Source organism: Streptomyces sp. HUAS TT11 (genome assembly GCF_051553595.1).
In the GTDB taxonomy this organism is placed as follows: Bacteria; Actinomycetota; Actinomycetes; order Streptomycetales; family Streptomycetaceae; genus Streptomyces.
Map to the genome: position 1 here is coordinate 5,243,516 of NZ_CP196184.1, position 227,405 is coordinate 5,470,920.

Genomic DNA, 227,405 nt, shown 5'->3' on the forward strand with positions numbered 1-227,405 from the left:
AAGGTCACGGTCGTCGAGGCCACCGAGCTGGACCTCCGGCCGTCCGTGACGGTCGTCCGGGACTGGAACCTCGGCAGCCTGGCCAACGGCACCGTGATCGGCGGACCCGACCTGGACGGGCCTTCCGTCAGCTGGCGATGCGACAGGACGGCCGTGTGCGACACCGTCGCGGGCTACCGGGTCAGTCGGTGGAACGCGGCCACGAAGGCGTACGAGCCGCTGCACGCCGGGCTGCTGCCCGCGGAGACCCGTGGCTACACGGACACCACGGCCGCACGGGGGGCCACGTACTTCTACACGCTCGAGGCGGTGCGTGCCGACGGCAGCGTCGCGGGCACCTACGTGTGGAGCTGCGTCTTCCAGGACCGCGTCTAGCCGGTACGAGGTCGGCGGAACGGTGTCGTCCGGAGCGGGGTCGAGTTCCACCGGACCGGGAAGTCGTACGGGCCGCCTGCCGTGGGGCGTCCGGGTCGTCCGCGACCACAGGTGTTGATCGCCGGACCGATGGCGTCGACCGCCTCATGGGCCCCGGACCGTGATCGGTCCGGGGCTCTGCGCCGGGTCCCGGGCGCAGTAGCCTCGGGCCATGCCCGAGACCTCGGTGGCGGACTTCTACGACGAGCTGGCCGACGACTACCACCTGATCTACGCGGACTGGGACGCGAGCATTCGTCGTCAAGGAGAGGTCCTGGACGGCCTGATGGGCCAGGCCCATGCGGAGGTGCTCGATTGCTCCTGTGGCATCGGCACGCAGGCGATCGGCCTGGCGTTGCGCGGGCACCGTGTCACCGGGACGGACCTCAGCGCCCGCGCCGCCGCCCGCGCTGCCCGTGAAGCCGCCCGGCGGAAGGTGCCACTGCGTACGGCAGCCGCCGACATGCGACGCCTGCCGTTTCCCGACGCCCGGTTCGACACCGTCGTCTGTGCCGACAACTCGCTGCCCCATCTGCTGACGGAACAGGACGTGCACGCCGCGCTGGCGGAGATGCGCCGCGTGCTGCGCCCCGCAGGCCGGCTGCTGCTCAGCACGCGCCCCTATGACGACCTGCTGCGCAATCGCCCCGAGTCGACGCCCCCGCAGGTCCACCGGCCCGCGGACGGCGGAGAACGGACCGTCACCTTTCAGCTCTGGCACTGGCACGAGGACGGCGAGCACTACGACTTGGAGCACGTCCAACTGCTCCCGGCCGACGGGGAATGGCGCGTCAAGGTCCGCCGGACCGTCTACTGGGCACTGGCCCGGGATCGACTGGCGGGCTTCGTGACCGACGCGGGGTTTGTGGACCCCGAGTGGCGGATGCCGCAGGAGACGGGCTTCTTCCAGCCGCTGCTGGTGGCACACGCCGGCGAGTAGGTGACCCCGCCGCCCTGCGGAGCGTTCACCACGACGCCGGGGATTCGCCCCGGTCGTTCGTCGCCGTCGCCGAGGCCGAGGCGCCTTGCCTGCACGGTGCCACACCCTGAGGAAACCACCCTGCGGGCCCGCGGCGTCCGGCCGCACCTCCGCTCGGGCATCTCATGGCCGCTGAGCACAGGGTGGTCGTACGGGCTCGTCCGCGGGATCCACGCCGACGGGACACTCGGGCGGATCTACGGTGCACCCTGTCGGCGTCGGTGTCGGTGCGGACGACGAGGATGTGCTTTCGCCGGCCGAGCGCGAGGACGGTCTCCTTGTGCACTTGACTCTCACCTGAGGGCATATGGCTGCCATGCTCTGATTCTGTGATCCGAAATCTGCGCCGACGGCTCCGCGGGAGGGCTCGGAAGGCAGGCGACGAGGCGACAGCCAGGCTTGCCAGTGACCTGGACGCCTTGGGGCTTCCTGCGGCCACGCCGAGAATGAGGGTCGCACTGCGGACACAACGTGCCACCGAGAACATTGTGGTGGTCTACGTGGTGCTTGTCGGCATTCCGTTTCTGGACTGGACCACCACCTTGATCCAGGAGACATGGAACGGGGTCGTGCCCGCCACCTACTTCGCGGCGGCTGCCATGGTCACAGACATGTGGCCCGCTGCGCAGCACAGCCAGTTCAAGGATGCGCTCGGGCTGATTGCCGGATCGGTTCTCTTCGCCATGATCATTGCCGCCCTGGCGACCGTGTTCTATCTGGGGCCGGTCATCTGGACGCTGGCGACCATACTCGGGCGCCCCTGGTCGTTTCTCCGTGAGACCGTGTTGTTCCGCCGCTGCGAGCCAGTAGCCGTGTGCGCCAGAGCGATATCGGCTTGTGTGGCGGTGAAGAGCGCCGGTTGGCGGCGCCGCCCCCGTGCGCTGCGCAGGATGGCACGTGCTCTGCGGCGCGTGGAACCCGAGATTCTGGCCCTGCACCGGACCGCCGGTCACCTCACCGTGACGTCGCACCGGCGGCGCCGGCTCAAAAGACACGCCGGCCTTGTGGTGGCGGCCTTGCGAGAAGCCGAGGCTCGTGTGGACCGCGACGGTGACGTGGCGCTGGCCCAACTCGCCGCAATGGTGCAGGCCGTGGCCGAACGCATCGCGGCCGGCCGCATAGGCGCGCTCCTCGACGAAGAAGACCTGGACGAGAGCCTCCGACCGGTGCGCGACTGGGAGCCGTTCAAGTTGCTGGTGGCTGCGCTGCTGATCGCCGGCGCAGCAGTCGGCGTCACCTTCGTTCATCTGCCTGCGGGCGCCGACACCTACGTGATCGGTGCCTGCGGGATTTTCGTACTCACACTGCTCTACGGGCGCCGGGTGCAGCAGTTCCTTGATCTGCTCAGCATGCTCCGGGGCGGGTGATGGGGATGTCTCCCCTCATTTTTCCCCTCGGTTTCGGGGTCGAGCCGTCGGCCCGGTGAGGGCGGCCGGGGCGTGGCCGGGCCTGAACGACCAGCCCGGTACACCGAATCTCCAGGCACCAGGTCGGTGAAGCCTCGACGGGACGGTCAGGCGCCGTCGTGCTGCGGCTGTCCGGGAGTCATCCCTCGATCCCGGCGTTCCCCGCCCGGTCGGGCACGGCAGGGGTACGGGACACAGGTCGTACGCGTCACTTCCTGCGGAGGGACGCGAGCGTCGCCGCCATGCTCGCGAGCAGCACGAAGACCAGGAGCGAGGCGAAGAACAGGGCCTCGATCCAACCAGCGTTCGCACCGGTGAGCGTGCCGTTCACGGACGCGCACGCCACCTCCGGCGGAAAGCTCTGCCGACGCAGGTCGCCGCAGGTGTTCGGCAGGTCGTCGTTCACCACGTACGCGTTCACCCAGCACAGCGCCCAGCTGACGAGGAAAACGCCGAGCGAGGCCAAGGAGACGCCCCACAACGCGGTCGGGCGAACTGCCTCGGAGCCCGTCGGAGATGCCCTCATGCCCGGGAGGGTACCGGCCCAACTCCTTGGCGCTGTGACCAGGTCATTGTCCGACGACGTTGATGTCAGCTGCTGATGTCGACCTGCACAGGGACGTGGCCGTTCCCGAATGGGGGCAGGCCGCTCGCCTGGCGCGCGCATGTGAAATCTGTGGACTGCGGGTGCCCGGCAGCCGTGGAACGGTTCGGTGTCCGCTTGCGTCGTCCCTTTCCGGGGATGGTGGCGTTCCCCCGGGGAGAGGGGAGACCGGGTGCATACGGGCGGCTTCGCCAAGTGGACAAGGCGGTTCGAGGACGAGCGCGAGCGCAGGCGTGCCCAGGGGGATCCGGACTGGGGGCAGAGCGCGACGCTGCATCCGGCGGTCTGGGCCAGCATCCAGCGCTTCCAGGTCGGCGAAGACGGTGACGGTGCCAACCTCGTCAGCAAGGCGGACCACGCGGGCGACGCCGACTACGTGCAGGCGGTCCGGCTCTTCATCGCCGAGGAACAGAACCACGCTCGTCTGCTTGCTCGTCTGCTGGCCGCGGGGAACATGCCGACGTTGCCTGGGCACTGGAGCGACGCGGTCTTCGTACGGTTGCGGCGTCTTATGGGCCTGCGCATGGAACTGCTGGTGCTGATGATCGCGGAAGTCGTGGCGCTGCGCTATTACCGGGCGCTGCGCGATGGCACCGAAGACGCGCTCACTTCGGAAGTGGCAGGGCGGATCTTGTCCGACGAGCAGCGCCACGTCCCGTTCCACTGCGAGCGGCTGCACGCCTCCCTGGCGGAGTTGCCCCGCGCAATGCGCCGCCCGGTGATGGTCCTGTGGCGGCTTCTTCTGCTTGTGGTCTCTCTCGTCGTCACCGCCGACCACGGTCCGGCACTGCGCCGGCTCGACATCGGGCGCCTGCGATTCGTGGGCGATGTGATGACGTCGTCCCGTGCGGTGGTCTCCGCAGTGCTGGTGCCTGGACGACCACAGGCTGACAACGGACAGTTCGCCGCTTCCTACGACCCCTTCAGGAGCGAGGCCGGGCGACCTCGGACGTGACCCACGGGTTCCCTGCCTTGAGTGCGGTCCGGCGGTACGCACCCCTGCGCGCCCCGAATCTCCTTGAGTCCCCGCCCGTTCTGGCACGGATGTGGCTCGACCGCCCTTCGTTCCGAAGCAACTTGGCCGGCGCGTCCTTGGACGCAGCTTGATGGCAGGGCGAGTTGCCGGGTCCTGTCAGGTCATTGTCCAACTCGCGAAGATGTACAGCGCTGCCTCGATCTGCGCCTTTGTGCGCTCGTCCGGTTCTCCAGCGAACCTGACGAAGACCACATATGACTCCGGGTCGGCCGCGACCAGCAACGTCAGGGGCACCCGCCCCAACAGCGGGTACTCATACCAGTTGTCCCGCTCGACGTCTGTCGCTGGCAGGGCAGTTTCGATGGCCTGCCAGTCCGAGTCGTCGAACTCGTATCCCGCAAACTCTGCGACCGATTCACAGAGCGGCCGCAGATTGGTCTCGAAGGTCCAGTGGCCGTCGAAGACGCTCTCGGGATCCGGAGCGGTCATGGGTCACCTTCCGTGCTCGTCCGCCAGGCCCGCCGATGATCGATCCCACGCTCGCACTGCACCCGAACCCCCGGCTGACTACCAGGTCAAGGCCGCACTGCAAGATCAATCATCGGATACGGCCCAGCGGCGGAGCAGCTGCTTGCCGTCGTGGTTTCGGACGTGCGGGCCGTTACCGTACAGGCGCGCACCGTGTTCTGCGCCTTGTCCGCCACTTGCCGCGAAGGACTCATCACACGTAACGTCGCCAAACTTGTCGAGCCTCCGCGGACCGACAACCGTGAGTTGAAGCCATGGACCCTTGACGAGACGCTCGACTTCTTGGCCGTTTCACGCACGGACCCGCTGGCATCTTCTGATCCGTAGCTCTACATAGATCAGTCATCGAAGGTCATAGAGACTGCTGCTGGTACGTCCACGAGGGCCTGCATGGGGCGTTAACGATTGCTGGGGTTGCTGTGCTGCGCTGCTGTACACGAGACAACCTCACTGTGCTGGGTCTTCCCAGGGGTCGTAGCGCTTCACGCATGGGTTCGCCGGCACGGAGGGGCACCGGCCGATGAACTTGGCGAAGCAGCGGTCCTCGTACGCAGAGCTGTGCTGTCGGGATCACACGTCGAACGGCTCGAAATCGACGACTGCGGTCGAGTCCTCTCCGTACCGCACACTGATGTCTATCGCCATCGCTCCACCGTCGGCGGGAGGGTTCAACTCGATGTGAGCGCAGGCGTCCGCCGGTGCCCCGAGGCAGTCTTCCAACGTGAGATGGGTGCCGGGATAGGCATCGTTCAGCCACGCGTCCAGATCGGTCCGCGTGATCGTGAAGTGGGCCGTATACGTAGTGTCCAGCCAACTGAGGGCGGTGCACTTCGCGTCGTGAGCCCCCTTGGGCAGCCCGTCCTGGTCCGCGTACTGCATGGCCTCCTCGCACGGAACGGGTTCTACCTGGGACATCGGGTCGCCGAAGAAGGGCGACGTGATGAACGTCCAGGCAACCCATCCCAGGAAAGCCACTGGGAACGCCAGAACGGCGATGAGCACCCGCTTGTGCCTCATGATTACCTTCGCTGTCCTTCGCGCGCATAGGTCGTGACGCCGCAAGAAGCGACGCAGGAACTTGCCCTGCGGTTCCTGGCCGTGCGGCGGGCCCGGCTGTTGTGCGCAGCCGGGCCCGCGTCAGGATCAGGACTTGACGAGAGTGATGTCGGTGCTCGGGAAGCCGGTGTTGACGTTCACCGGGTAGTCAGGGTCGTCCGCCCTGCCGACGCCCCGGAGTACGGCGGCGCCGGGCTTGAAGGAGGCGGTGGGGTCGATGTTGCTGGGGAAGGAGACGGTCCACGGGACCGGGGCCCCAGGCTCGCAGACGACGACCAGGTCCTCATACGAGCCGGACGCGGTTTCACGCTTCTGCGTCTGGTAGGCGCTGGCGGTGAGGGTGATGCGGGCTGGCTTGTTGCAGGTCACCGCGCCGCCGACGGTGATCTCGCCGGTGTGGGTGTCGACCGTGCCCGTGGTGTTCAGGCTCATGCCGATGGCGAGCTCCGCCGGCGGCTCGGCCATACGGGCGTGGAGCTCGCCGCGCACGGGTAGCGTGGAGCCGCTGCAGTACCGCTCGAAGGTCGCGTCGACCTCGCTGATGTAGCCGTAGGGGCCGTAGGCGATGTGGGAGATGGTGAAGGAGCCGGTGCCGGTGTCGCAGTTCCGGTCGGTCGAACTGAGCTCCAGCTTGGGGTCCTCCGGCTGGGCGTTGGGCCAGCTGGAGGCGTTGGTGTATGTGGTGCCGGAAGTCAGCTTCTGGCCGTAAGGGGCTTCCATGTGCAAGTACCAGCGCTCGCCCTCGGGCGTGACGACCGTGGTACCCACGGCGGACTCGGAGACCGGCCCCGAGATGTCGAACATCTCGGTCGTCTCGGGGGTGTAGCTGTACGACCGGCCGCCGGAGATGTACTCGCCGGCCTCCCCGCTGAAGCTGAGCGATCCCGTCACCGCCTCGTGGGCCTCCGCCGTGCCCGTCAGCGGTGCCGCCGTCACCGCCAGGGCCACGGCCGCCGTGAGGACGGCCGCCGTACGGGCCGGGCTGCGGCCCAGCACGCTGCTTCTCATCAAGCTTCTCCTTCATAAGGAGCGGTCCCGGTCCTGATGGACCGGGCTGTATCGCGCACACGGCTACCGAATGTCAGGTACCGATCAATCGGACTGAGGGGGGCGGCGAATGGTCTCCTCGGCAGCACGGGTCGGAAGCTAACACCCGCCACTGACAACTCCGGAGCCCACTTCCGCTGCGCGGCGAGCCCGTAGCCCGTCGTGGCGACTGTCTTGGGAGTCGCCCGTGTCCGGTCCGGTGTGCTGACGTTGCCGTCGGAGTCTGCCGTCAGTACCTCTCGTCCCGGGCTGACACACGCGAGCTCGGCCAGACGTCAACGCCTCCCGCACCAGGGCCCAGTGGCAACGCCGCTGCCCAGGAGCCCAGTTGGCGCAGCAAGCGCTCAGCTCGCCGGAGACCGTCCGATCCAAGGAAGGGCAGGACAGGCACCGCGGGCGGAGCGGACACCGTCCTGCAACTGTGGTCCGGCGCCGGCACGCCGAATCAGAAAATGGAAGATGGCTTGAAGACCCTGAGAAGAGGTGACTTCGTTGGTCCGTTCGCGGTCCGGCCGTGACGGCGGGTCTGCGGCCGAAGTCGGCGTACCGGGGTGGTGCGCGGCGACCGTACTCCACAGCGCAGCGGTGGGTTCGAGCCCATCGGATTCGTTCCCCGGCGCCCATCGCGGACCCGTCGGCCGCGGCCGCGCCATGGCTCCGGCGCCCATGGACTTCGGCACTTCGACGGCACAAGCCAGTGCCTATGGTCAGCACTGGCCGGTCCGCCGTCTGAGCCGGGACCGGCCTCCGCCCCCGTAGACGATGGAGACCGCTGTGGAATTCCCCGACGTGATGAGGAACCGGAGGATGGTCCGCAGGTACCGCAAGGACCCGGTGCCGGACGAGGTGATCGAACGCATCCTCCGGGTGATCCGGCATTCACCCACTGCCGGATTCAGTCAGGGACAGCGACTGCTGGTCATAACCGACGAAGAGACCAGAGATCGCGTCGCGGAGATCACCAAATCCCGCGACGGCGCGAAGGAACTGGACGAGTGGATCTCTCACGCTCCCGTGCACGTGGCGCTCTGCGTGGACGAGAGCGCATATCGTAAGCGTTACGACGCCCCGGACAAGGTGCTGCAGGACGGCCGAAAGATCCCCTGGCCGGTTCCGTTCTGGTGGTTCGACGCAGGAGCGCTGCTCATGGCCTTGCAGCTCGCCGCCATCAACGAGGGACTGGTCAGCGGCTTCTTCCATCCCGGTCTTCCGGAGAAGGTGGAGGAGCTCGCCCAGGTGATCGAGGTTCCCGACGGCGCCGAACTCGCCGGTATCCTCACCATCGGTTACGCGGCGGACAGCCCGCACGTCCCGGACCCGCGCCTCGCCACGATGCGCGTTCCCCTCGGCAACCTCGTGCGGTGGCAACGGCCGCCGAGCCCGTGAGGGCAGCGACGCTTGCCCGTCCACCCGTTTCCGACGGGCACAGCCGTCTCCTGGCGATCCGGCTGCCGGAGCCATTGCACGGGAGCAGGCGTGGAGTAGGCCTTCGTTTGCGGCCCGGCATCGTCATGACGACGATCCCGCCCTCCGGTCCTGCTGTCCTTGTTGTGCGCCGGGGGCCGTGTGCCGACCTTGATCGCATCGGTGACCCGATCGGGGCGGTACCGCGAGGAAGGCGAGCCTGCGGAGCAGGTGAGCGCGCAGGTCCATCGGCTGGGCGCTGCGCCCCAGTGTGATGGCCGGCCACCGCGGGTGAGGACCCCACAGAGCCCGCCCAAGCCGGCGTGCAGGGGCCCGGTGCGGGGGTGCTTGTGGAGTCCCGTCGACGGCATCGAGGCCGACCGCAGCACATGGTCAACGGCCGTGACCGTGAGATCGCCGATCGGCTCGGCTCGATGATCCGCGAAGCCCGGGGTGATGTGGACTCTTTGAGGACTTCGTGGCACGGGAGTGGCACGACCGTGATCACAGCGAAGGGCCAGTTCGAGAGGATCAAGCCGCCCGTGGATCGACCACGTTCCCGATGGCCCGGAGACCGGGGCGACTGATGCGCCCGGCGGGGCCGGTGCGCAGGAAGCCCTGCTCGTCCCTCTCGCAGCAAAGCCCTTCCAGGACACCACCGTTCGGGATCCTCCTCGAGAGGAGAAACACCCCTGCTGCCTGAAGAGTCCGCCCGTCGGCGAGTTCCAGCCCGCGAAGTGCTCCGTCGTCGGCGAGCAGTCCGGGCACCGGCCCCTCCATCACTTCGACTCCGCGGGCCCCGACAGCTCCGTCGCCGCTGGGAGCGACATGTCAACGAGCAACACCCCAGCCATCGGGCAGGAGCGTTGCTCGAGACGGTCTGTTTCAGGATGCCTTTTGGTCGGCGGGCTTCTCGATCTCGGTGGTCACCCGTGCCCCTCGGAAGAGCACCGGGAGCCACAGGAGACATGCCAGCAGGGGGACCGCGGCGTAGGTGGCCATGCCCACACTGGAGCCCCACCCGTCCATGAGCGTGCCGAGGACGAGATAGCCGGTGCCGATGAGCGCCGACTCCACGAATGCGATCATCGACAGCAGGCTCGCCCGGTGGCGCGACGGCACCGCCTCGTTGAACACGTTGTCCACGATCACGGCGGTGATCTCGGGAATTCCGACCAGGACCAGGAACGCGGCGATGGTGACCTGGACAAGGCCGAGGCCGCTCAGGCCCAGCGCCACGGCGAGGGTCAGGAGAGACACCGGGACGATGACCCGATACCCGATGCGCCGGTCCGCGCGGTCCGACAGCAATGGAGTGAGCCCGCCGGCGAAGAATCCCGCCGAGATGACCGCGCTGACCAATGCGGTGCCCGCGCCCTGATCGGAGAGGGTCTTCTGCGTAAAAATGATGTATGGCGTCAAAGTCGCATGCATCAAGCCGGACACCACGACAAGCGTCACGAGCGCCGGCGTGGCGACCCGAAGCATCGCCCGCCATGCTGTGGCGTCGCCGTGCGCCTCCTCGGCTCCGTCCTGCTCGTCCACCGCGTCCGCGCCGCGGATCTCGGGCACCCGTGACATCAGCACCACCACGGCCACGACGAGGCACGCCGCCGAACCGACGTAGACGATTCCCCAGGAAATCCGCTGCAGTTGGCCGCCGAGGACGATGGCGGCTCCCGAGGTGACCGTCCCGAGCATGGTGAACCGGGACTTGATCTTGACGTAGCCGGCCGTTGCACCACGACGCACGAGCAGGTCGTACAGCAGGGCGGTGTCCGAGCCGGATACACATGCCATGCCCACGCCCTGCCCGATGAACAGCGTCAGGAACACCCAGTAGTTGGAGAACGCCACCTGACCGAGCAGACATCCAGCTATCAGCACCTGGCCGATCACGATGCTGGCACGCCTGCCGATTCGGTCGGCGATGACTCCCGTCGGCAACTCCGCAAGTCCGCTGACCAGGTAGAGCAGTGTCTGAAGCAGGGCCACTTGCCCGGCGGAGAAGCCTCGCTGCTGAAGGAAGAGGACGAATACGCCGCGCTGGAACAGCGTGTTGGCGAGCACGGCGTATACGTAGAACGGACGCGTGACGCTTTGTGCTGCATCGTCGACTGCAGCCGACTCGCCAAGGGCCTCCGTGGTACCGGTCATGCTGCGGGCTCCCCCTGGTGACTCCGTTGATCATTAGTGTTGGGCCCCCGCCGCCGACCGGAACCTCCAGGCCATACTTCGCGCAGGATATTGGGCCGACCCTCCGGGAACCGTTGCCGCTCCGGCCGGAGTCGGTGCGATCGCTGGCGACCGGCTGTGGTCGCGGTGGTTGCTGTACTTCGCCGCTGTACAGCCGGAGTCCGGTGGGGACTGCTCAGGACGCCGATCGCGCGCCACGCTCGTACGGCCACCCCGCGAGCCGCCTCTTGCTCCCACCGGTTCCGCTGACGCCTCGGGCACCCCCGGGGCACCTGTTGTCGGGACGGCTCGACTCTACGAGGCTTTGTGACTGATGAGCCTCATCTTTTATCAGATCGATCGTGGGGTGTCGGCAACGTCGGCGAGCCACCCTGCGCACTTGGCCGATCATCCGTTGCCGTTCGGTATCGGTCGGCACTGCCCGCATCTGTTGGTCTCAGCCGCTGATGTCAGCCGACGGGCTCTGCCTTGACCGATCTGCTGCCATGTCTTCCGGATCACGCCGAACCGGGCACGTCAGGGGTTGAGCAGGATGAGCGTGACGGTGGGCAGGAGCGTGCCTACCGCGCTGAGCAGCCAGTAGGTCTGAGTAGCGAGCGAGGTTCGGTGGACAAGGGCACTGTTGGCGGTCCACCACAGCATCGTGTACAGGCCGACGATGGGCACGACGATCACCAACCACAGGGCCATACCGTCGTTCTCCGTCGGTTCCGGGTTGTGCCAGCTCGCTGCCAGGAACCACAGCAGCCAGATCGGCACGATCCCCGGTATGCCGAGGAGCAGGTTCACCCCCAGGGCCGTCGGCCACCGGCTGACCATGTGCGCCCCTCCCCGTGATCGCCCATGGGGACTGTACAGCGAGGGTTTGCGGCTCGATCATCACCGGCCGTACCAGCCGCGCTACGGCCTCGCAGCCTCGCCCACCACCTTCACCGGCTCCCGTCCCGTCCGCCCCTGGGCCGCGTCTGCTCCGCTCTGCGGCATCACGCGGTCATGGAGATGGCCGCGGGAACCCCGGTGGTCGGCATGGGGTTTCGCGGAACGACGCGACGTCACGAATGCCGGGCGGCTATGACCCGAACTTCGTCCATTGCCCTTCGGAGACCACCTCGATGGAGTCGCCGACGACCTTGATGGCCGTCTGTTCGTCGATGGCGTAGGCCGGGACGCCGATGTCGGCGGCCCACCGCTCTGCGTCAGCCAGGGTGTTCTGCGGGAAAGCGTCCAGGTGTGGGAAGATCGAGAAGTCGACGAGTCCCAGAGTGCGGTCGTCCGGCGCGGACGGCCACTCGACGAAGTACGCCCCGATCCGGGGCGTCATCACCATGCTTCCGGCGCTCACTCCCACCCAGACCGTGTCGGGCAGCGAAGGCAGCAGATCGGCCAGCCCGGACTCCCGCATCCAGTGGCACAGGTACGTCGCGTCGCCGCCGTCGACCAGGAGCACGTCGGCCTCCCGGATCCAGGGGACCCATCGGTCCGCGCCGATGGTGGGCAGTGCGGTGAGCTCGAGCACACCGAGCGATGCCCAACCCAGGCCGGTCAGGTGCTGCCACGTGGGCTCGGCGGCTACGAGGCCCCGCACCGATGTCGGACCGCACATCGGGTGACCCCACTGTGCTGTCGGGATGCAGAGGGCGTGGCACTCGGCGATCGGCTTGCCGAGAAGCTGCACGAGCGCCGAGTGGATGCTCGGGTTCGTGACGCCGCCTGACGTAAGCAAGAGCTTCAAGGTGCCTCCAAGTTCGCGCGCGGACGGTGGATGCATCTGAAGACCCGGGACCGTGCTGAAACTCATCGCATCCCGGTCCGTTTCCAGGGCGGGCAGGACTCGCGCCTCTCCTCGGCTCAAAGCGGCTCGAATCCCTCGGCGTCGCTGACGTTCGCCGCTTCATCGTCTACCTGGAGCAGCAGACGACCGCAGCAACCACCAAGGAGGCGCAGGGAGTTCTGCGGTCGGCCTTGTCCTCCGCCTGCCGCGAAGGGCTGATCACACGTGACGTCGCCAAGCTCGTCGAGCCTCCGCGGACCGACAACGGCGAGCTGAAGCCCTGGGCCCTGGACGAGACGCTCGACTTCCTCGCCGCCTCCCGCAAGGACCCGATCGACGCGGCCTTCGTCCTCGCCATTGCGATGGGCCTGAGCCGAGGAGAGATCGTCGGTCTCCGCCGGTCGGATCTCGACCTCGAAAATCGCGTCCTCTACGTCCGCCAGCAGACCCAACGCCGCCGTGGCGCCCTGTGTGACGATCCGAAAAGCCGCAGTCTCGCCCCTTTGAGCCATTCACTTCTCAATAGACCGCATCCCGCTATTTACCTGCAACCTTACGAGAGATTTCTCGAGCTCGACAATTGTCTCTTCAGTGAGCAATGAGCGATTTTCTTCGAGAGTCAATCTGACACTCTCCCTGATTTGCTGAGGTGTGAGATTCGGTCCCTCGTTCAACTTCAATGATTCGCTATCGCCCTCGATCCGGGCGTTGCGCAGGATCCTCACCTGCTCATCGCTGAATAGCCTGGCCATGATGGCTGCGGAAAGCCGCGCCGCTGCCTCTTCGCTACTCATGCCGGCTCGATGTTCTTCAAGGTCCACCATCGCTTCTTGCGGAGCGTCTGAAGGTGCAGATTCAACCCACGTGGCCGAGGCGGCAGGCGCAGTCGGGTTGTCATCCTCGCGAGATCGAGCAAGTTTACTGCGGACAGACTTCACGAGCGGGAGGCCATGGCCGCTCCACCACCTCTTGATGCGTGGCGCAGCCCACTCTACGGCCTTGATAAGAGTCACCAGGGCCTCGAGTACCTCCTCGGGGTCCAGCCGCTCTTGAGCTCGAGAGTTCGAATCGCAGTTGCAGTTGAATTCGTGAGCAAAGAACGGAGGGGGATCCGATGGCAGATCTTCCTCATTCTCATCGTCAGGAACAAACTTCGCATGGCTGACTAGGCGCCCATCGTCGTACAAGTTGTGGTGCAGGCCGCCATCCTTTGCCTGACCGGGAGTCAGGTCATCAGGATATTCATAGGTGCCTCTAATTTTGGCCATTCGCCACTCCCCCTAAAGCGTGGACGGCAGGTGCCCCCGGCCACATCTGACCTTTGGACTCCTCCAGGGAATGTACGCATTGCCATCAAGCGAAAGCGGAGACCGCCGTCAGAGCCACGCTCCCACTGTACTTGCGACTGCTGACATCTCCACGTGGCTTGCGTTCATAAACCCCACGACTGCGACAGCTACCGTCACCCGTCCAACCAGCTGTCCAATGGGAGGGCTTGCGCGACAGGCTCACGTCGCGCAGCGGGTCGCTCAAGGCCCACACGCAGGAGTCGAGGAGGTCCGAAGATTTGTCCTCCGTCGTCGCGGCCCCGACGTACGTCGTCATCTGCTTCTCCAGCACCGAAGGTGCGGGGCGTGCCGGCGTGGGAGATGCGGGCGTTCTCGTAGAGCATCGCGATCGGGGCCGCGCGGGCTCGCTTGCTGCGGATGGCGTGGACGATGCGGCAGGGGAAGGTGGGGTCCACCTCGGCGAGTCGGCGTGGTGCTCGTGGCACAGGACGGCGGCGCGCGCATGGCCGCTGGGTGGTGATGATTCATCGGGATCTCGTAGACGATCTCGCAGTGCGCGGCGGCCACCACGGCGTCCGCCATCGAAACGTGTACCGGTCATTTACACGCGTCGCAGCAGATGCCGGGCTCCGCGTGGTCCGCCTGCACGATGCCAGGCACGGGTGCGCCACGCTGCTGACGGCGGCCGGCGTCACGCCGCGGGTCATCATGGAAATCCTGGGGCACAGCCAGATCAGCATCACCATGGACGTGTACACGCACGTCGTGCATGACACCGAGCGGGAAGCGATCAGCCACATGGACCGGCTGCTCAAGCGCCGTCTGCCCGTCGCCTGAGAAGCGACTGCCGTCAAATAGTGCCGTCAAAGGCCCCGGACCATGATCGGTCCGGGGCCTTTTGGCTGGTGCCCCCGGCAGGATTCGAACCTGCGACACCCGCTTTAGGAGAGCGGTGCTCTATCCCCTGAGCTACGAAGGCTGAGGTGCGGCCTGGGTGGAATTCTGTCCGCCGCTCGGTGTACGGGTCGCGGTCAGGTTTTCCGGTCAAGCCCTGAACGCCTGGGGAAAGGTTGCTGCGGTGAGGCGCGCGTGGAACCGCGTGACACGCCGCAGCGCCCTGCCGGGGCGCTCGATCCACAGCGTACCGGATCAGGGCTCGGGCGGGCGCTGGTGTCGGGGAGCCGAGTCGGGGTGGTCGGGCCGTACAGGGCGGCTGACCGGCTTCTCCACGAGGCCTTCGGGTGGCCGCCCGCGTGGTGTGCGGGGACGAAGCCGACGGTCGGGACGCGGCGGCCTTCGACGACGCGGGGGAGTGTTCGGACTCCGGGGGTGCCGGCCCGGCCGGCCCGGCACGGGCAGGTGGCCACGGCTCCGTACGAGTGCAGGGCTTGCCCGGCGAGGCACACCCGCATCCGCACCCGCGCCGACCCGGAACTGCACGCAACACGACGACCCGCGGTCAGCCCGTCGTGGAGCTCGTGCCCTGTGTCGGCGCGTCCTCGGTCCTGAGCTTGTCTCCCGTGTTGGAGATGAAGATGACCAGCAGTTTCGCCGGCTTGGTAGCGCTGGTGTTCTCCGTGAGTACATGGTGGGCGCCCGGCGGTTCGACCCAGTACTGGCCCTGGTGGTACTCGTGCGCCTGCTCCCCGGCAAGCCGGCTGCGTACCGTGCCCTCGAGCACATAGGCGTAGACGAAGGCCGCGCCGTGCCGATGCGGGAGGGCGTGTGAACCGGGCGGGAAGTCCACGATCGCCGAGGTGAACGTCTTGCCGTTCACGTTCGTCAGCGGTTGTTCGAGTATCGGCGTCAGCGTCTCGGTCGGGCGCGGAGAGGCCACGGCGGCGGCCGGCGCCGCCTGCGCCGTGGCCGGGGCACGGTCTGCCGCGGTGGAGCACGCGATGGCCGTGGCCGCTATGCCGGCAGCCAGAACGCCGCCGGTGATCCGCATTCCGATCATGATTGCTCTCCTTCTTCGGTCCTCTTCTTCAGTCCTCGGTGATGCGGATGATCGTCTTGCCGGGGGCGGGCCGGTCGGGGGCGAATGCGGCCGGTGCCGCGGCGAGCGGCCGCGCGTGCGATGTCGCACCGTCGGACTCGCTCCCGCGAACGGCCGTGTTGTGCAGGGTGGTCGGCAAGGAACCGGTACCGGCGACTTCGGCATCCGTGAGCACGGTGTCGACCGCCGCGTGTGCACCGAGCGCTCTCGGCGTTCATGGGATCACGACACCGGGAAGCCCGCAGCTTCACCGGCACGCACCCGTCCGGCACTTGCGGAACGTGTGGCTGTTCGGAGGACGGGCCGACGGCGCTCCGGAGCCGTCGTCACCTCGGCGATGCGACTCGCCCGCGGACCGTCTCGGGTCGTCGTCCCGGAGAACGCGAACGGGTGATGCCCGGTGCTCGTCGCCCGCCGAGCGCACGGCGGTGCGGCCCGGCACTCGTCGCCCGACCGGGCGTCATGCGCGCGTGTCATGCGCCGGACGGCAACTCGTCCCGGTCGAGCAGCAACTGACAGTCGGCCCGGGCGCGACCGCGGGGACGGCGAGGTGCGGTGATCGCGGCGCGGCCGGACGGATCGCCGGCGCACCGTCGTCAGATGCTCGGTACCTTCCTGAACCGCCCCGCCACATGGAGGTCCGCCTCGATCCGTGCCGCCGTCGCGCGCAGTTCCGGCAGCAGCTCGGCCACGCACTCCTCGATCGTGCGGCGACTGCTGTGCATGGCGATGTTCACCGCGGCGACCACTCTGCCCCCGCGGTCCCGCACCGGTACCGCGATCGACCGCAGGCCTTCCTCCAACTCCTCGTCGACCAGGGCGTATCCCTCGCGCCGGACGCGGTCGAGCGCGGCCCTCAGTGCGTCCGGGTCCGTGACCGTGCGCGATGTCAGGGAGGCGACCTCGGGCAGCTTCCGTTCCGTCTGGTCCGCCAGCATCACCCGGCCCAGCGACGTCGGATACGCGGGCAGCCGGGTCCCGACCGTGAAGTTGACACTCATGATGCGACTGGGGGCGACCCGGGCCGTGTACTGGATCTCGTCGCCCGTCAGCACCGCCAACGAGGTCGACTCGAGCACCTGCTCGGACAGGGCGGTCAGATGGGGAGCCGCGATGTCCGGCAGCGTGACCCGGGACAGGGACGGGTAGCCGAGGCCGAGGACGCGCGGGGTGAGCCGGAAGACGCGGTCGCGCGCGGTGACGTATCCGAGGTGCTCCAGTGTGATCAGCGCCCGCCGTGCCGTCGCCCGCGGCAGCCCTGTCGCCTCGGCCACCTCGGTGAGTGTCAGTTCGGCGCGCCCTTCGCCGAAGGACGTGATCACCGTCAGTCCGCGGGCCAGTGACTCCACGAACTCCCGTCCGAGCTCCTGCTTGGACGCCCCGGTCCAGGTCGCGAGTCCGGACGGCGCGTCGGGGGCGGCGGGCGGCGCCTCGTGCAGCTCCCGTTCCATCGCCGCCACCGCCGAGCGCAGCCGGGGCAGCAGGGTCCCGTGCAGATCGTCCGCGGAGTGGCGGCTCGTATGGCTGACCACGCTGACCACACACGCGATCCGGCCGTCCGCCTCCCTCACGGGCATGGCGAGCGCCACCAGTCCCGGCTCGATGAGCTGGTCGTCCAGCGCCCAGCCCTGGTCGCGGGCCTGCCGGGTGCGCTCCTCGAAGTCGTCGCCGAGGGTGCTGCCACCGGACCCGGCGAGCGGGCGGCTGCGGAGCGGCACCGCCGGGAAGCCGCGGTCCTCGGGGTCCGCGGCCCGCCGTTCGTGCCAGCGCTTCCAGTCCGCCTCGTCCCACTCCGTGGCGAACAGCGGTCCGGGGGCGGTCCGCTCCGCGGGCAGCAGATCACCGATGCGGAAGCTCAGGGACATCGCGCGGCGGCGGGTCGCCTGGTGGATGAAGCGGATGCCGTCGCGGTCGGCGACGGCGAGGGACACCGATTCGTCGAGCCCGTCGGCGAGCGCGTCCGCGTGCGGATCCAGCAGCTTCGGCAGGCGCAGCGCCGCCAGGTAGGCGTTGCCCAGTTCCATCAGCCGTGGCGCGACGACGGCGTCCCGGCCGTCGAGTCGTACATAGCCCATGCGGGCGAGCGTCGCCGTGATCCGGTCGACCGTGGACCGGGCGAGCCCACTGGCCCGCTCCAGAGCGCTGAGGCTGCAGCTGCCGTCCGTGTCGGTGAGCCGCCGCAGCACGGTGAGCCCTCGCATCAGGGGCGTGACGGCTTCGGCAGGGGCGGCCGAGTCCTGGGCGGGCATGGCGTTCGGGCGCATGAGGTCACGGTAATGCCGGTCAGGCCGCCTCCGCCGGGTAAGCCCGTGCCGTGCGCCGCACCGGGCCCGCGGATGTCCGGGGATTTCTCACCGGCGTGTCACGCGGACGTGGAAGTTCCCGGAACCGTCACGGTCCAGGACGGTGACCACGATCCCCGTCTTCGGGTCCGTGAAGCTCTGACCGGGGAGGAAGGTGGCGTCGGACATCTCGGCCTGGACGTTGGGGCTGCGCGTGCAGCCGCCGCTGTCGCGCTGGGAGTCGTAGACGGTGATGGGTCCGTTGCCGGTGTCGACGTTCGCGTCGACGCGGTAGACGAGGATGCCGGGCCGGCACATCGTCGCGTCGTTGCCGGCGCGGGTGCGCAGTTCGAGGGCGTATCCGGCTCTGGAGCTGATCGGTATGAAGACCAGTTTGCGGCCGCCCGCGAGGCCCAGCGGGGTCAGCGTGTACTCGGTGGTGCCGCGGGTGCTGACACAGCTGACCTGGGAGTCCGCGAGCCAGCCCAGCTTCCACTTGTGCCAGGCCAGCAGGTCGTTGTCGGCGCCCCAGTCCTCGCTCATGATGTCCCAGTGGCCGACGGCCGCCCCGCCCTCCTGGGTGTAGAGGTCGGGCAGGCCGAAGGTGTGGCTGTTCTCGTGCGGCAGGACCCGGTAGCCGGTCTTGGCGTAGGAGCCGGAGCCGTCGTCCTGGCGGCTGTAGATGAAGGACGCGTTGGACAGCGGCACGCCGTCGGCGATCGGGGCGTCGGTGTTGCCCGCGAAGGTCACCGACAGGACGGTGTCCAGGGCCGAGGGGCCCGCGTTCGGCGTCACCAGTACGTTCAGCAGGTCGTAGCGGCGGAAGTCCACCTCGGGGTCGGCGGTGGTCACGATGTCCTGCACCAGCCGGCGGTAGCCGGGGTCGAAGGGGGCGCCGCGTTCCAGGCCGTACGCCGTGAACGGCTTGGGCATCCGCAGCCAGTGCCGTATCGGGGCTTCGGGGCGGTAGTCGAGCCGGCCGTAGGAACTGGTCGTGAACCACTTCTGGGTCTGCGGGAAGAACTCCGCGAACCGGTCCATCGCGCTGCCCTGTCCGGGAGCGTCGGAGAAGTCGACCATCAGGTTCAGGGCGTGGACGGTGCCGGTGGAGCGGACGTACCCGGCGGGGGTCGGGATGCCCTCCGGCATCTGGACGCCGTTGTTGCCGTGGATCATGCACGCGCGCAGTGCGCCGCGGGCCGGTGCGACGGGTCCCGGTGTCGTGGAGCCGGCGATGAGATGTCCGGTGCCGGCGGCGGTGGAGAGCGCGAGTATCAGGACGGCGACCGAGGCCAGCGAGGCGACGCGGCGGGACCGTATCCGGCGGCGGGACAGCTGCATGCGGTGACCCCTCGCTGCACTGGCAGCCGCCGGTCACCGGCTGCACCCATGCGCTCACCCTGTGTCGAAGGGAGGTCGGGCGCGCGCTGGAGCAGCCCGAACGAGGGTTCAGGGGTGCGGAAAGGGTGACGGCACGACGGCTGTGGGAGGGGCGCGCGAGGGTGCCGGCGGCCCGGCCCGGCGCGGACGGGCCGGGACGGCGCCCGGGCCCGGGTTCGACCGACCGGGTGAGGTATGTGTCCCACGTCACAGAAGATCCGGGCAGGGGCGGGAAATAACCGGGGACCGATTCCCCGTTTAGACCTGTGTCCGAGCGAAACGGGGACCTGGTCCCCGGAACGCGTTTCCACTCCACCCGAGGAGTACGCCGTGCAGATCGCGCCCCCAGTGCCGCGCCGAGCGACCCGGCCGCGTGCCGATGCTCTGCGCAACCGGGAGCGGATCGTCACCGCGGCCCGGGAGATGTTCGTCGAGTTCGGCCCCGAAGTGCCGTTCGACGAGATCGCCCGCAGGGCCGGTGTCGGCAATGCCACGGTGTACCGCAACTTCCCCGACCGCGACGCACTCGCCCGCGAGGTCGTCTGCTGGGTCATGGATCGAACGGCCGAGGACGCCGAACGGGCCCTCGCCGAGAGCGGCGATGCCTTCGAGGCGCTGTCGCGGTTCGTACACGCTGCCGCCGACGAACGGATCAGCGCGCTGTGTCCGATGGCGGCCAGCGCGTTCGACAAGCACCACCCCGACCTGGAAGCGGCGCGTGAACGGGTCGAGCGACTGATCGTCGAGCTCATGGACCGCGCCCGCGCGGCCGGTCAGCTCCGCCCCGACATCGGCGTCGGGGATCTGATGATCGCCGTCGCACAGCTGAGCAGGCCTCCGGCTGGCACCGGCTGTGTGAGCCTCGACCGCTTCGTCCACCGCCATCTGCAGCTGTTCCTGGACGGTCTGCGGGCTCCGGCCCGCTCCGAACTGCCGGGTACGGCCGCGACCATGGAGGATCTGCGCCAGTCCTGAGCGATGAGTTCAACGGGCGCCGCCCGTCCGCACGACACCAGACAGCTGTGACCGGACGCCGGACAGCTGTGACATGACAGGCGTCCGAGCCGTCACCGTCGACGGGCAACGCCTTCCCGCCTTCCTTTCCGCCTGCCCTCTTTCCGCACGATCCCTTTTCGCTCCCGAGTCCTGACTTTTCCGTCACGAAGTCCCGAAGTGGATACCTCCATGTCTGAAACAGCCCGAAACATCCCGGGCGCCACCGCCCCCGACCCCAGTCGCTGGCGGGCCCTCGTCTTCATCGCACTCGCCCAGCTGATGGTCGTCCTCGACGCCACCATCGTGAACATCGCCCTTCCGTCCGCCCAGCAGGACCTGGGGATATCCGACGGCAACCGCCAGTGGGTGGTCACCGCCTACGCCCTGGCCTTCGGTGGTCTGCTGCTCTTCGGTGGCCGGGTCGCCGACCTGTGGGGCCGTAAGCGCGCCTTCGTCATCGGCCTCGGCGGCTTCGCCCTCGCCTCGGCGCTCGGCGGTGCCGCGCAGAGCGGCGCGATGATGTTCGGCTCCCGTGCCCTCCAGGGCATCTTCGGCGCACTCCTCGCCCCTGCCGCGCTGTCCTTGCTCGCGGTCATGTTCACGGATGCCAAGGAGCGCGCCAAGGCCTTCGGTATCTACGGTGCGATCGCCGGTGGCGGTGGCGCCGTCGGCCTGATCCTCGGTGGCTTCCTCACCGAGTACCTGGACTGGCGCTGGACGTTCTTCGTCAACATCCCCTTCGCCATCGTCGCGGCGGCGGGCGCCTACTTGGTCATCCGGGAGCCGGAGGGCGGCCGCAACCGCTCGCCGCTCGACATCCCGGGCGTCATCCTCTCGACCCTCGGTCTGGTCTCGCTCGTCTACGGCTTCACGCGCGCCGAGTCGGACGGCTGGGGCGACTCCATGACCGTCGGCCTGTTCGTCGCGTCCGTGGTGCTGCTCGTGGCCTTCGTGATCACCGAGGCCAAGGTCAAGGCCCCGCTGCTGCCGCTGCGTGTCATCACCGACCGCAACCGCGGGGGCGTCTACCTCTCCCTCGGTCTCGCGATCATCGCGATGTTCGGCACGTTCCTCTTCCTGACCTACTACCTCCAGGTCGTGAAGGGCTTCTCGCCGGTCAAGACCGGCTTCGCCTTCCTGCCCATGATCGCGGGCATGATCACGGGCTCGACCCAGATCGGCGCCCGGCTGATGACCCGGGTGCCGGCGCGGGTGCTGATGGGCCCCGGCTTCCTGGTCGCGGCCGCCGGCATGTTCCTGCTGGCCCAGATCGAGCTCGGTTCGTCCTACGCGGCCCTGATCCTGCCGGCCATGCTGCTGCTCGGCCTCGGTATGGGTACGGCCTTCATGCCGGCCATGGCCCTGGCCACGCACGGTGTGCAGCCGCGGGACGCCGGTGTCGCCTCCGCGATGGTCAACACCTCGCAGCAGGTGGGCGGCGCGATCGGCACGGCGCTGCTGAACACGATCGCTGCCTCGGCGACCACGTCCTACATCAAGGACCACATCGCGACGGCCACCTCGAAGTCGCAGTCGCAGCTGGTCCAGCTCCAGGGGCAGGTGCACGGCTACGCGAGCGCGATCTGGTTCGCCGTCGGCATCCTCGTGGTGGCCTCGGCCCTCGCCCTGACCCTCGTCAACGCCGGCCGCCCCGGCGCGGCGTCGGTCTCCGGCCAGGACGCGGGCGCGGGCGCCGAGGACGAGCTGCACGTTCCGGTGGTCGCCCACTGACCGTGGCCGGTGGTCGTCCGTCCATCGGCAGGTCACGGGAGTGAGCCCGAGGGGCTTCGCCCCGGAGGCGAGCCGGACACCACGGACGAGGGCCGGGACGCCTCGTCCGAGTACTCCGGGTGTGCCCCGGACCCCCGCGGGGGTCCGGGGCACACCCGTGTCCGCGCCGGTCCGTCCGGTGGCTCAGCGCAGCCAGGGCAGGTCGGCCCCGGCCTCCGCGGGCTGCAGTCCCTCGGCGATGATCGACATGATCTCGCCGAGGGACTTCTGCTGTTCGGGCGTGAGCCGGTCGAAGAGGGCCTGGCGCACGGCGGCCACATGCCCCGGCGCGGTGTCCGACAGCACCGCATACCCCTGGTCGGTGAGGACCGCGAGCTGCCCGCGCTTGTCGGAAGGGCAGTCCTCGCGCCGCACCCAGCCGTTCTTCTCGAGGCGGGCGACGGCGTGGGAGAGGCGGGAGCGCGTGATCTTCGCCCGCATGGCCAGCTCCGTCATCCGCAGCCGCCGCTGCGGCGCCTCGGCGAGCTGGACGAGCAGTCCGTAGTACACGTGCGGCATGCCCGCGTCGCGCTGGAGCTGGCGGTCGAGGTGGTCCTCGAGAAGGGTGACGGCGTGCATGTACGCACGCCAGATGCGCTGCTCCTCGTCGGTGAGCCAGCGTGTGTCATCAGCGGGTGCCGTCGTCATGGGACCACTCTACGAGGCCCCTTCTTGAATGTTAAACAAGCGTGGAGTAGGGTCCTCGATATAACTTGAGACTTCAAGCAAGTCGCGAAGGGAGTGGCCGCCATGTCCGCCGTCACCGAGGAGCGCACCGTGCCCGAGCGCATGCCCGCCCTCTATCTGAGCCATGGCGCACCCCCGCTCGCCGACGACCCGGTCTGGCCCGGTCAGCTCGCCGCCTGGTCCGCGGACCTGCCGCGCCCCACGGCGATCCTCGTGGTGTCCGCCCACTGGGAGGAGGCGCCGCTGGCGCTCGGCGCGGTGGAGACGGTCCCGCTGGTCTACGACTTCTGGGGCTTCCCCGAGCACTACTACCGGGTGCGGTACGGGGCTCCGGGCGCCCCCGAACTCGCCGAAGCGGTGCGCAAGTTGCTGCGCGCCCCCGGCATCCCCGTACAGGACGTGCCCGACCGCGGCCTCGACCACGGCGCGTACGTGCCGCTGGTCGAGATGTATCCCGGGGCCGACATCCCGGTCCTGCAGGTCTCCATGCCGACCCTCGATCCGCTGAGGCTCATGGAGATCGGCCGCAAACTGGCCCCGTTGCGCGACGAGGGCGTCCTGATCCTCGGTTCGGGCTTCTTCACCCACAACCTGGCGGCCCTGCGGCAGCCGGGCGGGGGAGTGCCGGGCTGGTCGGCGGAGTTCGACGACTGGGGGCACCGCGCGCTGGAGGCCGGTGACGTCGACTCGCTCGTCGACTTCGTCCGCAAGTCCCCGGCGGGCCGCCTCGCCCACCCCCGCACGGAGCACTTCGCCCCGCTCTTCGTGACCCTGGGTGCGGCGGACGCGGCCGGTGAACTGGATGCGCAGAAGTCGGTGATCGACGGGTTCTGGATGGGTCTGGCGAAGCGGTCGGTGCAGTTCGGCTGACCGCCGCCGGGAGCCGGGGCGGCCAGCGCAACTCCGCGGACGCGACGGCGGGCGGCGGTATGTCGCCCGGCCCTCCGCGTCGAAAGCGGCGGCCGCCGGGCCCCGCCGTCAGAGTTCCTTCTCGTACCAGGCCACGTCCCAGTAGCGCCCGAACTTGTACCCCACCTCGCGGTATGTGCCGATGTGCCGGAAGCCCAGGCGCTCGTGGAGCCGCACGGACGCCTCGTTGGGCTGGGCGATGCCCGCGTACGCCCGGTGCAGGTCCTGCCCGGCGAGGGACTCGAAGAGGGCCGTGTAGAGACGTGTGCCGACGCCGCGTCCCGTGGCCTGCGGGGCGAGGTAGACCGTGACCTCCACCGAGGTCGCGTACGCCGGCTTCGGCCGGAAGGCGCTGGATGTGGCGTACCCGAGAATCGTCCCGGATTCGGGATCCGTGGCAACCATCAGGCGGTACGGCCCGTCTTCAGGGTGGGAGAGCAGCCAGGGACGTCGCTCCTCCGGGGTGAAGACCGCGGTGTCGAAGGTGATGGGCGTCTTGCGCACATAGTGGTTGTAGAGGTCGGTGAGGGCCGCGAGGTCGCTCTCGACTCCCGGCCTGACCTGCACCTCTCTGAACTCGGACAGCATCCGGCCTCCCTGGTGGCGGGACAGGGTACTGCATGATCAGAAAAATTGAGGTGCCCGCTGGGAATTCTGTCCTGATTCCAGTCGTTGTTTCCATCGGATGCAGGGCACCCGGGAGGGTGACCGAAGCGTCACAGGACCATCCGCCAGCCCACCATCGCAAGGGAGCACGCATGGCAACCCGTGCCGTCGCCCGTCGCAAGTCCGCCGAGAGCGAGACCGTCGACGCGGCTAACAGTGTTCGCGCCCATGGCGGCGAGATCGCCGATCGCGACCTGGTCGGCATGTACCTCGACGAGATCGCGCGCACGCCGCTGCTCGATGCCGCGAGGGAGGTCGAGCTGTCCCAGGTCATCGAGGCGGGTGTGTTCGCGCGCCAGATCCTCGACGGGGAGGAGAAGGCGAAGGCCGAGGCCACCCGTGAGGAGCTCGAGGCCCTGGTCGCCGACGGCGAGCGGGCCAAGGACATCTTCATCCGCTCGAACCTCCGGCTCGTCGTCGCCGTGGCGCGGCGCTACCCGCGCAGCGGTCTCCCGCTGCTCGACCTGATCCAGGAAGGCAACGCGGGCCTGGTGCGCGCGGTCGAGAAGTTCGACTACCGCAAGGGCTTCAAGTTCTCGACCTACGCGACCTGGTGGATCCGTCAGGCGATCACCCGGTCCATCGCCGACCAGTCCCGGACCATCCGGCTGCCCGTGCACCTGGTCGAGGAACTGGGCCGGATCCGCCGTGTCCAGCGGGAGTTCAACCGTGAGCACGGGCGGGACCCCGAGCCGGCCGAGATCGCGGCGGAGTTGGACTCCTCGGCGGACCGCGTCAGCGACGTCCTCGACTGGGCCCGTGACCCGGTCTCCCTGAACATGTCGGTGGACGACGAGGGCGAGACCCAGTTCGGCGACCTGCTGGAGGACACGTCCGCGGTGTCCCCGGAGCAGTCGGTGCTCACACTGCTGCGCAGCGAGGAACTGGACGACCTGATCGGACGGCTCGACGAGCGGACGGCCTCCATCATCAAGATGCGGTACGGCATCGAGGACGGCCGGGAGCGCACGCTCACGGAGGTCGGCAAGGAGCACGGACTGACGCGCGAGCGCATCCGGCAGATCGAGAAGCACGCGCTGCTGGAGCTGAAGAAGCTCGCACGGCAGACGGGCTTCGACGCGGCGGCCTGACGGCTTCCGCCCGGGCGGCGACGCGGCCCGGGCGGCCCGCCGCGCCGCACGGACTTGGCGCGTTCCGTCGCTTCAACCCGCCGGGTCCGGGGCACAAGACCTCCAGGTCCCGCACGGCACGGGCCGTGACGAGCGGCCCCACGAGCCGAGTCCCGACGCACCTCCCCCCGGTGCCGGGGCTCTCCCGAGCCGGGCTTCGGCGCCACTCCCCCCTGGCGCCGGGGCCCGGCTCTTTTGCCACCCCCCGCCGCGGGCGGCACAGAGCAACGGGCCGCCCCGGACCTGAACCCCGGGGCGGCCCGGAACGGCAGATTGTGCCACAGCGGCATAACCTGCCGTCGTGACCGGCACCAAGCGTATGACCGGGGCATCCTCCGGCCGTACGGCGCAAGAACCCGAGGCCATGTCGCTCACCGAGCGACGCAAGGCGGCGACCCGGATGGAGATCGCCCGAGCCGCGGCAGCGCCCTTCATGGCCGACGGCCTGCGCGCCACCCGTGCGGAGGACATCGCGCGCGCCGCCGGGGTCGCACCGCGCACCTTCTACCGGTACTTCGCGACCAAGGAGGAGGCGCTCGCCCCACTGTTCTCGACGGGTGCGCACCAGTGGTCGCAGGCCGTCCGCGACGCCCCCGCGTATCTCTCCGTCGCCGAGGCCCTGCACCACGCGGTGGTCCACACCCTGACCCCCGGCGCCGGAGTCTCCGCGAGGTCCCTCGAGTGGGTGCGCGCCCTGCTGCGCCTCACCGGCACCGACCCCGCGCTCACCAAGGTGTGGGCCGAGATCTGCCAGGCGGGCGAGCGGGAACTCGCCGAGGTGCTGGCGGCGCGGACACAGGGAGGTGACGAGGCGTCGGCGGGCATCACCCCCGCTCTGCGCTTCGCCGCCGCCCTCGCCAGTGCCTCCGTGCGTGTGGCGGTGGAGAGTTGGGCCGCGGGCAACGAATCGGCCGCCGGCCCGAACGGTCCGGCCTGCCTCGCCGTCCGTAACCTGAAGGCCCTGCGGGACTTCGTGTGGGAGATCGGCTGACCGCTGCCCGCTCAGGGCCGCCGTGCCTGCGCCGCACGGCCGAGAAGCTCGCCCAGATCCCTTGTCCGCGTGACCAGTTGCTCCGGGCGATGCACCGTGAACTCGCAGCCGACCATGGCGAGCCGCACCGCGAGCCACTCCACGGAGTCGCTCGCGGCACCGCGCAGCCGGCACCCGCCCTCGCCGAGCGGCTCGGGCGCCTGGAACCAGTGCGGCAGGCGGGCGGCGACCACCTCCGCCGGAGCGGCGAAGGTCGCCTCGAACTCGTATGTCTCCTGTCGCCGGTACACCGACCGCCGCAGATACTCCGCCGCGCTCCCCGCCGGCAGTTCCCGCGGCGCGAACCGGGCACCCGTCGCCGACGGCTCGGCGACCCGGTCGACCCGGAACGTACGCCAGTCGTCCCGCTCGAGGTCGTAGGCGACGAGGTACCAGCGGCGTCCCGTCGAGACCAGCCGGTACGGCTCGGTCAGACGCCGTGACCGGGTTCCGTCCCCGGAGCGGTAGCCGAACCGCAGCCGCTCGTGGCCCGCGATCGTCGAGGCGATCACGGTCAACGTCTCGGGTGCGATGCTCGCCCCGTCACCACTGGTCAGATGAGTGGTGGCGGCCTGGAGAGTGGCGACACGATGGCGCAGCCGGGCGGGCAGCACCTGCTCCAGCTTGGCCAGGGCCCGCACGGACGCCTCGTCGACGCCCTCGACCGCATGTCCGGCGCCGGCCCGCAGCCCGACCGCGATCGCCACGGCCTCCTCGTCGTCGAGCACGAGCGGCGGCATGGCCTTCCCCGCGACCAGCCGGTATCCGCCGTCGGCGCCCTTGGTGGCCTGGACCGGGTAGCCGAGCTCCCGCAGCCGGTCGATGTCCCGGCGGACCGTGCGCCGGGAGACCCCGAGCCGCTCGGCGAGCTCGCCGCCGGGCCATTCGCGCGGGGTCTGGAGCAGGGAGAGCAGCTGCAGGAGCCGGGCGGGAGTGTCGGTCGTCATGAATCCGAGGATGCCGTAGAACTAGGACACGATCCGACCTAATGGGGTCCTAGCGTCGGGCCATGACCTCCACCGAGAGCACACTCAGCAGCGCCGCGGCCGGCGGCGGCGCGGGCGACCGACGGCGTTGGTTCGCGCTCGCCATCGTGATGACCGCGGCCTTCATGGACCTGGTCGACGTCACGATCGTCAACATCGCGATTCCGTCGATCCAGCGGGACGCGGGCGCTTCCTTCAGCCAGATCCAGTGGATCACCGCGGGGTACGCGCTCGCCTTCGCCGCCGGTCTCATCACCGGCGGCCGGCTCGGCGACATCCACGGGCGCAAGCGCCTCTTCCTGATCGGCATAGGCGGCTTCACGCTCGCCTCGGCGCTGTGCGGCTTCGCGGCGAATCCGGAGATGCTCGTCGCCTCGCGGATCCTGCAGGGCGCGATGGCCGCGCTGATGGTGCCGCAGGTGCTGTCGATCGTGCACGCCACCTTCCCGGCGCACGAGCGGGGCAAGGTCTTCGGCCTCTTCGGCGCGATCGTCGGCCTCGGGGCCGTCTCCGGGCCGCTCCTCGGCGCGCTGCTGACCGAGTGGAACCTCTTCGGCCTCGAGTGGCGGCCCATCTTCCTGATCAACCTGCCGGTCGGTGTCGGTGCCTTCCTTCTGGGCCGGCGCTTCATCACGGAGTCCCGGGCCCCGCGGGCCCTGCGCCTCGACCTCGTCGGCGTCGCCCTGGTCACGCTGGGTCTGCTGATGCTGCTCTACCCGCTCACACGCGGCCGTGAGCTGGGCTGGCCGCTGTGGGGGTATGCGTCGATGGCGGGAGCGCTCGTCGTCTTCGCGGTGCTCGTGGCCTACGAGAGGCACAAGACCCGGCGGGACGGCTCCCCCCTGGTCGAACTCTCCCTCTTCCGTGTGAAGAGCTTCGCGGCGGGCATCGCGGTGCAGACGGTCTTCGGCGTCAGCCTCGGGATCTTCTTCCTGGTGTGGACGCTGTACATGCAGGTCGGCCTGGGCTGGAGCGCGCTGCGGGCGGGCCTGACGGGTGTGCCGTTCTCGCTCGCGGTCTCCACCGCGGCCGGGATGTCCGTGCAGAAGCTGGTCCCGCGCTTCGGCCGCAAGGTGCTTCAGGCGGGCGCGCTGGTGATGGCGGTGGGTGTGCTCCTCTACATCTGGGAGTCCGACCGGTACGGCCTTGCCATAGCGTCCTGGCAGATGGCCCTGCCGCTCGTGGTGATGGGGGCCGGAATGGGGCTCATCGTCGCCCCGCTGACGGACGCGGTCCTGTCCGACGTGCCGCAGGAGCACTCCGGTTCGGCCTCCGGCCTCATCAACACGGTGCAGCAGATGGGCAACGCACTGGGTCTCGGCCTGGTGTCGGTGGTCTTCTTCGGGCGGATCGCCGACCGCTTGGCCCCGGCGCAGACGGGACCGGCCTTCGTACACGCCTTCCAGTACGCGCTGGGCTGGGTGGCGGCCGTACTGGGTGTGATCTTCCTGCTGATGTTCGCCCTGCCGAAGCGTCCGGCGCAGCACATGGAGGGGGCGGCGGACACGGCGGCGGAGCCGGCCGGGGAGCCGGAGCCGGTGCTCGTCCCCTGAGCGGTGGTCGTCCCCCGAGTAGGTGGTCGACGGCGCCCGGCGGTCGCGTTCTGCGCGAGACCGCCGGGCGCCGCCGCGTGCGGCGGCACAGCCCTCCACAGGGGTCCAGGGCCCGTTTGTGTCCGGGTCCATGCCCGAACCCGTTTACTTTTCAGCAATCCAGACGTAGCCTCCCAGAGAAACCACACGTTCGGGCACGAGGCGGAGGCGAACGGACATGTACGCACCGGAGCGGCAGCAGGAGATTCTCCGGCTCGCCCGTGACGGCGGGCGGGTGGACGTGGTGTCCCTGGCCGAGGAGTTCCAGGTCACGGCCGAAACGATCCGCCGCGATCTGAAGGCCCTGGACCGAGCCGGCCTGGTGCGCCGGGTGCACGGCGGTGCCATACCCGTCGGACGCCTGGACTTCGAACCGGACCTCGCCGAACGGGAGTCCACCGCGGCCGACGAGAAGGACCGGATCGCGAAGGCGGCCCTCGCGGAGCTGCCCGGCGAGGGCACGATGATCCTCGACGCAGGCTCGAGCGTCGCCCGGCTGGCCGGCGCCATCCCCCTGGACGCGACGCTCACGGTGGTCACGCACAGCCTGCCCACGGCGGCCCGCCTCGCGGACCACCCCGGCATCCAGCTCCATCTGGTGGGAGGACGCGTACGGCACCGCACGCGCGCCGCCGTGGACGCCTGGGCGCTGCGCGCGTACGGCGAGATCCGCGCCGACGTCGCGTTCATCGCGGCCAACGGCTTCTCCGCCGATCACGGACTGACCACGCCCGATCTCGCCGAGGCCGCCGTCAAGCGCGCCGCGATCCGCGCCGCACGCCGCGTGGTGCTGCTGGCCGACTCCTCCAAGCACGGTCAGGAGCACTTCGCCCGGTTCGGCGAGCTCGGCGACGTGGACCTGCTCATCACCGACAGCGGGCTGAGCCCCGAGGACGCCGCCGCGATCGAGAGCGGCGGCACGGAAGTAGTGCGCGCATGATCCTCACCGTCACCCCGAACCCGTCCCTCGACCGCACCTACGAGGTCCCGTCCCTCGGCCGCGGTGAGGTCATCCGCGCCACCGGCGAGCGGATGGACCCGGGAGGCAAGGGCGTGAACGTCTCGCGGGCGGTCGCGGCCGCCGGGCGGCGCACGGTCGCCGTCCTGCCCCTGGGCGGAGCGCCGGGTGCGCTCGTCGCCGACCTGCTGCACGCACAGGGCATCGAGGTCGCGCCCGTCCCGATCGCCGGGGCCACCCGCTCCAACATCTCGGTCGCCGAGCCCGACGGCACTCTCACCAAGATCAACGCACCCGGTCCCGAGCTCTCCGCCGTCGAGGCCGAACTCCTGCTGGAGACGGTCCGCGAGCAGTACCGCGCGGCCGAGACCGGCTGGGTCACCTGCTGCGGCAGCCTCCCGCGCGGCCTGGCCCCCTCCTGGTACGCGGACCTGGTGGCCCGCGCCCACGCGGCCGGGGCCCGGATCGCGCTGGACACCTCGGGGCCCGCCCTGCGGGCGGCGTTGCGGGAGCGCCCCGATGTGGTGAAGCCGAACGCGGAGGAACTCGCCGAGGCCGTCGGACGGCCGCTGGCCACGGTGGGCGACGCGGTGAAGGCCGCCGAGGAACTGCGCCAGCTGGGCGCGGGCGCCGTGCTGGCAAGCCTCGGTGCGGACGGCCAACTGCTCGTCTCGGCCGACGGGGTGTGGTTCGGCAGCGCGCGCGTCGACGTCGTACGCAGCAACGTCGGCGCAGGCGACGCCTCCCTGGCCGGTTTCCTGATCGCCGGCGGCAGCGGCCCGCAGGCGCTGGCCTCCGCCGTCGCCCACGGTGCCGCGGCGGTCCAGCTGCCCGGCAGTGTGATGCCGACCCCGGCCGATCTGGACCCCTTCGCCGTGACGGTCACGCCGGAGGTACCCGTGGACCGCGTTCTCACGGAGCCCGTGTCATGAGCGGCTGTCCCGCACCCCCCGAACCGCGGCGGGAGCCGACCACTCCCACCGCCACCCGGAGGCGGGTATCCCCCGGCCACCCGGCCGTCCCGCCCTCCGCCGTACCACCCCACCGCATTCCCGTCCCCACCACCGCCCATGAGACCTCCCGGGCGATACGCGTGCGAAGGAGCCCGCGATGAGCGAGATGATCACCGCGGACCTGGTCGATCTCGACCTGTCCGCCGAAACCAAGGAGGCGGCGGCACGCGCCCTCGCCGAGCGGATGGTGACCGAGGGCCGGGTGACCGACCTGGACGGCTTCCTCGCCGACGTCGCGGCACGCGAGGCGCAGATGCCGACCGGGCTCGACGGCGGCATCGGCATCCCGCACTGCCGCAGCGAGCACGTCACCGAGCCGACACTCGCCTTCGGGCGCAGCGCGCGGGGCATCGACTTCGGCGCCCCGGACGGTCCGGCCGACCTGATCTTCCTGATCGCCGCTCCGGCGGGCGCGGACGACGCCCACCTGACGATCCTGTCCTCCCTCGCCCGCCGGCTCATGAACGCCGAGTTCACGTCCGCGCTGCGGGCCGTGGACGACGCGGCGGCCGCGGCGGCACTCATCCGCGGGGACGAGGCGCCTGCTGCCGAGGCCGCGTCGTCCGAGGAGACGGCCGCCTCCGACGCCGCGGCGGACGGCACGGCCCCTGTCACGGATGCGCGCGCCGAAGGCGGGACCGTCCCGAAGTCGGGCGCCGTCGAACGGCCGTTCCGGATCGTCGCCGTCACCTCCTGCCCCACCGGCATCGCGCACACCTACATGGCCGCCGAGTCGCTGGAGAACGCGGGCCGTGGAGCGGGCGTCGAAGTCGTCGTCGAGACTCAGGGGTCGGCCGGATTCACCCGGCTCGACCCGGCCGTGATCGCGGCGGCGGACGGCGTGATCTTCGCCCATGACGTCCCCGTACGGGACAAGGAGCGCTTCGCCGGGAAGCCGACCGTCGACGTCGGGGTGAAGGCGGGCATCAACCGCCCCGCCGAGCTCATCGCCGAGGTGCGCGGCAAGGCCGCGCGCGGCGAGGTGACCGCTGCCGCCGCTGCGGGTACGCCGGTCGAGCGTTCCGGTGACGCAGGCGAGGGCTACGGCACCAGGCTGCGCAAGTGGTTGATGTCCGGCGTGAGTTACATGGTGCCGTTCGTCGCCGCGGGCGGTCTGCTCATCGCCGTCGGCTTCGCGATCGGCGGCTACAAGATCAACAAGGCGCCGTCGGTCATGGACCACTTCGTGTGGACCCAGGCGGACAGCTGGGGCGCGCTGCTGTTCCAGATCGGCGGGGTGGCCTTCAACTTCCTCATCCCGGTCCTGGCCGGCTACATCGCCTACGGCATGGCGGACCGGCCGGGCCTTGTGCCCGGCTTCGTGGGCGGCTCGATCGCGCTCACCATCAACGCGGGCTTCCTCGGCGGTCTGGTGGCCGGTCTGCTCGCGGGCGGTGTGGTGATGGCGATCCAGCGGGTCGAGATCCCCCCTGCGCTGCGCGGCATCATGCCGGTGGTGGTGATCCCGCTGATCTCCTCGGCGGTCGTCGGGTTCCTGATGTTCGTGGTCGTCGGCAAACCCATCGCCTCCGCGCAGAAGGGCATGACCGACTGGCTGAACGGCCTCTCCGGCGCCAACGCGATCCTGCTCGGCACGCTGCTGGGCCTGATGATGTGCTTCGACCTGGGCGGACCGGTCAACAAGGTCGCGTACACCTTCGCGACGGCCGGGATCGCGGTCTCCGACCCGAGCGACTCGGCGATGAGGATCATGGCCGCGGTAATGGCCGCCGGTATGGTCCCGCCGCTGGCGATGGCACTGGCGACGACCGTGCGCGGCAGGCTCTTCACACAGACCGAGCGGGAGAACGGCAAGGCCGCCTGGGTGCTCGGCGCCTCCTTCATCTCCGAGGGCGCCATCCCGTTCGCCGCGGCCGACCCGCTGCGCGTGATCCCCTCGTCGATGATCGGCGGTGCGGTCACCGGCGCCCTGTCGATGTCCTTCGGCGCCACCCTGCGCGCTCCGCACGGCGGCATCTTCGTGGTCCCGCTGATCGGCAACCCGTTCCTCTACCTGGTCGCGATCGCCGCCGGTGTGTGCGTGACCACGGCCCTGGTGGTCGTCCTGAAGGGAATGCGCAGGCAGAGCCCCGAGGGCGCCGCGAAGGACGCCCCGGGAGCGGCGGCAGCGGCCCGCGAAGCGGCGCAGCAGCCGGTCGCCGCCTGACCGCTCGGCCATCGTCACGCGGGTCGGCCGCAACCCCTCCGACGGGGTTGCGGCCGACCCGCGTTGGGCGGGTTGTGGACGCGGCGTCGCCCCGCGCGGCGAGGGACCCGTTGCGGGGTGTCCGTTGCGACCGCTCTGAGCGCTTCGGGGCACTCGTCGCATCTGCGATATGCGTCACGGTCCAGGGCCAAAAGCCCGGATCGTGGTGTCTACTTGGGGCATGCCTGCCGACACGTCGATCTTCCAGCTGCTGGGTGTGCCCCTGCTCGCCCTGGCGAGCGCAGTCTGGATCGTCTGTGCGGGCCGCATTCTGCGCCGCCGCCGCTACGAGGAGGCCGCCCGGCGTTACCGCAACAGGCTCGGCGCTCTTCCCCGTCAGCCGAAGCAGGGCCCGGCCGTGGAATCCGTCGAACTCAGCCCGGCCGAACGTGACGCCTTCGCGGGCCTTGTGCGGCAGTTCGACGAGGGCCGCTCCTAGGCCGTCCGCCCCGGCGGCCGTGCCCGGGTCGGTCGAGCGTCGCCCCGGGTCAGCCGAGCGTCGCCGCGCGGCGCTCCATCGCCTCCCGTGCCGCCTCCTCGGACGGATACACCTCGCACATGTGCCGGCCGTCCGGCGTCGCCGTGTGCTCGACCTCCCACAGGGACACCTCGCGGCCGTCCCGCAGCAGGAACGCGTGCTCGTAGAGCGCGTAGGACAGACCTGCCTGAGCGGTCCTGGAGGGACGGCCGAAGGCCTGTGTGATCTCGTGGGCGAGGGCGGAGCCCAGCAGTAACCTCGCGAGATCGCTGTCCGGAGGGTCCGGGTTCTCCGCCCGGCGCAGCAGCCGGCGCACGTGGTCGGCCGAGTCGTCCGGAGCGTACGCATGACGGGGCTCGAGGACGGGCGAGGGCTGTACGAGCACGGGCAGCTCGAAGTCGGGGGCGTCCGGCGGCAGCGGCAGCCTGGACGTGGCGGCGCGCAGCTCCTCTTCGTCCACGTACACCTCGTGCTCCAGGTGACCGTCCGGCCCGGTGTTGTGCACGAGCTCCCACAGCGTGACCGCCGAACCGTCCGCGAGCAGCCATGTATGCCGGTAGGTCTCCCGGTGCAGCCCCGCACTGTGGTGCGCGGAGTGCAGGGAACTGTCGTACGCCAGCGCGCAGTCGAGCCGCACTATCGTCTCGTCCGGCAGCTCGAAGGAGTTCAGGGCGCGGCCGAGGAGTCGCGCGAGGTGCTCCTCCGGAGCCTCGGGCGACTCGGCTGGCTCGTACGCCGCCGTCTCGTACGGAACGCTCAAGGTTTCTCCCGGCGTCGCTGCATGTCACCTTGTGGGTGCATACCGTAGCCCCTCGGTCGGACATCATGTCCGGGAACCGAGAAAACGTACGGTGGGAAAACGGACGGGCCGCGCGGTGTGTTCCCGCGCGACCCGATCGATCGTCATGCCGTCCTGGTCAGGCGGCACTTCCCGCGGTCCAGGTGCTCCACGGGACGTTCCAGCCGTTGAGTCCGTTGTCCGGCGCGACCGTCCTGTCGGGGGAGTTCCTGACGATCACGACGTCCCCGATCAGCGAGTTGTCGTAGAACCACTTGGCGGTCGAGTCCCCCCGCGCGCCCCGTACGTCCTGCATTCCGACGCAGCCGTGGCTCGTGCCCTCACGGCCGAAGGGCGGGTTGCCCTTGTTGTACCAGTAGTTGCCGTGGATGAAGGTGCCCGAGGCGGTCAGCCGCATCGCGTGCGGCACGTCCGGTATGTCGTACTCGCCGCCCAGACCGACCGTCCTGCTGTTCATACGGGTCTGCACGAACTTCTCGGAGATCACCATCTGCCCGTTGTACGTGGTGTGCTGCGGGCTGCCCGACGAGATCGGAACCGTCCTGAGCGTCCTGCCGTCCCGTACGACCGTCATGGTCTGGGTGCGGACGTCGACCGTGGAGACCTGCGAGCGGCCGATGGTGAAGGAAACGGTCTTCTTCTGCACGCCGTGGACGCCGTTCGCACCCTCGACCCCGTCGAGGTCGATCTTCATCGTGACCTTGGACCCGGCCTTCCAGTACTCCTCGGGCCTGAAGTCCAGCCGCTGCGCCCCGAACCAGTGCCCGACGACCTGCTGCCCGCTGCTGGAGGTCACCGTGATGTGGGACTGCACGGTCTTCTTGTTGCTGATCGCCTTGTCGAAGGTGAAGGACACCGGCATCCCGACGCCGACCGTCGTCCCGTTGTCGGGCGTGTACGTCCCGATGAAGCTGTGGGCCGATGTGACCGTGGTGAATATCGAGTTGGCGGCCGCCACGCGGTTGTCCGCGTCCTTGGCCGTGGCCGAGATCTCGTACTTCGTCCCGCGCTCCAGCTGCTGCTTCGGCTTCCAGGACGTCCCGTCCGCGGACACCTCGCCGGGCACGGCCGTGCCGCCCCCGGCCACCGTCATCTTCACCTCCGTCAGCTTTCCGTCGCTGACCTTCACTCCGGTCGTGTTGATCGACGCGCCGGTCGAACCGTCCTTCGCGGAGATGACGATCTCGGCGGCCGAGGTCTTGGCGGAGTCCTGAGCACCGGCCCCGTTCTTGTTGTTGTCGGCCTTGGCGTCGCCGCCGCAGGCGGTGAGGGTCAGGGCGCCGACCATCAGGGCGGCGCAGGCCGCCAGTACGCGCCGCGCTCGCATGTCCGGCGTTGTCACGGGCTTCTCCAGATGTGTCATGGTGTGGGGGTTCCGCTCGAGTACGTGGACAAAGAGCGAATGCCACGACCACGGGTTCCCGCTCGTCGCCGTCTACGCCATCACGTGACAGAACCGGGACAATCGCCTGCCCCGGCGGCTACCGGGCGCCGTACAACTCCGTGTACGAGGGCCAGGTTCCGCCCGGTCCGTCCACCGACTCGGCGGCGCGCACCGCCCGTACGATCGCGCGCGTCACGAGCTCCGCGCCCGCCGCCAGCACCTCGTTCAGCGCGAGAGGGCTCGTGGAGTCGAGCGGACGCGTCCCGGTCGCCAACCCGAACACCGTGTCCCCGTCGGTGAGCAGATGGGCCGGACGCACGGCGCGCGCGATGCCGTCGTGCGCCACACCCGCAAGCTTCTGCGCCTGGGCCTTGCTGAGTTCGGCGTCGGTCGCCACGACGGCGACGGTGGTGTTCAGCGGGGGCTGCCGTCTGTGCGCGGCGAGCCCGGCCAGCCGCCGTCGCGCCGCGTCGTGCACGTCCGGTGCGGGATGTTCGGCCCCGCCCTCGAACAACTCCCCGTAGAGGACACCTGTTTCGGGGTCGAGCGCCGAACCGACCGCGTTGCACACGACCAGGGCGCCCACCGTGACCCCCGAGTCGAGCACGGTGCTCGCGGTGCCGACGCCGCCCTTGACGGGCCCGATCGTCGCTCCCGTGCCCGCCCCCACACAGCCCTGCGGCACCTGCGCGCCCGGCTCGCTCGCGGCGGCCGCCTCCACGGCGGCCCTGCCGACGGCCGCGTCCGGCCGGGCTGTGAAGTCGCCGCCGCGTCCCAGGTCGAAGACGCAGGCGGCGGGCACGACCGGCACCACATGCGTCGGTCCGGGCCCGACCCGCACACCGCGCCCGCGCTCCTCCAGCCAGGCCATCACGCCCGACGCGGAGTCGAGTCCGTAGGCGCTGCCGCCGGTCAGCACGACCGCTTCGACCTTCTGGACCAGGTTGCGGGGATCGAGCGCATCGGTCTCCTTCGTGCCCGGTCCGCCGCCCCGCACGTCCACCGCCGCGACCGCCCCGCCCTCCGGGGCGAGGACGACCGTGGTGCCGGTGAGCCAGCCGTCGCCGATCCGTGTGGCGTGCCCCACACGCAGACCCATGACATCCGTCAGCGCGTCAACTGTCATGGCCCCATGATCCTTCGGCATCCGCCGGTCGCCATCACCCGGGTGGGAATCCACCCGACTTGTGTCGCCCCGCGGCCCTCCACGTGCGCCCGGAGCCCGGGATCCTGCGGAGTCCGCCCGGGACACCGTGGACGTACGCTGGTGGCATGAGCACCACCCCAGCACGTGATCGGCAGGACCCGAAGCCCGACCCCAAGGACGCCCTGGTCTTCGACGACCCGCTGACCCGGCAGTCCTCGGACGACACGGACCAGGGGTGGGGCGAGCGCCCCCGCCCGAGCGGGGACAGCGCCGCCGATCTTGCGCGCTTCCTCGACGAGAAGCCGCCCCACCACCTGTGAGCGGCGTGCGCGCGATGCGGCACCGCCATCCGTGAGCGATGCCGCTCCGCCGCCCGTGGACAGGACCTAGCCGCGGCCCGGTCCCCGCTGCGCGACCAGCGTGTCGCGTATCTCCTTGAGTACCTCCAGCTCCGTCACGCCGACGACCTCCTGCGTGCCTTCCTTGGCTCTGCGGCGGGCCTCCTGGCGGGCCAGGAACCTGGCCATGGGCAGGACCATCAGGAAGTAGACGACGGCGGCCGTGATCAGGAAGTTGAGCGTGGCGCCGAGGACCGAGCCCCACAGGATGCGCACGCCCGTCGCGGTGTCACCGGTGCCCGTGCAGGGTTGCCGGAGGCAGGAGCTGTAGCTGTCCAGGCTCTTGGTGCCGAGCGCACCCACGACCGGGTTGATGACTCCCTTCACCACGGAGTTGACGATGTTGGTGAAAGCGGCGCCGATGACCACCGCAACCGCCAGATCGACGACGTTTCCCCGCATCAGGAAAGCCTTGAAGCCCTGCATGAGCCCCGGCTCCTTCTTCTCGCTCACCAGTGAGCCCCTCCTCGACTGCACAAACAGCGGAACGAACAGCTCCGCAACCTACGGCAGGGTGTCCCGTGCCTGTCCAGTCCATGCCGGGTGAATCGGAATCCGCGCTCGGGGGACAGGGGCCTGCGGCCGGCTCAGCACAGCGTCACCGCCAGCCGTGCGGCGGCGCCGGCACCGGCCAGCCGGGCGGCCGTGGTGCGCGGTACGGACAGCACGACCAGCGCGCCGCTGTCGGTGGGATCTGCCTCCGGCACTCGCGTGACAAGTGCCCCGGCCGCCACGACCCTCGCGCCGCCGTCACCGTCGGCGGCGATCACGTCGACCTTGGCGCCGGGCCGCAGCAACCGCACCGTGGCCCCGTCCGCGATCCGCACCGGCGCCGTCACCATCCCGACCGCGCCTCGCTCCGGCGAGGGCCCGGGCGCCGCGCGCGGATGCGCGACGGCGTCCGGATGTCCCCGCGCGTCCCCGGGGCCGCCCGGTCCTGCCGCCACGAGGGAGGCCGCCGTGACCGCCAGGCCCATGGCCACGGCCCTCCTGCGGTGCCGGACGAGGCGCCGCAGACCGTGGCATCCGCCGCGCACACGCACAGGGGCGAAGTGCGGCACAGCGCACCGGGGAGGTGTGTCCGCACGGCCCGCGAGATCCGCCTCGGGTGGGAGCGCCGGGGCATCGGCGCCCCGCTGGACCATGGAGACGTCAGCAGGGGACGGGTGACCGGGGGCGGGTCCGAGGGCCGTGCGGACAAGGCCTTCCCCGTGGGGCGGTGCCATGAGGGCTGCCCCGCGATGCGCGGGTGCGGATCCGTCCGGCGGCATGTGCACCTCGGAGCCGTCCGTGCCGACGCGCGGCACGGACGGGGCGAGGTACGAGGGATGTGGGGAGGGGGAGAACCGGGCCATGCTGACCACCACCTGCGTCGCGAGATCGGGACGCGACCAACGATGAGGCCTCGCGGCGAAATCCGCCGACGCCCGTGGACCACCGGCCGGTTGTGGACAACTCGCTCACCCGACCGTGAAGTTCCGGGCCGTCGCCGCCCCCTGCTCCGCCCCTGCCCCCGCGCCCGCCCGGCTCAGCCCTCGTCCGCAGTCGCCGACGCGGACGAGGGCTGAGCCGGGCGAGCGCAGGCACGGTCGATGCGGCCGCCGGCACGGTCACGGCAGCTCGAACCCCGGATCCATCCCGCCCAGCGCCGTCCTGCACAGGCAGTCCCGCTTCTCGTCGGCCGGCAGCGCGGCCACCGCGTCGAACAGCACGCCCCGCAGCCGGTCCACATTTCCCGCGAAGACCCTCAGCACCTCGTCGTGCGAGACGCCCTCGCCGGTCTCCGCGCCCGCGTCCAGATCCGTGACAAGGGTCAACGACGTGTAGCAGAGCTCCAGTTCACGGGCGAGTGCCGCCTCGGGATGACCGGTCATGCCCACCACGGACCAGCCCTGTGCCCGGTGCCACAGCGACTCCGCGCGGGTGGAGAAACGCGGGCCCTCGACCACCACCAGCGTGCCGCCGTCCACCGGCTCCCAGTCCCGCCCGCGTGCGGCACGCAGCGCGGCGGCACGGCCGACGGGGCAGTACGGGTCGGCGAGGGACACGTGCACCACGTTCGGCACGGTGCCGTCGGGCAGGGGGAGTCCGTCGAAGTACGTCTGCGTCCGGGCCTTCGTGCGGTCCACCAGCTGGTCCGGGACGAGCAGGGTCCCGGGCCCGAGCTCGGGCCGCAGTCCGCCCACCGCGCAGGGGCCGAGGACCTGCCGCACACCGACGGAGCGCAGGGCCCAGAGATTGGCGCGGTAGTTGATGCGGTGGGGCGGCAGATGGTGGCCGCGGCCGTGTCGGGGGAGGAAGGCGACCCGCCGGCCGGCGATCTCACCGAGGAAGAGGGAGTCGCTGGGTGCCCCGTAAGGGGTGTCGACGCGGATCTCGGTCACGTCGTCGAGGAAGGAGTAGAAGCCCGAGCCGCCGATGACACCTATCTCTGCGTTCTCCATGGCGAGCACAGTAGCTGGCCGGGAGGACACCAAGGACCCCGCCGTCGCGTGACGGCGGGGGAGCGGTCGGCCGACCCTATGCGGCGGAGCTCGAGGAGGTGCTGCCCGAGGACGAGCCGGAGTCCGACGAGGAGGAACCGGACGAGGAGGAACCGGACGACGAGGAACCGGACGACGAGGAACCGGACGACGAGGAACCGGACGACGAAGTGGAGCTCGACGAGGCGGAGCTCGACGGCTTCGACGCCGGGCTGCTGCTCGAGGAGGAGCCGCGGCTGTCGTTGCGGTAGAAGCCGGAGCCCTTGAAGACGATGCCGACCGCGGAGAACACCTTCTTCAGGCGGCCACCGCAGTTGGGGCACTCGGTCAGGGCGTCGTCGGTGAACTTCTGCACCGCCTCGAGGCCCTCGCCGCACTCGGTGCACTGGTACTGGTAGGTCGGCACTTGTCTTCCTCCTGGCACTCTCACTTAATGAGTGCTAACGACGATCTATACTGACGCATTCCTCGGGTTCAGTCCACCGAGAGCGGCACGCGGTGACCGACGCCACGTGCCACCGTGCGGCCGCCCGGGCGTGTCGTCAGCCGGGACCGCAGGGACACCAGGGTCGCCAGTGCCAGCACCGTCCCGGCCATCGGGACCAGGAAACCGGCACCGTTCCACAGCCTGTCCTCGAATTGTCCGGCAACGGTGACCGCGGCCGCCTGGCCGAGCGCCACCGCGCCGGTGAGCCAGGTGAACGCCTCGGTGCGGGCACCCGCCGGGACCAGCCCCTCGACCAGCGTGTAGCCGGTGATCAGGGACGGCGCGATGCACATGCCCACCAGGAGGCCGAGACCGGCGAGGACGAGTACCGAGTGCGCGGTCCACAGGCCCGAGGCGGCCAGCGCGAGGGCCGTGTAGCCGATCACCAGGCGGCGCTGCGGCGCGGCCTTCCAGGCGACGGCGCCGCACACGACGCCGGAGACCATGTTGCCCGCCGCGAAGATCCCGTACAGGACTCCGTTCAGGCCGGGCTCGCCGATCGACTGGCTGAACGCGGCGAGCGAGACCTGCATGCCGCCGAAGACGGAGCCGATGCCCAGGAAGGTCGCGATCAGTACCCGTACACCGGGGACGCGCAGCGCGGAGACATGCTCCACGCGCGCGTGCTTCTTCGCGGCGACGGACGGCTGGGTGCTCCTCTGTGCGGCGAACAGCAGGCCGCCGACCAGGGTCAGGGTGGCCTCGGCGAGCAGGCCCGCGGCCGGGGCGACCGCCGTGCACAGGGCGGTCGCCAGCAGCGGGCCGACCACGAAGGTCAGCTCGTCGGTGACGGACTCGAAGGCCGCGGCCGTCGTCATCAGGGGTGAGTCCTGGAGCTTCACGCCCCAGCGGGCCCGCACCATGGGGCCGATCTGCGGCACCGAGGCGCCGGTCGGGACGGCGGCCGCGAACAGGATCCACAACGGCGCGTGGGCCAGCGCCAGCGCGGTGAGGGACACGCCCGCCGCGGCGTGCACCAGGACGCCGGGAAGCAGCACGGCCCGCTGGCCGTGCCGGTCGGCGAGACGGCCGCTGTAGGGCGCGAACAGGGCCATGGAGACGCCGGTGGCCGCCGCGACGGCGCCCGCGGCTCCGTACGAGCCGGTCGTGTGCTGGACGAGCAGCACGATGGAGAGGGTGAGCATCGCGAACGGCTGACGCGCCGCGAAGCCGGGGAGCAGGAACGTCCAGGCGCCACGGGTGCGCAGCAGCTGTCCGTAGCCCGGACGGGACGACTTCGGGGTGACCGTGGATGCCACGGCCCGTGCCTTTCTGCCGCCTGGTAGCGCGGGGCGCCGAGAGCTGTCCTCATGCGCGGACTGCGGTAGATACCGGCGCCCGCTGCGGGGGCGTCCCGGCCGCCATACGGTCGCGCCAGCTCTGCGTCAGGCAGAGTTGGTTCGATCAGGTGCGCCTCGAGTGTACAGAGACGCCCGGCCGGGACCCCTGTGAAGCAGGGCACCGTGCAGCGCTCGACCTGGGATTGCCGGAGGTGTGCAGCGTCCGGACCGGGGGCTCACCGGCTGCGCCCGGGTCTCCCGTTCCCGGTCATGCCGAGCCATCCGGCGAGCTTGCCGCCCTGGCCGACCGCCCGCAGCCGCTTCTCCGCCGCGTCGCGGACCTGATCGGTGGTGACCACGAGGAGTTCGTCCCCGCGCCGCAGCTCCGTGGTCGGCAGCGGCACGAACGACTTTCCCTCCCGGACCACGAGGGTGACCGCGGCGCCGGCCGGCAGACGCAGCTCGCTGACCTCGACGCCGTGCATCCGCGAGCCCTCGGGGATCGCGACGGACAGCAGATGCCCGCGCAGCCGCTCCAGGGGCGCCGACTCGATGCCGAGATCGGAGGCCTCGGGGCCGCCGGCCAGGCGCAGCGTGCGGGCCAGCCAGGGCAGTGTCGGACCCTGGACCAGGGTGTACGCGACCACCAGGACGAAGACGATGTTGAAGATGTGGCGACTGGCGTCGACGCCGTTCACCATGGGGATCGTCGCCAGGATGATGGGCACCGCGCCGCGCAGACCGGCCCATGACATCAGCGTCTGCTCCTGCCACGGCAGCCGGAAGGGCAGCAGGCTCACCACCACGCTCAGCGGCCGCGCCACCATGGTCAGCACCAGGCCGATGACCAGGGCGGGCAGCACGTCGGCGCCCAGTTCGTGCGGGGTCACCAGCAGACCCAGCAGGACGAACATGCCGATCTGCGCGATCCAGCCGAGCCCCTCGGCGAAGCCGCGCGTCGCGGGCCAGTGCGGCAGCTTGGCGTTGCCGAGCATCATCGACGCGAGGTACACGGCGAGGAAGCCGCTGCCGTGCGCCAGCGCGCCGGCCGCGTAGGCCGCGACCGCGATGGCCATGACGGCGATCGGGTACAGGCCGGAGGCGGGCAGGGCCACATGCCGCAGGCCCCAGGAGCCCAGCCAGCCCACCGCGAGGCCGATCGCGGCTCCGACGGCCAGCTCCGCGACGATCGTCAGCAGCAGTGCGTACCAGTGCTCCACCGGGCCGGCCGCGGAGAAGGCGACGACGAGGATCACCACCGGGGCGTCGTTGAAGCCGGACTCGGCTTCCAGGGCGCCGGTCACGCGTGCGGGCAGCGGGACCCTGCGCAGCACCGAGAAGACCGCCGCCGCGTCGGTCGACGACACCACCGCTCCGATGATGAGCGACTGCCGCCACTCGAGTCCGGTCAGCAAATGCGCGCCGACCGCCGTGACGCCGACGCTCACCGCGACACCGATCAGTGCCATGGAGGTGGCGGCGGGCAGCGCCGGCCGGATCTCCTTCCACTTCGTACCGAGACCGCCCTCCGCCAGGATCACGACCAGCGCCGCGTATCCGATGACCTGGGTGAGTTCGGCGTTGTCGAAGTGGATGTCGCCGACGCCGTCCTGGCCCATGGCGATGCCGATGCCCAGGTAGATGAGCAGGCTGGGAAGCCCGCTGCGCGACGAGATCCGAACCGCTGCCACCGCGATGAGCAGAACGAGCGAGCAGACGAGCAGGAGCTGGTTGAGGTGGTGGACAGTCAGCGGCCGGTCCCTTCTCGCAGTGCGGGAGCCGCGATGCGAACGCCCCGATCCGAGCAGCTGAAGCCGGTGCGGGCTTCAGCACAACTACTTCGTTACCTTACCTAACTCTTGACGCTTTCTTGACATTCCTGCGATCTGATCGAACTTCAGTCCGGGCCGGATCCGGACTCCGCGTCAAGGCATGCCGGGCCCTGCGCCTATGGTTGCTCCAGCGCTCAGTAGAAAGCACAGCCCGCCCTGCCGCTCGTGTTAGGACAGCAAGGACAGCGATGCCCGCCAACACCAACGCCTCTTCCGGCCAGAAGCCCGGCAAGTCCGGCAGGAGGAAGGGGCGCAGAGCCCGTCTGCTTCTGATCGTCCTGGTTCTGGCCCTTGTGGGAGGTTTCGGTTACGGAGGGTACTGGTCCGTCAGCACCGTGCGAGCTTCCTTCCCGCAGACCAGTGGGTCGATCACGCTCGAGGGCCTGTCGGGCCCCGTCGACGTCAAGCGCGACGGTTACGGGATCCCGCAGATCTACGCCTCGTCCGACGAGGACCTCTTCATGGCGCAGGGCTACGTCCAGGCGCAGGACCGGTTCTACGAGATGGACGTGCGCCGGCACCTGACCTCCGGGCGCCTGTCCGAGATGTTCGGCAAGAGCCAGGTCAAGAACGACGAGTTCCTGCGGACCCTCGGCTGGGACCGGGTCGCCGAGCAGGAGTACGACACCAAGCTGTCCCCCTCGACGAAGAAGTACCTCGACGCCTACGCCAAGGGCGTCAACGCCTATCTGAAGGGCAAGAGCGGCAAGGACATCTCCTTGGAGTACGCCGCCCTGGGCCTCGTCAACGACTACAAGCCCCAGCAGTGGACCCCGGTCGACTCGGTGTCCTGGCTCAAGGCGATGGCCTGGGACCTGCGCGGCAACATGCAGGACGAGATCGACCGCTCCCTGATGACCAGCCGCCTCGGTCCGAAGCAGATCGACGACCTCTACCCGGACTACCCGTACAAACGCAACAAGCCGATCGTCCGGACCGGCCAGTACAACGAGATCACCAAGACGTTCGAGCAGAGCGGCTCCACGGGCACCCAGTCGACGACCGGCACCTCCACGGCGAACGCGTCGTCCTCGGCCCTCCAGGGCCAGCTCGCGGGCCTCTACAACGTCCTGGACAACGTTCCGACGGCCGTCGGAGTGAACGGCAACGGCATCGGCTCCAACTCCTGGGTCGTGGACGGCAAGCACACCATCACCGGCAAGCCGCTGCTGGCCAACGACCCGCACCTGTCGGCCTCACTGCCGTCCGTCTGGTACCAGATGGGCCTGCACTGCACCACGCTCTCCGGCAAGTGCCAGTACGACGTCACCGGCTACACCTTCGCGGGCATGCCCGGCGTGATAATCGGCCACAACAAGGACATCGCCTGGGGCATGACCAACTCCGGGGTGGACGTCACCGACCTCTACCTGGAGAAGCTGTCGGGCAACGGCTACCTCTACGACGACAAGGTGCGCCCGTTCACCACCCGCACCGAGACGATCAAGGTCGCCGGCGGCGATTCCAAGAAGATCGTCGTGCGGGAGACGAACAACGGGCCGTTGCTGTCGGACCGTGACGACGAGCTGGTCAAGGTCGGCAAGAAGGCGACGGTCGAGACCGCGGCGCCCGACCGCGGCGACGGCTACGGCATCGCCCTGCGCTGGACCGCCCTGGAACCCGGCACCTCCATGGACGCCGTCTTCGCGATCGACAAGGCGTCGGACTGGGACGAGTTCCGCGCGGCGTCCCGATCCTTCGACGTGCCGTCGCAGAACCTGGTCTACGCGGACACCTCGGGCAACATCGGCTACCAGCTGCCGGGCAAGATCCCGGTCCGCGGCGAGGGGGACGGCCGGCTTCCCGCACCGGGCTGGGACTCCAAGTACAGCTGGACCGGCAAGTACATCCCGCAGAACGCGCTGCCCTACGAATACAACCCGTCGCGTGGCTACATCGTCACCGCCAACCAGGCCGTGATCGACCCGAGCAAGTACCCCTACAAGCTCACCACGGACTGGGGCTACGGCACGCGCAGTCAGCGGATCGCCGACCTGATCGAGTCGAAGATCAAGGGCGGCGGCAAGATGTCGACCGACGACATGCGCCAGATCCAGCTCGACAACAGCAGTGAGATCGCCAGGCTGCTGGTGCCCAAGCTCCTCAAGATCGACGTCTCCGACAAGAACGTCCGCGAGGCGCAGAAGCTGCTGGAGGGCTGGGACTACACGCAGGACGCCGACTCGGCGGCCGCCGCGTACTTCAACGCCGTCTGGCGCAACATCCTCAAGCTCGCCTTCGGTAACAAGCTGCCCAAGGAGCTCCGCGTCAAGGGCCAGTGCCTGTGGGTCGAGCCGGCCGACAGCACCGGGCCCGCGGACGAGGACCAGAAGGTGCGCGAGTGCGGCGAGCGGGACGCGGACCAGGCGCAGCCGGACGGCGGCGACCGGTGGTTCCAGGTGGTGAACAACATCATCAACGACCAGACGAACGACTGGTGGCACCTGCCCAAGACCCGCACCCAGCAGGCCACCACGACGCGCGACGCCCTGTTCAAGCGCGCACTGACGGACGCGCGCTGGGAGCTGACCGCCAAGCTCGGCAAGGACATCGACACCTGGAGCTGGGGCCGGCTGCACCGCCTGTTCCTGAAGAACCAGACCCTCGGCACCAGCGGTCCCGGCGTGCTGCAGTACATGCTCAACCGGGGCCCGTGGAAGCTCGACGGCGGCGAGGCGACGGTGAACGCCAGCGGCTGGAACGCGGCGGGCGGCTACGGCGTCGTGTGGGTTCCGTCGATGCGGATGGTGGTCAACCTTGCCGACCTCGACAAGTCCAAGTGGATCAACCTGACCGGCGCCTCCGGGCACGCCTACAGCGCCCACTACACCGATCAGACGGACAAGTGGGCCCAGGGCGAGCTGCTGTCGTGGAGCTTCTCCAAGACGGCGGTGGACAAGAGCACCACCGACACCCTCGTGCTCAAGCCCTGATGGACGACCTGATGCGGAACCGGCCCTCCACGCGCGCGTGGAGGGCCGGTTCCGCATCAGGCGGGTTGCCGGCGGCCGGGCGGGGACTCCCGGAAGCGGCGTACGCCCGAGGGGGTCACCACCGCGTGCACCGGCCGGTCGTGCGGCTCCTCGGGGACACGCTCCACGACCTCCGTGTCGTACAGGAGCACCACCAGGGCCGGGCCCGTGCCCGCACGCTCCAGACGGGCCAGTACGCGGTCGTACGAGCCCCCGCCGCGGCCGAGCCGCATACCGCGCGCGTCGACCGCCACACCGGGCAGCAGCACGGCGTCCGCGCGCTCCACGGCCTCCGGGCCCAGACGCTCTCCGGCCGGCTCCAGGAGGGCCATCCGTCCGCCGTGCCGGACGCGTACGAGGGAGCCGGGGCCGGCGTACACGCCCCAGTCGAGGTCGTTGTCCGGCAGGAGGACCGGCAGCAGCACCCGCACGTCCCGCGCGCGCAGCGCGTCCAGCAGCGGTGCCGTTCCGGGTTCGCCGCCGACGGAGACGTACGCGGCCACCGTGCGCGCGCGGGCCAGCTCGGGCAGCTCCAGCGCCCGCCCGGCCAGTGCGGCCGCCGCCTCACGTACGTCACCGGACGTCAACCTGCTTCTCATCTCGAGGAGCCTTCGCCGCAACATTCGCTTGCCAGGCTCGGCCTGGTCTCCCAAGGGAACCACCGGTCAGTGCCCTGCCTTCCTCAATGCGCTCATATGAGAGCGAATTAACCGGAGGCACAGATTCAGTACATAGCCACCGGATATCGTTGTGGGCATGACTGAGTCGCACCCCAGGATCACCAAGGCTGTCATTCCCGCAGCAGGCCTTGGCACGCGGTTCCTGCCGGCCACCAAAGCCACCCCCAAAGAGATGCTGCCGGTCGTCGACAAGCCCGCGATCCAGTACGTGGTCGAAGAGGCCGTGTCCGCGGGGCTCGACGACGTTCTGATGATCACCGGCCGCAACAAGCGGCCCCTCGAGGACCACTTCGACCGCAACTACGAGCTCGAGTCCGCCCTCCAGAAAAAGGGCGACGCCGCACGGCTCGCGAAGGTCCAGGAGTCCAGCGACCTCGCCACGATGCACTACGTGCGCCAGGGCGACCCCAAGGGCCTCGGGCACGCCGTGCTGTGCGCCGCCCCGCACGTCGGCCAGGAGCCGTTCGCCGTCCTGCTCGGTGACGACCTGATCGACCCCCGCGACCCCCTGCTCGCGCGCATGGTCGAGGTCCAGGAGCGCAACGGAGGCAGCGTCGTCGCCCTGATGGAGGTCGCGCCCGAGCAGATCCACCTCTACGGCAGCGCCGCCGTCGAACCCACCGAGGACGGGGACGTCGTCAGGGTGACCGGCCTGGTCGAGAAGCCGGACCCCAAGGACGCCCCGTCGAACTACGCGGTCATCGGCCGCTACGTCCTCGACCCGCAGATCTTCGAGATACTCCGCAAGACCGAGCCGGGCCGTGGCGGCGAGATCCAGCTCACCGACGCCCTCCAGCAGCTCGCGCAGGACGAGAAGGTCGGCGGCCCCGTGCACGGCGTCGTCTTCAAGGGCCGCCGTTATGACACCGGCGACCGTGGCGACTATCTGCGTGCCATTGTCAGACTCGCGTGCGAACGTGAAGATCTGGGTCCGGACTTCCGGACCTGGCTTCGCAGTTACGTGACCGAGGAGATGCAGGGAATTTGAGCGCCGCCGCGACCCGCACCACCGGCCAGGACCCCCTCTGGTCGGTGGACGACCACCTGGAGGACATCCTCACCGGCATCCGGCCACTCGAGCCCATCGAGCTGCAGTTGCTCGACGCCCAGGGGTGCGTGCTGGTCGAGGACGTCACGGTCCCGGTCTCGCTTCCGCCGTTCGACAACAGCTCGATGGACGGATACGCGGTACGGGTCGCGGACGTCGCGGGCGCGAGCGAGGAGTTCCCGGCCGTCCTCACGGTGGTCGGGGACGTCGCAGCGGGCTCGGCCGGCACGATGCGGGTGGGTCCGGGCGAGGCCGCGCGCATCATGACCGGCGCTCCGCTGCCGCCCGGCGCGGAGGCCGTCGTCCCCGTCGAGTGGACCGACGGGGGTCTCGGCGGGGGTCCCGTCTCGGGGATGGAGGCCCGCAGCCTGTTCCCCGAGGGCGCCTCCGGACAGGTGCGGGTGCACCGTCCGGCCGAGGCGCGTGCGCATGTGCGGGACAAGGGCAGCGACGTGAAGGCCGGCGATCTCGCCCTGGAGGCGGGCACCGTACTCGGTCCGCCGCAGATCGGGCTGCTCGCCGCCATCGGCCGGGGCACGGTGCGGGTGCGCCCGCGCCCGCGCGTGGTCGTCATGTCCACCGGAAGCGAACTGGTCCAGCCCGACGAGGAGTTGGCGGCCGGCCAGATCTACGACTCCAACAGCTTCGCCCTCACCGCCGCCGCGCGGGACGCCGGAGCCATCGCCTACCGGGTCGGTGCCGTCGCCGACGACGCCGACACCCTCCGGTCCACCGTCGAGGACCAGCTCGTCCGCGCCGACCTGATGGTCACCACCGGCGGGGTGAGCGTCGGAGCGTACGACGTCGTCAAGGAGGCGCTCTCCTCCGTCGGGGACGAGGACGAGCCGGGCGGCGGCATCGAGTTCCGCAAGCTCGCCATGCAGCCCGGCAAGCCCCAGGGCTTCGGATCCATCGGCCCCGACCACACACCGCTGCTCGCCCTGCCGGGCAACCCGGTGTCGTCGTACGTCTCCTTCGAGCTGTTCGTGCGTCCCGCGATCCGCACCCTCATGGGGCTGCGGGAGGTGCACCGGCCCCGGGTCAAGGCCGTCCTCACCGCGGACAAGGCACTGACCTCGCCCGAGGGACGCAGGCAGTTCCTCCGCGGGACGTACGCGGACGGGCAGGTGACCCCGGTCGGCGGCGCCGGCTCGCATCTGATCGCGGCCCTCGCGCACGCGGACGCCCTGATCGTCGTGCCCGAGGACCACACGTCCGTCGAGCCGGGTGCCGAGGTCGAGGTCGTCCTCCTCGACTGACGCCCGCCCGCCCGCGGGGAGGCGCTCCAGGCCGGTCGGGTTGTCCTGTCCGGGGTCCCTTCCTGGTCGGAGGCCCCGTTCACCGGACCTTGCTCCGATGATCGCGTCCCCGTGGCGGTACCGTGTCGCGCACAGCAGCCCCGCGCGCCGTACCGCGCCGGGCGGGACCGGGAGCGCCGCAGCAGATGAGTACGCACGACCGACTGACCCACATCGACGACGCGGGCGCGGCCCGAATGGTCGACGTCTCCGGGAAGGACGTGACCGAGCGCACCGCGCGCGCCAGCGGTCGCGTGCTCGTCTCGCCGCGTGTGGTGGAACTGCTGCGCGGCGAGGGAGTCCCCAAGGGCGACGCACTCGCCACCGCGCGGATCGCGGGGATCATGGGCGCGAAGCGCACGCCCGACCTCATTCCCCTGTGCCATCCGCTGGCGATCTCGGGTGTGAAGCTGGACCTGTCCGTCGCGGACGACGCCGTCGAGATCACGGCGACCGTGAAGACCACCGACCGCACGGGTGTCGAGATGGAGGCGCTCACCGCGGTCGGTGTCGCGGCGCTGACCGTGATCGACATGGTCAAGGCGGTCGACAAGGCGGCGGTGATCACGGACGTGCGGGTCGAGGAGAAGACGGGCGGCGCGTCGGGCGACTGGAGCCGGGCATGACGGCACCGGGAGGCCCGCCGGCCGGCGGCGCCCTGTCGGCGGCGTACGCGGCCCTGGTCGTCACCGCGTCCAACCGGGCGGCCGCGGGCGTGTACGAGGACAAGGGCGGTCCCCTCGTCGTGCAGGGGCTCATCCGGTTCGGCTTCACGGTCGACGGGCCCCTGGTCGTCCCGGACGGGGAGCCGGTGGAGAACGCGCTGCGGACCGGTGCCCGGGCCGGCTACGACGTGATCGTGACGACCGGGGGCACCGGCGTCTCGCCCACCGACCGCACACCCGAGGCGACCCGGGCCGTGATCGACTTCGAGGTGCCGGGCATTCCCGAGGCCATCAGGGCGTTCGGAAGAGAGAAGGTGCCGACGGCGGCCCTCTCCCGGGGGCTCGCGGGAGTCGCCGGACGGACGCTGATCGTCAACCTGCCGGGTTCCACCGGCGGGGTGAAGGACGGACTGGCCGTTCTGGAGACCCTGTTGGTGCACGCCGTCGACCAGATCCGCGGCGGCGACCACCCGAGGCCCGAGCCGGCCGGGCCACCGGTCGGCGAGGACGGGTCCGGACCGAGTGGGGGTGCGAGCTGAACAGCCCATCCTGGCCAGTCGAGCTGGCGGACGGTGATGTCGTCCTCCGGCCGATAAAGCTGCGCGACCAGCGGGTCTGGCGCGAGGTGAACCGCCGCAACCGGGACTGGCTGCGGCCCTGGGAGGCGACCATCCCGCCGCCCACGCCCAGCGGTCCCATCACCCACCGGCCGACCTACCGCCAGATGGTCCGGCATCTACGCGGCGAGGCCAAGGCGGGCCGGATGCTGCCCTTCGTCATCGAGTACCAGGGCCGGCTCGTCGGGCAGTTGACGGTCGCCGGCATCACCTGGGGCTCGATGTGCTCGGGGCATGTCGGCTACTGGGTGGACCAGGCGGTCGCGGGCCGCGGGGTGATGCCGACGGCCGTGGCCCTCGTCGTCGACCACTGCTTCAGGACCGTCGGACTGCACCGCATCGAAGTCTGCATTCGCCCCGAGAACGGGCCGAGCCGCCGGGTGGTGGAGAAACTCGGATTCCGCGCGGAGGGCCTCCGCCCGCGTTATCTGCACATCGACGGGGCCTGGCGGGACCATCTGGTCTTCGCGCTCACCGCGGAGGAGGTGCCCGAGGGGTTGCTGGCGCGCTGGCACCGGGCACGCTCGCAGCAGGCACGCGTGCAGAGTCCGAGCGCCGATCCGAGCAAGCCGGCGCACCCCGGCAAATAAAAAGTACGTTCGAAATTGATCGGGCTGCGATCGACTGGGCCCAATGAATTAGCGGGCTCGTCGGCCCGTTGATCGCATCGGTCCCAAAAAAAAGTTCGAAATATCAGCCAGATCGTGCGACACACCGGCGCAATTGGCAGATGGCCTCACGCAAACCCCTCTACCGTGTGAGGCGTGAGCAGCAGCGGCCTCATCTACGCAGTCATTGTCGGGGCCTGGGCCGCCTACTTGGTGCCTATGTGGCTCCGTAGGCAGGACGAGCTGAACGAGTCTCGTCCGACGGAACGCTTCAGCACCGCCATCCGGCTGCTGTCCGGACGGGCGGGAATGGAGCGCCGATACGCCAAGGACCTGCGGGCGCGCTCCACCGAAGAGGGGGAGCGCAATCCCGCCCCGGACGGCGTCACCGATTCGGTGGACGTCCGGGCCTTCGCCATGCCCCCCACCGGGCAGCAGGCACGGGCCCGGGTGGAGCCGCAGGGGGCGGTCCGGCGGGAGCAGGGTGCCAAGGGTGCCTCCGCATCCGGCGCCCCGTCCCCGGCCACCGCGGCCGAGCGGGCGGCCAAGGGTTCCTCCGCCCCCGACCCGAAGGGCGCCCGGCCCCCTGCGGGCCATGCCGTGCCGCGGGCGCGGACGGCGTCCTCGGCGGAGGCCATGGCGCGGGCCCGCCGTATGAAGGCGCTCGCGCGCCGGCGGCGTACGACCGTCCTGCTCTTCCTGGCGTTCACGTTCGGCGCGATCGTCGCCGCGGTCGGGGGCCTCGCCTTCCTGTGGGCACCGGGTGCGCCCGCCGTGCTGCTCAGCGTGTACATCGCGTATCTGCGGGCGCAGGAGCGCAAGCGGTTCACCTACACGATGGACCGCCGCCGGGCCGAGGCCGCGGCGCAACGGCTCCGGGAACGGCAGCCCAGACGGCGGCCGCCCACGGACTCCGGCGGGGGCGAGTCCGAGGACGCGTCCGAGCCGGAGAGCGACGCGGGGCTGTCGGCGCTCGCTGCCGACCGCCGGGCCCTCGTCGAGCAGACCGATCACGCGGAGTGGGTGGACCAGCAGCGCGAGCGGCAGCGCCGGCCGGGCCACGGCGACAGCTGGGAGCCGGTGCCGGTGCCGCTGCCGACGTATGTGACCGCCCCGGTCGCTCCGCGTGCGACGCCGGACGTGGACCTCGCGGCGCCCGACGCATGGAGTTCCGCCCGGTCGAGTGCGGCGGAGGCGGCGCCCGTGCCCGCGGCGTCCGGTGCCGCCGCCGAGGTGGACTCCGCGGAGGCGGAGGCCGAGGCGGACGACCGGGCCGACTCCGTGGACGGCGGCCGCAGCGACGCCCGCCGGGCGGCTTCCGCCCGGCGGTCCCGGGAGCGGGGGCGCACCCCGCTGTTCGACCAGTACGAGGACGGCGAACGGCCCCGGGCCGCCAACGAGTAGTGGCGGTTCGGCGGCGGCCTTGCCGCGTCCCCGGCGCTGGCCAGGGGCGAAACGGATTTCCGGGCAGGCCGATGAGGATGCTAGAGTTTCACTCGTTGCAAGGGCCTGTGGCGCAGTCCGGTAGCGCACCTCGTTCGCATCGAGGGGGCCAGGGGTTCAAATCCCCTCAGGTCCACCGCAACAACTCCCTGAGGCTCAGGGCAGTTGAGAGATCCCGTCCGATCGGAAGATCGGGCGGGATCTTTGTTGTGCCCCGAGACCGGCGAACGCGGCCCACAGGGCGCGCAGTTCACGGCAGTGCCGGCCGTACGGGGACCGGGTGGCCCGGCCCCCGCGCCGCGCTACAGAGGCTTCGCGAAGCACATGCTGAGCTCGTGGAAGCGGTAGTAGCCGAACTTGGCGCACGGCTCGTAACCGCTGGAGGAGTACAGGGCCACGGCCTCGGGCTGCTTGCTGCCCGTCTCCAGGACCATGCGGGTGCGGCCGGCCGAGCGGGCGTCCTCCTCCAGCGCGGCCAGGATGCGCCGGGCCAGCCCGCGGCCGCGCATCTCCTCCATGACGTACATGCGCTTGAGCTCGGCGTCCCCGTCCAGGTAGCCCTCGTCGCTCTTGTCCTGCGTGCGCCAGCCGCCGGTGGCGACGGGGCGGTCCTGTTCGTCGTACGCGATCAGGTAGAGCCCGGCCGGGGGCAGGAACATCACCGGGTCCAGGTGCGTGGCGTCGCCCCCGTCGCCGTAGCGCACGTGGTACTCGGCCTGGACCTGGTCGTTGAGCTTGACGGCGTCGGGGTGGTCGAACGGAACACGGCGAATATTCATGCTGTTCATCGTACTTCTATGCATAGGTGGACATACCGGCCCCACCAGTGTGCCGGTAGGGTTCCCGGGTGCTGACTGTGACCTCCGTGAATGTGAACGGGATCCGTGCCGCCGCGAAGAAGGGCTTCGTGGAGTGGCTGGCCGGGACCTCGGCCGATGTGCTGTGCCTGCAGGAGGTGCGTGCCGAGCCCGGGCAGATGCCGGAGGGCGTCCGGGAGCCCGAGGGGTGGCATGTCGTCCACGCGCCTGCCGCCGCCAAGGGGCGGGCGGGGGTCTCGCTCTACACACGGCGCGAGCCGGACCGGGTGCGGGTCGGCTTCGGGTCGGCCGAGTTCGACGGCAGCGGCCGGTACGTCGAGGCCGATCTGCCGGGTGTCACGGTCGCCTCCCTCTACCTGCCCTCCGGTGAGGTGGGAACCCCGCGGCAGGACGAGAAGGACCGCTTCATGACCGAGTTCCTCGGTCATCTCAAGGACCTGCGGCAGCGGGCCGCCGCCGACGGCCGTGAGGTCGTGGTCTGCGGTGACTGGAACATCGCCCACCGCCAGGCCGATCTGAGGAACTGGCGCGGAAACCAGAAGAACTCCGGCTTCCTGCCGGAGGAACGGGAGTGGCTGGGCCGGGTCTTCGACCCCGAGGACGGCGGTTATGTCGACGTGGTGCGGGCGCTGCACCCGGACGTCGAGGGGCCGTACACGTGGTGGTCCTACCGGGGGCGGGCCTTCGACAACGACACGGGGTGGCGGATCGACCTGGCCGTGGCGACCCCGGGGCTCGCGGGCAGGGCCGTCAAGGCGGTCGTGGAGCGCGCGGCGACCCACGGCGAACGGTGGTCCGACCACGCGCCCGTGACGGTCACCTTCGAGCGGTAGCGGCGACGGCCGCGCGGGGCCGCCCGCGGCGGGGCTACCGCTTGCGCAACCGCCGGTCCAGGGCGAGGGAGAGTTCCGCCTCCGCGACGCTCTTCGCCAGTGGGCGAAGGCGGTTGGCGTCCTGCGGGGAGCGGTTGTGGGAGGTCATCAGATCGGCGAAGACCTCGGCCAGGGCCTCCGCGTGCTCCCGCACGCGCCGGCCGGCGGTCAGTACGTCCGCGAGCGGGATGCCCTCGCGGACCAGGGCCGCCGAGACCTCCAGCAGCCGGCGGCTGATGTGCACGATCTCGCCGCCGTCCGTGCCGAGGTAGCCGAGTTCGAGGGCCGCGGCGAGGTTCTCCGGAGTGGCCTCGGAGCCGAAGACGTCGGCCAGCGCCTCCGGGGTGAGGCGGACCGGGGTCTCCTCGGTGGGTGCGCCGAGACCGAGCAGATCGCCCACGCCGCGTCCGTGGTCGAAGGCCTCGGCCAGCTCCGCGATGCCGTTCAGGGTGTGGCCGCGTTCCAGGAGGGCGGAGATCGTGCGCAGTCTGGCCAGATGCGTGTCGTCGTACCAGGCTATGCGGCCTTCGCGGCGCGGTGGCTGGATCAGCTTGCGCTCGCGGTAGAAGCGCAGCGTACGCACCGTGATGCCGGCCTCCTTGGCCAGCTCCTCCATGCGGTACTCGCGCCGCTCCCCGTCGTGTGCCACTCCCGAACCCTACGTCGTACCCGGGGTAACTTTCCTTGTCCCGCCCCCTACCCATCGGTACGCCACTGGCCTAACCTCCCATTGCGCCAGCGTTCACTGGCGGAGTCGCGTAGGCATGGAGGGGCGTCGGGATGGCCGAGCACGAGCATGTGCCTCATGTACGAGTAGCGGTGATCGGGTCCGGATTCGGCGGTCTCGGCGCCGCCGTGCGGCTGCGCCGCGAGGGAATCACCGACTTCGTCGTCCTGGAGCGGGCCGGCGGCGTCGGCGGCACCTGGCGCGACAACCGCTACCCCGGGTGTGCCTGCGATGTGCCCTCCCATCTGTACTCCTTCTCCTTCGCGCCCCATCCCGACTGGCCGCGCACCTTTTCGGGGCAGGAGCACATCCGGGCGTATCTGGAGCATGTGACGGACGTCTTCCGGCTGCGTCCCCACATCCGCTTCGACTCCGAGGTCGAGCTGATGAGGTGGGACGCGGAGCGGCTGCACTGGGCGATCGGGACGAGCAGCGGCGACCTGACCGCCGACGTGGTCGTCTCCGCCACCGGGCCGCTGTCCGATCCCAGGATCCCGGACATCCCCGGCCTCGACTCCTTTCCCGGCACGGTGTTCCACTCCGCGCGCTGGGACCACGAGTACGACCTGCGCGACAAGCGCGTCGCCATGATCGGCACCGGTGCGTCCGCCATCCAGATCGTGCCGTCGATCCAGCCCGAGGTCGCGAAACTCACCCTCTTCCAGCGCACCCCGCCCTGGGTGATGCCCCGGGTCGACCGCGCCATCAGCGGCTTCGAGCGAGGGCTGCACCGGGCGCTGCCCTTCACCACGCAGTTGCGGCGCGGTCTGTTGTGGGGCATCCGGGAGATGCAGGTCCAGGCGTTCACCAAGCACCCCGACGAACTCGGCTTCGTCGAGCGGCTGGCGAAGCGCAACATGGCCCGCGCGATCAAGGACCCGGCGCTGCGGGCGAAGCTCACCCCCGACTACCGCATCGGCTGCAAGCGGATCCTGCTGTCCAGCAGCTACTACCCCGCCCTGACACGCCCCAATGTGGACGTCGTCGCCAGCGGCCTGGCCGAGGTCCGCGGATCGACCCTCGTGGCCGCGGACGGGACCGAGACCGAGGCCGACGCCATCATCTTCGGAACGGGTTTCCACGTCACCGACATGCCGATCGCCGAGCGGGTCGTCGGGGCGGACGGCCGGACCCTGGCGGAGACGTGGAAGAACGGGATGGCGGCCCTTCGGGGGGCCACCGCGGCCGGCTTCCCCAACTGGATGACGATCATCGGGCCCAATACGGGCCTCGGTAACTCCTCGATGATCCTGATGATCGAGTCCCAGCTGAACTACCTGGCCGACTATGTGCGGCAGTTGGACGTCCTCGGCGGCCGGGTGGCGCTCGACGCCCGCCCGCAGGCCGTCGAGAACTGGAACGACAGGGTGCAGGAGCGCATGAAGCGCACCGTGTGGAACACCGGCGGCTGCACCAGCTGGTACCTCGACGCCCGCGGTCGCAACACCACCATCTGGCCCGGTACGACCTCGGAGTTCCGGGGTGCGACACGGCGGGTGGATCTCGCCGAGTACGAGGTGCTCCGCGCCGCCGGGGCGGCGGAGCCGGGCCGGGGCTCGGACGACACGAAGCTGGAGGTGGGCGCATGAGCCGGCCGACACACGTGGTGAGCGGGCCGTACGCGCCGCCGGCCGCCACCAGGGAGCTGACCGTCCGCTCCGCCGACGGCGCCCGGCTGCACGTGGAGGTGCACGGACCCGAGGGCGCGCCCCCGGTCGTCCTCTCCCACGGCTGGACCTGCTCGACGGCCTTCTGGGCGGCGCAGATACGGGATCTCGCCGCCGACCACCGGGTGATCGCCTACGACCAGCGCGGGCACGGACGTAGCCCCGCGGGCACCGTGTGCAGCACGCAGGCGCTGGCGGACGATCTGGAGGCGGTGCTCGCCGGCACGCTGGCACCGGGGGAGCAGGCCGTGATCGTGGGGCACTCCATGGGCGGGATGACCGTGCTGGCGGCGGCCGCACGCCCCCGGTTCCGGGAGCACGCGGCGGCCGTCCTGCTGTGCAGCACGGGAAGTTCGCGCCTGGTCGCCGAGGCGCGGGTGCTGCCGCTGCCCGCCGGACGCGTCCGCACCTGGCTCACGACCCGCGTCCTCGGATCCCGTGCGCCGCTCGGTCCGGTCACACCGCTGGCGAAGCGCATCCTCAAGTACGCCACCATGGGCGCCGGTTCGGCGCCGGACATGGTCGAGGCGTGCGCCCGGGTGGTGCACGCCTGCCCCCGGGCGGTCCGCCACGACTGGTCGCGCGTGCTCGCGGAGCTGGATCTGGAGGCCGGGAAAAGGGAGTTGACGGTGCCGACGGAGGTGGTGGTGGGCACGGCCGACCGGCTCACACCGCCGGTGCACGCCCGGGCGCTGGTCGCCGCGCTGCCGCACTGCGTGGGCAGTACGGAGCTGCCCGGGCTCGGCCATATGACACCGGTGGAGGCGCCGGAGCTGGTGACCGGGCGGATCCGGGAACTGGTCGCGGCGTATGCGGCGGACGTGACGATCGAGGAGGGCGCATGACCAGGGTGAGTCTGGAGGGGCAGGTCGCGGTCGTCACCGGCGCCGCGCGGGGTGTGGGCGAGCTGCTGGCCCGCAAGCTGTCGGCGCGCGGCGCGACCGTGGCGCTCGTCGGTCTGGAACCGGACGCGCTCAAGCAGGTCTCGGAGCAGCTGTACGGGGACAACGGCCACTGGCACGCGGACGTCACCGACCATCGGGCGATGACCCGGGTCGCGCACGAGGTGAAGGAGCGGTTCGGGAAGGTCGACATCGTCGTCGCCAACGCCGGTGTGGCCAACGGCGGGCCGTTCGCCGACTCCGACCCGGAGTCGTGGCGCCGGGTCGTCGAGGTCAATCTGATCGGCTCCGCGGTCACCGCCCGCGCCTTCCTGCCGGTGCTGCTGGAGAGCCGCGGCTATCTGCTGCAGATCGCCTCGCTCGCGGCGATCACGCCCGCGCCGATGATGACCGCGTACTGCGCGTCCAAGTCGGGTGTGGAGGCGTACGCGCACAGTCTGCGCGCCGAGGTCGCGCACAAGGGCGTCCGGGTCGGGGTCGGGTATCTGTCGTGGACCGACACGGACATGGTGCGGGGCGCCGACCGGGACGAGGTGATGCGGGAGCTGCGGCAGCGGCTGCCGTGGCCCTCGAACAAGACCTATCCGCTGGGGCCGGCGGTGGACCGGATCGTGGCCGGGATCGAACGGCGGTCGAGCCATGTGTACGGGCAGGGGTGGCTGCGCGGAATGCAGGCCGTGCGCGGCTGGCTGCCGGGGATCATCGCGACGGTGGGGCAGCGGGACGTGCGCCGGTTCGAGCCGCGGCTCAAGACCGTCGGCACGGGGCTGGTGGGGGCCGGTGGCGAGGCCGATGAGCAGCAGCGCAATACGCTGCGTAACTGATCGAAATGCGTAGAGTGTCCGGGCGTGTCACTCTGGTCGAGGCCCAATCCCCTCACCCACAACGGGAGTGAACACCCATGGGCATGAAGGACCAGTTCCAGGAGAAGTCCGGGCAGGCGAAGCAGCAGGCCAAGCGCAAGATGGAGCAGGGCAAGCAGCAGGCCCAGCAGGGCAAGCAGCAGGCCCAGGAGCGCGGCCAGCAGGCCCAGGAGCGCGGCCAGCAGGCCCAGCACCGCGGCCAGCAGGCCCAGCACGATGCGCGGCGGCAGCAGGACGAGGCGGAGGACCGCCTCAACCAGGACTACGACGCCTAGGCGTCGTGCCCGGCTTCGGCCGTCGAGCGGGGTGCCCCGTCTTCCCGGGGCACCCCGTTCTCGTGCGCCGCGGGCGCACGAGGGGCAGCGGGCGTAGGCCTGCTGCCCCTCAACCGGTCCTTCGCGGAGGCAGTTTCGGGCGGGTCCTGTCGGGGACGCCGGTGTAGTCCGGCGGTGCGGCGGGAGGTGCGGCGTGCAGAAGGTCAAGGGCCATCCGTACCGCGTCGGCCAACTGCTTGTAGCGGCCCTCGGCCCAGTCCAGCGGGGTGCGCAGGATCTCCAGGTCCGGTTCCACACCGCGGTTCTCGATCGACCAGCCGTACTCCTCGAACCAGGCCGCGTTCATCGGGACCGTGATCACCGTGCCGTCGCCCAGCCGGTGCCGGCCCGTCATCCCGACCACGCCGCCCCAGGTGCGCGAGCCGATCACCGGCCCGAGTTTCAGCAGTTTGATCGCCGCGGTGATCATGTCGCCGTCGGAGGACGTCGCCTCGTCGGTCAGCGCAACGATGGGCCCCCGCGGTGCGCTGGACGCGTACGACACCGGCTGGGCGTTGCGTGTCAGGTCCCAGCCCAGGATCGTGCGCGTCAGCTTCTCCACGACCAACTCGCTGATGTGACCGCCCGCGTTGCCCCGCACGTCCACGATGAGCGCCGGCCGGGAGACCTCCATCCGCAGATCCCGGTTGAACTGCGCCCAGCCCGAGCCGCCCATGTCCGGGATGTGCAGATACCCGCAGCGGCCTTCGCTCAACTCCCGCACGACCTTGCGCCGCTTGGCCACCCAGTCCTGGTAGCGCAGGGGCCGCTCGTCGACGAGAGGGACCACGGCCACACGGCGGGGGCCGGTGTCCGCCTCCGCGGGGACGAACGTCAACTCCACCGTTGTGCCGCCTGCCGCCGCCAGCAGCGGGGCCGGTCCCGTCAACGGGTCGACCGGCCGCCCGTCCACATGGGTCAGTAGCGCGCCGTCCCGGATCCCCGTGCCCGCGAGCGGTGAGCGCGCCTTGGAGTCCGACGAGTCGCCAGGCAGGATCCGCCCGACCACCCAGCCCTCCTCACGGCGTACGAAGTTGGCACCCAGCAGGCCCTGGTAGCGCTGGTAGTGCGCAGGGCCCTCGTTGCGCCGGGCCGGCGACACATACGCGTGCGAGGTGCCCAGCTCGCCCAGCACCTCACGCAGCAGGTCCGCGAACTCGTCCGGTGAGGCCACCCGTTCGACCAGCGGACGGTACTGCTCCAGGATCGCGTCCCAGTCGATCCCGCACATGTCGGGCTCCCAGAAGTAGGCCCGGATGAGCCGTCCCGCCTCCGCGTACGCCTGCCGCCACTCCGCCCCCGGGTCCACCTCGTGCATGATCCGGCGCACATCGATCCACACCGTCGAGTCGGCGTCGCCGGACTCGGTGGACGGGACCGCTCGCAGATCGCCCTCGTCCAGCACCACCAGTCGTGTGCCGTCCCCGCTGACGGCGAACCAGTCCAGATGGCCGACCAGTTCGGACTTCTTGGCCTTGCTGATGGTGAAGTGCTCCAGTGTCGGGCGGCCGGAGGTGTCGTCCGGGTTCACGAACGTCTCGCCGAGCGCGCCGGAGATCGGCCACCGCATCCACACCAGGCCGCCGCCCGCGACGGGACGCAGCTCGGAGTACTTCGAGGCGGTGACCGGGAACGGTGTCACCCGGTTCTCGAGCCCTTCGGTCTCGACGGTGACCACGCCGTCGCCCTCTTCCTCCTCCAGCGGGTCGAGGCCTCCGGCGGCGGGCCGTCCCTCCGGGTTCACCGCGAAGGGAGAGGGGGTCGCCGACGACAGGGGCACCAGATACGGGCGGCAGCCGAGCGGGAAGGACAGGTCGCCGGTGTGCACGTCGTACACCGGGTCGAACCCGCGCCAGGACAGGAAGGCCAGATAGCGCCCGTCCCGGGTGAACACCGGGTTCTCGTCCTCGAACCGGCCGTTGGTGACGTCGACGATCAGCCGGTCCTTGATGCGGGCCATCTTGATCTGGCGCAGCGACCGGCCGATCCCGGGATGCGACCAGGTGAGCCAGTGTCCGTCCGGCGAGAACGCAAGGTCCCGCACCGGCCCGTTGACCGAGCGGATCAGCTCGGTGACTGTGCCGGCCGATGCGTCGGCCTCCGTGGCCTCCCCGGTCTCCTCCCCGACGGCGATCAGCAGCAGCCGCCCGTCGTTGGAGGCGATCGCGAGCCGCTCTCCCTGCGGGTCCGCCACCATCTCCAGTACGCAGCCCAGTTCGCCGGAGGCCATGCGGTGCGGCGCACGGTCGCCCGAGGCGCGGGGCAGATAGGCGAGCTCGACGGCGTCCTCGCCGTCGGCGTCCGTGATGTAGGCGACCTGCCCGCCCACGCCCAGCATCTCCGGCAGCCGGACCCGCACGCCGGGCGTGTCGGTGATGGTCCGGGCGGGGCCGTCCCGGTGCGTGAGCCAGTACAGGCTGCCGCGCACGACGACGGCGGAGGCCCGGCCCGTCTCGTCGACCGAGATCCCGTCGATGTGCTGCCCGGCCGGCACCTGATAGGGGCGGCGCCCCGCGCGCGGGCCGCCCAGGCGGATGTCGAGGCGGCGCGGGATCGAGTCGGGGGAGAGGTCGTCGACGATCCAGATGTCGCCCGCGCACTGGTACACCACGCGCCGCCCGTCGCTGGCGGCGCTGCGGGCGTAGAAGGCGTCGTGGTCGGTGTGACGGCGCAGGTCGCTGCCGTCGTACGCGCACGAGTAGAGGTTTCCGATGCCCTCGTGGTCGGAGAGGAACGCGATGCGCCCGTCCACGAACATCGGTGACTCGAGATGGCCCTCGAGATCCGCGAGCAGCCGCCGGCCGTGCAGCCACAGCCGGCCCATGGCGCCGCCGCGGTAGCGCTTCCAGGAGGCCGGTTCGTGCGGCGGGGTGCCTGTCAGCAGCAGGGTCCTGTGCTCGCCGTCGACGTCGGCCACGGCGATGTCGGAGACGGGACCCCAGGGAAGCTTGCCGCCGGGGTCGCCGTCGGTGGGGACCTTGTAGGCCCAGGTGAAGTAGGAGAAGGGCTCACCGTGCGAGGCGACGGCGAGGATGTCGCCCTCCGGGGTCCAGCCGCACACCTGTGTGTCGGAGTTGCCCCAGTACGTAAGCCTTCGCGCGGGCCCGCCGTCCACGGGGGTCAGATGGATCTCCGGGACGAGGCTGCGCCAGCTCGTGTAGGCGATGAGGCGGCCGTCGGGTGAGAAGCGGGGATGGCCGACCTTCGTACGGTCGACCGTGAGCCGCCAGGCGCGGCCCGAGCCGTCCACCCGGGCCACCCACAGATCGTCCTCGGCGGCGAAGCACAGGCGGTCGCCGTGCAGGTGCGGGAAGCGGAGGTAGCCGGGTGCGTTCTCGAACACGTCGCTCGCGTCGCTCACCTACCCATGCTTTTCCTGCGGACCGGCGGCGGCAACTCGTACGCCGGGCGGCGGCCGGACCGGGCGGACGGTTGAGTGCGGGAGCCGTGATTCATGACACGTACGAAACGGTTTCGTTTCGTTGACAGCGGGGGTATTGTCGTGAACGTACGAAACGGTGTCGTTCGGAGTCTGCAGCTCCGGCGCGGAGCAGGAAGGTGAGTCGGGTGGCTGAGGTCGCAGCGGCACGTCGCACGCGGATCACCCCCGAGCGCGAGGCCGAACTGTACGGGGCCGTGCTCGACCTGCTCCGGGAGGTCGGCTACGACACCCTGACGATGGACGCCGTGGCCGCCCGTACGCGCTCCAGCAAGGCGACGCTCTACCGCCAGTGGGGCGGCAAGGCCGACCTGGTGGTGAAGGCCATCCGGCACGGGAAGCCGGGCCCCATCGACGCGATCGACACCGGCTCGCTCCGGGGTGACCTGCACGCCCTGGTGACGCGCGAGGACGACTGCGTCATGGAGCAGAACTCCGCGCTGATGAGGGGTGTCGCCATGGCGATGCACCACAACGCGGACCTGCGCCAGGCGTTCCGCGAGCAGCTGATCGAACCGGAGATGGCGGAGTTCCAGCGTGTGCTGCAACGCTCCATCGAGCGGGGCGAGATCCGTCCGGACTGCCCGGCACTGGAATTCCTGGTGCACATGCTGATCGGCGGCTTCGCCACCCGGGCCCTGATCGACGACCAGCCGCCGACCCAGGCCTTCCTCACGTCGTACATCGACGCCGTGGTGCTCCCCGCACTCGGCGTGCCCACCCCCTGACCAGCCCCATCACCTGACCCCCACCTGACGTCACCGCTCACGTCGTCGGGCTGATCCCTCCTGCCCTGAACACCCCACGACCTGACCGGGAGTACGCCCTCGTGGCCACATTCCTCTACAAAATCGGCCGGCTCGCCTTCCGGCGCCGGCACTTCGTCGCCCTGATCTGGGTGGCGCTGCTGACCCTCGCGGGCGTCGGCGCCGCCAGCGCCCCCGCAGCGGGCTCCTCTTCCTTCTCGATCCCGGGGACGGAGGCACAGAAGGCCTTCGACCTGCTGGAACAGCGATTCCCCGGCATGAGCGCCGACGGCGCGACCGCCCGGGTCGTCTTCAAGGCGCCGGGCGGGGAGAAGGTGACCGCCAAGTCCAACAAGGCGGTCGTCGAGAAGACCGTCAGGGAGCTGCGCGACGGCTCCGAGGTCACCTCCGTCGCCGACCCGTTCACCGGGCACGCCGTCAGCAAGGACGGCACGATCGCCTACGCACAGGTGAAGTACAAGGTCTCCGGCATGGAGCTCGAGGACGCCTCGAAGGACGCCCTGAAGCGGGCCGCGCAGAGCGCGCGGGACGACGGGCTGAGCGTCGAGATCGGCGGTGACGCCCTGTCCGCGGTACCGGAGACGGGCGCCACGGAGGTCATCGGGATCGCGATCGCCGCGGTCGTCCTCGTCGTCACCTTCGGCTCGCTGGTCGCGGCCGGCCTGCCCCTGCTCACCGCCCTGATCGGTGTGGGCATCGGCGTCAGCACGATCACGGCCCTGGCGAACGCGCTGGACCTCGGCTCGACCACCTCCACACTGGCGATGATGATCGGCCTCGCGGTCGGCATCGACTACGCGCTGTTCATCGTCTCGCGCTACCGCGCCGAACTGGCCGAGGGCCGAGAGCGCGAGGAGGCGGCGGGCCGGGCGGTCGGCACGGCCGGTTCCGCGGTGGTCTTCGCAGGTCTGACCGTCGTGATCGCCCTCGTGGGTCTCGCGGTCGTGAACATCCCGATGCTGACGAAGATGGGCGTGGCCGCGGCGGGCACCGTCGCCATCGCGGTCCTGATCGCGCTGACGCTGATCCCCGCGCTGCTGGGCTACGCGGGCCGCAAGGTCAAGCCGGCGGGCGAGAAGAGCCGGCTGCTGGGCGGCGGCCGGGCCGCCGCCGCCAAGGACAGGCCGAACATGGGCACGCGCTGGGCGCGCTTCGTCGTGCGCCGCCCGGTCGCCGTCCTGCTGCTGGGCGTGATCGGACTCGGCGCTGCGGCGCTCCCGGCGTCCCAGCTGGAGCTGGGCCTGCCGGACGACGGTTCGCAGCCGACGGCCACGACACAGCGCCGGGCCTACGACCTCCTCTCGGAGGGCTTCGGCCCCGGGTTCAACGGTCCGCTGATGGTCGTGGTCGACGCGAAGTCGAGCGAGCACCCGAAGGCGGCGGTCACGACCGTGACCGACGACATCAAGGGCATGCGGGATGTCGTGACGGTGACGCCCCCGACCTACAACGCGGCCGGCGACACGGCGATGATCACGGTCGTCCCCGGCTCCAAGCCGTCCTCGGCGACCACCGAGGACCTGGTGCACGGCATTCGCGGGGCGGGCGCCGGCATCACGGCGGACACGGGTGCGAAGCTGCTGGTCACGGGCTCGACGGCGATGAACATCGACGTCTCGCAGAAGCTGAACGACGCGCTGATCCCGTATCTGGCGCTGGTGGTGGGTCTCGCCTTCCTCCTGCTGATCGTGGTCTTCCGCTCGATCCTGGTCCCGCTGAAGGCGGCGCTCGGCTTCCTGCTCTCGGTGACGGCGGCGCTCGGCGCGGTGGTCGCGGTGTTCCAGTGGGGCTGGCTGTCCGGGCTGATGGGTGTCGAGGAGACCGGACCCGTCATGTCGATGATGCCGATCTTCATGGTGGGTGTGGTCTTCGGCCTGGCGATGGACTACGAGGTCTTCCTGGTGACCCGGATGCGCGAGGCCTACGTCCACGGGGAGAACCCCGGTCAGGCGATCGTGACCGGCTTCCGGCACGGTGCGCGGGTCGTCACCGCCGCCGCGGTCATCATGATCGCCGTCTTCTCCGGCTTCATCGGCTCCAGCGAGTCGATGATCAAGATGATCGGCTTCGGCCTCGCCATCGCGGTCTTCTTCGACGCCTTCGTGGTGCGGATGGCGCTCGTCCCGGCGGTGCTTGCCCTGCTCGGCAGGAAGGCCTGGTGGCTTCCGAAGTGGCTCGGCCGCGTCCTGCCGAACGTGGACGTCGAGGGCGAGGGACTGCGCACGCGGCGGGACGAGGGCCGCAGGGACCCGGATCAGGACCGGGAGCTCGTGGGGGTCTGAGCCCCGCCCCACGGACGCGGACCGCCGCGCCACCACGAAGGGTGGCGCGGCGGTCCGCTGCTCCGAAAGGGTGGACTGTCCGCTCCCGGCGGGACCGAGGCCGCCGGGCGTCCCGCCCCCGCGCGCGGGTGACCGGCGGGAATCCGTTCGTGGCCCGGGTGAGCGGCGACTAGCCTGCCCTGCATGACCACCACCGACGCAGCGAACTCCGGAGCCCATCCCCGTTTCGCCGAGGCCCTCGAAGAGCTGGGACTGGGTGAGCTCCAGGGGCGGATCCGGCGGTTCCCCGACGCGACCCGTACCGCCGCCGAGGCAGCCGCCGCCATCGGATGCGAACTCAGCCAGATCTGCAAGTCGCTGATCTTCGTGGCATGGGAGTCCCCCCTGTCCGACGGGAGCCGGGAGTTCGGGGGTGGGGCGCCGGTGCTCGTCCTCATGGACGGGGCGTCCCGGGTGGACGTGGAGCGGGTCCGGCGGGAACTGGGGGCCGCCGAGGTGACCCGGGCCAAGGCCGACGTGGTGCGGGAGACCACCGGGTACGCGATCGGCGGCGTGCCCCCCTTCGGGCACCGCACGGCGACACGTGTGCTCGCCGATCGCTCGCTGCTGAACCACGACACGGTGTGGGCCGCGGCGGGCACCCCGCACACCGTGTTCCCGATGGACCCCAGGACGCTGATCGGGCACGCGGGCGGCACGCTGGTCGACGTGCGCGAGCAGCCGGCGTGACGGATCGCGGACCCCGGGACGCTCCTCGGTCCCCTCGCCGATGAGCACCTCGGAGGCATTCCCCGGCACCACGGGCCGGCCCGATCGGCGCGGTGTGGCGCAGATCACGGGAAGCCGGTGCGCGGTGCCGGACAGCTCAGGGAAGTGAGCACTCAACTGCGAACCCGGATACGGGCCGGGGATTCGAGCGCGTTCGCGGAGCTTTTCGACAGCTGTGCCCGCGCGGTCTACAACCACGCCTTCCGGCTGACCGCCGACTGGTCGACGGCCGAGGACGTGATGGCCGCGACGTTCATGGAGGCGTGGCGGCTGCGCGACAGGGTCGATCCCGAGGGCGGCTCCCTGCGGCCCTGGTTGCTGGGTATCGCCACCAACACCGCGCGCAACCAGTACCGGAGCAACCGGCGGTACCGGGCGGCCGCGAACGCCGCCGCCGCGGCCGAGCTGTCGGTTCCCGACCACGCCGAAGAGGTGGCCGAACGCATCGACGACCGGCGCCGCCTCGCCAAGGCCCTGGGCGCCCTCGCCTCACTGCGCCGGACGGAGCGTGAGGTGGTGGCGCTGTGCCTCGGGGAGGGCCTGGAGTACGAGGCCGCGGCCGAGGCGCTCGGGATCCCGGTGGGCACGGTCGCCTCCCGGCTGTCCCGGGCGCGCAAGAAGCTGCGCGCGCTCACCAAGGACGAGGCGGCCGCCCCGGCCGTGGGGACGACGCCGAAAAACGTGCGCGGAAATCGGGAAGTCGGCCGCCCGGGCCGACAGACAAGAGGCGATCACGCACACGTGGTCCGGCCCGTGCAGGGAGGAAACCGATGAACACGAACACTTCCCGGCAGAACCCGGCCGAGTGGGACGAGGACGCGCAGTTGCTCTCCCACACGGCGCGCGACCTGCCGATGGGCCGTCACCAGTTCCACAAGGAGCGTCTGATGGACCGGATTCAGCAGGAACAGCGCACACGGACGGCAGCGGTCCCGGAGAAGACAGGGCGTTTCCGGCTGCCGCGCCCGGCGATCGTGCTGCCGGCCGTGGCCGTGGCCGCGGCCCTGACCGGGGCGGTCATCGCCGTGGTGGCGATGCCCGCGGGCAATGGGGCGGGCAGCGGCGGCGTCGCCACCGGACCCGCCCTGACCACGACGATCGGTGCCGCCACCACCAAGGGCGTGCCGCAGCTGCTCGACCGGATCTCGCTGGCGGCGGCCGAGACCTCCCACCCGGCCGTCAAGCCCGGCCAGTACATCTACATCGAGTCCAGGACGGCCGACACCTTCACCAAGTCGGTCGGCGACAAGACCACCCTGGCCAGCCACGAGCTGCACCGCCGCCAGATCTGGAACTCTCCCGACGGCACCAAGGGCTGGCTGATCGACCCCGCCGTCAACGACAGCCCCGAGGGGGAGACCCTGAGCCTCCCCGACGAGCAGGGCAACCCTCGCAAGGCCGGTTTGAACGGGCCTTCGTACGACTACCTGGCCAAGCTGACCACCGACCCCGACGCACTGCTCGCCAAGATCTACAAGGAGGAGAAGGGCCACGGCAACTCCCCCGACCAGCAGGCGTTCACCACCATCGGTGATCTGCTCGGGGAGAGCTATCCGCCCGCCGAGCTGTACTCGGCGCTGTTCAAGGCCGCGGCGAAGATCCCCGGTGTCGTCGTCGTGCAGGACGCGGTGGACGCGGTGGGCCGGCACGGGGTGGCGGTGGCCCGGCTGGACGAGACCAGCGGTGAGCGGGAGGAATGGATCTTCGACAGGAAGTCCCATGTCTTCCTGGGCGAGCGCAGTGTCCAGGTGAAAGAGACCAGAGGCGAGGACTCCGTGATCAAGCCCGGAACGGTCACCTACACCAGCGCCATCATGAACCGGGCGATCGTCGACGGCATCAAGCAGACCCCGTCGCAGGCGGGCTGACGAACCCACCGGACGAGCCCGCGGAGGACCACCCCGCACGGCCCACGACGGCCGGACCCGGCCTTTCGGGTCCGGCCGTCGTGGCGTGACGGGAGTGCCGAGCGGCGACGGGCGGCTCCCGCGGGTGGTGGATCCCGTCCGAGCATGCCGCCGAGTGGCGGCGCAGGGCACGGCGGCCGACGATGCCCAGAGGGAAGAACAGCCCGGTGAAGGACCCGCGCGGGCCGGAGGACGGCGTCCGTGTCCGGGCAGCCGGCTTCGGTTGGTCCGCCCCGCGTCGGGGAAGGCGCGCGCCTGAGCGAGCATGGGAAGCGCACGACTCATCGTACGGATCAGGAAGTTGGCGTCATGACAGACAAGCTCACCGTGAGCGTCCTGGGCACCGGGATCATGGGCGCGGCGATGGCCCGCAACATCGCCCGGGCGGGGCACGCCGTCCGCGCCTGGAACCGCACCCGCGCCAAGGCCGAACCGCTGGCCGCCGACGGCGCATACATCGCCGACACGCCTGCCGAGGCCGTGCAGGGCGCGGACGTCGTCCTGACCATGCTGTACGACGGCGGAACCGTCGTGCAGGTCATGGAGGAGGCCATGCGCGGGCTGCGCCCCGGCATCGTCTGGGTGCAGTCGAGCACGGCGGGGATCGAGGACGCCGGCGGCATGGCCGACTTCGCCGAGGAGCACGGACTGGTCTTCTACGAGGCCCCGGTGCTCGGCACGCGCCAGCCGGCCGAGGCGGGGCAGCTGACCGTCCTCGCCGCGGGTCCCGTCGAGGGCCGGGACGCGGTGGCGCCGGTCTTCGACGCCGTCGGCGCCCGCACGCTGTGGACCGGTGACGACGGTGCGGCGGGCAGCGCCACCCGGCTGAAGCTGGTGGCCAACAGCTGGGTGCTCGCGGCCACCGCCGCGGCCGGCGAGGTACTGGCCCTCGCCGAGACACTGGGCGTCGACCCGCAGGACTTCTTCGGCCTCATCGGCGGCGGCCCGCTCGACATGGGATATCTGCGCGCCAAGATCGATCTCATTCGTGAGGGCGGGCTGACCCCGGCCAGCTTCGCGGTGGCGACCGCGGAGAAGGACGCCCGCCTGATCGTGGGGGCCGGTGAGCGCAACGGAGTCCGTCTCGACGTCGCCGCGGCGGCCGCCGAGCGGTTCCGCCGGGCCGCGGCCCAGGGCCATGGGGACGAGGACATGGCCGCCGCCTACTTCGCCAGCTTCGAGGACGAGCCCCGTTCCTGACGACCCGAGGAGTCCACATGTCCAAGCCTCCGCTGCCCGCCGCGGCCGTCGAGATGCTGCGCCGCCCCAACCCGGCGGTCATCGTCACCCTGCGTGCGGACGGTCAGCCCGTGTCCACTCCCACCTGGTACCTGTGGGAGGACGGCCGGGTGCTCGTCAACATGGACGGGGGACGCGTGCGCCTCACGCATCTGCGCCGTGATCCGCGTGTGAGCCTCACCGTCCTCGACAAGGGGGACTGGTACACGCATGTCACCGTCGTCGGCCGGGTCACGGAGATGGAGGACGACAAGGACCTGGCAGACATCGACCGGATCGCCGAGCAGTACATCGGCAGGTCCTACCCGGACCGGGAGCGCGGTCGGGTCAGCGCGTGGATCACTGTCGACCGGTGGCACGGCTGGGGGGAGATGAAGGACAGCGATCAGCCGGGCTGAGGCGCGGCCGCACCGTGCGTCACCGCACAAGGAGGAGCACCCTGGAATCAGCGGTTCCGGAGGTGATCGTCATGATGCACACCGCAGTCGGATGGCATGTGGAACTCGAATTCGAGGAGGACCAGGAGCGTACGCGGGCGGCGGCGCTCGTACGGCTTCCCGACGGGAACGAGGTCCGGTCCCACGGGTACGCCAGCCGCCACCACACCGACTCCAATCAGCCACGTGTGGGGGAGGAGATCGCAGGGGCGCGTGCGCTCAACGATCTCGCGATGCAGCTGCTCACGAAGGCGCACGGGGAGATCGACGACGCGTCGGGGAGGACGTCGCACCCGCTGACGCACTGAACACGTCCCGGTGAAGCCGGTACCCGGCGAGGCCCGTGCACAACACCGTGTGCGGGCCTCGTGGCCGTCCGGGCCGCGCGCGGTCACCCGAGGGAGGCGCGCACCGCCCGTACCAGGGCCTGCGCCCGTGGGTCCGCCGTCACGCTCTGACGGAAGCCGTTGGTGACATAGCCGAAGGCGATTCCGGACTCGGGGTCGGCGAAGCCGAGAGCGCCACCGCGGCCCGGGTGGCCGAAGGAACCGGGGGCGAGGAGCGGCGAGGCGCCGCCGTGGAGCATGTAACCGAGGCCGAACCGGGTACTGACCACCAGCACGCGGTCGGGGCCCGCCGACGCCTCGGCGCGGGCGTGCTCCAGCGTCCGCGGTGCGAACAGGCGGACGCCGTCCACCTCGCCGGCCAGGGCGGCGTAGAAGCGGGCGAGGCTGTCGGCCGTCGCGATGCCGTTGGACGCGGGCAGAACGGCCGCGCGGTAGGCGGGATCGTTCTCGTCGGGCAACGGGGTGATCGCCGCGAAGGCACGGCGGGTGAGGCTGTCGGGGTCGGCGTAGGCGTCCGCGACGGCGCGCTTGGGGCGGGTGCGCAGCGCCCCGGCCTGGGCCGGCATCTCGAGGGGGCCGACCCGGCCCACGCGGTGCGCCTCGGCCCCGGGCAGCCCGACCCACAGGTCCAGGCCGAGCGGTCCGGCGATCTCGGCCGCGATCCATGTGCCGATGTCCCGGCCCGTCACCCGGCGGACCAGTTCGCCGGTCAGCCAGCTGTACGTCTGGGCGTGGTAGCCGTGATCCGCGCCGGGCTCCCAGACCGGCGGCTGGGCGGCCAGGGCCGCGGCGGCGAGATCGGGATCGGCTGCCTCGGCGGGGGTGAGCGGAGTGTCCAGCGCCGGCACTCCGGCCCGGTGCGCCAGCACGTGCCGCACCAGGGTGTGCTCCTTGCCCTGCGCCTTGAACTCGGGCCAGTACTGGCCGACGGGGGCGTCCAGGTCCAGCTCTCCGCGTTCGGCCAGCATCAGCAGCACGGCCGCGGCGACGCCCTTGGTGGCCGAGCGGACGATCTGGGCCGTGCTCCGCTCCCAGGGACGTGCGCCGTCGATGTCCCGCGTCCCGGCCCACAGGTCGACGACCTTGCGACCGTGGCGGTACACGGCGACCGCCGCCCCGCGTTCCCCCATCGTCTCGAAGTTCCCGAGGAACGCTTCCCTGACCGGCTCGAAGCCCTCGGCCACAGCGCCGTTCACGTCCACGCCCGTGTTCCCTTTCGTCCGCCTGCGACAGTGACTCCAACACCGTCGCAGGCGCCTTTGATTCCTCGGCCCGGCACGGACGCGACGTCGACGTGCCCGTTCGTGGCGCCGCAGGGGGACCGCTCGGGACATGCCCACGAGCCCGCCGTGACGGCGGTCAGCGGGCGCGGTCCGCCGCCGACGGCACGGATCGGGGATCGAAGCCGTAGGGCAGTTCCAGCCGGTGCGCGCGCATGAGCGTGTCGTCGGCGAGCAGTTCGCCGGTCCTTCCGTCCGCGGTGATGACGCCCTCGCTGAGGATCAGTGAGCGCGGGCACAGCTCCAGCGCGTAGGGCAGGTCGTGGGTGACCATGAGGACCGTGACGTCCAGGGATCGCAGGATGTCGGCGAGTTCGCGCCGCGAGGCGGGATCGAGGTTCGACGACGGCTCGTCCAGGACCAGGATCTCCGGTTCCATGGCCAGCACGGTCGCCACCGCGACCCGGCGGCGCTGGCCGAAGGACAGGTGGTGCGGCGGCCGGTCCTTGAAGTCCGCCATGCCGACCTGTTCCAGGGCGCGGTCGACGCGGGCCTCCAGCTCGGCGCCCTTGAGCCCGGCCGTCGCGGGCCCGAAGGCCACGTCCTCGCGGACCGTCGGCATGAAGAGCTGGTCGTCCGGGTCCTGGAAGACGATGCCGACCCGGCGCCGGATCTCGGCCATGTGCTTCTTTCCGACGGGCAGCCCGGCGACCTTCACCGTGCCCGTGCCACCGGTCAGGATGCCGTTGAGGTGCAGCACGAGCGTGGTCTTCCCGGCGCCGTTCGGCCCGAGCAGTGCCACCCGCTCGCCGCGCGCGACGGTGAAGTCGACGCCGAACAGGGCCTGGTGTCCGTCCGGATACGCGAAGGCCAGTCGGGCCACTTCCAGCGAAGGTGTCACAGGGTCCATCCCAACAGGCAGACGACGAGGGCGGCGAGGGGCAGGGCGAGGGCGTACGACCACTGCGCGCGGGTCGCGGACACCTCGTCGATGACCGGCATGGAGCCGGCGTACCCGCGGCTGACCATGGCCAGGTGGACGCGCTCGCCCCGCTCGTAGGAGCGGATGAAGAGCGCGCCCGCGGACTTGGCGAGGACGCCCCAGTGCCGGACGCCGCGCGCCTCGAAGCCGCGCGACTCCCGTGCGATGCGCATCCGCCGCATCTCGTCGGTGATGACATCGCCGTAGCGGATCATGAAGGAGGCGATCTGCACGAGGAGCGGCGGGAGTTTGAGCCGCTGCAGCCCGAGCAGCAGCTGGCGCAGCTCGGTGGTGGCCGCGAGCAGCACCGACGCGGCGACACCGAGGGTGCCCTTGGCGAGCACGTTCCAGGCGCCCCACAGCCCGCTGACGCTGAGCGAGAGCCCGGCGACGTGGACACGCTCGCCCTCCGCGACGAACGGCATCAGCACGGCGAAGGCGACGAACGGGACCTCGATCAGCAGGCGCCTGACGAGGAACCCGGCCGGTACACGGGCCCGGTACGCCACCGCACCGAGCAGAACGGCGTACACCGCGAACGCCCACATCGCCTCGCGGGGCGTCGACACCACGACGACCACGAAGGCGAAGGCGGCGGCGAGTTTGGTGTGCGGCGGCAGGGCGTGCACGGGGGAGTGCCCGTGCCGGTAGAGCCGGTGCGCGGCCCCGCGCTCGCCTCCCCTCGCTCGGGAGGGAACGGTTTGCGTACTCATCTCAGGCGGCCGGGGAGGTGCTCGACGCGCGGCGCCTGCGGACGGCCCAGAAGACCGTGCTGCCCGCCGCGACGGTGACTCCGACGCCGATCACACCGGCGAGACCGCCGGAGAGGCGGGCGTCGTCCACGTCCTTGACGCCGTAGTCGGCGAGCGGGGAGCCGGCGGAGGCGTGCTGCCGCGCCGTGCCGTCGATCCCGTGGTCCGCGGCGACCTTCTCCAGGCCGTCGGGGCTGGCGGAGGCGTAGAAGCTGACGAAGCCCGCGAGGACGAGGGAGGCGACGAGTCCGGTGATCCACAGCCTGCGGTGGGACCGGGCGGCGGCCGGCACGGGTGCGGGCCCGGTGGCCGGCGCGTCGACCAGTTCGCCGCCGACGCGCAGTTTGAGGCGCTGCCGAAGACCCCGGGCGCCGTACACGAGATCCGGGCGTACGGCGATGACGGCGCCGACGGTGAGCGCGGTGATGGCGGCCTCGCCGAGGCCTATGAGCACATGGACGCCGATCATCGCGGTGGCGACCTTGCCGATGGAGACATCGGTGGTGCCGCCGACGGCGTAGATCAGGGTGAAGGCGACGGCCGCCGCCGGGACGGAGAGCAGCGCGGCGGCGAAGGAGGCGACGGTGACGGAGCGGCGCGTCCTCGGGAGGATCTTGACCAGTGCACGGAAGACGGCGTAGGCGACGACGGTCGTCACGATCGCCATGTCGGTGATGTTGACGCCCAAGGCGGTCAGGCCGCCGTCGGCGAAGAGGATCCCCTGCATGAGGAGGACGACCGACACACACAGGATCCCGGTGAAAGGCCCGACCAGGATGGCGGCCAGCGCCCCGCCGAGCAGATGCCCGCTGGTACCGGCGGCGACCGGGAAGTTCAGCATCTGCACGGCGAAGATGAAGGCGGCCACCAGGCCGGCGAGCGGTGCGGTGCGTTCGTCGAGTTCGCGCCGGGCACCCTTGAGGCTGACGGCCAGGGCGCCCGCGGCGAGGACGCCGGTCGCGGCGGAGGTGGGGGCGTTGATGAATCCGTCGGGTACATGCACCGTTGGAGGATAGCGGCTTATTGCGAAGTCATTGCAAGAGCTTGGTATCCGTGACTACCTCTTGTGGGCACCGGAAGCCGCCTTTGTCCCTATATGAGACATTGGAGAAGTAGTGGATTCACCTTCTGTGTGGGTGACGCAGCGTGAGGAGCGGTCCCATGACAGTTGTGGAACAGTACGCACGAGCCCATGTCGTCACGGATTCCCCGGAAGCTCCGGACGCCGTTCCCATCGTTCTTCGCTACGACCCCGACATCGATCCACGATCCGTCCGCATCGGTCTGCCCGGACCGCACGAGTGGGCCTTCTCGCGGGATCTTCTGGAGAAGGGGCTGCGCGCCCCGGCCGAGAAGGGCGATGTCCGTATCTGGCCCTGCGGCCGGGTCCAGGCGGTCATGGAGTTCCACTCGCAGCGGGGGGTCGAGGTGGTGCAACTGGAGTCGAAGGCGCTGCTGCGCTTCCTGCGCCGTACGTACACGGCGGGGGCCGCTGTGGGGCAGCACTTCAACTAGCCGCAACGCATCCGAGGGTCCCGGTGCCGCTGATCCGCGCGAGGGCCATCTCGCCGCGGGCCCGTGGGGTCGGGCCCGCGGTGCCCGGACACCGGTCGCCGCTCAGCTTCCCGCGCGCAGCAGGGCCGCCACGATCGGTCCCGCCGAGTCGCCGCCGTGGCCACCCTGCTGCACCACACCCGCGGCGGCCAGGTCGCCCTTCCAGGCCGTGAACCAGCCGTTCGGCTGCTCCTGGCCGTCCACCTCGGCCGAGCCGGTCTTCGCGCCGTAGTCAGGACCCAGGCCCGCCATCGCCTTGGCGGCGGTGCCGGCCGCGGCCGTGTACTGGAGGACCTCCTTCAGCTGGGCCTGCGTCGACGCCGACATGGTGCGGGTCGCCTTGGCCAGCGTGCGGCCGTCCACCGACGGGGAGACCAGGTACGGCTGGTGGAACACGCCCGTCTTGGCCGTCGCGACCACCGAGGCCATGTTCAGCGGATTCATGCGGACGCTGCCCTGGCCGATCAGGGAGGCCGCCATCTGGGCCGCGCTCTGTACCGGGACCGCGCCGTCGAAGGACGGGACGCCGATCGCCCAGTTGTTCATGCTCAGCCCGTAGATCTGCTGGGCGATCTTTGTGAGGTCGTCGTTCTCCAGCTTCTCCGCCTGGCTGATGAAGGCCGTGTTGCAGGAGGCCGCGAAGCTGGCCTTGAACGTGCCGTTCTTGATCTCGAACTTGTCGTCGTTCTGGAACTTCCAGCCGCCGTACGTCACGTACTTGGGGCACGGGTGCGGCTTGTCCGCGTGCGCCAGCCCCTTCTCGAACAGCAGCGTCGAGGTCACGATCTTCATCGTCGAGCCCGGGGCCAGGGAGCCCTGGAAGGCGGCGTTGAAGCCGTGGCTCGAGTTCGCCACGGCCAGGATCTCGCCCGTCGACGGGCGCATGACGACCGCGGAGGCCTTGTCCTTCTGCGACACCTGCTGCTCGGCCTTCGCCTGGAGCGTCGGGCTCAGCGTCGTCTTCACCGTGCCCGGTGTGCCCTCGCTCAGCGCCACCAGCGTCTTGTCGGGCGTCTTCTGGCTGCCCTTGGCCGCCGCCTTGCGCACGATGCGCAGCTCGATGCCCGCCTTGCCGCCCGCCTTCTTGCCGTACTTCTCCCGCAGACCGTCCAGCACGGTCCCGAGCGAGGGGTACTTGGCCGTCGTCAGCTCGCCGCCGTCCCGGTCCAGGGCCTTGATCGGGGGCGTGCCGGCCTCTCCCGTCACCAGGCGGTCACCCTCGGCCATGTCCGGGTGCATCACCGAAGGCTGCCAACGGACAAGCGGCAGACCGTCCTTGGCCCGGCGCACGACCGTCAGCTTCGAGTCGTACGCCAGCGGCTTGCTCTTGCCCTGGTACGACACCGTCGCCTTGACGGAGAACGGCACCGAGGCACCGGACGGCGTACCGCGGGTCAGCGTCACCCCGGTGATGTGCGCGTCCTTGCCGTAACCCGTCAGGGCCTGCGTCGCGGCCGCCGAGTCGTCCGTGGCGGCCGCGGCCTTCGCCACCTGGCCCTGCTGCCAGGCCGTGAGGAACGCCGCCGCCGTCGTGCGGACCTCGGAGGCGGACGGCGGCCCGGTCTTCGCGGGCTTGAGCACGCCCGTGAACGCCTTGCCGTCGTCGGCCGCCGCGCCGCCGCCGAGCAGGCTGTAGGCGCCGACCGCTCCGGCCACACCGACGACGGCGATCAGTCCTCCGACCACCAGCGGGCGGCTCTTCCTGCGCTCGGCGGCGCGCCTTCTCTTGCCCACAGCTTCCGATCCTCCGCAGTCCCCAGGTCCCCCGGTGCCCCCATGTTCCTCAACGAGAACACCACACTAGAGTCCCGGTCCGGCGCGGGTGACCTCAGCCGCCGGTTCGTAGCACAGCTGCGACGATAGGACCGGCGGCGTCGCCGCCGTGCCCGCCCTCCTGGGTCATGGCCGCCGCGGCGACATCGCCCCGGTAGCCGGTGAACCAGCTGTTGGACTTGGTCTGTCCGTCGACCTCCGCTGAGCCGGTCTTGGCCCCGATGTCCCCGCCGAGCCCCGCCATGACGTGCGCGGCCGTGCCCTGGGTCGCCGTCAGCCGCATCATCGCCCTCAGCTGGGCGACGGTACCGCCGGACAGGCCCCTGGCCCGGGCCAGTTGGCGGCCGTCGAGCTTCGGCGAGACCAGGTACGGCTGCCGGAACGCACCGGTGGTGGCGGTCGCCGTGACCGACGCCATGTTCAGCGGGCTCATCTGGACCTGGCCCTGGCCGATCAGGTTGGCCGCGGTGTCCGGGCCGCCGGAGGCGGGCACCGACCCGTCGAAGGAGACGATGCCGGTCTTCCAGTTGTCCTGCCCGAGCCCGAAACGGTCCTCGGCCTCCCGGGTGAGCGAGTCGACCTTCACCTCGTCCGCGTACTTCACGAACGCCGTGTTGCACGAGCGCATGAAGCTGTTGGCCAGCGTGGCCTGCTCGTTGGGGACGAGACCCTTGAGGTTGTGGAAGGTCTGGCTCTGCCAGACGGCCGATTCGGGGCACGGCGCCGGACCGTTCATGCTGGTGATGCCGTTGTCGATGAGCGTCGCCGCGCTGATGACCTTCATCGTGGAGCCCGGCGCGAGCCGTCCCTCGAAGGCCGCGTTGAAACCGTCCTGCCGGTGGTTGGCGACCGCGAGCACCTCGCCCGTGCTCGGCTTGACCGCCACCACCGACGACTCCGCGTACTGCCGGACGGCCCGTTCGGCCGCCGCCTGCGCGGGGGCGCTGATCGTGGTGCGGAGCTTGCCCGGGGTGCCCTTGGCGAGCGTGAGCAGGGTCTTGCTCGGCGCGCTCGCATCGGCGCGCTCGACGGACAGCTCCACGCCGGGCCTGCCGCCGGCCTTGTCGCCGTACTTCTCGCGCAGCGCGTCCAGGATCGGGCCGAGCGAGGGGTACTTGTCCGCGGTCAGGACCTGGTTGTTCCGGTCCACCGCCTCGATGGGCGGGACCTTGGCCTCACCGGTGACGAGCGTGTCGCCCTTCTCCAGGGCGGGATGGACCACGGACGACTGCCAGTCGACCAGTGCGCGCCCGGTGGTCACACCGCGCACGACCGTCAGTTCGCTGTCGTAGGCGAGCGGCTCGGACTTCCCGTCGTAGGACACCGTCGCCTTCACCGAGTACCGCACCGAGTCACCGCTCGGCGCACGCGGCGTGATGTGCACCTTGGTGATGTGCGCGCTGGTGCCGTAGGCGGTCAGCAACTGCTCGGCGGCCCCGGCGTTGTTCGTGTACGAGCCGGCGGCGGCCGCATCGCCCTTCTGCCAGGCGGCGAGGAACTTGGCACTCGCCTCCTTGACCTCGCTCGCGGACGGCGGTCCGGTCTTCACGGGCGCCGGTCCGCCGACGCTGCTGCCGGCGGCCGTGCCCCCGTTGAGTGCCGTCAGGAAGTTGTACGCCCCGTACCCGGCTCCCCCCACCATGACCATGAACACCCCGCCGACTATGCCGGCCTTGACCCCCTTGCGCATGGCGCGTCATCCCCTCCCCGTAGATCTCGCACTGTAGGCGGCCCTCGGGGAGGTTGTGACGGGCGTGTTTGATTATTGGCCGAAGAGTGATCAGATGTATGACCCAAACCCCCACATCGGACCACATACTTGAACGGTGACGGCTGTGCCCGGGATGAGCACGGCCTCAGCGGCCGGCGGAGCCCGCAGGGCCTCCGCACCTACCACGACGTGCCCGACCCGTTCCACGACTGTCCGGCGCCGACCTGGTTGAGCAGCTTGTCCAGAGTGATCGGCAGGTCACGGACGCGGACACCGGTGGCGTGGTGGACGGCGTTGGCGATCGCCGCGGCGGTGCCGACGACGCAGATCTCGCCGATGCCCTTGGCCCCCATCGGGTTGGTGTACGGGTCCTCCGCCTCCACCCAGTACGCCTCGAGCGATCCGACATCGGCGTTGGAGGCGATGTGGTACATGGCGAGATCCTGGTTGACCACGTGCCCGAATCTCGGATCGACCACGCTCTGCTCGAACAACGCCATCGACAGGCCCATGGTCATGCCCCCGAGCAGTTGCGAGCGGGCCGTCCCGGGGTTGATCACCCGGCCCACGTCGAACACCCCGAGCAGGCGCGGGACCCGCACCTCGCCGGTGTCGGCGTGCACCCGGACCTCGGCGAACTGGGCGCCGAAGCTGTACATCGCGTAGCGGGCGGCGTACGGGTTGGCGGGCATGTCCGCGGTGACCTCGAGCCCTTCCGGCGGGACGAACCCGCCGTGCTCGGACTCCACGAGTGCGCGCAGCCGCTCGGCCGCCTCGACGACGGACGTGCCCCAGCTGTTGACACCCGACGACATGCCCGCCGGTGAGGCATGGGGCAACGCCGAGTCCCCGATCCGCACGTGCACGTCCTCGACGGTGACGCCCAGCGCGTCCGCGGCGATCTGGGTGAGGGCCGTCCAGGTGCCGGTGCCGATGTCGGCGGCCGCGATCAACACCGTGTAGTGCCCGTCGGGGCCGACGCGGATGGTGGCGGCGTTGCCCGGGAAGCGGGGCGAGGGGTAGCTCGAGGCCGCCACCCCGGTGCCGACGAGCCAGCCCTGGCGGTCGCGCCGCGACCGGGAGGTCGGGTTGCGCCGCTGCCACCCGAACCGGCGGGCGCCGTCGCGCAGGCACGCCACCAGATGGCGGCTGGAGAACGGCAGACCGGTCTCGGGAGCGACGGCGGGCTCGTTGCGGATCCGGAACTCCACGGGGTCCAGGCCGCAGGCGTCGGCCATCTCGTCCATGGCCGACTCGAGCGCGAACATGCCCTGTGCCTCTCCCGGCGCCCGCATGATCGTCGGCACCGGCAGGTCCAGGGGGGCGAGCCGGTGGGTGGTGCGCCGGTTGGGCGCGGCGTACATGTACCGGGAGCACACCGCGACGTGTTCGGCGTATCCCTTGACCCTGGCGGTCTGCACGACCACGTCGTGGGCGATCGCGGTGAGACGCCCGCTCGCGTCGGCGCCGAGCCGGACGCGCTGGACGGTGGCGGGGCGACAGCCGACCAGGGAGAACATCTGCCGGCGGGTGAGCGTGAACTTGACCGGCCGGTGCACGAGCCGAGCGGCCATCGCCGCCAGGACCGCGTACGAGTGGCAGTAGACCTTCGACCCGAAGGCGCCCCCGACGTGCGGGGAGACCACCCGGAGCTCGGACGGGCCGAGACCGAGCACGGAGGCCATGAGATCCCGGCTCATCGACGCGCCCTGCGTCGAGCAGTGGACCGTGAGTTCGCCGCCGGTCCAGACGGCCACGGCGGTGTGCGGCTCCATCGGGTTGTGGTGGTTCATCGGCGTGCTGTAGGTCGCGTCCAGCCTGACCTCCGCCGCGGCCAGAGCCGCGTCGACATCGCCCGTGGCGCTGTCGGCCGGCGACCCGTCCTGGAGTTCCCCGCCACCGGTGCAGAAGGCGGCCGCGTCCAGTGGCTTGTAGAGGTCGTCGCTGTCCGGATCCAGTTCGACGTGGTGGGGCCGCTCCGCGTAGTCCACGCGGACCAGTTGCGCGGCGTGGCGGGCGGTCTCGGCGGTCTCGGCGATCACGCCGCCGATGAGCTGTCCGCGGTAGGCGATCTCGTCGGTCTGCAGGACCGCGAGTTCGGCGTCGTCGGCCGAGGCCAGCCGCGGGGCGTCGAGGTGGGTGAGCACGGCCAGCACGCCCGGCTCGGCACGCGCGGCCTCGGCGTCGACGGCGGTGACACGGCCGGTGGCGATCGCGGCCTGCAGCGGGTACAGGTAGGCGGGCCGGTCGACCGGCTGCTCGAAGGCGTAGATGGCGGTCCCCCGGACCTTGTCCGGCCCGTCCAGGCGGTCGAGCGGTGTGCCGACGGCGCGGGGGACGACAGTCATGGTGGCTCGTTCACCAGGGCGAGGAGGGTGGAGACGACGGTGTTGCGCACGAGCGGCACCTTGAACGCATTGCCGTCCAGCGGCCGGGCCGCGGCCAGCTCGGCCTCGGCGGCGGCCCGGAAGCGCTCGGCGGTCGGGGGCGCGCCCCGCAGCGCCTGTTCGGCCTTCGTGGCCCGCCACGGTTTGTGCGCGACGCCGCCCAGCGCGATGCGCACGTCGCGCACGGTCCCGTCGGCGACTCTCAGCACGGCGGCCACCGACACCAGCGCGAACGCGTACGAGGCGCGGTCGCGGACCTTGCGGTAGCCGGATCTGACGCTCTCCGCGAGCGGCGGCAGGTCCACGGCCGTGATCAGCTCGCCGTGCCGCAGGACGGTGTCGCGCGCGGGCTCGTCGCCGGGCAGCCGGTGCAGTTCGGTCAGCGGCAGGGCCCGTTCCCCGTCCGGCCCGCGGGTGCGCACGACCGCGTCGAGCGCGGCCAACGCGACGGCCATGTCCGAAGGGTGGGTCGCGACACAGGCCTGCGACCAGCCGAGGATCGCGAGGTCGCGGTGGTGGCCCTCGAGCGCCGAGCAACCCGACCCGGGCTCCCGCTTGTTGCACGGGGTGGTGAGGTCCTGGAAGTACGGGCAACGCGTGCGCTGCAGCAGGTTCCCGCCGGTGGTGGCGAGGTTGCGCACCTGCCCCGAGGCGCCGGACAACACCGCCTGGGAGAGCACCGGGTAGCGCCGGCGGATCCTGCGGTCGGCGGCCAGCTCGCTGTTGGACACGGTGGCTCCGATCCGCAGGGTCCCGTCCGGAAGTTCCTCGATCCGGTCGCAGGTCAGCCGCCGCACGTCGACGAGCAACTCCGGGGTGGCCACGCCCAGTCTCATCAGGTCGACGAGGTTCGTGCCGCCGGCGAGGAACGCCCCGTGCGGAGCCCGGGCGAGCATCCGGACCGCCCCCGGCACGTCCTCCGCGCGCTGGTAGCGGAACGGCTTCATCGCCCGGCCGCCTCGGCGATGGCCGGGCGGATGTTGGCGTAGGCGCCGCAGCGGCAGAGGTTGCCGCTCATCCGCTCGGCGATCTCGGCCTCGTCGAGGACGACCTCGTCGGCGTCGGGGTCGGCGCTCACCGCGCTCGGCCAGCCCGCTTCCGCCTCCGCCAGCATCCCGACCGCCGAGACGATCTGGCCCGGCGTGCAGTAGCCGCACTGGAACGCGTCGTGGTCGATGAACGAGCGCTGCACGGGGTGCAGACGGTCACCGCGGGCCAGGCCCGCGGCCGTGACGATCTCGGTGTCCTCGTGCGCCACCGCCAGCGCCAGGCAACCGAGCGCGCGGCGGCCGTCGAGCAGAACCGTGCAGGCGCCGCACTGCCCGTGGTCGCATCCCTTCTTGGGGCTGGTGATCCCGAGACGCTCGCGCAGGGCGTCCAGCAGGCTGGTGCGGGTGTCGACGACGAGCCGGTACCGCTGCCCGTCCACCCGCAACGTGATCTCCATGTCCACGGGGTGCACCCCCATGCCGCATATCAGAACTGGTGCGGATATCACATGATCCGGTCCTTCCCGAGGGGGAGGCCGGTAAACCGGCGACGGACCGGCGACGCGCCGCCCCGGCGCTTCGCACGGTGATCCGACTCGGCGATATCGCGATCTGCAGAGCATGAAACGGATCGGATCGTCTCCTGACGGTCCAGTCCGAGGAGCACGGCGGACCAGCCGCTGACAGCGGCGACCAGTGACGCGAAGGGTCCGTGACCTGCGATGACCGCAGGCCACGGACCCTTCGCCGTGCTTGCGCCGCCGTCACCGCTGGCGGCATCGCACAGGTCCACGACAATCGGACGTGGTGGTGCGGGGCCGGCGGGGCCGGCTTCCGGCGGTGGGTCCGTCCCGCCACGAGTGGCTGCGGAGGTGGCGGCGTCATGAAGCAGACCGTGAAGACTCCCGAAGCGTTCCTCGGCGTCGGTTACACACACGACCGGGCCGGGCTGCCGCTCGAGGCGGTGCGGATTCCCGTCGCGGAGCCGGCGGCGGGCCAGGTGCTGATCCGCGTCGCCGCGTCGTCGCTCAACCCGCTGGAGTACAAGCTGGCCGAGCTCAACTTCATGGGACGGACGCCCCCTGTCGGCCTCGGGCTCGACCTCGCCGGCGTGGTGGTCGCCGTGGGTCACGGTGTCGGTGATGTGACCGTCGGCGACGCGGTGGCCGCCCTGGCCGATCTGGACGGTGACGGCGGCTGGGTCGCATCCGGCCAAGGCGAGGGCGGTTATGCCCTCGCCCACCGATTCCTCATCGCCCGCAAGCCGTCGTCCTTGAGCTTCCGCGACGCGGCGGCGCTTCCGATGTGCTTTCTGTCCGCGTTCGCGGGTCTTCACGGAGCGGTGCGGACCGGCGACACCGTTTATGTCCCGGGCGGCGGGGGCGGCGTCGGGCATCTGGCCGTGCAGATGGCAGCGCGCGCCCTGGGCGCCGGACTGGTCGTCAGCAGCGGCAGTACACCGCAATCCATCGCACTGGCCCGGCAGTCCGGCGCCCACCACGTCTTCGACTACAAGCACGACGACATCGCCGCCGACATCGCCCGGCTGACCGACGGCCGGGGCGTCGACCTCGTCTTCGACGCCACCTACAGCGAGCAGGGCTTCGTCGAGAGCGCCAAGGCCGTCCGGCGGGGCGGCAGCTGGATCGTGCTCGGCGTCGGCCCCGGCAGGACGACGCGCCTGGCCGAAACACACAGCCCTGTGGACGCCATCCTGGCCGAGCGCGGCGCCGAGCGCGTCGACGTCAATCTGCTGCGCTACTTCTCCGAGCCCGCCACGCTCGACAGCCAGGCGCGCGCCCTTCTCCGGCAAGGGATGGATCTCGCGATGGAGTGGGCGGAGCAGGGGCTTGTGGTTCCGCACATCGGCCGGACCATCGACAGCGCCGTGGACGCCATCAACGCGGGGCTCCAGTCGCTGAAGTCGGGCCATGGCGTGGTGGGCAAGGTGGCGGTGATCGTCGACCGTGACCTGGCCCTGGGCACCTCTCCCGGGGCGCCCTAGCCGGGCCGCCCGGGGGCGGCGGGAGCGGTCGGCGGCGCCCGCGCTCATGTCTTCGCCCCGTTCGGCACCGCCGGCCGCCCGCTCCCGCCCAAGAGAGGGGCATGGGGCGAGTCTGTGAGGTCATGGCCCCAACGCCGTGCCTCGGCGGGCAGGTTCACAGGTTGCCCGACGCGCCGGAAGCTTACGGGGCCGCGATCACTCGCCTCAGATCACTCGTCTCAGGGCGACTCCAGGCCAAAGCCGCTGCACCGACCGCGATGGCGGGCACGGCCTGCATGACGGCGCACGTGTGGAACGCGGTAGTGGGTCAGGCCGGGCCGTCGGCATCCTGCAGGGAGGACTCGAACGCCTCGGGGCCCTGCTCCGCCGCCGCCGGGTCCATCCACATGACCTGCCAGCCGTGGCCGTCGAGGTCGTAGAAGCTGCGCGAGTACATGAAGCCGTAGTCCTCGGCGCCATCCGCCTCGGTGCCGCCCGCCGCGAGCGCAGCGGCGCTGACCGTGTCGACCTCCTCGCGGGACGACACGCTGAAGCAGTACAGCGCCAGCGTGTGCGTGGTGGGATCGGCCATCGGCAGTTTCGCGAACTCCGCGAACTTCTCACGGCTGAGCAGCATGACGAAAGCGTGCTCGCCGACCAGCATGCAGGCGGAGGTCTCGTCGGTGAACATCGGGTTGAAGCCGAACCCGAGCTTGGCGAAGAACGCCTTGCTGCGCTCGAGGTCCGCTACGGGGATGTTCACGAACAGCATGCGGCCGGGGTGTGCGGGACGGGTCATGGTGGGTCTCCAGTCGGTGGCTCGATGGCGTACGTCCCGGTAGACCGGGCCGGCCGGCGGAACTCATCGGCGGATCCCGACCACGTCGGTCGCAGCGGCGATCGATGTCCCGGCCGCAGCTCGGAAGCCCTGCCCGTCACTTCGTCGGCTGCTGATCCCCGCTGCCCGCGCGGTGCCGCATCGCTGCATCGGCCATGACAGCCTCATTCTCGAACGATCAGCACGACCTGCTCCTCCGCGGGACTTGACCCTGCCCCACGGGCAGGGTTCGACGATGCTTCGCATGAACAACAACGCGCTGCACTCCGTCGAAGCCGACATCCGCGAGCAGGTTGCCGCCTACTGCGAGTCCAACAACGTCCCCGGGTACGTCGCAGGCGTCCACCACGCCGGCGAGCAGATCGTCGTCGCCCATGGAACCGGCAACGTCGCCACCGGCGCACCGATGTGCGACAACACCGGATTCCTCTTCGGTTCCGTCACCAAGGTCCTGACCACCACGCTGGTCATGCGGCAGGTCGACCGTGGACTGTTGGACCTCGACACGCCAGTGGTGAAGTACCTTCCGGAATTCGCCCTGACCGCACCGGGCGCGGCGAACAAGATCCTGGTCCGGCACCTGATCTCGCACACCAACGGCATCGATGCCGACCTGTTCTTCCCCGACGCCAAGGGCCGCGACGCACTGAAGATCTACGTCGACGGCCTCGCGAGCAACTGCGGCGCCCTGTTCGAGCCCGGCGAGCAGCTCAGCTACTCCAACGGCGGCATGATCGTCGCAGGCCGCCTGCTGGAAGCGGTGACCGGCATGCCCTTCCCCGACCTGCTCAAGCGCGACATCTACGCGCCCGTCGGCATGAAGGACTCCTGCACCTCGGCCGAGGAGGCCATTCTGCGCAGCACGGCCGTCGGCCACTTCCTCGACCCGGAGACCATGGCGGCCGAGCCCACCGGGATGTTCATGCTGCCCGACACCTGGGGGCCCGCCGGCGGGACGCCGATCGGCACCGTCGCCGACCTGCTCGCTTTCGGGCGCACCCATCTGGCGGGCGGTGTCTCCCCGTCCGGCACTCGCGTCCTGTCTGCCGGGGCGACCGCACTGATGCAGCAGGCGTCGTACGACATGGCGACCCCGAACGTCCCCCCGATGGGCCTGGGCTGGGTGCGCTACCCGTTCGGTGACACAACCGTCCTGGCCATGTCGGGCGCGTCGCCCGGCGGAGTGTCCATCCTGTGCGTCGTGCCCGAAATCGACCTGGTCTTCACTGCCTTCGGCAACACCTCGGCAGCGATCATGCTCCACGACCACATCCTGCAGCGGCTCCTGAGCGAGCACTTCGGCGTCCGGATCCCCACTCTGGTCACCGGAGGGGAGCAGGACGTCGACCTCACCCCGTACGTGGGCACCTACCGCTCCAACCAACTCCGTATCGACGTCAGCATCGTCGACGGCCGGCTCGAGGAGCGGACGACCTACGAACCGGCGGACGAATCGCAGGGACGGGTCTTCAGCCAGTTCGCCGGCGGCATGACCTCCGCTCCGCCGCAGCGCTATGTGCCGATCCGGCCGGGCCTTTTCGCGCCCGCCGGGTACCCGCTGGAAACGTTCGACGGATACCTGCGACTCCTGCTCGTCTCCTACCACGATGTCCGCGACGGCCAAGCGCGCTTCCGTAACGGCGGCGGCCGCCTGACCCGACGGGTTTGACCGTTCCGGCCGACCGGCCCGGGTGGCAGGATGGCCGGCATGCTGAGGATCGGCCAGCTCGCGGACTACGCCGGAGTGACCATCAAGGCCATACGCCACTATCACCAACGCGGCCTGCTCGCTGAGCCCGACCGTGACCACTCCGGCTACCGTCGCTACACCGCGCAAGACGCGATCGACCTCGTCAAGATCAGGACCTTGGCCAATGCGGGCGTGCCACTGGCCCGCATCAAGGACCTTCTCAACGCCGACCCGGACACGCTCACCGCGGCCATCACCGAGATCGATCACGACCTGGAAGACCGCATGGTGCAGCTGCGGCGAACCCGCGACCAACTCGCCCAGCTGCGCGGCGGCGACCGGCTGTTCGTCTCCCCGGAGGTCGCCGACCACCTCGACGTCCTGCGCGAACTCGGCGTCAGCGAGCGCCAGAGGGAGCTGGAACGCGACGGCTGGATCCTCATGCAAACGGCCTCACCTGAGGACGCCTCCCGATGGATCGCCGAAAAGCGCGAACTCATGAACGATCCCGAGTTCCGCGCCCTCTACCTCGACCATGACGCCGCCTACGACTGGTCGCCCGACGATCCCCGCCTCCCCGCCCTCGCGGCCCGTACCAGGAACTGGTTCATCAACCACCACAGCCGGTCCGAGACCCGCCCCGTCCACAGCCCGGCCATCGCCCGGTTGGCCGCGCGATCCCAGCCCGGAGCCTCATCCCCGGCGTGGGACCGCCTCGCCCGACTGACCGGCGAGGGAGACGAGCGTGAAAACCAACGGTAGGTCGCGGAACGAGCACGATCCGCCCCGTCCTGCCAAGGAACCGCTCCTTCAGGCGGTACGGGCCGGCAAGCGTGGCCGTGGGCCGTCTCCGGGTCGTCCGAGGGTGGCCGGCGGCGACCGCTAGCGACCGACAACGACCACGAGGGCGCGACCGACCGTCGCGCCCTCGTGAGATGTCCGCCCGGCTAGACCCAGGTGTCCAGCCACATCCGCGACCGCCACTGGTCGATCGGGATCGCCGTGCCCGTGTACAGGGGCCAGAAGTAGATGAAGTTCCAGGCGATCAGCAGGACCAGGATGCCCGCGCCCGCCGCTCCGACCAGTCGGCGGCGTTCGTCCGAGCCCGGTGGTCCGATGATGGCGCCGATCATCATCGCCACCGCCAGGCACAGGAACGGGACGAAGACGACCGCGTAGAAGTAGAAGATCGTGCGCTCCTGGTACATGAACCAGGGCAGGTAGCCCGCGGCGATTCCGCAGGCGATCGCGCCGGCCCGCCAGTCGCGGCGGAACGCCCATCGCCACAGGATGTACAGGATCGCGAAGCAGGCCGCCCACCACAGCAGCGGGGTGCCGATCGCCAGGACCTCCCGGGCGCACTTGTCGCCGGCGTCCGCGGGGCAGCCGGCCTCGCCCGGGGAGGGGGACTCGTAGAAGTAGGAGACCGGCCGGCCCACCACGAGCCAGCTCCACGGGTTCGACTGGTACGTGTGCGGGGACGACAGGCCGACGTGGAACAGGTAGACCTCGTGCTCGTAGTGCCACAGGCTGCGCAGCCAGTCGGGCAGGAAGGCCCACGTGCCGCCCTTGCCGTCGTTGGCCGCCCAGTCGCGGAAGTAACCTCCGGAGCCGTCGGCGGGGGAGAGGATCCAGCCGATCCAGGAGACGAGGTAGACGCAGATCGCGACGGGGACCGTGGCGAGGAAGGTAAGCCCCAGGTCGTGCTTCAGGACCGCCGTGGCGGTCTGCCGGGCCCCGGCGACCTTGCGGGCGGAGTAGTCCCACAGGACCGCCATCACACAGAACGCCGCCAGGAAGTACAGGCCGTTCCACTTGGTGCCGATGGCGAGACCGAGCATCACCCCCGCCGTCCAGCGCCACGGGCGCGGGCCGAAGCGGACCGTCTCCGCCGTGTGCGGGTCCGGGCGCACCCGGCCGTCCGCGTCCGCCGGAAGGGCCGCCGCCAGTTTCTCGCGCACCCTGTCCCGGTCGATGAGGAGGCAGCCGAAGGCCGCGAGCACGAAGAACTCCAGGACGCCGTCCAGCAGCGAGGTGCGGCTCATCACGAACTGCAGACCGTCCACGGCCATCAGCGCACCGGCCAGACAGCCCAGGAAGGTCGAGCGGAACAGCCGGCGGCCGATGCGGCACAGCATCAGCACGGCCAGCGTGCCGAGCAGCGCCGTCATGAACCGCCAGCCGAACGGATTGAACCCGAAGAGCAGCTCGCCGAGCCCGATCACATACTTGCCGACCGGCGGATGCACCACGTAGGCGGCGTCCGTCGGGATCGGCACATGCCCGTGGTTCTCGAGGATCAGATCGTTGGCGTCCTTGGCCCAGTTCGCCTCGTATCCGTTGTGGATGAGCGCCCAGGCGTCCTTGGCGTAGTAGGTCTCGTCGAATATCACCGCCCTGGGGCTGCCCAGGTTCCAGAACCGCATGAGGCCCGCCACGAGCGTCACGAGCAGCGGGCCGCCCCAGCCCGACCAGCGGGTGAGGCGGTCGGCGACCTCCTTGCGCAGGCCGAGCGCCCCCCAGACGCGGGGGCTGGGCTCGCTGTAGGGCGGCACCAGCCGGTCACGGACGTCGCCTGTGGGGCGCGCCGTGTATCCGAAACGGCGGAGCCGCTGCTGCCACGCCGGCCGATGCTCTTCGGTGGCCTGGCCCTGCCGGGTGTCCGTGGAGGACGCGGTACTGGTCACCGCGCCATCGTAGGGAACGCGTCTGTGTGAGTCCCGCGCTTGGCCCCTCCGATCGGGTACGGCCCGAGCCTGGGAGGATGGAAGCGTGACAGCTACGCCCGGAACTCTGGTCCTCGCAGGCACCCCCATCGGGGACGTCGAGGACGCTCCGCCGCGGCTCGCGAAGGAGCTTGCGACCGCCGACGTGATCGCCGCCGAGGACACCCGTCGGCTGCGCCGGCTCACACAGGCGCTGGGCGTGCAGCCTGCCGGGCGTGTCGTGTCCTACTTCGAGGGCAACGAGTCGGCCCGGACGCCCGAGCTGGTCGAGGCGCTGGAGGGCGGGGCGCGGGTGCTGCTGGTGACCGACGCGGGGATGCCCTCCGTGTCCGACCCCGGCTACCGGCTGGTCGCCGCCGCCGTCGAGAAGGACGTCCGCGTCACCGCCGTGCCCGGTCCGTCCGCCGTGCTCACCGCGCTCGCGCTGTCCGGGCTGCCCGTGGACCGCTTCTGCTTCGAGGGGTTCCTGCCGCGCAAGGCGGGCGAACGGCTGTCACGGCTGCGTGAGGTCGCCGAGGAGCGGCGCACCCTCGTCTACTTCGAGGCCCCGCACCGGCTCCAGGCCACCCTCGCCGCCATGGCCGAGGCCTTCGGCTCCGGGCGCCGGGCCGCCGTCTGCCGCGAGCTGACCAAGACGTACGAGGAGGTCCGAAGGGGCCCGCTCGGCGAACTGGCGGAGTGGGCCGCCGAGGGCGTACGGGGCGAGATCACCGTGGTCGTGGAGGGCGCGGGCGAGAAGGCCACCGAGGCGCTCGACGCGACCGAGCTGGTGCGCCGGGTGCGGGTGCGCGAAGAGGCGGGCGAACGGCGCAAAGAGGCGATCGCGGCGGTCGCCGCCGAGGCGGGCCTGCCGAAGCGGGAGGTCTTCGACGCGGTGGTGGCGGCCAAGAACGCCGACCGGTCCGAGTGAGTCACACCCCCTCCGAGCAGGGAGCATCTCCCGTGAGCGGACGCCCCATGGGCGGGCAAAGAGCTGTCGCCGAAGGCAAAGCCATAACGGTGCGTTCGGGTCGATTTGGCAAGCGGATTCCAAATCGCCTCCAACACTCGGCAGGCCTTGATGCGTTCGCGCTGGTGAAGTCGTCCACTGGGTGAAGGGACGTCCCCGTCCCTCGCCCACAGTGGGACCCCGCGGGATTCAGGGGGAACCCCGCCTCACCGGGGCGCTTGTCCAGCGGACAAGAGGAGCTGGCATGAGTGAGAGCGCAGGACGCACCGGCCGGATAGATGCGGCCGGCATCGGGCAGGCCGACCGAGGCATGGCCACCGCCGTCGTACAGGAGTCCTACTCCTTCGCCTGCATGCGGTGCGGGCACGGCTGGGAGCAGTCGTACGACATCGAGCACCACCTCGACGGAGACGGCAACGAGTTCGTGATGTATGTGGCGGGCGGCCGCGTCGTCCCGTCGCCGCTGAGCCGTCCCAGCTGCCTGAACTGCGACAGCCATGTGGTGCGCATCATGCGCCCCGGCCAGGTGTCCTCCGTCCAGAACTCCATGCACCGGCACCACCGCCCGGCAGGGCGGCCCGCCGGGGAGGAGACCCTGGACGAGCCGGCGGCGCGGGCGCAGGAGACCGGGCAGCACCACCACTGGCACCTCTCGGACCTGCTCCACGTGTTTCACCATCGCAAGGCGGGGTGAACGGTTCCTCCCGGGCGAGGGGCGGTACGGCCCCTTTCGTAGGATCGGAGCATGCCTTCCCAAGCGTCCGACAAGAACGGGCCGCCCCCGCTCCCGGAACCCCTGCGCGTGCCCGTCGCCGACTCGCACACCCACCTCGACATGCAGTCCGGGACGGTGGAGGAGGGGCTCGCCAGGGCGGCGTCGGTCGGCGTGACCACGGTCGTGCAGGTGGGCTGCGACGTGAAGGGCTCGCGCTGGGCCGCCGAGACGGCCGCGGAGCACGCGTCCGTGCACGCGGCCGTGGCGCTGCACCCGAACGAGGCGCCCCGCATCGTCGGCGGCGACCCCGACGGCTGGTCCCGGCAGGGCGCCCGCGAGCCGGGCGGTGACGCGGCTCTGGACGAGGCGCTCGCCGAGATCGACGGCCTTGCGGCTCTTGCTCACGTCAAGGGCGTCGGGGAGACCGGGCTCGACTACTTCCGCACCGGGCCCGAGGGCAGGATCGCCCAGGAGCGCTCCTTCCGCGCGCACATCGAGATCGCCAAACGGCACTGCAAGACGCTGGTCATCCACGACCGCGACGCCCACGCCGACGTGCTGCGCATTCTGGAGGAGGAGGGTGCGCCCGAGCGGACGGTTTTCCACTGCTACTCGGGTGACGCGGCGATGGCGGAGACCTGCGCCCGTGCCGGGTACTTCATGTCGTTCGCGGGAAACATGACTTTCAAGAACGCGCAACCGCTGCGGGACGCTCTCGCCGTGGCCCCCCTCGACCTCGTCCTGGTCGAGACCGACGCCCCGTTCCTCACGCCCGCGCCCTATCGGGGCAGGCCCAACGCCCCTTATCTCGTTCCGATCACGGTCCGCGCGATGGCCGCCGTGAAGGGGCTCGAGGAGGACGTGCTGGCGGAGGCGATCGCAAGGAACACGGCGCGCGCCTTCGATTACTGAACGTGATGTCACCCGGTTGCCGACGAGCGGCCTGAGTGCCGGAACGTCCGGATTTCCTGGTGTTTCGGGGTGAAGGCGTGTCGCCACACCGAGTAACGGCGTTGCTTTGGAGAGTGACGGCCAGGCGCTAGGTTCTGGTCTCCCGTTTCGGACCTCTCTGGAGCGTGTCGTCGTGAGCAATCGGCAGTACTCGCCATGCGGGACGTACGACCCGGCCCCGGCGTACGAGGATCACGAGCCCTACGGCCCGGCGTACCCGGACACCTACCGGCCTGCCTACGAGGCGCGGGCCCGCACCGTGCACGCCGGGGACATAGCGGGACCGATGCCGCGCCAGCAGCCGGAGGCGACGGCCCGTCCGCCGGGCCGTGCCCAGGCCCGGCACGCGGCCCGCCGCGGAAAGGGCCGCTCCCGCCCCGATTCCGTCCGCCGCCTCATTCCCCAGGCACTGGTCGTCGCCTTCCTCGCCGGCGGCACCACCGCGTTCGTCGCCAACGACAAGGCGATCGAACTCACCGTGGACGGTCGGCCGCGCGCGTTGCACACCTTCGCCGCCGACGTGGGTGAACTGCTCACCGAGGAGGGGGTCGCCGTGGGCGCGCACGACGTGGTCTCGCCCGCGCCCGGGACCTCGCTGGCCAGCGGGGACGACGTCGTGGTGCGTTACGGGCGCCCGCTGTTCCTCACCGTCGACGGCCATCGGCGCCAGGTGTGGACGACGGCGCGCACCGTCGACAGCGCGCTCCAGCAGTTCGGAGTGCGCGCGGAGGGCGCGTATCTGTCCACTGCGCGCTCCCGGAAGATCGGCCGCCAGGGACTCGCGCTGGACGTCCGCACCGAGCGCTCGGTGACGGTGATGGCGGACGGCCGGCCGCGCACGATCCGGACGAACGCGGCGACCGTCCGCGAGGCGGTCGAACAGGCCGGGGTCACCCTGCGCGGACAGGACACGACCTCCGTACGGCCGGACAGCTTTCCGCGCGACGGCCAGACGGTGACCGTGCTGAGGGTGAAGGGCTCGAAGGAGATCCGCGAGGAGCAGATCCCGTTCGACGTGCGACGCACCCGGGACCCGCACCTGTTCAAGGGCACCGAGGTCGTGGCCCGCGCCGGGCGGCCGGGCACGCGTCGTGTGACGTACGTCCTGCGCACGGTCAACGGTGTCCGGCAGAAGCCGAGGCGGATCGAGTCCGAGGTGGTGCAGGAGCCCAGGACCCAGCTGATCCGGGTGGGCACCAGACGGCACCCGGACTCGGTGAGCGGTGCCGAGGGCCTGAACTGGCACGGGCTCGCGACCTGTGAGTCCGGCGGCAGGGCGCGTGCGGTGGACCCGTCCGGCACCTATGGAGGCCTCTACCAGTTCGACCGGCACACCTGGCGCAGCCTGGGCGGCTCCGGCCGGCCGCAGGACGCTCCGTCCTCGGAGCAGACGTACCGGGCCAAGAAGTTGTACGTGCGCCAGGGCTCCAGTCCCTGGCCGCACTGCGGGCCGCGCCTCTACCGCTGAGCGCGCGACCGCCGCCGTTCCCCCGGGGACGGCACCGTCCGCGGGCTTCCCCCGGGCCCACAAGGCACCGGGGGAGGCCCGGGCCGCGCGCACCCGTGCGTGCGCGGCGCCGTCGCACCGCCCCGTACCCTTGCTCCGTGAGCAGCTCCGCCCCCGACGCCCTCCTGGGCCCCGCCGACGTCCGTGAACTCGCGGCCGCCCTCGGTGTGCGCCCCACCAAACAGCGCGGCCAGAACTTCGTCATCGACGCCAACACGGTGCGGCGCATCGTGCGCACCGCCGACGTCCGTCCCGAGGACGTCGTCGTGGAGGTGGGGCCGGGACTCGGCTCCCTGACGCTGGCGCTGCTGGAGGTGGCCGAGCGCGTCACGGCCGTCGAGATCGACGACGTCCTCGCGGGGGCGCTGCCCGCGACCATCGGCGCGCGGATGCCCGAGCGCGCGGAGCGGTTCGCACTGGTGCACTCCGACGCCCTGCATGTGACCGGGCTGCCGGGCCCCGCCCCCACCGCCCTCGTCGCGAACCTGCCGTACAACGTCGCGGTGCCCGTCCTGCTGCACATGCTCGACACCTTCCCGAGCATCGAGCGGACGCTGGTGATGGTGCAGTCCGAGGTCGCCGACCGGCTGGCCGCCCCACCCGGTTCGAAGGTGTACGGGGTGCCGTCCGTGAAGGCCAACTGGTACGCGGACGTCAAGCGTGCCGGGGCCATCGGGCGCAATGTCTTCTGGCCCGTGCCCAACGTCGACAGCGGGCTCGTCTCCCTGGTCCGGCGGGCCGAGCCGGTCAAGACCACCGCGTCGAAGGCGGCGGTGTTCGCCGTCGTGGACGCCGCCTTCGCTCAGCGGCGCAAGACGCTGCGGGCCGCGCTCGCCGGATGGGCGGGGTCGGCCGCCGAGGCCGAGGCCGCGCTCGTCGCCGCCGGGGTCTCGCCGCAGGCGCGCGGGGAGTCGCTGACGGTCGAGGAGTTCGCCCGCATCGCCGAGAACCGCAACACCGGGAACCGCAGCACCGAGAACGAGGAGCAGGCCCAGCAGTGAGCGTGACCGTACGTGTCCCCGCCAAGGTCAATGTGCAGCTCGCGGTGGGCGGTGCCCGTCCCGACGGCTTCCACGACCTGGCGAACGTCTTCCTGGCCGTCGGCCTGTACGACGAGATCACGGTGACCCCGGCCGACGCCCTGCGCGTCACCTGCTCGGGCCCCGACGCGGCACAGGTGCCGCTCGACGTCACGAACCTGGCGGCCCGGGCGGCGCTGGCACTCGCCGGCCGCCACGGGCTCGAGCCGGCCGTGCACATCCACATCACCAAGGACATTCCCGTCGCCGGCGGCATGGCGGGCGGCAGTGCGGACGGGGCCGGTGCGCTCGTGGCCTGCGACGCGCTGTGGGGCACACGGACGTCGCGCTCGGAACTGCTCGAGATCTGCGCGGAGTTGGGCAGTGATGTGCCGTTCAGCCTGGTGGGCGGGGCGGCGCTGGGCACCGGACGGGGCGAGAAGCTCACGGTGCTGGAGGTCGGCGGGACCTTCCACTGGGTGTTCGCCATGGCCGGCCGGGGGCTGTCGACGCCCGCGGTGTTCCGCGAGTTCGACCGGCTCGGCGAAGGAGTGCGGGTCCCCGAGCCCGTCGCCTCGCGGGATCTGCTGGAGGCGCTGGCCAAGGGGGACACCGGGGCGCTCGCGGCGGCGGTCTCCAACGACCTTCAGCCGGCCGCGCTGTCCCTGTTCCCCGAGCTGGCGCAGACCCTGGCCGCCGGGCGTGCGGCGGGGGCGCTCACGGCGCTGGTGTCGGGATCGGGACCCACGACGGCGTTCCTCGCCCGGGACGCGTCCGGGGCGGAGCGGATCGCTGCGGCGCTGCGGGCGTCCGGGACGTGCAAGTCGGCACGGGTGGCTCCGTCGCCGGCGCCGGGAGCGACCGTGGTCCGCCCCGGCGCGCCGGACACGACCGGCGCTCGAGACTGAAACCGCGCGTACTCAACGCCGCCTGCTCAAGGCGTACTTGAGCAAGCCCGGGTGTCAGTGCACAGGCAAGTCCTGCCGACCGGCATGCATTTGGGCAGGGGTCGTCCGCAAGGCGGCACTTGGACAAAGCCCCTTGGCGAGGTGCGCTTGAGCAACCCACGGAAATCCAGACCGAGTTTGAGCAAGTCACGCTGTCCCGGGCGCACTTGAGCAAGCCCCGGCATTCGACCCGCGCTTGGCCGGGGCCGCCCGCAGACTTCTCCCGGCAAGGGCCCCGGCGCAACGTACTTGAGCAAGTCCTTGCACCCGGACCACCCTTCGGCAAGGCCCCGCCCGCGGGGGTGCCCTTGAGCAGGGCCCTCCGCCCGGGCGTGCTCGGCCAAGGTGCCGTACTCAGAGCGCACTTGAGTGGAAGTGCGCTGACGTGTCCCCTCGCGGCCGCGCGACCGTACCGCCATGAGACCCAGCGATCTCGCCGCCGCCACACCGGCCTCCCGCGACCGCTTCATCGATCTGTTGCGGGTCGCCACACTCGCCACCGTCGTCCTCGGGCACTGGCTGATGGCGGCCGTGTCCGTGGCAGCGGACGGACGCGTCCAGGTCGGCAACCTGCTCGCCCTCCAGCCCCGGCTCCAACCGCTCACCTGGGTCTTCCAGGTGATGCCGGTGTTCTTCTTCGTCGGGGGCTTCTCGCACGCCCTCTCCTGGCGGTCGACCCGCCGCCGGACCGCCAGGGCCTACGCGGTGTTCCTGCGCGTCCGGCTCCAGCGGCTGTTGCGCCCGACCGTCGTGTTCATCGGGGTGTGGGGCGCGGTGGCCGCCGCCCTCCAGATGTCCGGGCTCGGCGGCGGCCTGCTCGACGTCACGCTGCGCCTGGTCGCGCAGCCCCTGTGGTTCGTGGGGATCTATCTCGCGATGGTCGCCTTCACGCCGCCGCTGCTCAGGCTCCACGAGAGATACGGGTGGGGTGCGTTCGGCGGGCTCGTCGTCGCGGCCGGGCTGGTCGACCTGCTCCGCTTCGGACTCGGCGTCCCCTACGCCGAGTTCCTCGACTTCGCGTTCGTCTGGCTCGCCGTCCACCAACTCGGCTTCCTGCGCGCGGACGGGCGGCTCGGCCGGCCGCACGTCCTCGCCGGGGCCGGCCTCGCGGGCGCGGCGCTGCTGGTGGCCCTCGGACCCTATCCGGTGTCGATGGTGGGCATGCCGGGCGAGAAGGTCTCCAACATGGCACCGCCCACGCCGGCCCTGCTGTGCCACGGGCTGTGGCTGGTCGGGGCCGTGGAACTGCTGCGCGCGCCCGCCGCGCGGTGGCTGGACCGGCCGCGTGCGTGGCGCACGGTCGTCGCGGCGAACGGCGTCTCGATGACCGCCTTTCTGTGGCATCTGACGGCGATGCTCGGCGTCTACGGCGCGCTGCTCGCCCTCGGTGTCCGACTGCCGGAACCCGGCTCGAGTGCGTGGTGGATACAGGTAACATGGCGGCTCGTAGCCGCCGTGACACTCACCGGTGCCCTGGTGGCCGTCTTCCGTGTCTTCGAAAAACCCTCGGGCGCACGGGAGCCGAGTGCGCCGCGCGCCTGGGCGGGACCCGCCGCCGCGCTCGGCGTCACCCTCTGCCTGTTCGGGGTCCTGGGCCTGTCGGCGGTCGGCTTCGGAGGGCTTCTGCAAGGCCGTACGGCGCTGCTGATGGCCGTGCACGTCACCGCTCCCGCGGCGGTCGTGATGACGCTCTCCGGGTGGTTGCTGGTGGAGCGGGCGGGCCGGAGCCGGGGTGCGGCCGTCCGACCCGTTCCGGAGGTCGTCGACGGCGGTCCGGCCGATGCGGATGCCGGGCGTCGATCACGGATCGCATCACTACGAAGAGTGACGTCCCACTCGCGTCCCGCCACCACGTCCGCAGGCCCTAGGCTTGAAGGCTGATCGATCCCCGCGTCAGGAGAGAAATGGCCGTCAACCTGGTCAATGTCGAGAACGTCAGCAAGGTGTACGGCACCCGCGCCCTGCTCGACGGCGTCTCACTCGGCGTGTCCGAAGGGGACCGGATCGGGATCGTCGGCCGCAACGGCGACGGCAAGACCACCCTGATCCGGATGCTCGCCAAGCTGGAGGAGGCCGACTCCGGTCGAGTCACCCACTCCGGCGGGCTGCACCTCGGCGTGCTCACCCAGCACGACTCCCTCGACCCGGCCGCCACCGTCCGGCACGAGGTCATCCGGGACATGGACGACCACGAGTGGGCGGGCAACGCCAAGATCCGCGACGTGCTCACCGGGCTGTTCGGCGGGCTCGACCTGCCCGGCTTCCCGCAGGGACTCGACACCGTCATCGGCCCCCTGTCCGGTGGCGAGCGGCGCCGTATCGCGCTGGCCAAGCTGCTCATCGCCGAGCAGGACCTGATCGTGCTCGACGAGCCCACCAACCACCTCGACGTCGAGGGCATCGCCTGGCTCGCCGCCCATCTGCGCGAGCGCCGCTCCGCGCTCGTCTGCGTCACCCACGACCGCTGGTTCCTCGACCAGGTGTGCACCCGGATGTGGGACGTGCAGCGGGGCACGGTCCACGAGTACGAGGGCGGCTACTCCGACTACGTCTTCGCCCGCGCCGAGCGCGAGCGGATCGCCGCCTCCGAGGAGACCAAGCGGCAGAACCTGATCAGGAAGGAGCTGGCGTGGCTGCGGCGCGGTGCGCCCGCCCGCACCTCCAAGCCGCGTTTCCGCGTGGAGGCGGCCAACGAACTGATCAGCGACGTGCCGCCGCCCCGGGACAGCAGCGAGCTGATGAGGTTCGCCGGCTCCCGGCTCGGCAAGACGGTCTTCGACCTCGAGGACGTGACCGTCCAGGCCGGCCCCAAGGTGCTGCTCAAGCACGTCACCTGGCAGCTCGGTCCCGGCGACCGGATCGGCCTCGTCGGGGTGAACGGCGCGGGCAAGACCTCCCTGCTGCGTGACATGGCCGAGGCCGCGCGCAGCGCAGGGGAGCGGCAGCCCGCCGGAGGCCGGATCGCGGTCGGCAAGACGGTCAGACTCGCCTATCTGTCGCAGGAGGTCGCGGAACTCGACCCGGCCTGGCGGGTGCTCGAGGCCGTGCAGCGCGTGCGCGAGCGCGTCGATCTCGGCAAGGGACGCGAGATGACGGCCGGGCAGCTGTGCGAGACCTTCGGCTTCACCAAGGAGAAGCAGTGGACCCCCGTCGGTGACCTGTCCGGTGGTGAGCGGCGGCGGCTCCAGCTGCTCCGGCTCCTGATGGACGAGCCCAACGTCCTCTTCCTCGACGAGCCCACCAACGACCTCGACATCGAGACCCTCACCCAGCTCGAGGACGTCCTCGACGGCTGGCCCGGATCGATGATCGTGATCTCGCACGACCGGTTCTTCGTCGAGCGGACCACGGACAAGGTGTACGCCCTCCTCGGCGACGCCACGTTGCGGATGCTGCCCCGCGGTATCGACGAGTACCTGGAGCGGCGCCACCGCATGGAGGAGGCCGCGGCGGCCGCCGCGACCCCGGCGCCCGCCGCCGAGAAGCCGGCCGTCTCCGCCGCCGACGCCCGCGCCGCGAAAAAGGAACTCCAGCGCATCGAGCGACAGTTGGACAAGCTCTCCGGGCGGGAGGCGGAACTCCACCGGCAGATCGCCGAGAACGCCACGGACTTCGAGAAGGTGGCCGGCCTGGACGCCGAGCTGCGCGAACTCGTCGGCGAGCGCGAGGAGCTGGAGCTGCGCTGGCTGGAACTGGCGGACGAGGCCTAGGAGCCGGCGCTCGGGTCGGCCTGATCCGAACGACGGGCCCCAGCGTTCGACGGCACCCCCGCCCCGGGCGTGAAGGCCGCGTGAAGGCCATAACGGGGTCATCACAGGCCGGTCCTCCCTTGGGAACAGGGGCAGGATCGGCCCGGTGCTCATGGGCGGGCCAGTGATACAAAGGGCCGTCTGAGAACAGTCTGAGTACCACCGGCGTGGGCGATCTTGCGCACCCGCGGGCGTGGGGACACATCAGTTAAGAGGGGGAACGCACTGATGACTCAGCCTCCCGACCAGCCGTCGCAGGGCGGCTTCGGAGCACCGCAGAATCCACCGCCGCAGGGGGGCTTCGGCGCTCCGCAGGACCCGCGGCAGGCGGCGCCTCCGCTGCCCGCCCAGCCCCCGGCCCCGCCGCAACCCGGGTACGGCCCCCCGCAACAGCCGGGCCCCTACGCCCAGCCCCAGCAGCCCGGCCCGTACAACTCCCGGCCCGGCTACGGCCATCCGCAGCAGCCGGGGCCCTACGCCCCGCCGCAGCCGGGGTACGGGTACCCGCAAGCGCCGCCCCAGTTCCCGGGCGCCCCGACCCCGCCTCCCGGCGGCGGTTCCAAGAACCCCTTCAAGGGCAGGCCCGCGCTGGCCGTCGGCGCCGCGGTCGCCGTACTGCTCGTCATAGGCGGCACCGTGTACGCGGTCAGCGGTGACGGCGGCGGGGACAAGAAGCCCACCGCAGAGAAGAGCGGGCCGGCCACGCCGTCCGCGGCGGCCTCCACACCGGTGGACCAGGGCGACGGCAGCGGCGACGGCGGCGAGGACCCCGAGAACCTCAACGAGGGCCGCAAGGCGGGTGAGTCGAAGGTCCTCTGGTACAAGGAGGCGCCCGACGCGCCCGGTTCCGGCGCCGACGCCCCCGGTATGTGGGTCACCGGCAAGGCGGTGGTGAAGGCCGCGTACAAGCAGATCTTCGCGTACAAGGTCGGTGACGGCACCCCGGCCTGGCAGCCGGTCTCGTTCCCGCAGAAGATCTGCGCGGTCACTCCGCACAAGACGGCCGACGACAAGGTCGTCGTGGCCTACATGAGCGGCGTCAGCGAGAACGCCAAGTGCAACCTGCTCCAGCAGATCGACCTCGCCACGGGCGCGTTGGGCTGGAAGGCGCAGGTCGCCGACGGCGCCCTGTTCGACAGCACCCTCGGCCTCGACCTCAGCGTCACCGGCAAGACCCTGGTGGTCGGCCGCTCGCAGTCGGGCACGGCCTACGACGTCGGCACCGGCAAGAAGCTGTGGGACAAACGGGAGTACACCGGAGCCTGCTTCCCGACCGCGTTCGCCGGCGGCGCCAGGCTGATCTCGGTGGCCTCCTGCGCCGCGGGCAACTCCAAGGCGCACGACGAGGTGCAGGAACTCGACCCGGCGACCGGCAAGGCCAAGTGGACCAGGCCGATCCCGAAGGGCTGGAAGGTCGCGCGCGCCTTCTCCGTCGATCCCGTCGTCCTGTACCTGACCAACGACGACAAGAAGGCCGTGGCCATCTCCACGCTGAAGAACGACGGCACCCCCCGCTCGGACGTCGAGTCGAAGGACTCCTTCGCGCCCGAGTGCGGCTGGGCCGTCCTGAGCCGCGACCTCCAGGGCTGCACCGGCGCGGTGGCCGACGCGACCACCCTGTACCTGCCGACCGAGTCGAAGAGCGGCCCCAACGAGGTCGTCGCGTTCAACCTCGACACCGGCAAGGAGAAGTGGCGGGTGAAGTCCCCCGCGGACAAGACGATGCTCCCGCTGAGGACGGACGGCACCCGGCTGATCGCCTACGTCGAGCCGTCGTACTCCGCCGGCGGCCAGGTGGTCTCCATCCCGACGACCGGCGGCAGTCACAGCGTCAGCAGGCTGCTGCAGAACCCGTCGGGTGCCGCGCAGATCGAGAGCGGCTTCTACTCCAAGGCGGTCGACTACGTGGACGGGCGCTTCTACATCTCCACGACCCGGCTGAGCGGCAGCAACCAGTCGAAGGAGAAGCTGATGCTCGCCTACGGCAAGTGATCCGGCTGCCGCCTCCTCCGTCCCTGCCCACCACTCTTCCGTCCCTCGAGGTACCCCTTCATGAGCCAGCCGCCTCCGCCCCCGAACCAGCCGCCACCGGGCGGTTTCGGCGCCCCGCAGGACCCGCCGCCGGGCGGTTTCGGCACCCCGCCCCCGCCTCAGACCCCTCCGCCGCCGGCGCAGGGCCCCGGGTACGGCTACCCGCAGGCGCCGAACCCGCCGCAGCAGCCCGGCTACGGCTACCCGAACCAGCAGCCCTACGGCTCCGCGCCGACCGTTCCACTCGGGGCGCAGGCCCCGCAGGGCGGCGGCCGCTCGGGGCTGTCCGCCCAGGTCTGGATCATCGTCGCGGCGGTCGCCGCCATCGCACTGATCATCGGCGGCGGTGTCTGGTACGCGCACGACCGGAGCGGTGACAAGGGCGGAAACTCCGCGTCCGACGGCGGCAAGGACGACAAGGGCCCCACCGGCGACTCCGGTTCCGGCGGCGCCGAGGAGAAGGCCCCGGCCGACACCGCAGCCAAGGTGCTGTTCCAGCTGCCGATGCCGGTGGTGAAGAACGACTCCAGCGTCCAGGTCGCGGGCTCCTGGGCCACCGACAAGGCGTATGTGAAGAGCGGGGTGGCCGAGATCGACGGCTACGACCCCGACAAGGGCACCAAGTTGTGGACCATCAAGCTCCCCGGCCCGGTGTGCGCGGTGAGCCGCTACACCAGCGAGGACGACCGCACGGCGATCCTCTACCAGTCGGGGATGCCGACGAAGGACAAGCCGTCCTACGGCTGCACCGAGGTCGCCGCCATCGACCTGAGCGCGGGCAGGAAGCTGTGGACCGGTTCCGCCAAGGCCGGTGACGACAAGATCTCCTTCGGCAACATCACGCAGAGCGGGAACACGGTCGCCCTGGGCAGTACCTCGGGCGGAGCGGCCTTCGACCTGGCCACCGGCCGCACGCTGTGGAGCCCGAAGCCGGGCGACACCTGCTACGACGCGGGTTACGGCGGCGGTCCGGCCCTGGTCGCCGTCCGCAAGTGCGGTCAGTACGGCGCCCGGCAGCTGCACATCCAGACCATCGACCCGAAGTCCGGGCAGGTGAAGTCCGACTACAGGATGGCGACCGGCATCGAGTACGCCAGCGTGGTGTCGACGGACCCGCTCGTGGTCGCCGCGGACGTCGGCGACTCCGCGGCCGGCAGCGGTATCTCGGACCTGTTCTCCATCGACAACAAGACCGGCGCGCTGCGCACCAAGATCTCCCTGCCGGCCAAGACGTACGCGGCCAGGTGCGACGGGATCACACAGACCGAGGCATGCACCCAGATCACCGTCGGCAACGACAGGGTCTATGTGCCGACCAAGGAGCACGAGGGCAGTGCGGGCGGCTACGGCGAGACCAACGAGATCGTGGCCTTCGACCTCGGTACCGGGAAGCTGAACGGTCAGCGCGCGGACGCGGGCGACGGCTACACCCTCTCCCCGCTGCGCATGGACGGCGGCAACATCATCGCCTACAAGCGCCCGCCCTACGACAAGGGCGGCCAGATCGTCAGCATCGACGGCGGCTCGTTCAAGCCGACCGAGCTCCTGGAGAACCCCTCGTCCGAGTCGGTCCGCAACGCGGAGAGCCGTTTCTCCCCGGACTACGCGGAGATCCGTTACCGAAGCGGCCACCTCTACCTGGCCCAGGTCTTCGCCGACAAGCTGTCGGGCTCGGGTGACGGCCGCTACCTGGCCGTCGCGTTCGGCACCGGCTGACGGCCCGGCCGGTGGTCGCGATCACCGGCCCGGACATCTGATCGAGTCTCGGTCGTACGGTCCCGTCCCACTTCAAGGGCGGGGCCGTACGCGTATTCTCGTCCCTTCCGAATGGTTGGGATTTCCGCAATCCGGGGCACTTCTCACCGGTAGGGGCGCGCGACGTCGAACAAGCGTGTAGCTTCCGGGGGCATGAAGAGCGGGGGTGCGCGGGGGCTTTCGCCCGTACGGGCCGGTGGGCATCCGTAGTGGGCATCCATGGGGGACTGGGGGGTTGCTCGATGGGAGTGCGGCTCATGGTGGTCGACGACCACCGACTGCTCGCCGAGGCGCTCGCCTCGGCACTGAAGCTGCGGGGACACCGGGTGCTCGCCGCGGCCGCGCCGGCCGCGGGCGCGGCGGAACTGGTGATCACCAGGGCACCCGAGGTGTGCCTGCTGGGGACGGCGACACCGGCCGAGCCGGGGGTCTTCGACCCGGTGGTGCGGATCAAACGGGAGCGCCCTCAGGTGGCGGTGCTGGTCCTCGGACCGGTGCCCAGCCCGCGCGGGATCGCTGCCGCGTTCGCCGCGGGTGCCTCGGGATATGTGCGGCACGACGAGCGCATCGAGGGGGTAGAGCGGGCGATCATGAAGGCGCGGGCCGGTGAGGCGGCGGTCGCGCCGCAGTTGCTGCAGGGCGCCTTCAGTGAGCTGCTCAATCCGGCGGCGCAGCCCGACGACGAGGGGCAGCGCCTGCTGCAGATGCTGACCCCGCGCGAGGTGGAGGTCCTGGTACGGGTCGCCGACGGCGAGGACACACGGCTGATCGCGGCCGGCATGGGCATCGCCCCGTCCACGGCCCGCACCCATGTCCAGCGGGTGCTGATGAAACTCGGCGTGCGCTCCCGTCTGGAGGCGGCGGCCCTCGCGGCCCGCACGGGTCTGCTGGACCGTGCGGGACCGCTCGACAACGCGAGTCCGCCCAGGGCGGACCGTGCGCCGCAGTAGCCGCGGTTCCGTGGCCGCGCGCGCCGTCCGCGACCGGCCGGGCGGCACCCCGCGCTCCTGCCGGGGCGCGGGGCGCGGGGCGCGGGGTGCGGGGTGCGGCTCAGGCCGCGGACGGCCCGCCCGCCGTGGGGCACGTCATGGCGCAGGCTTCTCGTCCTCGGCCGCCTCCGGAAGCGGCGGAACCGTCGGACGCACTTTCAGCCAGACGAGGAAGAACAGGCCGAGGAGCAGCATGCCCAGGCCGGTCCAGAGGTTGATGTTGACGCCCTGGGCCTTGCGGATGTCCGCGTCGGAGGCGGTGAAGCCCGCGATCAGGACGATGATCCCGTAGACCACGAACAGGCCGCCGATGATGCGGCGCAGGTCGAAGATCCGGGCCGCGGTCGTGGACTTGCCCTCGAGGTCGGTGACGGCGCGGTGGACGTCGCGCTCGGAGTACTCGGACATGGTTTCTCAATCCTCCCGCGGTCAGAGCGAGAACGGGATGTAGCAGGCGGCCGCGAGGACGACCGCGCCCCAGCCCAGCAGGGCGGGCTTGCGGTACCAGGCGTCGTCGCCCGCGGCGGGCCCCTCGGCCATGCCGGGGGAGCGGGTGCCGTAGACCAGGCCCTGGAGGCTCTCCGCGGGCTTCGGTTCGGTGAACAGCGAGACCGCCACCATGACGACGGCACCGGCCACGAAACCGGCGATCGCGGAGACGAAGTTGGCGCCCTGGTCGGTGGGGATGCCGATGATGCCCTGCTTGTAGATGACGAAGTAGTTCACCATCGCGGTGACCGTGCCGGCGAGCAGGCCCCACAGTCCTGACTTCGCGGACGCGCGCTTCCAGAACATGCCGACGATGAAGACCACGAACATCGGCACGTTGAAGAAGGAGAACAGCGTCTGCAGGTAGCTCATGATGTTCGAGAACGACGAGGCGAGGAACGCCGTGCCTACCGATGCGAGCACGCCGATGGCGGTGATGAGCCGTCCGAACCTGACGTAGTAGGCGTCCTCGCGGTTCTTGACCACGTACTTCGCCCAGATGTCGTTGGTGAACACCGTGTTGAAGGACGACACGTTGGCCGCCATGCCGGCCATGAAGGCCGCCAGCAGGCCGGTCACCGCGATGCCGAGGACGCCGTTGGGCAGCAGTTCCTGCATCAGGTACGGGATCGCGTCGTTGTACTGCAGATCCGAGCCGGGGGTGCCGATCTTCGGCACCAGGACGGCGGCGACCAGGCCCGGGATCATCACCAGGAAGACGATGAAGATCTTCGGGAACGCGGCGATGAGCGGGGTGCGCTGGGCGGCGGAGAGGTTCTTCGCGGACAGTGCGCGCTGCACCTCGGCGAAGTTGGTCGTCCAGTAGCCGAAGGACAGCACGAATCCGAGGCCGAGGACGATCGTCAGCCAGTTGGCGCCGAGCGGGTTGGCATGGCCGATTCCGGTGCCTCCCCAGGCGGTGACGAAGTCATGCCCGTGGGTCGCGCTGAGCTTGTCGGTCAGGCCGTCCCAGCCGCCGACCTTCTTCAGGCCCAGCAGGGTGATCGGGATGAGGGCCGCCAGGATCACGAAGAACTGGAGCACCTCGTTGTAGATCGCGGAGGACAGACCGCCGAGGGTGATGTAGGCGAGCACGAAGAACCCGGCGACCACGATCGCCACCCACTGCGGCCAGCCCAGGAGGGCCTCCACGACGATCGCCAGTGCATACAGGTTCACGCCTGCGATCAAAATGGCGGCGAAGGCGAACAGGATCGAACTCAGAAGGTGTGCCCCTTTGTCGAAGCGGAGCAGCAGGAACTCGGGGACCGAGCGGACCTTGGAGCCGTAGTAGAAGGGCATCATCACCAGGCCGAGGAAGACCATGGCCGGGATGGCGCCGATCCAGTACCAGTGGACGGTGTAGGCGCCGTACTGGGCGCTGTTGGCGGCCATGCCGAGGATCTCGGTGGCGGCCAGGTTGGCCGAGATGAACGCCAGACCCGTGATCCAGGCGGGCAGTGAGCGCCCGGACAGGAAGAAGTCGAGGCTGGTCTTCACCGAGCGCCGGGCGGCGAGCCCGATGCCGAGGACGACGGCGAAGTAGATCCCGAGGATCGTGTAGTCGAGCCCGTTTGTGGGGAGTCGGAGCCCGGCGGAGAGATATGTGGGGGTTTGCATACGTACTCGCTTCGTTGCGTGAACCAATCAGAGCAGAACATGCGCCGTCGTGTTCGATATCTGAACACTTCCGATGATGGGCTTTGTTGGATTGTGATGTTGACGCTGGTGGTTGCTTGTGGTTTGTTGTGTTGAGTTATGTTTGAAGAGTGGTACGGGTGCGGATGACGGGCCCGTTCGGGTGCGGACGGCGAGTCCGGCAGTGCAGCAGAAAGGCAAGGTGTCGTGAAGAAGACCTCGACCCGTCTGGCCGACGGTCGTGAGCTCATCTACTACGACCTGCGCGACGACACCGTGCGGGACGCCGTGGACCGCCGGCCGCTGGAGCGGACCGTCACGACCTCCGAGATCCGCCGCGACGTGCTGCTCGGCGACTCGGTCGCCGTCGCCTCGCACCGGCAGGGCCGCACCTACCTCCCACCCGCCGACGAGTGCCCGCTGTGCCCCTCCCGGGGCGAGCGGCTCAGCGAGATCCCGGACTCCTCGTACGACGTGGTGGTCTTCGAGAACCGCTTCCCCTCGCTCGCCGGCGACTCCGGCCGCTGCGAGGTCGTCTGCTTCACCTCCGACCACAACGCCTCCTTCGCCGACCTGACCGAGGAGCAGGCGCGCCTGGTCCTGGACGCCTGGACCGACCGCACCGCCGAACTGTCCCATCTGCCCGCCGTGGAGCAGGTGTTCTGCTTCGAGAACCGGGGCCGGGAGATCGGTGTGACCCTCGGCCACCCCCACGGTCAGATCTACGCCTACCCCTTCACCACGCCCCGCACCGCCCTGATGCTGCGTTCTCTGGCCGCGCACAAGGAGGCGACCGGAGGCGAGAACCTCTTCGACGCCGTCCTCGAACGCGAACTCGCCGACGGGCGGGTCGTCCTCGGGAGCGAGCACTGGGTGGCCTTCGTGCCCTACGCCGCGCACTGGCCTTACGAGGTCCACCTCTACCCCCGCCGCCGCGTCCCCGATCTGCTGGCGCTCGAGGAGGCGGCGCGCACAGAATTCCCCAAGGTCTATCTGGAACTGTTGAGGCGCTTCGACCGGATCTTCGACGACAGCGAGGGGGGAGCGCAGGAGTCGCCGACGCCGTACATCGCCGCCTGGCACCAGGCGCCGTTCGGCACACTGGAGGAGTTCGACGGCGTGACACGGGACGACTTCGCCCTCCACCTCGAGCTTTTCACCATTCGCCGCACTTCGGGCAAGCTGAAGTTCCTCGCGGGTTCCGAGTCCGGCATGAACGTGTTCATCAACGACGTGCCGCCGGAAGCCGCGGCCCAGCGACTGCGAGAGGTAGCGAGTTCATGAGCGGGAAGTACCTGGTCACCGGTGGCGCGGGCTATGTGGGCAGTGTGGTCGCGCAGCATCTGCTGGAGGCGGGGCACGAGGTCGTCGTTCTCGACAACCTCTCCACGGGCTTCCGCGAGGGCGTGCCGGCCGGTGCTTCCTTCGTCGAGGGCGACATCCGCGATGCCGCCAAGTGGCTGGACCCCTCCTTCGGCGCGGTCCTGCACTTCGCCGCGTTCTCGCAGGTCGGCGAGTCGGTCGTGAAGCCCGAGAAGTACTGGGACAACAACGTGGGCGGCACCATGGCGCTGCTCGGCGCCATGCGCGAGGCGGGTGTGCGCAAGCTCGTCTTCTCCTCCACCGCGGCGACCTACGGCGAGCCGGTCAGCACCCCGATCACGGAGACCGACCCGACCGCGCCGACCTCCCCCTACGGCGCCTCCAAGCTCGCGGTCGACCACATGATCACCGGTGAGGCGGCGGCGCACGGTCTGGGCGCCGTGTCCCTGCGCTACTTCAACGTGGCGGGCGCGTACGGCTCCTGCGGCGAGCGGCACGACCCGGAGTCCCACCTCATCCCGCTCGTGCTCCAGGTCGCGCAGGGCCGGCGCGAGGCGATCTCGGTCTTCGGCGACGACTACCCGACGCCGGACGGCACCTGCGTCCGCGACTACATCCACGTCGCGGACCTGGCCGAGGCCCACCTGCTGGCACTGGACGCCGCCACCGCCGGCGAGCACCTGATCTGCAACCTCGGCAACGGCAACGGCTTCTCCGTGCGCGAGGTCGTCGAGACGGTGCGCCAGGTCACCGGACATCCGGTCCCGGAGGTCGTGGCCCCGCGCCGGGGCGGCGACCCGGCGGTCCTGGTCGCCTCCGCGGCCACGGCCCGCGAGCGGCTCGGCTGGAACCCGTCCCGCGCGGATCTCGCGGGCATCGTCGCGGACGCGTGGGAGTTCGCACAGAACATCACAAGGGAGCAGTAGGTGGGCGTACGCGAGGGCTTCGAGGAGCTGTACGGGACGGCTCCCGAGGGCGTCTGGGCGGCACCGGGCCGGGTCAACCTGATCGGCGAGTACACGGACTTCAACGAGGGGTTCGTGATGCCGTTCGCACTGCCGCACACGGCGGTCGCGGCGGTCTCGCGGCGCACCGACGGGGTGCTGCGCCTGCACTCGGCGGACATCGAGGGCCCGGTCGTCGAACTGCGTGTGGACGAGCTCCGGCCGCGGACCGACACCGGCTGGGCCGCCTACCCGGCCGGGGTCGTCTGGGCGCTGCTCGAGGCGGGGCACGGGATCACGGGCGCGGATCTGCATCTGTCCTCGACCGTGCCGACGGGTGCCGGTCTGTCCTCGTCGGCGGCGCTCGAAGTGGTCACCGCCCTCGCCCTGAACGACCTGTACGACCTCGGCCTGAGCCGTCCCGAGCTGGCGAGGCTCGCCCAGCGCGCCGAGAACGACTTCGTGGGCGTGCCGTGCGGTGTCATGGACCAGATGGCGTCGGCCTGCAGCACCGAGGGGCATGCCCTCCACCTCGACTGCCGTGATCTGTCACTCCGCCAGATCCCCTTCGACCTGGCATCACAGGACCTCGCCCTGCTGGTCGTCGACACGCGCGTCAAGCACGCGCTGGGCGACGGGGCGTACGCCGAGCGGCGCGAGGGGTGCGAGGAGGGCGCTCGGCAGCTCGGGGTCTCGCATCTGCGCGACATCGCGTACGAGGACCTTCAGCCCGCGCTCGGGCGCCTGTCCGACGAGCGGCTGCGCCGCTATGTGCGCCATGTCGTCTCGGACGACCACCGTGTCGACCGGGTCGTCGCCCTGCTGGACGCGGGCGACGTCCGGGCGATCGGGCCCGTGCTGACCGAGGGCCATGTCTCCCTGCGGGACGACCTGCGCATCTCCTGCCCGGAGCTGGACCTGGTGGTCGACACGGCGAACGCCTCCGGCGCGCTCGGCGCCCGGATGACCGGCGGCGGCTTCGGCGGCTCGGCGATCGTCCTGGTGGAGGCCTCGGACGCGGACACCGTCGCCAAGGCGATCGAGGAGGCGTTCGGCGCCGCCGGTTTCACGGCGCCCCGGGTGTTCCCGGCGGTTCCTGCGGCGGGAGCGCACCGGGTCGGCCGAAGCGCTTCGTGAGGGTGAACTCCGTGATCCCCGGCGGATAGTCGGGGATCACGCACACCACGTCGTAGCCCTGCTTCCGGTAGAACTCCGGGGCCTGGAAGTCCCAGGTCTCCAGGCGCGCGGCCGTGCAGTCGCGCTCCTCTTCCGCAACGCGCTCCGCCTCGGCCAGCAGCCGTCCGCCGAGGCCGGCGCCGCGATGGCGGTCGTCCACCCAGAGGTAGGCGACATACAGCCACGTCGCCCAGGTGTGCCCGACCATGCCGCCGGCCAGTTCGCCCGTCGTGTCCAACGCCCATATGTGGAGCGGGACTTCGCGTTCGGTCGGGGTTCCGCGCAGTGCGCGCAGTATCGGGGAGGCCGCCGTGTTCGTCTCGCGCAGCCGAGTGATGAGCAGTTCCCGCCGCGTCTTGTCGACTTCCGTCTCGATACGAAACATGCGGCACACCATAAACGCGTCGGCCAACCAGTTCTGCAAATTTCCTTCCGCTCCCGGTCCCTGGCCCTACCCTGTGAACAGCGCCGGTGGGGGCCGGTGCTGATCAGGGGGCGAAACAGTCGGGTACGACGCCCGGGGTGGGGGTGGCAGTTCCAGCACGGCGGCGGCCGTGCGACTGCGTCGCCTCCGTCCCAGGTGAATGACCGGGGAGCATTCCGGGCGCCGTACCTGCGCCGGTCGTCCCCCGAGCTGTGGGGGTTTCAGTGATCCGCATCCGAGTCCTGGTCGTCGACGACCACCGCATCTTCGCCGAGTCGCTCGCCGCCGCCCTGGCGGCCGAGCCCGACGTCGACGTGTCCGCGGCGGGCAGTGGCCCGGCCGCACTGCGCTGCCTCGACCGGGCGGCCGCCGAGGGCCGCAGATTCGACGTGATGCTCGTCGACGCCGACCTCGGCGGGACCGTCCCGGGCTCGCGCCCGGCGGTCCCCGTCCAGGTGGGCGACGAGGACGGACTCGTCGACGGCATATCCCTGGTCGCCGGGGTCCGTTCCGGCCAGCCCCATGTGCGGACCGTCGTCCTCGCCGAGAAGGACGACCCGCGCCGTGCCGCGCTCGCCCTGCAGGCCGGGGCGTCCGGCTGGGTCGCCAAGGACTGCTCGCTGTCCCGGCTGCTGACGGTCATCCGGGGCGTGCTGCGGGACGAGACGCATCTGCCGCCCGCCCTGCTCACCGGTGTGCTGCGCGAGCTGACCGCGGCCCGCAAGCACCGCACCGAGAGCGAGCGACTGGTGGAGTCCCTGACTCCGCGGGAGCGTGAGGTGCTGCGCTGCATGGTCGCCGGGCTCGGCCGCAAGGCCGTCGCCGAGCGGCTGTTCCTCTCCCCGCACACCGTCCGCACACACATGCAGAACGTCCTCGGCAAACTGGGCGTCCACTCCACCCTCGCGGCCGTGGCCCTCGCCCGGCGCGCCGGTGTCGGGCCGGTCGACCTAGCCGGGGATGTTGTCGAACGGGGCGGTCAACTGGCGTAGCAGGGCCGCCAGTTCACTGCGCTGGGCGGTGCTCAGCTCGACCAGGATCGCACGCTCCTGGTCGAGCAGCCCGGCGAGCGCCTGGTCGGCCCGGTCCCGCCCCTCGTCCGTCAGGCGCACCAGCACACCCCTGCGGTCGCTCGGGTCGGGAAGCCGCTCGACCAGGCCCTTCTTCGTCAGGCGGTCGATGCGGTTGGTCATGGTGCCGGAGGTGACCAGGGTCTGGGTCAGCAGCTGGCCGGGCGAGAGCTGGTAGGGGCCGCCGGCCCGCCTGAGCGCGGTGAGGACGTCGAACTCCCAGGGCTCGAGACTGTGTTCCGCGAACGCCAGCCGGCGTGCGCGGTCCAGGTGCCGGGCCAGCCTGCTGACCCGGCTGAGCACTTCGAGCGGTTCCACGTCGAGGTCCGGGCGCTCCCGGCGCCACGCAGCGACCAGCCGATCGACCTCGTCCTCCATGTCGATCAGTGTAGTGGTTGTGTCGACATGAAGTCTCTTGACGTGGAGTCTCTTGACGTCGAGATAATTTGGGTACAAGGATGCTGTCCGTACGGAGGCGACGTCATACGGGGGCGTCGCCTCCGTACGAGGGCACCCGAGCAGGGGTGCTCCGCCGCGCCCCGTCCGCCCACCGTGAGGAGGCCCTGTCATGCCCGCCACCCCCGTCTGGGATCCCGGCCAGTACCTGCGCCACGCCGGCCACCGCGCCCGCCCCTTCGCCGATCTGCTCGCCCGCGTCCCCGATCTGCCCGGCGGCCCGCCGCGCATCGCGGACCTGGGCTGCGGTCCCGGCAACGTCACCGCCCTGCTCGCCGACCGCTGGCCCACCGCGCGCATCACCGGCTACGACAACTCGCCGGAGATGCTCGACAAGGCCCACACCGAGCACGAGGGCCCCACCCCGGGCGGCGGCCGTCTCGACTTCGCCCCGGCCGACGCCCGCACCTGGACGCCCGCGGAGCCGTACGACCTGATCGTCAGCAACGCCACCCTGCAATGGGTGCCCGGGCACACCGCACGCTTCCCCGACTGGATCTCGGGCCTCGCTCCCGGCGGCACCTTCGCCTTCCAGGTCCCCGGCAACTTCGACTCGCCCAGCCACCGGCTGATGCGGGAGCTGGCCCACTCGCCCCGCTGGAAGGACCGTCTGGCCGGCACACTGCGCCACGACGACGCCGTGCTCACCCCGGGGGCCTATCTGGAGCGCCTGGCCGATCTCGGCTGCGCGGTGGACGTCTGGGAGACGACGTACCTGCATCTGCTCCAGGGCGAGGACCCGGTCCTGGACTGGGTGAAGGGCACCGGACTGCGGCCGGTCCTGACCGAGCTCGGGGACGGCGCGCAGGAGTTCCTCGCCGACTACCGCACGGTCCTCAGGGAGGCGTACCCGGCGACCGTGCACGGCACGGTGTTCCCGTTCCGCCGCATCTTCGCCGTCGCCACGAAGGAGGCGTGAGGGATGCTCGCCGCCGTCGACCATGTCCAGCTCGCCGCCCCGCCGGGCTCCGAGGACCCGCTGCGGGCGTTCTACACGGATGTCCTCGGCATGACCGAGGTCCCCAAACCGCCGGCGCTTGCCGCCCGCGGGGGCTGCTGGTTCCGGGCGGGCGCGGTGCAGCTGCACCTGGGGATCGAGAGCGGCTTCCGGCCCGCGAGGAAGGCCCACCCGGGTCTGCGGGTCACGGACATCGAGGCGTACGCGGCCCGGCTGCGGGCGCGGGGCGCCGAGGTCACCTGGGACGGCGGCCTGCCCGGTCACCGCCGCTTCTACTCGCAGGACCCGGTGGGCAACCGGCTGGAGTTCCTCGAGCCGGTCACGACCGGCGAGGATCACCACAACGGGTGACCGGGTGGGCCCGCCTCAGTTCTTGCGATGACCTATCAGCCGCGGCTTCGGCTCCAGCCCGTCCAGGCCGTGCCACGCCAGGTTCACCAGGTGGGCGGCGACCTCGGCCTTCTTCGGCCGGCGCACGTCCAGCCACCACTGCCCGGTCAGGGCGACCATGCCGACCAGCGCCTGGGCGTAGAGCGGGGCCAGCTTGGGGTCGAATCCGCGGCTCTTGAACTCGCGGCCGAGGATGTCCTCCACCTGGGTGGCGATGTCCGAGATGAGGGAGGCGAAGGAACCCGTCGACTGCGGGATGGGCGAGTCGCGGACCAGGATGCGGAAACCGTCCGTGTACTCCTCGATGTAGTCGAGGAGCGCGAAGGCCGCCTGCTCGCACAGCTCACGGGGATGCCCCGCGGTCAGCGAACCGGTCACCATGTCCAGCAGCCGCCGCATCTCGCGGTCCACCACCACCGCGTACAGCCCCTCCTTGCCGCCGAAATGCTCGTAGACCACCGGCTTGGAGACCCCGGCCTTCGCCGCGATCTCCTCCACCGAGGTGCCCTCGAAACCCTTGGCGGCGAAGAGCGTGCGACCGATCTCCAGCAACTGCTGGCGGCGCTCCGCACCGGTCATCCGGGTGCGGCGGGGGCGCCGCGGCTTTTCATTGCTGGGGGTGCTGGAGGAGTCGGTCGCCACGCATCAATCATGCCGCGTCGGCGGTCGCCTTCCCTCGCCGGGAGCCGTTCCCGTCCGTGCTGCGGCGGGAATCGATACGCGAGCGTGACGGCCAGCGCACGTCGGACGCCCAGCCGAGCAGCTCGAACCAGCGGATGATCCGCGCCGAGGAGTCCAGCTGGCCGCGCTCCACGCCGTGCCGGGCGGACGTCGGGTCGGCGTGGTGCAGGTTGTGCCACGACTCGCCGCAGGACAGGACCGCCAGCCACCACACGTTGCCCGAGCGGTCACGGGACTTGAACGGGCGCTTGCCCACCGCGTGGCAGATCGAGTTGATCGACCAGGTCACATGGTGCAGCAGCGCCACCCGGACGAGTGAGCCCCAGAAGAACGCCGTGAAAGCGCCCCACCAGGACATCGTGACCAGCCCGCCGATCAGCGGCGGCAGCGCCAGGGACACCACGGTCCACAGCACGAACTGCCGGGAGACGGCCCGCAGGGCCGGGTCCTTGATCAGGTCCGGCGCGTACTTGTCCTGAGGCGTCTGCTCCTCGTCGAACAGCCAGCCGATGTGCGCCCACCACAGGCCCTTCATCAGGGCCGGAAGCGTCTCGCCGAACCGCCACGGGGAGTGCGGGTCGCCCTCGGCGTCCGAGAACTTGTGGTGCTTGCGGTGGTCCGCCACCCAGCGCACCAGAGGGCCCTCCACGGCCATCGAACCCGCGATCGCCAGCGCGATCTTCAGAGGCCGCTTGGCCTTGAACGAACCGTGCGTGAAATGACGGTGGAAACCGATCGTGATGCCGTGGCAGCCCAGGTAGTAGAAGAAGACCATGAGGCCGAGATCGAGCCAGCTCACTCCCCAGCCCCAGGCCAGCGGCACCGCCGCGACGAGCGCCAGGAACGGGACGGTGATGAACACCAGCAGGGCGATCTGCTCGATCGAGCGCTTCTGCTCGCCACCCAGGGTCGCGGAGAGCAGCGGAGTGTCGTCGTTCGCCTGTGTGGCGTCTGCCATCACATCGGAGCGTGCGGTCATGGGGCGTCCCCTGTGGGGTCGAGGGTTGCGGCAGGTGCCCGGATTACGGCCCCAAGGTGCTCCCGTGATCTGACGGGAGACCCTACGGCTCCGTAACCTACGGCATCGTAAGTATGGCAGTGCGTCGCCCGGCGGCAAGAGCCCGTGAGCCTGCGCGTCCGCGCGGACACCTATCCTTGATTCGGTCGGACAGCGCGGTCCGCATTGTTACCTTCCCGGATGTCCGTTCCGTATGCGGCACCCACCGCGCGGCACCCGTCCGGGTTCCCTCCCAGACGACCTCCACCCGTCGCCCACCACCGCCCTTCCAGGGAGTCGCTGACGCGACGCACCTCCTGAATACTGCAAGGAGCCGCACCTGTGAGCAGTGCCGACGACCAGACCACGACGACCAGCAGCGAGCTGCGCGCCGACATCCGCCGACTGGGTGATCTGCTCGGCGAGACCCTCGTCCGGCAGGAGGGCCCCGAACTCCTGGAGTTGGTCGAGCGGGTACGCCGGCTCACCCGAGAGGACGGAGAGGCCGCCGCGGAACTCCTGCGCGGCACCGAGCTGGAGACCGCGGCCAAGCTGGTACGCGCCTTCTCCACCTACTTCCACCTCGCGAACGTCACCGAGCAGGTCCACCGCGGCCGCGAACTGCGCGCCAAGCGCGCCGCCGAGGGCGGACTCCTCGCCCGTACGGCCGACCGCCTCAAGGACGCCGACCCGGAGCACCTGCGTGAGACCGTCACGCACCTGAACGTCCGCCCGGTGTTCACGGCCCACCCCACGGAGGCCGCACGCCGTTCCGTCCTCAACAAGCTCCGGCGTATCGCCGCGCTCCTGGAGACCCCCGTCCTCGAGACCGACCGGCGCCGCCACGACATCCGCCTGGCCGAGAACATCGACCTCGTCTGGCAGACCGACGAGCTGCGCGTCGTACGCCCCGAGCCCAGCGACGAGGCCCGCAACGCCATCTACTACCTGGACGAACTGCACGCCGGCGCCGTCGGCGACGTCCTGGAGGACCTCACCGCGGAACTGGAGCGCGTCGGTGTCAAGCTCCCCGACGGCACCCGCCCCCTGACCTTCGGCACCTGGATCGGCGGCGACCGCGACGGCAACCCCAACGTGACCCCCGAGGTCACCTGGGAGGTGCTGATCCTGCAGCACGAGCACGGCATCAACGACGTGCTGGAGATGGTCGACGAACTGCGCGGCCTGCTGTCCCAGTCGATCCGCTACACCGGCGCCACCGAGGACCTGCTGGAGTCCCTCCGCGCCGACCTCGAGCTGCTGCCCGAGATCAGCCCCCGCTACAAGCGCCTGAACGCCGAGGAGCCCTACCGCCTCAAGGCCACCTGCATCCGCCAGAAGCTCGTCAACACCAAGCGGCGCCTCGCCAGAGGCACCCAGCACGAGCCCGGACGCGACTACCTCGGCACCGGCGAACTCCTGCACGACCTGCGGCTCGTCCAGGCCTCGCTGCGCGCCCACCGGGGCGGCCTGTTCGCCGACGGCCGGCTCGCCCGCACCATCCGCACCATCGCCGCCTTCGGCCTCCAGCTCGCCACCATGGACGTCCGCGAGCACGCCGACGCCCACCACCACGCCCTCGGCCAGCTCTTCGACCGGCTCGGCGAGGAGTCCTGGCGCTACGACGACATGCCGCGCGAGTACCGGCACCGGCTCCTCGCCAAGGAACTGCGCTCCCGCAGGCCCCTCGCGCCCACACCGGCCCCGCTCGACGCCGCCGGCGCCAAGACCCTCGGCACGTTCGAGACGATCAAGCGGGCCCTGAAGGTCTTCGGACCCGAGGTCATCGAGTCCTACATCATCTCCATGTGCCAGGGCGCCGACGACGTGTTCGCCGCCGCGGTCCTCGCCCGCGAGGCCGGACTGATCGACCTCCACGCCGGCTGGGCCAGGATCGGCATCGTCCCGCTGCTGGAGACCACCGACGAGCTCAAGGCCGCCGACACCCTCCTCGAGAACATGCTCTCCGACCCGTCCTACCGGCGGCTCGTGGCGCTGCGCGGAGACGTGCAGGAGGTCATGCTCGGCTACAGCGACTCCTCCAAGTTCGGCGGCATCACCACCTCCCAGTGGGAGATCCACCGCGCCCAGCGCCGGCTGCGCGACGTCGCCCACCGCTACGGCGTACGCCTGCGGCTCTTCCACGGCCGCGGCGGCACCGTCGGCCGCGGCGGCGGCCCCAGCCACGACGCGATCCTCGCCCAGCCCTGGGGCACCCTGGAAGGCGAGATCAAGGTGACCGAGCAGGGCGAGGTCATCTCCGACAAGTACCTGATCCCCTCCCTGGCCCGGGAGAACCTGGAACTGACGGTCGCCGCCACCCTCCAGGCCTCCGCCCTGCACACCGCGCCCCGCCAGTCCGTCGAGGCCCTCGCACGCTGGGACGCGGCCATGGACGTCGTCTCCGACGCCGCCCACGCCGCCTACCGCAGGCTCGTCGAGGACCCCGACCTGCCGGCGTACTTCTTCGCCTCCACGCCGGTGGACCAGCTCGCCGACCTCCACCTCGGGTCCCGTCCCTCACGGCGCCCCGACTCCGGTGCCGGACTCGACGGACTGCGCGCCATCCCCTGGGTCTTCGGCTGGACCCAGTCCCGGCAGATCGTGCCCGGCTGGTTCGGCGTCGGCTCCGGCCTGAAGGCACTGCGCGAAGCCGGCCTCGACAGCGTGCTCGACGAGATGCACGAACAGTGGCACTTCTTCCGCAACTTCATCTCCAACGTCGAGATGACCCTCGCCAAGACGGACCTGCGGATCGCCCGCCACTACGTCGACACCCTCGTCCCCGACGAGCTCAAGCACGTGTTCGGCACGATCGAGGCCGAACACGAACTGACGGTCCGTGAGGTACTGCGGGTGACCGGCGAGCAGGAACTCCTCGACGCCAACCAGGTCCTGAAGCAGACCTTCGGCATCCGGGACGCCTACCTCGACCCGATCTCCTACCTCCAGGTCGCCCTGCTCAAGCGCCAGCGCGACGCGGCGGCCGAGGGAGCCGAGGCCGACCCGCTGCTGGCCCGGGCCCTGCTGCTGACCGTCAACGGCGTCGCCGCAGGCCTGCGCAACACCGGCTGAGCCCGCCCCGCGCACCACGGTGCCCCCGTACCCGCCCGGCAGGCGGGCACGGGGGCACCGTCACACCCGGCGGACGGCCGGCACCCCGGACATCACCCGGACGCCCTCACAGCAGGGCGAAGGCCACCGTGAGCAAGGCGACCCCGGAACCCGCCAGCACCCACGCCGCACGCACCGCACGCAGCCCGCCCGCCACCACGACCGAGGCCAGCAGCAACGCCCCGCCCAGCGGCACCCAGGCATACAGAACACCCGCCGGACCGGAGCGTACGACGGAATCCGAACCCGGCTTCACGATCACCGCGTACGTCTCCCCGCGCTTCACCGCGACCGACTTGCCGATGACCACGCTCCCGCGCGCCCTCGCCCCGGGCGAGACGGGCGTGAAGGGACCACTGCACGTGTCGGCGCCGCACCGCGTCACCTCGATCGCGCCGCGCTCACGACCCTTGGTCAGCATCACGTACTGCGCGGTGCCCCAGGAACCCCAGGCGCCGGCGACCACGATCAGGACGGCGACCGCACCCATGGCCGCGAGCCGCCCGAACCGCAGCACCGCGACCGCACCCTGAGAGGACGAGACGGCAGAAGGCATGCCGGCGATCCTTGGCCATGGCCTTGCGCCCGGTCAACTCCGGTCCGTGGCCGAAAGCGACAAGTCCCCAGTTGTACGCACGAAACGCCGCCGTGCACCCGACACACACACCATCTCGGCCGCACTCAGGAGTTGTACGTGCCCTGCGCCCGCTCCAGTCCCTCGATCACCAGACACTCCACCGCGTCCGCCGCACGGTCCACGAAGTAGTCCAGCTCCTTGCGCTCCGCCGGCGAGAAGTCCTTCAGCACAAAATCCGCGACCTGCATCCGCCCCGGAGGACGACCGATCCCGAACCGCACCCGGTGATAGTCCGCACCCATCGCCTTCGTGATCGACTTCAGCCCGTTGTGGCCGTTGTCCCCACCCCCCAGCTTCAACCGCAGGGTGCCGTGGTCGATGTCCAACTCGTCGTGCACCGCCACGACGTTCGCCACCGGAACCTTGTAGAAATCCCGCAGAGCGTTCACCGGGCCGCCCGACAGGTTCATGTACGACATGGGCTTCGCCAGGATCACCCGGCGGTTCGCCGGACCCGGCGGACCGATCCGCCCCTCCACGACCTGCGCCTGCGCCTTGCCCGCCCGCTTGAACTTCCCGCCGATCCGCTCGGCCAGCAGATCGGCCACCATGAACCCCACATTGTGCCGGTTCATCGCGTACTCGGATCCGGGATTGCCGAGGCCCACAACGAGCCAAGGGCCGTTTACCGGGGTGGTCACGTCCATGTCTCCTCGATACGCGCCAGCCGCTGCCCCACACGGGAACAGCGGCTGACAGAACGACGACGGGAATCAGGCCTCGACGGCGGCCTCTTCGCCCGCGGCCTCCTCGCCCGCGGCCTCCTCCGCCTGCGCGGCCAGGACCTGCAGCACCACGGCGTCCTCGTCCACGGCCAGGGTCACACCCGACGGCAGAACGATGTCCTTGGCGTGGACCGACGCACCGGCCTCCAGACCCTCCACCGAAACGGTCACCGCCTGGGGAATGTGAGTGGCCTCGGCCTCCACCGGCAGCGCCGCCAGCACGTGCTCCAGCAGGTTGCCACCCGGGGCCAGCTCACCCTCGGCCTGGACCGGAACCTCGACCGTGACCTTCTCGCCACGCTTGACCAGCAGCAGGTCCACGTGCTCGAGGAAACCCTTCATCGGGTCACGCTGCACGGCCTTCGGAATCGCCAGCTCATTGCTCTTGCCGTCGATGTCCAGCGAGATCAGAACGTTCGGCGTACGCAGCGCCAGCAGCAGCTCGTGGCCCGGCAGGGTCAGGTGCAGCGGCTCGGAACCGTGGCCGTACAGCACACCGGGAACCTTGCTGTCACGACGGATACGACGCGCGGCACCCTTGCCGAACTCGCTGCGCGTCTCGGCGGCGATCTTCACCTCGGACATGATCACTCCTCGTAGAAGCAGTAATGGACGGTCACCCGGCCACGAACGGCCTGCTACGAAGAGCGCGTCGATAACGGACCGCCGTACTCATGAGTACGGCCTCCCTCGCCGAGCAACTGCAGCAGTCTACTCGGAGCGGGAGGCCACACCCAAAACGATCTCTACCGGACCGGCCGGACCACCATCACTGCTCGTCGAACAGGCTCGTCACCGAACCGTCCTCGAACACCTCACGCACCGCGCTCGCGATCGTCGGCGCGATCGACAGCACCGTGATCTTGTCCAGATCCAGCTCACCCGGCGTCGGCAGCGTGTCCGTGAACACGAACTCACTCACCTTCGAGTTCTTCAGCCGGTCGGCCGCCGGACCCGACAGCACACCGTGCGTCGCCGTCACGATGACATCCTCCGCACCGTGCGCGAACAGCGCGTCCGCAGCCCCACAGATCGTGCCACCCGTGTCGATCATGTCGTCGACCAGAACGCAGATACGGCCCTTCACATCACCGACGACCTCGTGCACCGTCACCTGATTCGCGACGTCCTTGTCACGCCGCTTGTGCACGATCGCCAAAGGCGCACCCAGACGGTCGCACCATCGGTCCGCCACCCGCACACGACCCGCGTCCGGGGACACCACCGTCAGCTTGTCCCGGTCCACCTTCGCGCCCACATAGTCCGCCAGCAGCGGCAGCGCGAAGAGATGGTCCACCGGACCGTCGAAGAAGCCCTGGATCTGGTCCGTGTGCAGGTCCACCGTCAGGATGCGGTCCGCACCCGCCGTCTTCATCAGATCCGCGACCAGGCGCGCCGAAATCGGTTCACGTCCACGGTGCTTCTTGTCCTGCCGCGCGTAACCGTAGAAGGGCACGATCACCGTAATGGAGCGCGCCGACGCCCGCTTCAGGGCGTCGATCATGATCAACTGCTCCATGACCCATTTGTTGATCGGAGCCGTGTGGCTCTGGATCAGGAAGCAGTCGGCACCACGCGCCGACTCCTCGTAACGGACATAGATCTCGCCATTGGCGAAGTCGAAGGCCTTCGTCGGGACGACCCCGACATCCAGCTGGCGGGCGACCTCCTCGGCAAGCTCGGGGTGGGCGCGGCCGGAGAAGAACATCAACTTCTTCTTGCCGGTCGTCTTGATCCCGGTCACAGCACTGTCTCCTCAGAGGTGTTCTCAGCTCGATGCCGGCAGACGCCGCGGCTGGCTGCGACGGCCGTCTCAGCTGGTGGGTGCGGGTGTGCACTTATCACGGTACGCCGTGTCAGACGCACCTGTTTCCGGTCAGGCTTCGCCTTCCACGTCCCGGACAGCCGCCTCGGCCGCCTTCGCAGCCGCGCTCCCCGGACGCTTACGGGCCACCCAGCCCTCGATATTCCGCTGCTGACCACGGGCCACGGCCAGCGAACCGGCCGGCACATCCTTCGTGATCACGGAACCCGCGGCCGTGTAGGCGCCGTCCCCGACCGTGACGGGAGCCACAAACATGTTGTCCGAACCGGTGCGGCAGTGCGACCCCACCGTGGTGTGGTGCTTGTCCTGCCCGTCGTAGTTCACGAAGACGCTCGCCGCGCCGATGTTCGTGTACTCGCCGATCGTCGCGTCCCCCACGTACGACAGATGCGGCACCTTCGTGCCCTCACCGATGGCGGCGTTCTTCGTCTCCACGTACGTACCGATCTTCGACTTCAGACCCAGCCGCGTACCCGGACGGAGATAGGCGTACGGGCCGACGGAGGCCTGCGGCCCCACGACCGCACCGTCGGACACGGTGTTGTCCACCCGCGCCCCCGCACCCACCGAGGTGTCCTTCAGCCGCGAGTTCGGGCCCACCTCGGCCCCCTGCCCGATGTGGGTCGAACCGAGCAGCTGCGTCCCCGGCAGCACGACCGCGTCCTGCTCGAACGTCACCGTCACATCGACCCAGGTGGTCGCCGGATCGACGACCGTCACCCCCGCGAGCATCGCGTCGGTCAGCAGCCGGTCGTTCAGGATGCGGCGGGCCTGCGCCAACTGCACCCGGTTGTTGATGCCCGCGATCTCCCGGTGATCGCCGGCCACGGACGCGCCCACACGGTGCCCGGCCTCCCGCAGGATCCCGAGGACGTCGGTGAGGTACTCCTCGCCCTGGCTGTTGTCCGTGCGGACCTTCCCGAGCGCATCGGCGAGCAGGGGCCCGTCGAAGGCGAACACACCGGAGTTGATCTCCCTGATCGCCCGCTCGGACTCGCTCGCGTCCTTGTGCTCCACGATCGCGGTGACGGCACCGGTGCCGCTGTCGCGCACGATACGGCCGTAGCCGGTGGCGTCGGGCACCTCCGCGGTCAGCACCGTGACCGCGTTGCCGTCCTGCTGATGCGTGCCGGCGAGCCGCTGGAGCGTCTCGCCCGTCAGCAGCGGAGTGTCGCCGCACACCACGACGACGGTGCCCTCGACGGACCCGCCCAGCTCCTCCAGAGCCATCCGGACGGCGTGCCCCGTCCCGTTCTGCTCGGCCTGGACCGCGGTCCTTGCCTCCGGGTCGACCCCGGTGAGGTGCGCGGAGACCTGCTCACGGGCGTGGCCCACGACGACGACGAGGTGCTCGGGCTTCAACTCGCGCGCGGCGGCGAGTACATGCCCGACGAGGGAGCGGCCACAGATCTCGTGCAGAACCTTGGGTGTGGCCGACTTCATACGGGTGCCCTCACCCGCTGCGAGAACGACGACGGCGGCCGGGCGGTTGGCGCTCACGGAGATGCCCTTCGGCTTCATGGTGGGGTGGACAACCGCAGGATACCGGGGTGTTTCCGGTGCGACATGAGAGCGGGCCCTGACGGTGCTGTCAGGGCCCGGGCGCCAGCAGCTCCCCCATCAGGATTCGAACCTGAACTTAAGGGACCAAAACCCTCAGTGCTGCCTGGTTACACCATGGGGGAAGGAACCTGGCTGAATCGGACATTCGGTCAGACCGCCTGGTTGGCACCCAACACTATGCCGTACCAGGACCCCTCGATGCGACGGTACAAGTCGGCTCCCTTCAGGACTTTGATCACCAGGCAGCCTCGGTAGGTGTCGCCGACGTTCTTGCGCACCGTCTTGGGGTTGTGCTTCTTGAGCGTCGTCTTGTTGAACGCGGACCTGTCCGCCCCCACGAGGTCGGCCCAGTACTGCTCGGCGCCCGCCACGTCGGCGTTCTCGTGGATCATCACGGTGTAGCGCAGTCGCCCGCGCGCGACTCCGACGAGGTCCAGCCAGGCGAGAAAGACCTCGATCATGCCCGGATCGCTGTTGACGAAGGTGACGGTCTCCCGTCGGTCGTAGGGCTTGTCCTTGCCGCCCTCGGCCCAGTAGAGGCCCACTCCCACCAGGAAGAGCTCACGGGGCGACAGATCGCCGATCGCCTGCTCGGCCGCCTTCTTCGCCCGTCGGCGTTCCTCGTCGCGGATACGGAGCTTCTCCTCCCAGCCCCGGTTGGAGATCGCGGAGGCTTCCTCCCGGCTGCGCCTGCGCTCCGGCCTCGGAAGGTTCCGCACCCACAACGAGACCGAACTCCTCGAGCACCCCAGTTCCGCCTCGATGCGGTCGTACGTCCAGCCCTGGAGCCGCAGCTCCCGCGCCCTCTCCCGCAGGTCGTCCCTGGCCTGCGGGCGCTTCGTCCACTCCGGGGGCGGTTCTCCCTTCACCAGCCGGTTGAGGATGTCGTTGTTGAAGACCTTCAACTCGTCTCGGATCTGCCGAAGGCTGAGCCCCGAACGTCGTAGTGCGACCGCCCGTTCCCTCAGGCCTTCGAAGTCCGCGTATTTGCCCTGTGCGTCTGCCATGGGCATACCGTCCGGGCGGAATGGGGTCGTCCGTGGTCGAACGTTGTGTGATTCAGCAGTTCGAGGGATTCCGGTGGGTTTCGCTTCTGTTCGATTACGGAGGGTGGTGTGACGCAGCCGTGGAAACTCGCCGGAAAACCCCCGCCCTGCGCCCGTAGGCTGGAGGCATGACCACGACGGGGGAAGTCCACCAGGGGGCCGTGACCGGCCCGTGGTGGTGGACGCGGTGGCGTAGTGCGGTGCTCGACATGTCTCTCGCGGCGGTGTCCGCCGTGGAGTGCTCGATGGAGGGCATCCAGTTCTCGAAGGATGCCGGGCTGCCCGGTCCGGTCGGGATGGCGTTCGGGCTGTTCGCCGGGGTCACGTTGCTGCTGCGACGGAAGTGGCCCGTGGCCGTGGTGCTCGTGTCGATCGCGATCACTCCGGCGCAGATGGGTTTCCTGCTGGGTCTGGTGGGGCTGTACACGCTGGCGGCCTCGGAGTTGCCCCGGCGGATCATCGGTGCGCTGGCGGGGATGTCGTTCGTCGGGATGTTCATCGTCACGTATGTGCGGGCGCATCAGGGGATGGTGCGCGGGGACCTGTCGATCGCGGGCGGGTTCATCCCGTTTCTTTCGGTCACCACCGCGCTGGGGATGACGGCTCCTCCCGTGCTGCTCGGGTTGTATGTCGGGGCCCGGCGGCGGCTGATGGAGAGCCTGCGGGAGCGGGCGGACTCGTTGGAGCGGGAGTTGATGCTGCTCGCGGAGCGGGCGGAGGAGCGGGCCGAGTGGGCGCGGAACGAGGAGCGGACGCGGATCGCGCGGGAGATGCATGACGTGGTCGCGCATCGGGTGAGTCTGATGGTGGTGCATGCGGCGGCGCTGCAGGCGGTGGCGCGGAAGGATCCGGAGAAGGCGGTGAAGAACGCCGCTCTGGTCGGGGACATGGGCCGGCAGGCGCTGACGGAGTTGCGCGAGATGCTGGGTGTGCTGCGTACGGGGGAGGGGCTGGCGGGCCGGTCGGTGCGGGACGATGTGCCGCTTGCGGCGGTCGGGGCGGCTGCGGCCGCCGCGGCGTCGCGGGCGGTCGGGGATGTGGCCGAGGGGCCGTGTCTGGCCGAGTTGGACGAGTTGATCGGGCAGTCGGCGGCGGCCGGGATGGTGGTGCACCTGTCGGTGGAGGGGCAGGTGCGTGCGTATGCGCGTGAGGTGGAGCAGACCGCGTATCGGGTGGTGCAGGAGGCGCTGACCAACGTGCACAAGCATGCGGCGGGGGCGAAGACGCATGTGCGGCTGGCGCACCGTTCGGCGGAGATCGCGATGCAGGTGGAGAACGAGCCGCCGTCGGAGCCGGGTTCGGCGCAGGTGGCGCGGTTGCCGAGTGGGGGCAACGGCCTGGTCGGGATGAAGGAGCGGGTCAGCGCGTTGGGCGGGGTTTTTGTGTCGGGGCCGACGGATGCCGGTGGGTTCCGGGTGTCGGCGGTCATTCCGGCCCAGGTGGCGTGAGGCGGTTCCGGGTGCGGGCCGGCTTGCTTGTGCCGTGGCCGGTGTGGGTGGTGCCGGTCGTCAGCCGGGGGTGAGTCGTACGGGTTCGATTCCGGTGAGCAGGGTGGTGAGGCCGTGGTCGATGTCGGGGCCGAGGTACCAGTCGCCGGTGTGGTCGAGGGCGTAGACGCGGCCTTCGGTGTCGATGGCGAGGACGGCGCGGCTGTCGGTCTCCTCGCCGAGGGGGCAGACCTCGGTGTCGAGGGCGCGGCCGAGGTCGCCGAGGGTGCGGGCCATGTGGAGGCCGTGCAGGGGGTCGAGGTGGAGGGCGGCGGGGGCGAGCCCGCGGCCGGGTCCTTGTGCGGTGATGTGCAGTGCGCCGAATTCCGCCCATGCTTCGACGGCCGCGGGGAAGACCGCGTGCTGGTGGCCTGCGGGGGAGGTGTGGCCGCGGAGGGTGTCGGCCCAGACTTCCGCCTGCTTTATGTCCCAGCGGCCCGGTTGCCAGCCGGCGGCGCGCAGTGCGGCGTCGACGGGTACGGAGAAGCGTGTGGTGGAGGTGCGGTCGGCGTGCATCTGCCCTTCGTTCGTCGAGTGCCGTGGCGCGGCGCGGGCGCCGTCGTGCGGTGGGGTGTGGGGGTGGTGGTGCGCCGTGGGGTCAGTCCTGCGCCGTGGGGTCGACGATGCGTACGCCGAAGTGGTCGCTGAGTGCGGTGCAGGCGCGGCAGGGTGCGGCGAAGCCGCCGTGCAGGGGGTCGCCGTCCTCGCGGATGCGGCGGGCGGTGAGCTTGGCCTGTTTGAGGGCTTTGCGGGCTTCGCCGTTGGTCATGGGTTTGCGTGCGGCGCGTTTGGTGCGGGCCGCGTCGGCGGTGGCGATGTGCCGGGAGATGAGGATCGTTTCGGCGCATCTTCCGGTGTAGCGGTCGCGCTGGCCGCTGGTGAGGGTGTCGAGGAAGTCCTGGACGAGGGGGTGCAGGACGGGGGGCTGGTCGCCGCGGGCGGCGGTGCCGGTGAGGGTGGCGCCGCGGGCGGAGAGGGCGGCGGCGACGGTGGGGAGTATGCCGTCGCGGCGGTGGCGGAGGGTGGGGGCGGGGGCGGCGTCGCTGGTGCTCCAGCCGACGCGTGGGTCTCCCGACGTGCCTGTTTGTGTTGCGTTCATGATCGTCTTCCCCTCCCTTGCATCCCCCCTGGGAGGAAACAGACTGCCAAACGCCCTGGCCGGTGCGGAAGCTGGGGCGCTGCGACACGCCAGGGCTTCGGCGTACGGTCACGGTGGGGTGACGGCTGGTCACGGTGGCGGTGTGTCGGGCACGGTGTGTGAGCGGTGGCCCGGTGACCGGTGCCGTCGTACCGCATAGGCTGGTGACATCCGCGATCCACACTGCCGTAGAGGCCAGACAGAACGCCGCAGGGGGCAAACGTCATGACGACAGGTCGGCTCGGGCTGGGGGTACCTCGGGCTGGGGGACGTGCCGCGCCGCCGAACGCGGCTTATGCCGGACAGGTCGTGCACTTTCCGGACCCGGTGAGGGCTGCTCGGCATCCCAGGGGCGTGCAGGTCGACGAGTTCGGGTATCCCGACTTCTCGCCCTATGCCCGTGCGGCCGCGGAGATCGCTGAGCCGCCCGAGGGGTTCGGTGTGGACGAGTTGCGGCTGACGGACTACGTGTCGGCGAATGCGGTGTCTGCGGCGTCCGGTAACGAGTTGTGGGACACGATTCCGGCGGTGGCGACGCCGCACGGGTGGACGTGGCACCACGTTCGGGGCACGCGGCGGCTGGAGTTGGTTCCGGTCGAGGTGAAGGCGCTGTTGCGGCATCACGGCGGGGTGGCGACGACGCGCGTCGATCACGGCAAGCGGGGGACGCGTCCGTTGCAGGAGACGCGGCCGGCGCACTTCGGGCTGCCGAAGTCGTCGGTGGCGGTGACGGAGCAGCAGGTGCTGGGGGTCGAGGAGGAGCTGGGGTACCGGCTTCCGGGCGCGTACCGGTCGTTTCTGAAGGCGGCGGGTGGTTCGGCGCCGGTGGGTGTGGCGCTCGACGCGGAGTTGGGGCTGCTGGTGGACCAGCCGTTCTTCACGGTGCGGGACGAGGCGGCCGTCAACGACCTTGTGTATATGAACAAGTGTCTGCGCGACCATCTGACGAAGGACTATCTGGGTGTCGGGTTCGTGCAGGGCGGTCTGCTGGCCGTGAAGGTGAAGGGTGACGGGATCGGTTCGGTCTGGTTCTGCGCCTATGACGACGTGCGTGACGTGGATGCGTCGTGGACGGCGGCCGAGCGTGTGCGGCGGCTGCTGTTGCCGTGCGGTGACGACTTCGACGGGTTTCTGTCGCGGCTCGCGGGCGGTCCGCCGGAGTTGGAGACCGTGGCGAACCTGATGGTGGACGGTGGGTTCGCGCGCGCGGTGCCTGTGTCGTCGGTGGGGGAGTGAGTCGAAGCGATGGTGACGTTCGCTCAGGCGCAGGAGCGCGCGGAAGAGTGGATCAACGGTGATGTGCCGGCGTACCAGCATCGTGAGGTGCGGGTGCGGGAGTTCGAGCTCGGGTTCGTGGTGTGGGCGGAGGACCGGGCCGAGGGGCCGCGGTCGGACGGTGGCGCGCAGCGACTCGTGATAGCTCGTGACAGCGGTGAGGCGACGCTGTGGCCGGGCCTCGCGGTGGGTGAGGTGATCCGCCGGTACGAGGAGGAGTACGGGGTGGTGGACGCGGCGGCGCGGCAGGCGCCGGCGCCGCCGGCCCGGGTGGATCTGAACCAGACGTCGTTCCTGCTGAGCCCGCCCGAGTGGCTTCAGGAGGCGGCGGACAGGATGGGTGTTCCGGACCGTCGCCGGGACGGCGGTTCGTCGTCCGGGGTGTCGGACGGCGCGGGTTCGCGTCCGGCCGCGGCGGCCGGGTCCCCGGGTGGTGCGGCTGCCGCGGCCCCTTCGGGTTCGCCGTGGCCTGCGGCCGGGGGCGGGCGGGGGGAGCCGCAGGACGCGAGGCCGGGTGTGCCGGCGGGGGCGACGCCGTGGACGGGGACGGACACCAACGCCGATGCGGGTGAGGATCGTTCGGTTCCGCTGCCGGCGACGGTGTTCGCGCCGCCGTTGGCGGACGCGGACGAGGGCGGTACGCCGCCGCCCGCGTCCGTCCCGGATGCGGAGACCACGCTGATGGCGGGTGGCAGCCGGCTGCCGCGTACGGCGGTCGCTCCGGTGGTGGAGGAGCCGGGGGCGGGTGCCGCGCCCGCGCCCTCGTACGGTTATCCGCAGGGTCCGGGCGGCGCGCCGGGTGTGCCGCAGGGTCCGGGTGGTGCCGGTGCTGCGGCGTACGGGTATCCGCAGGGTTCCGGTGGTGCGCCGGGTGCTCCTCGGCAGGATGTGCCGCAGGCTTCCGGAGCGCCCGGCGGTGCGCAGTCCGCGGCGGCTTCGGCCGCGTCGGGCCCGCGGCTCGCGCCGAACGCCGACGACATCGCCGATGCCGCGACCAGCAAGGCGGCTCCGCCTCGGGGGGCGCGGTCCGGGGGTGCGCTCCGTCCGCCGGGTGATCCCGGCACGCCGGGGGTGCGGCCGGGTGGCGCACCGCCGCCTCCGCCGCCGGGTCCCGGGGCGGGCGGTTATGTGCCGACCCAGTTGGTGTCGCAGCTCGGGCCCGACGGGCCGGGGAGCGCAGTGGGCCCGGGTGTTGGGCAGCCGCCGGGCGCCCCTGGTGCGCCGGGTGTGCCGCCGCGTGCGCCGGGCGCCGTCACTCCTGCGGCGCCTCCGGCTCCCGCGGGGCCGCCGGTTCCTCCGGGACCGCCCGGGGGTGCTCCGCAGCCTCCGGCCGCGCCTGACACGCCGGGTGGTACGCCTCCTGGCGGTGTGCACCACGCGGCCACGATGTTCGCCGGTCCGTCAGGTCCGTCCGGTCCGGGTGTGCCGCAGCCGCCGGCCGCCCCCGGCGTCCCGGGGATGCCTCCCGGCGTTCCGGGTGCGCCCGCCGCTCCGGGTGTCGTCCACCACGCCGAGACCGTACTGTCCGGGCCGCCGTCCGCTGGGCCCGGCGCGCCTCCGCCGCCGGGTGCTCCGGGGATGCCGCCCGGGGCCGCGCAGCCGGTGCCCGGTCAGCAGCCGGCGTACGGGTATCCGCCCTCCGGCCTGCCGACGGTGGGTCCCGGCTACCAGGCCGTGCTGCGCTACCGCGCGCAGGACGGTTCCGAGCAGCAGCTGATCCGGCGTTCGGCGCCGGGCACTCCGCATCCGGAGTGGCAGATCTTCCACGAGCTGCGGGCGATGAACGTCCCGCCGGACCAGGTGCTGGAGCTGCACACGGAGCTGGAGTCGTGTGAGCTGCCGGGGGCCTACTGTGCGCGGATGATCCGGGAGAACTGGCCGCAGGCGCGGATCACCAGTATCGCCCCGTACGGCACCGATCATGCCTCGCGTCAGCAGGGCATGCAGCAACTGCTCGCGCACCAGGGTGAGTTGCACCAGGTGGCGGACGGTCCGGCGCGTCCGGGCCCGGTGCGTGCGCCGCTGCCCGCGGTGCAGCCCGTGCCGCCGATCCCGCCGGAGGGCGTCGCGCAGGAGCTGGCGGGCGCCTTCGGGCCGGGGGTCTTCCGGTTCGATCACGCCGCGGTCTCCCGGCAGGGTGTGCCGCCGATCGTGTCGCACACCCTGGTGGTGGCCGGACTGCCGCTGGACATGGGCCCGTTCTTCTGGGCGCAGGCCCAGCCGGGCCGTCCGGTGCCGACGCTGGCCGAACTGGCGCAGGAGCGTGGCGTGCAGCCCGCTGCGGACGCGGCCTCGTATCTAGTCATGGGCAGCGACTTCGGCAAGGCGATCTGTGTGCAGTACGGCACGGCGAACATCGTCGCGGTGCCGGTGGAGGGTGGTGTCCCCGTTCCGCCGCAGTTCGTGAACACGGGTCTGCCCGAGTTCGTGCGCTGTCTTGCGCTGCTCGGGCGGATGTGGCGGCTGAGGTTCGGGCTCAACCAGGAGCAGGCGGGCCGCTGGACGGTGGACTTCCAGGCCCAACTCGCCTCCCTGGACCCGGCGGCGCTCGGTTCGCCGGAGAGCTGGTGGTCGGTGCTGCTGGAGCAGATGTGGGACGGGTTGTTGTGATCCGTTTCTGAGGTTTCGTCAAGGGCTGGGCCCGGTCGTACATACGACCGGGCCCAGCCCCTTTTTCAGGTGATCTTCACCGCTGTCCGTTGCTTACATGTGGAGTGTCGCGTTATGAACACTTCTGTCTGATCCATCAAGATGTGCGCACAATCATCGGCTCCTGCGGGTCGGGCGGAGAGGGGTTCCATGAGCAGCGCAGCGGGGTCGCCGCACGGCTTCGTGTCCGTGCGGCGGGGTTACCGTCCCGATCAGGTCGACGCGTACACCGCGGCCCTCTCGCAGGACCGTGACGCCGCCTGGGAGCGGGCCGCCCGGCTCACCGTGCTGGCCAAGGAGATGGAGGGGGATCTGGAGCGGCTGCGCGAGACGGTGTCGCAACTGGACCCGCAGACGTACGAGGCCCTCGGCGACCGGGCCCGGCGGTTGTTCGACATGGCGCTGGAGGAGGCCGCCGCCCTGCGGGACGAGGCGCGGCGGGAGTCGCAGGACCTTCTCGCCGGGGCGGAGGAAGCGGCCGGACGGATGCGGCAGGCCGCGGAGGACCACGCCGGCGAGGTGCGTGCCGACGCCGAGGAGCGGGTCCGCACCCGGATGCTCGCGGCCCGGGCCGAGGCCGACGATATGCGGATCCAGGCACGGCGCGAGGTGAAGGAGGGGCGCGGGGAGGCGCTGGCCGCGCTGCGCGAGGTGCGGCAGCGCACCGAGACGCTGCTCGTCGAGCAGGAGCGGGAGCATTCCGAACGCCAGGAGGGCGAGGAGCGCGCGGCGGCCGCGCGGGCCGCCGCGCTGGACGCGGCGGAGGCCGAGCGGGTGGCCCAGGCGGAGGCCGTCCTGTCGCAGGCGAAGCAGGCGTTCACCGAGGCCGAGGAGTCGGCCCGGCAGATCCAGCGGGACGCCAGGGCGCGTGCCGCCGAGATCATCGCCGACGCCCGCCTGCGGGAGGAGCGCATCGCCCGGGAGACGGAACGGGTACTGCGGGAGCACGGCGAGCAATGGGACTGTGTGCAGGCCCAGATGGACCATGTGCGCAACAGCCTCGCCATGCTGACGGGCCGGGCCGTCGCGGAGTAGCCCCGGCCGGGGGCGCGCCGCGTTCTCAGCCGCTCCTTCGCACCGCCCCCGCCAGGATCCACCCCTCCACCGCCTCGTACTGTCGGCGCTGCTCCGCGGCCTGGCGGCGGCCGGAGGCGATCGTGCCCAGCCAGCCGTAGGCGAAGCCCAGCGGGATGGAGACGAGACCGGTGGTGGTGAACGGATACCAGTTGAAGTCGGCGTTCGGGAAGGCCGAGGTGGGGGAGCCCGAGACCAGGTTCGTTCCGGTCATCAGGACCACCACCGTCACCGTGCCGCCGATCAGCGTCCACAGCAGGCCGGTTCGGGTGTAGCGGCGCCAGAAGAGGGTGTACACGAGTGCCGGTGCGATCGCGGACGCACCGATGCAGAACGAGAGCGTCACCAGCGGCTGAAGGCTCAGGTGCTGGACGAGGGTGGCGAGCAGGATCGCCAGGGCGCCCACCGCCAGCGCGGACAGGCGTGCCGCCGTCATCTCGCGACGCGGCGTCAGGTCCCGTACATGGGAGGCGAACACGTCGTGGGCGAGGGAGTTGGCGCAGGCGAGGATCATTCCGGCCACGGACGCCAGCAGGGTCAGGAAGATCGCCGTCGTCACCGCGGTGAACAGCAGCGTCGCGGCGGCGGACAGGTCCGGCCCGAACGCCGCCCGGGAGCCCAGCAGATAGGCCGTGCGGCCCTGCGGGTCGGCGGCCGCGACGGCCTCCCGCCCGATCAGGGCCGTCGCGCCGAACCCGACGACCGTGATGACGGGCACGAACAGGGTCACCGACGGCACCGCCCAGGACAGCGAGCGGCGCACCTGCCGGGCGCTGTTGGCCGTGTACATGCGCATGGTGATGTGCGGCAGGCAGGCGCCGCCGAGCACCACCGTCAGCTCGGAGCTGATCATGTCGAGGCGGGGGGCGGGACCGCCCGCGAACTGCAGTCCCGAGTGCAGGAAGGCGGAACCTACCCCGCTGTTCCGTGCGGCCGCCGTGAGCAACGCGCCCGGGTCCCAGTCGAAGCGGTGCAGGATCAGCGCGGCGACGGTCGCGCCGGAGCCGAGCAGCATCACGATCTTGAGGATCTGGATGAGGGCGGTGCCCTTCATACCGCCGATCGCCGCGTAACCGATCATCAGCGCGCCGAGGCCGATGATGCACCCCGTCTTCACGGAGTCGCCGGAGAAGCCGAGGATGAAGGCCAGCAGGTCCCCGGCTCCGGCGAGTTGGACGAGCATCATCGGCAGCAGCGCGGCGAGGGTCACGATGCACGCGGTCATGCGGACCGCCCGCCCCGGCATCCGCCGCGCCAGGGCGTCGCCCATGGTGAAACGGCCCGCGTTGCGCAGGGGTTCGGCCAGCAGGAACATCAGCAGCATCAGCGACAGGACCGTGCTCAGGGCGAGGACGACACCGTCGTACCCGGTGAGCGCGATGATCCCGCTGGTGCTGAGCACGGTGGCGGCGGAGATGTAGTCCCCGGCGATGGCGAGGCCGTTGCTCATCGGGGAGAGGGAGCTGTAGCCGGTGTAGAACTCGTCGAGGTCGTCCCGGTCCGGGCCGGTCATCACGCACAGCAGGAGCGTGACGGTGGCGACGGTGGTGAACGCCACGAGCGACATGGTCTGCGCCGAACTGCTGAATCCGGTGAGCCCGCCGGCTGCGGTCGCGGTCATCGTGCGGCCTCCCGCTTGGCGTCCAGTGCGGCCTGCCGGCGGATGCGGTCGGCGATCGGGTCGACGGTGCGGCGGGCGGTGTACTCGTAGACGGCGATCGCGACACAGGTGACGGGGACCTGGAGCAGGCCCAGCAGCAGGCCCGCGGTGAGACCGCCGGAGACCTCGCCCGTCATGAAGGACGGCGCGAACGCGGACAGCACCAGGAAGAACGTGAAGTAGCCCAGCGCGGTGAGGGCGGCCACGCGCCGCTGCCGGCGGTAGGCGGTACGCAGCACGCGCAGGTCGCTGTGGCGCCCGAGCGGCTGGTGGCGCGGCAGTCGCCTGCGGACCGGTTCGGCGGGCGGCGGCTGCCAGGGGTAGGTCGGGTGCGACGGTGGCGCGTGATGCGGCGGTGTGTACTCGGGGAGCGAGTGCGGTGGCAGAAAGGCGTCGGACATCCCGATTCTCCTTGCCGGCTCGGGTCCGTGGCGGCGGACCGCAGGGAGCGGGGGGTGGCGACGCACGTTACTCGCGCGTAGGGAGCTGTGCGGGGTTTTCGACAAACTGAGCGGTCGGTATGCGCTTACCTTCACCGACCTGTGTTGTTACCTGCGTTTACTTCAACATTCAACGTCTCTCGGACCGGCCTCCGCACGGCCGCGCGGCACCGGACCCGCGCGGCACCGCGCCGCGCACCCGCGGGGCCGCGGCATCACGGCGGTCAGTCGCTGAGGACCGGGAAGCGGCGCGGGGCCAGAACGAGCAGGGCCACGAAGGCGAGCGCGGCCGCACAGGATGCGCCCAGGTAGACCGAGTGGACCGCGGACGCGATCGCCCGGCGTGTCGCCTCCGGCACGGAGCCCTTGGCCAGGGCCCGTGTCACCGCGTCCAGGTCGCCGACGCCGCCCAGCCGCGACGCCAGTACGCCGTTGGCGATCGCGCCGAACACGGACGCCCCCAGGGTCTGGCCCGTCTGACGGCAGAACAGGACCGACGCCGTCGTCGTGCCGCGCTCCGACCAGCCGACCGTCGACTGCACGCCCACGATCAGCGGGAGCTGGAAGAGGCCCAGCGCGCCGCCGAGCAGCAGCATCAGCAGGGTCGGCTGCCAGGGGGAGCCGGGGTAGGGCAGGAAGGGGAAGGCCAGCAGGATCAGCGCCGCGAGCCCGATGCCCAGCAGCGCCGTGTCCCGGAAGCCGATGCGGCGGTACACGTGCTGACTGAGCGCCGCCGACACCGGCCAGCTGAGCGTCCACACCGAGAGCACGAATCCGGCCGCGACCGGGGCGAGGCCGAGTACCGCCTGGGCGTACGTCGGCAGGAAGACCGACGGGGCCACCATCAGCAGCCCCAGCGCGCCGAGCGCCACGTTGACCGCGGCGATCGTGCGGCGCCGCCACACCCAGCCGGGGATGATCGGCTCCGCCGCCCGGCGCTCGACCGCCACCACGACCGCGATCAGCGCGAGCCCGGCGGCGAACAGCGCCAGCGAGGGTGCCGACAGCCAGGGCCAGGCCACCCCGCCCTGCACCAGCGCCGTCAGCAGGACGCCACCGCAGGCGAACACCGCGAGAGCCCCCGCCCAGTCGATGCGGGGCCGGGGGCCGGGTTCCCGGTGCGGCTCGTGCAGATGGCGGACGATCAGCCACAGTGCGAGCGCCCCGATCGGCAGATTGACGAGGAAGATCCACCGCCAGTCGGCGTACGCGGCGAACACTCCGCCGAGCGCCGGGCCCGCGACCGCGGACACCGCCCAGACCGTGGACAGCTTGGACTGGATCTTCGGACGCTCCTTGAGCGGGTACAGGTCGGCGGCGAGCGTCTGCACCGTGCCCTGGAGGGCGCCGCCCCCCAGGCCCTGCACGATACGGAACGCGATCAGCGCCCCCATGTTCCATGCGACCGCGCACAGCAGCGAGCCCACCAGGAAGAGGACCGCGCCCGCGACCAGCACCGGCTTGCGGCCCATGGTGTCCGAGAGCTTGCCGTAGACGGGCAGCGTCACCGTCACGGCCAGCAGATAGCCCGAGAACAGCCAGGAGAAGACGGAGAAGCCGCCGAGGTCGCCGACGATCTGCGGTACGGCGGTCGACACGATCGTCGAGTCGAGCGCGGCGAGCGCCATCGCGAGCATCAGAGCGGCGACGACGGCACCGCGTCTCGCGGATCCGGTGTGCCGTGCGGCCTCACGTGTCGCGGGTCTTGTACTGCCCACCGGACGCCCTCCCTTTCATATGTCTGCCGCACGCAAGTTTCTCACCGACCCGGACCCCGCGGTAAGGCCGGCTCCGGGGGCGCGTGAGGGCCCCGCGCGCCCCCCGGCGCCGCGGATTCTTGACCCTCACGCGACGGAAGGGTGGAGCCTGATGCCGCAGGTGGGTGGAGTCCACCCTGAGAAGGACTCCACCCTCCGGTGGACTGCCCCTAGGGGTAGCTCCGTACCAGGGCTCGGGGAGGGTTCGTCCCGACGGAGGACGAGCCGCGCCCCGTCCGTTCTTAACCTGGCTTTACGCCGCTGGGGAGCGGCCGGGACGCACGGGGGGCGTGCCCGCCGTACCGGAGGGGGTGGGGTTTTCCCCAGCGGAAGACGGGGCCGGGCACCAGCGCGCCGGCGCCCCTCCCGGAACCAGACTGTTCGACGCGGCAGGGCACCGCCCGCCGCGACACGGGACCGCACGTCCCGTCCACCGACCGCAAGAGGAGACTTTGCCATGACATCGGCCGTGACCATTCCCAGGCACGGGGGTACTGGAGGGCGTACGGCCGTAGCCGCGCGAGCGCGGCAGGTCGTCAAAGCGTACGGCTCCGGGGAGACCCGGGTCGTCGCCCTCGACCATGTCGACGTGGACATCGCGCGTGGCCAGTTCACCGCGATCATGGGCCCCTCGGGCTCGGGCAAGTCCACCCTGATGCACTGCCTGGCCGGGCTCGACACCGTGACGAGCGGCCAGATCTTCCTGGACGAGACCGAGATCACCCGGCTGAAGGACAAGAAGCTCACCCAGCTGCGCCGGGACCGCATCGGATTCATCTTCCAGGCGTTCAACCTGCTTCCCACGCTGAACGCGATCGAGAACATCACGCTGCCCATGGACATCGCCGGCCGCAAGCCGGACCGCGCGTGGCTGAACCGCGTCGTGGAGACCGTCGGTCTGGCCGACCGCCTCAAGCACCGCCCCACCCAGCTCTCCGGAGGCCAGCAGCAGCGAGTCGCCGTGGCCCGCGCCCTGGCGGCCCGCCCCGAGATCATCTTCGGTGACGAGCCGACCGGAAACCTGGACTCTCGGGCCGGCGCCGAGGTGCTGAGCTTCCTGCGCCGCTCGGTCGACGAGCTCGGCCAGACCATCGTGATGGTCACGCACGACCCGGTCGCCGCCTCGTACGCCGACCGCGTGCTCTACCTGGCGGACGGCCGGATCGTCGACGAGATGCTCAAGCCGACCGCGGACACCGTCCTCGACCGCATGAAGGACTTCGACGCCCGGGGGCGTACGTCATGACCGTCCTGAAGACCTCGATGCGCAATTTCTTCGCGCACAAGGGACGCATGGCCCTGTCGGCCGTCGCCGTCCTGCTGTCGGTGGCCTTCGTGTGCGGCACGCTCGTCTTCACCGACACGATGAACACGACCTTCGACAAGCTCTTCGCGGTGACGTCGTCGGATGTGACGGTCAGCGCGAAGGGCGCCTCCGACACCGGTGAGACCACGTCCGGGAACGGAAAGCCGCCCGTCATGCCGGCCTCCGTGCTCGGCGAGGTGCGCGGGGCGCAGGGCGTGAAGTCGGCCGAGGGCACGGTCTTCTCCACCTCGGTGACCGTCGTCGACGCCGACAAGAACAACCTGTCGCCCAAGAGCGGCGCCCCGACCATCGTCGGCAGCTGGAACGGCAACGACGCCCGCACCATGAAGATCACCTCCGGTGCGGCGCCCGAGGGCACCGACCAGATCATGGTCGACGCCGACACCGCCGACAAGCACCACCTGAAGCTCGGGGACGACATCGGCGTGATCAGCGCCGTCGGCACGCACTCCGCGAAGATCTCCGGAATCGCCACCTTCACCGTCACCAACCCCGGTGCCGCGATCTTCTACCTGGACACCAGGACCGCCCAGGAGGCGCTCGTCGGGAAGACCGGCGTCTACACGAACGTCAACGTCACCGCGGACAGCGGCGTCAGCGACGCGCAGCTGAAGAAGAACGTGGCGGCCGGGATCGGCGGCGCCTACAAGGTGCAGACCGCGAAGGAGACCGCGGACGCCAACCAGAAGGACGTCGAGAGCTTCCTGAGCGTGATGAAGTACGCGATGCTCGGCTTCGCCGGGATCGCCTTCCTGGTCGGCATCTTCCTGATCATCAACACCTTCTCCATGCTGGTCGCCCAGCGCACCCGGGAGATCGGTCTGATGCGGGCGATCGGCTCCTCGCGCCGCCAGGTCAACCGCTCGGTGCTCACCGAGGCTCTGCTGCTCGGGGTGACGGGATCCGTGCTCGGTGTCGGTGCGGGAGTCGGCATCGCGGTCGGCCTGATGAAGCTCATGGGCTCGATGGGCATGCATCTGTCCACCAGTGATCTGACGGTCGCCTGGACGACCCCCGTGGCCGGTGTCGTGCTGGGTGTGGTGGTCACGATCCTGTCCGCCTACCTGCCCGCCCGGCGTGCCGGCAAGATCTCCCCGATGGCCGCGCTCCGCGACGCGGGTGCCCCGGCCGACGCGAGGGCGGGACGGATCCGGGCCCTGATCGGCCTGCTCCTCACCGGCGCCGGCGGCTACTGCCTGTACCTGGCGGCGGCGGCCGACAAGGCCACGGACGGCTCGCTCTGGCTCGGCCTCGGCGTGGTCCTGTCGCTGATCGGCTTCGTCGCCGTCGGACCCCTGCTCGCGGGCGGCGTGGTCCGGGCGCTCGGAGCGGTCGTCCTGCGGATCTTCGGCCCGGTCGGGCGGATGGCCGAACGCAACGCCCTGCGCAACCCGCGCCGCACCGGGGCGACAGGCGCCGCCCTGATGATCGGCCTGGCCCTGGTGGCCTGCCTCTCGGTCGTCGGCTCCTCCATGGTGGCCTCCGCGACCGACCAGCTCGACAAGAGCGTCGGCACGGACTTCATCGTCCAGAGCGACAGCGGGCAGCTGATCACCCCGCAGGCGGTCAAGGCAGTGAAGTCCACCCCGGATCTCGAACGGGTCACCGAGTACAAGGTCCTCGACGCCGCACTGACCACGCCCGACGGACGCACCTCCAAGAACGAGACGATCAACGCCGCCGACCCGACCTACGCGCAGGACCTGCGCACCGAGACGGTCGCGGGAGATCTCGCGGACGCCTACCGTCCGGACTCGATGTCCGTCTTCGAAGGCTTCGCCAAGAAGCACGGCATCAAGGTCGGGTCCACCGTGAAGGTCGACTTCAAGGACGGCAGGACGGCCGATCTGACGGTTCGCGCGATCACCAGCGACGACGTCGTGATCGACAAGGGCGCGATGTACGCGTCGATCACCACGGCAGCGAAGTACGTGCCCGCCGACAGCATGCCGCTGGACGTCCTGGTGTTCGCCACGGCCAAGGACGGCCAGGAGACGGCCGCCTACAAGTCGCTGAAGTCGGCACTGCACGACTATCCGCAGTACACGGTCCGGGACCAGACCGACTACAAGCAGGCACTGAAGGACCAGATCGGCCAGCTGCTGAACATGATCTACGGCCTGCTGGCACTGGCGATCATCGTCGCGGTCCTGGGAGTCGTGAACACCCTGGCCCTGTCCGTGGTGGAGCGCACCCGGGAGATCGGCCTGATGCGGGCGATCGGGCTCTCGCGCCGCCAGCTGCGCAGGATGATCCGTCTCGAGTCGGTCGTGATCGCCCTCTTCGGCGCCCTGCTGGGCCTCGGCCTCGGCATGGGCTGGGGCGCGACCGCCCAGAAGCTGCTGGCCCTCGAGGGACTGCAGGTCCTGGAGATCCCGTGGGGCACGATCATCGCGGTCTTCATCGGCTCCGCGTTCGTGGGCCTGCTCGCGGCCCTGATCCCGGCGTTCCGCGCCGGCCGGATGAACGTGCTGAACGCGATCGCCACAGAGTAGCCATCGGGCGGGGAGAACGGGGGTACGGGGGAAGCCCGGTGCCGGGGAGCGAGCGCTCCCCGGCACCGGGCTTCGCGCATCGGGCGGCCCGGCCCCCGCCGCAGCGGATCCCCCGGGAGCGGGCGCGCCCCGTGCCGGGCGTGCGACGGCGGGCGTTGTCCACAGGCCCGGCGTACACCCGCGCAGCGTCGTACGCTGGACAACCCCGGCCCCTGGAACCTCGCGGCCGGGTGTTCGTGTTGCCCACCCGGGACGGGATGCCCCTTTCATGAGCCTGCACGGTCTGCTCGACGCCGTCGTCAAGGACACCGCCCTCGCCGAAGCGATCCAGGCGGCCGCAGACGGCAACCGCATGCATGTCGACCTGGTCGGCCCGCCGGCGGCACGCCCCTTCGCGATCGCCGCCCTGGCCCGCGAGACCGACCGGCCCGTGCTGGCGGTGACCGCGACCGGCCGGGAGGCCGAGGACCTGGCGGCGGCCCTGCGCTCCCTGCTGCCCCCCGACGGCGTGGTGGAGTACCCCTCGTGGGAGACCCTCCCGCACGAGCGGCTCAGCCCCCGCAGCGACACCGTCGGCCGCCGGCTCGCCGTCCTCAGGCGGCTCGCCCACCCGAGGCCGGACGACCCCGAGACCGGACCGGTCTCCGTTGTCGTCGCCCCCGTGCGTTCCGTGCTCCAGCCCCAGGTCAAGGGGCTGGGCGACCTGGAGCCTGTCGCCCTGCGCACCGGGCAGCGGGCCGACCTGGAGGAGATCGTGGGCGCGCTGGCCGCGGCCGCGTACTCCCGGGTCGAGCTGGTGGAGAAGCGCGGCGAGTTCGCCGTGCGCGGCGGCATCCTGGACGTCTTCCCGCCCACCGAGGAACACCCCCTGCGCATCGAGTTCTGGGGCGACGACGTCGAGGAGATCCGCTACTTCAAGGTCGCCGACCAGCGCTCCCTGGAGGTCGCCGAGCACGGCCTGTGGGCGCCCCCGTGCCGTGAGCTGCTGCTGACCGACGACGTGCGGCGGCGGGCCGCCGCCCTCGCCGAGGCGCATCCCGAGCTGGGCGAGCTGCTCGGCAAGATCGCCGAGGGCATCGCGGTCGAGGGCATGGAGTCGCTCGCCCCCGTGCTCGTCGACGACATGGAACTCCTCCTGGACGTGCTGCCGGCGCGCGCCATGGCCGTCGTCTGCGACCCCGAGCGGGTGCGGACCCGGGCCGCGGACCTGGTGGCCACCAGCCAGGAGTTCCTGCAGGCGTCCTGGGCGGCCACCGCGGGCGGCGGCGAAGCGCCGATCGACGTCGGCGCGGCCTCCCTGTGGTCCATCGCGGACGTCCGGGAGCGCGGCCGCGAGCTGGGCATGCTGTGGTGGTCGGTGTCACCGTTCGCGGCCGACGACGAACTGGACTCCCTGGACGGGGACACCCTCAAGCTCGGCATGCACGCGACCGAGACCTACCGCGGCGACACCGCGAAGGCGCTCGCCGACACCAAGGGCTGGATCGCCGACGGCTGGCGCACCGTGTTCGTGACCGAGGGCCACGGCCCCGCCTCGCGCACGGTCGAGGTGCTGGGCAGCGAGGGCATCGCGGCCCGTCTGGACGCCGACCTCGGGGAGATGTCGCCGTCGGTCGTGCACGTGGCGTGCGGCTCGATCGACTACGGCTTCGTGGACCCCGCGCTCGGGCTCGCCGTGCTCACCGAGACCGACCTCTCCGGGCAGAAGGCGGCCGGCCGGGACGGCACCCGCATGCCGGCCCGGCGCCGCAAGACCATCGACCCGCTGACCCTGGAGCCGGGCGACTACATCGTCCACGAACAGCACGGCGTGGGCCGCTACATCGAGATGGTGCAGCGCACCGTGCAGGGCGCGACCCGCGAGTACCTGGTGGTCGAGTACGCGCCGGCCAAACGCGGCCAGCCCGGCGACCGGCTCTACATCCCCACCGACCAGCTGGAGCAGATCACCAAGTACGTCGGCGGCGAGGCCCCGACGCTGCACCGCCTGGGCGGCGCCGACTGGACCAAGACCAAGGCCCGCGCGAAGAAGGCGGTCAAGGAGATCGCCGCGGACCTGATCAAGCTGTACAGCGCGCGGATGGCGGCGCCCGGCCATGCCTTCGGCGGGGACACGCCCTGGCAGCGGGAGCTGGAGGACGCGTTCCCGTACGTGGAGACCCCCGACCAGCTGACCACGATCGCCGAGGTCAAGGACGACATGGAGAAGTCGGTCCCGATGGACCGGCTGATCTGCGGCGACGTGGGCTACGGCAAGACGGAGATCGCGGTCAGGGCCGCCTTCAAGGCCGTGCAGGACGGCAAGCAGGTCGCCGTCCTCGTGCCCACGACCCTGCTGGTGCAGCAGCACTTCGGCACGTTCAGCGAGCGGTACTCGCAGTTCCCCGTGAACGTGCGGGCGCTGTCCCGCTTCCAGACGGAGACGCAGGCGAAGGCGGTCCTGGAGGGTCTCAGGGACGGCTCGGTCGACCTTGTCATCGGCACGCACCGGCTGTTCTCCTCGGAGACCAAGTTCAAGGACCTGGGCCTGGTCATCGTCGACGAGGAGCAGCGCTTCGGCGTCGAGCACAAGGAGCAGCTGAAGAAGCTCCGCGCGAACGTCGACGTGCTCACCATGTCGGCGACCCCCATCCCGCGCACGTTGGAGATGGCGGTGACGGGCATCCGCGAGATGTCCACCATCACGACCCCGCCGGAGGAGCGGCACCCGGTGCTGACCTTCGTGGGCCCGTACGAGGAGAAGCAGATCGGCGCCGCCGTCCGCCGCGAACTGCTGCGCGAGGGACAGGTCTTCTACATCCACAACCGGGTGGAGTCCATCGACCGTGCCGCGGCGCGCCTGCGCGAGATCGTCCCCGAGGCGCGGATCGCCACGGCCCACGGCCAGATGTCGGAGCAGACGCTGGAACAGGTGGTCGTCGACTTCTGGGAGAAGAAGTACGACGTCCTGGTCTCCACGACGATCGTCGAGTCCGGTATCGACATCTCGAACGCGAACACCCTGATCGTCGAGCGCGGCGACAACTTCGGCCTCTCCCAGCTGCACCAGCTCCGCGGCCGCGTGGGCCGGGGCCGCGAGCGCGGCTATGCCTACTTCCTGTACCCGCCGGAGAAGCCCCTCACGGAGACCGCCCACGAACGCCTCGCGACGATCGCCCAGCACACGGAGATGGGCGCGGGCATGTACGTCGCGATGAAGGACCTGGAGATCCGCGGCGCGGGCAATCTCCTCGGCGGCGAGCAGTCGGGCCACATCGCGGGCGTCGGCTTCGACCTGTACGTGCGGATGGTCGGTGAGGCCGTCGCCGACTACCGTGCGTCCCTGGACGGCGGGGTGGAGGAGGAGCCGCCGCTCGAGGTGAAGATCGAGCTCCCGGTCGACGCACACGTCCCGCACGACTACGCGCCCGGCGAGCGGCTGCGCCTGCAGGCCTATCGCGCGATCGCCTCCGTGAACACGGAGGAGGACATCAAGTCCGTCCGCGAGGAACTCGTCGACCGCTACGGCAAGCTGCCCGAGCCCGTCGAGAACCTCCTTCTGGTGGCGGGCCTGCGCATGTTCGCCCGTGCCTGCGGCGTCGGCGAGATCGTGCTGCAGGGCAACAACATCCGCTTCGCCCCGGTGGAGTTGAGGGAGTCCCAGGAGCTGCGGGTCAAGCGGCTCTACCCCGGCACGGTCATCAAGCCGACGGCCCACCAGGTCCTGGTGCCGCGCCCGAAGACCGCGAAGGTGGGCGGAAAGCCCCTGGTCGGCCGGGAGCTGCTGGGCTGGGTCGGGGAGTTCCTGACCTCGATCCTCGGGTCCTAGACGCCCGTACGGTTCGGGCCGCGGGCCCCGGCGGACTGCCGGGGCCCGCGGGCCTTCCGTCCGCCGGCGTGCTGTCCGCCGGTGTCCTGCTCAGCCGGAGCGGAACAGCATCCCGGCCAGCGTGCGGAAGACCTCCTCGGGGTCCCGGTCGCCGATCGGGGCGTCGAGGCTGTGGCCGAGGAGGAGCGTCGCGAAGCCGTGGGCCAGGGACCAGGCGGCGACACCGGCGAGGCGGGCGTCATCGGCGCGGCCCGCCGACTCCGAGTCCGCGACGGCCGTGCGCAGGCGCTCGCCCGCCAGAGCGCGGGCCGCCGTCAGCTCCACGTCGTTCCCGCGCAGCAGTTCCGGCGTGAACATCACCTGGAAATGGGCCGGGTGCTCCGTCGCGAACCGCACATAGCGCACGCCGGCGTCGCGCAGGCCGTCGGCGTCGCCGAGCGCCGCGGCGAGCAGGGCGTAACCCTCGGCCGCGATCGCTGTGAGCAGGCCGGTGCGGTCCTTGAAGTGATGGGCCGGAGCCGCGTGCGAGACGCCCGCGCGGCGGGCCAGATCGCGCAGGCTGAGGGCGGACGGGCCGTCGATGCCGATGACCTCGAGGGCCGCGGACAGGATCGCCCGGCGCAGGTCGCCGTGGTGGTAGCGGCGGGAGGACGGCCCTGCCGCCTCCTGGGCCGGCGCGGTCTCTTCGGCCTGCCCGGCCCCTGCGGCCCGCACGGCTCTTGTGGTCCCGGCGGGGCCGTCGGCCGGTGCGGTCGTGGCGTCACCCGCGGTCCGGCTGCTCTTCGCTGTCCTGGCGGCGGTCATGTCCAGCAGCGTACGCGGAATCTAGGCGTTGACAAGTTCGGTCGGGTCCGGCAATCTGGTCAGTGTCAAGTTCGGTGGTGGCCGAGACGGGGGGTGGACCATGTCCGGGGATGTCGAGAGCCTGACGGGCGCCGGGGTCGCGGAGGAGAGCGAGGGGATCGAGCCGGGCCGGGTGCGGCAGTTGTGGCACTTGCTGGAGCCCCTGCACGCGCTGCTCTACTACGCGCCCGAGGCCTTCGAGGAAGCGGCCGCGCTCGGGTACGACACCCGGGAGCGCTGGCCGAGCTACTTCCCTTACCGTGCCGCGCCGTTGGGCGCCGTCGGCAGTGAGCGTGCGGCCTCCGCCTTCTACAGCTTCAGTCCGCGCACGGTCGCCGAGCACATCGCTCCCGCATGGCGCGTCGCGCGTCCCGACGCCGTGCTGAAGGCACGGGAGCGGGCGGTCGACCGGGTCTACCGGTCGATACTGGGCGACCGTGTCGACAGTCCCGAGCTCGCCAGGGCCGCCGTGCTCGCCCGTCGTGCGGCCGAGGCCGCGAACACCGCCGGCCGCCCCCTGGCCGCCGCCAACGCCGAACTGCCCTGGCCCGAAGCGCCGCACCAGCAGCTGTGGCACGCGGCCACGATCCTGCGCGAGCACCGCGGCGACGGCCACCTCGCGGCCCTCCTCGTCGCGGGCCTGGACCCGGTCGAGTCCCTGGTCTCCTTCGCCGCGACAGGCGCGGCCCCGGTGGAGCGCTTCGGGAGCCGGGGCTGGACATCCCAGGAATGGGCGGCGGCCCGGGACCGGCTCGCTGCCCGCGGCCTGGTGAACCTGGACGGCACGGCGACGGAGGCCGGCCGTGAGCTGCGGCGCCGCGTCGAGCGGCACACCGACGAGCTCGCCGCGCAGCCCTGGCTGGCGTCGGGCCCGGGCGTGACGGCCGAACTGGCAGACCTGCTGGGTGAGTTCTGGGTGGCCGCGCTGAGCTCGGGTCTGCTCCCCTCCGAGACGACGCTCGGCATCGGGAAGGTGTGAGGGGGCGCTCCGGCGGCGACGGGGGCGAACGGTTCGGCGTGGCCGTCCCGGCCGGTGCCGTACGCGCCCGGCGTGCACCCGGTCAACCGCCGGGCGGTGGTGTGGGCATGACGCCCCGGCCGCTACGGTGAGATCAGGGAAACCGTGCCCACGGGGGCGGTTCGGACGAGTGCTACGGGCAAGGGGAGGGCGGGGCGCCATGCGTTCCGAGAGGCATATGAGGCACATCGGCGGAACCCGGCGCGTCCTCGTGGCGTCCGCGGCCCTGCTCGGCACCGGGCTGCTGCTCACGGGCTGCGACAGCGCCGACTTCCCCATCGACGGCTCCGCCTCGGGCGCCGGTGTCCCGGCACAGAGCGGTCGCGCGGTGAGCCCGTTGGACAACCCCGACGGCACGAAGCCGGGACTGGCGGCGATCACCTCGGCGGCGGACAAGGCGACGGCGCGCACGCTGATCGAGAAGGTGGGCACGAAGGGGCGCGGCCCCAAGACGGGCTATGAGCGGGACAAGTTCGGATACGCCTGGATGGACTCCGCCCCCGGCGGCATTCCCTTCGCGCACAACGGGTGCGACTCGAGGAACGATCTCCTGAAGCGGGACGGGGAGCAGGTCCGCTTCCGGTCGGGCTCGGACTGCGTCGTCACCTCCCTGACGCTGCACGACCCGTACACCGGCAAGACGATCGAGTGGACCAAGTCCCGTGCCACCACGATCCAGATAGACCACGTGATGCCGCTCTCCTACGACTGGCAGATGGGCGCCGCGCACTGGACGAAGGGCAAGCGCGAGGACATCGCCAACGACCCGCTCAACCTGATCCCGGTGGACGGCCCCACCAACGGCTCCAAGAGCGACTCGGGCCCGGCCGCCTGGCTGCCGCCGAGCAAGGGGATCCGCTGCTCGTACGCGGTGCGCTTCGCCCAGGTGTCGCAGAAGTACGACCTTCCCGTCACGACCGCCGACAAGCAGGCGATGCTGGCGCAGTGCGGCGGCTGACCGCGCCCACCTGCGGGAGCCCCGCGTGACGGGTGCCCGATCCCTGCCGTCCTGCCGCCGGGCCCGACGTCCACGCCGTGGGACGGTGTGCCTTCGCCGAGGTGCGTCATGGGGGGCACGGCACCGGTCGTGACGGGTGCCATGGGTCGGTGCGGGCGGGGCCGCCCCCTCCGATCGGCCCCGACCGCACCGCCCGGTTCATGTCAGCCGCCCAGCTTGTCCAGGTCGAGGACCTTGCCCTTGGGTGCGGCGGCCGGGACCGGCTTCTCGTAGTCGGTGAAGACGATGGTGCCCGGGTCCTTCTTGGAGGTGCTGGTGACCTTCAGGAGGTAGGGCTTGCCCTCGGCGGCGACGTACAGCGTGTAGCGGTCGCTGCCTTCCTTCTCCTCCAGGACGATCGCCGAAGTGCCGTCGACCGTGGTCGTCCGGCCGCGGGTCGCGTCCGAGTTCACGTTCCGGGCGTCGGCCAGCACCGTGTTGAGGTCGCAGAAGCCCGCGATGTCCTTGGCGTCCTGGCCCTTGGCCGACATCTTGGTCCACTTGCCGGCCATCATGGCCACCACCGCGTCGGTGTCGGCCTTGGACTCGCCCTTGCCCTGGGCGCGCAGGAACGCCTCGTCGTACTTCATGTAGACGGTGTGGCCGCTCTTGACCAGGTCGGCCTTGCCCTGTCCGCTCATGCTCATCGTGCCGGCGCACTCGCCCTTCTTGTTCAGGGCCATGTCGATCCGGATGGTGCCGTCGCTCTCGTCGTCGGGGACGTCGCCCTTGATGCGCAGCGACGTCGCATCGGTGGTGGCCTTCATGGCCCGGTCGGCGATCTCGCCCCCGGTCATCCCGGCGAACGGGCCCTTGGGCTTGTCGTCGGCCGTGTTCTGGCCGGGCAGGCAGCCGGTGAGTCCCGCGGTGGCCGCGGCGGCGAGGCAGAGAGCGGCAAGTGCGGTGCGACGCATGGGAGTTCCTCGAGGTGAGATGGCGTGAAATGAAGTGAGTGGAGCCGCAGGAGCGCGGCTGCGCGATGGCATGCCCGCCCCGGTGGGGCGGCGAGTCAGTGCGACGTCGTCCCGCTCCGGCGGTCCGTCGCCTCGAAGCAGGCGTCGTGCGCGCCGGCGGTGACGACGGTCGCTCCGGTGACGACGTCGTTCGCCTTGACGGACCCGGGGGAGCGCGGGGCGTTCCCGGAGCGGTGCCGGGGGCACCGGCCGCAGGACCGCACGGGGCGGTCGGGCGATGGCCCGGAGCGCAGTCCCGCGGGTACGGACGGCCCCCCGCCGTCCCCGCCCGCTCGGGTATCCGCGTTCGCCGACCCGGTGCCGGTGCAGACGACGCAGGTCATGGCCCTCAACACGATGCCGGCCCTGATGCCCACGGCAGTTCCCCTCCCCCGTACCGACGTGACCGCTGCCTTTCCGAGGCGGTCGTTCGTCCGATGAGTCAATAAGACCAGAGCCTGTGAACCGAGTCAACACGAACTCATCGTTGAGTTGAGTACACGCGCGTGAAAGGGTGGATCTTGCGTGTATCGGTATGCTCGACGCCATGTGACGGGCGCACCGCACGCGACGACCACCGCGGGCAACGGCGCCGCACGGGCAGTCGGACCGCACAGGGCAGAGGGGAGCCGGGCGGGTGCAGGACAACGGGACAGAGGTGACCGCCGCCGGGATCGCCCGGCTCGCGGGGGTCGGCCGCGCCGCCGTCAGCAACTGGCGCCGCCGCCATACGGACTTCCCCAAGCCGATCGGCGGCACCGAGACGAGTCCCTCCTTCGCCCTTGCCGACATCGAGGAATGGCTGCGCCGCCAGGGCAAGTTGGCCGAGGTGCCCCTGCGGGAGCGCGTGTGGCAGCAGGCCGCCGGCCACCCGGAGGGGCCTGTCACGGCCCTGGTGCACGCGGGCTGCGCCCTGGTGCTCGTCCACGACCGGCCGACGGTCTGGAAGGAGGCGAGCGCCGGTTCGGACGCCCGGCTCGCGGAACTGCTGCCCACGGCCCTGGAGCAGGTGCTCACACCGCGCACGGGCGTGCCGGCCCCGACACCTGCCGAGCTTCTGCCCTCCGCCCCACTGCTGCGCGCCGCCGCCCAGCTCGCCGTCGAGCTGGGCGCCCCACAGGCGTACGAGTTCCTGCTCGGCCGGCACCTCGACGCCAACCCACGCCAGTACACACTCACCCCGGGCGACCTGGCCGCCCTGATGGCGGAGCTCGCCGGTCCCGCCCGGACGGTCCTCGACCCGGCCTGCGGCACGGGCGCCCTGCTGCGCGCCGTCGCCCCCGCACCCGCCCAGGAACTGCACGGCCAGGACAGCGACCCGCATCTCGCCGCGCTCAGCGCGCTGCGCCTCACGCTGCACACCAAGGCGGCCGTGCGCACCGCTGCGGGCGACAGCCTCCGGGCCGACGCCTTCGACAGCCTGCGGGCCGACGCCGTGCTGTGCCACCCGCCGTTCAACGAGCGCAACTGGGGCCACGACGAACTCGCCTACGACCCCCGTTGGGAGTACGGCTTCCCGGCCCGTATGGAGTCCGAACTCGCCTGGGTGCAGCATGCGCTGGCCCGTCTGAAGGACGGCGGCACCGCGGTCCTGCTGATGCCGCCCGCCGCCGCCTCCCGGCGCTCCGGCCGCCGCATCCGCGCCGACCTGCTGCGCCGCGGTGCCCTGCGGGCCGTGCTCGCCCTGCCCGCCGGTGCGGCCCCACCGCACAACATCCCGCTGCATCTGTGGGTGCTGCGCCGCCCTGCATCGGCCGCCGTACAGCCCGAGTTGCTGCTCGCGGACGCCGGGGCGCTCACGGCCGAGGGGCGGGGCGGACCTGACTGGCAGGCGGTGCGCTCGATGATGCTCGACGCCTGGCGCCCGTTCGCCCGCAGCGGCAGCGCACCTCCCGTGCCGGGCCTGAGCCGGTCCGTTCCCGTCATCGAACTCCTCGACGACGACGTCGACCTGGCCCCCGCCCGCCACCTGCCGCCTCCCGCGGCGGGCGGCGGCGCCGAGGAACTCGGTGCCCTGCGCGCACGCCTGGACGAGACCCTCCGCCTCACCGCCGACCTCGCCCCGCCCGCCGCCGACACCACCGAACAGGGCCGCTGGCCGCTCACCACCGTCGGCGAACTGGCCCGTGCGGGCGCGCTGGTGATGCGGACCGGCGGACACGGCCCCCATGCGCGTGTGCTCACCGATCACGACGTCATCGCCGGTGTCGCGCCCTCCGGCACGCTGCCCGACTCCGGGGAGGAGCCGGTCCTCGTCGAGGAGGGCGACGTGGTCGTCCCGGTCCTGGGCGGCGGCGCCGTCGCGCGGGTGATCGACGAAGTGACGGCGGGAGCGGCCCTCGGGCGCAACCTCACGCTTCTGCGCCCCGACCCGGCCGCCGTCGATCCCTGGTTCCTCGCCGGTTTCCTGCGCGGTACCGCCAACAACCGCCAGGCCAGCAGCTACGCCTCCACCGCGACCCGGCTCGATGTGCGCCGGCTCCAACTGCCGAGGCTCCCGCTCGACAAGCAGCGCCGCTACGGCGCGCGCTTCCGGGCGCTCGCCGCGTTCGAGGACACACTGCGCCTCGCGGGCCGCCTCGGCGACCAACTCGTGCGCGGGCTGTACGACGGGCTGACGGACGGCAGGGTCGCGCCGGACTGACGGGTGCCCACCCGGGACGCCGCGCCCGCGTCCCGTGCCCCGCCCGACGCGTCGACCGGATCACAAGGACAACGGTTCGGCCCAACCCGTGACCGTGTGTCCGAGCCGGGCTATACGCTCGGACCTCGACACTCGTACGCTCGTCCCCACCCGGTCCCAGGAGCAGTCATGTACGGCCACGGCGCGGCGCCGCCCACCCGCACGTCGGGCACCGTCATCACCCTGCGGGTGCTGTTCGTCATCGCGGGCTTCCTCAGCTGCGGGCTGCTCTCCTGCCTGCCGCTGTTCCGGGTGGCGGTGCTGCGCGGCAGGCGGACGGACTGGTTGCTGGCCTGGATCAGTCTTCCGGTGGCCATCGGCTGCCTCGCCGTCGTCGGCTCCGTCCCCGAGAGCGACCACCGGGGCGACGTCGCGCTGGCGCTGGTCCTCATCCTCGGCGCGTTCAGCGGGGCCTACTTCCTGGTGTTCGACATACGCCACCACCGTGCCAGGCCTCCCCTCGGCCCCGCACCGCAGCAGACGGGCGCCTACCTGCCGCCCCAGCCGCCGCCGCAGGGCTACGGCTATCCACCGGCCCCCCAGCCGTACCCTGCGGTGCAGCACCCGCAGCCTCCGCCGCAGTACACGCCGCCGGCCCCGCCACCGCAGCGTCCCGCACCCGCCCGCATCGACCAGGTACGCGCCGAACTGGACGAGCTGAGCGACTACCTTCGCAAGCACGAGGACGGTAGGTGAGCGTGGCGACCGGACGCATCGTCGCCGGCCGCTACGAACTGTCGACGCTCATCGGCCAAGGCGGCATGGGCCAGGTCTGGACGGCGTACGACCAGCGGCTGGACCGCCGGGTGGCCGTCAAGCTGCTGCGTCCCGACAAGGTGGCCGGCCACGAGGCCGACGAACTGCGCAGGCGTTTCGCGCGGGAGTGCCGGGTGACCGCACAGGTCGACCACCCCGGGCTGGTCACCGTGCACGACGCCGGCAGCGAGGGCGAGGAGCTGTACCTCGTCATGCAGTACGTCGACGGGGCCGACCTCGCCGACCACCTCGCGGAGCACGATCCCTACCCCTGGCAGTGGGTGGTGGCGGTCGCCGCCCAACTGTGCGCCGTGCTGTCCGCGGTGCACGCCGTGCCGATCATCCACCGGGACCTCAAGCCGCGGAACGTGATGGTCAAGCAGGACGGTACGGTCACCGTCCTGGACCTCGGCGTGGCCTCGGTCATGGACACCGACACCACCCGCCTCACCCATACCGGTTCCCCCATCGGCTCGCCGGCCTACATGGCGCCCGAGCAGGCGATGGGCGGGGCCGTCGGCCCGTACACCGACCTGTACGCCCTCGGTGTGCTCATGCACGAACTCCTCAGCGGGGACGTGCCGTTCACCGGCGCCACCGCGCTCGGGGTGCTGCACCGCCACCTCTACGAGCCCCCGGTTCCGGTGCGCAGGCTGCGGCCCGAGGTGCCGGAGCCGCTCGAAGCGCTCGTCCTGCGTCTGCTCGCCAAGGACCCGCAGCACCGCCCCGCCTCGGCCCAGGAGACGTACGAGCATCTGCTTCCGCTGCTCCCGGCGCGCGGCATACCCACGGGCGCCCCGCTCGACCCCACCCGGCCCTTCCTGCGCCCGTACGCCCCGTGGCCCGACCGGGCGCGCACCCCGGCGCCCCGGCCGCAGCCGACGCCCGCGGTCGAGAAGCCCGATGTCGCCGGTGCCGTCGACGAGGTCAAGCGGCTGCTCGGCGAAGGCCGTATCACCCAGGCCGTCGACATACTGGGCGCGATCCTCCCGGCGGCGGCCTCCCAGCACGGCGAGCACTCTCCGGTCGTGCGCACGCTGCGCAAGCAGTACGCGGCGACCCTCATGGACGACGGCCAGTACCGGCGGGCACTGCCCGAACTCCGCCGCCTCGCGGACGAACGCGCTGCCGAGGTGGGCCAGGCGGACCCGCAGGCCCTGCGCTTCCGCTTCGACGCCGCGCAGTGCCTCGAGCAACTGGGCGAGCCGGCGGCGGCGCTCGCCGAGTACCGTGCACTGCTGCCGTACTACGAGAACCAGTACGTGGCGGGCGATCCGGAACTCGCCCATGAGGTCCGCCGCCGCATCGGCCATCTGCTGCTCGCACTGGGCGACCGGGCGGCCGCCCACGACACGCTCGCACGGCTCCTGCACGAGGTCGAACGCCTGCGCGGCCCAGGGCATCCGCTGGCCGTGGACGTCCGCCGGACACTTCAGTGGCTGGGGCAGGTGCGCGGCTGAGTGACGCCCGAGGCCCTTGCTTTTGCCGGGCTTTGGAGAAAACTTGTGGGGCTCGGGGGATTACGTTTTCCGATCACGGAAGCACCGTCCACTAGGTTGCCTCCGTTTGTGCCATACACGATCGATCATGGGTGGGGACCTTCATGTCGAATCACCGGTTGTCCAGGAAGCGCAGATACATCGCCTGGGGGGTGACGGGCGCCGCCGTGGTCGCGGGGGCCGGGATCGCCGCGCAGACCTCGATGGCGGCCACGACCTGGCCTGCCCAAAGGACGTACACGGGCCGCGCGTTCGACACCTGCACCGCGCCCTCGCTGTCCGCGATGAAGGCATGGAAGGGCGGCCTCTACGGTGCGGCCGCCGTGTACGTCGGCGGCAAGAACCGCGGCTGCAGCCAGCCCAACCTCACGTCGTCCTGGGTGAAGTCCGTCAGTTCGCTCGGCTGGAAGCTCATCCCGATCTACGTGGGCGCCCAGCCGTCCTGCCAGACCGGTTCCAACCCCGAGAAGCTGACCGCCTCCACGGCCGCCTCCCTCGGCACGAAGGACGGCGCGGACGCGGTGGCCAAGGCCTCGGCGCTCGGGATGAAGGCCGGCAGCGCGATCTACCTCGACATGGAGCCGTACGACATCACCAACAAGTCGTGCAACGACGCGGTGCTCACCTACGTCCGCTCCTTCACCAAGGCGCTGCGCGCCAAGACCTACCGCGCCGGCTTCTACGGGTTCAGCAGCTCCAGCGCCAAGGCCATCGCGACCGCGACGAACAAGACCGACCTTCCGGGCAACCTCTGGTACGCCCTGTGGGACAAGCAGAACACCACCACCACGGACTGGCCGTGGGGCAAGACCCAGTACACCGGCCACAGCCGCGGTCATCAGTACATGGTCAACAGCAAGGAGACCAGGGGCGGTTACACGCTCACCGTGGACCGGGACGCGTGGGACGCGCCGGTCGCCATCACCGGCTGAGCCCGGGGCGAACGCGGCGGTGCCCGAAGTCCCGGCGAATCGTTGGTTCGAATGGGTTGGCCAGAGCCTGGTCACTGCCTACCATCGATCTTCGCAAGACCTTGTGCATCGCCGCACAATCTCCTCGGGAGGCCACCTTGCACCGCCGTCGCACCGCGATCGCCCTCAGCGCCGCCCTGGCCGCGGCTCCCCTCCTCACCGCGTGCGGCGGGTCCCCCCACGCGGGTGCCGCAGCCGTTGTCGGAGGGCAGCGGATCACGGTCGCACAGCTGGAGAGCCGGGTGAACGAGGTGCGTACGGCCCAGCGCGCCGCCGCCACGGACGACGCCCAGTACCAGCAGACCCTCGCCCAGACCAGCAGCCTCACCCGGGACACGCTCCACACGATGGTCCTCGACCGGGTCCTGAACCGCGCCGCCAAGGAGGCCGGCGTCGGCGTCACCCGCAGTGACGTCGAGCAGATGCGGCAGGGCCTGGAGCAGCAGGCGGGCGGCAGCAAGGCGCTGCAGGCGGCGTGGCTGCAGCAGTACGGGGTCGCGCCCCGGCGCCTCGACGACAGCCTGCGCACGGAGGTCCAGGCCCAGAAGCTGGCCGGGGCGCTCGGTGTCGACATGAACACGACCGACGGCAAGGCCGCGTTCTGGACCGCGATGGCGCAGGCGTCCAAGGAGCTCGGCATCAAGCTCAATCCGCGCTACGGCACCTGGGACGTGCAGAAGAGCAGCCGCGTGGACGCGAGGACGCCGTGGGTCAAGGAGGTCACCGTGGCGGCCGGGCAGCCCGCGTAGCACGGGCGGTGCCGGGCCTGTGGACGGCGTACGGGCCGTCAGTGGCGTGCGTTACGTTCGAAGGGTGAACACCACCAGCTCCCGCGCCCAGGGTCCGCACGGGACCGAAGCCTCCGAGTCGGCCGTCGGCCGTATCGTCCTGCTCACCACCAGCCACCGGGTCGCACCGGGTCTGCTGTCCTGGCCCGCCTGGCAGGCGCTGCGCGACGCCGACCGGGTCAGCTGCGCGGACGGCGCACACCCCCAGCTGCCCTATCTGCGTGAGGCGGGCATTGCGGTCGACGAGGCCGCCCCGTCCGCGCAGGAGCTGGTCGAGGCGTGCGCCGGCGGCCGTACGGTCGTGGTCGTCGCGACCGGCGAGGGGGAGCCGCACCTCACCGACGGCCTGGCCCGGCTGGCGGGCTCGGGGCGGGTGCGGATGCCGGAGCTGGAGCTGCTGCCCGCGTCGTACGACCTGCCGGGCGCCCGCCTGCTCGACCTCGTCCAGGTCATGGACCGCATCCGCGCCGAGTGCCCCTGGTCCTCCCGGCAGACCCATCGGGGTCTGGCCAAGTACGGCATCGAGGAGGCGTACGAGCTGGTCGAGGCGATCGAGGCGGGCGACCGGGACGAACTGCGCGAGGAACTGGGTGACGTCCTGCTCCAGGTCGTCTTCCACTCCCGCATCGCACAGGAGGACCCGGACGCCCCGTTCTCCATCGACGACGTGGCGGGCGGCATCGTCGCCAAGCTGATCCACCGCCACCCCCATGTGTTCGGCGACGAGACCGCCACGACACCGGAGGAAGTCAAGGAGCACTGGCTGCGCACCAAGGCCCTGGAGAAGCAGCGCACTTCGGTGACCGAGGGCGTCCCCCTCGGCCAGCCGGGCCTGGCGCTCGCGGCCAAGCTGTCGTCCCGCGCCCGCACGGCCGGTCTCGACGTCCCGCTGCCGCAGGGGGAGGGCATCGGCTACGAACTGCTGGCGATGGCCGCGCGCGCCGAGGCCGAGGGTGTGGACCCCGAGGCGGCGCTGCGGGCGGCCGCCCGTGCGTACCGGGACGCGATCCGGGAGGCGGAGAGCGGTGGCTGAGGTGCGGCCCGGTCCGGGCGGCCGGATACCGTCGACGGGTGACCGACCAGCCCAGCCCCCCGCGCACGAACCCCGCTCCTGAGCTCTTCACCTGGGAGTTCGCCGCCGACCCCTATCCCGCCTACGCCTGGCTCCGCGAGCACGCCCCCGTGCACCGGACCAGGCTGCCCAGTGGGGTCGAGGCCTGGCTGGTCACCCGTTACGCCGACGCCAAGCAGGCCCTGGCCGACCAGCGGCTCAGCAAGAACCCGGCACATCACGACGAACCGGCGCACGCCAAGGGCAAGACCGGCATCCCCGGCGAGCGCAAGGCCGAGCTGATGACGCATCTGCTCAACATCGATCCGCCGGACCACACGCGGCTGCGCCGGCTCGTCTCCAAGGCCTTCACACCCCGGCGCGTCGCCGAGTTCGCGCCGAGAGTGCAGGAGCTGACCGACCGGCTCATCGACGGGTTCGCGGACCGCGGCTCCGCCGACCTCATCCACGAGTTCGCCTTCCCGCTCCCCATCTACGCCATCTGCGACATGCTCGGCGTCCCCCGCGAGGACCAGGACGACTTCCGGGACTGGGCGGGGATGATGATCCGGCACGGCGGGGGACCGAGGGGCGGAGTCGCCCGGTCCGTCAAGAAGATGCGCGGCTACCTCGCCGACCTCATCCACCGCAAGCGGGAAGTCCTGCCCGAGGCGCCCGGACCCGGCGAGGACCTCATCTCCGGACTCATCCGCGCCTCGGACCACGGCGAGCACCTCACCGAGAACGAGGCCGCCGCCATGGCCTTCATCCTGCTCTTCGCCGGCTTCGAGACCACGGTCAACCTCATCGGCAACGGCACCTACGCCCTCCTCGGCCACCCGGGGCAGCGTGCCCGGCTCCAGGCCTCCCTCGCCCGCGGCGAACGGTCCCTGCTCGAGACCGGCGTCGAGGAACTCCTGCGCTACGACGGCCCGGTGGAGCTCGCCACGTGGCGCTTCGCGACACAGCCGGTCACCATCGGCGGGCAGGACATCGCCCCCGGTGACCCGGTGCTCGTCGTGCTCGCGGCGGCCGACCGGGATCCGGAGCGGTTCGCCGATCCCGACGTGCTCGACCTCGCCCGTCGTGACAATCAGCACGTCGGGTACGGACACGGCATCCACTACTGCCTCGGCGCCCCGCTCGCCCGCGTCGAGGGGCAGACGGCGCTCGCCACCCTCCTCACCCGCCTACCGGATCTGCGACTTGCGGTGGATTCCACCGATCTGCGCTGGCGCGGCGGGCTCATTATGCGCGGATTGCGCACGCTTCCCGTGGAGTTCACACCGGTTCCGAAAAAAGATCACTTCCGTACCGCCGACTTCACCGGATGACACGGCGAACGCGCGGCCGGTCACAAGAGGGTGACGGTTCCTCATCACTGTGATCTTCACGTGATCTGCGCTGCATTAACTTGTGACAAGCGGTCGAGTGCCTATACGTTCACGCAGCAACGGGGCGGCTCGCCACAGCCGCCGCGGGGTTCACTGCTGTCGTGTGAAAGGCAACCGCATGCTCTCCGGGAACGGTCGTCACCGTCGCCCCCGCCAGGCTCCGGCCCTCCTCGTCGCAGCAGGGGTGACCGGCTCGGCAATCGCGATCCCGCTTCTCGGCGCCGGCGGCGCGAGCGCGGCCGACGGCACCACCTGGGACCGGGTCGCACAGTGCGAGAGCGGCGGCTCCTGGAGCGCCGACACCGGGAACGGCCGCTACGGCGGGCTCCAGTTGACGCAGCAGGACTGGGAGAGGCACGGCGGTCTCCACTACGCCTCGAGCCCCGACCAGGCGAGCCGTTCGCAGCAGATTGCCGTCGCCGAGAGGATCCTGGCCGACCGGGGCGCCTCCGTCTGGTCCGCCTGCGCGCTGGTCGCGGGTCTGGACGAGGACTCCGGCTCCGCGGACGTCGACACGGGTGTGGCGGGCGACTCGGCGGACGGAAGCTCCTCCGACTTCGGGCTCGACTCCGGCTTGACCGACTCATCCGGAACGTCCGCTTCGGGGAAGTCGTCCTCCTCTTCGCCTTCGTCGGAGTCGTCCGACTCCTCCTCTTCGTCCCCGTCTTCCGGTACGTCTCACGGCGCCGGCGACCGTGGAGGCGCTGCCGCTTCCCGGGGTGGCGACGACTCGTCCGCCGCCGCGACGAAGGGTGACGAGTCGGACAAGTCGGGCCGCAGTGACGCCTCTTCGAGCGACGATGCGGGTGAGGCGTCCAGCTCCGGCCGCCATCGCGGCGGCAGTGCCGACGAGGGCGACTCCGACGCCCGCACGGGCGACCCGGCGGGCCGGCACGCCTCGCGGGACTCCGGGACCGCGCGCGACGGTGCCGACGGCTCGTACACCGTCCGCCCCGGGGACAACCTGTCGGACATCGCCGACTCCCTTGACCTCACCGGCGGGTGGCGGGCGCTCTACAAGGCCAACGAGCAGACGGTCGGTGCCGATCCGGACCTCATCCTCCCCGGTCAGAGCCTTGCGCTCGATGTGGACCCGACCGCCGGGAAGCACTGAACTGCCCATCGATCGACGGTACTTCACATCCCACTTCGGGCTGAATGTCCGATTTGGTGAGAGTGAGAGATGGGTCTCAAAGGCCCTGATCGTCTTTGAAATTCCGCGGATCGACTGCTTACGGTCATGACCGCTCGCCACAGCGGGCCCCCATGGTCGCCACGCCGAATCCTGCCGGCGGCCGTGCGGAACAGTCGTCGCGTCAAGCGCCGTAGGCAGGAGCGGGGGACCCAAGGTAAGTGCCGCGCCCGGACATCGACCGGGGCGGCTTGGGGTGGAGCCGTGCGCCCAGTTGCGCACGGCCGGGCAACTCAACCGGCCCGAACCCGACAGCTCACCTCGCAGGCGTCGGTGAGGGGATCGAACCATGCTGTGTTCCGGCAAGGGCAAGCACCGCCGTACGTCCAGGGCCGTCCGCGCCATCTCGCTCGCCGGTGTTGCCGGTGCCGCCGTCGCGGCCCCGCTGCTCGCGGCCGGCAACGCCTCCGCGGCCACCGCCTCCGAGTGGGACGCCGTCGCCCGGTGCGAGTCCGGCGGCAACTGGTCCATCAACACCGGCAACGGGTTCTACGGCGGTCTGCAGTTCACGAACTCGACCTGGGCCGCGTACGGCGGCACCGCCTACGCCTCGCGTGCCGACCTGGCGAGCAAGTCGCAGCAGATCGCGATAGCCGAGAAGGTCCTCGCGGGTCAGGGCAAGGGTGCCTGGCCGGTCTGCGGCAAGGGCCTGTCCGGCACTCCGTACAACGGCGCGGCCGCCGCCACGTCCTCCGGTGGCGCGAAGAGCGGCGCCGCCCGCACGGCCCCGCAGCCGGCCTCCCGCTCGACCGAGCGTCCGGCCGCGAAGAAGACCGTCACCACCCCGGCCGGCCGGAAGGTCGAGAAGGGCGACGGCGAGTACAAGGTCGTCAAGGGCGACACCCTCAGCTCGATCGCCGCGAAGAACGGCGTCCAGGGCGGCTGGCAGAAGCTCTTCCAGCTCAACAAGGACATCGTCGAGGACGCCGACCTCATCTACCCGGGTCAGCTGCTGCACCTGAAGTGACGGCGGCCCGGCGGCCGGCCCACGGCGTCCTCCCGCACATGACCTCCGTCGCGACGGTCAAATGCGGACAGCCCCCGTCCCCACGGGCTCCCCGCTCCGGTGCGTGTACCCCCCGTACGCACCGGAGCGGGGCTTTTTGCCTGCCCGCCCCGTGCTTTTCACCGCGACTTTCCCCGCCCCTTTGTTCCGCACTGAAACAATGTGTACCGTCACTGTGTCCATGGGACGGTCGGTCGGCCGACCGCCGGTCCGGGACGGATAGGCTCTAGTCGCAAGTGCCCCGCACTCTCAGCGTCACATCCAAGAAGGAGATGCTCGTGCCGTCCATCGACGTCGTCGTAGCCCGGGAAATCCTGGACTCCCGAGGCAACCCCACGGTCGAGGTCGAGGTCGGCCTCGACGACGGCAGCACGGGTCGTGCCGCCGTTCCGTCCGGCGCTTCCACCGGCGCCTTCGAGGCCATCGAGCTCCGCGACGGTGATCCCAACCGTTACCAGGGCAAGGGCGTCGAGAAGGCCGTCCTCGCCGTCATCGAGCAGATCGGTCCGGAGCTCGTCGGTTACGACGCCACCGAGCAGCGCCTGATCGACCAGGCGATGTTCGACCTGGACGCCACCGACAACAAGGGCTCGCTCGGCGCCAACGCCATCCTCGGCGTCTCCCTCGCCGTCGCCCACGCCGCCTCCGAGGCGAGCGACCTTCCGCTCTTCCGCTACCTGGGCGGCCCCAACGCGCACCTGCTGCCGGTGCCGATGATGAACATCCTGAACGGCGGCTCGCACGCCGACTCCAACGTGGACATCCAGGAGTTCATGATCGCGCCGATCGGTGCGGAGTCCTTCTCCGAGGCCCTGCGCTGGGGCACCGAGGTCTACCACACCCTCAAGAAGGTGCTGAAGAGCAAGGGCCTGTCCACCGGCCTCGGCGACGAGGGCGGCTTCGCCCCGAACCTCGGTTCCAACCGCGAGGCCCTCGACCTCATCCTCGAGGCCGTCAAGCAGGCCGGGTACGTCCCCGGTGAGCAGATCGCCCTCGCCCTCGACGTCGCCGCCTCCGAGTTCTACAAGGACGGCAAGTACCTCTTCGAGGGCAAGGAGCGCTCCGCCGCCGAGATGACGGAGTACTACGAGGAGCTCGTGGCGGCCTACCCGCTCGTCTCCATCGAGGACCCGCTGTTCGAGGACGACTGGGCCGGCTGGAAGGTCATCACCGACCGGATCGGTGACAAGGTCCAGCTCGTGGGCGACGACCTGTTCGTCACCAACCCCGAGCGCCTGGCCCGCGGTATCGAGGAGGGCACCGCCAACGCGCTGCTGGTGAAGGTCAACCAGATCGGCTCGCTGACCGAGACCCTGGACGCGGTCGAGCTGGCCCAGCGCAACGGCTTCAAGTGCATGATGTCCCACCGCTCCGGCGAGACCGAGGACGTCACCATCGCCGACCTGGCCGTCGCCACCAACTGCGGCCAGATCAAGACCGGCGCCCCGGCCCGCTCCGAGCGCGTCGCCAAGTACAACCAGCTGCTGCGCATCGAGGAGATCCTCGACGACGCCGCGGTGTACGCGGGCCGCAGCGCGTTCCCGCGCTTCAAGGGCTGAGCGGGCAGGGCCACGCCTTAGCCCGTCGTCCGTACGTCCCCGTACTCGGTCCCGTACCGTGTGCGGGGACGTACGTACGTGTGGAAGGGGAGGCGGAGACATGGCCGTGAAGGACCGTGACCGGTTCTCCACCGCGACCAGGCTGCGGCTGCTCGGAGAGCAGACCGCGGCCAGGGTCTACCGCTCCCAGACCAGACGGCAGGCCCGCCGCTCCCGGCTCACCGGCCGTGCCGCGCTGCTCGCGCTCGTCCTGTGCTCGCTGATCGTGGCACTCGCGTACCCGATAAGGCAGTACGTCTCCCAGCGGGCCGAGATCGCCGATCTGGAGCGGCAGCAGGCGCAGGCCCGCGAGCGCGTCGAGCAGCTGCGCGATCTGAAGGCGCGCTGGCAGGACGACGCGTACGCGGAGCAGCAGATCCGGCTGCGGCTGCACTACGTGCTGCCGGGGGAGACCGGATACATCGTGATCGACCCGGACGCGGCCAGGCAGTCGCGTGCGGACGGCACGAGTGCCGCGCGCCCCTGGTACGACAACATCTGGGACGGGGTCGACAGGTCCGACAAGTCCGGCCGGTGAACCGGCCCGCCGCCCCGACGGGGCGGCCGTGCACGGCGCCCCCCGTCGCGCACCGAAGAGGCGCTGTGAGCCGCACGCCCCGACGACCGGCCGCATCACCGATCCGACGGATCAGCGCACCGACGAGAAAGACAGCCTGAAAGACAGCCATGGAAACTCCCGCCCGCCGCCCGTCCGCCGCCTCCGAGGGGCAGCGCAGCGCGCTGACGCTGTTCGATCTGCCGCCCACCCCGCGCACCGAGCCCACGGACGCGGACGTCGCGGCCATCGAGCAGCAGCTCGGGCGCCCCCCACGCGGGCTGCGCGCGATCGCGCACCGCTGCCCGTGCGGGCAGCCGGACGTCGTGGAGACGGCGCCCCGGCTCCCGGACGGCACGCCGTTCCCCACCACGTACTACCTGACCTGCCCGCGTGCCGCGTCCGCGATCGGCACGCTGGAGGCGGGCGGCGTCATGAAGGAGATGACGGAGCGTCTGGCGACCGACCCCGAACTGGCCGCCGCCTACCGCGCCGCGCATGAGGACTACATCGCCCGCCGCGACGCCATCGAGGTGCTGGAGGGCTTCCCGAGCGCGGGCGGCATGCCGGACCGGGTGAAGTGCCTGCATGTGCTCGTCGCGCACTCCCTGGTCGCCGGCCCCGGGGTCAACCCGCTGGGCGACGAGGCGATCGCGATGCTGCCGGAGTGGTGGCGCAAGGGGTCGTGCGTGACGCCCGCGCAGCCGCCGTACGGTGAGGAGGCGCAGGCGGACCCGTCCGGCACCGGCCGGTCCGCCGCCCGGCGCACCGATTCCGAGGAGGAGGGCTCATGACGCGCGTCGCCGCCGTCGACTGCGGTACGAACTCCATCCGGCTCCTGGTCGCCGACGCCGACCCGGCCACCGGCGAACTCGTCGAACTGGACCGGCGGATGACCATCGTCCGGCTCGGCCAGGGCGTGGACCGGACCGGGCGGCTCGCCCCCGAGGCCCTCGAGCGCACGTTCGCCGCCTGCAGGGAGTACGCCGGGATCATCAAGGAGCACGGCGCCGAGCGGATCCGGTTCGTCGCCACGTCCGCCTCCCGTGACGCCGAGAACCGGGACGTCTTCGTCCGCGGGGTGCTGGACATCCTCGGCGTCGAGCCCGAGGTCATCTCCGGCGAGCAGGAGGCGGAGTTCTCCTTCACGGGCGCGACCAAGGAGCTGGTGGGCCGCGCGGACCTGGCGAAGCCCTTCCTGGTCGTGGACATCGGCGGCGGTTCCACGGAGTTCGTGGTGGGCGAGGAGCATGTGCGGTCGGCGCGGTCCGTCGACATCGGCTGCGTCCGTATGACCGAGCGTCATCTCGTGCACGAGGGGGTCGTCTCCGATCCGCCGTCCCCGGAGCGGATCGCGGCGATACGGCACGACATCGAGGCGGCACTGGACCTGGTGGAGAAGACGGTTCCGCTGCACGAGGCGCACACCCTCGTCGGGCTCGCCGGCTCGGTCACCACCGTGTCCGCGATCGACCAGGACCTCCCGGAGTACGACTCCGAGAGGATCCACCACTCCCGGATCTCCCGGGACCGCGTCCGTGAGATCACCGAACGGCTGCTGGGGTCCACGCACGCCGAGCGTGCGGCGATCCCCTCCATGCATCCGGGCCGGGTCGATGTGATCGGTGCGGGCGCCCTCGTCCTGCTGGCGATCATGGAGCGGATCGGGGCCGCCGAGGTCGTGGTCAGCGAGCACGACATCCTCGACGGCATCGCCTGGTCCGTCGCATAGACACGTCCCATCACCCGGGCCGTGGACGGATTCTGACGGAGGCTCAGCGGGCTCCGGCGGGAGGATTTCCTACCCGCTGGTAGCCTCTCCTGAGCGGGTCGGTCAACGCATGAGCGTGGCCGGCGGGGTCTTGGGACCCCCTCGCCGGAGGGTGCGCGGAAAACTTCGTGAAGTTCTTCACAAGGAAATCGCACCGGCCGGGCGGCGGCGGGGGTCCAGTCGGCCGTCCGAAGGGTGTGGGGCGCCGTCGGGGGTGCTCCGGCGAGCGTTCCGGGAGGGCTCGCCGGCGACGGCGAGGAGTTGTCGATCGGTGCCCCAAAAGCCTTGCGCGGCAGCTCACACGGCCTTGACTGCGGTTCACCCGCCAAGGGGATGATGCGGTGGCGGAACGGCCTCCGTTACGCAAGCGGCGCAGTGTAGCAGACACCCCACCCAAGCTTGTGAAGGGGCGCACGAGCGACCCCCCTGGGGCAGGTGGATACTCGATGCCATGAGCACCACGGAGCGTCCCAGGATCCTCGTAGTAGGCGGTGGGTACGTAGGCCTGTACGCAGCTCGTCGCATTCTCAAGAAGATGCGCTACGGCGAGGCGACCGTCACGGTCGTCGACCCGCGCTCGTACATGACCTACCAGCCCTTCCTCCCCGAAGCCGCCGCCGGCAGCATCTCCCCCCGGCACGTCGTCGTCCCGCTGCGACGCGTACTGCCGAAGGCGGAGGTCCTCACCGGCCGGGTCACCACCATCGACCAGGACCGCAAGGTCGCCACGATCGCGCCGCTGGTCGGCGAGGCGTACGAGCTGCCTTTCGACTACCTCGTCATCGCGCTCGGCGCGGTCTCCCGCACCTTCCCGATCCCCGGCCTCGCCGAGCAGGGCATCGGTATGAAGGGCATCGAGGAGTCCATCGGCCTGCGCAACCACGTCCTCGAGCAGCTCGACAAGGCCGACTCCACGACCGACGAGGAGATCCGCCGCAGGGCGCTCACCTTCGTCTTCATCGGCGGTGGCTTCGCCGGTGCGGAGACCATCGGTGAGGTCGAGGACATGGCCCGGGACGCGGCCAAGTACTACAGGAACGTGTCCCGCGAGGACATGCGCTTCATCCTCGTCGACGCCGCCGACAAGATCCTCCCCGAGGTCGGCCCCAAGCTCGGCCAGTACGGCAAGGAGCACCTCGAGGGCCGCGGTGTCGAGATCTACCTGTCCACCTCGATGGAGTCCTGCGTCGACGGCCATGTGGTGCTGAAGAACGGCCTCGAGGTCGACTCCAACACCATCGTGTGGACGGCAGGCGTCAAGCCGAACCCGGCGCTCTCCCGCTTCGGTCTGCCGCTCGGTCCGCGCGGCCACGTCGACACCGCCGCAACGCTCCAGGTGCAGGGCACGGACTACATCTGGGCCGCCGGCGACAACGCGCAGGTGCCCGACCTCGTCGGCCGCAAGGCGGGCAACGAGAACGCTTGGTGCCCCCCGAACGCCCAGCACGCGCTGCGTCAGGCCAAGGCGCTCGGCGACAACGTGGTCTCCGGTATGCGGGGCTTCCCGCAGAAGGAGTACAGCCACGCGAACAAGGGCGCGGTGGCGGGCCTCGGCCTGCACAAGGGCGTCGCGATGATCGTCATGGGCAAGATGAAGATCAAGCTCAAGGGCCGTCTCGCCTGGTACATGCACCGCGGTTACCACGGTATGGCGATGCCGACCTGGAACCGGAAGATCCGGATCTTCGCCGACTGGACGCTGGGCATGTTCCTCAAGCGCGAGGTCGTCTCGCTCGGCGCGATCGAGTCGCCGCGCGAGGAGTTCTACGAGGCCGCCAAGCCGGCGCCCGTCGCCGCCGCGGCCAAGACCGAGGAGAAGGCCAAGGCCTCCTGACCTCGAGTCCCCCTGGCAACACCCGAAAGGGGCCGCCCGCCATCCGTGGTGCGGGCGGCCCCTTTCGGCGTGCACGCAGGCATTTTGCCCAGCTGTAACGCCAACGGGGGACTGCGGGGCGGCCCTCCAGGTGTTTACGTGGTGTAGAGCATTCCGGGATCGCTCTCCCCGAGCTCTCGACCGTGTTGAGCAAGGGGAACGCCCCTATGGGAGGTGTGCACCATGGCCGACGCCGCGCCGCGGCTGACGAGCCTCGTCGAACAACTGCTGGGAACCCCGCTCCCTGTGCGCATCCGCGCCTGGGACGGTTCGGAGTCCGGGCCGCCGGGCGCTCCCGCCCTCGTCGTGCGCAATCGCCGTGCCCTGCGCCGTCTGCTGTGGAAGCCGGGCGAGTTGGGCCTCGTCCGGGCCTGGGTGGCCGGGGATCTGGGGATCGACGGTGATCTGTACACCGCCCTCGATCTCCTCGCGGGCCTCATCTGGGAGCGCGGCGAGGACGCCCGCTCCCTCACCCAGGCCGTCCGCGACCCGGAGGTCCGCGCCGCTGTCCGCGGCCTCGCCAAGCTGGCCGGGCCCTTCCCGCCGCCTCCGCCGCCCCCCGAGGAGGTCCGCAGAGTCCGCCACCTCCACACCCGGCGCAGCGACCGTCGCGCCATCAGCCACCACTACGACGTCGGAAACGACTTCTACGAGATCGTCCTCGGCCCGTCGATGGTGTACTCCTGCGCCTACTGGGCGGATCCCGGCTCCACCCTCGAGGACGCCCAGCGCGACAAGCTGGAACTGGTCTGCCGCAAGCTGGACCTGAAGCCCGGTCAGCGGCTCCTCGACGTCGGCTGCGGCTGGGGCTCCATGGCCGTGCACGCTGCTCGCGAGCACGGCGTGAGCGTCGTCGGCATCACCCTCTCCCAGGAGCAGGCCGCGTTCGCCCGCAAGCGGGTCGCGGAGGAGGGCCTGACCGAGCGGGTGGAGATCCGGGTGCAGGACTACCGCGACGTCACCGACGGCCCGTACGACGCGATCTCCTCCATCGGCATGGCCGAGCACGTGGGCGCCGAGCGCTATCTGGGGTACGCCCGGGATCTGCACGCCCTGCTCAAGCCGGGCGGGCGGCTGCTCAACCACCAGATCGCCCGGCGGCCGCAGAAGGACGAGTCCGCCTACTCCGTCGACGCGTTCATCGACGCCTATGTCTTCCCCGACGGTGAGCTCGCGCCCATCGGCACCACGGTGACTCAGTTGGAGCGCGCCGGGTTCGAGGTCCGCGACGTGGAGAGCCTGCGCGAGCACTACGCCCTCACCCTGCGCCGCTGGGTCGCGAACCTCGAGGCCGAGTGGGTGCGGGCGCAGCGCCTCACCAGCCCCGGGCGGGCCCGCGTCTGGCGCCTCTACATGGCCGCGTCCGCGCTGTCCTTCGAACACAACCGCATCGGCGTCAACCAGGTGCTGGCGGTGCGGTCACCCGAGTCGGGTGTGTCGGGTATGCCCCTGCGCGCCCGTACCTGGGGCGGCTGACCTTCCCGCGTACGGCGAAAGGGCCCCGTTCCGTCAGCGGAACGGGGCCCTTTCGGCCGTTCGTCACTCCGACTTGATCGCCGTGAGCATGTTCAGACGGGCCGCGCGGCGGGCCGGCCACAGGGAGGCCAGCACACCCACCGCCGCCGCCAGGAGGAGGAAGACGGCCATGCGGCCCCAGGGCAGGATCAGCTCGTAGGTCGCCAGCTTCGTGCCGAGCAGTTCACCGGCGGCCCAGCCGAAGAACACCCCGAGGCCGACACCGAGCACACCGCCGAAGAGCGAGATCACGAGGGACTCCAGCCGGACCATCCGCTTGATGCCCCTGCGGTCCAGTCCGATCGCGCGGAGCATGCCGATCTCCTGCGAGCGCTCGAAGACCGACATGGCCAGGGTGTTGATGACGCCGAGCACGGCGACGATCACGGCCATGGCCAGCAGGCCGTAGAGCATGTTCAGCATCAGCGTGAACATCTGCCCGATCCTGTTGGAGATGTCCTTCTTGTCCATGATCCTGATGGCCGGGTTGTCGCCGAGCGCCTTGACCAGCGTGTCCTTGGCCGAGGCGGTGGCCCCGCCCGATGTCTTGACCAGGACCTGCATGTCGGACGGCTCGGTCTGGTGCGGCGCGAGCGTCGCGGTGTCCAGCATGATGCCGCGCATCATCTCGGTGCTCTGATAGACACCGGCGACCGTCAACTGCTGCTTCTTGCCGTCCTCGTACGACACCGTGAACCGGGAACCGGCCGTCCAGTGGTGGGACGTGGCGGTGTCGTGGTCGACGACGACCCGGGTGCCGCCGACCTCGAAGGTGCCGGCGTCGACCGTCAGCGCGGTCAGCTTGCCGATGGTGGCGCCGTCGACGCCGGTCAGGAACTCGGTCTCGCCGTCGATGCGCGAGGGCGCGTTGCGCAGCGGACTGGTCGCGATGACGCCGTCGGCCGACTTCAGCGTCTTCTCCACGTCGGGCGAGAGGTCGTTGCCGTTCGCCATCGTCACCGCGTAGTCCGCCTTGAGAGCGGAGGACGCCATCTTGTCGATCGCGGTCTGCAGGCTTCCCGCCATCACCGTCAGAGCGGTGATCAGGGTCAGGCCGATCATCAGGGCCGAGGCGGTGGCGGCGGTGCGCCGCGGGTTGCGCACCGAGTTCTGCCGGGCCAGCTTCCCGGCGACCCCGAAGACACGCAGCAGGGGGGCCGCGGCCGCGATCAGCGGGCGGGACAGCAGCGGGGTGAGGACGAAGACGCCGATGACGAGGATCGCCGCGCCGAGCCCCATCGGGCCCTGGGCGTCCGAGGCGTTCAGCGTGGTGCTGTAGAGGATGACGGCGACACCGGCCGAGGCCAGCAGGGCGCCGATCGTGTTCCGCAGGAGCAGGGACTTGGCGGTGGCCTTCGCGTGCAGGCTGCCCATGGCGGCGACCGGCGGGATCTTCGCGGCGCGCCGGCCGGGCAGCCAGGCGGCGAGCATCGTGATCAGGATGCCCACGGCGAGGGCCGTGGCGATCGTGCCCGGGCTGACGACGAGCGGACCGTCCGGGATCGTGCCGCCGAGCCGGCTCACCAGGGTGCGCAGTCCGGCGCCGATGCCGATGCCGGCCACCAGACCGGTGACGGCCGCGACCGCGCCGACCACGAACGCCTCGATGAGCACCGACCGGGTGACCTGGCGGCGGGACGCGCCGACCGCGCGCAGCAGGGCCAGTTCCTTGGTGCGCTGTGCGACCAGCATGGTGAAGGTGTTGGCGATGATGAAGGTGCCGACGAACAGCGCGATGCCGGCGAAGACCAGCAGGCCCGTGCGCATGTCGCTCGTCGCCGCGGCGATCTGCTGCGCCTGGTCGTCGGCGAGCTGCTTGCCGGTGGTGGTGGAGGCGACGTCCTTCGGCAGGATCTCGTCGAGGGCGTTGCGCAGTGCGATCTGGCTCGTTCCGGAGGCGGCCTTCACATCGATCTCGTCGTACGAGCCGTCCTTGTGGAACAGACGCTGGGCGGTGGCCGTGTCGAAGAGGGCGAGGCTGCCGCCCGCGGCCACGTTGCCGTCGTCGGTGGTGAAGACGCCGGCGACCTTCGGGGTCAGCACGGGGCCGTCGATGGAGAGCCGCACCGTGTCGCCGACCTTGTACCCGGCGCGCTTCGCGGTCTCGGAGTCGATGAGGACCTCGCCCTGCCCCTGCGGCGCGTGCCCGTCGACGATCGGATACCGGGGGTCCTCGGTCCCCCAGTAGTTCCCGCCCTGGGACTGGAAGTCACCGCCGATGAGCTTGCCGTCCTTGTCGGCGATGGCGGTGAAGCCGCTGACGACCCCGATGGCCGTGCCGGCGCCCGGTGCCTCGGCGGCCTTGGCCAGGAGCGCCGGTGTCAGCCGGGGTTGCTTGGCGATCGCGTCGCCGTGGGACGCCCGGCCCTCCGGCCGGATCGCCACGTCGACCTGGTCGAAGCCCTTGGCGGAACTCTTCTGGTAGGCCTCCGAGATGGTGTTGGTGAACACCAGGGTGCCCGACACGAAGGCCACGCCGAGCATCACGGCGAGCACGGTCATGAGCAGCCTGGCCTTGTGCGCGAGCACGTTGCGCAGGGCGGTACGGAACATTTCTCTCTGTCCAGGGCTGGGGGGCGGTGGATGGGTGGCCCCGAGGGGCGGGCGGGGGCGGGCCCCGACGGGTCGTGCGCCCGGCGTCAGCTCGTGCGGCCCTTGGCGTCGAACTGCTTCATGCGGTCCAGCACCGCCTCCGAGCTCGGCTCGTGCAGTTCGTCCACGATCCGCCCGTCCGCCAGGAAGATCACCCGGTCCGCGTACGCCGCCGCCACCGGGTCGTGGGTGACCATCACCACCGTCTGCCCCAACTCCCGTACGGAGTTGCGCAGGAAGCCCAGAACCTCCGCGCCCGAGCGTGAGTCCAGGTTTCCGGTGGGCTCGTCACCGAAGATGATCTCCGGCCTGGACGCGAGGGCACGCGCCACCGCGACGCGCTGCTGCTGACCGCCCGACAGCTGCGAGGGCCGGTGGCTCAGCCGCCCCGACAGCCCGATCATCTGGATCACGGTGTCCAGCCAGGCCTTGTCGGGCTTGCGGCCCGCGATGTCCATGGGCAGCGTGATGTTCTCCAGGGCGGTCAGTGTGGGCAGCAGGTTGAACGCCTGGAAGATGAAGCCGATCCGGTCCCGGCGCAACTTGGTGAGCTGCTTGTCCTTGAGGGAGCCGAGTTCGACGTCGCCGATGCGGACGGAACCGGAGGAGAAGGAGTCGAGCCCGGCGACACAGTGCATCAGCGTCGACTTGCCCGAGCCCGAGGGCCCCATGATCGCCGTGAACTGCGCCTGCTGGAAGTCGACGGTGACCCGGTCGAGGGCGACCACCTGGGTCTCGCCCTGTCCGTAGACCTTCGACAGATCCGTGGCGCGGGCGGCCACGGTGGTGGTCCGGTCGACGAGGGGAGTGCTGGTCACGGGAGGGTGCTCCTGTCGGGACGGCGACGGTGATGAAGACGTGTTCCATCGTCGCGGCCGATCGGCGGCGTGTAGTCACCCGCTGTTCCGGTTCCCGGGGCAGTCTCGAGTCGGACCGGCCCGCGTCCCGTCATACCTGGGTATGACGGACTCCCCCGAGAAGGCGCCCGGGGGAAAGCGGTGCTCATGGTGTGCGGGGCCCGTTCCGCGACCATCCATCGGGACGGTGAAATTCCGTCATTCCCCATGCGTCGGCCCCGGCGGCCCGCGAGGCTACTGGCAAGTGCGGATGGCCCGTACCGAGTGCTGATGCACCCTCAGACATCAATAAAATAAGACAACATCGCATCGCCCGCCCGCTGTTCGGGGGATGCACCCCCGATAGGCTCGGAACGCTCGATGCGGCGCTCATGGCCTGCCCGGATGGTGGAATGCAGACACGGCGAGCTTAAACCTCGCTGCCCCTCGCGGGCGTACCGGTTCGAGTCCGGTTCCGGGCACCACCGCGTACACGCGTGCTGACCTGGAGTGACGGCCCGTCGGCGGTTCATTGTGCCGGTTCCGGGGGGACGTCCGGCCCCCGCCCTTCAGGGAAGCGCTCCGTTGTACGGGAGAGCCCGCGTCGTGCAGTGCGCATCCCGCCTGCCGCCGAGCGGCCGTGTCCGCGTGGCCGGGCGGGGTCATGGGTCCACGGTCGCGGCCCGGTGATCCGGCGTGTCGCCCGAACGCAGCCACGCGACGACCGCCTCGGTGACGTCCGAGGTCCGCACCCGGCCGTCGGCTTCGAGGAAGAACGGCGGCCGACCGCCCGGGTGGATATCGAGCGGGACACGATCCATGCCCGACCGGTCGCCCGTACACATGGTCGTCGTCGCCCGGGTGTGCTGCCTCCAGGCGTTCGACCAACAACGCGGGCACGGCACGACGCACCCTGCTGAACACCTCGTCGACCGGCCCGCCGGTCGGATCACCCGGCCCCCACGACCGACCGCGCCCGGGAAGTCCCCCCATGGCTCCGCGTACGACAACTCCCGGTGCCACGACGGGCGGACGCCGTGCATGTCCCGCCGTACGCCGCGACGCCGGCTGCTCGCCTCGGCCACGCTTCAGGGGTGTGCCCGCCGTGTCCCGCGGGGGCATGTCCCTGGTCGGGTCATCCGGTCACGATGCCGTGCAGGAGCAGGTCGATGAGCCGGGTGGCCAGGTCGCGTTGCTGCTCGCCGGCGGCCATGAGGCTGATCCCGCCGAGGGCCATCAGTACGTCCTGTGCGTCGACACCGGGCCGGGTGACCGAGGTGCCGGTTCCGGGGTCGAGGAGGTGGGCGACGGCGTCGGCGAGCAGGGCTCGGGTGTGCAGCTTCTCGTTGTCGTCGGTCAGCACCACGGCCAGTGCGTCGGCCATGCCCTGCTTGGCGGTCATGAAGTCGATGAAGCGTTCCATCCAGGTCCGCAGCGCGTCCCGGGGCGGCAGCGTGGCCGTCAGATGCGGCGCCGCCTCGCACAGGCGTTGCACTTCCTGCCGGTAGACGGCCTCGATGAGCAGTTCCTTGGAGGGGAAGCGGCGGTAGAGGGTTCCGACGCCGACGCCGGCCGTGCGGGCGATGTCCTTGACCGAGGCGCCCGCTCCGTCACGGGCGAAGGCGGCGGCCGCTGCTTCCAGCAGTTTGTCCTCGTTGCGCTGTGCGTCGGCGCGCAAGGGCCTGCGGTGCCGTGCCGTGTCCCCCTCGTGGTCGGTCACTGCCGATGTCCTTCCTGCCGCCACCCTGCAACCGGAACCCGTTCCGGATATGAGGGTACGACGGCACCCACCGTGCCGCCAGGCGCCGTACGGCCCCACCCGTGACCGTCACCGCCGGGTGCCGCTCAGCCGAGCGGCGGAAGCCGGAGGTGGTCCGGCCGGTGCGAAGGGCTGCTTCGATCCGCGAGGAGCCTCATGCGCTCCTCGGAGGGGGAGCCGGGTTCGGCGGTGTAGATGCCGAGGGTCTGTTCGGGGTCGTCGGTGGCGGTGAACGCCTCGTAGCCGAGGACGAGGTCGCCGACGAGGGCGTGGTGGTAGCGCTTGGTGCCGTGACTGCGCTGGAGGACGTCGTGGTCGGCCCACCAGCGGCGGAAGTCCGGATCGCGGAGGGAGAGTTCCTCGACGAGTTCGTCCAGGGCGGGGTCGTCGGGGTGGCGCCCGGCGTACAGGCGCAGAGAGGCGACCGTTCCGCGGGCGCCTTCCTCCCAGTCCGTGTGCAGCGCGCGCACCCGTTCGTCGAGGAAGAGGAGCCAGGCCATGTTGCGGTGGCGCGGGGGCAGCACGTCGAAGTCGGTGTAGAGGGCCCGGGCGAGGCGGTTGCCGGCCAGCACGTCCAGGCGCAGCCCCAGCACCAGGACCGGCACGTCGGTGAGTGTGTCGAGCAGCAGCCGCAGGCCCGGGCGGACCCGCTGCGGCGTCGGCGGGCGGGACCGGGCAGGGGCGGGCCGTGCGATACGGAACAGATGGGCGCGCTCCACGTCGCTGAGCCGCAGGGCGCGGGCCAGGGCCTCGAGGACCGCTTCCGAGACGCCCGCCTGGTGCCCGCGCTCGAGACGGATGTAGTAGTCCATGCTGACGCCGGCGAGCTGGGCGACCTCCTCGCGCCGCAGACCGGGCACCCGCCGTGTGCCGGGATGCGGCGGCAGCCCGGCCTCCTCGGGAGTGATCTTCGCGCGACGTGAGCGCAGGAACTCGCGCAGCGCCACATTCGGCTCACGACCCATGCGACCAGGGTAGATGCGGCGGCCCCGATGCGGATCGGCGAGGGGGGCACTGCTGGACCCCCTGTTCGATCAGGCCTCTCACCTCGCTCGACCACCGTGCTTGGCTCGACGGCGGACACAACCACGAACACCAGGAGGTGATCTGCGATGAAGCGCAGGATTCTCGGCGGTACCGGCATGTCGGTGAGCGAGTACGCGCTCGGGGCGATGATGTTCGGGGCGATGGGCAACACCGATCACGACGAGAGCATCCGCATGATCCATACGGCCCTCGACGCGGGTGTCAACCTGATCGACACCGCGGACGTCTACTCCGCCGGGGAGTCGGAGGTGATCGTGGGCAAGGCCCTGAAGGGCCGCCGCGACGAGGTCGTGCTGGCCACCAAGTTCGGGCTCCCGATGGGGGAGGACGCCAACCGGCGGGGCGGTTCGGCCCGCTGGATCCGCCGCGCGGTCGAGGACAGCCTGCGGCGTCTGGACACCGATCACATCGACCTGTACCAGATGCATCGGCCGGACCCGGGCACCGATGTCGACGAGACCCTCGGCGCACTGTCGGACCTGATCCGCGCCGGGAAGGTCCGTGCCGTGGGCGGTTCCTTCTTCGCCCCCGAGGAGACCGTGGAGGCCCAGTGGACGGCCGAGCGCCGCGGCCACCACCGCCTGCGTACCGAGCAGTCGCCGTACTCCGTCCTCACCCGGGGTGTGGAGAGCCGTGTGCTGCCCACCGCCCAGCGGTACGGCATGGGGGTGCTGACCTTCGGCCCGCTGAACTCCGGCTGGCTCTCCGGCCGCACCGACCCCACCGCGGGACACCGCAACGCGGGGCTCGGCGCGAAGATGTTCGATCTGTCCCGGCCCGGCGTCCGGGCCAAGGCCGAGGCCGTGCAGAAGCTCGGTGCCCTGGCGGCCGAGGCCGGTCTGCCGCTCGCCCACCTCGCCGTCGCCTTCGTGCGCGCCCACCCGGCCGTCACGGCTGTGCTGATCGGCCCGCGCCGCCCCGAGCAACTCGACGATCTCCTCGCCGGCGCCGATGTGGAACTCGACGGCGACGTCCTCGACCGTATCGACGCCATCGTGCCGCCCGGCGTCGACGTCAACCCGGACGACTTCTACATCGACCCCACCCCGCCCATCACCGACAAGCGCCTGCGCCGCCGCTGACGCACCGCAACGGACCTGGAGGCGAAGCCGGAGGGGCGCCTCCGCGCCGATGTGCCGTCGGCCGGCCTCGGCCGCTTCCGGGCGCGGACCGGCCGTCAGCCGGGTCTCTCCGCCACGGCGGAGAGACCCGGCTGACGGCGGTTCGGCTGCTGCCGCGAGGCGGCCTGCCGGGGCCGGGCCGATGGTGCGTCCCGTGCGCCCCGTGCGTTGCGCACGGTGTCCGGGGCACCACGGGCCGACTCCTGACCGGCTCACTCATGGGTTCGGACGCCGCCGGCGCCGCAAGCGCGGCCGGTTCCCACGGGCCTGCTAGTCGCAGTACTTGGCGATCGCCGCCGCCGCGCCCGCGTTGAAGCCCTTCTCGTAGTTGGGGTCCACGGCGATGACGCCCTGCGGCGCCTGTGCCTTGCAGGTGGCCTTGGCGAGCTTGAAGCCGTCCTGGTAACCCTTGGCGTACTGGTCCCGGGTCTGCTTCTCCTCGGCCTGCTTGACCGTGCCGCAGGCGAGCCTGGGGCCGCCCTCCTCCTGCATCGTCACAGGGCCGCCGGCGCTGCCGACCTCGATGCTGCCGGCGAGGTTTCCGTCAGCCCCGGCGACCATCCCGATGCTGGTGCCCGCCTGCCGGATCCGTACCTTCGCCCCCGGCGTGAGTCCTTGACCGATGATGTTGAACGAAGGGGAGTTGGCGCTCTGTGTCACATGGCACGTGGCCGTGGGGGCTGCCGCATGGGCGGAACCGGCCACGAAGGGCACCGAGCCGAGTGCCAGCGAGGAGAGTGCGAGGGGTGCCAACGCCGCGAGACGAAAACGTCCGTTCACTGTTCTGCCTTCCCTTCGGGGCATACGGAACCACATGCGGGATGTGAGGTTCGAACACACGGGGACGGGCGCGAATGGATGCTGCGGCCCACGCCCGAGGGGCGCGGTCTCACCGCCCGGAGCCGTGGGGCCGGGAGAACAACTCCCGTACGGCTTCCTGCACGTGGACTCCGAATCCGATGACGGCCGGGCCCCGGCAGGGGCGGCCTTTCGGTGCCCGTCCATGCTCTCGCAACCCCACTGCGCTGTCGACCCGGGTGGACACGGTGGGTAACGAGCCGCTCGTCAGGGGCCTTTGCGGGGCCGAGTCCACCGGACGACCGCCGGCCGCCCCGGGGTGGCCGGCGCGCTCGGCGTCCGCCGGTTCTGTGGGCGACACCGTTGACAGCGGGTCCTCGCGGCCGGACACTCGGTTCATTGATGTGAAATTAATTTCACTAGACGAACGAGCGTGAGCGCAAAGGGGCGTCGGGATGCGCACGACGGTCGGCATCATCGGAGCGGGGCCCGCGGGGCTGCTGCTGGCGCGGCTTCTGCACCGTGCGGGCGTCGAATCGGTCGTGCTGGAGAGCCGGGACCGGGACTACGTCGAGCAGCGGCAGCGCGCCGGGATCCTGGAGCAGGGCACCGTCGACGTGCTGCGGGCCGCCGGCGCCGGTGACCGCATGGACCGCGAAGGGCTGCCCCACGACGGGATCGAACTGCGTTTCGCGCGCCGCCGCCACCGTGTCGACTTCCCCGCCCTCACCGGCGGCAGGTCCGTGATGGTCTACGCGCAGACCGAGGTCTGCAAGGACCTCATCGCGCTCCAGTTGGAGGAGGGCGGTCCGCTGCTGTTCGGGGCGGAGGCGCTCGCCGTCGAGGACGCGGACACGGAGCGGCCCCGGATCCGCTTCTGCCGCGAGGGCCGCGAGGACGTCCTGGAGTGCGAGTACGTCGTCGGATGCGACGGCTTTTGGGGCGTGTCCCGCACGGCGGTGCCGTCCGGGCTCTCCCGTGTCTTCGAGCGCACGTATCCCTTCAGCTGGCTGGGCATCCTGGCCGATGTCGCGCCGTCGCACGACGAACTCGTGTACGCCCGCCACGAGCGCGGCTTCGCCCTGCTGAGCATGCGTTCCCCGTCCGTCTCCCGCCTCTACCTCCAGGTGCCGGCCGGCACGGACGCCGGGGAGTGGTCCGACGACCAGATCTGGGAGGAGCTGGAGCGGCGCTTCGAGACCGCCGACGACTGGGCGCTCGCCCGGGGGCCGATCACCTCCAAGTCGGTGACTCCGATGCGCAGTTACGTCCACGAGCCCATGCGCCACGGACGGCTGTTCCTGGCCGGGGACGCCGCACACATCGTGCCGCCCACCGGCGCCAAGGGGCTCAACCTGGCCGTCGGCGACGTCGTCACCTTCGCGCGCGCCCTGGCGCACCAGCGGGAGACGGGATCGTGGGAGCGGCTCGACGCGTACTCCGAGACATGCCTGCGGCGGGTGTGGCAGGCCGAGCGGTTCTCCTACGAGATGACCTCGATGCTGCACCGTGCCCCGGACGCCACGCCGTTCGACGAGCGGATACAGCTGGCCCGCCTGGCACGGCTCACCGCCTCGCGCGCCGCCGAGACGGATCTCGCGCACGGTTACACAGGGTTCCCGCTCGAGTGATCGTCCGCGTCGTCGTCGGCGCCCCGCGATCACCCGGACGGCCGATGGCGCCTCGCCCGGCCGGCCGGGTCCCCTGCCCGCGGGATCAGGGGCCGGTCTCGACTCTGTCCCAGGTTGGTCATGGGTCGAGGGGGGTCCTCCCGGGGAATCAAGGACCCGCGTAGCGTGTTGGGCGACAGGACGAGGGAAAGATCCTCCCCAAGCATTAGGGTCAATCCTTTGCCTACCTATTACTCTTGAGCCAAGGCCACGCAGGGTGGCCATGGAGGAGTGAAATGAGGAGCAGCAACCCGGTCTTCTCGCGACGGGGGTTCAGCCGCGACAACGGCTACGCGGGCTTCAACACCGCGCCGCAGGCCGGGGGAGCCGCCGTCGGCACGCAGGGGAACCCGTACGCGCAAGGCAATCCGTACGCGCAGAACCCCTACGCCCAGCAGACGCAGTACGGGGCCCCGCCGCAGGCCCCGGCCACCACCGGCCGGATGACGATGGACGACGTCGTCATGCGCTCGGCCATGACGCTCGGCACGGTCGCCGTGGGCGCGGTCCTCGCCTGGGCCCTGCTGCCGGTCTCGTCGACCAGCTACGGCCTGGCGATCGGCTCCGCTCTCATCGCGTTCGTCCTGGCGATGGTGCAGTCCTTCAAGCGCACCGCCTCGCCCGCGCTGATCCTCGGGTACGCCGCCTTCGAGGGCGTCTTCCTGGGCGTCATCAGCGAGATGTACAACGCGCAGTGGAACGGCGCGCCCTTCCAGGCGGTGCTCGGCACGATGGCCGTCTCCGGCGCGACCCTGCTCGTGTACAAGGCCGGCTGGATCCGGGTCACCGCCCGGTACGCCCGGATCGGTCTTGCCATCGCCGTGGCCTTCGTGCTGGTCATGGCGGTCAACCTCCTGCTGGTCGCCTTCGGGGTCGCCCCGGACGGCGGTCTGCGCAGCATGGGCCCGCTGGGCGCGATCGTCGGCATCATCGCGATCCTGCTCGGCGCGTTCTTCCTCACCCTCGACTTCAAGCAGATCGAGGACGGCATCGCCTACGGCGCGCCGCGCGAGGAGGCCTGGCTGGCCGCGTTCGGCCTGACCATGACCCTCGTGTGGATCTACGTGGAGATGCTGCGGCTGGTCGCCATCTTCAGCAGCAACGACTGACCGCGCCCGCGCCCTTTCGGGGCGCGGGACGCCCGAGGCCACGAAGGGCCCGTGCACCCCTCCCGGGGTGCACGGGCCCTTCGTCGTGGTGATGCCCGATCGCGGGCGGAACCGGTGGTGCGCGCTCAGAGCAGTTTGCGTGCGGCCCTTCTCAGGTCGTACTCATGGATGATCGCCTTGGCGTGGCCGTACGCGAGATTGTGCTCGTGCCGGAGCCAGGTGACCTTCTCCTCGAAGCCGAGAGCGGGGCCTTCGTCGACGGTGCGAAGCCAGTCGGACACTTCACGACCGGTGCAGTGGGGGATGCGGGCGAGCAGATTGCGATGGGTCTCCTCGGAGAAGACTTGGGACATCGGCGCCTCCGGACGCACTCGATGAAGCCGGTCCTTCAGGTCACCGTGCCTGAGCGTTCGCCTGTTGGCAACAGTCCTGCCCCAACGCGTACTCTCGCGGCGTGCTCGATACGACGCCTTTGACCCAGGCAGTGGATCACTTCGCCGACCGCTTGCGGGCCGCTCCGCAGAGCCGGCTGCAACGCGGCGCGGCGGCCGAGGCACTGGCTCTGGCCAGGGAGTTGGCGCGCCGTGCGCAACTCCTCGAGGAGCCTTCGGCGGAGCCCCGGGAGATGCCCGACGCGGGTATGTTCGCGGCGGCCGACCAGATCACGGTGGCGGGACACGACCTGGCGGTCGTCCTGGAGGACGCGGCGCAACTCGCCGAGGCCGTGGCGCTCGTGGCGGAGGCGCAGAAACGCGCCGGGGTGTGACGTCCGGCGCCCGGACTCGATACGACGGCCGCTACAGCGACGCTATGACCCGGTCCGCCAGGATGTAGACGGTCTCCTCGCCGCATGCGAACGTCAGTGCGTACGCGCCCGAGACGCCCGAGCCGCCCAGCAGGAACGGGGCGTGGCCGTCGTCGAGAGCGTCGGCGAGCCGCTCGGCGGTCTCGCGGTGGCCCGGTGTCATGCACAGCGTCGTGCCGTCCGCGAAGACGTAGACGTCGAGGGTGCCCAGCGGGCCCGGGCGGACGTCGGTCAGCTCGGTCCGCGCGGCGGCCAGTTCCTCGAGGCACGCGACCGTGCGCTCGTGGTCGTTCACGACCGGGGACGGGGCCGGTACGAAGTCCGGGTGCGAGGGGTGGCGGCGGCGGGCGGCGGCCAGCTCCGGGGACTCCCCGCCGAGGACTCCGTCCGCGGCGGTGCCGCCGGCGAACTCGCTGTCGTCGAAGGCGGGCTCGACCACCGGTTCCAGGCTGTCGTGCTCCAGGCCTGCGAAGTCCGACTGGCGGGGCAGGAAGAGGTCGTTGTCGGACAGCCCGAACAGGGAGGGCGCGTCGGCGATGTCGCGGGCCTCCTGGGCGGCCCAGAAGGCGCGCGCCTCGGCCAGCTCGCGCTCCCGCTCATCGGCCAGTGCCTCGGCCACGGCGGCACGTATCTCCTCCGTGTCGGCGGTGGAGCGGGCGGCGGGCACGACGCCGCGCGGCTGCGCGGCGCGGCTCTCGACGAGTTCGGTCTGCAGGGCCGCGAACTGCCGGCGCAGCGCCCGCACGCTGCACAGGACGGCGACGCCCACGCCCGCGGCTGCGGACGTGGTGAGCAGCAGAGCTATCGGCATGGCGCTCACTGACGTACTCCCGGTTCAAAGTCGACCCTCGACTTCCTACATCAGCTTGAAGGGTGGACTATCCAGTTGTCAGTGCGTAACGTCACGAAACGGACAGGAACCTGAGGGTGGGGTTTCTTCATGAAACGGCCGTGACCTGCGTAGACCCCCTTCGGAGGGAGATAGGTCACATCCTGGGGGAGATTGGATCACAAAACGGCCCGAAGCCCTGAGGGAAGAGGCTCCGGGCCGTCGTACGGGGTGCTGCGGTCAGCTGAGGCGCTCGATGACCATGGCCATGCCCTGGCCGCCGCCGACGCACATCGTCTCCAGGCCGAACTGCTTGTCGTGCCACTGGAGGGAATTGATCAGCGTGCCGGTGATGCGGGCGCCGGTCATGCCGAAGGGGTGGCCGACGGCGATGGCGCCGCCGTTGACGTTCAGCTTGTCCAGCGGAATGCCGAGGTCGCGGTAGGAGGGGATCACCTGCGCGGCGAAGGCCTCGTTGATCTCGACGAGGTCGATGTCGTCGATGGTGAGGCCGGCGCGCTTGAGGGCCTGGTTGCTCGCCTCGACCGGGCCGTAGCCCATGATCTCGGGGGACAGGCCGGAGACGCCGGTGGAGACGATCCGGGCGAGCGGCGTCAGCCCCAGCTCGCGGGCCTTGGTGTCACTCATGATGATCACGGCCGCGGCCCCGTCGTTGAGGGGGCAGCAGTTCCCGGCCGTGACACGGCCGTCGGGGCGGAAGACCGGCTTCAGCCCGGCCACGCCCTCCAGGGTGACGCCGGCGCGCGGACCGTCGTCCTTGCCGACGACCGTGCCGTCCGGGAGGGTCACCGGGGTGATCTCGCGCTCCCAGAAGCCCTTGGCGATGGCCTGCTCGGCGAGGTTCTGGGAGCGGACGCCGAACTCGTCCATCTCCCCGCGGGTGACGCCCTTCAGCCGGGCGAGGTTCTCGGCGGTCTGGCCCATCGCGATGTACGGGTCGGGGACGAGGCCGTCCTCGCGCGGGTCGTGCCAGTCGGCGCCTTCGGACGCGGCGACGGTGGCGGTGCGGGCCTCGGCGTCGGCGAAGAGGGGGTTGTGGGTGTCCGGGAGGCCGTCGGAGGTGCCCTTGACGCTGCGGCTGACCATCTCGACGCCGGCGGAGATGAACACATCGCCCTCGCCGGCCTTGATGGCGTGCAGGGCCATGCGGGAGGTCTGCAGCGAGGAGGAGCAGTACCGGGTGACGGTGCACCCCGGGAGGTGGTCCATGCCCATCTGCACGGCGACGATGCGGCCCAGGTTGTGGCCCTGCTCGCCGCCGGGGAGGCCGCAGCCGAGCATCAGATCGTCGATGTCCCCGGGATCCAGGCCGGGGACCTTGGCCAGGGCGGCCTGGATGATGGTGGCGGTGAGGTCGTCCGGACGCAGGTCCTTCAGGGAGCCCTTGAAGGCGCGGCCGATGGGCGAGCGGGCGGTCGACACGATGACGGCTTCGGGCATCACGGCTCCATTGCACGAGGGAGGCAGGGCTGTGGGGGAAGTTACCCGTACGTACGGACGAGGTCACGGGAAGAGGGATGTGACTCGGACCGCACTTTTCTAAGCGCTTGCTTTCTCTTCCGGAACGGCGGCGGCAGGAGGGATCCGGCCGCCGGCCGGCCCGCGAGCTCCGGCCGCGTTGCCACGGCGGGGCCGCACACGGCGGCATGCCCCCTCCGGGGGGAGGGGGCGAGATCCCGGACCCGGTGCGGGAGCGCGCGGGTCAGGGGGTCGTCTCCGCGGCCGTGGCAGGGGCCGCGTCCGGGGTGGGCAGGCGCCGGCGCCGACGTCGTTTGAGCAGGGCCCAGGGCCCCCGGGGGCCGGTCGGCATCGCGGCCGTGACCTCCGTGCCCGCCTCCGACGCGGCCTCGGCCGCGGCGCGGGCCACCGGCAGGAAGCCCTCGCGGCGGGAGGCGTCCGGGCGCTCCTCCTCCGCGGGCCACAGGCCGAGAGTCGCGCAGACGGTCGGCAGGACCGCCATCGCCGCCGTGGCGTAGCCCTCCGCCGAGGGGTGGTAGTTGTCCGGTCCGAAGAGCTCGCGCGGGTTCTCCGCGAACTCGGGTCCGAGCAGGTCGCCCAGCGACACCGTACGGCCCCCCTGCTCGACGACCCCGATCGTCTGGGCCGCGGCCAGCTGACGGGAGGCCCTGCGGGCGAGCCAGCGCAGGGGCTGCTGGACCGGCTCGATCGTGCCGAGGTCGGGGCAGGTGCCCACCACCACCTCCGCGCCCGCCGTGCGCAGCCGGCGTACGGCCGACGCCAGATGGCGCACCGAGCGCGTCGCAGGCATGCGATGGGTGACGTCGTTCGCGCCGATCATGATCACGCAGACGTCGGGCACCCGGTCGGGGTCCTCGAGCGCCAGTCCCACCTGGCGGTCCAGGTCGTCGGACTGCGCTCCCGGGAGCGCCACGACGCTCAGTTCCACCGGGCGCTCCGCCACCGCCGCCAGACCCGAGGCCAGCAGCGCTCCCGGCGTCTGCCGGGTGCGGTGCACCCCCTGTCCCGCCGCCGTGGAGTCGCCGAGCATCATCAGCCGCAGCGCCGATCCCTCGTACCCCCGGCCGTACAGTCCGTTCGCGCTCGGCGGGAACGGACTGTGGCCGTTGCCCACATGGCGCTTGGCCATCTGCACCTCGGCGACCAGCAACCCGACGGCGGCCGCACCGACCAGACCGATACCACCGCCGCCGTACGCTGCGCCCGCCGCGATGCGCCGGGCCACCCTCGCCCTCGACATGCTCGACATGCGTCGCCGCCACCTCCTAGTAGCCGTACAAACTGTGCTTGCCCCGTACGCCCTGTCGTCCAATCTCAACCGGACGTGAACGCCCGGGACGGCCCGCGCTTGCCGACCGTCCGGGCCCCGGAGCGCTTACTCTGGCGGCACCATCACGACCACTTCTTTTGCAGCAACCGGAGACAACGGTGCAATTCCACGACTCGATGATCAGCCTGGTCGGCAACACCCCGCTGGTGAGGCTCAACCGCGTGACCGCCGGCATCACGGCGACCGTGCTGGCGAAGGTCGAGTACTTCAACCCCGGCGGTTCGGTGAAGGACCGCATCGCCCTGCGGATGATCGAGGCGGCCGAGCAGAGCGGTGAGCTCAAGCCCGGCGGCACGATCGTCGAGCCCACCAGCGGGAACACCGGCGTGGGCCTAGCGATCGTGGCCCAGCAGAAGGGCTACAAGTGCATCTTCGTCTGCCCCGACAAGGTCTCCACGGACAAGATCAACGTGCTGCGTGCGTACGGCGCCGAAGTGGTGGTGTGCCCGACGGCGGTGGCCCCGGAGCACCCCGACTCCTACTACAACGTCTCCGACCGGCTGGTCCGTGAGACGCCGGGCGCCTGGAAGCCGGACCAGTACTCCAACCCGAACAACCCCCTTTCGCACTACCACTCGACCGGCCCCGAGCTGTGGGAGCAGACGGAGGGGAGGATCACCCACTTCGTCGCGGGTGTCGGCACGGGCGGGACGATCTCCGGTACCGGTCGCTACCTGAAGGAGATCAGCGGCGGCAAGGTCAAGGTCATCGGCGCCGACCCCGAGGGATCGGTGTACTCCGGCGGATCCGGGCGGCCGTACCTCGTCGAGGGCGTCGGGGAGGACTTCTGGCCCACCGCGTACGACGCGGAGGTCCCCGACGAGATCGTCGCCGTGTCCGACAAGGACTCCTTCCAGATGACCCGGCGGCTGGCGAAGGAGGAGGGGCTGCTCGTCGGCGGATCCTGCGGCATGGCGGTCGTGGGCGCGCTGCGGGTCGCCGAGCGGCTCGGCCCCGACGACGTGGTCGTCGTCCTCCTCCCCGACAGCGGGCGCGGCTACCTCAGCAAGATCTTCAACGACGAGTGGATGGCCGACTACGGCTTCCTGGAGGACACCGGCCCGAACGCCCGGGTGGGCGACGTGCTCAGCGACAAGGCGGGCGGCTCCATCCCGTCCCTCGTCCACATGCACCCCGACGAGACGGTCGGCCAGGCCATCGAGGTGCTGCGCGAGTACGGCGTCTCGCAGATGCCGATCGTCAAGCCGGGCGCGGGGCACCCGGACGTGATGGCCGCCGAGGTCGTGGGGTCCGTCGTCGAGCGTGAGCTGCTGGACGCCCTGTTCACCAAGCGCGCCTCGCTCGACGACCCGCTGGAGAAGCACATGTGTGCTCCGCTGCCCCAGGTCGGTTCCGGCGAGCCGGTCGGGGACCTGATGTCGGTGCTCGGCGCCGCCGACGCGGCGATCGTCCTCGTCGAGGGCAAGCCGACCGGTGTGGTCAGCCGGCAGGACCTGCTGTCGTTCCTGGCCAAGGGCGGAAGGCACTAGCCCACACCCGGTGAACCGGCCGTGTCACCGGGGAACGCGCGGTGACGCGGGAAGGCACGGGCTTCTCGGAAGTGGTACGAGCGTGTCACGTCCGCGCAGCACCCGCTTAACACGCGTCCGGCACATTGGTGGGTGTCGGCAGGGCGGGAGCGGCTCCCCGCCCCGGCCGACGGCCGAAACGGCGCCAGGGACCTCCGGAGCGGCTCCCGGACCTCCATGGACGCCACGGACGCGCAAGCCCGGCCCTGACCCGGCCCGCGTCCCTCGCGGGGACCGCCGTCGTCCCGCCCCCCGGCAACGGGGGTGCGGCGGTCCCCGCGCATGTCTTTCGCGGCCGGCTCCCCGCCATGACGGCGGAGGGCCGGCCGCCGTCGTTCGGCCCGTCGGTGGCCGGGACCGACCTTCGCCGCGGTGGTCGGGGGACCGGCGGCAGCGCGCGGCCGGCCTTCGGGTCGCCGTGGGACGCCGCCCGGTCCGCGGCGGGTCGCGGACCGGAGGGTCAGTCCTCCCAGCCGTCCTGCGAGGAGGGGCGGCGTCGGGTGAAGAGGCCGGGGTTGGTGCGGACGGCCTGGACCGCGTTGACGCCGACGATGCCCACCCAGGTGATCAGCAGGCCGGGCAGGTGTGCGACGCCGCCGCCGATCGCCGAGAGCGGGATCGCGAGCACCAGCGAGACGATGCCGAAGCCGAAGCGCTCCCCCCAGGAGTCCGTCGCCCGAGGGGAGCGCGCGCCGCGGGCCACCACCATCTGCTGCTCGGCGAGCTGCCGGCGCACCCGGCGGTCGATCGCGCCGTCGATGCGCTGGTCGACCTTCTCCAGGAAGGAGTCGACCAGCGCCGACTCGTACTCCTCGCCCAGCTCCCTGCGGGCCTGCAGCGTGGCGTTGAGTTCCTTCTTCAGGTCGGCGTCCTGTGCGTCCATACCGGTCATACAGAGCACGTTAAGGATCCGGGAACCCCGCCGCACTGGGGATACCCCCCCTCTTGCCCCGGGGGCGTGCTCGAGGGGCGCTCCGGGTCCCGGCCGTTCGGCTACTTCGCCAGTCCGTGCTGCTTCGCGTAGGCGTCGGCCACGTCCTCCGGGTCCTTCTTGTCCTTGTCCACCCGGCCGTTGAGCTCGGTGAGATCGGCGGTGGTCAGGACGTTGCCGAGCCGGGCGAGGGCCTTGCGGACCGTGTCGTCGGCCTTGCGGTCGGCGATGAGGGGGACGATGTGCTGGCTCGGGATCAGATGCTCGGGGTCCGCGAGAACCACCCAGTCCTCGGTCTCGATGTCGGTGTCCGTGGTGAAGAGGTTCGCCACGTCCACATCGCCCTTCTTCAGAGCGCCCTTGACCAGCGGGCCGTCGGAGTCGAGCGACTTGAACTCCTTGAACTCGGCGCCGTACACGTCCTTCAGGCCGACCGCGCCGACCCGGCGTTTCTTCACCTCGGGGGCCGCCCCGATGACCAGCCTGCCGTTCTGCTTCTTCAGGTCGGCGAGAGAGGCCAGCCCGTACTTCCGCGCGGTCTCCCGGGTGACGACGAAGGCGTCCGAGTCCTCGGCCGTGCCGTACGGCAGGACCTGCAGACCGGTCGGCAGGGCCAGGGTGAGGGCGTTCTGCATGGCGCCCTCCTCGGTGGGCGTGGCCTTCGGGTCGAGGTAGTTGAGGAGGGCGCCCTGGTACTCGGGCAGCAGGTCGATGTCGCCGCCCTTGAGCGCGGGGATGACGATCTCCCGGGTGCCGAGGTTGGGGCGGACGGTGACCTTCACCCCGGCCGCCTTCAGGACGGCCGCGTAGAGATAGCCGAGCACCTGGTTCTCGGTGAAGTTGGCGGTGCCGATGGTGACTCCGCCCTTGCTGGAGCCTTTGCCGCCCGCGGCGTCGCCCTGGCCGTCGAGTGAGGTGATGCCGCTCGCACACGCGGAGAGCGCCGGGACGGAGGCGGCGGCGAACAGGCCGCCGAGGAGAGCACGACGATTCATTCTTCGATCCCTAGGCAGTGCGGTGGCGGAAGAGGAAGCGCTGGAGGCCGGACAGGGCCAGGTCCAGGACGACGGCGACCACGGCGACCAGCACCGCGCCGCCGAGCACCTGGACGAGGTCACGCTGGGCGAGGCCGTCGAAGACGTAGCGGCCCAGGCCGCCGAAGGAGACGTAGGCGGCGATGGTGGCCGTCGCGACCACCTGGATCAGTGCCAGGCGCAGGCCCGTCAGGATCAGGGGGAGGGCGAGCGGCACCTCCACCTGGAGGAGCACCTGGTGCCCGCGCATGCCCTGCCCGCGTGCCGCGTCCTTCACGTCCGGGTCGACGGCCGTCATGCCCGCGTAGGTGTTGGTGACGATCGCGGGGACCGCGAGGGCGACCAGGGCGACATACACCGGCAGCATGGACAGGCCGCCGGCCAGGAAGACCAGGACCACCAGGCCCACGGTCGGCAGGGCGCGGCCGAAGGACGCGAGGTTGATCGCGAGGAACGCGCCCTTGCCGGTGTGGCCGATCAGCAGGCCCAGCGGGAGGCCGATGGCGGCCGCGATGAGCGTGGCCAGCAGGGAGTACTGGAGGTGCTCGGCGAGGCGGTGGGCGATGCCGTCCGGGCCGGACCACTGGGACCCGCTGACCAGCCATGTGCCGAGGTTCTTGAACAGTTCGTACATCTCAGGCTCGCCGCCTCTTCCACGGGGTGAGGACGTACTGGAGGGCGACCAGCAGGGCGTCCGCGACCACGGCGAGCAGGAGGGTGAGGACCACTCCGACGATCACCGGGGTCGGGAAGTCGCGCTGGAAGCCGTCGGTGAAGAGCTGACCGAGGCCGCCGTCGCCGATGTAGGTCGCGACCGAGACCAGCGAGATCGACATGACGGTCGCGATCCGGACGCCCGCCATGATCACGGGCAGGGCGAGGGGGAGCTCCACGGTCAGGAGGGTCCGCAGCGGGCGTGTGCCCATCGCCTTCGCCGCCTCCTTCACCCGCACCGGGACCGAGTCGAGGCCCTCGACCGTGTTCCGGAGCAGGACCACGAGGCTGTAGACCGTCAGGCCGATCACGGTCGTGGTGCGCGTGAGGCCGCTCAGCGGCAGCAGGAGAACGAAGATCGCGATCGACGGGATGGTGAACAGGACGTTCGAGGCGCCGAGGAGGAAGCCGCGCAGGGGGCGGACACGGTGGGCGATCACCGCGAGGGGGAGCGAGATCAGCAGTCCGAGGAGGACGGCGGTGAGGGCGGCCTCGAGGTGGGAGAAGGTCAGGGAGGTGAGGTCGTCGGTGTGGTCCGCTATCCAGGACCAGTCGATGGTCATGCCGCCACGCCCAGTTCCGCGTGGGCGCGGTTCGCGTGCTCGAGGATGTCGTCGCGGGAGGACACGCCGGTGAGCTCGCCGGCCGCGTCGACCCGCGCGATCAGCCCCGTGGGGGAGGCGACGGACTCGTTCAGCGCCGACAGCAGGGAGTCGGCGTCCCCGAGCGGTCGTACCGGGCGTTCGGCGTCGTCCGCGGAACGCCAGTGCAGGGGCCTGCGCGCCTCGTCCAGGACGAGGGTCCAGGTGCCGGAGGCGGGGGCCGGGCCCTGCGGGACCGCCGCCAAAGTCCTCAGGGAGAGCAGTTTCAGCCCTCGCTCGGCGCCGAGGAACCCGGCCACGAAGTCGTCGGCGGGGCGCGCCAGAAGCTCTTCGGGCGCGGCGCACTGCACCAGATGCCCGCCGGTGCGGAAGACCGCGATGCGGTCGCCGAGGCGGACGGCCTCGTCGATGTCGTGGGTGACGAAGACGATGGTCTTGTTCAGCTCCTTCTGCAGACGCAGCAGTTCGTCCTGGAGCTGGGTGCGCACCACCGGGTCGACGGCGCCGAACGGCTCGTCCATCAGCAGGACGGGCGGATCGGCGGCGAGCGCGCGGGCGACTCCGACGCGCTGCTGCTGGCCGCCGGAGAGCTGGTGCGGATACCGCTTGCCGGCGTCGGCGGTGAGGCCGACGGTCTCCAGCAGCTCGGCCGCCCGGGAGCGCGCCTTCCTGCGGTTCCAGCCGAGCAGCAGGGGCACCGTGGCGATGTTGTCGAGCACCGTGCGGTGCGGGAAGAGGCCGCCCTGCTGGATGACGTAGCCGATGGAGCGGCGCAGCTCGGCGGCGTCCTGCCGGGTGACGTCCCGGCCGCCCACACGGATGGTGCCGGAGGTGGGCTCGACCATGCGGTTGACCATCCGCAGGGTGGTCGTCTTGCCGCAGCCGGAGGATCCGACCAGGACGGTCACACCGCCCTCCGGCATCTCCAGGGAGAGGTCGTGGACCGCCGTCGTGCCGTTGGGGAAGCGCTTGTGGACCGCATCGAACTGGATCATGAGATGTCCCTTGCCCGGCTGTATAACGTCATGCAGAGTTCTTGGTGTGTGAATAGGTTGTCAACGCTTCGGCGCCAATCCGAGGTAACAGATGACCGCAGAGCAAGATGGGATGTCCGGGTTGAGGGGAGTTTGAGGTTTGATGTCGTCTCGGATCGTGGACAAGCCGAGTCCCGGGTATTCCGACCTCGTGATCCTCGACGGCGTCGGACTCGGCGTGGAGGACGTGGTGCGCCTCGCCGAGGGCGCCGCACGGCCGGTCCCCGGCACGGAGGCCATGAAGCGGGTGGAGGAGTCCTGGGACGCCGCCCGGCAGATCGCGGCGACCGGGCGCGTGTACGGCCGCTCCACCGGCGTGGGCGCGAACCGCACCGAGGACGTGCCGACGGAGGCCGCCGCCGGGCACGGGCTGCGCCTGCTGCGCAGCCATGCCGGGGCGATCGGCGAGGAGCTGCCCGCGCGTCAGGTCCGCGCGATGCTGGCGGTCCGGGCCAATCAGCTGCTCGCGGGCGGCGCGGGCCTGCGCCCCAGCGTGGTCACGGCGCTGTGCGAGGCGCTGGAGAGCGAGGCGTACCCGGTCGTCAACGAGTTCGGGTCGGTGGGGACCGGCGACATCGCGGCCCTGGCGCAGGCGGGACTCGCGCTCGCCGGCGAGCACCCCTGGAAGGGCGCGGGGGCACCGCAGCCCCAGCCCCTCGACAACAACGACGCGCTCGCCTTCATCAGCAGCAACGCCCTCACCCTCGGCCAGGCCGCCCTGGCGCTGCACGAGTTGCGGGACCTGGTCGGTGCCACCCAGGTGGTCGCCGCGCTCTCGCTGCTCGCGGTGGACGGCTCGCACGAGGCGTACGCGGCCCCCGTGCACGCCGCCCGGCCGCATCGCGGATCCGTCGAGGTCGCCCGCCGGATGCGGCGGCTGATCGGCGCGGCCGACCGCCCGACACCACCGCTCGGCCGCATCCAGGACCCGTACGGCTTCCGCTGCCTGCCGCAGATCCACGGTCCTGCACACGATGCGGCGGACGCGCTGGAGGAGGTTCTCGCGATCGAGATCAACGCGGCCGCCGAGAACCCGCTGATCTCGCCCGAGGACATGGCCGCCTACCACCACGGCGGCTTCTACCAGGCCCAGCTCGCCCTCGCCCTGGACCACTTCCGGCTGGCCGTGACGCAGGTGGCGCGGCTGTCCACCTCCCGCCTGTCGACACTGAACGAACCCGCCTACACCCGGCTGCGCCCCTTCCTCGCCGACAACGAGCCCGCCTCCTCCGGCGTGATGATCCTGGAGTACGCCGCGGGAGCCGCCCTCGGCGATCTGCGCGCGTTCTCCGCACCCGCGTCCCTCGGACACGCTGTACTCTCCCGAGGCGTCGAGGAGCAGGCCAGTTTCGCCTCACTCGCCGCGCGTCAAACGCTGCGCGCGTGCTCTGCGTACCGTCTGGTGGTCGGCTGTGAACTGGTTGCCGCCGTACGGGCGTTGCACCTGCGCGGTCTCAAGCCCGAGCCGGAGCTTCCGGTGGGCCGGGCGCTGGAGCTCGCCGAGTCGGTGCTGGACGGCGACCTGGCCGACCGGCCGCTCACGGACGACGTGACGGCGGCGGCCCGACTGCTCGACCGGTTCACCGACATCTGGAGGGGGAGCACGTCATGAGCGTGACCGACAGCCCTGCCGCGCGCCTGCAGGCGCTCTTCGAGGGGCACCGGCTCACACCGACCCAGCGACGCATCGCCCACAGCATGGTGCGGCGTGCCGCGGACGTGCCGTTCCTGTCGAGCGTGGAGCTGGCCGAACTCGCCGGAGTCAGCCAGCCGTCCGTCACCCGTTTCGCGGTGGCCCTGGGATTCGACGGCTATCCGGCGCTGCGCAAGCACCTGCGCGAGGTCGCCCCCGCGGAGCCGGCACCGGACGCGGGGGCCTACAACGAGTACCAGCAGGCCGTCGAGGCGGAGATCGAGAACCTCAGGCACCTGGCGGAGATACTGGCCGACCCGCGGCCCGTGGAGAGGGCCGGACGGATCCTGGCGGCCTCGCGCCCGCTGCCGGTGCTCGGCCTGCGGGCCGCCGCCTCCCAGGCGTTCGGCTTCGCGTACTTCGCGGCGAAGGTCCACCCGGACGTCCGGCTGCTGCGCGAGGGCGGCACCATGCTCGACGACCGCATCGACGCGGCCGTACGGGCGGGCGCGAGCGCGCTGCTGTGCTTCGCGCTGCCGCGCCACCCGCGCGAGGTCGTCGACGCACTCGCGTACGCCAAGGGGGCGGGACTGACCGTCGTCACGGTCGCCGACTCGGCGTTCGCGCCGGTGGCGAAGGTCTCGGACCTGCTGCTGCCGGCCGCCGTCGGTACGGGGCTCGCCTTCGACACGGCCTGTGCGCCGATGCTGCTCGGCAGAGTCCTGCTCGAGGCGATGTGCGACGACCTGCCCGACGCCCAGGCGCGGCTGGAGGAGTTCGACGCGCAGGCGGCGGCCCGGGGGCTGTTCGTGGAGTAGCCGGGCCGGACGGCCGGCGGTTCACGCCGGTGGCTGCCGGTTTTTTCAGACTCGTCTCACTTTTGCTCGCTAGCCTGCGCGAACCGGGACACGGCACCGGAACGGACGGGAGGCAGGGCGTGGCGCGCGGAGGACAGGGATTGGCCAGGGTGGCGGTCGTCGCACGGGCCGGAGCCGCACCGCTGTGGTGGCTGGGGGTGTTCGCGGCCGGTATCGGGGTGCTGGTACCGGGACTTACGGGACGCCGGATCGGAGTGACGGCCGGGGCCGCACTGTTCGTCGTCGCGACCGCGGTCGTCGCACTCACGCGCCGAGGACGCTACGCCGCGCTTTCCCGCGCCGCCGCCCGCGCCGGCAAGTACGACGTGCTGCAGGACCGCTCGGTCACCACCCGGACCTGGCGGCGCGGGCACCGCTGGTGGCTGCTCGTCGCCGTCGCCGTCGCGCTCGGCAGCTCCTTCGCGGTGCCCGCCGCGGGCGGCATGCTGCTCGCCGGCACCGGCGCCGGCCTGCGGCTGAAGGCGGCCTGGCTGGGCCGCCGCGAACGCGCCGACGACGTGCTGCTGTGGGTGCGTGTCGACTGGCTCGGCCGCCGTGGCGGAGCGCCCGCGGGCAAGCCCGTCAAGGGCTACCGCAGCACCGGCATCGCGGCCGGCGACGCGGCCCCGGGCGGGGCGCGCCGCCGGACCGCCGAGCTCGTGTAGCACGCGGGGAGCGGGCGGGCCGAGGCTCAGACCTCCAGGTCCTCCTCGATCTTCTTCAACTGGTGGCGGGCCATCGCCATGTTGGCCCGCTTGGCGTCGAGGACCAGGTAGAGGAACAGGCCGTTGCCGCCCCGGCCGGTCAGCAGCCGGATCAGGTGGTACTGATCGCTCAGGGTGATCAGGATGTCCTCGATCTGCCCTTTGAGCCCGAGGTGCTCCATGGTGCGCAGCTTGGCCCGTACGACATCGGTGTTGCCGGCGGCGGCGACGGTGAGGTCGAAGCCCTTGCTGCCGCCCATCGTGCCCAGCGCCATGCCGCTGGTGTAGTCGACGAGGGCGGCCCCGGTCGCGCCTTCGATGGAGGCGAGGGCTTCCTTCAGCGTGGTTTCGGTGTTGGCCATGAGGTGAGGTGTCCTTTCAACTTTCCGTGGTAGAACGCGCGTCCGCGGCCGATCGAGGGCTCGCGGGGGTGCGCGCGGTGCGGGTCCGCGTGGGTGCGGACCTGGTGGTGGTCCTGGCGGGGGGCCTGGCGGGGCGGGACTGCGCCGACCCGGCCCGCAGGGCGGCCTCGTCGACCAGTTCGCCGATGCGTGTGCTCGCGCGCCGGCCCTCCAGATGCAGCCGGCCGACGTTGACCCGGTCCTGGGCCAGCAGCGTGAGCACGGCACTGCGGCCCGCCGCGTACGTGGCCACATAGCCGTGGATGCCGCGGACGAGCAGCTCGCGGAAGTCGCCCTGGCCCGTCGCGTCGGCGAGGCGCATGGCGACGCCCAGCGCGGCGGCGGTCAGCGCGGCGACACCCTCGGGTTCGACGCCGGGCGCGTCCTGGGCGAGGACCAGCCCGTCGACGCTGGCGGCGAGGGCGCCCGTCAGCTGAGGGATGCGGGATCTGAGCCGGCGGAGTTCGTCGAGGACCTCGGGCTCCGCGTCCATCAGGGGTCTCCTCTCGGCGGGGGTGTCCCGTTCGATCCGGTCAAAGGGCCTCCAGCGCATCCCTCAGCCTCTTCAGCAACGTGATGTGGGGGTCGGCGAAGGGCGCCGGCTGCGCGGTGGGCACAAGGGTTTCGGCGCGGGGCGCGGGCACGGCGGGCCGGGCCGCGACGACACCCGCGGCGGCCAGCCGTCGTACGTCGACCAGCGTGTGGAAGGCCGGACGGCCCAGCTGGCGTGAGATGTCGGTGGCCGTCCGCACTCCGTCGATCCGGTCGAGCACCGCTCCCTGGCGGGGTGTGACGGCCGGGCCCGCAGGGCGGGCGGCGCGGACGAGCGGAGCCTGGTCCGTCTCCGGATCGGGCCATATGCGGTGCAGCAGCTCCCGGCGGCGCAGCGTCTCGCGTTCCACCGCGGCCACGGGGACCGGGCGCACGGGGCCGAGCCAATGGCCCTCGCCGTACCGGAAGCGGGCGGGCGCGCTGCTCGGGCCGAGGACGAAGTACGCCGCGTCGTACAGTGCGCCCAGATGGCACAGTTCCAGTGCCCCCTGGCCGATCCGGCCGCTGTCGACCAGGAACCGGCCGACCAGCCGGTGCGCCCCCGCCTCGGCGACCGCCTCCCGCCAGCCCTCCTCGTCCAGCGCGCCGCGCGCGACGAGCAGGACGTCGAGTCCGGGCGTCGCATGGCTCTCGGCGTACACCACCTGACCCTCGAGCAGATGGAGCATGCCGCCTTCGCGCATCAGCACACCCGTGGCCCGTTCGGCCGCGAGCCGGCCGAGCATGGGGGAGACGCCGGCACTGGGGATCTCGGTCTGCCGGCGGACGGGCAGCGGGGGCGGCATGGGCATCCTGACCGTCGTCATCCCAGCACCAGCCGTCCGGCCATCTCGCCGAGCCGGATGCGGGCCAGGGCGAGGTTGCCCTCCGCGCGGGCCAGCCAGAGGTGCAGGAAGACGCTGCTGTCGAAGGTGGTCGGGACGAACCGCAGCAGGTGGTAGCTGTCCCGGTTGGCGATGATCAGGTCCTCGACCGGGCACGCCTCGCCGGACCAGCCGGCGTCGTCCTCCGGGGCGAACGCGCGGTGTTCGGCGGCGAGCCGGGCCAGTTCCGCCGCCTCTGCCGCGGTGCTCTCGTGGTCACCGCCGGGCGAGTCCCCGACCGTGCCCAGGGCGAGCCCGCTGGTCCAGTCGACCACCGCGGCACCCCGGGCACCGGGCAGTCGCATGGCTTCCAGTAGGCACTCGTCGATTCCGGGCACCGTGGCTCCCCTCCCGCCTCGGGTTCGGCTGAGTGACGAAGAGGCTACGCAACGTGTGCGCGAGGGGTGAGGGATCTGGCATTTTCCGGTGGAACATGCGGCCGCGCCGCTAGGGTGGGTCGGCTGTGCACACGTACGGGGGTGTCGGGGCTGGTGGGGCGTGCGTCCACCGGGGTGTGCCCGTGCGGCCGGTGGGGAGCGCTCGAGCCGGGGCGTACGCCTCCTCAGAGCGCCGTGAGCGCACCCGTATGCGCTCCACCCGACTCCACCACGACCTCCTCGAGGGTCTGCGGCTCCCGTACGACCGCGAACCGGATGCCACCGCCCGCGCCCGGCGCGTAGCCGTACACCCCGGGCCGGGTGAGGGAGTTGTACGCGTAGTGGTGGGCGAAGTAGTAGGCCCCGGTGTCCGGTGCCGCCGCGTGGTCGCCCTGTTCCAGCAGCGGCAACGCCTGCCCCGTGGCCAGCAGGTCGCCCGCGAAGCATGCCGGTCCGGCCACGTCCTGGACCACCGCGGGTCCCTCCTTGGGGTGCCCCTTCGCGTCGTACGCCAAGATCCGCAGCGGCCACGACGCCGGTGCGTACACCGTGCGGGTGGCCACCTGGACACCGGCGTGCGTGACCGCGACCGCCCGGCCGCCCGCGCGCTTGGCGTACTCCACCCGCGCCACCACGGTTCCGTGCTTGGCCAGCAGCGACCGTCCGAACTCGGTGACCAGCCCGTACCGCCCGTCGAACAGCCCGGGCACCGCCTCCGCCAGCAGCCGTGCGTACTGGGCGTAGGTCGGCGTCGTCACCTCGGAGGAGAAATTGACCGGAAGTCCGCCGCCGATGTCGATCGTGTCGATCTGGCGCCGCCCGATCCGCCGGTTGATCTCCTCGGCGAGCGCGTAGGTCTCGGCGACGCCCCGCGCCATCAGCGAGAGCGGGATGCCCTGTGAGCCGGAGTGCGCGTGCAGCCGGGTCAGCCAGGGCCGTTCGGTGTACGCGCGCACGAGCCATTCGCGCGCTCCCTCGTCCCGCAGCGCCACCCCGAACTTCGAGGTGGCGGTCGCCGTGGACAGCGCTTCGATCGCACCGGCCCCGAGCTGCGGATTCACCCGGATCCCGAGAGGGGAGGACGTCTGCGCCGTGCGGACCAGGCCGTCGATCCGCGCCAGCTCCTGCGGGTTGTCCGCGTTCACGGCGATGCCCAGCTCCAGCGCCTCCCGCAGCTCCGCGGGGGTCTTGGCGGGTGCGTCCAGCACGATGTGCTCGGGTGCGACGCCGGCCGCCCTGGCCAGGGCCAGCTCCCCGGCGCTCGCCACTTCCGCGCCGATACCGGCGGCTCGCAACAGGGACAGCACCGGTACCAGCGGGGTCGCCTTCACGGCGAAGGCGTGCAGCACCGAAGTCCCCGGCGCGGCCACCGCGTCGAAGGCCGCCCGCAGCGCCGCCGCCGAGTCGCGGATGCCGGTGACGTCCAGGAGGCCGACGATGGGAGCGTCCGGCCCGAGCAGCCCCTGCTCGACCGCGGCGCGCACGGCCTCGTCCCGGCGTGCCACCCGCCCGGCGTCCTCGGGGTGCTCTTCTCCGCCGGTGTGTCCCGTCCCGAAGCTCTTCATGTCCACCACCGTGTCCCCCGTCCCCGTGCCACTCTTCGTGGTCGTATCTCCAGCCAAACATCCCTGCCGCGGCCACGCTGGCGCAAGAATGTATTGACTAGCTCTATTCAGGTGGCCAGGATGTGAATAACCACTGCAACAGTCCGCGCGCGCCCCCGGCCGCGTGCGGCCGTACCCCAGGAGGCAGACCATGTCAGGACCCCGCCCCGTCCGAGCGCCGCGCGGCACGGAACTGAGCGCCCTGGGATGGCAGCAGGAGGCCGCCCTGCGGATGCTGCAGAACAACCTCGACCCCGAGGTCGCCGAACACCCCGACAAGCTCGTCGTCTACGGCGGCACCGGCAAGGCCGCGCGCGACTGGCGGTCCTTCGACGCGATGGTCCGCACGCTGAAGGGGCTCAAGCAGGACGAGACGATGCTCGTCCAGTCCGGCCGTCCCGTCGGCGTCATGCAGACCCACGAGTGGGCGCCGCGCGTGCTCCTCGCCAACTCCAACCTCGTCGGCGACTGGGCCAACTGGGAGGAGTTCCGCCGGCTGGAGGCCCTCGGCCTGACCATGTACGGGCAGATGACCGCCGGTTCGTGGATCTACATCGGCACCCAGGGCATCCTCCAGGGCACCTACGAGACGTTCGCCGCCGTGGCCGCGAAGAAGTTCGGCGGCACGCTCGCGGGCACCATCACCCTGACGGCCGGACTCGGCGGCATGGGCGGCGCCCAGCCGCTCGCCGTCACGATGAACGACGGCGTCGCGATCTGCATCGACTGCGACCCGCGGGCGATCGAGCGCCGTATCGAGCACCGGTACCTGGATGTGAAGGCCGACTCCCTGGAGCACGCTCTTCAGCTGGCCGTCGAGGCGCGTGACGCCCGGCGCCCGCTGTCCATCGGCCTGCTCGGCAACGCCGCCGACCTCCTGCCGCAGCTGCTCGCCATGAGCGCGCCCATCGACATCGTCACCGACCAGACCTCGGCCCACGACCCGCTGGCGTACCTGCCGACCGGCGTCGCCTTCGAGGACATGGCCGACGCCGCCGCCAAGGACCCGGCCGGCTTCACCACGCGCGCCCGCGAGTCGATGGCCAGGCACGTCGAGGCGATGGTCGGCTTCATGGACGCGGGTGCCGAGGTCTTCGACTACGGCAACTCGATCCGCGGTGAGGCGCAACTGGCCGGGTACGACCGTGCGTTCGCCTTCCCCGGCTTCGTCCCCGCCTACATCCGGCCGCTGTTCTGCGAGGGCAAGGGCCCCTTCCGGTGGGCGGCGCTGTCCGGCGACCCGGCCGACATCGCGAAGACCGACCGGGCGATCCTCGAGCTGTTCCCGGAGAACGAGTCCCTCGCCCGCTGGATCAAGATGGCCGGTGAGCGCGTCCACTTCCAGGGCCTGCCCGCCCGCATCTGCTGGCTCGGCTACGGCGAGCGGGACAAGGCCGGCGAGCGGTTCAACGACATGGTGGCGAGCGGTGAGCTGAGCGCGCCCGTCGTCATCGGCCGCGACCACCTCGACTGCGGTTCCGTCGCCTCCCCGTACCGCGAGACCGAGGCGATGCTGGACGGCTCGGACGCGATCGCGGACTGGCCGCTGCTCAACGCCATGGTGAACGTGGCGTCCGGTGCGTCGTGGGTGTCCATCCACCACGGCGGCGGAGTCGGCATGGGCCGCTCCATCCACGCCGGGCAGGTCACCGTGGCCGACGGCACCAAGCTGAGCGGCGAGAAGATCCGCCGGGTCCTCACCAACGACCCGGGCATGGGTGTCATCCGGCACGTGGACGCCGGATACGACATCGCGGAGTCCGTGGCCGGGGAGCGGGGCGTGCGGGTGCCGATGCGCGAAGGTGACGACGCGTGACCTTCCACAGCATGTGGGCGGAGCTGCTGCCGATCGGCCGCAGCTCCGCCTCCGGCGGTTACCGCCGCTTCGCCTGGACGGCCGCCGACAGCGAGGGCCGGGCCTGGTTCGAGGAGCAGGCCCGGGGCCGCGGGCTCGCCCTCGAGGTGGACCGGAACGGCAACCAGTGGGCCTGGCTGGGGGACCCCGCGGCGGGTGACGCCGTCGTCACGGGGTCGCACCTCGACTCCGTCCCCGACGGCGGCGCCTTCGACGGCCCGCTCGGGGTCGTGTCGTCCTTCGCGGCGTTCGACGAGCTGCGCGCGCGGGGCGTGGAGTTCCGCAGACCGGTCGCCGTCGTCAACTTCGGGGACGAGGAGGGCGCGCGGTTCGGGCTCGCCTGTGTCGGGTCGCGGCTGGCCGCCGGACAGCTGAGCCGCGAGCAGGCGCACCGGCTCACCGACGGCGACGGCGTCACGCTGGCACAGGCCATGGAGGCCGCCGGGCACGACCCCGACGCGATCGGGCCCGACCCGGAGCGCCTCGGGCGTATCGGCGCGTTCGTCGAACTGCACATCGAGCAGGGCCGGGCGCTCGACCTCAGCGGGGACCCGGTGGGCGTGGCCAGCGCCATCTGGCCGCACGGGCGCTGGCGGTTCGACTTCCGGGGCGAGGCCAACCACGCCGGGACCACGCGCCTGGTCGACCGGCGCGACCCCATGCTGCCGTACGCCGAGACCGTGCTCGCCGCCCGCCGCGAGGCCGCACTCGCCGGCGCCGTCGCCACCTTCGGCAAGATCGCCGTCGAACCCAACGGCGTCAACGCCATCCCCTCGCTCGTCCGCGGCTGGCTCGACTCCCGCGCCGCCGACCAGGAGAGCCTCGACACCGTGCTGAGCGGGATCGAGAAGGCGGCCCGCGAGCACGCGGAAGCGCACGGCGTGGACCTCGACGTCGTCCGTGAGTCCTTCACCCCCGTCGTGGAGTTCGACCACGTCCTGCGTGACGAACTCGCCCGCATCCTGGGCCGGGAGCAGGAGCGCGGGCTCACCGTGCCCGTGCTGGGCACCGGTGCCGGGCACGACGCCGGGATCCTGTCCGGGAGCGTCCCGACCGCCATGCTGTTCGTGCGCAACCCCACGGGTGTCTCGCACTCCCCGGCCGAGGACGCCGCCGAGGAGGACTGCGTCGCCGGGGTGACCGCACTCGCCGACGTACTGGAAGGGCTGGTGTGCAGGTGACACGGACGTACTGGCTGGAGCACGCCTGGCTCGACCCGGCCGTGGAGACGGGCGTCGCCCTCGATGTGTCCGACGGTCGCGTCACCGCAGTCCGTACCGGCGTCGGCGCTCCGCCACCGGGCGCCGAGATCCTGCGCGGACTCACCGTCCCGGGGCTCGCCGACGCGCACTCGCACGCCTTCCACCGCGCCCTGCGCGGAGTGGTCCAGGTGGGCTCCGGCACCTTCTGGACCTGGCGGGAGGTCATGTACTCGGTCGCCGACCGGCTGACCCCCGAGACGTACCACGCACTCGCACGCGCCGTGTACGCGGAGATGGCGCTCGCCGGTGTCACCGCGGTCGGCGAGTTCCACTACGTGCACCACGCCCCGGGCGGCACCCCCTACGCCGACCCCAACGCCATGGGCGAGGCCCTCATCGACGCCGCCGCCGAGGCCGGCATCCGCATCACCCTGCTCGACACCGCCTACCTCTCCTCCGGATTCGGGCAGCCGCCGAACCACCACCAGCTCCGCTTCTCCGACGGCACCGCGGAGCGCTGGGCCGAACGCTCCTCGGATCTGAAAGAGCGGGAGCACGCACGGATCGGGGCCGCCGTCCACTCCGTACGGGCGGTGCCCGCGGGGCAGTTGGCGACGGTGGCACGCTGGGCCGAGGAGCGGCGGGCCCCGCTGCATGTGCACCTGTCCGAGCAGACGGCGGAGAACGACGCCTGCCACCGGGCCCACGGCTGCACCCCCACGCGCCTGCTCGCCGACCACGGAGTCCTGGGCCCGCGCACCACCGGTGTGCACAACACCCATCTCACGGACGAGGACATCCGGTTGATCGGGGCGGCCTCCACGGGCACCTGCATGTGCCCGACGACGGAGCGGGACCTCGCCGACGGCATCGGCCCGGCCATGGCCCTGCAGGCGGCCGGCTCCCCCCTCTCGCTCGGCTCCGACAGCCACGCCGTCATCGACCTCCTCGAGGAGGCGCGCGCGATGGAGCTCGACGAGCGGCTGCGCACCCGCACCCGGGGTCACTGGACCGCGGCGAGCCTGCTGCGGGCGGCCTCCGCCGACGGACACGCGGCGCTCGGCTGGCAGGACGCGGGTGTCCTGGAGCCCGGGGCGCTCGCCGACTTCACGACGATCGCGCTCGATTCGGTCAGGACCGCGGGACCGCCGCCGGGGCTGGGCGCCGAGACGGCGGTGTTCGCCGCGACCGCGGCGGACGTGCGCCATACGGTCGTAGGCGGACGGCATGTCGTGCGCGACGGGGCGCACACACGTCTGCCGGATGTACCACGGGCGCTGGCGGACGCCGTCCAGGCGCTGCGCTCCTGACACCCGAAACCGGCCCGGTCACCCACGAGGAACCCATGAGCAGCACGGTCATCACCAACATCGCCAGCCTGGTCACCAACGACCCCTCCCGCGAGGGCGCGGACTCCCCCCTCGGGCTGATCCAGGACGCGGCCGTCGTCATCGACGGCGACCGCATCGCCTGGACCGGTGAGTCGAGCAACGCACCCGCCGCCGACCACCGGGTCGACGTCGGCGGCCGGGCGGTGATCCCGGGCTTCGTCGACTCCCACTCGCACCTGGTCTTCGCGGGCGACCGCACGCAGGAGTTCAACGCCCGCATGTCGGGCCGCAGCTACTCGGCGGGCGGCATCCGCACCACCGTGGCCGCGACGCGGGCGGCGACGGACGAGGAGCTGGAGGCCAATCTCGTCCGCTACCTCTCCGAGGCGCTCCGTCAGGGCACCACCACCTTCGAGACCAAGTCCGGCTACGGACTGACGGTCGAGGACGAGGCGCGTGCCCTGCGCATCGCGTCCGCGCACACGGACGAGGTCACCTATCTCGGTGCCCACATCGTCTCCCCGGACTACGCCGACGACCCTGCCGGATACGTGGCCCTGGTCACCGGTGAGATGCTCGAGGCGTGCGCGCCGCACGCCCGGTGGATCGACGTCTTCTGCGAGAAGGGCGCCTTCGACGGGGACCAGGCCCGCGCGGTCCTGACCGCGGGGAAGCGCAAGGGACTGCATCCCCGTGTCCACGCCAACCAGTTGTCGTACGGCCCGGGCGTCCAGCTCGCCGTGGAACTCGACGCCGCCAGCGCCGACCACTGCACGCATCTGACGGACGCCGACGTGGACGCGCTCGCCCAGGGCCGCACGGTCGCCACGCTCCTGCCCGGCGCCGAGTTCTCGACCCGCGCCGAGTGGCCGAACGCCCGCCGCCTCCTCGACGCGGGCGCAACGGTGGCCCTGTCGACGGACTGCAACCCGGGCTCGTCCTTCACGTCGTCGGTGCCGTTCTGCATCGCTCTGGCGGTCCGGGACATGGGCATGACCCCGGACGAGGCGGTCTGGTCGGCCACCGCGGGCGGTGCCCGGGCCCTGCGCCGCACGGACGTCGGCCGGCTGGCCCCGGGCGCGTACGCGGACCTCGCGGTGCTCGACGCCCCGAGCCATGTCCATCTGGCCTACCGCCCGGGCGTGCCCCTCGTCGGCGAAGTGTGGCGGCGCGGCAGCCGCGTGGTCTGACCGGGCGCGCGGGCCGGCGGCCTCAGCCGGTCAGGAGGCCCCGGCCCGCCACCGCTGATCCGCGCCGCCGGTCAGCGGACGCAGCGACAGACCGCCGTCCTCGGCCGCGGTGAGCGCGGTCCCGACGGCGATCTCCGGGCGGACGACTCCGTCGTCGTCGACGGTGAAGCGGAGGTTCTGGCCGTTGCGGCCGTAGACGGAGTCGCAGTGCCAGATGCCCACGCCGTTGTCCACGGAGCCGCGGCTGTCCAGGCAGAAGTCGGGATCCGCCGACGACTGCAGCACACTGCGTCCGGAGTCGAAGCGCCACCGCTGGCTCGGTGCGGACGTGCAGGAGACGACGGCCACGTCCGTGCCGTTGCCGAAGTCGCCGGCGACCTCCAGGCACCGGCCCGAGGCGACGTTCACGACCTGTGCGAAGGAGCCGTCGGGCGCGTGCGCCGTGGGACCGGGCTTCGGCGTCGGCTTCGGTGGCCTGGAACTCCTCGTCGGCGACGGGTGCTTGGAGGTGGCCGAGGGCGAGGGTGACGGCGTCGGCGAGGCCGGGGGGTGCACCGACACCGTCGCGGTGACGGTCACCGCGGGTGGCTCGGGCCGGGTGCCGACGGAGGCGCCCGCCGTGTGCCGGCCCGGCGAGTCCTCCGGGGACAGCAGGAAGACCAGCAGCGGTGCCAGGGCCAGGCCGAGGGCCGCCGAGGCCAGGGCGAGCCGGCGTCCCGGCGGCCAGGTCGCCCTGGCCGCCCGCGGGTGGGTGAGCGGCTCGCTCATACCGTGCTCGGCGTAGGCGGTGCCGCCCCATGGCAGCAGTCCCTCGGCCAGCGCGGTGCGCGGGGCGTCCCGCAGCGCGGTGAGTTCCTCGTAGGCGGCCGTGCAGTGCGCGCACCGGACCATATGGGCGTGCAGGTCGCCGCTGAACCGGGGGTTGTCGGGCCGTACCGACTCCTCGATCAGGCGCCGGAAGTCCCCGCAACGCGGATCGTCCGAGGCGGCGAGACGGGATCTCAGGCAGGCCTGGCCCATGGCGTGGAGCGCCTGTTCGGTGCCGTACCGCACGTCCTCGGGTCCGAGCCCGAGGAATCCCGCCGTCCTGTCCGCGGGCTCCCGCTCCACGACGCAGTACCAGATCAGGCCCTGGGTGCGGGATGCCAGGGACTGGAACGCGGGGAGCACGGGAGGGACGGGACCGCCGGGGCCGGCCGTGTTCATCACCAGGAGCAGACCGGGGTCGAGGCCGGCGGCCCGCTCGTCCGTGGCCCACGACAGGGCCAACCGGACGGTCAGCAGCAGGAGTCGGTGCCGCCAGGGGACGCCCGGGTCGATACCGCGCGCCGTCTCGCGGGCCGCGAGGGTGAAGGCCTGCCCGGCCAGTTGCCGCGCGGCCGGTTCGCTCGTGGTGCACAGCCGCGCGTAGGCGAGGACCGAGCGCCGGTGGCGGGAGCGCAGTTCCTGCAGCGCCCGGTACGAGGTGGCGGTGTCGGCGCGCAGCAACCCGGTGAGCCGTGCGTCGGACGGGCCGACGGCCACGGCGCCCGCGGTGTCCGCATCGGACGTCCCGGCCCCGGCCCTGTTGTCCGTCCCGTCGGCCCGAGTCATCCGCCCGCCTCCTCGCACCCCGGCGACGCCGCTCGCCGCGCTCCTGACCTACCGACCAGTTTGGGGGTGACCATAGTGGTGGACCGAGGCTTGCGGGGAAAGAGGTTTCCCCGGGTAACAGGGGGCCTGCCGGCGGGTTGCGGCGGGGACGTCCGGGCGCGGACAGCAGTCCGTCCGGTGCCCTTGCGGGCACCGGACGGAAGCAGTCACGTGGAGGCCGTCACTCCTCGACGGTGAGCCCCTTGCGCAGACGCACCAGTGTCCGGGACAGCAACCGCGACACGTGCATCTGGGAGATGCCCAGTTCGTCGCCGATCTCCGACTGGGTCATGTTGGCGTAGAAGCGCAGCGAGAGGATCTTCCGGTCGCGCGACGGCAGTTCGGCGATCAGCGGCTTCAACGACTCGACGTACTCGATGCCTTCGAGTCCGTGGTCCTCGTAGCCGATGCGGTCCGCGAGCGTGCCCTCGGAGTCGTTCTCCTCGGGCTGCGCGTCGAGCGAGCTCGCCGTGTAGGCGTTCGACGCCGCCATGCCCTCGACGACCTCGTCGCTGGTGATGCCGAGGCGTTCCGCCAGCTCGGCGACCGTCGGGGCGCGGTCCAGCTTCTGGGCGAGGTCGTCGCCGGCCTTCGCGAGGTCGAGGCGGAGCTCCTGCAGCCGGCGCGGCACCCGCACGGACCACGACGTGTCGCGGAAGAAGCGCTTGATCTCGCCGATGATCGTCGGCATCGCGAAGGTGGGGAACTCCACGCCGCGGCTGAGCTCGAAGCGGTCGATGGCCTTGATCAGGCCGATCGTGCCGACCTGGATGATGTCCTCCATCGGCTCGCTGCGCGAGCGGAAGCGCGACGCGGCGAATTTCACCAGGGCGAGGTTCAGCTCGACGAGCGTGTTGCGCACGTACGCGTACTCGTGCGTGCCTTCCTCGAGCGACTCCAGCCGCTGGAAGAGCGTCTTGGACAGGGCTCGCGCGTCCATCGCTCCCACCTCGTCGTACGGGGGGATCTCCGGAAGGCCCTCGAGGCCTTCGGACTCGGTGAGACCGTTCTGCCGGGCGAGGTCGTCGGTGTGGTCGTGCGGTTGTGCCAGGGGGAGTGCCGACGTCGCCCTCTGGGCCTGCGATGCGTCGAGCCGGGGTGACATGATGTCCTCCATCGTTCTCGGCATATGGCTGCCGATGCCAATACGTGCACTACGGTGTGCGGCGCCTCCGAAGCCGGCCGTGTCGAATGGCTGTACCTCTAGCCCTACCCGCTTTTGTCACCCCACCGCAAGTGCATTCTGTTGGTAAATGTCCGAATTAGTGGGGTTGTTCGGGTGTCAAGGGGCGTGAGGAAGGCGTAATGTTCGAGGGCGTCCATCAACAGCCACGACGGTCGGGAGAGAGACGGCATGGACCGCGGGACGGTCGGCAGCGCACAGTCGGGCCGGCTTCTGGTCGAGGTGCGGCAGGAGGGCACGAGCGCTGTCGTGACCCCGGCGGGTGAGTTGGATCACCACACCGCCGACCTGTTGCGTGAACCACTCGAGGACTGCCTGGGCAAGGGGTTCTCGCGCCTGGTCGTGGACTGCTCACGGCTGGAGTTCTGTGACTCCACCGGGCTGAACGTGCTGCTCGGCGCTCGGCTGAAGGCCGAGGCCGCGGGCGGAGGGGTTCATCTGGTGGGGATGCAGCCCGTGGTGGCGCGGGTCTTCGCGATCACCGGGGCGGATGCCGTCTTCACCGTTCACGACACGCTGGACACGGCCTTGGCCGACTGATGCGGCCGGGGGGTCATCGGATGTCACTGTGTGACCAGCGCGTTACGCGCGTCACAGGTTCCGGGCTGAATCCATGGGTGTTCCGGCCGCACGGTCGGGCAGGAGACATGCTGAATATGTCGGCAGCCGGGACGAAAGCCGCAGGAAGCGTCCCTCTACGCGAACGGCACAAGAAGCAACTGACGGTCATGCCGTCCGTCCACGTACTGAGTCTTGAATCGTGAACCGGCGAATCGGTGAGGTGAAGCGCTGATGAGCACCACCCGGCCCTACTCGCCGGGCGACCGCGGCCCCGAGCCCAGCGGCGCTTCCGGAACGCCCGTGGAGGGTCCGTCCGGCGGGGGTGCGTCCTCGGCCCCGCGCGAGCAGGGCACCTCGCCGCCCGGTCGGCGGGTGCGCAGGCTGAGCCTCGCGGGCGAGAGCGGTGTCGTCCCGCTCGCGCGCGACTTCACCCGCCAGGCGCTGTACGCGTGGGGCTGGCTGCCGGCCGCCGGCGCCGACCAGCGGGCCGCCGCCGAGGACGTGCTGCTCGTCGTCTCCGAGCTCGTCACCAACGCGTGTCTGCACGCCGAGGGGCCGGAGGAGCTGTGGATCGCGTGCGACAACAAGGTGCTGCGGATCGAGGTCTCCGACCGGGGAGCCGGGCAGCCCGCACCCCGCACCCCGCACCGCGCCGGACGCCCCGGCGGCCACGGGATGTTCATCGTGCAGCGTCTCTGCCTCGACTGGGGGGTCGCGCGCACGCCGGGGGTCGCCGGCAAGCGGGTGTGGGCGGAACTCGGCGCTCCTGCCTAGCGTCCGTCCGTACCCGTCTTCCGCTCACCCTCGGTGACCACGTCTCGAACCCTTCCTCGTACGACGCCGCACACATCACTTCCCGCGCGCCGGATCGCCACAGATCCGGTGTGCGCCGTGTCTTCCCTCCGTAAGGGCCCGGGCGTACCTTGACGGCCGATCTGATGTGCCGTCAGGAACGAGGGGACCGTGTCGTACCACAAACGAAGCGCTGCGCTCGCGTCCGTCGCCGCCCTGGCCGGCTCGGCGGTGCTGATGGCCGCTCCGGCGGCCCGGGCCGAGGTCGTCGACGTCAACTACCAGTGCAAGACGCCGATCGGCGACAAGAGCGCGGTGTCGCCCATCGACATCAAGGGCGCCAGGAGCGGCAGCACCTACAAGATCACCATGTCCTGGCAGAAGGGCGTCTCCTCCAGCCCGGTCGAGCTGGGCAAGGGCGCGATGAACCCGAGCGCCACCATCAAGCTGGGCGGCGCCGAGAGCGGGACGCTGACGGTGACGGGACCGGCCAACCAGGCGGCGATCCCCGCCAACACCCCCATCAAGATCAATGACTTGACAGGTACGTACACGCCGAGGAAGACCGGCAAGGTCACCTTCACCGCGGGCGTGCTGACCATCAAAGCGCTCGGTACGACGACCACGTGCACACCCGCCGGCAACCCGGGCCCCTCGCTCACCCTCGACGTCACCGCCGCGGGCGGCGGCTCGGCCGGCGCCGCCCGGAGCGGTACCGGCACGGACGGGCAGCTGCCGCAGACCGGTCCCGAGGACTCCGCGATCGCCCTGGGCACCCTCGGCGGCACGGTCCTGCTGACGGGAGCGGCCGGAGTGCTCTGGCTGTCGCGCCGCAACCAGACGGTACGCCGCTGAGGCGTATCCGGGATCCGTACGAGCCGCCGGACCGTCACCCGACCACACCGCCCCGCACCGAGGCGCCACACGCCTCCTTTCCGCCGGGAGCCGCCCATGCCGTCCGTCCGCCTCGCGCTCTGCCTCTCCGTCGCCGCCTTGGGCCTGCTGGGCGCCGCACCCGCCGCGCCGGCCGAGGACGGCTGGTCCGTCGCGCCCGCGACGGACGGCGTGGGCGGGCGGCCGTACCTCTACGCGGAGGGCGAGCCCGGCACGGTTCTGCAGGACGCGGTGTCGGTGGTAAATCCGGGCAGCGGATCGCTGACCGTCCGGTTGAGCGGCGCCGACGACACCGCGGACGGCGGCTCCTCCGCCCGTTCGCGACCGGCGGGCAGCGGCGCGGATCGGATTCGCCCGCACGACGGGCGGGCGGAGGGCCGCGGCGCACACGGTCTCCGTCACGGTGCCCGGCCGCACCCGCGCCGTTGTTCCGTTCAGTGTGACGGTCCCCTCGGGAGCCGCACTCGGCGACCACCCCGCCGTGATCGTGGCGCGCGCGGGCACCCGTTCGTCGGCCGTGCGCGTCCGGGTCCGGGTCACGGGGCCCGCGTTGTCCGCGCTGACGGTGGAGCACGTGCGGGTGCGTGCCGGACGGGTCACCTACGAGCTGGTCAACCGCGGCACCACGGTGCTGGCCCCGCGGCTCGCGGTGCGCGCCGACGGAGTGCTGGGACGGGTCCTGGACCGTGCCCCGCGCACCCTGCCCCTGGAACTGCCGCCGGGCCGCAGGGTCCGGCTCACCGAGCCGTGGCCGCACCAGCCGGCGCTCGACGCGGTGGACGTGACCCTCACCGTCACCGCGGCGGGCGGGGCACACGGTTCGGCGTCGGCGCCGGCACGGTTCGTGCCCTGGGGGACGGTCGCCGCGTCCACCGCCGGGCTGCTCGCAGCGGTGGGCGCCGGTGCGGTCGTACGGAGACACCGGCACCGCCCGCCGGACCGGGACGCGGACGAACAGGCCTACCCGGAGGTCGAGTTGACGGGAGCGGGAACGTGAAGGGGCGCATCTCGGTGCTGGTGGCGGTCCTCGTGCTCGCCCTTGCCTCCGTGGCGATACCGGCCCGGGGCGCGAGCGGGCCGTCCGTCACGCTGTCCGCGTCCCAGGCGGGGACGGGCGGTTCGATCACCGTGACCGGCAGCGGATGGCGCCCGGGGACCCTGCTCATGATCCTGATCTGCGGTCGGTCAGTGCCGTCCAGGGGCGTGATCGGCGGCACCAACTCCTGCGCCAACGCCGACGGACGGGCCGTCACGACCGATCCGCACGGGTCCTTCCGCAGGAAGCTCCCGGTGTCCGAGCCGCCCGTGCCGTGCCCCTGCGTGGTGCATGTGGCGACCGTCACCGGGGCCGCGGCGGACGCCGACGCGATCCTCCAGGTCGCCGGGCACGCCGTGCGGCCACTGCCCGCCGAGTCCGCCGCCGGGCGGCTGTCGGTGCTGACGGACACCCGCCTCGAGGGGTCCTCCGGGCTGTTGACGTGGTTCGGGGCGCCGCCGTCCCGCACCTTGGTGTTCACCGTCGGCAACGTCGGCTCCTCGCCGGTCGAGAATCCCGTCTTCCGGGTCGGTACCGCGCACGGCGTCTTCGCCCCGCAGTGGGACGAGCAGCAGTGGCACGGAACCGTCGCGCCCGGCAGGAAGGCGCGGATCGAGCTCCCGGTGGAGCTCTCCGCCGGTGCCCACGGCGACTACACGGTCTCGCTCGGGTACGGCGGCAGGACGCTGGCCGAACAGCCGTGGGGCGTCGGCCGGCCCTGGGGCGTGACCGTCTTCTGGATCCTGCTCTGCCTGGTCGTACCGGCCGCCGTGTTCCGGCTCGGCATGGCCGTCGTGGACCGGGTGCGGCCGGGTGTCCCGCCCGGGCGGGCGCTGCACCGCCGGAGCCTGCGACTGATCGGACCCGCCCTGCGCGTACCGAGGCAGGGGGCCCCGTCGTCCTCCGCCGCGCCTTCCTTCGCTTCGACCCTGCCGTGGTTCACCTCGGACGCCGATCCGGGGACCGCGGTGCACGGTCGGCTCTCCGCACCGCACGAGAACGGTCCGACGACCCCGAGGAAGGGAAACACGTGAGCACGCAACGGAGAGTCCTCGCGGCAGGGGGCAGAAGCAGCAGGGCAGGAGTCGCCGGGGCGGCGCTGATGCTGGGCGGGGCGGGCGTGCTGCTCGCCGTGGCCGCCGCACCGGCACAGGCCGCCGAGGTGTCGTACAGGACGGAGTGCATCCCGCCGCCGATCTCGGGACTGCCCCCGGTCGAGGGCACCACGAAGGTGGAGATCACGGCGCCCGCGGAGGCGAAGGTCGGCGACGAGGTGACCGTCACCTGGAAGTTCGTGCAGGCCGCGTCCAAGAACCCCGATGTGCTCGATCTGGACAAGGACACGGTCAAGCCGACGGGGACCCTGAAGGCCGCAGGCGCGCAGACCGCGGACATCACGATGGAAGGGCCGCGGTCGAACCCCGCGATCCCCAAGAACAGCGAGATGAAGCTGTCGGACATGACGGGCGGGCTGAAACTGACCGCGGCCGGCGAGGTGACGCTGACGCCGGACGCGTACAACATCAACGTCAACAAGCCCATCTCGACGGACACCAAGTGCTCCCCGAAGGAGACGGTGCAACCGGCCGCGACCATCAAGGTGTCCGACGGCGGCGGTTCGGGCGGTACGACGGGCGGGCTGCCGACCGTCGTGCCCACCCTGCCGACGGGCGTGCCGACCGGTCTGCCCACCGGTCTGCCGACCGGTCCGCCCACCGGTTCGTCCTCCCCCTCGCCGACCGGGAGCGAGACGGGCGGGGACGGCGGCGGATCAGGTGGAGCGGGCGGCGGCAGCGGCGGGCAGACGGACTTCACGGGCAAGGAGGTCCAGGTCCCGTACGCCTGCAAGACGCCCATCGGCGACAAGAACGCCACGTCACCCGTGCAGATCAACGCCAGGAAGGACGGCGGGAGTTTCGATCTCACGGTCCGGTTCAAGAAGTCGGTGATGGACAGCCCGGCGGACATCCCGAAGGACTCGGTGAAGCCGTCGATGGAGGTCGTGGTGGGCGGCGTGGACAAGGGCACCGTCCATGTCGAGGGCCCCACGAACGCGAGCGACATCAAGTCGGGAGACCCGATCGAGATCCCCGATCTGACCGGCACCTACAAGCCCGGTGCGAGCGGGCGGTCGACGCTGTCGCCGGGCGTACTGACCATCAAGGCCCTCGGCACCACGACGACGTGCACGCCGACGAAGAGCGAGGTGTCGCTGACCCTCGACACCTCGCAGCAACCGGGCGGGACGTCCGGCGGCTCGTCCACCTCGGGAGGCACCTCCGGTGGGACCTCGGGCGGCCTGGCCCAGACGGGCGCGGACGACCGCGGCGCCCTGAAGGCCCTCGGGCTGGTGGCCGGGACGGCGATCCTGCTGGGCGGAGCGGTCTTCACGTTCCTGCCCCGGCGAGCCCGCTGACCCCGCGAACGGCAAAGGGCCGCCGCACCCGCACGGGTGCGGCGGCCCTTTGCCGGCCCGGGAACGACGTCAGCGCACGTCGCCCATGAGCTCCTTGACCTTCTTGCGGTACATCAGCACCGCGACACCGGCGAGCACGGCGACCGCCGCTTCCAGGGTCACGATGCCCGTCGTGTTCAGGTCGACGCCCGCGATGGAGAGCAGCCCGGTCGTGGCGTCACCGGCGGTGACGGCCAGGAACCACACACCCATCATCTGGGAGGCGTACTTCGCCGGGGCCATCTTCGTGGTGACCGAGAGACCGACCGGGGAGAGCGTCAGCTCACCGACGGTCTGCACGAAGTAGATCGCGACCAGCCACAGCGCAGCGGCCTTGTGACCGCCGTCGGCGATCCCGAGCGGGGCGAGGAACAGGAAGAAGGACGCGCCGACCAGGACCAGACCGGAGGCGAACTTCACCGCCGTGCCGGGCTCCTTGCCGCGGCGGTTGAGCGCCAGCCACAGCCACGCGAAGACCGGGGCCAGCGCCATGATCATGACCGGGTTGACCGACTGGTACCAGGAGACCGGGAAGTCCCAGCCGAAGACCGTGTTCTTGGCCGACGAGTCGGCGAAGATCGACAGCGTGGAGCCGCCCTGGTCGTAGATCATCCAGAACACGGCCGCGGCCACGAAGAACCAGATGTACGCGGTCATCCGGGACTGCTCGGTGCGGTCGAGTTCCTTGTCCCGCTTGATCCGGGCGATCACCAGGACCGGGATCACCAGGCCGGCGACGGTGATCGGGACCAGCAGCCAGTTCAGGGTGTAGACACCGGAGAAGCCGACGATCGCGTAGAAGACGATCGCGACGGCCGCCCACAGCGCCGACTTGCGCAGCGTCGAGACCTTCTCCTCGGCGGTCAGCGGGGTCGGGACGTCGTTGGAACGCTCGCTCAGGTGGCGGCCGCCGAGCAGGAACTGGCCGAGCCCGAGCGCCATGCCGAGCGCGGCGAGCGCGAAGCCCAGGTGCCAGTTGACGTTCTCGCCGATGGTGCCGATGACCAGCGGTGCGGCGAAGGCGCCCAGGTTGATGCCGACGTAGAAGATCGTGAAGCCGCCGTCGCGGCGCGCGTCGTCCGGGCCGTTGTAGAGGTGCCCGACCATCGTCGAGATATTGGCCTTGAGCAGACCCGAGCCGATGGCGACGAGCCCGAGACCGGCGTAGAAGGTGCCGGCGGACGGCAGGGCCAGGGTGAGGTGGCCCAGCATGATGATGAAGCCGGCCAGGGCGACCGTCTTCCGCGGGCCGAGGAGACGGTCCGCGAACCAGCCGCCCGGCAGGGCGAGCAGGTATACGAGCGACACGTACACCGAGTAGATCGCGGTCGCGCCGGCCGCGCTCAGGTGCAGGCCGCCGGGGGCGACCAGATACAGCGGGAGAAGGGCCCTCATGCCGTAGTAGGAGAAGCGCTCCCACATCTCGGTCATGAAGAGTGTGGCCAGTCCGCGGGGGTGGCCGAAGAAGGTCTTCTCGGAACCGGGATTGCCCGGTCGGACCGAGTCCTTCGTCAGGCTGGACGCCATGGTCGTTCCTTGCTGGTCGGGGCATGCGCGTGGGGGTTCCCCGGATCGGGCGGGGCCGAAGCCCGGGGGTCGCATGCCCGGTTGGCGGCCGGCACCGGCGGGATCGGCCGTCCGCCCCACGCCCACGGGGTGTCCGCTCACGGAGCGGTGGACGGCGACCACCGGGATCCACGCCTCTACGCGCGTCAACGCGCCGAAGGCCCGGCCCTAGGTCATTCCTTTCGAAGCTGGTGAGAACCAGCTCGCACGCAAAAGAGACCTTCAGCGTCAAGTGCCCGCCAAAGGTCCCAGGTGGTGCTACAGGCGTTCCGGTCACCATACGTCATGGGAGCGGCGCGCACGGAAGGACCGAGACCGGGATCACAGGTGATACCGGAACTGCGGGCGCCCATTCGAAGGTCTCCGCGCGAAATGACACCTGTGCCGAACGGGCCCGACTGCGCTCCGTGACCGGCGCCGACGGCGGTGTCCGCCTGCATACGAAGGTAAGAAATACCCCCGGCCGGTCACACCTTGGATCACACCTTTGCTCTTGTCCCTGGCGGACTACCATCACCCCCATGACCCGTGTACTGCTCGCCGAGGACGACGCGTCCATCTCGGAGCCCCTGGCCCGTGCCCTGCGCCGGGAGGGGTACGAGGTCGAGGTGCGTGAGGACGGACCCACCGCGCTCGACGCCGGAATGCAGGGCGGCGTCGACCTGGTCGTGCTGGACCTCGGCCTGCCCGGCATGGACGGCCTGGAGGTGGCCCGCCGGCTGCGGGCCGAGGGCCACACCGTCCCCATCCTGATCCTGACCGCGCGCGCCGACGAGGTGGACACCGTCGTCGGTCTCGACGCGGGTGCCGACGACTACGTCACCAAGCCCTTCCGGCTCGCAGAGCTGCTCGCCCGTGTCCGGGCGCTGCTGCGGCGCGGTTCCACCGAGCCCGCGCAGCCGCCCGCCACGCACGGGGTGCGCATCGACGTCGAGTCGCACCGGGCGTGGATGGGTGACGAGGAGCTCCAGCTCACCGCCAAGGAGTTCGATCTGCTGCGGGTCCTCGTCCGGGACGCGGGCCGGGTCGTCACGCGCGACCAGCTGATGCGCGAGGTCTGGGACACCACGTGGTGGTCGTCCACGAAGACGCTGGACATGCACATCTCCTGGCTGCGCAAGAAGCTGGGGGACGACGCCGCCAACCCACGCTACATCGCGACGGTACGGGGAGTGGGCTTCCGCTTCGAGAAGAGCTAGGCGCCGCCGGGGGCCCGGCCGGGACGGGCGGCCGTGTGCGCGTCGACCACCACGCGTCATGGCCGTGCGGGCGGGCGCGGGCCGCACGCCCGTGGGCGGTCGCGCAGGCTCCTCGCCCCTCGCGAGGGCGCTGCCCCGGCCCGCGGTGCCGGTCGTGTCCGGGGCACACTGGTCGTCGTAGAGCCATTGCCCGGAGGGCCCCGTGCGTCGTCGTCTCATCCAGTCCACCCTCGCCGTCGTCCTCGTGGTGATCGCCGTCTTCGGCATCTCCCTCGTCATCGTCGAGACCCGGACGATCAGCAACAGCGCGCAGGAACGTGTCGACTCCGAGGCGCTGCGGCTCGCCAGCATCGTGGACAGCCGGCTCCTCGGCGACGAGAAGGTCACCGCCAGGGTCTTCAAGGCCCAGGTCACCGGCGATCGGTACGCGGTCATCGGCATTCCCGGCCAGGCTCCCATCGAGGTGGGCACCAAGCCCGTGGGGGACGTCATCCACTCCACGGCCAAGGGCGAGGAGGGTGAGACGGTCCGCGTGGAGGAGCCCCGCTCCACGGTCACCCGGGAAGTGGGCCGCACGCTGCTGATCATCGCCCTGGTCGCACTGCTCGCGATCATCGCCGCGGTCCTGCTCGCCGTACGCCAGGCCAACCGTCTCGCCTCCCCGCTCACCGACCTCGCCGAGACGGCGGAGCGCCTCGGCTCCGGCGATCCGCGGCCGCGCCACAAGCGGTACGGCGTCCCGGAGCTGGACCGGGTGGCCGACGTCCTCGACGCCTCCGCCGAGCGGATCGCGCGCATGCTCACGGCCGAGCGCCGACTGGCCGCCGACGCCTCCCACCAGCTGCGCACGCCCCTCACCGCGCTCTCCATGCGGTTGGAGGAGATCACCCTCACCGACGAGCCGGACACGGTGAAGGAGGAGGCGACCATCGCACTGACGCAGGTGGAACGGCTCACGGACGTCGTGGAGCGGCTGCTGACCAACGCCCGCGACCCGCGCACCGGCTCCGCGGTCTCCTTCGACCTCGACGAGGTCATCCAGCAGCAGCTCGCCGAGTGGCGCCCCGCCTACCGCAGCGCGGGACGGGCCATCGTCAGCTCCGGCAAGCGGCATCTGCGGGCCGTGGGCACGCCGGGCGCGGTCGCCCAGGTGCTGGCCGCCCTGATCGAGAACTCCCTCATGCACGGCGGCGGTACCGTCGCCCTGCGCACCCGTGTCACGGGCAACCAGGCCGTCGTGGAGGTGACCGACGAAGGACCGGGCGTTCCGGCGGAGCTGGGCTCCCGCATCTTCGAGCGCACGATCAGCGGCCGCAACTCCACGGGCATCGGGCTGGCGGTCGCCCGCGACCTCGCCGAGGCGGACGGCGGCCGCCTGGAGATGCTCCAGGCCCAGCCGCCGGTCTTCGGCCTGTTCCTGTCCCGCACGCCTCTGAGGACGGCTTCCCAGGGGGACGAGCCGGACGAGCCCGGGACCATGGTCAGATGAATGTCCGGGGCGGGCAGGACACGGGACGGGCCGACCGGTGGCGGAGGCCGCCCGCGGCACCGGGCCGGACGAGGAGCCGGGTCAGCGGTTGACGCGCTGCCCCTGGCGGCGCTGCCGCTCCGCCGCCTCGAGGATGGACTCCGCACCGGCCACTGCTTCACCGGCCACGGCCTCACCGGCCGGCAGCGCCCGGAAGACCCAGGAGCGGTAGGACCAGAACCGGAACAGCGTGCCGAGGCCGATCCCGAGGAACTTGAAGATGTTGCTCTGCAGCGGGGTGTCCCAGCCGAACCCGTACGTCGCGATGTACAGGACGCCGTTCTCGATCACCAGGCCCGCGGCGCTGAACAGCAGGAACAGCGATATCTCGCGGGTGCTGCCGCTCTTGTCCCGGTCCCGGTAGGTGAAGTAGCGGAACCCGATGTAGTTGAAGACGATCGCCACGACGGTGGCGATGACGCTGGCACGGACCACCTGGAGCCCGGTGACATGCCGCACCAGGTTGAAGACCAGCAGATTGACCAGCAGCCCCGCACCGCCGACCGCGCCGAACTTGGCGATCTCACGTATGAGCTGGTCGAACTGCCGGCGCAGCGCACCGGGGGGCTTGCTCTTCAGGCCTGTGGAACCACTGCCCATGGTGTTGCCAGCCCCCGTCGGGTCGGTCCTGTCGTCGATTCGGTCCGTCGCGTACGCCGGCCCGGCAGGACGCGCCGAGCGGTTCCGTCAACTCCGCCATGCTAACCAGCGCAGGTGGCCCCCGCCTGTGGACCGGTTCATGAGGACGGAAAGAATGCGGTCGGGAAGCGGGCCGCCGGGACGCTGTCCGGTCGGGGGCAGCCGTCCCGCGGGGACGGAATCCGGCCAGGTCCGCGTGGCCGATACCCTGGGCGCGTGACGTTTCCGGTAGTCGGCATGGTCGGCGGTGGCCAGCTCGCTCGTATGACACACGAGGCGGGCATCCCGCTCGGCATCAGATTCAAGCTCCTCAGTGACACCCCTCAGGACTCCGCGGCGCAGGTCGTCCACGATGTCGTCGTCGGCGACTATCGCGACCTGGAGACGCTGCGTGCCTTCGCGCAGGGCTGTGACGTGATCACCTTCGATCACGAGCATGTGCCCACCGAGCACCTGCGGGCCCTGGAGGCGGACGGCATTCCCGTCCGCCCCGGCCCGGACGCGCTCGTGCACGCCCAGGACAAGGGCGTGATGCGGGCGAGGCTCGACTCGATCGGGGTGCCGTGCCCGCGCCACCGCATCGTGAGCGATCCGCAGGACGTCGCCGCCTTCGCGGCGGAGGGCGACGGCTTCCCCGTCGTCCTGAAGACCGTCCGCGGCGGCTACGACGGCAAGGGCGTATGGGTCGTGACGTCGACCGAGGAGGCCGCGGAGCCGTTCCGCGCGGGCGTCCCGGTCCTCGCCGAGGAGAAGGTCGACTTCGTGCGGGAGCTGGCCGCCAATGTCGTGCGGTCCCCGCACGGACAGGCGGTGGCGTACCCGGTCGTGGAGTCCCAGCAGGTCAACGGGGTCTGCGACACCGTGATCGCGCCCGCCCCCGATCTGGACGAGGCGCTGGCGCTGAGGGCCGAGGAGATGGCCCTGACGATCGCCAAGGAACTCGGCGTCGTGGGTCACCTGGCCGTCGAGCTGTTCGAGACCCGCGACGGCCGCCTCCTCGTCAACGAGCTGGCGATGCGCCCCCACAACTCCGGCCACTGGACCCAGGACGGCGCGATCACCTCGCAGTTCGCCAACCACGTACGGGCCGTCCTCGACCTTCCGCTCGGTGACCCGCGCCCGCGGGCCAAGTGGACCGTCATGGTCAACGTGCTGGGCGGCGACTACCCCGACATGTACTCCGCGTATCTGCACTGCATGGCCCGGGACCCCCAGCTCAAGATCCACATGTATGGCAAGGACGTGAAGCCCGGCCGCAAGGTCGGACACGTCAACACCTACGGCGACGACCTGGACGACGTGCTGGAGCGCGCACGTCACGCTGCCGGCTACCTGAGAGGCACCATCACCGAATGAGCCCTGTTGTTGGCATCGTCATGGGGTCGGACTCCGACTGGCCCGTCATGGAAGCCGCCGCCAAGGCCCTCGACGAGTTCGAGGTCGCGTACGAGGTCGACGTCGTCTCCGCGCACCGCATGCCCCGCGAAATGATCTCCTACGGCGAGCACGCGGCGGACCGCGGTCTGAAGGTGATCATCGCGGGTGCCGGAGGTGCCGCGCACCTGCCCGGGATGCTCGCGTCCGTCACCCCGCTGCCCGTCATCGGCGTCCCGGTCCCGCTGAAATACCTGGACGGCATGGACTCGCTGCTGTCGATCGTGCAGATGCCCGCCGGTGTTCCGGTGGCGACGGTCTCGGTGGGCGGTGCCCGCAACGCCGGACTGCTCGCGGCCCGCATTCTCGCCGCGCACGACGAGGACCTGCTCGGGAAGATGCGGGACTTCCAGCAGGACCTCAACGACCAGGCCACGGAGAAGGGCAAGCGTCTGCGCTCCAAGGTCGAGGGTGCGACGGCGGGCTTCGGCTTCGGCTCCGGGAAGTGACGCCGATGACCTCGCCCTCCCTGGAGGCGGCCCGGAACCTGCTGCGCGAGTTCCCGGTGGTCGACGGGCACAACGACCTGCCGTGGGCGCTGCGCGAGCAGGTCGGTTACGACCTGGACGCCCGCGACATCGCCCACCATCAGAACGAGCACCTGCACACCGACCTGCCGCGGCTGCGCGAGGGCGGGGTCGGCGCGCAGTTCTGGTCGGTGTACGTGCGCAGCGATCTGCCCGACCCGGTGCCCGCGACGCTGGAACAGATCGACTGCGTACGGCAGCTGACGGAGCGTTATCCGGCGGACCTGCGACGGACGCTGACCGCCGCCGACATGGAGGCGGCGCGCGCGGAGGGTCGCATAGCGTCGCTGATGGGCGCGGAGGGCGGCCATTCGATCGCGAACTCGCTCGGCACCCTGCGCGGACTGTACGAACTCGGCGTGCGGTACATGACCCTCACCCACAACGACAACGTCGCATGGGCGGACTCGGCGACCGACCGGCCGGCGGCCGGGGGCCTCACCACCTTCGGCCGCGAGGTCGTGCGCGAGATGAACCGCCTCGGGATGCTGGTCGACCTCTCCCACGTGGCGGCGACGACGATGCGGGACGCGCTGGACACCACGGACGCCCCGGTGATCTTCTCGCACTCCTCCGCCCGCGCGGTCTGCGACCACCCGCGCAACATCCCCGACGACGTCCTCGAGCGCCTGCCCGCCAACGGGGGCGTGGCGATGGTGACGTTCGTCCCCAAGTTCGTGCTGCGTGCTGCGGTCGACTGGACGGCCGCAGCGGACGAGAACATGCGCACGCACGGCTTCCACCATCTCGACACGACCCCGCAGGCGATGAAGGTGCACCGCGCCTTCGAGGAGCGCAACCCGCGCCCGGTCGCGACGGTCGGGACGGTCGCCGACCATCTGGACCACATGCGTGAGGCGGCGGGCGTCGACCACCTGGGTATCGGCGGCGACTACGACGGCACGGCGTTCACTCCGGACGGCCTCAACGATGTCTCGGGCTATCCGAACCTGATCGCCGAACTGTTCGACCGCGGCTGGTCGAAGTCCGATCTGGCCAAGCTGACCTGGCAGAACGCGGTGCGGGTGCTGGGTGCGGCCGAGGATGTGGCCCGGGGCCTCCAGAGCAGGCGGGGCCCGTCGAACGCGACGCTGGAAGAGCTGGACCGCTGACAGCGAGGGGGCGTGGGTCCGGCCCACGCCCCTGCTCCACGGACGGGATCCGCCGCGCACCACGGAAAGGGGCACCCCGCAGGGTGCCCCGGAAACCTCCGTGCGCAGCCGTGACCGGCCGCGCTGTCACGGCAGGTTGCGCGCCATCACGATGCGCTGGACCTGGTTCGTGCCTTCATAAATCTGGGTGATCTTGGCATCGCGCATCATCCGCTCGACCGGGTAGTCGCGCGTGTAGCCGTAACCGCCCAGCAACTGGACCGCGTCCGTGGTGACCTCCATGGCCACGTCCGAGGCGAAGCACTTCGCGGCGGCGCCCTGGAAGGTCAGGTCGCTGTCGCCGCGTTCCGACTTGGCGGCGGCCGCGTAGGTGAGCTGGCGGGCCGCCTCGATCTTCATCGCCATGTCGGCGAGCATGAACTGGATGCCCTGGAAGTCGGCGATCGCCTTGCCGAACTGCTTGCGCTCCTTGACGTAGCCCTTGGCGTAGTCGAAGGCGCCCTGGGCGACACCGAGCGCCTGGGCGGCGATGGTGATGCGGGTGTGGTCCAGGGTCTTCATCGCCGTCGCGAAACCGGTGCCCTCCTCGCCGATCATGCGGTCGGCCGGGATGCGGACGTTGTCGAAGTAGACCTCGCGGGTGGGGGAGCCCTTGATGCCGAGCTTCTTCTCCGGGGCGCCGAAGGACACACCCGGATCCGACTTCTCGACCACGAAGGCCGATATGCCCTTGGAGCGCTTCTCCGGGTCGGTCACGGCCATGACCGTGTAATACTCGGAAACGCCCGCATTGGTGATCCAGCGCTTCACACCGTTGAGGATCCAGTGGTCGCCGTCACGGACGGCCTTCGTCCTCATACCGGCCGCGTCGGATCCGGCCTCGGGCTCGGAAAGGCAATACGAGAACATCGCGTCGCCCTTGGCCAGCGGCCCCAGGTACTTCTTCTTCAGCTCCTCGGAGCCGGAGAGGATCACCGGCAGGGAGCCGAGCTTGTTCACGGCCGGGATCAGCGAGGACGACACGCAGGCGCGCGCCACTTCCTCGATCACGATGACCGTGGCGAGCGCGTCCGCGCCGGCGCCGCCGTACTCCTCGGGCACGTGCACCGCGTGCAGGTCGTTCGCCACAAGGGCATCCAGCGCCTCCTGCGGGAAGCGCGCCTCCTCGTCCACCGCGGCGGCGTACGGCGCGATCTTCGCCTCGGCCAGTGAGCGGATGGCGTCGCGGAGCATGGAGTGCTCCTCGGACGGGCGGTACAGGTCGAATTCAGCCGATCCGGCCAAGGTCTCTCACGCTCCAAGGAAGCTGCGGTGCCGACGCTAATTACCGTTAAGTAACCCAAATTTTAGGGGTACGCCCACACGAGTGATACGTGAGCTTGGCGACAGCGGGAAACCTGCCCGCCGAGAGGCCCGGCTATGCTCGGGCACCGATTCACCGCCGTCCCCCTGGAGCACCCCATGAGCCTCAAGATCACTGTCATAGGGACCGGCTATCTCGGCGCCACGCACGCCGCCGCCATGGCCGAGCTCGGGTTCGAGGTGCTCGGTCTCGACGTTGTGCCGGAGAAGATCGAGATGCTCCAGCGGGGCGAGGTCCCCATGTACGAGCCCGGTCTCGAGGAATTGCTGCGCAAGCACGTCGCGGGCATCGAGGGCTCCACGGGGCGGCTGAGATTCACCATGGACTGGGCCGAGGCGGCCGCGTTCGGCGACATCCACTTCGTCTGTGTGAACACCCCGCAGAAGCACGGCGAGTACGCCTGCGACATGTCTTTCGTCGACGCCGCGATCGCCTCGCTCGCCCCGCATCTGAGGGCCCCCTCCCTCGTCGTCGGCAAGTCGACCGTGCCCGTGGGCTCCGCGGACCGACTGGCCGCCTACCTCGCCGAGCACGCGCCCGCGGGAGCGGACGCCGAGCTGGCCTGGAACCCGGAGTTCCTGCGCGAGGGCTTCGCCGTCGAGGACACGCTGCACCCCGACCGGATCGTCGTCGGCGTGCGCAGCGACCGGGCCGAGAAGCTGCTGCGCGAGGTGTACACGACGCCGGTCGCCGAAGGGACGCCCTTCGTCGTCACCGACTTCCCGACGGCGGAGCTGGTGAAGACCTCCGCCAACTCCTTCCTCGCCACCAAGATCTCCTTCATCAACGCGATGGCGGAGGTCTGCGAGGCCGCGGGCGGCGATGTCGCCAGGCTGGCCGAGGCCATCGGCTACGACGACCGGATCGGAAGGAAGTTCCTGCGGGCGGGGATCGGCTTCGGCGGCGGCTGTCTGCCGAAGGACATCCGCGCCTTCATGGCACGCGCCGGCGAACTGGGCGCCGACCAGGCGCTGACCTTCCTGCGCGAGATCGACTCCATCAACATGCGCCGCCGGGGTCAGATGGTGGAGATGGCACGCGAGGCACTGGGCGGCGTCTCTTTCCTCGGCAAGCGGGTCGCGGTGCTGGGCGCGACGTTCAAGCCCGACTCCGACGACGTCCGTGACTCGCCGGCGCTGAACGTCGCCGGGCAGATACATCTCCAGGGAGGTCAGGTCACGGTCTACGACCCCAAGGGCATGGACAACGCCCGGCGCCTGTTCCCGACGCTCGGATACGCGGTCTCCGCGCTCCAGGCGGTCCGCGGTGCCGATGTCGTGCTCCACCTCACCGAATGGCGGGAGTTCCGCGAGCTGGACCCGGCCGAGCTGGGCCGGGAGGCCGCCTCCCGCATCGTTCTCGACGGCCGCAACGCCCTCGACCCGGAGCTGTGGCGCCGGGCGGGGTGGACGTACCGGGCGATGGGCCGCCCCACGGCGTAGCGGAACCGGTGACGCCGGTCCGGCCGAGGCTCAGTCGGCCGGACCGGCGTCCGGTTGCATTCTGCCCCACGGCCCCCAGCGGCGACCGGCGAGTCCCCGACCCCGTGGGCCGTTCGTCTACTTCGAGCGGTACCGGCGCATCTTCGCGCGGGCCCCGCACACCGCCATGGAGCACCAGCGGCCCTTCCCGGCCGGGCTGCGGTCGTAGTAGGCCCAGTGGCACCGGAGCAGTTCGCAGGCCTTGAGACGCAGCCAGGTGCCCGCCGTGAGCGACTCCGCGACGGCCGCGGCCACCCTGGAGAGCAGGGGCCCCTCCTCGACGGGGGTGAGGAGCGCCGAACCGTCCCGTGCGTCGACGGCGACGTACAGGGGCGCCCGGGCGAGCAGTTCGCCCAGGGGCGTCACCTCGCGGTGCGGGGGATGGCCCGCGTGCGCCAGGCAGACCGCGCGCAGGGACTCGCGCAGCTCGCGTACGTCCGCCAGCTCCTGCTCGCCGACGCCGAGCTCGGCGCGTCCCTCGGGCGTGTCCAGGCGATCGCTGCCCGACTCCAGGTCCACGGTGTTGACCAGAGCCTCCACCAGGGCGAGACCGCCGGGGGCGGGGGGTCTGTCACTCATGTCTGCGACCTCATGCGCGCGACGCTACCTTTCGTGATTCCCCTTGCGACGTTACCTCCAGTGCGGCAGCATGCGGTAACGGTTACCTGTTGAGCCCTTCTGCCGGTAACCACTGGTCTGCGTGGATCACGCAGACGGGAACCGCAGACTCCGAGGAGGAAGTGATGGCTCTCGCCAAGCTGGGCGTCGTCGTCCTGGACTGTCCCGACCCCCGCGCGCTCGCAGGCTTCTACGCCGAGGTGCTGGGCGGCACGGTGGAGGGCGACGACGACTGGATCGACCTCAAGGCACCGGACGGGCAGGCGCTGGCGTTCCAGGCCGCGGCCGGGCACGTGCCGCCGGCGTGGCCGGCCCCCGACGACTCGCAGCAGTTCCACCTGGATCTCGTCGTCGACGACCTCGACACGGCCGAGAAGGGGGTCCTCGCGCTCGGCGCCAAGGCGCTGGACACGTCGGACCGCTCGCGCACATGGCGCGTTTACGCGGACCCGGCGGGGCACCCGTTCTGTCTCTGCGCCTGCTGAACCGGGCGCCGGCTGATCGAGGAGGTCCCACCATGGCACTGCCCGCCGCCCGTATGAGGTCCGTCGTGCTGGACTGCCCGGACCCACGTGCGCTCGCCGAGTTCTACGCCGAGGTGCTGGGCGGCACGGTGGAGGGCGACGGCGACTGGGTCGACCTGCTCGTCCCCGCGGGACCCCGGCTCTCCTTCCAGCGGGCGCCGGGGTACAAGCCGCCGGAGTGGCCGAGGGCCGACGCCGACTCGCAGCAGGTGCACCTCGACCTCGACGCCGGTGACACCACCGAGGCGATCGAGGCGGCCCAGGAGCGGGTCCTCGCGCTCGGCGCCCGCCCGCTGGACGTGAACGACCTGAACGGCAAACGGGACTTCCGCGTGTACGCGGATCCGGCCGGGCATCCGTTCTGCCTCTGCCGGATCGAGCACCACTAGACCGGACGCCCCGGCGGGTCAGCCGTCCAGTTCGGTGATCTTCGCCATGGACGATCCCCGGCTCTGCTGTGCGGCGCGAGCCGTGAAGTCGGCGGTGCGCAGGACGCGCTGGATGTTGCCCCAGGTCAGCAGCGAGAGGTCGGCCTCGCTCCAGCCGCGGACCAGGAGTTCGGCGATCAGCCGCGGATAGCAGGAGGCGTCCGCGAGATCCGAGGTGTGTGCGGCCCCGGAGTCGTAGGCCCCCGACAGGCCGACGCACTCCGGGCCCGCGAGTTCCCGTACGTGGTCGAGATGGTCGGCGACGTCCCGCACGGACGGCCCCGTCTGCTCCGGTACGACCGGAACCAGGCACAGCCCCTGAGCCCGGCCCAGCTCGACGAGCACGTCGTCGGGGAGGTTGACCGGATGCGGGCGCAGTGCGCGGGCCCCGGAGCGGGTGAAGACGGCCGGCGCCCTGGACAGTCCCATGGTGCGGTGGACCGTGGCCGCAGAGGCGCCCGAGAGGTCGGGGAGGACGCCGAGACGGTCCATCTCCCGCACCACCTCCTCGCCGAACCGGGTGAGCCCGTCGTCACCCGCCCAGGACACGCCGGAGAGCGTGAGGAGCCTGAGCCCCAGGGCCCGCAGGATGCGCAGGACGCCGAGCGAGTCGCCGAGCGCGCAGGCATCCGCGGGACCGATCACGACGGAGATGCGACCGCGGTTGCGCAGGTCGGTGATCTGCGCGGCGTCGTCGGCCGGCCGCAGACCTTCATGGTGGGCCCGCACCGCGGTCAGCACCAGGTCGAGCTGGTCGAGGGTGGCCCGCGCGGCCCGGTCGCCCGTCGGTTCCCCCGGCAGGTGCAGCGACCAGAACAGCGCGCCTACGTACCCCTCCCGCAGTCGCGGTACGTCCGCGTTCCCGGTCCCCTCGCCGAACTCCACGTCGTACCGGGGCAGATGCCGCAGTGCCCAGGGCACCCCGGTGTAGCCGAGCGCCACGGGGTGCCCCGCGAGGAAGGTGCGGGCGCGGTCGAGGGCGTCGGTACCCGAATCGAGCGCGGTGTCCTCGGACCGCGACGGCGGTGCGGGCGCAGGGGCGAGGCCGCCCACGGCCTCGGCGATGGTGTCCAGTTCATCCTGAAGATCGGCCATGACGGGCTCCGTGGGTCGTGATCATGGTTCGGTTCACAGTCGCACGGCGGCGCGTCGGATTCCTGGTGGGTGAACCGTTCGGGGGTACGCGAAGGGCCCCGCCGTACTACTCGGCGAGGCCCTGTCCGCGTACCGGTGCCCGGGGCTCAGTTCCCCGACACCGTCACCGGCTGGTCGTTCTTCAGCTCGTTGACCAGGGTCTTCACCTTGGCCTTGTCCCACAGCAGGTTGCCGCCGGTCGAGCCGGAGATCGGCATGTTCATGGACTTGCCGTCACCGCCGCTGACACCCTTCATCGCCCAGAACATGGACGCCAGGTTCCACAGGCTCATGTCCTTGTCGACGGACAGGGAGTCCAGGCCCGCGCCCATCGTCGGGTAGAACTTGAAGGGGTTCAGGACCGTCGACGGGGTGGCCACCTGGTGGGCCAGGGCGGAGAGGAACTTCTGCTGGTTCTTCGTGCGCTGAAGGTCGCTCGTGGCGAAGGCGTGCCGGGTGCGGACGAAGGCCAGGGCCTGCTCGCCGTTGAGGGTCTGCTTGCCCGCCTGGAAGTCGGCGCCCGAGTACTTGTCCTTGAAGCCCTTGTCGATGTCGATGTCGACGCCGCCGACCGCGTCCACGATGTTCGCGAAGCCGGCGAAACCGATCTCCACGTAGTGGTCGATGTGCAGCCCGGTGTTGTACTCGACCGTGCGGACCAGCAGCGTCGGCCCGTCCTCCGCGTACGCCGCGTTGAGCTTCACGTGCCGGCCGGTGCCCTTGAACGTCTTGCCGGAGTCCGAGCCCACGTAGGTCGGGATCTCCACGTCCGAGTCGCGGGGCAGGGATATCAGCGTGTCGCCGTTGTCCCCGACGTGCAGGATCATCATCGAGTCCGTCCGCTTGCCCTCGGCGGACCCGGTGTGCAGCTTCTTCTTGTCCTCGGCGGACATTCCCGCGCGGCTGTCGGAGCCGACGATCAGGTAGTTGGTGCCCTGGCCCGCCGCCGGCCGGTCGATGACCTTGGAGAGGTCGACGTCACGGTGGAGCTTGGAGTCGGCCCAGAAGTAGGTGGCCACCGAGGTCACGACCACGACGGTGAGCAGCGTGATCGCGATCCACTTGATGCGGCGGCCCCAGCTGGGACGCGGCCGGTAGTGCTGGAAGTCGGGGTCCTGGACGTCGTCGTTGGGTATGTAGCCGCCGCGTCTCCCGCCGCCGCCGTACACCTGGCCCGTGTTGTAGCCGCTGTCGTACCCCTGGTCGTCCTGGTAACCGCCCGGGTAGGTCGGCTGCTGCGGCACCCGGCCGTACGGCGGCGCGCCCTGGGGGTCACGCGGCGCGCCGGGCTGGCGCCGGACCTGCCGCATCACGCGCGCACTCTCCGGCTGTGCGCCGGCGCTGCCGCGTCCGTACCTGTTGCGGCGACTGTCGTCGGACCATGCCTCGGGCCAATCGTTCATGCGCCCCAGTGTGCAGGGTCGGGGTATGGGCCCGACAAGGGTCGGAGAAGAACGGGGTCAGGGCTGTTGCCAAGCTGACACAAAGTCTCCCCGGGTGCACTCCCGCATAAGGTGGACGCCATGACAGACCAGGCCCCGGCCACGGAATCAGAAATTCCGGGCCAAACGACGGGGGACGTCCCCGGGAAGCCCACCTCCGCGTCCCGGACCACCCTCAGCCACATCATGACCCACAGCGACACCAACCTTCTGGGCACGGTGCACGGCGGCGTGATCATGAAACTCGTCGACGACGCGGCAGGCGCCGTGGCCGGCCGGCACTCCGGCGGTCCCGCCGTCACCGCGTCCATGGACGAGATGGCGTTCCTGGAGCCGGTCAGGGTCGGCGACCTCGTGCATGTGAAGGCCCAGGTCAACTGGACCGGGCGCACCTCGATGGAGGTGGGCGTACGGGTGCTCGCCGAGCGCTGGAACGAGTCGACGCCGCCCACCCAGGTCGGTTCCGCCTACCTTGTCTTCACGGCCGTCGACGCCGACGGCAAGCCCAGGACGGTGCCGCCGGTCCTGCCCGAGACGGAGCGGGACAATCGCCGCTACCAGGAGGCCCAGATCCGCCGTACCCACCGTCTGGCCCGCCGCCGCGCGATCAAGGAGCTGCGGGAGAAGCGGGCCGCGGAGGGCCACCAGGACTGAGGAGGCATGTCGGGGTCGGGCCCGAGGGCCCCGGAGGTGTCTCACGGGCACACCACCTGGTCCCCGGTCACCACCTGCTCCGGTTTCTGCGGCTCCGCCGCCTTCACCCGCTGCACCTGCTTGAAGTCCGCGCCCGCGACCACCTTCAGCGTCGGGCCCTGGCCGGGTGCGGGGCGCAGCTCACTGCCGGGCAGGGCCGCCGCCAGGGATTTCGCCGAGCGGTCCCAGCGCGGGTCGTAGACGATCACGGTGCGCCGCACCGTCCGGTCCGTCGCGTTCGCAGGCCGGCGCGTCGTGTGGAACCCGCTGGCGAGGAGCCCGTCGTCCACACGCCGGCCGAGCCCTTCCGCGGGTGTCCCGTTCTCGACCTGCACCTGGATCTGCTCCGGGGGCACGTCGACGTTCACCGCGGCAGGTCCCTTCTTCTTCGGCCGGGGCGGGGCGAGCGCCCTGTCGTCGCGCAGCGACCGGAACAGGGCCCGCGCCTTGGCGTCGTCCCACTTCACCGTCGAGCCGAGCTCCTTGTCCTGGAAGGTCATGTCCCCGATCGGCACGGTCGTGAACTCCGACGAGCTCGGTGAGAAGTTCCGCATCGCCCGGCCGAGCCCGATCAGCTGGTCCGCCCCGAAGCCCTGGTCGGCCCGCACCGAGCCGAGCACGGCCCGCGTCACGTCCCGGAGCTTCAGCGGGTTCAGCAGCACCCCCGAGGAGGCCGCCCGGTCGATCAGCGCCGCGAGGAACCTCTGCTGCCGTTGCATCCGGCCCAGGTCGGACGCTCCGTCGACGTGCCGCGACCGTACGTACTGCAGTGCCTGCCCGCCGTCCAGCACATGCGTGCCCGCGGACAGGTTCAGCCCGGTGAAGCGGTCCTTCAGCGGCTGCGCGGTACACACCCGCACACCTCCGAGCACGTCCACCGTCTTCATGAAGGTGATGAAGTCGACCTCCATGTAGTGGTCGATCTTCAGGTGCGTCATGTTCTCGACCGTCTGCACGGTCAGGCCCGGGCCGCCCTCCGCGTACGCCGCGTTCAGCCGGATCGGATGGTCCGGGTGCCGCGCACCGGTCGCCGGGTCGGTGCGCGCCGCGATGCGCGTGTAGGTGTCGCGCGGCAGGCTGACCACGGTCGCGCGGTCCCGGTCCGCCGAGATGTGCACGATCATGATCGTGTCGGTGCAGTGGCAGGGGTTTCCGCCCAGGCGGTACGCCCTGCGCTCCTTCTCCGTGACCTTGTCCCGGCCGTCGGTGCCGACCAGGAGGATGTTCATGCCGTGGCCCGCGGCGGGGCGGTCCTTCATGTCCCTGAAGGGGTCGATGCGGGAGATGCCGCCGTCGAGGAAGGTGAGCGCCGCATGCCCGATGCCCCCCGCCGCCAGTACCCCCACGGACAGCGTGGTGACCACCCGCGCTGCCCAGCCGGACTTCCTGCGCCGCACCGGCGGCCGCCGGGCGGGGGACCGGCGGGCCGGCTGACGGCGCGCGGGCGAGCGGGTCGGCGTGGACACGGGGGAGACCTCCGCGGAGCTGGGCGTGGGATCCCTGAGCACCGTAGGCCGATACGATCTGCGGCTCTCGGGCGGCGCGCATCGGTGTCCCCCGTTCGCGGTAACGTGAGGTTCCTATGAACGCCAAGCCCCACGTGCCGCTCCCCGCCGTGTCCGTGATCATGCCCGTCCTCAACGAGGAGCGGCATCTGCGCGGAGCCGTCCATGCGATCCTCGCCCAGGAGTACGGCGGCGAGATGGAGATCGTGATCGCCCTCGGTCCCTCCACGGACCACACGGACGAGATCGCGGCCGAACTGGTCCGCGAGGATCCGCGTGTACACACGGTCCCCAATCCGACCGGCCGTACGCCCGCCGCGCTCAACGCGGCGATCAAGGCCTCCCGCCACCCGATCGTGGTCCGCGTCGACGGGCACGGCATGCTCTCGCCGAACTACATCGCGACCGCCGTGCGGCTGCTCGAGGAGACCGGCGCGCAGAACGTCGGCGGCATCATGCACGCCGAGGGCGAGAACGACTGGGAGCACGCGGTCGCCGCGGCCATGACCTCGAAGATAGGCGTCGGGAACGCGGCCTTCCACACGGGCGGCGACGCCGGCCCGGCGGAGACCGTCTACCTGGGTGTCTTCCGGCGCGCGGCGCTCGAGCAGCAGGGCGGCTACAACGAGGAGTTCATCCGCGCCCAGGACTGGGAGCTCAACTTCCGCATCCGCGAGGCGGGCGGCCTCATCTGGTTCTCCCCGGAGCTGAAGGTGTCGTACCGCCCGAGGCCCTCGGTGCGGGCACTGGCCAAGCAGTACAAGGACTACGGGCGCTGGCGGCACGTCGTCGCCCGGTACCACGAGGGCTCCATCAATCTGCGGTACCTCGCCCCGCCGACCGCGGTGTGCGCGATCGCCGCGGGCGTCGTCGTGGGCGCCGCAGTGACCCCGTGGGCCTTCCTGATCCCCGGCGGCTATCTCGCGGCGATCGCCCTCGGCTCCCTCCCGGCGGGCAGGGGCCTGCCGCCGCGGTCGCGGCTGCAGATCCCCGTCGCCCTCGCCACCATGCACATGTCCTGGGGCTGGGGCTTCTTGACCAGCCCGAAGATGCTGGCGAAGAGGGTCATCGCGTCACGGCGGCCGGCGGTCGTCGCCGACTGAGCACGCACGGCGTGCCGCCGCCGGGGCCCTCTCCGGGTGGAGGGGGCCCCGATTCCTGCGGTCACCAGCTGTAGGCCGGGTCGACCTTCATGCACTGCTTGGTCGCGCCATTGAGTATGTTCGCCGACGTGGGGGTCTTGTTGTCCTCCTTCGGCGCCGTGTACGTGGTGCCCGACCGCCAGTCGGAACCCACGACGAGGGTGACACCGGAGACATCCGTCGACTGCTCGACCGAACCCGCCGGGATACCGAGGGCCTTGGCGACCCGCTGGGCATCGCCCTTGAGGTCCGCGCTCGGGTAGCGGACCAGCGTCCTCTCCTCGGAGAGCACCGTGGAGGAGTCGGCCTTGGCCTCCGTGAATCCCTCTCCGCCGAGGATCTGGGCCACCGCCCCGGCCCGCCCGCCCACCGGCGCCAGCGTGGACGTCCGGGTGCCGTTCTGCACCTGGACGGCGATCTTGTCGTCGCTGTCCGTCGGAGCCGTCGTGGCCTCGGTGGTCTTCTTCTTCGTGCCCTTGCCGTCCAGCGGGATGTCCTCGCGCACCAGGCGGAACAGCTTCTCCGCGTCGCCCGGCTTGGGCACCACACGGGCTCCGGCGTAGTCGTACGGCATCGTCGTCAGGGTGATGCGGTTCGAGGGCACCTTCTTCAACTCGGTGCTCAGGTCGTAGAGCTTCGTGACCGAGCCGAGGCCCTTGTCGACGGTGAGCGATGCGGTGGCCGTCTCCGCGAGCTTGCGGAGCTTGTTCGGGTTGCTCAGGGTGGCGTTCTCACGCAGCTGGCGGACCATCGCGCCCATGTACTGGTGCTGGGCCTTGGTCCTGGCGATGTCGCTGCCGTCCTCGAACCCGTAGCGCGTGCGCAGCCACTGCAGGGCCTGTGTGCCCTTCACATAGGTGGTGCCCGCCTTCAGTTTCAGGCCGGAGCCGTGGCCGGAAGAGGTGTGCGAGTAGATGTTCTTGTCCACGCACACCGGGACGCCGCCTATCGCGTCCGCCATCGAGACCACACCCGCGAAGTCGACCATGATGAAGTGGTCGATGTGGATGTCGGTGAGCTTCTCCCAGGTGGCCACCGAGCAGCCGGGGCCACCGCGGCCCAGTGAGTCGTTCGTCATCGCCAGGGACGTCGTCGCCTGGTAGACCTCGCCCGACTCGGGGTCGGTGCACTTGGGGAGTTGCAGCAGGGTGTCACGGGGCATGCTGACCACGGACATGTTGGTACGGTCCGCCGACACGTGCAGCAGCATCTGGACGTCCGCGCGAGGGGCGCCCCCGAAGGTGTCCTTGGCGCCGCCGAGTTCCTGGTTCTCCTTGGAGTCGCGTGCGTCCGACCCGAGGAGAAGGATGTTCAGCGGCATCTGACCCGCCGCGTTCGGCTTCGGCGCGGTCGCACGGTCCTTGGCGTCGCCGATGTTGAGGTCGTCCTTCTTGATGTTGTTGTTCAGATGCTGGTAATAGACGTATCCCGCGCCGGCGGTCCCGAGTATGACCACCGCCAGGACGGTCGCCGACCAGCGCAGGACCCGGCGTCTGCGACGCGGGCGCCCCTTCTGCCCGGTGCCGCTCCCGCCGCTGTTCCCGTCGTGGCCGCCCCGCTTCGGCGGTGGACCGTCGGAGCCCTCCTGGGCGCCGTCGTCCTGCCGGTCGTAGAGGCTTTCGTCCCAGCCCAGTTCACCGGCCTGCCGCACATGTGGGCGCCCCCCTTTTCCACGCACACCACTCTGCACCAAGTCCTGCCTCCCCACCCTGTGCCCGACACCGGGTCCGTCCCGCGATCCGGGAGGACGCCCCGTCGCGCCTCCCGTGCTTCGCCGTTCGGCGGACCGCACGTGCGTCCCACCGGATATGTCTCGCGTTCAGTAACTAGACGCTTGACGCGCCCGACAGGATGCATCCCGTCGGGCGCGAGTACGTTCAGTAAGACGCGTAACCGGCTGCTGTGGTCACTTGGCGCACTGAACCTTGTCCGCCGTGGACTTGTCGACGTCCGGCGCCTTCGTCGGCGCCGTCAGGGGCACCCCGGCCCCCTTGAAGTCCTTGCCGAGGGTCAGCACGATCGCGGGCAGGCCCTGAGAGTTCTTCTCGCTCTGGCCCGGCTTCATCGCCGACGCCGGAAGCCCCATGAGGTCCGCCAGCTTGCGTGCCTGATCCGCCTGGTCGGGGGCGTACTCAAGGGTCGTCTTGCTCACCGGCGTGTCCGCGTTGCCGAGCTGGCTGGACTTGGGAACGCCCTTGTTGTTCTGCAGCCAGGTGACGGC

General features: G+C 70.9%; 201 protein-coding genes, 3 tRNA genes, 3 pseudogenes and 1 riboswitch (2 of these 208 running past the window's edge). Of the genes and pseudogenes, 115 read left to right on the plus strand and 92 right to left on the minus strand.

Annotation, left to right across the window (positions count from 1 at the left end; all coding sequences use genetic code 11):
• From ACSHXN_RS23490 to ACSHXN_RS23500, 3 genes are all read left to right on the plus strand, one after another.
• Window positions 1-375: the end of a PA14 domain-containing protein gene (locus ACSHXN_RS23490; protein ID WP_438306491.1), read on the plus strand. 1,680 nt of this gene lie to the left of the window's left edge; the window shows 375 of its 2,055 coding nt (coding positions 1,681-2,055); its start codon lies beyond the left edge, outside the window; its stop codon occupies window positions 373-375.
• A gap of 211 nt (window positions 376-586) precedes the next feature.
• The gene (locus ACSHXN_RS23495; RefSeq protein ID WP_355140479.1) at window positions 587-1,354 is read left to right on the plus strand and encodes a class I SAM-dependent methyltransferase; all 768 of its coding nucleotides are present in this window, start codon (window positions 587-589) and stop codon (window positions 1,352-1,354) included.
• Window positions 1,355-1,881: 527 nt separating this feature from the next.
• Window positions 1,882-2,760 (plus strand): hypothetical protein, encoded by an 879-nt coding sequence (locus ACSHXN_RS23500; RefSeq protein WP_356108342.1) that lies wholly within the window; start codon window positions 1,882-1,884, stop codon window positions 2,758-2,760.
• A 247-nt stretch (window positions 2,761-3,007) separates the two neighbouring features.
• Here ACSHXN_RS23500 and ACSHXN_RS23505 read toward each other — a convergent pair whose 3' ends face one another.
• Window positions 3,008-3,325 carry a hypothetical protein gene (locus ACSHXN_RS23505; protein WP_438303654.1) on the minus strand — a complete coding sequence of 106 codons (318 nt, stop codon included), beginning with the start codon at window positions 3,323-3,325 and terminating at the stop codon, window positions 3,008-3,010.
• Window positions 3,326-3,575: 250 nt separating this feature from the next.
• Between ACSHXN_RS23505 and ACSHXN_RS23510 the strand changes: the two genes are divergently transcribed.
• Window positions 3,576-4,358 carry a ferritin-like domain-containing protein gene (locus ACSHXN_RS23510; RefSeq protein WP_438303656.1) on the plus strand — a complete coding sequence of 261 codons (783 nt, stop codon included), beginning with the start codon at window positions 3,576-3,578 and terminating at the stop codon, window positions 4,356-4,358.
• Window positions 4,359-4,535: 177 nt separating this feature from the next.
• On the opposite strand, the gene ACSHXN_RS23515 is transcribed toward ACSHXN_RS23510, so the two are convergent.
• Window positions 4,536-4,868 (minus strand): hypothetical protein, encoded by a 333-nt coding sequence (locus ACSHXN_RS23515; RefSeq protein ID WP_383351508.1) that lies wholly within the window; start codon window positions 4,866-4,868, stop codon window positions 4,536-4,538.
• A 129-nt stretch (window positions 4,869-4,997) separates the two neighbouring features.
• Here ACSHXN_RS23515 and ACSHXN_RS23520 point away from each other — a divergent pair.
• Window positions 4,998-5,216, plus strand: a pseudogene (locus ACSHXN_RS23520) (site-specific integrase); the annotation flags it as partial.
• Between the two features lie 261 nt (window positions 5,217-5,477).
• On the opposite strand, the gene ACSHXN_RS23525 reads toward ACSHXN_RS23520, so the two are convergent.
• Together ACSHXN_RS23525 and ACSHXN_RS23530 are read right to left on the minus strand one after the other, a co-directional pair.
• Window positions 5,478-5,924, minus strand: coding sequence for a hypothetical protein (locus ACSHXN_RS23525; RefSeq protein ID WP_438303657.1), 447 nt, complete (start codon window positions 5,922-5,924; stop codon window positions 5,478-5,480).
• Window positions 5,925-6,050: 126 nt separating this feature from the next.
• A complete protein-coding gene (locus tag ACSHXN_RS23530; protein WP_438303658.1) occupies window positions 6,051-6,971 on the minus strand; it encodes a hypothetical protein in 921 nt (306 codons plus the stop codon).
• A gap of 846 nt (window positions 6,972-7,817) precedes the next feature.
• Between ACSHXN_RS23530 and ACSHXN_RS23535 the strand changes: the two genes are divergently transcribed.
• The gene (locus ACSHXN_RS23535; RefSeq protein ID WP_355140485.1) at window positions 7,818-8,396 is read left to right on the plus strand and encodes a nitroreductase family protein; all 579 of its coding nucleotides are present in this window, start codon (window positions 7,818-7,820) and stop codon (window positions 8,394-8,396) included.
• Window positions 8,397-8,945: 549 nt separating this feature from the next.
• Here ACSHXN_RS23535 and ACSHXN_RS23540 read toward each other — a convergent pair.
• The 4 genes from ACSHXN_RS23540 to ACSHXN_RS23555 all read right to left on the minus strand — a co-directional run bounded on the left by ACSHXN_RS23540 (window position 8,946) and on the right by ACSHXN_RS23555 (window position 12,342).
• On the minus strand, window positions 8,946-9,182 hold the full coding sequence (locus ACSHXN_RS23540; protein WP_355140486.1) for a hypothetical protein: 237 nt from the start codon (window positions 9,180-9,182) through the stop codon (window positions 8,946-8,948).
• A gap of 117 nt (window positions 9,183-9,299) precedes the next feature.
• Window positions 9,300-10,571 (minus strand): MFS transporter, encoded by a 1,272-nt coding sequence (locus tag ACSHXN_RS23545; protein ID WP_438303659.1) that lies wholly within the window; start codon window positions 10,569-10,571, stop codon window positions 9,300-9,302.
• A 555-nt stretch (window positions 10,572-11,126) separates the two neighbouring features.
• Window positions 11,127-11,429: a hypothetical protein gene (locus ACSHXN_RS23550; RefSeq protein ID WP_355141653.1), complete on the minus strand. Its 303-nt coding sequence runs from the start codon at window positions 11,427-11,429 to the stop codon at window positions 11,127-11,129.
• Between the two features lie 250 nt (window positions 11,430-11,679).
• Entirely contained in the window at window positions 11,680-12,342 is a 663-nt protein-coding gene (locus ACSHXN_RS23555; RefSeq protein ID WP_355141655.1) for a Type 1 glutamine amidotransferase-like domain-containing protein, read from the minus strand.
• Window positions 12,343-12,431: 89 nt separating this feature from the next.
• Here ACSHXN_RS23555 and ACSHXN_RS23560 point away from each other — a divergent pair.
• Window positions 12,432-12,935, plus strand: a pseudogene (locus tag ACSHXN_RS23560) (tyrosine-type recombinase/integrase); the annotation flags it as partial.
• Here the strand turns inward: ACSHXN_RS23560 and ACSHXN_RS23565 are convergent.
• On the minus strand, window positions 12,894-13,649 hold the full coding sequence (locus tag ACSHXN_RS23565) for a hypothetical protein (protein ID WP_355141657.1): 756 nt from the start codon (window positions 13,647-13,649) through the stop codon (window positions 12,894-12,896). The pseudogene ACSHXN_RS23560 and the gene ACSHXN_RS23565 overlap by 42 nt on opposite strands.
• Before the next feature lie 594 nt (window positions 13,650-14,243).
• Between ACSHXN_RS23565 and ACSHXN_RS23570 the strand changes: the two are divergent.
• Window positions 14,244-14,507, plus strand: a pseudogene (locus ACSHXN_RS23570) (tyrosine-type recombinase/integrase); the annotation flags it as partial.
• 66 nt (window positions 14,508-14,573) lie between these two features.
• On the opposite strand, the gene ACSHXN_RS23575 reads toward ACSHXN_RS23570, so the two are convergent.
• From ACSHXN_RS23575 to ACSHXN_RS23595, 5 genes are all read right to left on the minus strand, one after another.
• Window positions 14,574-14,649: transfer RNA gene (locus ACSHXN_RS23575), tRNA-Arg, on the minus strand.
• A 480-nt stretch (window positions 14,650-15,129) separates the two neighbouring features.
• Window positions 15,130-15,627: a cupin domain-containing protein gene (locus ACSHXN_RS23580; RefSeq protein WP_438303662.1), complete on the minus strand. Its 498-nt coding sequence runs from the start codon at window positions 15,625-15,627 to the stop codon at window positions 15,130-15,132.
• A gap of 28 nt (window positions 15,628-15,655) precedes the next feature.
• Window positions 15,656-15,841, minus strand: coding sequence for a hypothetical protein (locus ACSHXN_RS23585; protein ID WP_383351527.1), 186 nt, complete (start codon window positions 15,839-15,841; stop codon window positions 15,656-15,658).
• A 421-nt stretch (window positions 15,842-16,262) separates the two neighbouring features.
• A complete protein-coding gene (locus ACSHXN_RS23590) occupies window positions 16,263-17,930 on the minus strand; it encodes an IclR family transcriptional regulator domain-containing protein (RefSeq protein WP_438303663.1) in 1,668 nt (555 codons plus the stop codon).
• An 87-nt stretch (window positions 17,931-18,017) separates the two neighbouring features.
• Window positions 18,018-19,289, minus strand: coding sequence for a M6 family metalloprotease domain-containing protein (locus ACSHXN_RS23595; protein WP_355141665.1), 1,272 nt, complete (start codon window positions 19,287-19,289; stop codon window positions 18,018-18,020).
• 369 nt (window positions 19,290-19,658) lie between these two features.
• Here ACSHXN_RS23595 and ACSHXN_RS23600 point away from each other — a divergent pair, with 369 nt between their 5' ends.
• Together ACSHXN_RS23600 and ACSHXN_RS23605 are read left to right on the plus strand one after the other, a co-directional pair.
• Window positions 19,659-20,303 carry a TetR/AcrR family transcriptional regulator gene (locus tag ACSHXN_RS23600; RefSeq protein WP_355141667.1) on the plus strand — a complete coding sequence of 215 codons (645 nt, stop codon included), beginning with the start codon at window positions 19,659-19,661 and terminating at the stop codon, window positions 20,301-20,303.
• A gap of 210 nt (window positions 20,304-20,513) precedes the next feature.
• Complete coding sequence (locus ACSHXN_RS23605; protein ID WP_355141669.1) at window positions 20,514-22,055, plus strand: MFS transporter; 1,542 nt, start codon at window positions 20,514-20,516, stop codon at window positions 22,053-22,055.
• Between the two features lie 183 nt (window positions 22,056-22,238).
• Here the strand turns inward: ACSHXN_RS23605 and ACSHXN_RS23610 are convergent, their stop codons facing one another.
• Window positions 22,239-22,742 (minus strand): MarR family winged helix-turn-helix transcriptional regulator, encoded by a 504-nt coding sequence (locus ACSHXN_RS23610; RefSeq protein WP_355141671.1) that lies wholly within the window; start codon window positions 22,740-22,742, stop codon window positions 22,239-22,241.
• A gap of 102 nt (window positions 22,743-22,844) precedes the next feature.
• On the opposite strand from ACSHXN_RS23610, the gene ACSHXN_RS23615 reads away from it, so the two are divergent.
• Window positions 22,845-23,651 (plus strand): dioxygenase family protein, encoded by an 807-nt coding sequence (locus ACSHXN_RS23615; RefSeq protein ID WP_355141673.1) that lies wholly within the window; start codon window positions 22,845-22,847, stop codon window positions 23,649-23,651.
• A gap of 108 nt (window positions 23,652-23,759) precedes the next feature.
• On the opposite strand, the gene ACSHXN_RS23620 is transcribed toward ACSHXN_RS23615, so the two are convergent.
• Entirely contained in the window at window positions 23,760-24,278 is a 519-nt protein-coding gene (locus tag ACSHXN_RS23620) for a GNAT family N-acetyltransferase (RefSeq protein WP_355141675.1), read from the minus strand.
• Between the two features lie 170 nt (window positions 24,279-24,448).
• On the opposite strand from ACSHXN_RS23620, the gene ACSHXN_RS23625 reads away from it, so the two are divergent.
• Window positions 24,449-25,447: a sigma-70 family RNA polymerase sigma factor gene (locus tag ACSHXN_RS23625; protein ID WP_355141677.1), complete on the plus strand. Its 999-nt coding sequence runs from the start codon at window positions 24,449-24,451 to the stop codon at window positions 25,445-25,447.
• Between the two features lie 439 nt (window positions 25,448-25,886).
• Window positions 25,887-26,477 carry a TetR family transcriptional regulator gene (locus tag ACSHXN_RS23630; protein ID WP_355141689.1) on the plus strand — a complete coding sequence of 197 codons (591 nt, stop codon included), beginning with the start codon at window positions 25,887-25,889 and terminating at the stop codon, window positions 26,475-26,477.
• Window positions 26,478-26,488: 11 nt separating this feature from the next.
• Here ACSHXN_RS23630 and ACSHXN_RS23635 read toward each other — a convergent pair whose 3' ends face one another.
• Window positions 26,489-27,463 (minus strand): helix-turn-helix transcriptional regulator, encoded by a 975-nt coding sequence (locus tag ACSHXN_RS23635; RefSeq protein ID WP_355141679.1) that lies wholly within the window; start codon window positions 27,461-27,463, stop codon window positions 26,489-26,491.
• 62 nt (window positions 27,464-27,525) lie between these two features.
• On the opposite strand from ACSHXN_RS23635, the gene ACSHXN_RS23640 reads away from it, so the two are divergent.
• The 5 genes from ACSHXN_RS23640 to ACSHXN_RS23660 all read left to right on the plus strand — a co-directional run bounded on the left by ACSHXN_RS23640 (window position 27,526) and on the right by ACSHXN_RS23660 (window position 33,710).
• Window positions 27,526-29,055, plus strand: coding sequence for an MFS transporter (locus tag ACSHXN_RS23640; protein WP_356297183.1), 1,530 nt, complete (start codon window positions 27,526-27,528; stop codon window positions 29,053-29,055).
• Window positions 29,056-29,272: 217 nt separating this feature from the next.
• The gene (locus ACSHXN_RS23645) at window positions 29,273-30,034 is read left to right on the plus strand and encodes a DeoR/GlpR family DNA-binding transcription regulator (protein WP_220293740.1); all 762 of its coding nucleotides are present in this window, start codon (window positions 29,273-29,275) and stop codon (window positions 30,032-30,034) included.
• The gene (gene pfkB, locus ACSHXN_RS23650; RefSeq protein WP_355141683.1) at window positions 30,031-30,984 is read left to right on the plus strand and encodes a 1-phosphofructokinase; all 954 of its coding nucleotides are present in this window, start codon (window positions 30,031-30,033) and stop codon (window positions 30,982-30,984) included. The genes ACSHXN_RS23645 and pfkB overlap by 4 nt, the downstream gene beginning before the upstream one ends.
• A gap of 178 nt (window positions 30,985-31,162) precedes the next feature.
• Window positions 31,163-33,232: a PTS fructose transporter subunit IIABC gene (locus ACSHXN_RS23655; protein ID WP_438303665.1), complete on the plus strand. Its 2,070-nt coding sequence runs from the start codon at window positions 31,163-31,165 to the stop codon at window positions 33,230-33,232.
• A gap of 220 nt (window positions 33,233-33,452) precedes the next feature.
• Complete coding sequence (locus ACSHXN_RS23660; protein ID WP_355142248.1) at window positions 33,453-33,710, plus strand: hypothetical protein; 258 nt, start codon at window positions 33,453-33,455, stop codon at window positions 33,708-33,710.
• 49 nt (window positions 33,711-33,759) lie between these two features.
• Here the strand turns inward: ACSHXN_RS23660 and ACSHXN_RS23665 are convergent, their stop codons facing one another.
• From ACSHXN_RS23665 to ACSHXN_RS23675, 3 genes are all read right to left on the minus strand, one after another.
• Window positions 33,760-34,509, minus strand: a complete 750-nt coding sequence (locus ACSHXN_RS23665) for a DUF6227 family protein (RefSeq protein WP_355142250.1) — start codon at window positions 34,507-34,509, stop codon at window positions 33,760-33,762.
• A 157-nt stretch (window positions 34,510-34,666) separates the two neighbouring features.
• A complete protein-coding gene (locus ACSHXN_RS23670; RefSeq protein WP_355142252.1) occupies window positions 34,667-35,890 on the minus strand; it encodes a L,D-transpeptidase in 1,224 nt (407 codons plus the stop codon).
• A gap of 139 nt (window positions 35,891-36,029) precedes the next feature.
• Window positions 36,030-37,058 carry a P1 family peptidase gene (locus ACSHXN_RS23675; protein WP_438303666.1) on the minus strand — a complete coding sequence of 343 codons (1,029 nt, stop codon included), beginning with the start codon at window positions 37,056-37,058 and terminating at the stop codon, window positions 36,030-36,032.
• Between the two features lie 146 nt (window positions 37,059-37,204).
• On the opposite strand from ACSHXN_RS23675, the gene ACSHXN_RS23680 reads away from it, so the two are divergent.
• Entirely contained in the window at window positions 37,205-37,399 is a 195-nt protein-coding gene (locus ACSHXN_RS23680; protein ID WP_355142256.1) for a hypothetical protein, read from the plus strand.
• A gap of 66 nt (window positions 37,400-37,465) precedes the next feature.
• Here ACSHXN_RS23680 and mscL read toward each other — a convergent pair whose 3' ends face one another.
• The 6 genes from mscL to ACSHXN_RS23710 all read right to left on the minus strand — a co-directional run bounded on the left by mscL (window position 37,466) and on the right by ACSHXN_RS23710 (window position 43,535).
• A complete protein-coding gene (gene mscL, locus ACSHXN_RS23685; RefSeq protein ID WP_355142258.1) occupies window positions 37,466-37,930 on the minus strand; it encodes a large conductance mechanosensitive channel protein MscL in 465 nt (154 codons plus the stop codon).
• A 134-nt stretch (window positions 37,931-38,064) separates the two neighbouring features.
• Complete coding sequence (locus tag ACSHXN_RS23690) at window positions 38,065-38,622, minus strand: hypothetical protein (RefSeq protein ID WP_438306492.1); 558 nt, start codon at window positions 38,620-38,622, stop codon at window positions 38,065-38,067.
• A gap of 465 nt (window positions 38,623-39,087) precedes the next feature.
• Entirely contained in the window at window positions 39,088-39,921 is an 834-nt protein-coding gene (locus ACSHXN_RS23695) for an S-methyl-5'-thioadenosine phosphorylase (protein WP_355142260.1), read from the minus strand.
• A gap of 76 nt (window positions 39,922-39,997) precedes the next feature.
• A complete protein-coding gene (locus tag ACSHXN_RS23700) occupies window positions 39,998-40,366 on the minus strand; it encodes an FmdB family zinc ribbon protein (protein ID WP_438303667.1) in 369 nt (122 codons plus the stop codon).
• Between the two features lie 68 nt (window positions 40,367-40,434).
• Window positions 40,435-41,706 (minus strand): MFS transporter, encoded by a 1,272-nt coding sequence (locus ACSHXN_RS23705; RefSeq protein WP_356297521.1) that lies wholly within the window; start codon window positions 41,704-41,706, stop codon window positions 40,435-40,437.
• A gap of 257 nt (window positions 41,707-41,963) precedes the next feature.
• Window positions 41,964-43,535 carry a potassium/proton antiporter gene (locus ACSHXN_RS23710; RefSeq protein ID WP_355142270.1) on the minus strand — a complete coding sequence of 524 codons (1,572 nt, stop codon included), beginning with the start codon at window positions 43,533-43,535 and terminating at the stop codon, window positions 41,964-41,966.
• 212 nt (window positions 43,536-43,747) lie between these two features.
• Between ACSHXN_RS23710 and ACSHXN_RS23715 the strand changes: the two genes are divergently transcribed.
• Window positions 43,748-46,492 carry a penicillin acylase family protein gene (locus ACSHXN_RS23715; RefSeq protein ID WP_438303668.1) on the plus strand — a complete coding sequence of 915 codons (2,745 nt, stop codon included), beginning with the start codon at window positions 43,748-43,750 and terminating at the stop codon, window positions 46,490-46,492.
• A gap of 56 nt (window positions 46,493-46,548) precedes the next feature.
• Here the strand turns inward: ACSHXN_RS23715 and ACSHXN_RS23720 are convergent, their stop codons facing one another.
• Window positions 46,549-47,130: a 5-formyltetrahydrofolate cyclo-ligase gene (locus ACSHXN_RS23720; RefSeq protein ID WP_383351550.1), complete on the minus strand. Its 582-nt coding sequence runs from the start codon at window positions 47,128-47,130 to the stop codon at window positions 46,549-46,551.
• A 157-nt stretch (window positions 47,131-47,287) separates the two neighbouring features.
• On the opposite strand from ACSHXN_RS23720, the gene galU reads away from it, so the two are divergent.
• The 7 genes from galU to ACSHXN_RS23755 all read left to right on the plus strand — a co-directional run bounded on the left by galU (window position 47,288) and on the right by ACSHXN_RS23755 (window position 53,026).
• Window positions 47,288-48,199: a UTP--glucose-1-phosphate uridylyltransferase GalU gene (galU, locus tag ACSHXN_RS23725; protein ID WP_355141873.1), complete on the plus strand. Its 912-nt coding sequence runs from the start codon at window positions 47,288-47,290 to the stop codon at window positions 48,197-48,199.
• A complete protein-coding gene (gene glp, locus ACSHXN_RS23730; RefSeq protein WP_355141875.1) occupies window positions 48,196-49,518 on the plus strand; it encodes a molybdotransferase-like divisome protein Glp in 1,323 nt (440 codons plus the stop codon). The genes galU and glp overlap by 4 nt, the downstream gene beginning before the upstream one ends.
• A gap of 185 nt (window positions 49,519-49,703) precedes the next feature.
• Window positions 49,704-50,183 (plus strand): cyclic pyranopterin monophosphate synthase MoaC, encoded by a 480-nt coding sequence (gene moaC, locus ACSHXN_RS23735; protein ID WP_355141877.1) that lies wholly within the window; start codon window positions 49,704-49,706, stop codon window positions 50,181-50,183.
• Window positions 50,180-50,761, plus strand: a complete 582-nt coding sequence (locus ACSHXN_RS23740; protein ID WP_438303670.1) for a MogA/MoaB family molybdenum cofactor biosynthesis protein — start codon at window positions 50,180-50,182, stop codon at window positions 50,759-50,761. The genes moaC and ACSHXN_RS23740 overlap by 4 nt, the downstream gene beginning before the upstream one ends.
• Entirely contained in the window at window positions 50,758-51,429 is a 672-nt protein-coding gene (locus tag ACSHXN_RS23745; RefSeq protein ID WP_438306494.1) for a GNAT family N-acetyltransferase, read from the plus strand. The genes ACSHXN_RS23740 and ACSHXN_RS23745 overlap by 4 nt, the downstream gene beginning before the upstream one ends.
• Before the next feature lie 174 nt (window positions 51,430-51,603).
• A complete protein-coding gene (gene sepX, locus ACSHXN_RS23750) occupies window positions 51,604-52,851 on the plus strand; it encodes a divisome protein SepX/GlpR (protein ID WP_355141881.1) in 1,248 nt (415 codons plus the stop codon).
• A gap of 101 nt (window positions 52,852-52,952) precedes the next feature.
• Window positions 52,953-53,026 (plus strand) — tRNA-Ala (locus ACSHXN_RS23755).
• A 166-nt stretch (window positions 53,027-53,192) separates the two neighbouring features.
• On the opposite strand, the gene ACSHXN_RS23760 is transcribed toward ACSHXN_RS23755, so the two are convergent.
• Window positions 53,193-53,669 carry a GNAT family N-acetyltransferase gene (locus tag ACSHXN_RS23760; protein ID WP_355141883.1) on the minus strand — a complete coding sequence of 159 codons (477 nt, stop codon included), beginning with the start codon at window positions 53,667-53,669 and terminating at the stop codon, window positions 53,193-53,195.
• A 68-nt stretch (window positions 53,670-53,737) separates the two neighbouring features.
• On the opposite strand from ACSHXN_RS23760, the gene ACSHXN_RS23765 reads away from it, so the two are divergent.
• A complete protein-coding gene (locus tag ACSHXN_RS23765; RefSeq protein ID WP_355141885.1) occupies window positions 53,738-54,541 on the plus strand; it encodes an exodeoxyribonuclease III in 804 nt (267 codons plus the stop codon).
• A 34-nt stretch (window positions 54,542-54,575) separates the two neighbouring features.
• Here ACSHXN_RS23765 and ACSHXN_RS23770 read toward each other — a convergent pair whose 3' ends face one another.
• The gene (locus ACSHXN_RS23770) at window positions 54,576-55,196 is read right to left on the minus strand and encodes a MerR family transcriptional regulator (protein ID WP_355141903.1); all 621 of its coding nucleotides are present in this window, start codon (window positions 55,194-55,196) and stop codon (window positions 54,576-54,578) included.
• 164 nt (window positions 55,197-55,360) lie between these two features.
• On the opposite strand from ACSHXN_RS23770, the gene ACSHXN_RS23775 reads away from it, so the two are divergent.
• The 4 genes from ACSHXN_RS23775 to ACSHXN_RS23790 all read left to right on the plus strand — a co-directional run bounded on the left by ACSHXN_RS23775 (window position 55,361) and on the right by ACSHXN_RS23790 (window position 59,014).
• Window positions 55,361-56,896, plus strand: a complete 1,536-nt coding sequence (locus tag ACSHXN_RS23775; RefSeq protein WP_438303671.1) for a flavin-containing monooxygenase — start codon at window positions 55,361-55,363, stop codon at window positions 56,894-56,896.
• Window positions 56,893-57,819: an alpha/beta fold hydrolase gene (locus ACSHXN_RS23780; RefSeq protein ID WP_438303672.1), complete on the plus strand. Its 927-nt coding sequence runs from the start codon at window positions 56,893-56,895 to the stop codon at window positions 57,817-57,819. Before ACSHXN_RS23775 ends, ACSHXN_RS23780 begins: the two co-directional genes overlap by 4 nt.
• A complete protein-coding gene (locus ACSHXN_RS23785; RefSeq protein ID WP_355141891.1) occupies window positions 57,816-58,700 on the plus strand; it encodes an SDR family oxidoreductase in 885 nt (294 codons plus the stop codon). The genes ACSHXN_RS23780 and ACSHXN_RS23785 overlap by 4 nt, the downstream gene beginning before the upstream one ends.
• Window positions 58,701-58,777: 77 nt before the next feature.
• Window positions 58,778-59,014 carry a hypothetical protein gene (locus ACSHXN_RS23790; RefSeq protein ID WP_383351565.1) on the plus strand — a complete coding sequence of 79 codons (237 nt, stop codon included), beginning with the start codon at window positions 58,778-58,780 and terminating at the stop codon, window positions 59,012-59,014.
• Window positions 59,015-59,123: 109 nt separating this feature from the next.
• Here ACSHXN_RS23790 and ACSHXN_RS23795 read toward each other — a convergent pair whose 3' ends face one another.
• Window positions 59,124-62,414, minus strand: a complete 3,291-nt coding sequence (locus ACSHXN_RS23795) for a S41 family peptidase (RefSeq protein ID WP_438303673.1) — start codon at window positions 62,412-62,414, stop codon at window positions 59,124-59,126.
• Between the two features lie 206 nt (window positions 62,415-62,620).
• Here ACSHXN_RS23795 and ACSHXN_RS23800 point away from each other — a divergent pair, with 206 nt between their 5' ends.
• The 8 genes from ACSHXN_RS23800 to ACSHXN_RS23835 all read left to right on the plus strand — a co-directional run bounded on the left by ACSHXN_RS23800 (window position 62,621) and on the right by ACSHXN_RS23835 (window position 70,200).
• Complete coding sequence (locus ACSHXN_RS23800) at window positions 62,621-63,220, plus strand: TetR/AcrR family transcriptional regulator (protein ID WP_355141897.1); 600 nt, start codon at window positions 62,621-62,623, stop codon at window positions 63,218-63,220.
• Between the two features lie 101 nt (window positions 63,221-63,321).
• Window positions 63,322-65,541, plus strand: a complete 2,220-nt coding sequence (locus ACSHXN_RS23805; RefSeq protein WP_355141899.1) for an MMPL family transporter — start codon at window positions 63,322-63,324, stop codon at window positions 65,539-65,541.
• Between the two features lie 183 nt (window positions 65,542-65,724).
• Window positions 65,725-66,270 carry a YbaK/EbsC family protein gene (locus ACSHXN_RS23810; protein WP_355141244.1) on the plus strand — a complete coding sequence of 182 codons (546 nt, stop codon included), beginning with the start codon at window positions 65,725-65,727 and terminating at the stop codon, window positions 66,268-66,270.
• Window positions 66,271-66,414: 144 nt separating this feature from the next.
• Complete coding sequence (locus ACSHXN_RS23815; RefSeq protein ID WP_355141246.1) at window positions 66,415-67,083, plus strand: RNA polymerase sigma factor; 669 nt, start codon at window positions 66,415-66,417, stop codon at window positions 67,081-67,083.
• Window positions 67,080-68,177: a CU044_5270 family protein gene (locus ACSHXN_RS23820; RefSeq protein WP_438303674.1), complete on the plus strand. Its 1,098-nt coding sequence runs from the start codon at window positions 67,080-67,082 to the stop codon at window positions 68,175-68,177. Before ACSHXN_RS23815 ends, ACSHXN_RS23820 begins: the two co-directional genes overlap by 4 nt.
• A gap of 294 nt (window positions 68,178-68,471) precedes the next feature.
• Window positions 68,472-69,416, plus strand: a complete 945-nt coding sequence (locus ACSHXN_RS23825) for an NAD(P)-dependent oxidoreductase (protein WP_438306495.1) — start codon at window positions 68,472-68,474, stop codon at window positions 69,414-69,416.
• Between the two features lie 17 nt (window positions 69,417-69,433).
• The gene (locus ACSHXN_RS23830; RefSeq protein ID WP_355141250.1) at window positions 69,434-69,853 is read left to right on the plus strand and encodes a PPOX class F420-dependent oxidoreductase; all 420 of its coding nucleotides are present in this window, start codon (window positions 69,434-69,436) and stop codon (window positions 69,851-69,853) included.
• Window positions 69,854-69,924: 71 nt separating this feature from the next.
• Window positions 69,925-70,200 (plus strand): DUF1876 domain-containing protein, encoded by a 276-nt coding sequence (locus tag ACSHXN_RS23835; RefSeq protein ID WP_355141252.1) that lies wholly within the window; start codon window positions 69,925-69,927, stop codon window positions 70,198-70,200.
• 83 nt (window positions 70,201-70,283) lie between these two features.
• Here ACSHXN_RS23835 and ACSHXN_RS23840 read toward each other — a convergent pair whose 3' ends face one another.
• From ACSHXN_RS23840 to ACSHXN_RS23855, 4 genes are all read right to left on the minus strand, one after another.
• Entirely contained in the window at window positions 70,284-71,441 is a 1,158-nt protein-coding gene (locus tag ACSHXN_RS23840) for a serine hydrolase domain-containing protein (RefSeq protein WP_355141254.1), read from the minus strand.
• A 157-nt stretch (window positions 71,442-71,598) separates the two neighbouring features.
• A complete protein-coding gene (locus tag ACSHXN_RS23845) occupies window positions 71,599-72,369 on the minus strand; it encodes an energy-coupling factor ABC transporter ATP-binding protein (RefSeq protein WP_355141256.1) in 771 nt (256 codons plus the stop codon).
• Window positions 72,357-73,154 carry a cobalt ECF transporter T component CbiQ gene (gene cbiQ, locus ACSHXN_RS23850; RefSeq protein ID WP_356110052.1) on the minus strand — a complete coding sequence of 266 codons (798 nt, stop codon included), beginning with the start codon at window positions 73,152-73,154 and terminating at the stop codon, window positions 72,357-72,359. Before cbiQ ends, ACSHXN_RS23845 begins: the two co-directional genes overlap by 13 nt.
• Window position 73,155: 1 nt before the next feature.
• On the minus strand, window positions 73,156-74,196 hold the full coding sequence (locus ACSHXN_RS23855) for an energy-coupling factor ABC transporter permease (protein WP_355141260.1): 1,041 nt from the start codon (window positions 74,194-74,196) through the stop codon (window positions 73,156-73,158).
• A gap of 158 nt (window positions 74,197-74,354) precedes the next feature.
• Between ACSHXN_RS23855 and ACSHXN_RS23860 the strand changes: the two genes are divergently transcribed.
• Window positions 74,355-74,708 carry an SsgA family sporulation/cell division regulator gene (locus tag ACSHXN_RS23860; protein WP_355141262.1) on the plus strand — a complete coding sequence of 118 codons (354 nt, stop codon included), beginning with the start codon at window positions 74,355-74,357 and terminating at the stop codon, window positions 74,706-74,708.
• A 102-nt stretch (window positions 74,709-74,810) separates the two neighbouring features.
• Here ACSHXN_RS23860 and ACSHXN_RS23865 read toward each other — a convergent pair whose 3' ends face one another.
• The 5 genes from ACSHXN_RS23865 to ACSHXN_RS23885 all read right to left on the minus strand — a co-directional run bounded on the left by ACSHXN_RS23865 (window position 74,811) and on the right by ACSHXN_RS23885 (window position 82,071).
• Window positions 74,811-76,481 carry a penicillin-binding transpeptidase domain-containing protein gene (locus ACSHXN_RS23865; protein ID WP_355141264.1) on the minus strand — a complete coding sequence of 557 codons (1,671 nt, stop codon included), beginning with the start codon at window positions 76,479-76,481 and terminating at the stop codon, window positions 74,811-74,813.
• 94 nt (window positions 76,482-76,575) lie between these two features.
• A complete protein-coding gene (locus tag ACSHXN_RS23870) occupies window positions 76,576-78,210 on the minus strand; it encodes a penicillin-binding transpeptidase domain-containing protein (RefSeq protein WP_356110057.1) in 1,635 nt (544 codons plus the stop codon).
• A gap of 200 nt (window positions 78,211-78,410) precedes the next feature.
• The gene (locus tag ACSHXN_RS23875; RefSeq protein ID WP_356110059.1) at window positions 78,411-80,579 is read right to left on the minus strand and encodes a xanthine dehydrogenase family protein molybdopterin-binding subunit; all 2,169 of its coding nucleotides are present in this window, start codon (window positions 80,577-80,579) and stop codon (window positions 78,411-78,413) included.
• Window positions 80,576-81,565 carry an FAD binding domain-containing protein gene (locus ACSHXN_RS23880; protein WP_356110061.1) on the minus strand — a complete coding sequence of 330 codons (990 nt, stop codon included), beginning with the start codon at window positions 81,563-81,565 and terminating at the stop codon, window positions 80,576-80,578. The genes ACSHXN_RS23875 and ACSHXN_RS23880 overlap by 4 nt, the downstream gene beginning before the upstream one ends.
• The gene (locus ACSHXN_RS23885) at window positions 81,562-82,071 is read right to left on the minus strand and encodes a (2Fe-2S)-binding protein (protein WP_355141298.1); all 510 of its coding nucleotides are present in this window, start codon (window positions 82,069-82,071) and stop codon (window positions 81,562-81,564) included. The genes ACSHXN_RS23880 and ACSHXN_RS23885 overlap by 4 nt, the downstream gene beginning before the upstream one ends.
• Before the next feature lie 419 nt (window positions 82,072-82,490).
• Between ACSHXN_RS23885 and ACSHXN_RS23890 the strand changes: the two genes are divergently transcribed.
• The gene (locus ACSHXN_RS23890; protein ID WP_355141272.1) at window positions 82,491-83,612 is read left to right on the plus strand and encodes a quinone oxidoreductase family protein; all 1,122 of its coding nucleotides are present in this window, start codon (window positions 82,491-82,493) and stop codon (window positions 83,610-83,612) included.
• Window positions 83,613-83,919: 307 nt separating this feature from the next.
• Here ACSHXN_RS23890 and ACSHXN_RS23895 read toward each other — a convergent pair whose 3' ends face one another.
• A complete protein-coding gene (locus tag ACSHXN_RS23895; RefSeq protein WP_355141274.1) occupies window positions 83,920-84,390 on the minus strand; it encodes a VOC family protein in 471 nt (156 codons plus the stop codon).
• Between the two features lie 283 nt (window positions 84,391-84,673).
• Here ACSHXN_RS23895 and ACSHXN_RS23900 point away from each other — a divergent pair, with 283 nt between their 5' ends.
• Together ACSHXN_RS23900 and ACSHXN_RS23905 are read left to right on the plus strand one after the other, a co-directional pair.
• Entirely contained in the window at window positions 84,674-86,098 is a 1,425-nt protein-coding gene (locus ACSHXN_RS23900) for a serine hydrolase domain-containing protein (protein WP_438303676.1), read from the plus strand.
• A 39-nt stretch (window positions 86,099-86,137) separates the two neighbouring features.
• Window positions 86,138-86,881: a MerR family transcriptional regulator gene (locus ACSHXN_RS23905; protein WP_355141279.1), complete on the plus strand. Its 744-nt coding sequence runs from the start codon at window positions 86,138-86,140 to the stop codon at window positions 86,879-86,881.
• Between the two features lie 185 nt (window positions 86,882-87,066).
• Here ACSHXN_RS23905 and ACSHXN_RS23910 read toward each other — a convergent pair whose 3' ends face one another.
• A complete protein-coding gene (locus tag ACSHXN_RS23910; RefSeq protein ID WP_355138685.1) occupies window positions 87,067-88,806 on the minus strand; it encodes a dolichyl-phosphate-mannose--protein mannosyltransferase in 1,740 nt (579 codons plus the stop codon).
• An 85-nt stretch (window positions 88,807-88,891) separates the two neighbouring features.
• Here ACSHXN_RS23910 and rsmI point away from each other — a divergent pair, with 85 nt between their 5' ends.
• The 11 genes from rsmI to ACSHXN_RS23965 all read left to right on the plus strand — a co-directional run bounded on the left by rsmI (window position 88,892) and on the right by ACSHXN_RS23965 (window position 103,418).
• Entirely contained in the window at window positions 88,892-89,755 is an 864-nt protein-coding gene (gene rsmI, locus ACSHXN_RS23915) for a 16S rRNA (cytidine(1402)-2'-O)-methyltransferase (RefSeq protein WP_355138683.1), read from the plus strand.
• A 283-nt stretch (window positions 89,756-90,038) separates the two neighbouring features.
• A complete protein-coding gene (locus ACSHXN_RS23920) occupies window positions 90,039-90,488 on the plus strand; it encodes a hypothetical protein (protein WP_355138681.1) in 450 nt (149 codons plus the stop codon).
• Window positions 90,489-90,539: 51 nt separating this feature from the next.
• Window positions 90,540-91,421, plus strand: coding sequence for a TatD family hydrolase (locus ACSHXN_RS23925; RefSeq protein ID WP_438303677.1), 882 nt, complete (start codon window positions 90,540-90,542; stop codon window positions 91,419-91,421).
• Between the two features lie 172 nt (window positions 91,422-91,593).
• Entirely contained in the window at window positions 91,594-92,928 is a 1,335-nt protein-coding gene (locus ACSHXN_RS23930) for a ubiquitin-like domain-containing protein (protein ID WP_355138677.1), read from the plus strand.
• Between the two features lie 137 nt (window positions 92,929-93,065).
• On the plus strand, window positions 93,066-93,968 hold the full coding sequence (gene rsmA / locus ACSHXN_RS23935) for a 16S rRNA (adenine(1518)-N(6)/adenine(1519)-N(6))-dimethyltransferase RsmA (RefSeq protein ID WP_438303678.1): 903 nt from the start codon (window positions 93,066-93,068) through the stop codon (window positions 93,966-93,968).
• Window positions 93,965-94,894 (plus strand): 4-(cytidine 5'-diphospho)-2-C-methyl-D-erythritol kinase, encoded by a 930-nt coding sequence (locus ACSHXN_RS23940; RefSeq protein WP_355138673.1) that lies wholly within the window; start codon window positions 93,965-93,967, stop codon window positions 94,892-94,894. Before rsmA ends, ACSHXN_RS23940 begins: the two co-directional genes overlap by 4 nt.
• Window positions 94,895-95,350: 456 nt before the next feature.
• Window positions 95,351-96,814 (plus strand): acyltransferase family protein, encoded by a 1,464-nt coding sequence (locus ACSHXN_RS23945; protein WP_438303679.1) that lies wholly within the window; start codon window positions 95,351-95,353, stop codon window positions 96,812-96,814.
• Between the two features lie 23 nt (window positions 96,815-96,837).
• On the plus strand, window positions 96,838-98,643 hold the full coding sequence (locus tag ACSHXN_RS23950) for an ABC-F family ATP-binding cassette domain-containing protein (RefSeq protein ID WP_355800392.1): 1,806 nt from the start codon (window positions 96,838-96,840) through the stop codon (window positions 98,641-98,643).
• Between the two features lie 267 nt (window positions 98,644-98,910).
• Complete coding sequence (locus tag ACSHXN_RS23955; RefSeq protein WP_355138667.1) at window positions 98,911-100,674, plus strand: outer membrane protein assembly factor BamB family protein; 1,764 nt, start codon at window positions 98,911-98,913, stop codon at window positions 100,672-100,674.
• A 60-nt stretch (window positions 100,675-100,734) separates the two neighbouring features.
• A complete protein-coding gene (locus ACSHXN_RS23960) occupies window positions 100,735-102,429 on the plus strand; it encodes an outer membrane protein assembly factor BamB family protein (protein ID WP_355138665.1) in 1,695 nt (564 codons plus the stop codon).
• A gap of 281 nt (window positions 102,430-102,710) precedes the next feature.
• On the plus strand, window positions 102,711-103,418 hold the full coding sequence (locus ACSHXN_RS23965) for a helix-turn-helix transcriptional regulator (RefSeq protein ID WP_438303680.1): 708 nt from the start codon (window positions 102,711-102,713) through the stop codon (window positions 103,416-103,418).
• Window positions 103,419-103,553: 135 nt separating this feature from the next.
• On the opposite strand, the gene ACSHXN_RS23970 is transcribed toward ACSHXN_RS23965, so the two are convergent.
• Both ACSHXN_RS23970 and ACSHXN_RS23975 read right to left on the minus strand, forming a co-directional pair.
• On the minus strand, window positions 103,554-103,865 hold the full coding sequence (locus tag ACSHXN_RS23970) for a hypothetical protein (protein WP_355138661.1): 312 nt from the start codon (window positions 103,863-103,865) through the stop codon (window positions 103,554-103,556).
• 21 nt (window positions 103,866-103,886) lie between these two features.
• Window positions 103,887-105,566, minus strand: coding sequence for a sodium:solute symporter family protein (locus ACSHXN_RS23975; RefSeq protein ID WP_356110080.1), 1,680 nt, complete (start codon window positions 105,564-105,566; stop codon window positions 103,887-103,889).
• Window positions 105,567-105,791: 225 nt separating this feature from the next.
• On the opposite strand from ACSHXN_RS23975, the gene galT reads away from it, so the two are divergent.
• From galT to galK, 3 genes are read left to right on the plus strand one after another with little or no spacing between them, the layout of a single operon-like run.
• Window positions 105,792-106,868: a galactose-1-phosphate uridylyltransferase gene (gene galT, locus ACSHXN_RS23980; protein ID WP_355138657.1), complete on the plus strand. Its 1,077-nt coding sequence runs from the start codon at window positions 105,792-105,794 to the stop codon at window positions 106,866-106,868.
• Window positions 106,865-107,833: a UDP-glucose 4-epimerase GalE gene (gene galE / locus ACSHXN_RS23985; RefSeq protein WP_356292354.1), complete on the plus strand. Its 969-nt coding sequence runs from the start codon at window positions 106,865-106,867 to the stop codon at window positions 107,831-107,833. Before galT ends, galE begins: the two co-directional genes overlap by 4 nt.
• On the plus strand, window positions 107,834-108,988 hold the full coding sequence (galK, locus tag ACSHXN_RS23990; protein WP_355138653.1) for a galactokinase: 1,155 nt from the start codon (window positions 107,834-107,836) through the stop codon (window positions 108,986-108,988).
• On the opposite strand, the gene ACSHXN_RS23995 is transcribed toward galK, so the two are convergent.
• Window positions 108,918-109,424 carry a GNAT family N-acetyltransferase gene (locus ACSHXN_RS23995; protein WP_355138725.1) on the minus strand — a complete coding sequence of 169 codons (507 nt, stop codon included), beginning with the start codon at window positions 109,422-109,424 and terminating at the stop codon, window positions 108,918-108,920. The two genes, galK and ACSHXN_RS23995, sit on opposite strands and share 71 nt — an antisense overlap.
• 251 nt (window positions 109,425-109,675) lie before the next feature.
• On the opposite strand from ACSHXN_RS23995, the gene ACSHXN_RS24000 reads away from it, so the two are divergent.
• Window positions 109,676-110,443 (plus strand): response regulator transcription factor, encoded by a 768-nt coding sequence (locus tag ACSHXN_RS24000; RefSeq protein ID WP_355138651.1) that lies wholly within the window; start codon window positions 109,676-109,678, stop codon window positions 110,441-110,443.
• Here ACSHXN_RS24000 and tamR read toward each other — a convergent pair.
• Window positions 110,402-110,899 (minus strand): MarR family transcriptional regulator TamR, encoded by a 498-nt coding sequence (gene tamR / locus ACSHXN_RS24005; protein ID WP_355138649.1) that lies wholly within the window; start codon window positions 110,897-110,899, stop codon window positions 110,402-110,404. The genes ACSHXN_RS24000 and tamR overlap by 42 nt on opposite strands.
• 190 nt (window positions 110,900-111,089) lie before the next feature.
• Here tamR and ACSHXN_RS24010 point away from each other — a divergent pair, with 190 nt between their 5' ends.
• Entirely contained in the window at window positions 111,090-111,896 is an 807-nt protein-coding gene (locus ACSHXN_RS24010) for a trans-aconitate 2-methyltransferase (protein WP_356110088.1), read from the plus strand.
• Between the two features lie 3 nt (window positions 111,897-111,899).
• Window positions 111,900-112,286, plus strand: a complete 387-nt coding sequence (locus ACSHXN_RS24015; RefSeq protein WP_438303681.1) for a VOC family protein — start codon at window positions 111,900-111,902, stop codon at window positions 112,284-112,286.
• 15 nt (window positions 112,287-112,301) lie between these two features.
• On the opposite strand, the gene ACSHXN_RS24020 is transcribed toward ACSHXN_RS24015, so the two are convergent.
• Together ACSHXN_RS24020 and ACSHXN_RS24025 are read right to left on the minus strand one after the other, a co-directional pair.
• Window positions 112,302-112,967 carry a TetR/AcrR family transcriptional regulator gene (locus ACSHXN_RS24020; RefSeq protein WP_059130705.1) on the minus strand — a complete coding sequence of 222 codons (666 nt, stop codon included), beginning with the start codon at window positions 112,965-112,967 and terminating at the stop codon, window positions 112,302-112,304.
• A gap of 7 nt (window positions 112,968-112,974) precedes the next feature.
• Complete coding sequence (locus tag ACSHXN_RS24025) at window positions 112,975-113,985, minus strand: acyl-CoA desaturase (RefSeq protein WP_355138643.1); 1,011 nt, start codon at window positions 113,983-113,985, stop codon at window positions 112,975-112,977.
• Between the two features lie 360 nt (window positions 113,986-114,345).
• On the opposite strand from ACSHXN_RS24025, the gene ppc reads away from it, so the two are divergent.
• Window positions 114,346-117,078 (plus strand): phosphoenolpyruvate carboxylase, encoded by a 2,733-nt coding sequence (gene ppc / locus ACSHXN_RS24030; RefSeq protein WP_355138641.1) that lies wholly within the window; start codon window positions 114,346-114,348, stop codon window positions 117,076-117,078.
• Between the two features lie 106 nt (window positions 117,079-117,184).
• On the opposite strand, the gene ACSHXN_RS24035 is transcribed toward ppc, so the two are convergent.
• The 6 genes from ACSHXN_RS24035 to ACSHXN_RS24060 all read right to left on the minus strand — a co-directional run bounded on the left by ACSHXN_RS24035 (window position 117,185) and on the right by ACSHXN_RS24060 (window position 122,874).
• Window positions 117,185-117,673 (minus strand): hypothetical protein, encoded by a 489-nt coding sequence (locus ACSHXN_RS24035; RefSeq protein WP_355138639.1) that lies wholly within the window; start codon window positions 117,671-117,673, stop codon window positions 117,185-117,187.
• A gap of 125 nt (window positions 117,674-117,798) precedes the next feature.
• Window positions 117,799-118,401 (minus strand): aminoacyl-tRNA hydrolase, encoded by a 603-nt coding sequence (gene pth, locus ACSHXN_RS24040; protein ID WP_355138637.1) that lies wholly within the window; start codon window positions 118,399-118,401, stop codon window positions 117,799-117,801.
• 66 nt (window positions 118,402-118,467) lie between these two features.
• The gene (locus ACSHXN_RS24045; RefSeq protein ID WP_355138635.1) at window positions 118,468-119,064 is read right to left on the minus strand and encodes a 50S ribosomal protein L25/general stress protein Ctc; all 597 of its coding nucleotides are present in this window, start codon (window positions 119,062-119,064) and stop codon (window positions 118,468-118,470) included.
• 184 nt (window positions 119,065-119,248) lie between these two features.
• Entirely contained in the window at window positions 119,249-120,223 is a 975-nt protein-coding gene (locus ACSHXN_RS24050) for a ribose-phosphate diphosphokinase (protein WP_355138633.1), read from the minus strand.
• Between the two features lie 132 nt (window positions 120,224-120,355).
• Window positions 120,356-121,804 (minus strand): bifunctional UDP-N-acetylglucosamine diphosphorylase/glucosamine-1-phosphate N-acetyltransferase GlmU, encoded by a 1,449-nt coding sequence (gene glmU, locus ACSHXN_RS24055; protein WP_355138631.1) that lies wholly within the window; start codon window positions 121,802-121,804, stop codon window positions 120,356-120,358.
• Between the two features lie 212 nt (window positions 121,805-122,016).
• Window positions 122,017-122,874, minus strand: coding sequence for a terminase gpP N-terminus-related DNA-binding protein (locus ACSHXN_RS24060; RefSeq protein ID WP_438303682.1), 858 nt, complete (start codon window positions 122,872-122,874; stop codon window positions 122,017-122,019).
• 167 nt (window positions 122,875-123,041) lie between these two features.
• Between ACSHXN_RS24060 and ACSHXN_RS24065 the strand changes: the two genes are divergently transcribed.
• Entirely contained in the window at window positions 123,042-124,361 is a 1,320-nt protein-coding gene (locus tag ACSHXN_RS24065; RefSeq protein WP_438303683.1) for a sensor histidine kinase, read from the plus strand.
• A gap of 60 nt (window positions 124,362-124,421) precedes the next feature.
• On the opposite strand, the gene ACSHXN_RS24070 is transcribed toward ACSHXN_RS24065, so the two are convergent.
• Both ACSHXN_RS24070 and ACSHXN_RS24075 read right to left on the minus strand, forming a co-directional pair.
• Window positions 124,422-124,916 (minus strand): SUKH-3 domain-containing protein, encoded by a 495-nt coding sequence (locus ACSHXN_RS24070; RefSeq protein ID WP_331266640.1) that lies wholly within the window; start codon window positions 124,914-124,916, stop codon window positions 124,422-124,424.
• Window positions 124,917-124,998: 82 nt separating this feature from the next.
• The gene (locus ACSHXN_RS24075) at window positions 124,999-125,499 is read right to left on the minus strand and encodes a YwqJ-related putative deaminase (protein WP_355138625.1); all 501 of its coding nucleotides are present in this window, start codon (window positions 125,497-125,499) and stop codon (window positions 124,999-125,001) included.
• A 264-nt stretch (window positions 125,500-125,763) separates the two neighbouring features.
• Between ACSHXN_RS24075 and ACSHXN_RS24080 the strand changes: the two genes are divergently transcribed.
• The 3 genes from ACSHXN_RS24080 to ACSHXN_RS24090 all read left to right on the plus strand — a co-directional run bounded on the left by ACSHXN_RS24080 (window position 125,764) and on the right by ACSHXN_RS24090 (window position 130,497).
• Window positions 125,764-126,774 carry an SMI1/KNR4 family protein gene (locus ACSHXN_RS24080; protein WP_355138623.1) on the plus strand — a complete coding sequence of 337 codons (1,011 nt, stop codon included), beginning with the start codon at window positions 125,764-125,766 and terminating at the stop codon, window positions 126,772-126,774.
• Window positions 126,775-126,783: 9 nt separating this feature from the next.
• Window positions 126,784-129,423, plus strand: a complete 2,640-nt coding sequence (locus ACSHXN_RS24085; RefSeq protein WP_438303684.1) for an SUKH-4 family immunity protein — start codon at window positions 126,784-126,786, stop codon at window positions 129,421-129,423.
• 189 nt (window positions 129,424-129,612) lie between these two features.
• Window positions 129,613-130,497 (plus strand): cellulose-binding protein, encoded by an 885-nt coding sequence (locus tag ACSHXN_RS24090; RefSeq protein WP_355138619.1) that lies wholly within the window; start codon window positions 129,613-129,615, stop codon window positions 130,495-130,497.
• A 25-nt stretch (window positions 130,498-130,522) separates the two neighbouring features.
• Here the strand turns inward: ACSHXN_RS24090 and ACSHXN_RS24095 are convergent, their stop codons facing one another.
• The 3 genes from ACSHXN_RS24095 to ACSHXN_RS24105 form a co-directional block, all read right to left on the minus strand.
• Window positions 130,523-132,157: a sodium/solute symporter gene (locus tag ACSHXN_RS24095; RefSeq protein ID WP_355138617.1), complete on the minus strand. Its 1,635-nt coding sequence runs from the start codon at window positions 132,155-132,157 to the stop codon at window positions 130,523-130,525.
• The gene (locus tag ACSHXN_RS24100; protein WP_438303685.1) at window positions 132,154-132,597 is read right to left on the minus strand and encodes a DUF485 domain-containing protein; all 444 of its coding nucleotides are present in this window, start codon (window positions 132,595-132,597) and stop codon (window positions 132,154-132,156) included. Before ACSHXN_RS24100 ends, ACSHXN_RS24095 begins: the two co-directional genes overlap by 4 nt.
• A gap of 263 nt (window positions 132,598-132,860) precedes the next feature.
• Window positions 132,861-134,354: an MFS transporter gene (locus ACSHXN_RS24105; RefSeq protein ID WP_355138613.1), complete on the minus strand. Its 1,494-nt coding sequence runs from the start codon at window positions 134,352-134,354 to the stop codon at window positions 132,861-132,863.
• A 496-nt stretch (window positions 134,355-134,850) separates the two neighbouring features.
• Between ACSHXN_RS24105 and ACSHXN_RS24110 the strand changes: the two genes are divergently transcribed.
• The 3 genes from ACSHXN_RS24110 (at window position 134,851) to mfd (ending at window position 142,023) form a co-directional block, all read left to right on the plus strand.
• Window positions 134,851-135,639: an ABC transporter ATP-binding protein gene (locus tag ACSHXN_RS24110; protein ID WP_331266648.1), complete on the plus strand. Its 789-nt coding sequence runs from the start codon at window positions 134,851-134,853 to the stop codon at window positions 135,637-135,639.
• On the plus strand, window positions 135,636-138,215 hold the full coding sequence (locus tag ACSHXN_RS24115; RefSeq protein ID WP_355138609.1) for an ABC transporter permease: 2,580 nt from the start codon (window positions 135,636-135,638) through the stop codon (window positions 138,213-138,215). The genes ACSHXN_RS24110 and ACSHXN_RS24115 overlap by 4 nt, the downstream gene beginning before the upstream one ends.
• Before the next feature lie 268 nt (window positions 138,216-138,483).
• Window positions 138,484-142,023 (plus strand): transcription-repair coupling factor, encoded by a 3,540-nt coding sequence (gene mfd, locus ACSHXN_RS24120; RefSeq protein ID WP_355800348.1) that lies wholly within the window; start codon window positions 138,484-138,486, stop codon window positions 142,021-142,023.
• A 90-nt stretch (window positions 142,024-142,113) separates the two neighbouring features.
• Here mfd and ACSHXN_RS24125 read toward each other — a convergent pair whose 3' ends face one another.
• Window positions 142,114-142,827, minus strand: a complete 714-nt coding sequence (locus ACSHXN_RS24125; RefSeq protein ID WP_438303686.1) for a TetR/AcrR family transcriptional regulator — start codon at window positions 142,825-142,827, stop codon at window positions 142,114-142,116.
• A 100-nt stretch (window positions 142,828-142,927) separates the two neighbouring features.
• Here ACSHXN_RS24125 and ACSHXN_RS24130 point away from each other — a divergent pair, with 100 nt between their 5' ends.
• Together ACSHXN_RS24130 and ACSHXN_RS24135 are read left to right on the plus strand one after the other, a co-directional pair.
• Window positions 142,928-143,845 carry an SCO6745 family protein gene (locus ACSHXN_RS24130; RefSeq protein ID WP_355138603.1) on the plus strand — a complete coding sequence of 306 codons (918 nt, stop codon included), beginning with the start codon at window positions 142,928-142,930 and terminating at the stop codon, window positions 143,843-143,845.
• Window positions 143,846-144,062: 217 nt separating this feature from the next.
• Window positions 144,063-144,842, plus strand: a complete 780-nt coding sequence (locus tag ACSHXN_RS24135; protein WP_383351793.1) for an HNH endonuclease family protein — start codon at window positions 144,063-144,065, stop codon at window positions 144,840-144,842.
• 203 nt (window positions 144,843-145,045) lie between these two features.
• Here ACSHXN_RS24135 and ACSHXN_RS24140 read toward each other — a convergent pair whose 3' ends face one another.
• Complete coding sequence (locus ACSHXN_RS24140) at window positions 145,046-145,795, minus strand: hypothetical protein (RefSeq protein ID WP_355138599.1); 750 nt, start codon at window positions 145,793-145,795, stop codon at window positions 145,046-145,048.
• A gap of 95 nt (window positions 145,796-145,890) precedes the next feature.
• Complete coding sequence (locus ACSHXN_RS24145) at window positions 145,891-146,211, minus strand: hypothetical protein (protein WP_438303687.1); 321 nt, start codon at window positions 146,209-146,211, stop codon at window positions 145,891-145,893.
• A 260-nt stretch (window positions 146,212-146,471) separates the two neighbouring features.
• Here ACSHXN_RS24145 and ACSHXN_RS24150 point away from each other — a divergent pair, with 260 nt between their 5' ends.
• The 15 genes from ACSHXN_RS24150 to ACSHXN_RS24220 all read left to right on the plus strand — a co-directional run bounded on the left by ACSHXN_RS24150 (window position 146,472) and on the right by ACSHXN_RS24220 (window position 164,448).
• Window positions 146,472-148,478 (plus strand): N-6 DNA methylase, encoded by a 2,007-nt coding sequence (locus tag ACSHXN_RS24150; RefSeq protein WP_438303688.1) that lies wholly within the window; start codon window positions 146,472-146,474, stop codon window positions 148,476-148,478.
• Window positions 148,479-148,646: 168 nt separating this feature from the next.
• Window positions 148,647-149,213 carry a hypothetical protein gene (locus tag ACSHXN_RS24155; protein WP_355138595.1) on the plus strand — a complete coding sequence of 189 codons (567 nt, stop codon included), beginning with the start codon at window positions 148,647-148,649 and terminating at the stop codon, window positions 149,211-149,213.
• A gap of 38 nt (window positions 149,214-149,251) precedes the next feature.
• Window positions 149,252-150,733 (plus strand): serine/threonine-protein kinase, encoded by a 1,482-nt coding sequence (locus ACSHXN_RS24160; RefSeq protein WP_359454000.1) that lies wholly within the window; start codon window positions 149,252-149,254, stop codon window positions 150,731-150,733.
• A 143-nt stretch (window positions 150,734-150,876) separates the two neighbouring features.
• Window positions 150,877-151,704 carry a glycoside hydrolase domain-containing protein gene (locus tag ACSHXN_RS24165; protein ID WP_355138593.1) on the plus strand — a complete coding sequence of 276 codons (828 nt, stop codon included), beginning with the start codon at window positions 150,877-150,879 and terminating at the stop codon, window positions 151,702-151,704.
• Window positions 151,705-151,841: 137 nt separating this feature from the next.
• Window positions 151,842-152,492, plus strand: a complete 651-nt coding sequence (locus ACSHXN_RS24170) for a SurA N-terminal domain-containing protein (RefSeq protein WP_438303689.1) — start codon at window positions 151,842-151,844, stop codon at window positions 152,490-152,492.
• A gap of 64 nt (window positions 152,493-152,556) precedes the next feature.
• Entirely contained in the window at window positions 152,557-153,564 is a 1,008-nt protein-coding gene (locus tag ACSHXN_RS24175; RefSeq protein ID WP_383351649.1) for a nucleoside triphosphate pyrophosphohydrolase, read from the plus strand.
• A gap of 38 nt (window positions 153,565-153,602) precedes the next feature.
• A complete protein-coding gene (locus tag ACSHXN_RS24180) occupies window positions 153,603-154,916 on the plus strand; it encodes a cytochrome P450 family protein (protein WP_355137844.1) in 1,314 nt (437 codons plus the stop codon).
• A 178-nt stretch (window positions 154,917-155,094) separates the two neighbouring features.
• Window positions 155,095-156,090 (plus strand): transglycosylase family protein, encoded by a 996-nt coding sequence (locus ACSHXN_RS24185; RefSeq protein WP_356292347.1) that lies wholly within the window; start codon window positions 155,095-155,097, stop codon window positions 156,088-156,090.
• Window positions 156,091-156,287: 197 nt separating this feature from the next.
• Window positions 156,288-156,453, plus strand: a riboswitch (cyclic di-AMP (ydaO/yuaA leader).
• 4 nt (window positions 156,454-156,457) lie between these two features.
• Window positions 156,458-157,135, plus strand: coding sequence for a transglycosylase family protein (locus ACSHXN_RS24190; protein ID WP_355137842.1), 678 nt, complete (start codon window positions 156,458-156,460; stop codon window positions 157,133-157,135).
• Window positions 157,136-157,446: 311 nt separating this feature from the next.
• Window positions 157,447-158,733, plus strand: a complete 1,287-nt coding sequence (gene eno / locus ACSHXN_RS24195; protein WP_059130735.1) for a phosphopyruvate hydratase — start codon at window positions 157,447-157,449, stop codon at window positions 158,731-158,733.
• 100 nt (window positions 158,734-158,833) lie between these two features.
• Complete coding sequence (locus tag ACSHXN_RS24200) at window positions 158,834-159,310, plus strand: FtsB family cell division protein (RefSeq protein ID WP_355137840.1); 477 nt, start codon at window positions 158,834-158,836, stop codon at window positions 159,308-159,310.
• A gap of 149 nt (window positions 159,311-159,459) precedes the next feature.
• Window positions 159,460-160,122, plus strand: coding sequence for a DUF501 domain-containing protein (locus tag ACSHXN_RS24205; protein WP_355137838.1), 663 nt, complete (start codon window positions 159,460-159,462; stop codon window positions 160,120-160,122).
• The gene (locus tag ACSHXN_RS24210; protein ID WP_355137836.1) at window positions 160,119-161,060 is read left to right on the plus strand and encodes a Ppx/GppA phosphatase family protein; all 942 of its coding nucleotides are present in this window, start codon (window positions 160,119-160,121) and stop codon (window positions 161,058-161,060) included. Before ACSHXN_RS24205 ends, ACSHXN_RS24210 begins: the two co-directional genes overlap by 4 nt.
• A gap of 490 nt (window positions 161,061-161,550) precedes the next feature.
• Window positions 161,551-162,933: an NAD(P)/FAD-dependent oxidoreductase gene (locus ACSHXN_RS24215; RefSeq protein ID WP_355137834.1), complete on the plus strand. Its 1,383-nt coding sequence runs from the start codon at window positions 161,551-161,553 to the stop codon at window positions 162,931-162,933.
• Between the two features lie 222 nt (window positions 162,934-163,155).
• Complete coding sequence (locus tag ACSHXN_RS24220; RefSeq protein ID WP_356110117.1) at window positions 163,156-164,448, plus strand: cyclopropane-fatty-acyl-phospholipid synthase family protein; 1,293 nt, start codon at window positions 163,156-163,158, stop codon at window positions 164,446-164,448.
• A gap of 63 nt (window positions 164,449-164,511) precedes the next feature.
• Here ACSHXN_RS24220 and ACSHXN_RS24225 read toward each other — a convergent pair whose 3' ends face one another.
• Both ACSHXN_RS24225 and ACSHXN_RS24230 read right to left on the minus strand, forming a co-directional pair.
• Complete coding sequence (locus ACSHXN_RS24225; protein WP_359453872.1) at window positions 164,512-167,040, minus strand: ABC transporter permease; 2,529 nt, start codon at window positions 167,038-167,040, stop codon at window positions 164,512-164,514.
• An 86-nt stretch (window positions 167,041-167,126) separates the two neighbouring features.
• A complete protein-coding gene (locus ACSHXN_RS24230; RefSeq protein ID WP_355137828.1) occupies window positions 167,127-167,897 on the minus strand; it encodes an ABC transporter ATP-binding protein in 771 nt (256 codons plus the stop codon).
• Between the two features lie 417 nt (window positions 167,898-168,314).
• Between ACSHXN_RS24230 and ACSHXN_RS24235 the strand changes: the two genes are divergently transcribed.
• Window positions 168,315-168,400: transfer RNA gene (locus ACSHXN_RS24235), tRNA-Leu, on the plus strand.
• 177 nt (window positions 168,401-168,577) lie between these two features.
• Here ACSHXN_RS24235 and ACSHXN_RS24240 read toward each other — a convergent pair.
• The 3 genes from ACSHXN_RS24240 to ACSHXN_RS24250 all read right to left on the minus strand — a co-directional run bounded on the left by ACSHXN_RS24240 (window position 168,578) and on the right by ACSHXN_RS24250 (window position 170,639).
• Window positions 168,578-168,736 carry a hypothetical protein gene (locus ACSHXN_RS24240; RefSeq protein ID WP_355137826.1) on the minus strand — a complete coding sequence of 53 codons (159 nt, stop codon included), beginning with the start codon at window positions 168,734-168,736 and terminating at the stop codon, window positions 168,578-168,580.
• Window positions 168,737-169,050: 314 nt separating this feature from the next.
• Complete coding sequence (locus ACSHXN_RS24245; RefSeq protein WP_355137824.1) at window positions 169,051-169,635, minus strand: TetR/AcrR family transcriptional regulator; 585 nt, start codon at window positions 169,633-169,635, stop codon at window positions 169,051-169,053.
• A 125-nt stretch (window positions 169,636-169,760) separates the two neighbouring features.
• Window positions 169,761-170,639, minus strand: a complete 879-nt coding sequence (locus ACSHXN_RS24250) for a helix-turn-helix transcriptional regulator (protein WP_438303690.1) — start codon at window positions 170,637-170,639, stop codon at window positions 169,761-169,763.
• Window positions 170,640-170,786: 147 nt separating this feature from the next.
• Between ACSHXN_RS24250 and ACSHXN_RS24255 the strand changes: the two genes are divergently transcribed.
• Window positions 170,787-171,803 carry an aldo/keto reductase gene (locus ACSHXN_RS24255; RefSeq protein ID WP_355137820.1) on the plus strand — a complete coding sequence of 339 codons (1,017 nt, stop codon included), beginning with the start codon at window positions 170,787-170,789 and terminating at the stop codon, window positions 171,801-171,803.
• A gap of 309 nt (window positions 171,804-172,112) precedes the next feature.
• Here the strand turns inward: ACSHXN_RS24255 and ACSHXN_RS24260 are convergent, their stop codons facing one another.
• Window positions 172,113-172,595 (minus strand): hypothetical protein, encoded by a 483-nt coding sequence (locus ACSHXN_RS24260; RefSeq protein ID WP_355137818.1) that lies wholly within the window; start codon window positions 172,593-172,595, stop codon window positions 172,113-172,115.
• A 500-nt stretch (window positions 172,596-173,095) separates the two neighbouring features.
• On the opposite strand from ACSHXN_RS24260, the gene ACSHXN_RS24265 reads away from it, so the two are divergent.
• The gene (locus ACSHXN_RS24265) at window positions 173,096-174,271 is read left to right on the plus strand and encodes a 4-hydroxybenzoate 3-monooxygenase (RefSeq protein WP_355137816.1); all 1,176 of its coding nucleotides are present in this window, start codon (window positions 173,096-173,098) and stop codon (window positions 174,269-174,271) included.
• Window positions 174,272-174,546: 275 nt separating this feature from the next.
• On the plus strand, window positions 174,547-175,419 hold the full coding sequence (locus ACSHXN_RS24270) for a Bax inhibitor-1/YccA family protein (RefSeq protein WP_355137814.1): 873 nt from the start codon (window positions 174,547-174,549) through the stop codon (window positions 175,417-175,419).
• Between the two features lie 125 nt (window positions 175,420-175,544).
• Here ACSHXN_RS24270 and ACSHXN_RS24275 read toward each other — a convergent pair whose 3' ends face one another.
• Window positions 175,545-175,772 (minus strand): DUF4287 domain-containing protein, encoded by a 228-nt coding sequence (locus ACSHXN_RS24275; RefSeq protein ID WP_059130829.1) that lies wholly within the window; start codon window positions 175,770-175,772, stop codon window positions 175,545-175,547.
• Between the two features lie 101 nt (window positions 175,773-175,873).
• Here ACSHXN_RS24275 and ACSHXN_RS24280 point away from each other — a divergent pair, with 101 nt between their 5' ends.
• Window positions 175,874-176,185: a hypothetical protein gene (locus ACSHXN_RS24280; RefSeq protein ID WP_355137812.1), complete on the plus strand. Its 312-nt coding sequence runs from the start codon at window positions 175,874-175,876 to the stop codon at window positions 176,183-176,185.
• Window positions 176,186-176,216: 31 nt separating this feature from the next.
• On the opposite strand, the gene ACSHXN_RS24285 is transcribed toward ACSHXN_RS24280, so the two are convergent.
• The 3 genes from ACSHXN_RS24285 to ACSHXN_RS24295 form a co-directional block, all read right to left on the minus strand.
• On the minus strand, window positions 176,217-177,035 hold the full coding sequence (locus ACSHXN_RS24285) for a hypothetical protein (protein WP_355137854.1): 819 nt from the start codon (window positions 177,033-177,035) through the stop codon (window positions 176,217-176,219).
• Between the two features lie 258 nt (window positions 177,036-177,293).
• Complete coding sequence (locus tag ACSHXN_RS24290; RefSeq protein ID WP_355137810.1) at window positions 177,294-178,514, minus strand: acetyl-CoA C-acetyltransferase; 1,221 nt, start codon at window positions 178,512-178,514, stop codon at window positions 177,294-177,296.
• A 262-nt stretch (window positions 178,515-178,776) separates the two neighbouring features.
• Entirely contained in the window at window positions 178,777-179,802 is a 1,026-nt protein-coding gene (locus ACSHXN_RS24295; protein WP_356110130.1) for an SGNH/GDSL hydrolase family protein, read from the minus strand.
• Window positions 179,803-179,981: 179 nt separating this feature from the next.
• Here ACSHXN_RS24295 and ACSHXN_RS24300 point away from each other — a divergent pair, with 179 nt between their 5' ends.
• A complete protein-coding gene (locus tag ACSHXN_RS24300; protein ID WP_355137806.1) occupies window positions 179,982-181,373 on the plus strand; it encodes a cystathionine beta-synthase in 1,392 nt (463 codons plus the stop codon).
• A gap of 499 nt (window positions 181,374-181,872) precedes the next feature.
• On the opposite strand, the gene ACSHXN_RS24305 is transcribed toward ACSHXN_RS24300, so the two are convergent.
• The 5 genes from ACSHXN_RS24305 to ACSHXN_RS24325 form a co-directional block, all read right to left on the minus strand.
• Window positions 181,873-182,295, minus strand: a complete 423-nt coding sequence (locus ACSHXN_RS24305; RefSeq protein WP_355137852.1) for a hypothetical protein — start codon at window positions 182,293-182,295, stop codon at window positions 181,873-181,875.
• A 110-nt stretch (window positions 182,296-182,405) separates the two neighbouring features.
• Window positions 182,406-183,338 carry an ABC transporter substrate-binding protein gene (locus tag ACSHXN_RS24310; protein ID WP_355137804.1) on the minus strand — a complete coding sequence of 311 codons (933 nt, stop codon included), beginning with the start codon at window positions 183,336-183,338 and terminating at the stop codon, window positions 182,406-182,408.
• A 10-nt stretch (window positions 183,339-183,348) separates the two neighbouring features.
• A complete protein-coding gene (locus ACSHXN_RS24315; protein WP_355137802.1) occupies window positions 183,349-184,011 on the minus strand; it encodes an ABC transporter permease in 663 nt (220 codons plus the stop codon).
• 1 nt (window position 184,012) lies between these two features.
• A complete protein-coding gene (locus tag ACSHXN_RS24320; RefSeq protein ID WP_438303691.1) occupies window positions 184,013-184,654 on the minus strand; it encodes an ABC transporter permease in 642 nt (213 codons plus the stop codon).
• Entirely contained in the window at window positions 184,651-185,688 is a 1,038-nt protein-coding gene (locus tag ACSHXN_RS24325; protein WP_355137798.1) for an ABC transporter ATP-binding protein, read from the minus strand. The genes ACSHXN_RS24320 and ACSHXN_RS24325 overlap by 4 nt, the downstream gene beginning before the upstream one ends.
• Window positions 185,689-185,830: 142 nt before the next feature.
• Here ACSHXN_RS24325 and ACSHXN_RS24330 point away from each other — a divergent pair, with 142 nt between their 5' ends.
• The 3 genes from ACSHXN_RS24330 (at window position 185,831) to ACSHXN_RS24340 (ending at window position 188,882) form a co-directional block, all read left to right on the plus strand.
• Window positions 185,831-187,339: an aromatic amino acid ammonia-lyase gene (locus ACSHXN_RS24330; RefSeq protein WP_355137796.1), complete on the plus strand. Its 1,509-nt coding sequence runs from the start codon at window positions 185,831-185,833 to the stop codon at window positions 187,337-187,339.
• Complete coding sequence (locus ACSHXN_RS24335; RefSeq protein WP_355137794.1) at window positions 187,336-188,178, plus strand: MurR/RpiR family transcriptional regulator; 843 nt, start codon at window positions 187,336-187,338, stop codon at window positions 188,176-188,178. The genes ACSHXN_RS24330 and ACSHXN_RS24335 overlap by 4 nt, the downstream gene beginning before the upstream one ends.
• 119 nt (window positions 188,179-188,297) lie before the next feature.
• Entirely contained in the window at window positions 188,298-188,882 is a 585-nt protein-coding gene (locus tag ACSHXN_RS24340; RefSeq protein WP_355137792.1) for a hypothetical protein, read from the plus strand.
• Between the two features lie 26 nt (window positions 188,883-188,908).
• On the opposite strand, the gene ACSHXN_RS24345 is transcribed toward ACSHXN_RS24340, so the two are convergent.
• From ACSHXN_RS24345 to ACSHXN_RS24365, 5 genes are all read right to left on the minus strand, one after another.
• A complete protein-coding gene (locus ACSHXN_RS24345) occupies window positions 188,909-189,283 on the minus strand; it encodes a hypothetical protein (RefSeq protein WP_355137791.1) in 375 nt (124 codons plus the stop codon).
• Window positions 189,284-189,299: 16 nt separating this feature from the next.
• On the minus strand, window positions 189,300-189,815 hold the full coding sequence (locus tag ACSHXN_RS24350; RefSeq protein ID WP_355137790.1) for a roadblock/LC7 domain-containing protein: 516 nt from the start codon (window positions 189,813-189,815) through the stop codon (window positions 189,300-189,302).
• 40 nt (window positions 189,816-189,855) lie between these two features.
• Window positions 189,856-190,659, minus strand: coding sequence for a transcriptional regulator (locus tag ACSHXN_RS24355; RefSeq protein WP_355137850.1), 804 nt, complete (start codon window positions 190,657-190,659; stop codon window positions 189,856-189,858).
• A gap of 17 nt (window positions 190,660-190,676) precedes the next feature.
• On the minus strand, window positions 190,677-191,075 hold the full coding sequence (locus ACSHXN_RS24360; RefSeq protein WP_355137789.1) for a hypothetical protein: 399 nt from the start codon (window positions 191,073-191,075) through the stop codon (window positions 190,677-190,679).
• A gap of 224 nt (window positions 191,076-191,299) precedes the next feature.
• Complete coding sequence (locus ACSHXN_RS24365; RefSeq protein WP_383351683.1) at window positions 191,300-192,679, minus strand: diaminopimelate decarboxylase; 1,380 nt, start codon at window positions 192,677-192,679, stop codon at window positions 191,300-191,302.
• A 190-nt stretch (window positions 192,680-192,869) separates the two neighbouring features.
• On the opposite strand from ACSHXN_RS24365, the gene hutU reads away from it, so the two are divergent.
• Genes hutU through hutI form a run of 4 tightly spaced genes read left to right on the plus strand, consistent with a single transcriptional unit; the run spans window position 192,870 to window position 198,296 of the window.
• Window positions 192,870-194,534 carry a urocanate hydratase gene (gene hutU, locus ACSHXN_RS24370; protein WP_355137785.1) on the plus strand — a complete coding sequence of 555 codons (1,665 nt, stop codon included), beginning with the start codon at window positions 192,870-192,872 and terminating at the stop codon, window positions 194,532-194,534.
• Complete coding sequence (locus ACSHXN_RS24375; protein WP_438303692.1) at window positions 194,531-195,754, plus strand: allantoate amidohydrolase; 1,224 nt, start codon at window positions 194,531-194,533, stop codon at window positions 195,752-195,754. Before hutU ends, ACSHXN_RS24375 begins: the two co-directional genes overlap by 4 nt.
• The gene (locus ACSHXN_RS24380) at window positions 195,751-197,085 is read left to right on the plus strand and encodes a formimidoylglutamate deiminase (RefSeq protein WP_355800291.1); all 1,335 of its coding nucleotides are present in this window, start codon (window positions 195,751-195,753) and stop codon (window positions 197,083-197,085) included. The genes ACSHXN_RS24375 and ACSHXN_RS24380 overlap by 4 nt, the downstream gene beginning before the upstream one ends.
• Window positions 197,086-197,120: 35 nt before the next feature.
• A complete protein-coding gene (hutI, locus tag ACSHXN_RS24385; protein ID WP_355137779.1) occupies window positions 197,121-198,296 on the plus strand; it encodes an imidazolonepropionase in 1,176 nt (391 codons plus the stop codon).
• A gap of 30 nt (window positions 198,297-198,326) precedes the next feature.
• Here hutI and ACSHXN_RS24390 read toward each other — a convergent pair whose 3' ends face one another.
• Both ACSHXN_RS24390 and ACSHXN_RS24395 read right to left on the minus strand, forming a co-directional pair.
• Window positions 198,327-199,889 carry an RICIN domain-containing protein gene (locus ACSHXN_RS24390; RefSeq protein WP_355137777.1) on the minus strand — a complete coding sequence of 521 codons (1,563 nt, stop codon included), beginning with the start codon at window positions 199,887-199,889 and terminating at the stop codon, window positions 198,327-198,329.
• Window positions 199,890-200,109: 220 nt separating this feature from the next.
• A complete protein-coding gene (locus ACSHXN_RS24395; protein WP_438303695.1) occupies window positions 200,110-201,045 on the minus strand; it encodes an RNA polymerase sigma factor SigF in 936 nt (311 codons plus the stop codon).
• Window positions 201,046-201,282: 237 nt separating this feature from the next.
• Here ACSHXN_RS24395 and ACSHXN_RS24400 point away from each other — a divergent pair, with 237 nt between their 5' ends.
• From ACSHXN_RS24400 to ACSHXN_RS24425, 6 genes are all read left to right on the plus strand, one after another.
• Window positions 201,283-201,651 carry an STAS domain-containing protein gene (locus ACSHXN_RS24400; protein ID WP_059130766.1) on the plus strand — a complete coding sequence of 123 codons (369 nt, stop codon included), beginning with the start codon at window positions 201,283-201,285 and terminating at the stop codon, window positions 201,649-201,651.
• A gap of 252 nt (window positions 201,652-201,903) precedes the next feature.
• On the plus strand, window positions 201,904-202,446 hold the full coding sequence (locus ACSHXN_RS24405) for an ATP-binding protein (protein ID WP_355137773.1): 543 nt from the start codon (window positions 201,904-201,906) through the stop codon (window positions 202,444-202,446).
• A 189-nt stretch (window positions 202,447-202,635) separates the two neighbouring features.
• The gene (locus ACSHXN_RS24410) at window positions 202,636-203,319 is read left to right on the plus strand and encodes an LPXTG cell wall anchor domain-containing protein (protein ID WP_355137771.1); all 684 of its coding nucleotides are present in this window, start codon (window positions 202,636-202,638) and stop codon (window positions 203,317-203,319) included.
• A gap of 442 nt (window positions 203,320-203,761) precedes the next feature.
• Entirely contained in the window at window positions 203,762-204,355 is a 594-nt protein-coding gene (locus ACSHXN_RS24415) for a hypothetical protein (protein ID WP_438303696.1), read from the plus strand.
• A complete protein-coding gene (locus ACSHXN_RS24420; protein ID WP_438303697.1) occupies window positions 204,352-205,428 on the plus strand; it encodes a hypothetical protein in 1,077 nt (358 codons plus the stop codon). The genes ACSHXN_RS24415 and ACSHXN_RS24420 overlap by 4 nt, the downstream gene beginning before the upstream one ends.
• A 68-nt stretch (window positions 205,429-205,496) precedes the next feature.
• The gene (locus ACSHXN_RS24425; RefSeq protein ID WP_438306497.1) at window positions 205,497-206,810 is read left to right on the plus strand and encodes a hypothetical protein; all 1,314 of its coding nucleotides are present in this window, start codon (window positions 205,497-205,499) and stop codon (window positions 206,808-206,810) included.
• 69 nt (window positions 206,811-206,879) lie between these two features.
• On the opposite strand, the gene ACSHXN_RS24430 is transcribed toward ACSHXN_RS24425, so the two are convergent.
• The gene (locus ACSHXN_RS24430) at window positions 206,880-208,376 is read right to left on the minus strand and encodes an oligopeptide:H+ symporter (protein ID WP_355137765.1); all 1,497 of its coding nucleotides are present in this window, start codon (window positions 208,374-208,376) and stop codon (window positions 206,880-206,882) included.
• A gap of 560 nt (window positions 208,377-208,936) precedes the next feature.
• On the opposite strand from ACSHXN_RS24430, the gene ACSHXN_RS24435 reads away from it, so the two are divergent.
• Window positions 208,937-209,614, plus strand: coding sequence for a response regulator transcription factor (locus tag ACSHXN_RS24435; protein ID WP_059130771.1), 678 nt, complete (start codon window positions 208,937-208,939; stop codon window positions 209,612-209,614).
• A gap of 202 nt (window positions 209,615-209,816) precedes the next feature.
• Window positions 209,817-211,103 carry an ATP-binding protein gene (locus ACSHXN_RS24440; protein WP_355137762.1) on the plus strand — a complete coding sequence of 429 codons (1,287 nt, stop codon included), beginning with the start codon at window positions 209,817-209,819 and terminating at the stop codon, window positions 211,101-211,103.
• An 81-nt stretch (window positions 211,104-211,184) separates the two neighbouring features.
• On the opposite strand, the gene ACSHXN_RS24445 is transcribed toward ACSHXN_RS24440, so the two are convergent.
• Window positions 211,185-211,742 carry a GtrA family protein gene (locus ACSHXN_RS24445; protein WP_355137760.1) on the minus strand — a complete coding sequence of 186 codons (558 nt, stop codon included), beginning with the start codon at window positions 211,740-211,742 and terminating at the stop codon, window positions 211,185-211,187.
• Between the two features lie 255 nt (window positions 211,743-211,997).
• Between ACSHXN_RS24445 and ACSHXN_RS24450 the strand changes: the two genes are divergently transcribed.
• The 3 genes from ACSHXN_RS24450 to ACSHXN_RS24460 are packed head-to-tail and all read left to right on the plus strand — an operon-like array spanning window position 211,998 to window position 214,854.
• Window positions 211,998-213,137: a 5-(carboxyamino)imidazole ribonucleotide synthase gene (locus tag ACSHXN_RS24450; protein ID WP_355137758.1), complete on the plus strand. Its 1,140-nt coding sequence runs from the start codon at window positions 211,998-212,000 to the stop codon at window positions 213,135-213,137.
• Complete coding sequence (gene purE / locus ACSHXN_RS24455; protein ID WP_355137756.1) at window positions 213,134-213,664, plus strand: 5-(carboxyamino)imidazole ribonucleotide mutase; 531 nt, start codon at window positions 213,134-213,136, stop codon at window positions 213,662-213,664. Before ACSHXN_RS24450 ends, purE begins: the two co-directional genes overlap by 4 nt.
• A 5-nt stretch (window positions 213,665-213,669) precedes the next feature.
• Window positions 213,670-214,854, plus strand: coding sequence for a dipeptidase (locus ACSHXN_RS24460; RefSeq protein WP_355137754.1), 1,185 nt, complete (start codon window positions 213,670-213,672; stop codon window positions 214,852-214,854).
• Between the two features lie 126 nt (window positions 214,855-214,980).
• Here ACSHXN_RS24460 and ACSHXN_RS24465 read toward each other — a convergent pair whose 3' ends face one another.
• Window positions 214,981-216,138: an acyl-CoA dehydrogenase gene (locus ACSHXN_RS24465; RefSeq protein ID WP_355137752.1), complete on the minus strand. Its 1,158-nt coding sequence runs from the start codon at window positions 216,136-216,138 to the stop codon at window positions 214,981-214,983.
• 177 nt (window positions 216,139-216,315) lie between these two features.
• On the opposite strand from ACSHXN_RS24465, the gene ACSHXN_RS24470 reads away from it, so the two are divergent.
• On the plus strand, window positions 216,316-217,659 hold the full coding sequence (locus ACSHXN_RS24470) for a UDP-glucose dehydrogenase family protein (protein ID WP_438303698.1): 1,344 nt from the start codon (window positions 216,316-216,318) through the stop codon (window positions 217,657-217,659).
• 117 nt (window positions 217,660-217,776) lie between these two features.
• Here the strand turns inward: ACSHXN_RS24470 and ACSHXN_RS24475 are convergent, their stop codons facing one another.
• The gene (locus ACSHXN_RS24475) at window positions 217,777-218,277 is read right to left on the minus strand and encodes a CGNR zinc finger domain-containing protein (RefSeq protein WP_438303699.1); all 501 of its coding nucleotides are present in this window, start codon (window positions 218,275-218,277) and stop codon (window positions 217,777-217,779) included.
• Between the two features lie 164 nt (window positions 218,278-218,441).
• Here ACSHXN_RS24475 and ACSHXN_RS24480 point away from each other — a divergent pair, with 164 nt between their 5' ends.
• Together ACSHXN_RS24480 and ACSHXN_RS24485 are read left to right on the plus strand one after the other, a co-directional pair.
• Complete coding sequence (locus ACSHXN_RS24480) at window positions 218,442-218,801, plus strand: VOC family protein (RefSeq protein WP_355137746.1); 360 nt, start codon at window positions 218,442-218,444, stop codon at window positions 218,799-218,801.
• 32 nt (window positions 218,802-218,833) lie between these two features.
• Complete coding sequence (locus ACSHXN_RS24485) at window positions 218,834-219,229, plus strand: VOC family protein (protein ID WP_355137744.1); 396 nt, start codon at window positions 218,834-218,836, stop codon at window positions 219,227-219,229.
• 18 nt (window positions 219,230-219,247) lie between these two features.
• Here ACSHXN_RS24485 and ACSHXN_RS24490 read toward each other — a convergent pair whose 3' ends face one another.
• Both ACSHXN_RS24490 and ACSHXN_RS24495 read right to left on the minus strand, forming a co-directional pair.
• On the minus strand, window positions 219,248-220,363 hold the full coding sequence (locus tag ACSHXN_RS24490; protein WP_355137742.1) for a dipeptidase: 1,116 nt from the start codon (window positions 220,361-220,363) through the stop codon (window positions 219,248-219,250).
• 146 nt (window positions 220,364-220,509) lie between these two features.
• Entirely contained in the window at window positions 220,510-221,805 is a 1,296-nt protein-coding gene (locus ACSHXN_RS24495) for an LCP family protein (protein WP_355137740.1), read from the minus strand.
• Window positions 221,806-221,925: 120 nt separating this feature from the next.
• Between ACSHXN_RS24495 and ACSHXN_RS24500 the strand changes: the two genes are divergently transcribed.
• Complete coding sequence (locus ACSHXN_RS24500) at window positions 221,926-222,498, plus strand: acyl-CoA thioesterase (RefSeq protein WP_355137738.1); 573 nt, start codon at window positions 221,926-221,928, stop codon at window positions 222,496-222,498.
• Between the two features lie 41 nt (window positions 222,499-222,539).
• On the opposite strand, the gene ACSHXN_RS24505 is transcribed toward ACSHXN_RS24500, so the two are convergent.
• Window positions 222,540-224,003, minus strand: coding sequence for an LCP family protein (locus ACSHXN_RS24505; RefSeq protein WP_355137735.1), 1,464 nt, complete (start codon window positions 224,001-224,003; stop codon window positions 222,540-222,542).
• A 116-nt stretch (window positions 224,004-224,119) separates the two neighbouring features.
• On the opposite strand from ACSHXN_RS24505, the gene ACSHXN_RS24510 reads away from it, so the two are divergent.
• Window positions 224,120-225,145, plus strand: a complete 1,026-nt coding sequence (locus ACSHXN_RS24510) for a glycosyltransferase family 2 protein (RefSeq protein WP_438303701.1) — start codon at window positions 224,120-224,122, stop codon at window positions 225,143-225,145.
• Between the two features lie 61 nt (window positions 225,146-225,206).
• On the opposite strand, the gene ACSHXN_RS24515 is transcribed toward ACSHXN_RS24510, so the two are convergent.
• Both ACSHXN_RS24515 and ACSHXN_RS24520 read right to left on the minus strand, forming a co-directional pair.
• A complete protein-coding gene (locus ACSHXN_RS24515) occupies window positions 225,207-226,877 on the minus strand; it encodes an LCP family protein (RefSeq protein WP_383351721.1) in 1,671 nt (556 codons plus the stop codon).
• A 213-nt stretch (window positions 226,878-227,090) separates the two neighbouring features.
• Window positions 227,091-227,405 carry the 3' end of an LCP family protein gene (locus ACSHXN_RS24520; protein WP_355137729.1) on the minus strand. 1,431 nt of this gene lie beyond the right edge of the window, so 315 of the gene's 1,746 nt are visible here — the last part of the coding sequence; its start codon lies beyond the right edge, outside the window — the gene reads right to left on this strand; its stop codon occupies window positions 227,091-227,093.

Bases quoted from the DNA above. Each gene is read 5' to 3' on its own strand.
- ACSHXN_RS24140 (WP_355138599.1), bottom strand. From the start codon at position 145,795: ATGCGTCGCACCGCACTTGCCGCTCTCTGCCTCGCCGCCGCGGCCACC.
- ACSHXN_RS23590 (WP_438303663.1), bottom strand. From the start codon at position 17,930: ATGCGCCCGAACGCCATGCCCGCCCAGGACTCGGCCGCCCCTGCCGAA.
- ACSHXN_RS24480 (WP_355137746.1), top strand. From the start codon at position 218,442: ATGGCTCTCGCCAAGCTGGGCGTCGTCGTCCTGGACTGTCCCGACCCC.
- ACSHXN_RS24470 (WP_438303698.1), top strand. From the start codon at position 216,316: ATGAGCCTCAAGATCACTGTCATAGGGACCGGCTATCTCGGCGCCACG.
- ACSHXN_RS23495 (WP_355140479.1), top strand. From the start codon at position 587: ATGCCCGAGACCTCGGTGGCGGACTTCTACGACGAGCTGGCCGACGAC.
- ACSHXN_RS23830 (WP_355141250.1), top strand. From the start codon at position 69,434: ATGTCCAAGCCTCCGCTGCCCGCCGCGGCCGTCGAGATGCTGCGCCGC.
- ACSHXN_RS23505 (WP_438303654.1), bottom strand. From the start codon at position 3,325: ATGAGGGCATCTCCGACGGGCTCCGAGGCAGTTCGCCCGACCGCGTTG.
- ACSHXN_RS24190 (WP_355137842.1), top strand. From the start codon at position 156,458: ATGCTGTGTTCCGGCAAGGGCAAGCACCGCCGTACGTCCAGGGCCGTC.
- ACSHXN_RS23775 (WP_438303671.1), top strand. From the start codon at position 55,361: ATGGCCGAGCACGAGCATGTGCCTCATGTACGAGTAGCGGTGATCGGG.
- ACSHXN_RS24390 (WP_355137777.1), bottom strand. From the start codon at position 199,889: ATGACTCGGGCCGACGGGACGGACAACAGGGCCGGGGCCGGGACGTCC.
- eno (WP_059130735.1), top strand. From the start codon at position 157,447: ATGCTCGTGCCGTCCATCGACGTCGTCGTAGCCCGGGAAATCCTGGAC.
- ACSHXN_RS24395 (WP_438303695.1), bottom strand. From the start codon at position 201,045: ATGGAGGACATCATGTCACCCCGGCTCGACGCATCGCAGGCCCAGAGG.
- ACSHXN_RS23615 (WP_355141673.1), top strand. From the start codon at position 22,845: ATGTCCGCCGTCACCGAGGAGCGCACCGTGCCCGAGCGCATGCCCGCC.
- ACSHXN_RS23535 (WP_355140485.1), top strand. From the start codon at position 7,818: ATGGTCCGCAGGTACCGCAAGGACCCGGTGCCGGACGAGGTGATCGAA.
- ACSHXN_RS24125 (WP_438303686.1), bottom strand. From the start codon at position 142,827: ATGACCGCCGCCAGGACAGCGAAGAGCAGCCGGACCGCGGGTGACGCC.
- ACSHXN_RS23970 (WP_355138661.1), bottom strand. From the start codon at position 103,865: ATGTCCGAGTACTCCGAGCGCGACGTCCACCGCGCCGTCACCGACCTC.
- ACSHXN_RS24250 (WP_438303690.1), bottom strand. From the start codon at position 170,639: ATGGGTCGTGAGCCGAATGTGGCGCTGCGCGAGTTCCTGCGCTCACGT.
- ACSHXN_RS24405 (WP_355137773.1), top strand. From the start codon at position 201,904: ATGAGCACCACCCGGCCCTACTCGCCGGGCGACCGCGGCCCCGAGCCC.
- ACSHXN_RS24310 (WP_355137804.1), bottom strand. From the start codon at position 183,338: ATGAATCGTCGTGCTCTCCTCGGCGGCCTGTTCGCCGCCGCCTCCGTC.
- ACSHXN_RS23680 (WP_355142256.1), top strand. From the start codon at position 37,205: ATGAGCACCACCCCAGCACGTGATCGGCAGGACCCGAAGCCCGACCCC.
- ACSHXN_RS23580 (WP_438303662.1), bottom strand. From the start codon at position 15,627: ATGATCGGAATGCGGATCACCGGCGGCGTTCTGGCTGCCGGCATAGCG.
- ACSHXN_RS23965 (WP_438303680.1), top strand. From the start codon at position 102,711: ATGGGAGTGCGGCTCATGGTGGTCGACGACCACCGACTGCTCGCCGAG.
- ACSHXN_RS23960 (WP_355138665.1), top strand. From the start codon at position 100,735: ATGAGCCAGCCGCCTCCGCCCCCGAACCAGCCGCCACCGGGCGGTTTC.
- ACSHXN_RS23920 (WP_355138681.1), top strand. From the start codon at position 90,039: ATGAGTGAGAGCGCAGGACGCACCGGCCGGATAGATGCGGCCGGCATC.
- galE (WP_356292354.1), top strand. From the start codon at position 106,865: ATGAGCGGGAAGTACCTGGTCACCGGTGGCGCGGGCTATGTGGGCAGT.
- ACSHXN_RS24065 (WP_438303683.1), top strand. From the start codon at position 123,042: ATGACCACGACGGGGGAAGTCCACCAGGGGGCCGTGACCGGCCCGTGG.
- galU (WP_355141873.1), top strand. From the start codon at position 47,288: ATGACTGAGTCGCACCCCAGGATCACCAAGGCTGTCATTCCCGCAGCA.
- ACSHXN_RS24015 (WP_438303681.1), top strand. From the start codon at position 111,900: ATGCTCGCCGCCGTCGACCATGTCCAGCTCGCCGCCCCGCCGGGCTCC.
- ACSHXN_RS23595 (WP_355141665.1), bottom strand. From the start codon at position 19,289: ATGCAGCTGTCCCGCCGCCGGATACGGTCCCGCCGCGTCGCCTCGCTG.
- ACSHXN_RS23955 (WP_355138667.1), top strand. From the start codon at position 98,911: ATGACTCAGCCTCCCGACCAGCCGTCGCAGGGCGGCTTCGGAGCACCG.
- ACSHXN_RS23950 (WP_355800392.1), top strand. From the start codon at position 96,838: ATGGCCGTCAACCTGGTCAATGTCGAGAACGTCAGCAAGGTGTACGGC.
- ACSHXN_RS24210 (WP_355137836.1), top strand. From the start codon at position 160,119: ATGACGCGCGTCGCCGCCGTCGACTGCGGTACGAACTCCATCCGGCTC.
- ACSHXN_RS24315 (WP_355137802.1), bottom strand. From the start codon at position 184,011: ATGTACGAACTGTTCAAGAACCTCGGCACATGGCTGGTCAGCGGGTCC.
- ACSHXN_RS23565 (WP_355141657.1), bottom strand. From the start codon at position 13,649: ATGGCCAAAATTAGAGGCACCTATGAATATCCTGATGACCTGACTCCC.
- ACSHXN_RS24080 (WP_355138623.1), top strand. From the start codon at position 125,764: ATGACGACAGGTCGGCTCGGGCTGGGGGTACCTCGGGCTGGGGGACGT.
- ACSHXN_RS24115 (WP_355138609.1), top strand. From the start codon at position 135,636: ATGACCGTCCTGAAGACCTCGATGCGCAATTTCTTCGCGCACAAGGGA.
- ACSHXN_RS23625 (WP_355141677.1), top strand. From the start codon at position 24,449: ATGGCAACCCGTGCCGTCGCCCGTCGCAAGTCCGCCGAGAGCGAGACC.
- ACSHXN_RS23995 (WP_355138725.1), bottom strand. From the start codon at position 109,424: ATGGTGTGCCGCATGTTTCGTATCGAGACGGAAGTCGACAAGACGCGG.
- ACSHXN_RS24460 (WP_355137754.1), top strand. From the start codon at position 213,670: ATGACCTCGCCCTCCCTGGAGGCGGCCCGGAACCTGCTGCGCGAGTTC.
- ACSHXN_RS24475 (WP_438303699.1), bottom strand. From the start codon at position 218,277: ATGAGTGACAGACCCCCCGCCCCCGGCGGTCTCGCCCTGGTGGAGGCT.
- ACSHXN_RS23605 (WP_355141669.1), top strand. From the start codon at position 20,514: ATGTCTGAAACAGCCCGAAACATCCCGGGCGCCACCGCCCCCGACCCC.
- ACSHXN_RS23610 (WP_355141671.1), bottom strand. From the start codon at position 22,742: ATGACGACGGCACCCGCTGATGACACACGCTGGCTCACCGACGAGGAG.
- pfkB (WP_355141683.1), top strand. From the start codon at position 30,031: ATGATCCTCACCGTCACCCCGAACCCGTCCCTCGACCGCACCTACGAG.
- ACSHXN_RS23515 (WP_383351508.1), bottom strand. From the start codon at position 4,868: ATGACCGCTCCGGATCCCGAGAGCGTCTTCGACGGCCACTGGACCTTC.
- ACSHXN_RS24285 (WP_355137854.1), bottom strand. From the start codon at position 177,035: ATGCCGATAGCTCTGCTGCTCACCACGTCCGCAGCCGCGGGCGTGGGC.
- ACSHXN_RS24510 (WP_438303701.1), top strand. From the start codon at position 224,120: ATGAACGCCAAGCCCCACGTGCCGCTCCCCGCCGTGTCCGTGATCATG.
- ACSHXN_RS24075 (WP_355138625.1), bottom strand. From the start codon at position 125,499: ATGAACGCAACACAAACAGGCACGTCGGGAGACCCACGCGTCGGCTGG.
- ACSHXN_RS24400 (WP_059130766.1), top strand. From the start codon at position 201,283: ATGGACCGCGGGACGGTCGGCAGCGCACAGTCGGGCCGGCTTCTGGTC.
- ACSHXN_RS24335 (WP_355137794.1), top strand. From the start codon at position 187,336: ATGAGCGTGACCGACAGCCCTGCCGCGCGCCTGCAGGCGCTCTTCGAG.
- ACSHXN_RS24070 (WP_331266640.1), bottom strand. From the start codon at position 124,916: ATGCACGCCGACCGCACCTCCACCACACGCTTCTCCGTACCCGTCGAC.
- ACSHXN_RS24495 (WP_355137740.1), bottom strand. From the start codon at position 221,805: ATGAACGATTGGCCCGAGGCATGGTCCGACGACAGTCGCCGCAACAGG.
- ACSHXN_RS24090 (WP_355138619.1), top strand. From the start codon at position 129,613: ATGAGCAGCGCAGCGGGGTCGCCGCACGGCTTCGTGTCCGTGCGGCGG.
- ACSHXN_RS24200 (WP_355137840.1), top strand. From the start codon at position 158,834: ATGGCCGTGAAGGACCGTGACCGGTTCTCCACCGCGACCAGGCTGCGG.
- ACSHXN_RS24295 (WP_356110130.1), bottom strand. From the start codon at position 179,802: ATGTCGAGCATGTCGAGGGCGAGGGTGGCCCGGCGCATCGCGGCGGGC.
- ACSHXN_RS23550 (WP_355141653.1), bottom strand. From the start codon at position 11,429: ATGGTCAGCCGGTGGCCGACGGCCCTGGGGGTGAACCTGCTCCTCGGC.
- ACSHXN_RS23895 (WP_355141274.1), bottom strand. From the start codon at position 84,390: ATGACCCGTCCCGCACACCCCGGCCGCATGCTGTTCGTGAACATCCCC.
- ACSHXN_RS23630 (WP_355141689.1), top strand. From the start codon at position 25,887: ATGGAGATCGCCCGAGCCGCGGCAGCGCCCTTCATGGCCGACGGCCTG.
- ACSHXN_RS23945 (WP_438303679.1), top strand. From the start codon at position 95,351: ATGAGACCCAGCGATCTCGCCGCCGCCACACCGGCCTCCCGCGACCGC.
- hutI (WP_355137779.1), top strand. From the start codon at position 197,121: ATGAGCAGCACGGTCATCACCAACATCGCCAGCCTGGTCACCAACGAC.
- ACSHXN_RS23655 (WP_438303665.1), top strand. From the start codon at position 31,163: ATGAGCGAGATGATCACCGCGGACCTGGTCGATCTCGACCTGTCCGCC.
- ACSHXN_RS24490 (WP_355137742.1), bottom strand. From the start codon at position 220,363: ATGGCCGATCTTCAGGATGAACTGGACACCATCGCCGAGGCCGTGGGC.
- ACSHXN_RS23620 (WP_355141675.1), bottom strand. From the start codon at position 24,278: ATGCTGTCCGAGTTCAGAGAGGTGCAGGTCAGGCCGGGAGTCGAGAGC.
- ACSHXN_RS23905 (WP_355141279.1), top strand. From the start codon at position 86,138: ATGCTGAGGATCGGCCAGCTCGCGGACTACGCCGGAGTGACCATCAAG.
- ACSHXN_RS24085 (WP_438303684.1), top strand. From the start codon at position 126,784: ATGGTGACGTTCGCTCAGGCGCAGGAGCGCGCGGAAGAGTGGATCAAC.
- ACSHXN_RS24060 (WP_438303682.1), bottom strand. From the start codon at position 122,874: ATGGCAGACGCACAGGGCAAATACGCGGACTTCGAAGGCCTGAGGGAA.
- ACSHXN_RS23530 (WP_438303658.1), bottom strand. From the start codon at position 6,971: ATGAGAAGCAGCGTGCTGGGCCGCAGCCCGGCCCGTACGGCGGCCGTC.
- ACSHXN_RS23890 (WP_355141272.1), top strand. From the start codon at position 82,491: ATGAAGCAGACCGTGAAGACTCCCGAAGCGTTCCTCGGCGTCGGTTAC.
- ACSHXN_RS23715 (WP_438303668.1), top strand. From the start codon at position 43,748: ATGCCCGCCAACACCAACGCCTCTTCCGGCCAGAAGCCCGGCAAGTCC.
- ACSHXN_RS24220 (WP_356110117.1), top strand. From the start codon at position 163,156: ATGGCCGACGCCGCGCCGCGGCTGACGAGCCTCGTCGAACAACTGCTG.
- ACSHXN_RS24130 (WP_355138603.1), top strand. From the start codon at position 142,928: ATGTCCGGGGATGTCGAGAGCCTGACGGGCGCCGGGGTCGCGGAGGAG.
- ACSHXN_RS23545 (WP_438303659.1), bottom strand. From the start codon at position 10,571: ATGACCGGTACCACGGAGGCCCTTGGCGAGTCGGCTGCAGTCGACGAT.
- hutU (WP_355137785.1), top strand. From the start codon at position 192,870: ATGTCAGGACCCCGCCCCGTCCGAGCGCCGCGCGGCACGGAACTGAGC.
- ACSHXN_RS24445 (WP_355137760.1), bottom strand. From the start codon at position 211,742: ATGGGCAGTGGTTCCACAGGCCTGAAGAGCAAGCCCCCCGGTGCGCTG.
- mfd (WP_355800348.1), top strand. From the start codon at position 138,484: ATGAGCCTGCACGGTCTGCTCGACGCCGTCGTCAAGGACACCGCCCTC.
- ACSHXN_RS24270 (WP_355137814.1), top strand. From the start codon at position 174,547: ATGAGGAGCAGCAACCCGGTCTTCTCGCGACGGGGGTTCAGCCGCGAC.
- ACSHXN_RS23690 (WP_438306492.1), bottom strand. From the start codon at position 38,622: ATGGTCCAGCGGGGCGCCGATGCCCCGGCGCTCCCACCCGAGGCGGAT.
- tamR (WP_355138649.1), bottom strand. From the start codon at position 110,899: ATGGAGGACGAGGTCGATCGGCTGGTCGCTGCGTGGCGCCGGGAGCGC.
- ACSHXN_RS23760 (WP_355141883.1), bottom strand. From the start codon at position 53,669: ATGAATATTCGCCGTGTTCCGTTCGACCACCCCGACGCCGTCAAGCTC.
- ACSHXN_RS24095 (WP_355138617.1), bottom strand. From the start codon at position 132,157: ATGACCGCGACCGCAGCCGGCGGGCTCACCGGATTCAGCAGTTCGGCG.
- ACSHXN_RS23525 (WP_438303657.1), bottom strand. From the start codon at position 5,924: ATGAGGCACAAGCGGGTGCTCATCGCCGTTCTGGCGTTCCCAGTGGCT.
- ACSHXN_RS24155 (WP_355138595.1), top strand. From the start codon at position 148,647: ATGTACGGCCACGGCGCGGCGCCGCCCACCCGCACGTCGGGCACCGTC.
- ACSHXN_RS24025 (WP_355138643.1), bottom strand. From the start codon at position 113,985: ATGACCGCACGCTCCGATGTGATGGCAGACGCCACACAGGCGAACGAC.
- ACSHXN_RS23635 (WP_355141679.1), bottom strand. From the start codon at position 27,463: ATGACGACCGACACTCCCGCCCGGCTCCTGCAGCTGCTCTCCCTGCTC.
- ACSHXN_RS23720 (WP_383351550.1), bottom strand. From the start codon at position 47,130: ATGAGAAGCAGGTTGACGTCCGGTGACGTACGTGAGGCGGCGGCCGCA.
- ACSHXN_RS23880 (WP_356110061.1), bottom strand. From the start codon at position 81,565: ATGAAGCCGTTCCGCTACCAGCGCGCGGAGGACGTGCCGGGGGCGGTC.
- ACSHXN_RS24225 (WP_359453872.1), bottom strand. From the start codon at position 167,040: ATGTTCCGTACCGCCCTGCGCAACGTGCTCGCGCACAAGGCCAGGCTG.
- ACSHXN_RS24325 (WP_355137798.1), bottom strand. From the start codon at position 185,688: ATGATCCAGTTCGATGCGGTCCACAAGCGCTTCCCCAACGGCACGACG.
- ACSHXN_RS24275 (WP_059130829.1), bottom strand. From the start codon at position 175,772: ATGTCCCAAGTCTTCTCCGAGGAGACCCATCGCAATCTGCTCGCCCGC.
- ACSHXN_RS24355 (WP_355137850.1), bottom strand. From the start codon at position 190,659: ATGCCGCCCCCGCTGCCCGTCCGCCGGCAGACCGAGATCCCCAGTGCC.
- ACSHXN_RS24135 (WP_383351793.1), top strand. From the start codon at position 144,063: ATGAGGCACATCGGCGGAACCCGGCGCGTCCTCGTGGCGTCCGCGGCC.
- ACSHXN_RS23740 (WP_438303670.1), top strand. From the start codon at position 50,180: ATGACGGCACCGGGAGGCCCGCCGGCCGGCGGCGCCCTGTCGGCGGCG.
- ACSHXN_RS23645 (WP_220293740.1), top strand. From the start codon at position 29,273: ATGTACGCACCGGAGCGGCAGCAGGAGATTCTCCGGCTCGCCCGTGAC.
- ACSHXN_RS24330 (WP_355137796.1), top strand. From the start codon at position 185,831: ATGTCGTCTCGGATCGTGGACAAGCCGAGTCCCGGGTATTCCGACCTC.
- ACSHXN_RS23860 (WP_355141262.1), top strand. From the start codon at position 74,355: ATGACAGTTGTGGAACAGTACGCACGAGCCCATGTCGTCACGGATTCC.
- ACSHXN_RS23675 (WP_438303666.1), bottom strand. From the start codon at position 37,058: ATGACAGTTGACGCGCTGACGGATGTCATGGGTCTGCGTGTGGGGCAC.
- ACSHXN_RS24205 (WP_355137838.1), top strand. From the start codon at position 159,460: ATGGAAACTCCCGCCCGCCGCCCGTCCGCCGCCTCCGAGGGGCAGCGC.
- ACSHXN_RS24110 (WP_331266648.1), top strand. From the start codon at position 134,851: ATGACATCGGCCGTGACCATTCCCAGGCACGGGGGTACTGGAGGGCGT.
- cbiQ (WP_356110052.1), bottom strand. From the start codon at position 73,154: ATGAGTACGCAAACCGTTCCCTCCCGAGCGAGGGGAGGCGAGCGCGGG.
- ACSHXN_RS24365 (WP_383351683.1), bottom strand. From the start codon at position 192,679: ATGAAGAGCTTCGGGACGGGACACACCGGCGGAGAAGAGCACCCCGAG.
- ACSHXN_RS24290 (WP_355137810.1), bottom strand. From the start codon at position 178,514: ATGCCCGAAGCCGTCATCGTGTCGACCGCCCGCTCGCCCATCGGCCGC.
- pth (WP_355138637.1), bottom strand. From the start codon at position 118,401: ATGGACGTGACCACCCCGGTAAACGGCCCTTGGCTCGTTGTGGGCCTC.
- ACSHXN_RS23810 (WP_355141244.1), top strand. From the start codon at position 65,725: ATGACCACCACCGACGCAGCGAACTCCGGAGCCCATCCCCGTTTCGCC.
- ACSHXN_RS24045 (WP_355138635.1), bottom strand. From the start codon at position 119,064: ATGTCCGAGGTGAAGATCGCCGCCGAGACGCGCAGCGAGTTCGGCAAG.
- ACSHXN_RS24255 (WP_355137820.1), top strand. From the start codon at position 170,787: ATGAAGCGCAGGATTCTCGGCGGTACCGGCATGTCGGTGAGCGAGTAC.
- ACSHXN_RS24435 (WP_059130771.1), top strand. From the start codon at position 208,937: ATGACCCGTGTACTGCTCGCCGAGGACGACGCGTCCATCTCGGAGCCC.
- ACSHXN_RS24240 (WP_355137826.1), bottom strand. From the start codon at position 168,736: ATGGATCGTGTCCCGCTCGATATCCACCCGGGCGGTCGGCCGCCGTTC.
- ACSHXN_RS23770 (WP_355141903.1), bottom strand. From the start codon at position 55,196: ATGGAGGAGCTGGCCAAGGAGGCCGGCATCACGGTGCGTACGCTGCGC.
- ACSHXN_RS24265 (WP_355137816.1), top strand. From the start codon at position 173,096: ATGCGCACGACGGTCGGCATCATCGGAGCGGGGCCCGCGGGGCTGCTG.
- ACSHXN_RS24500 (WP_355137738.1), top strand. From the start codon at position 221,926: ATGACAGACCAGGCCCCGGCCACGGAATCAGAAATTCCGGGCCAAACG.
- ACSHXN_RS24215 (WP_355137834.1), top strand. From the start codon at position 161,551: ATGAGCACCACGGAGCGTCCCAGGATCCTCGTAGTAGGCGGTGGGTAC.
- ACSHXN_RS23640 (WP_356297183.1), top strand. From the start codon at position 27,526: ATGACCTCCACCGAGAGCACACTCAGCAGCGCCGCGGCCGGCGGCGGC.
- ACSHXN_RS23845 (WP_355141256.1), bottom strand. From the start codon at position 72,369: ATGGACCCTGTGACACCTTCGCTGGAAGTGGCCCGACTGGCCTTCGCG.
- ACSHXN_RS24010 (WP_356110088.1), top strand. From the start codon at position 111,090: ATGCCCGCCACCCCCGTCTGGGATCCCGGCCAGTACCTGCGCCACGCC.
- ACSHXN_RS23925 (WP_438303677.1), top strand. From the start codon at position 90,540: ATGCCTTCCCAAGCGTCCGACAAGAACGGGCCGCCCCCGCTCCCGGAA.
- ACSHXN_RS24345 (WP_355137791.1), bottom strand. From the start codon at position 189,283: ATGGCCAACACCGAAACCACGCTGAAGGAAGCCCTCGCCTCCATCGAA.
- ACSHXN_RS24350 (WP_355137790.1), bottom strand. From the start codon at position 189,815: ATGGACGCGGAGCCCGAGGTCCTCGACGAACTCCGCCGGCTCAGATCC.
- ACSHXN_RS24035 (WP_355138639.1), bottom strand. From the start codon at position 117,673: ATGCCTTCTGCCGTCTCGTCCTCTCAGGGTGCGGTCGCGGTGCTGCGG.
- ACSHXN_RS23820 (WP_438303674.1), top strand. From the start codon at position 67,080: ATGAACACGAACACTTCCCGGCAGAACCCGGCCGAGTGGGACGAGGAC.
- ACSHXN_RS24165 (WP_355138593.1), top strand. From the start codon at position 150,877: ATGTCGAATCACCGGTTGTCCAGGAAGCGCAGATACATCGCCTGGGGG.
- ACSHXN_RS23875 (WP_356110059.1), bottom strand. From the start codon at position 80,579: ATGACTGTCGTCCCCCGCGCCGTCGGCACACCGCTCGACCGCCTGGAC.
- ACSHXN_RS23975 (WP_356110080.1), bottom strand. From the start codon at position 105,566: ATGCAAACCCCCACATATCTCTCCGCCGGGCTCCGACTCCCCACAAAC.
- ACSHXN_RS24305 (WP_355137852.1), bottom strand. From the start codon at position 182,295: ATGGACGCACAGGACGCCGACCTGAAGAAGGAACTCAACGCCACGCTG.
- ACSHXN_RS24100 (WP_438303685.1), bottom strand. From the start codon at position 132,597: ATGTCCGACGCCTTTCTGCCACCGCACTCGCTCCCCGAGTACACACCG.
- ACSHXN_RS23660 (WP_355142248.1), top strand. From the start codon at position 33,453: ATGCCTGCCGACACGTCGATCTTCCAGCTGCTGGGTGTGCCCCTGCTC.
- ACSHXN_RS23785 (WP_355141891.1), top strand. From the start codon at position 57,816: ATGACCAGGGTGAGTCTGGAGGGGCAGGTCGCGGTCGTCACCGGCGCC.
- moaC (WP_355141877.1), top strand. From the start codon at position 49,704: ATGAGTACGCACGACCGACTGACCCACATCGACGACGCGGGCGCGGCC.
- ACSHXN_RS24185 (WP_356292347.1), top strand. From the start codon at position 155,095: ATGCTCTCCGGGAACGGTCGTCACCGTCGCCCCCGCCAGGCTCCGGCC.
- ACSHXN_RS23695 (WP_355142260.1), bottom strand. From the start codon at position 39,921: ATGGAGAACGCAGAGATAGGTGTCATCGGCGGCTCGGGCTTCTACTCC.
- ACSHXN_RS24320 (WP_438303691.1), bottom strand. From the start codon at position 184,654: ATGACCATCGACTGGTCCTGGATAGCGGACCACACCGACGACCTCACC.
- ACSHXN_RS23900 (WP_438303676.1), top strand. From the start codon at position 84,674: ATGAACAACAACGCGCTGCACTCCGTCGAAGCCGACATCCGCGAGCAG.
- ACSHXN_RS24485 (WP_355137744.1), top strand. From the start codon at position 218,834: ATGGCACTGCCCGCCGCCCGTATGAGGTCCGTCGTGCTGGACTGCCCG.
- ACSHXN_RS23790 (WP_383351565.1), top strand. From the start codon at position 58,778: ATGGGCATGAAGGACCAGTTCCAGGAGAAGTCCGGGCAGGCGAAGCAG.
- ACSHXN_RS23835 (WP_355141252.1), top strand. From the start codon at position 69,925: ATGATGCACACCGCAGTCGGATGGCATGTGGAACTCGAATTCGAGGAG.
- ACSHXN_RS23870 (WP_356110057.1), bottom strand. From the start codon at position 78,210: ATGCGCAAGGGGGTCAAGGCCGGCATAGTCGGCGGGGTGTTCATGGTC.
- purE (WP_355137756.1), top strand. From the start codon at position 213,134: ATGAGCCCTGTTGTTGGCATCGTCATGGGGTCGGACTCCGACTGGCCC.
- ACSHXN_RS23780 (WP_438303672.1), top strand. From the start codon at position 56,893: ATGAGCCGGCCGACACACGTGGTGAGCGGGCCGTACGCGCCGCCGGCC.
- ACSHXN_RS24425 (WP_438306497.1), top strand. From the start codon at position 205,497: ATGCTGGGCGGGGCGGGCGTGCTGCTCGCCGTGGCCGCCGCACCGGCA.
- ACSHXN_RS24430 (WP_355137765.1), bottom strand. From the start codon at position 208,376: ATGGCGTCCAGCCTGACGAAGGACTCGGTCCGACCGGGCAATCCCGGT.